Here is a 222,756-nt window from a genome sequence, read left to right as displayed (position 1 = left end):
CGAAGAGGCCGAGCAGCGCCGCGCCGGTGCCGAGACAGGCCGCGCCACCGGCCGTACCCCGGTGAAAGGCCGCGAAGACCGTGCCGACGAGCATGAAGGTGATCATCTGCGCGCTCAGCGCCAATTCCTCGCGCGCTGCCTGCCCACCCGGCGGCCAGGGAATGGCAGCCGCGACCGCCGAGAGGCCTGCCAGGACCAGGCCCGCGACGAGCAGCGGCCGCACCGCCCCGGCCCGGATCGCGGGGGCGATCAGCAGGCAGAGCAGGTAAAAGCGGACCTCGATAGCGAGCGTCCAGCTGATGCCGTCGATCGTCGGCAGGCCCAGCACGTCCTGCACGAACAGCAGGTGGGCCAGCCACTGGCCGATCCCGAAGGGCACGGGGTTGCCGAAGTGCCGCGCGCAGGCCCAGACGGCGGCCATGGTGACCAGGAGCCCTGCCGCATAGGTCGGCCAGATCCGCAGCACCCGCCCGAGCGCGAAGCCCGCCCTCCCCCGTCCGATAAGGGAAAGCGGCACGACGAAGCCGCTGATGAGGAAGAAGACGGCCACGCCGAAGTGCCCCGCGAAGCCCGGTGGCAGGGCGAGGTGGAGGGCGAGCACGCCGGGTGAGGGCCCGTCCCAGATCGGCGCGCCGACGAGGGCGCCGGCCGTCGTCCGGTTGGTCCAGAAGTGCTGGGTGTAGTGGCTCAGCAGGACGGAGACGGCGGCCAGGCCGCGCAGGGCCTGGGCGAAGGCAATGCGGGAAGAACCGGCAGTCAACCCATTGTAATCGGCAGATTTTTGCGCCGCATGTTCCACGGGATCATCCTTGCCGCTGTCAAGTCGTTGAACCGGACCCTGGGGAGGGTCCATTCTCTTTCCATGGAACATAACGAGACCGAGGTCGTTCCCCTGCGTGCCCACCCGCTGGCCCTGCCCACGCCAACGCCGGTGCGCTGGAACCGTTCGGCGCGCGCGCGGCGGGTCTCGCTGCGGATCGATCCCCGCGCGGGGGAGGTGGTGGTGACCCTGCCGCCGCGCTCTGGTCGGCGCGCCGGGATGGCGTTGCTGAACACCCATGCGGCCTGGGTGAAGGAGCGGCTGGGCAGCCTGGCGCCCGCCGTGCCGCTGGCCGAGGGGCAGGCCGTGCCGCTGGGCGGCGTGCCGCACGTGATCCGCCACGACCCCACCGCCCGCGGCCCCGCCATTCTCTGGAACGGCGAGATCGTGGTGGCCGGGGACAAGGCCTTTCTCACCCGCCGGGTGGGCGATTTCCTCAAGGCGGAGGCGAAGCGGCGGATTGCCGTGCTGGCGGCAGGGCACGCGGCCTCGCTGGGGGTGAAGATCCGGCGGATCGTGCTGAAGGACACGCGCTCCCGCTGGGGAAGCTGCGCACCGGACGGCACGCTCGCCTTCTCCTGGCGGCTGGTGATGGCGCCGGACTGGGTGCTCGACTACGTCGTGGCGCACGAGGTCGGGCACCTGCGGGAGCTGAACCACTCCGACCGTTTCTGGGCCCATGTCGCCCGCCTGACCCCGCACCGGGAGGCGGCGCAGGACTGGCTGCGGCGGCACGGGCCGACCCTGTTGCGGGTAGGGTGATCAGCCGACCACCTCAGCGGCGGTGAGGATGCCGGCCGTGAGGTGATAGAGGCTGCTGGCGGGCGCGGGCTCGCCGCTGGGGCGGCCGTGCTCGTCCAGGCGCTCGTGCCAGAGGCCGGGCGGGGCGCCGTCGAGATGCCGACGCAGGGCAGCCGCGGCACTTGCGAAGCCCGTCGCCGTTGCGCCTGGGCGCAAGGCCTCCGATTTCAGGCGCTCCGTCTGCGGCCAGAGGCGGGAGCCGGCGGCCTTCACGGCGCCGTCGCTCCACAATTCGTCGTAGAGCGTGCCGAGGCGCGGGTTGATCCCGTAGCGGTCCACGAAGCGAAGCAGCCCTGCCATCGCCTCGGCGACGTCAGGGCGTTCCCCCACCAGCCGCGCGTGCCAGCCGAGCAGCCAGACCCATTCGCAGTGGTGGCCGGCTTCCAGCACGTGCCGGCCCCCTTCCCGCTCCGGCGTCAGGTCCTCCGCATAGTATTCCGGCAGGCTGCCCGTGCGGGGGTCGCGGAAGCGGGTGAGGAAGAGGTCCACCAACCCTGTCGCGCGGTGGAGGAAGAGGTCGTCGCCGAAGGCCTCGGCGGCGGCGAGCAGCGCTTCCAGCAGGTGCATATGCGGGTTCTGGCGCCGCGGCAGGCTCGGTGGCAGGCCCTCCGCATAGCCGCCGAGGGGATGGGCGAGGTGGCCGTCGAGGTAGCGGAGCAGCGCCAGCGCCTCCTGCCGCAACGGGGCCGCCGGCAGCACCCGCGCGGCGCTGGAGAGGGCGAGAAGCACAAAGGCGTGGTCGTAGAGGTCGCGCTGCGCGTCGGTCACGCGGCCCTCGAGGTCGAAGAGGCGGGCGTAGCCGCCATCTGCCCTCCGTGCCCTTTCCCGCAGGAAGGCGATGCCGAGTTCCACCGCCTCCCCCGCGCGTGTCAGGCCGAAGCGATGGGCCTGAGAGAAGACATAGACCTGCCGCGCGGCGACGCGCAGGCGGCGGAAGGGCTCGGGGCTTTGCAGGGTCCGCAGGTCCAGGGCTTCGTGAAACCCGCCGCGCGCCCGGTCCACGCCATGCTCCAGCCAGAGCGGCCAAGCCTCCTCACGCAGCCAAGCGAGAAGGGAGGCCGCGCTGCTGACAGGGGCACCGCTCATCTGTCCGCCTCCACGCGGTGGGGGATGGGGCCGGGCGGGGTGGTGCCACCGGGCCGGGGCTGTAAAAGGGCCGGCTTCGGCGCCCCTCTTAGAGCGGGCCCGCCGCGAGATCGAGGAGGGTCGCGCCGTGATACTGCTGACGGGAGCCGCGGGGTTCATCGGGTCCAACCTGCTCGCGCGGCTGAACGAGGCGGGCGTGACCGAGGTGGTGATCTGCGACGCGCTGGGCACGGGCGAGAAGTGGCGGAACCTGCGCCGGCACGAATTCGCCGACTTCGTGCCGATCGACGCGCTGCGCGACTGGCTGCGGAACGCGCCCGCGCTCGAAGCCGTCATCCATCTCGGCGCCAATTCCGACACGACGGCGGCCGACGGCGACGAGGTGATGGAGCACAACTTCGCCGCCTCGCTCATGCTGTGGCGGCACTGCACGGCCGCGGGCGTGCCGCTGATCTACGCCTCCTCCGCCGCAACCTATGGCAATGGCGATGCCGGCTTCCTCGACCGCGACACGCCGGAATTCCTGGCAGGGCTTCAGCCGCTGAACCTCTATGGCTGGAGCAAGCACGTCTTCGACCGCCGCGTGGCGCGCGAGGTGGAGGCGGGGCGCCCCACCCCGCCGCGCTGGTACGGGCTGAAGTTCTTCAACGTCTACGGCCCCAACGAGTACCACAAGCACGGCATGACGAGCGCCGCCCTCAACATCACCGAGGCCGTGCTGCGCGGCGAGCCCGCGCGGCTCTTCGCCTCCGACCGGCCGGACATCGAGGACGGCGGGCAGTCGCGCGACTTCGTCCATGTGGACGACCTCTGCGACGTCATGCTCTGGCTGCTGCGGGGGAGCGCGCCTTCCGGCCTCTACAACATCGGCTCGGGCGGGGCGCGCAGCTTCGCCGACATGGCGCGCGCGGTCTTCGCCGCGCTCGGACGGCCGCCCGAGATCGAATACGTTCCGATGCCCGAGAAGCTGCGCGGCCGCTACCAGTACTGGACGGAGGGCGACATCTCGAAGCTGCGCGGCGCCGGCTACAACGCGCCGATGACCTCGCTGGAGGAGGGCGTCGCGCGCTACGTGACGGGGTTCCTGGTGAAGGAAGACCGCAACCGCTGAGCGGGCGTCACACCGCGCGCTGCCAGCCGCCATCCACCGCCACCCCCTGCCCCGTGACATAGGCGGCGACGGGGGCCGCGAGGAAGGCGACCATCACCGCCACCTCCTCAGCCGTGCCGAAGCGGCGCATGGGGATGTCGGCGGAGGCGCGGGCGAGGACTTCTGCCTCGCTGATGCCCTCGTCGCGCGACATCTGCGCGGCGCGGTTCTGCCACAGCGGCGTGAGCGCGCGGCCGGGGGAGACGCTGTTCACCGCGATGCCGTCCGGCGCCAGTTCGATCGCCAGCGTCTTGGCGAGCGCGAGCACGCCGGCCTTGTGGACGTTCGACACCACCTGGTGCGCCGTCGGCTGGCGGGCCGAAACGGCGCCGAGCAGCACCACGCGCGCGTCACCCGCCCGGCGCAGCGCCGGCAGGAAGGCGCGCACGGCACGGACGGTGCCGAGGATGTTGAACTCGTAGTTCTCCAGCCAGGCCTCGTCCGTCAGGTCCTCGAAGGCGCTGCGGCGGCTGCCGCCGGCGGCGCAGACGAGTGCGTGCAGCGGCACCTCGCCCATGCCGGCGATGAAGGCCGCAAGCGCGGCGGGGTCGGACTGGTCGAGGACCGCGGTGGCGGGCGCCGTGCCCGTCTCCGCCTGGAGCTGCGCGCGCGCCGCGTCCAGCCGCCCGGAATCGCGCCCGGCGATGGTGACCTCCGCGCCCTCCTTCAGCAGCAGCCCCGCCGTGGCGAGGCCGATGCCCGAGGAACCGCCGATGACGAGCGCGCGGCGGCCGCGCATTCCGAGATCCATCTCTCTACTCCACCCTGGCGCCCGTTGCGCGTACGATCGGCGCCCACTTCTCCGTCTCCTCCCGGATGAAGCGGGCGAGTTCCTCGGGCGAGCTGGGCAGCGGCTCCACCCCCTGCCCTTCCAGGGAGGCCGACACGGTGGGGTCGGCCAGCGCCTCGCGCATGGCGGCGTTCATGCGGGTTACAATCGCGGGGGACAGGCCCTTCGGCCCGACCAGCGCGTACCAGTTCTGCACCTCGTAGCCCGGCAGGGTCTCGGCCACCGCGGGCACATCGGGCTGGGCGCGGATGCGCTGGGCGGTGGGCACCGCCAGCAGCCGCAGCCGCCCGGACTGCACCTGGGGAAGCGCGGTGGGCGCCGTGGAGAAGGCGTAGTCCACCTTGCCGCCGATCAGATCCGTCATCATCGGCCCGCCGCCGCGATAGGGCACGTGGACGGTGCTGATGCCCGCCATCCGGTCCAGCAGAGCGCCCGCCAGATGCCCCGCACCACCGACGCCGGACGAGCCGTAGGTGATGGTGTCCGGCCGCGCCTTCGCCGCGGCGATCAGCTCGGCCACGCTCTTCCAGGGCCGGTCCGTCGGCACGACGAGCACGTTCAGCACGTTCCCCGCCATGGCGACCGGCGTCAGGTCCGCCTGGGGATCGAAGGGGAGGCTGGCGTAGAGGCTGGGGTTGATGGCCAGCGCCCCGATCGTGCCCATGAGGAAGGTGCTGCCATCCGGGGGCGAGCGCACCACCGTTTCCGTGGCCAGGTTGCCGCCGGCGCCCGGGCGGTTGTCGATCACCACGGGCACGCCGAGCAGGGCGGTGAGCTTAGGCTGCATCACCCGCGTGCTGATGTCGGTGGCGCCCCCGGCGGCGAAGCCCACGACGATGCGGATGGGCTTGCTCGGCCAGGCCTCCTGGGCGCGGGCGTGGATGGCGGGCAGCGCGAGGGCGAGGCCCCCGGCGCCGAGCAGGCTGCGACGGTTGATCACTGTTTTCCTCCCTGTCGGGCGGCCCCCGTCCCGTCTAGCGCGGGACCTGGCGGGAGGCGCCCCTTGCGGTTCAGCGCCCCTGGAACTGCGGCGGGCGCTTCTCCATGAAGGCGCGGCGGCCCTCGATGTAGTCCTCGCTGGCGAAGCACTCGGCGACGAGGCGGGCGCAGAGGGCTTCGTCGGGCTGGGCCTTGAGCGCCTCGCCCACGATGGCCTTCACGGAATCGACCGTGAGCGGCGCGTTGCCGGCGATGGTGGTGGCGTAGTCGGCGATGGTCGCCTCCAGCGCGTCGTCGGCCACCACGCGGTTCACCAGGCCCATCACCCGCGCGTCCTCGGCGGTGAAGCGCTTGGCGGTGAAGAACATCTCCTTCGCGAAGGAGGGGCCGACGATCTCGACAAGGCGGCGGATGCCCTTCAGCGGATAGCCGAGGCCGAGCTTCGCGGCGGGGATGCCGAAGGAGGACTTTTCGGTGCAGATGCGGAGGTCGCAGCACACCGCGAGCGCGCTGCCGCCGCCGATGCAGTGGCCGCGGATGGCGGCGATGGTGGGCTTCGCGAAGTCCGCCAGCGCGTCATAGACCTTCGCGGTCTGCACCTGGTAGGCGTCCACCGCCTCCTTGGAAGAGCGCTCGCTCTCGAACTTCGAGATGTCGGCGCCGGAGACGAAGGCCTTGCCGCCCGCGCCGGTCACGACCACCACGCGGATCGCGGGATCGGCGGCGAAATCGGCAAGTATCTTCTCCGCCGCGGTCCACATCTCCATCGAGACGGCGTTGTGGCGCTCGGGGTTGTTGAAGATCATCCAGCCGACGCCGCCCTCCTTCCTGGAGAGCATCTTGTCGGTGCCAAGCGCCGGGTTCGGCGGGGGAAGGGCGTCGGGCATGATGGGTCCTAGATCACCTGGCGGGATTTGAGGTCCGCGATCTCGTCGTCGGTGTAGCCGACCTCCCGCAGGATGTCGGCAGAGTGCTCGCCGATGGCGGGCGGGTGGCTGGCGATGCACGCCGGCGTGCGCGAGAGGCCGATGGGCTGCGCGACGTAGGTCTGCCGCTTCGTGCCGTCGTCGAGCGTGGTCGCGATGCCCAGGTGCTTCACCTGCGGGTCCTCGAACATCTGGTCGATGGCGTAGATCGGCCCCGCCGGCACGCCGGCCTCGTTCAGCGAGGCCACCCAGTCGTCGCTGGTGCGGGCGGCGACCTTCTCCGCGATCAGCTCGTTCAATGCGTCGCGGTTCGTGGAGCGCGCGGCGGAATCCTTGAAGCGCGGATCCTCCAGCCATTCCGGCGCGCCGGCGGCGATGGCGAAGCGCTTCCAGATGGCGTTGCCGGTGGCGGCGATGTTGATGTGCCCGTCCTTCGTCTTGAAGACGCCGGTCGGAATGCTCGTCGGGTGGTTGTTGCCGGCCTGCTTCGGCACCTCGCCGGCCTGGAGCCAGCGTGCGGCCTGGAAGTCGAGCATGAAGGCCTGGGCCTGCAGCAGCGAGGTCTGCACCCACTGGCCCTTGCCCGACACCTCGCGCTCCAGCAGCGCCACCATGATGCCCTGGGCGGCGAAGAGCCCGGCGCAGAGGTCGGCGATGGGAATGCCGACGCGCACCGGCCCCTGGCCGGGCAGGCCGGTGATGGACATCAGCCCGCCCATGCCCTGCGCGATCTGGTCGAAGCCGGGCCGCCCCGCATAGGGCCCGTCCTGCCCGAAGCCGGAGATGGAGGCGTAGACCAGCCGCGGGTTCTCGGCGGCCAGATCCTTGTAGCCGATGCCGAGGCGGTCCTTCACGTCCGGGCGGAAGTTCTCCACCAGCACGTCGGCCTCGCGCACCAGCTTCTTGAGGATCGCGACGCCTTCGGGCGACTTCAGGTTCAGCGTCAGGCCGCGCTTGTTGCGGTGCAGGTTCTGGAAGTCCGGGCCACCGCGCGGGCCGCCCATGGGGTCGCCCTGGTCCAGCCCCTCCGGCATCTCGATCTTGACCACCTGCGCGCCCCAGTCGGCGAGCTGGCGCACGCAGGTCGGGCCGGAGCGGACGCGGGTGAGGTCGAGCACCTTGAAGCGGGAGAGCGCGCCGGCGATGGGGCCGGTGCCGCTTTCCGCGGCCGGGTTCGGGGCGTCGAGCATGGGTGTTCCTCCGTCGTCCGGCAGGCTGCGGTCGCGCGGCCCGCCTGTCAACAGCCTGTTGACAGGGCGCGCGGCGGCGTGATGCCCTGGGCCATGGACACCCTTCCCCCCCAGGGATCGCTATCGGAGCGCGCACGGGCGGCGGTCGAGCGGCTGATCCTCTCGGGGGAGCTGGCGCCGGGCACGCGGCTGAACGAGGTGGCGCTGGCAGCCCGCCTGGGCCTCTCGCGCGGACCCCTGCGGGAGGCGCTTCGCGGGCTGGAGCGGGACGGGCTGCTCACCGCCGGGCCTGCCGGTCAGGGCATGAGCGTGCGCCGGCTGGAGCCCGCCGAGATGGCGGAGCTCTACGACATGCGCGCCCTGCTGCAGGGCTTCATCCTCGCGCGCATCGCGGAGCGGGTGGCCAAGGGAGCGCTGCCGGCGGGGACGCTTGAGGACCTCCGCGCCCGCGTGGCGGCAATGGGGGCCATGGCGAGCGCCGGGGACGCCGCCGGCTATTACTCGGAGAACCTCCTTTTCCACGAGGCGCTGCACCGCGCCGCAGGGCATCGCCGCGCCTCGGGCCTCTATGATTTGCTGATCAAGGAGAGCCATCTTGTGCGGCAGCGCTCGCTTGCCCATCCCGAGCGGATGCGGCGGAGCAACGCGGAGCACGCAGCCATGCTGAACGCCGCCGCCGCCGGTGACACGGCCCTCGCCCGCTCCCTGGGGGAGGCGCATGTGGCGGAGGGCGGCAAGCGGCGCTGGATCGAGTCGCTCGGCGAGGGATAGCGGGTCAGTTCACCAACCTGTCCCGTAGGTTCCAGCGGGTGGCGGCGCGGGCGAGGGAGCCATCGGTCTTGCGGGCGGCGAGGAAGGCGTTCAGCTCGGCCAGCCAGGCGTTGTTCCCGCGCGGCACGGCATAGGCGTAGAGGGTGTCGGCGACGTTGCGAGGCGCATCCGCCACGCGCAGCATGTCGTCTTCGCGCAGGCGGCGGGAATCGGCGTGGTCGGTGACGAAGACATCGGCCCGGCCCGCGCCGATCTCCTGCTCCGCGTTCAGCGGCGGGCTGATGACGAAGAGCTCGGCGGAGCGGAGCTGCTGGCGCATCACCTCCTCCGCCACATTGCCGACGGCGACGGCCACAACCACCCCCGGGCGGTCCATGCCGGCCCAACCCTGCACACGCCCGCTGGACCGTTGGGTCACCGCGGCCAGGGGGCCGGAAAGATAGGGCTTGGTGAAGGCGACGCGCGCGGCGCGCGCCGGGCTGATGCCAATGCCGCCTATGGCAACGTCGCAGCCGCCCCGCTCGGTCATGCCGACCACCGCGTCCGGGGTCGTCGGCATGAAGACCGGGCGGACGTTCAGGCGCGCGGCGAGCGCCCGGGCCATCTCCGCGTCCAGCCCCTCCAGCTCGCCGTTGCGGGCATTCCGCGAGGACACCGAGGGAAGGTCGGGAACGGTGCAGACGTGAAGCTCCCGCCGCGCCCAGATGAGGGCGAGCCGGCCACCATCGGGTGCCGGGCCGCGCTACGCTCCGCAAATGAAAGGAATCTGTGCGGAAGCGACATGTATCAGCTCCTGAAAGGGGCCGCCGTACTCGCAAAGGGCGAGGAGCCCTGCGATGATGGCGATCAGGCCACGGATGAACACGACCCCCTCCCCCCTTCGCTGGGTTCTGAAGCTCAGGCCGGGAAAACCGGCCGCGCCTCGTCCATGGCGTCTCTTTGGTGCGACCGTGCTCGTGGTCGGAGCATGTTTCGCCGCCGTCTATATTATTCTCTTTGATCGCGGTCAGCGAGAGGCGGCCAACGAGGCGGAGCGGCTGACGCTCGGCGTGACGGCCGCCATGGCCGACCAGCTCGCCCGCGCCATCCAGACCGTGGACTTCGTCCTGCTGGACATGGCCGAGCGCAGCACCGACGCTGATCCGGCGGCCACCGCCCGAGCCCTGGCCGGGCGCATCCGCGACGTGCCGCAGCTCCGCGCCGTGCTAATTGTGGACGCCAACGGGATCGTCGCCGCCTCGACGGTCGAGAGCCTCCGCGGCGCCTCGGTGGCCGACCGCGACTGGTTCCGGGTGCTGCGGATGGGCGGGCCGGCCCTCCGGCTTGGCTCACCCGAGGCCGGGCGCTTCCTCGGCGGCTCGGCCGCCCTGCAGGCGCGCGCCATCCAGACGGCGGGAATCTGGTCCATCCCCCTCGCCCGGGGTTTGCGCACTCCGCGCGGGGACTTCAACGGGGCGACGGTCGCGCTGCTGAACCCGGACTATCTCATCTCGGTCGGCCGCCGCCACGCGGAGGCTTTCGGGGTCACGGTGCGCATCCACTCCCTCAACGGCGTCCTCCTCGCCCGCTCGGACGGGCGGGTGGACGGGGTGGGGGAGGCGAACAACGGCGCCTGGCTGTTCCGGGACTTCCTGCCCCGACGCGAGAGCGGCACCTTCTCCGGCTACGACCAGGACGGGCAGGACGTCTTCGCCTCCTTTTCCACCATCCGCCAGGGCACGCTCGTGATCGAGGCCGCCCGGCGCAAGGCCGCCGCCTTCGAGGGAGTGGAGCGGCTCGGCGCGCTGCTGATCGGCGGCGGGGTCGCCATCGCGGCCATCATGCTCGTCGCCCTCTGGCTCATGTCGCGACAGGCGGCGGCCTTGAAGGCGCAGGGCGACGCGCTGAGCGAGAGCGAGCGCGAGGCGCGGGCGGCGACGCGGGCGAAGGAGGAGTTCCTCGCGGCCATGAGCCACGAGATCCGCACGCCCATGAATGGCGTGATCGGGATGACCGGCCTGCTGCTCGACTCCCACCTCGACACCATCCAGCGCCGCTACGCCGAGACGATCCAGGGCAGCGCCGAGCACCTGCTGATGGTGCTGAACGACATCCTCGACTTCTCGAAGCTCGAGGCCGGGATGATCGAGCACGAGCACATCCCCTTCACGCTGGAGAACGAGATCTCCACCATCGTGGAGCTCTTCGCGGACCGCGCGCTGTCGAAGGGGGTGGAGATGGTGGCCTCGCTGCCGCCGGACCTGCCGCGGCAGGTGCTGGGCGATCCCGGGAGGTTCCGGCAGATCCTGTTCAACCTCGTCGGCAATGCGATCAAGTTCACCGAGGCCGGCTGGATCGAGGTCTCGCTCCACGCCGCGCCCGTGGAGGAGCAGGAGGGCGCCCTGCGCCTGACCTGCTCCGTCGCCGATACCGGCATCGGCGTGGATGCCGACAAGGTGCCGATGCTTTTCGAGCGCTTCACCCAGGCCGACGCCTCCATCAGCCGCAAATACGGCGGCACGGGCCTTGGCCTCGCGATCTGCCGCAAGCTCGCCGAGCAGATGGGTGGCGGGATCGAGGCGACGCCGCGGAAGGGCGGAGGCAGCGTCTTCCGCTTCTGGATCGAGGTGGGCGAGATGCCCCGGCCGCTTCCCGCGCCGCCGCCGCTCGCCGGGCGCCGCATCCTGGTGGTGGACGACCTGCTGCTGAACCGCGAGATCATGGTGCGGCACCTTAACGCCGCCGGCGCCTCCGCTCTTTCAGCCGAGAGTGGAGAGGCGGCGCTGCACCTGCTGCGGCTCGCGGCCCGGCGCGGCACCCCTTTCCACGCGGCCCTGGTGGATGCGGGGATGCCAGGCATGGGCGGGCTGGAAATGGCCCGGCAAATCCGGGCCGGGGCGGAACCCCTCGGAAATCCCGCGCTCATCCTCCTCTCCTTCGGGGTGGAAGCGCACCAGATCCCGGCCCAGGTCATGCCGCAGGGGCTGTTTGACGCGATGCTGCTCAAGCCCGCCCTGCCCGGGCGGCTGCTGGAGGCGGTGATGCAGGCCTTCTCCCCGGCCGCCGAGCGCCCGAGCGCGCCGGGCGGCGCCGAGCCCGCGAAGGAGACCGGCCTGCGCATCCTCCTGGTGGAGGACAACGCGACCAACCAGCTCCTGATGCGCGCCCTGCTGGGGCGGGTCGGCGCGGAGGTGACGGTGGCGGGCAATGGCCTCGAGGCGGTGCAGCACTGCCGCGAGACGGTCTTCGACGTGATCCTCATGGACCTGCAGATGCCCGTGATGGACGGGCTGGAGGCCACGCGGTCGATCCGCATAGCGGGGCTGAACCGCAGGACTCGCATCGTCGGGCTGACCGCCGCCGTGGGTGCGGAGTTCGAGCGCCAGTGCCGGGAGGCGGGGATGGACGACTACTTGTCCAAGCCGGTGCAGCGAGACCAGCTCAGCCACGCGATCGGGCTGGCGCAGGGCGTGCGGGCGGCGGCCGAGTAGCGGCCCCGGCTTCTCCGGGCGCCGTTCGATCCTACCCGCCGGCTCCGCGGGCCAGGACGGAAAGCTCCGACAGGGCCGCCTTCGCTTCCGCCCCGATCCTGAGGATCATCTGCTGGGCGGGGGTGCGGTCGTCGTGGCGCATCGCCTGGCGCGCCATGGCCTCGAGCGACCTGGCGCCGATCGAGCCCGCCGCGCCCGCGAGGCTATGGGCAGCGCGGCGGTATTCCTCGGCATCGTCGGTGCGCGCGGCTTCGACCATCTGGCGGACCAGCCGGGCGAGATCCTGCTCGAAGCTGCGGATGATCCCCAGGAACACGTCGCGAGGAAGCTCCTCCGCCAACTGCCCGGCCACCTCTGGGTCTACAGCGTTCACGCAACGGATTTTGCTCTCACGGTTTCCGGTGGTCAATGCAACCGCATCGCAACAGAGAGCTGAGCGCCAGCCTCTCGCACGAATATGTTCGGCGGGTCGGCATTGGCATCACCGAGGGAGGCCGGCCATCCTTGCTCCCTTCTCCTCCCTGGAACAGGCCGCATGCCCCGCTTCCTCCCGCTTCTCGCCGCCCTCGCCCTCGTCGCCGGCTGCGCCGAATCCGGCCCGGCCGAGCGCGCCGGTCGCTCGCTCGACCGCGCCGCCGACCGCACCGGAGAAGCCCTCGGCGGGGCCGCGCGCGGGACTGGGGCGGCGCTCGACCGGGCCGGAAACTGGGTGGGGGATCGGCTGGAGCCGGCGCGGCGATAGGCTGCCCGTTTTCGGCTCGGCCGGCGCTGGGGGCCACGGAGAGGGCTCTGCCCTCCGGGCGGACGTGCAGCCTTCGGCCCGCTTCGAACATCGAAGGCAGTGCCTCGGATCCGCCACGGGCCTGAGGTGCCAGGATCCCCATCCGGCTGTCGCGAATCCTTCCTGAACGTGCGGTCGCCTCAGGTCATTGGCCCGAAGCGTCCCGGCCGCCGAAGCCTTCGAACTTGAAGAAGACGATGATGGGTCGGAGGCACTGCCTCCGGCAGGCCCGGGGAGAGGGGAATTCCTTTCCTCCCCCCCCCGCGTTACCACCGCAGGCCGCGCAAGGCGGCGACCGGCGAGACCCCTTCCTCCGCCGCCCGCGCCGCGAGGGTTTCAGGCGAGGCTTCCGCCAGTCCTTCCTCCGCCGCTAGGCCACCGAGGGCCCAGACCGCATCCAGCCCCGCGGCCTGGGCGCCGGCGAGGTCCGTGTGGGGGCTGTCCCCGATGGCGAGCACCGCCTCGCGCGGGAGGTCGAGCAGGGCGATGACCGGGTCGTAGGCAGCGGGGTCGGGCTTGCCGATCTCCAGCGTGGCGCCGCCGAATTCCGCGTAGCGCTCGGCCAGGGCGCCGGCGCAGATGATGCGGCGCCCGCCGACGACGACGGCGCGGTCCGGGTTCACGCAAAGCATGGGCAGGCCGCGGTCGAGCGCGGCGCGGAGGGTAGGTTCGTAGGGATCGACCGAAACGCCGCCGCGGTCGGGGTCCGGGCCGGTGTTGAGGAGCCAATCGGCCTCGTCCGCGCGGTCTGTGAGGGTGATGCCGAGATCCTCGACCACGGAGTGGTCGCGCAGCGCGCCGATATGGAGGGCACGCGGACCGAGGTCGCGCACGAAGGGGTGGGTGCGGTCCCGCAGGAGGCGCCAGGTGATCTCGCCGCTCGTCATGGCCGCGAGGTAGAGGCCGCGGTCGATGCCGAAGGCGGAGAGCTGGGCCTCCACCACATGGGAGCGGCGGGGGGCGTTGGAGAGGAAGACGACGCGCGCGCCGGCCTCCCTCATCCGGGCGAGGGCATCGGCCACGCCGGGGAAGGCCGCCTGGCCGTCATGGACCACGCCCCAGAGGTCGAGCACGAAGCCGCGGTAGCGGGTGGCGAGGCCGGAGACACCGTCGAGGATCTGCATCACGCTTCGGCTCCCACTGCGGCGGCGAGGTTCGGGAAGCCGTCTCGCCGGAGACGGGCCGCGAGGTCCCGCTTCAGGCGGGGGATCATGGCGGGGCCGCCATAAGCAAAGGCGGCATAGGTCTGCACGAGGGAGGCTCCGGCCTTGATCTTGGCATAGGCGGTCTCGCCGTTCTCGACGCCGCCGGCGCCGATGAGGGTGAGGCGGCCGCGGGAGAGGCGATGGACGCGGCGGAGGAGTTCGGTGGAGGCCTGGAAGAGCGGCCGCCCCGACAGCCCGCCGGCCTCCCGCTTCTGGGGGGAGCGCAGCGTGTCCGGCCGGGCGATGGTGGTGTTGGAGACGATCAGCCCCGCGATGTCGCGGTCGAGGCAGGTGCCGACGATCGCCTCCATGGCGGCCTCGCTCAGGTCCGGGGCGATCTTAACCAGCACGGGCGGACGGCGCGGCATCTCCGCGCGGGCGGCGAGCACGGCGTCGAGGATCGCGGCCAGCCGCGCCTCTCCCTGAAGGTCCCGCAGGCCCGGGGTGTTGGGGGAGGAGACATTGACGGTGACGTAGTCCACCAGCGCCGCCGCGCGGCGGTAGAGCTCGGGGTAGTCGCGCTCGGGCGTCGTGCTGTCCTTGTTGATGCCGACATTGGCGCCGAGCACGGCGGGCAGCGGGCGGGGAAGTGCCGCGAGGTTGGCGGTGTAGGCCTCCAGCCCCGCGTTGTTGAAGCCGAGGCGGTTGATGACCGCCCGGTCCTCCTCCAGCCGGAAGACGCGGGGGCGGGGATTTCCCACCTGGGGCCGCAGGGTGGCGGTGCCGGCCTCTACGAAGCCGAAGCCGAGGCGCATGAGGGGCAGGACTGCGACCGCGTTCTTGTCGAACCCGGCGGCGAGACCGAGCGGGTTGCTGAAGCTCAGGCCGAGGGCCTGCACGGCGAGGATGGGGTCGTCCGGCCGGCGCTCCCGCCCGGCGAGGCCCCAGTTGAGGGCGCGCAGCGAGAGCTCATGCGCACCCTCAGGGTCCAGTCCCCGGACGAAGGGCATGAGGGCGGAGGCGAGGGCGGGGCGCATCGGCGCCGCTTGTGCCGCAGCCCGGCGCGAAGGGCCAGGGGAGAGCGTGCAGCCCCGCGTTGACGCGGCGGCGGCAGGACGGGAGAAGCGGCGCGAAGGACGCACGGAGGGAAGGCTGCTTGCGCGGACCGTTGCTGCTGCTGGCCGCGCTCGGGCTCTTCGCCGTGCTCGACGCCAACTCGAAGCTGCTCTCGGGCGGCTATCATGTCAGCCAGGTGCTGGCGGTGCGCTACGCGGTGCTGCTCGTGCTGCTGGCGCTCGTCGCGACCGTGCGGAGCGACGCGCTGGGTTCGCTGCGCACACGCCGGCCGGGGGCGCAGTTGCTGCGCGCGGCCTTCATGGTGGGATCGGGCATGGGGTTCTTCATGTCGCTGCGCCACCTGCCGCTGGCCGAAGGCTACCTCGTCTACTTCACCGCGCCTTTCATGCTGCTGGCTCTGTTTCGCGTGCTGCTGAAGGAGCCGGTGCCGGCCTCGGCCTGGGGCTGGTGCGGGGTGGGGTTCATGGGGGTGTTGCTGGCGCTCTGGCCGGGGCTCTCGGCCGGCGGGTCCTGGGTCGCCTATGGCTGGGGACTGGTGGGCAGCTTCTGCCACGCGATGGTGCTGGTGATGAATCGCAGCCTGCGGGACGAGCCGGGCCTCGGGCGCCTGATCCTCTGGAGCGCGGCGCCGGCGCTGCCGCTGCTGCTGCCCTGGGCCTGGGCGGAATGGACGACGCCACCGCTGGGGGACGCGCTGGCACTGGCGGCCAACGGGTTGCTCGCGGGGGGCGCCACGATCGCGCTGGCGACGGCATTCCGCTACGCCTCCGCGCCCCGGCTGGCGCCGCTGGAGTTCACGGCCCTCGTCTTCGCGGTGGTGGCGGATGTGACGATCTGGGGAACATGGCCCTCCCTCTGGGTCTGGGCCGGGGCGGCGGTGGTGGCCTTCGCGGGGGTGATGGCGCAGCGGCCGCCGCGGGTGGCCTGAACCGAGGGCCGGTTTGACAGGCCGGGGGCCGGGACCCCTACCCTCCCCCTCCGCCACGAGAAGCCGAGGAACGTCCATGCCCAACCCATCCAGGGTCGCGGGGCTCGCCGCCCTGCTCGCCGCACCACTGGCCGCGCTGCCCGCCGCCGCGCAGCAGCCCCCGCCGACATCCCTGCAGGGGCCGGTTTCGATCCAGCAGCAGGGCTCTTTCTTCGTCGGTGGGCGCGCCCTGCGTTCCGACTCGCTCTCCACCATCCCGGCCTATGCGCCGAGCGGCACGATCACGATCGACCAGATGTACGTGCACTTCCAGGTGCCCGCCGATGCCGGCGCCCGGCGGCCGATCGTGCTGGTGCATGGCTGCTGCCTGACGGGCAAGACCTGGGAGACGACGCCGGACGGGCGCATGGGCTGGGACGAGGTGCTGCTGCGCCGCGGCTACCCGACCTATGTGGTGGACCAGCCCTGGCGCGGGCGCTCCGCCGCGCATCCCACCACCATCAACCCTGTGAAAACCGGCCAGGCGGGACCGGAGACGCTGCCGACGGTGTTCAGCGCGGGGCGGGAGGATGCCTGGACCATCTTCCGCTTCGGCCGGCGCGCGGGGGAGACCTTCCCCGGCATGCTCTTCCCGCTGGAGGCGCAGGACGAGTTCTGGCGGCAGACCGTGCCGGATTGGAACGCCTCCCTCCCCTCCCCGCACCCGACGGTGGTCGCGCTCTCGGCGCTCGCGGCGCGGCTGGACGGGGCGGTGCTGGTCAGCCACTCGCAATCGGGGATTTTCCCCTTCCAGTCAGCGGCGGCGAGCCGGCAGGGGATCGCGGGCATCGTCTCGATCGAGCCCGGCGCCTGCCCCGCCGCGGATTCGGACATGGCGCCCTATGCGGGACTGCCGATCCTCATCCTCTGGGGGGATTTCGTGCAGGAATCGCCGCGCTGGGCGCCGCGCTTGGCCGCCTGCCGCGACTTCGCGCGCGCGGCCAATGCCGCCGGCGGGAAGGTCGAACTCGTGGTGCTGCCGGAGATCGGCATCGCCGGGAATTCCCACATGCTGATGCAGGACCGGAACTCGATCGAGCTGGCGGACTGGCTGGTGGGATGGATCGCCAGGAATGTGGGGGAGCGGCGCTAGCGCCTCAGGGCACCCATGACGGGAAGCGGTGCAGCCCGTCCGGGCCGAGTGGCAGGAAGAACGCGCCGCGTACCGCCGCGAGGGGCAGCGCTGCGTAGAGATGCGGAAACAACCCGGGCCGGCTGCCGCCCGCCGCCGGCTCCCACCGCAGCGCCTCGCCGAGGGCTGCCGATTCCGCGCTGACGAGCCAGAGGTCGGGCTCGCCCGCGCGGTGCTTCGCGGCGCTCGCGCGGAGTTGGGCGGCCGTGGAGAAGTGCAGGAAGCCGTCGCGCCGGTCGTCGGCGCTGCCATGATAGGCGCCCGCCTGCTGCGCGGCGCGCCAGTCGGCGCCGCGCATGAGGGTGTGGATGAGGGGTTCCATCCCCCCTTTCTACCGGTTCAGGCCGCGGCCACCAGGGCTGGGGCGGCGGGGCGAGCCGGCGCCTGACCGGTCTCCAGGCGGTAGAAGACCAGCCCGCCGATCTCGGCCAGGGCCTCCCGCGCCACTGCCCAGGCCGGCAGCCGCTCGGCCGGATGCCAGTGGGTGGCGCCGCCGGTGGGGTCCACCAGCGCGCCCGAGAGGGCGCGGGCCGCGATCCGGCGGCAGACCGAGAGCGCCGGGTCCGCCGGCGGCGGCGCGACGAGAAGGGCATGACCCAGGTGGCGCGGGTTGCAGGCGGGGAAGAGGAAGGGGTCGCGGCAGGCGGCCGCGAGTTCCCTCGGTCGCGGCTCGGGCAGGCGGGCATGGCCGCCCGGAGCGAAGGGCGCCGCCCCCGTCACCCGCGGAGGCCGTGGCTGCGCGGCGCGCGCCCGGTTCGCGGCCAGGGCGGCCAGGGCCTCGATGGCGCGCACCGGACGGGTCCCGGCCTCGGCGTAGAGCGTGCGGGCGAGAACCTCGGCCGCGGCTTCGGCGGCCTGATTGGCGGTGAGCATGTTCAACGGTCCTCGGCGAGCACGCGCACCTGCGCGGCCGTGCTGTGAGCGGTACGGGTGGCCTCGTCGAGCTTCTGCTCGATCCGGACGAGGTGAGAGGTCAGTCGCCCGTCCACGTCCCGGATGAGGGAGAGCGGGACATAGGTGCGGGCGACTTCCAGCTTGAAGGCACTCAGCTCCTCCCGCGTGCGCTCAAGCGCGCCTGCCTGGGAAGAGGCCTGTGGGGAAGGCGTGGGCTCATGCGGCCCGCGTTCCGGATAGGCGGACATGCTGCGGCGGAGCTGGTGCAGCATCCAGGCGAGCAGCGCCATGAATGGCGTGTCGACCGCCGCGGCGATCCACTGGGAATCGTTGGCAAAGGACAGCATGGGTCCTCCTTCGAAGGGTCAAGGGCGGGGATCGTTGCCCCAGGGGTCGTGGTCCGGGGGTTGATCCCGCTCGGCAGCGCCCCGACTTGCCGGGGCGCCTATGAAGGTTGCTGTGTGGCTAGGATGTGGAACGAACCGTATCTCGAGACCTGCTGCCGGTCCGCGCTGCACCGGCTGTTCCTGACGCACGGCGGCACCCGCCCGGCCGGCCTGCCGGACGAGGCCTGCTTGCGCCGGCTGAGCGGGATGGGCCTGGCGGAGGAGATCTCGCCCGGCCGTTTCGCCATGACGGCGGCGGGCACGGTGCGGCACAGCAGCGAGGTGCTGCGGCTGCCCCAGCCCGCCGCCTGACGCGGGGAGAAAGGAACCGCCCCTATCCTCGCCAGGAGGCGCCGCGCGCCGCCGGGGGAAGGCTCGGCAAGCGCACCGGCTCGGCCAGCAGGCAGCCAGCGATGGCGTCCAACGCGTCGTCCCGCGCCCCGTCCGCCCCCGGCTTCCACTCCGCCATCTCCTGCGGAAAGGAGGTGCGGAACACCGCCTCATGCGCGTGCAGCCGCCGCGCCGCTAGGGCGGGGTCCAGCGCGCCGAGGATGCGCTCCGCCTTCGGGCGGTGGCTCGCATGCTCCACCACCGTACAGGGGGCGCCGGCCCGTGCCAGTTCCCGCCGCAGCAGGGCGGGCAGGAACTTGCCGATGCCGTTCGTCTCCACCCGCACCACCGGCAGCATCAGTTCCCGCGCGAGGGCGGCGACGCGGCGGCACTGCTGCGTCGCCGGGTCGTCCGATGCTTCCGGGTCGTGGGTGATGTAGGCAAGACGGTGCAGGTAGTGATTGCCCACCGCGTCCGAGAAGGTCGCGGCGAGCACGCTGCTGTCGCCCTTGCCCGGCCGCCCATAGGCCGGATCCCAGAACCCGCCACCCGAGGCCAGCCGCCGCCCAAGCAGCGAAAGCAGCGGCCTCCCGTTCGCCTCGCGGTAGTCGAGATCCTCGCCGTAGCGGATGATGAGCGCGGGATCGAGCCGCGCCGCCTCCGCCGCCGCGCATTCGAGCATCATCTGTCGCCGGAACTGCAGCGGCCCCACCCGGTCCCGTTGCGCCTGCACGCCCTCGCGCGGGAAGCGCTCGGGCCAGGCGCTGCGGCCACCCGCATCCAGGAGCGGGATGCGAAGCCGCCGGTAGGTGGCGAGATAGGCGCCCTCCACCTCCGCCGGCGCATAGAGACTTTCCGCACAGTGCGGCGTGCCGACGAAAAGGATCGTGCCGCCGGGCGTGAGGATGAACTCGCATTCCGCCAACCGCTCGCGCAGCTCGGCGCGCTTGCCCGGCGTGTCGCAATTGCCGGCCACCTCCACGTCGTCGCAGACGATCAGCTCCGCGCGGGCACCCGTGATGTTGCCGCCGATGCCCTGCGCGAGCATCGAGGGCTCACGGATGGCGCCGCGCCGGCGCACCGTGAAGCGATCGGACGCCCAGGCCTCCCCGCCGCCGAGAAGATGGCGGCAGAGCGGGTGCCGCTCCAGAATGCGCCGGACCGTCGCGACCATGCGCGCAGCCAGCGAGTGGTCGGCGGCCAACACGAGGATGCGCAACTCGGGCTCGGATGCCAGCCGCCATGCGCACCAAAGGCCCACGAGCGTGGACTTGCCGCAACCGCGAAAGGCCATCAGCAGCAGCCGCTGGTCCCCTGCCGCCTCCCGCGCCGCCAGCCAGCGCGCGATGCGGCGATGCACGCCGGGGGTCGCGACGCCCGTGCGCAGGTTCCAGGCGTAAAGAAACTCGAGGAAGTCCCCTCCCCTCACATCGGGTCCGGGGCTGTCAGGTCTGGTCGTCATCCTCCATCGTCTCCCCGTCTTCCTCCTCGGCCAACCGGATGGACCGCCGGGCCTCGGCAATGAGCGCGCCGGCCTCGCCGCCCGCCTCCGCTGACGTTTCGCTCGGTGCCAGCTTCATCAGGTGCTCAAGATGCGCGAGCGCGGAGCGGGCGGCGGCGTGATGGGCGGTGAAGGCCTTCGGGTCTTCCTGCGCGCCCGGGGCTGGGCCGCGCTCGACGAAGGCCTTGTAGTCCGCCACGATCTTCCGCAACGCGCCCTGCATCTCCTCCCGCGTCAGCGGCGTCACGACTTCACCGCGCGCACCCGTACCGTCCCCACCGCGAGGTCGATCGAGACCGTGCTGCGATTCCAGGCCGTGACCGTGATCACGTCCTGTGCCCCCACCTGGGCGAGGAACACGACGCCCGAGGTGGAAAGGCTGAAGGCCGCTTGCACGAAATCGCCGGGCCGCACGCCGTTGCAGGGCACGTTGACCTGCGCCGAGGCACCAGCCGCGAGCGCCGGCGGATCCCAGCTCATCTCGGCCTTCACCTCCCGCACACCGTGCGGAAGCTCCGGCGTGCCGTAGAGCACCGACGGGCTGTGCGAGGGGTCGCAGGCCAGGCGAAGGCTCCGCACCTCGTAATCCGTATCGATGCGCGCGACACCGATGATCGCGGTCATCACCTGGGGCGCGAGGCGGATCGTCTGCAGCCGCGTGAGGCCGCTATCGTTGCTGTCGGCATTGCCCTGCCACCAGCGCGGACCGGTGACATAGGTCAGCGACATGCCGGATGCCCGCACCATCGGGCCGTCCGTGGAGGTCAGCAGCGTGCCGCCCGCCCCGAAGCATTGGATGACCAGCCGCGGGTCGTCCGCGTCGATCGCCAGCGCGAACTCCTTGCAGTTCCGCGTGTCCACCACGAAGCCGAGGCCCCGCCCGCCCGTCAGCACCACCCCGCGGTCCGTCAGGGTGTAGCTGTCCAGGGCCTGGAAGGCGAAGTTCCCCACGGTCGTCGGCGTGCCGCTGACGTTCGTCGAGAGGCAGGCGAGCTTCTCGAAGCCAGTCTCCGTCGGATTCCACCGGATTGCCGCGGCCCGGAGGTTCGGCACGTCCACCAGCGTGCGCGTCGCCTCGCGGTGCTGCGCCGCCTGGTGGATCGCCCGCACCACGCTGCCCACGCGCGTCGCAGTCGGCGTGTAGTCGATGTCCACCCCATAGCCCTGGCTTGCCCAGGCCACTTCGTAGACATGGTCCTGCGCGCCCGCCGTGTGGCGCGCGACATAGGCGTCGCACCCTTCCATCCGAATGTTGCGGGCGATCACCGCACGCGAGTTCACCCCGATCAGGAATGGGATGCCCTCGATCGGCCGATCCCGCGCCTGCAACTCGAAGGCTGGCCCGTCGAAGACGTGGCGGTTATGCGCGACATAGGCACCGGGCGCGGCCGAAAACCGGATGCCGTACCGGTCCTTGTCCGGCCAGGTCGCGAGCGACATGGCGAAGTGCCCACCGTAGTAACGCACCGAGGTGTTCCAGGCCGCCGCCGTCGCCGTCCGCACATCCAGCCCGTAGCGGTTATCCACCAAGCGGCCGAGGTGGAGCACGCAGTCCTCGAAGCCACGTTCCACGCCCAGCGTCTGCACGCCGATCGTGAAGCGCTCCACCTGCCGAATGTCGATCAGCGCCGAATCCTGATTGCGGATGACGATGCCGATGTCCCGCTCGTCCTCCCAGGAGGAGAGCGTGTTCCGCAGCACCCGCAGCCCCTGGTAGACCTTCGTGCGGTTGCGCAGCGCGGCGCCGTCGCCCAGCGTCAGCGCCGCCTCCCCGCCGGCACCGGCATAGAGGATGGCACCCAGCATGATCAGCCCCGCCGAGGCGCCAGGCAGAGTCAGCGGGATCGTCGTGCGATAGGTCCCCTCCCCGATCTGGAGGAACTTGCCGGAGGCGCCCGCCGCGTTCATCGCCGCCTGCAGCGCCGGGCCGTCATCGGCGATGCCATCCCCGGTCGCGCCGAAGTCCCGGGCGGAGAGGCGTTCGGAAAGCTTGTCCTCCACCGTCCGCGGGATCCCACCGGGGAAGGGCGCCGAGAGCGTCGCCTCGCCACGCGAAAAGGTGGTGACGTCGCCGAGGCTGTCGAAGCCGAGCAACCGGTTCGCGCGCGCCGGGCGCAACGGGAGCTCGAAGCGGCCGCCGGCCTCGCCCGGGCCCTGATGGAGCGATCCCGCGAGATCCTCGCGAAGCTCCTGCAGCGCCGCCATCTGGCGATCCAGCTCGTCGTTCAGCGTGTTGGCCCGCAGCACGCCGTTGGGCTGGTAGTCCGTCACGCGCTCCATGACCAGGCGGCGCCGCAGCACCACCTTCGCCCCCGCCGCCGGCGGCTGGACGAAGGTGACGAGCCCACCTTCGGAGTGGCCAGCGCCGAAAACGCTATAGCCGACCCCGACCAGCAGCCCATCGACATGGACGTCCATGTCGTCGGGGGAGAAAATCGGGAAGGGATAGACGAAAACGCTCTGCGCGCCGTCCGCCACGTACTGCACGCGCGGCGCGATGTCGCCGATGCGGATGTGCTCGGGCATCAGTGGTCTCCAGTTCTGCCGCGGGGGCGGGTGTCGGGATCAGTCTAAGAGGCTTGTGGCGACACGGCCGAGGCCCTGCGCCGCCCGCGCCCAGCTTGTCATCGAGGCATCCTGATCAAGCAGCGACTTCCGGCCGGCCGTCAGGCGCGCGGCATAGGTCGCGTCGTCGCTGCTCTGCTCGGCTGCCGCCGTGCTGCGGAGCCCCGCCACGAGCGCGGCCGAGGAACCATCATTCGGATCCACCCCGCCCGCCGCGAGGCGGGCCCGCGCCGAGGCGATCGAACGCTCGAGCTGCGCCTGCCGCTCAGCCGTGTTCTGCGCGGCCTGAACGCTGAGGATCTGCTGCTGCGCCTGTTGCTGCTGCAGCGCGTTCGCCTGCTGCACCTGGGCATTCTTCTTCTGTCGCGCCGCCTGCTGGCTCTGGGCGTAGATGGAGGCGCCCGTCGCGGCGAGCGTCACGATGGGGGCGAGCTGCGCCATCAGTCAGTCATCCTCGTCTCTGTGGTGACGGAAAGCAGGGTAAAGGGAAGCGGGGCGTCGCCCTCAATCCGCCAGAGCGGCGCGAGCGAGGCCCTTTGCCAGCCCAGGCCACGAACCGTGACATCGCCGGTGAAGAGCGGCGGCGCCGCATCCAGCATCGGGCTGTCGAGGCGACGAAACGGCACCGGCTGCACGCCACGGCCGAGATCGACCGCAAGCGAACCGGTGCCGAGCAGCCGAAAGGTAGCGGCAACGAGGCGGATAGGCCCCGTCCGCGCGCCCGCCGCCGAGACGATATCGGCCGGAAGCGGCTCCACCACATGAGCGAAGGACAGACCTACCTGCACCGAGGCAGCCGCAGGATCGAGCGCAATGCGTCCTGACAGGACCGTTGTCAGCTCTCGCGGTGCGCCGTCCGCCAGTACGTTGACCGTACGACCCTCGAGATGCGACAGGCCCGACCAGTTGGTGCCTGCCGCATCGCTGGTCCCGGCCACGCAAGCATCGAGCGCCATCGCATCGTCGAAGCGCTCGAGCCGGAAGCTCCCGGCCCGCTCCACCACGGCGAAGACCACGCCCTCGATCTCGGCGAGACAGCGGAAGGCACCGTCCGTCTCCTGCCGCGTCCATCCTGTCACGCCCTCGGCGCGATAGATGGTCAGCGTCGCGAGGCTGCCATCCGCCATCGCCAGGTGCAGCAACCGCCGCTGCGAGTCATAGGCCATCGAGACCGGCGAGACGATCAGGTGCCGCGCAATCAGCGAGAGGTCGTCCGCCTGATAGGCCTGCTGCAGGTCCGTGTAGGAAAACTCGTAGATCCCGCGCCCCGATCGCGCGACCGAGACAGTCATCCCGTCCACATCCATCGGTGCCACGCTGCGCTCCACGATGGAGCCCACGCGCGTCTGGCGCGTCACCTGGATCGAGGCCGGCGTCAGAGGATCCCCCGATACCATCCACTCCGCCCCAGAGGTGAAGACCTGCAGGTGCCTGCCCGCGAACACCGCGCGGATAGCGTTCAGTTCGTCGGAGACGAGCGAGAAGCCAATCGCCTGGTCGTCGAGCCCCGTACCTGGATCGAAGTTCTCGTAATTCGCACTGCGAGAGAACCAGAGCCGGTTCGGCAGGTCGCGCGACCCACCCAGCACCAGCCGCCCCTGGTAGAAACAGGCGCTGATAGGCCAACCATGTGCGCTGCTGAAGGCCGATTCCGCCCAGTCCGTCGTCGTGTCAGCGGAGGAGAGCGCATCGAGCACATCCGCCGCCACCACGCTCGGTGAGGAGAAAGAGGTGATCCGCAGCCTCTTCCCTCCGATCCGCAGCATCGCCCCGACATGCGAGGAGGCGAAGATCGGAGCGGTTGCCGTGACCGACACGTTCCCCGTCGTACCGCCGGGCGTCAGCCCCACACCCGCCGGCACGAAGCGAAAGAACGGTTCGGCCGAGAAGACGAAGGGCGCGACCGACCAGGTACCGGTCTCGGCGCGCTGCACCACCTGCGGCGGCATCGCGGGATGCAGCAGCAGCAGCATGCTCGCATTCTGCGTGAAGGTGATCTGCGGCAGCATCGCCGCCGTCCAGGATCCGGTCAGCTCCGCCACCTGCACGTCGTTGCGCATGATCCGTACGCGCCCATCAAGCAGCACGAGCAGAAAGGTCAGCTCCGTGCTCGCCTCATAGGGAACGAGGCGGGCAGCGCCGGGCAGCACCGCCAGGTGCCGCAGCCCCGGGCGCCGTTGCAGCCCTCCCGTCGGCTGGATGAACACGTTGCGCAGCTTCGCCGCCCCGTTGCCCCAGGCCGGCACGTCACCGCGCCCAAAGAGTTCCGGCGCCAGCTCCCCGGCCGTGAAGGCCGTCTTGGCGCGCTTGATCGCGGGCATGGCGCTCAGCCCCGCACGCTCAGAAGGGGAAAGTCCTCGATCCCGCGCACCGTCTGCTGCTGGCTATCGAGTAGGCGCGCCTGACGCAGCTCCGCCTCCGCGATCCGCATCAGCATCTCGGCGCGAGAGCTGTTCTCCGTCAGCGGCAGGCAGAACTCCGCCGCCAGGCGTGAGACCAGCGCGCCCGCGAAGAAGGGCGGGAACTCCACCTCCGCCACGCGAAAGATGTAGGTCAGCGTCACCGCCTCGGCATCCGCGTGAAGCCGCCCTTCCTGGATACGGTAGGCGATTCCGCGCCCCCGCCCGCTACCAGCCGAGATCACCCGCAGCAGGTTCGGCGGCAATTGGAAGGCGCAGGCAAAATCCGCCACCGGCACCGCGTCCAGCCGATTGAGTCTCATCTGCCCCGATGCAAAGCTCCAGGGATGGCAGGACAGCAGCGCATCGCGCGCGCCGGGATAGAGGTTGGCAGCCACTTCCGCCTCGGCCGTTCCCTCCTCCAGGGAGGCGATCGGCTGCGCACCGACCTTGAGCAGCGCGCGCGAGCAGAGGGCGAGGGCGGAGAGCGCCATCGTGTCGTTGCTCCCTTGTTGGAGAATGCCGGGGAAAACCGTCGAGGGATTGCGCAGGGCCGGCGCCGGCGCGGTCGCGAACGTCGCGGCCGATCAGGCGCGGAACAGGCGGCGCGGCCATGGCAGCCAGCTCCGCGCAGCATCTGGAGAGGAAAGGAGGCCGCGCGCGACGATCCCTCGTCGCGCGCGGCCCAAGCTGGCCGGCTTATTCGGCCGCGCGCATCCGCACGACGCCGGCGTTGTCGATCAGTACGGCGCCCTGGCTCATCATGTTGTTGACGAAGTGAGCGGCGCGGTCACCGTGCCAGGTCACGTCCGTCATCACGTCCTGCGCCACGGCATGGCCGATCGCCGTGCGATGGTAGAAGTAGCAGAAGCGCAGGTTGCCGCTCTTGGTCAGGCCCGAATGCGGCATCCACAGCGCGCCCAGCCAGCGCTTCGCCTGCATGCCCTTCCACGGCAGGTCGCCCTCGCCGATGAACTGCGAATTGGCGAACTCCGGGATCTGCAGCAGCTGGCTCCACTGCTTCCAGCCGACGACGGCGTAGCGGTTGCCGTCGTCCGGCACGTCGGCCGCACCGAGCATCTCGAAGGCCATCAGCACCTTCGCCTTGGTCAGCCCGTCGGTGTCGGTGGTGCCGGCCGCGGTGCCCACCGCCTCCTGCGTGGCGGTGTCGAGTGCGCCGATGATCAGCTCGTCGGTCTTGCGGCCGAGCGCGTAGGCGCCGGCATTCGCGACGATGGCGCGCTCATCGACGTTGGTCTTGATGTCGTCGAGCTTGTCCACCCACTCACCCGCATAATAGTCCTGCAGGAAGCACTCCACCGCGGAGTAGTCGAGGTTCATGACGGGTACGACGCCGTTGCGCGCCTTGGCCGCCGCCACGCCCTTGCCGACGCGGGGGAAAACCGTGGAAGCGCCGTGAATGCCCGTCTTGGAACGCACTGTCGGGCGCAGCTTGCTGCCCTGGCGCTGGAAGGCCTCGTGAACCTCGGCCTGGAACTGCTTGACGAAAGCCTGATCAATCGTTGCGGACACGTGTGTCGTCCTTCGGAAAGGGTTTGCGGCACGGCAGGGTGCGGTCGCCCGGTTGACCCACCCCGGAAAGGGGCAGGGGCCGGGCGGCACGCGAAACGGCGCGCGCCCGCCGCGGCCTTCTGGGCCAGGGCGGGTTGTTCACGCCGGAAAGGGGCTGGAAACGCGAAAGGGCCCCATCCGCGCGGCGGATGGGGCCCTTTCGGAACCACAGAGAACGGGGGCGGGCGGCACCAGGGGGTAGTAGGGTGCCACCCGCCCCCGCAGCCAACCCGCACGAGGGGGGATGCGGGTCAGCGGCAACGGGGCCACCCTTTGGGGGGTATCGGTGACCGCCGTCGCGGAGATGCCGGAATAACCCAGCAACTCGACTCTGGTTTCAGCAACTTAGACCAGAAACCTTAAGCTGGGATTGAGCCTTAGCATCACCCTCCCGTGAGGCGACGGAATCCTTCCGTCACTCGCTTCACGAAATCCGGCTCACGGGAACGCCAGTAGCGGGGATCCCGCATCATCCGGCGCAGCGCGGCCTCGTCCACGGCGTCCGGCACCTCGGCCTGGCGGGTCAGGGCGGGCTCGCCCTTCTCCATCATCCGGTGCAGCGCGATCACGCCGTCCGCCGTGGTGGAGAGTGCCGCAACCACCTCCTCCGGCAGGTTCGCCCGGCCCCAGGCCGAGATCTGCTTCGCCGTCCGGCGATACCGCTCCTCCCCGCCGAACTCTGCCCGCAGCCGGTCGCGCTGCCGCTCGGCCTCGAATTGCGAAGCCGCCTCGGCCACGATCGGCAGCAGCCGCTCCGCCGCCAGGTCATAGACCAGCTGAACCTGGCCCGGCGTGAAGCCCGCCCGGTGCAGCGCCGCATTCACCTCGGTGTCCGGCCCGACCAGCTCGTGCTTCGGCTGCACGACGTATTCGTCGGCCGTGTCCGGCACACCGATTGCCCGGCGGAAGCGCTGCCGCTCCTCCTCCGGCGCGTCGTCGCTCGGCGGCGCGAAGCGGGCTGAAAGCTTCCGCTCCAACTCCCGATAGGACTTCAGCAGCGCGTCCACCCGCAGTACGCCACGCTCGGCGTCCCAGAACTTCTCCGGCACATCGTCCGGCCGCACCGCCACGGCATCCACCGCGGCCTCGGTCCCGTCCGCGCCGGGCTCCGCATCGACCTCGAGCAGGTTCTCGGTCATTCGCTCGCTTTCTCCTCAATAGGGGCCAGGATGGCGCTCGGCGCCGAAAGGGTCCTGGCGAGGTACCGGGCCGCCGCCGGCAGATCGACGACGGCCGAGGCCGAGGGCCCCATCGCCGCCACCGCCTGCAGGAACAGCAGCGTGTTCGAGGCATCCGCCCGCCCCTGCACGCGGGCCAGCGGCGAGCGGTAGGCGATCCGCGCCTCCTGCCCGTCGAGGGTGATCATCGGCACCTCCCCCCGCCGCCGCAGGATCGAGAGGCAACGCGCGATCAGCGGTGTCAGCAGCTCCGCCTGCAGCCGTCCGTAGGTTGCCCCGAGCAGCCGCGCCGTCCCGGCACTCCGCTCCAGCACCTCGGTGGCCGTCATGCCGGGGCTGGCCGGCATCGCAAGCCGGTCCGCCAGCAGGGCGGAGCGGATCCGCGCCCGCATGTCCGAAAGCACCAGCTGCGACACGTCGAAGGAGCCCGGCGCCGCCAGCGGGGTCAGCCCCGCGGAGCCAACCGCCTTCGGGATGATCGAACCCGGCTCCAATCGCACCGTCGCCGGGTTCAGCACGCCGTCGTCATCGGCCTGCCAGATGCCCGTCGCCGCGATGGAGGCGTTCTTGAGCACCAGCTCCACCACCTTGTTCGCGGTGCGAATGTCCGGCAGCGCCTTCATCACCGGCCCGCGCCCATAGGTCTCGCCCGGCGCCTTCATCCAGCGGAAGGCAAGCAGCGGGCTCGCCTCGAACCGCCCCTCGGCGAGAAGCGTGCCCCGCCCGTCCCGCTCGAGCACCGCCGCGAAGATCGACCCGCCGAAGCTGGGCCACACCGCCTCGATCACCCGGCACTCGGCCTCAGCCCCAGTGGCCGCGACAAGGTCCGCCGGCAGCACCGCCGCCGGGTACCGCGCCGCCAGGGCTGCCCCGCTCATCCGCACCAGCCGGAACACGCCGTCCAGCCGGCCGGAAGCGCCCTCCTCCAGCACCGCCTCTTGCAGCGGCACCGCCGTGAAACGCAGCGCGGAGGGCTCGCCAGGCGGCGCCTCCTCCACCATCACCACCCCGGTCCCAGCCACCACCAGGTCGAGAAAGGCCTGCGGCATCTCCAGCGCAAAGTTGGAGCGGTCCAGATGCCCCTGCAGCGTCTCCGCCGCCGGCTCCAGCACCCCCGCCAGCTCCGGGTCGGCACAGCCCTCCACCGGCGCCAGCCCAAACCAACGCGACCAGGGCGGCGTCAGCTCCGCGAGCAGGGAAGCCGCCAATCCCTCCGCCGCGTCGGCCGCCGTGCTGTCATAAAGGGCTGGCCCACCCGAACCCGGGTTCCGCGCCAGCACATGATCGTAGCAGTCCCGCCAGACGCCCTCCCAAGGGCGGCGGCGCTCCAGCGCGCGCTCGGCGCGGGCAATGATCTCGTCGGGCGTCATGCCGCGGCCCCTCCCTCGGGGCGCGGCGCCGCGGAATTGCTGCTGCCCATGCGCCTGCCTGCTCCTGCTTGTGAAAACCGCTCCCGCCGCGATCGCCAGGGCCCGAAAAAGCACAGGCCCGGCGCCGGAAGGGTCCGGGCCGGGCCTGCAAGTTCGGAGGGGATCGGGAGGGATCGTCGCCAGGCGCAACTGTCCCGTTGACAAGGACGCTTTTAGCCGCGCCCCTCGCCTTCGTCAAGAACATTTTCCTCATTGCGGAACTTTTTCTCTAAACGCCGGAACAGCCCATAGGGCGTCACCGCGAAAGGCGCCGTCGGCCCCAGCAGAGCCCGGCAGAGCGAGACACAGGAGAGCGGCACAACCGCCGGCAGCGCGCGCGCGGGCGCCCCCGGCAGGAAGGGCCCAAGCACCCGGCACCCCGCCCGCCGCCAGAATCCCGGTAGGTCAAAGCCCGAATCCACCGCCAGCCGCGTCACCAGCAACCGCCCGGAGAGCGGGTCGAGCACCGTCCACCCGGCCTCGTCCTGCAGCCCCGCGAAGCAGTGCCGGAACCCCGGCCGCAGCAGCCGCATCCAGCCCTGGTCTGCCCCGCCGCCGAAGGCGAGCCAGAGCAGTTGCGGACGCGACTCCGCCACCCGGCGGTGCCCTGCCCCCCCGGAAGCGGCACCGCCGCCCCGGTTTCCCGGGGCGGCGGCCAGCAGATCGATCATTGGCACCGAAGGTGCGGAATTCATGGGCCTTACCCCGCGCGGAAGGGCACCACCTCACCCGGCTCCGGCGCACCGGCGGGCCCGGCCACAATCCCCTTCATGCGCAGCGGCCACTCCAGCCGCTCCATCGCCTCACGCCAGAGGCGATAATCACCCCGCTCGCGTGGAGAGGTCGCGTCGGGCGCCGTGCCCCGCTCGCCCCAGATCCGCATGATGCGGGCATGGGCGAGGTCGATCCGCCGCTGCCGGTAGAGCCGGTCGAGGGCCTTCACGACGTCATCCGGCTCGCAGGGGCGGCTCACCAGGCCGCGCCCGGAGACGATCCGCGCCCCGTCGCGCCGGGCGACCAGAGCCGCCATGGTCCAGAACCAGGCCTCGTCGGCACTCTGGAATGGCTGCACCTTGTCCAGGCTCGAAAGAGTGGTGGTCGTTGCACGAAGAGAACCGGAAGTAGGACGGGTCATCGGGGGCTGATCCTGTCGGTTGTGAACACAACGTGAACATCAACCCACGGAGACGTGAACGTCAAGTGGATTCTGTGACGTCATTCCTGTTGATCCCTGATTCCTCGCCTATATGATGAGGAACATGCAACACAATGACATCTGGCGCGCGATTGATGCGCTGGCGGCGGAGAACGGCCTCTCCGCCTCCGGCCTCGCCCGCAAGTCCGGCCTCGATCCAACGGCATTCAACCCCTCGAAGCGTACGGGTCCGGACGGCCGCGCCCGATGGCCCTCGACCGAGAGCGTCGCCAAGGTCCTCGCCGCCACCAGCACCGGCATGGACGAGTTCGCCAGCCTCATCACCGGCAATCTCCGCACCTCCACCCGCCCCAGCCGCCGCATTCCCCTTATCGGACTCGCCCAGGCCGGCAGCAGCGGCTACTTCGACGATGGCGGCTACCCCGTCGGTGGCGGCTGGGACGAGATCAGCCTCCCCGAGGTCGGCGATCCCAACGCCTACGCCCTGGAAATCAGCGGCGACTCGATGGAACCCGTCTTCCGCGACGGCGACGTCATCATCGTCTCGCCCAGCGCCCCTGTCCGCCGCGGTGACCGCGTGGTGGTCCGCACCGGCGGCGGCGAGGTCATGGCGAAGGAACTGCTGCGTCAGTCCGCCAAGCGGGTCGAGCTCTCCAGTCTCAACCCCGCCCACCCCAACTACAGCTTCGACCTCGAGGAGCTGACCTGGATGCACCGCATCGTCTGGGCCAGCCAGTAGGCGCCCCGCCTCAGTCGCCCGCCCCGCCGGTGGCCAGCAGCCGCAGCACTCTCTGCGGGTCCTGGTCGCCGGCCAGCGCCATCGCACGCCCGTCAGGCAAGGTCACGGAAGCCATGCCGGCGGCCTCGTAGGCGCGCTGCATCCCATGCCCCACGCCCGCGAAGGCCGGCGCCACCCCCGCCGCGTCGCAGAGGTCGCGGAACCGCCAGATGGCATTGATCCGCGCGTCCGGCGCCCCGGCCGGATCACCATCCGCCACCCAGATCCCATCCAGTCGCCGGAAAGCGAAGCCGGCCCTACCGCCATCGGCGAACACCACCCCATCGGCATGCGCCGGCACGCGCGCCCCCAGCGCCGCCAACCGCGCCTGCGCCGATTCGTCGTAATCCTCCGCTCGGATCCGCGCCGGTCGCAGCAGCCGGAAGGCCGCGACGAGAAGCAGCAGCGCCGCCACCCCCACCCCGAAGCGCAGCGGCGCCGGCGCGCCGGACAACAGCACCACCTCCCACCAGGCCGCCGTCGAGACACGCCCGTGATAAGCTACCGTGGCTAGCGACAGCCCGCAGATCACCCCCGCCGCCAGCGAGAACACCCGCGAAGCCGTCAGCGGCTCCCCTGTCAGCCGCGCGTCCCGGTAGAAGGCGCCCCCCATGGCCGCGAGGAACAGCCCGGTCCCGAGATACCCCGCCGCCACCCACCAGGGGTCACCGCGAATCGCCAGGATCGCCACGCCGTTCGCCAGCAGGAACAGCCCCGCCCACCAGGCCAATCGCAGCCGCCGCAGCATTCCATAAGAAACCACCAGCAGCAGCGACCCGACGACCGAGGCCGCGAACTGGCTCGCCAGCGCCGCCCACTCGCCCCCCCAGTGCGCGATGTCCGACCCCCGGGCCGGCAGCGCGCCCACAAAGATCAGCACCACCCCACCCAGGCCCGTCAGCCCCGCGAGAACCGGCACCTCCAGCGCCCCGGTCACCCGCGTCTCCACCTGCATCCGCCCCATTGAGGGCCGCCGGTGACCCAGTTCGAAAGCCGCGAACAGCCCGCCCGCGAGGAACAGCGGCACGATGTAGTAGAACAGCCGGAACAGCAGCACCGCTCCCACCACCTGGGCGGAGGGCAGGTAGGGCTCCAGGCTCAGCAGGATGAACCCGTCGAAAACCCCGAGCCCCCCCGGCACGCTCGCGGCGAGCCCGGCCGTATAGGCCGCGATGTAGATCCCCAGGAACTTCCAGAAGGTCAGCCCCGGCGCCTCCGGCAGCAGCCAGTAGAAGATCGCCGCCGTCACGGCCACGTCCACGCTCGCCAGCGCCACCTGCGCCACCGCCATCCGGAAGCCAGGCAGGTCGATCTGGTGCCCGAACGCCTTGAAGTGCGGAAAGCGCCGCGACAGCACCACATAAACCGCGACGATCGCCCACATCGCGACGCCCACCACCTGCGCCACCCAGGAGGGCACCACCTCCCCCGCCGCCTCTCCCACCCAAGGCAGGACGGAGGGTTCCAGCACCAGCACCAGCCCGCCCAGCGCGAAGCCCCCAAGCCCGAAGGTCAGCGAGGTAAAAGCGATAACCTTCGCGATCTCGACCGGCGTCAGCCCCCAGGCCGCATAGAAGCGGTAGCGCACCGCCGCTCCCGACACTGCCGCGAAGCCCAGGTTATGCGCGAGCGTATAGGCACAGAAGGAAGCCAGCGAGGTTCGCAAATAGGAGATCGGCTTCCCCGCATAGACCGACCCCAGCCGGTCGTAGATGGTCAGCACCGCATAGGCGACGACCGTCCACCCTCCGGCCAACCAGAGCTGCCGCGCGGAGGTCGCCTCCAACGCCCGCCCCACATCCGCCACCGAGAGGCTGCGGAACTCCCGCTGCACGACGTAGAGCGCGCCCACCAGCAGGACCAAGCCGAAGACGGTCGGACCGTGCTTGCGGATCAGCGCCCAGGTCATGCCGCGTCAGCACCCTTGTCCAGCGAGGACTCGATCAACGCCACCGTCTCCGGAATGCCGTAGAGCGCGACGAAGCCCCCGAAGCGCGGCCCCTCCTCCTGCCCAAGCAGCACCTGGTAGATCGCCGCGAACCAGGCCCGCGAGACACCCGGCCGGGAGGGATCCTTCCCCGGCTGCAGGAACGGCTCCCGCCGCCCCGCGTCATAAACAAGATCCTGAATGGCCCCCGGCCGCTCCGCCGCCGGCAAGGCCTCAATCCGCGTCCCGTTCTCCCGCAGCAGCGCCGCCAGATGCAGCAGCGCCTCCCGTTCCGGCTCCGTCGCCGGTCGGAAGCGCTTCGTCGGCTTCACCACGTCCCGGTAATAGGCCGAGGCCCGCTCCACCAGCACCGACAGCATCGGCGAGGCCTCCGGCGTCGCCTCCGGCGCGTGCCGCCGCAGATACCCCCAGAGCATCTCCGGCGTCTCGGCATTGGCCGCCACCGCCAGGTTCAGCAGCAGGGTGAAGGTGATCGGGCTCCCCGCCCCGTTCGGCAGGACACCCCCATGGATGTGCCAGGCCGGATTGGCCGGGTCCTCTGCCGCGCGCAGCTTCTCCACCTGCGCCAGATACTCGTCCGTCGCCCGCGGGATCACGTCGAAATGCAGCCGCTTCGCTCGCCCGGGCTGCTGATACATGAAGAAGGACAGGCTCTCCGGTGGCGCGTAGCGCAGCCACTCGTCGATCGTCAGCCCATTGCCCTTGCTCTTGCTGATCTTCTGCCCCTGGGCATCGAGGAACAGCTCGTAGGTGAAGCCCACCGGCGGCTCTCCCCCCAACACCCGGCAGATCGCCGAGGACAGCTTCACGCTGTCGATCAGGTCCTTGCCCGACATCTCGTAATCGACGCCCAGCGCGAACCAGCGCAGCGCCCAGTCCGCCTTCCACTGCGCCTTCACGTGCCCGCCCGTGACCGGCGTCTCGAAGCGCTCCCCCGTCTCGGGGTCCCGCCAGACGACGGTCCCCGCCTCCGGCCGCGTCTCCTCCATCGGCACCTGCATGACGATGCCCGTCCGCGGATGAATCGGCAGGAAGGGCGAATAAGTCGCCCGCCGGTCCGGCCCGAGCGTCGGCAGGATCACCCCCCTGACCTCCTCATGCACCGCCAGCATCCGCAGCAGGGCCTGATCGAACCGCCCGGAGCCGTAATACTCGGTCGAGGACGCGAATTCGTACTCGAACCCGAACTCGTCCAGGAACGCGCGCAGCCGCGCATTGTTGTGCGCCCCGTAACTTTCATGCGTCCCGTAGGGATCGGGAATCCGCGTCAGCGGCTGCCCGAGATGCGCCCGCAGCATCTCCGGCTGCGGCGCATTGTCCGGCACCTTCCGAAGCGCATCCATGTCATCGGAAAAGGCCAGCAGGCGGGAAGGCAGCCCCGTCAGCCGCTCGAAGGCCCGCCGCACCCAGGTGGTCCGCGCCACCTCCCCGAAGGTCCCGATATGCGGCAGCCCGGACGGCCCGTAGCCCGTCTCGAACAGCGCCATCCCCTTCGCCTTGACCGAGGCGCGGCCGGCCACCTTCGCCGCCTCCTCGAAAGGCCAGGCGCGGGTGTTGAGAAGGGAGGGATCGGCGGAGGGACGTTCCATGGCCGCCCCCAATTGCCCCCGCGCCCCCGCCCGGTCAACGCGCGGGCATCCCTGATCCCCACAACAAGCGCCTCGCACCGCCGCGCGCCGCCTGTATAAGCCACCCTGCCACTCTGGCCGGGCGTGCCCATTCCGGGCCCTCCCGATACGCCTCGCAAGGAACGCAGGTCATGCGCGTTGGGGTTTTCGGCGCAACGGGCGCCGTCGGCAAGGAACTGGTGCAGGTCCTGGGCGACCGCGGCTACCCGGTGACCGAGCTGCGCCTCTTCGCCTCCACCCGCAGCGCCGGCACCCGAATTCCCACCCCCTTCGGCGACAAACGGATCGAGGTCTACGACCCCGCCACCCCGCCCCGCCTGGACCTCGCCCTCCTCGCCGTCTCCGGCGACTGGTCCAAGGCCCATGCCCGCCAGCTCGTCGAGGCCGGCGCCGTGGTGGTGGACAACTCCTCCGCCTTCCGCCTGGAGAGCGACGTTCCCCTCGTGGTGCCCGAGGTGAACGCGGCCGCCGCCGGCAGCGCCCGCCTCATCGCCAACCCCAACTGCACCACCGCCATCCTCGCGGTCGCCCTCGCCCCGCTGCACGAGGCCTTCGGCCTCAAGCGCGTCATCGTCTCCACCTACCAGGCCGCCTCCGGCGCCGGCGCCGAGGGCATGCAGGAACTGGAGGAGGGTCTGCGCGAGGTCCTCGCCAACGGCGGCCAAGCGACGAACAAGTTCTTCCGCCACCCCTTGCCCATGAACCTCATCCCGCACATCGATAGCTTCCAGCCCAACGGCTACACGCGGGAGGAGATGAAGGTTACCTGGGAGACCCGGAAGATCATGGGCCTGCCCGACCTCCTCATCTCCTGCACCGCGGTCCGCGTCCCCACCATGCGCGCGCATGCCGAGGCCGTGACAATCGAGACCGAGCGCCCCATCACCGCCGAAGCCGCACGCGCCGTCCTCTCCAACGCCCCCGGCGTGAAGCTCGTGGACGACGTGGAGAACGCCCTCTACCCCATGCCGCTGACCGCCAGCGGCAGGTACGACGTCGAGGCCGGCCGCATCCGCGCCAACCCGGTCTTCGGCGACTGCGGCCTCGACTTCTTCGTCTGCGGAGACCAGCTCCTCAAGGGCGCCGCCCTGAATGCGGTGCAGATCGCCGAGGCCCTGCCGGTCAAGCTCGCGGCCTGACAGCGCAGCGCACCACGAAAAAGGGGCGGGAAGGCTTCGGCCTCCCCGCCCTTCTTTTTTTCAGGCACCGCCCCTAACCTGGGCGGCCCCGATCCTCACTCCGCCGCCTGCCGTGCCGGCACGGACATCCCGAGCCCCTCCGCCGCGCGCCGCCCGTATTCGGCATCCGCTTGGGTGAAGTAGTCCACCATCTTCTCCCGGATCACCGGCTCGCACTGCGACAGCGCGCCGACGAGATTCATCACCAGCTCGTCCCGCTCCGCATCCGAGAAAGCCCGGAATCGTTCCCCGGCCTGCTTGAAGTCATTCGTGCGCTCGATCTTCTGCCGGCCCACATGCCCCTGCACGAAGGGCCGCGGCGGCGGCCCGGCACGCTCCTGCTCGCGCAGCCCGCCGAGGTTGGACGGCTCGTAGTTCACATGCGGGTTCGCGCCCTGCTCAGCTCCGTCCACGTGGTAGCTCATCTGCCCGCCCCGCTGGTTCGTCGCGAAGGGACATTTCGGCGCGTTGATCGGCAGCTGCAGGTAATTCGGCCCCACGCGGTACCGCTGGGTATCCGAATAGGCGAAGGTCCGCCCCTGCAGCAGCTTGTCGTCCGAAAAGTCGATCCCGTCCACCAGCACGCCCGTGCCGAAGGCCACCTGCTCGACCTCGTTGTGGTAGTCCACGGGGTTCCGATCCAGCCGGATGGTCCCGACATGCAGCAACGGGAACTCGTCCTCCGGCCAGAGCTTCGTCACATCCAGCGGGTCCCAGTCCAGCTCCGGATGCTCGTCGTCGCTCATCACCTGGATGAACATGTCCCATTCCGGGAACTCGCCGCGCTCGATCGAGTCGTAGAGGTCGCCGGTGGCGTGGTTGAAGTCCTTCGCCTGGATCGCCTCCGCCTCCTTCGCCGTCAGGTTCCGCACCCCCTGCTTCGGCTGGAAGTGGAACTTGCAGAGCACTGCGCTGCCTTCCGCGTCCACCAGCTTGTAGGTGTTCACCCCCGAGCCCTGCATGTGCCGGTAGTCGGCCGGGATCCCCCAGGGTGAGAAGAGCCAGGTGATCATGTGCGTCGCTTCGGGCGTCATGCTCACGAAGTCGAAGAAGCGCCCCATCATCTGCCGGTTGTGGATCGGGTCCGGCTTGAAGGCATGCACCATGTCCGGGAACTTCAGCGGGTCCCGGATGAAGAACACCTTCAGGTTGTTCCCCACGAGGTCCCAGTTGCCGTCCTCGGTATAGAACTTGATGGCGAAGCCGCGGGGATCGCGCAGCGTCTCCGGGCTGTGCCCGCCATGGATCACGGTGGAGAAGCGCAGGAAGATCGGCGTCCGCGTCCCCTGCCGGAACACCTTCGCCCGCGTGTACTTCGTGATGGGGTCATCGCCCGCCATGCCCGTCGGCTCGAACCAGCCATGGGCCGCCGCGCCCCGCGCGTGCACCACGCGCTCCGGAATCCTTTCGCGGTCGAAATGCGTGATCTTCTCGAGAAACTGGTAGTCCTCGAGCACCAGCGGGCCGCGCGACCCAACGCTGCGGCTGTTCTGGTTATCGGAAACTGGATGGCCCTGACGCGTCGTCAGCCCCATCCCCGGCTTTGCGCCCGATCCTTCCGCCATCGAGACCTCCTCTGTCCCCCCGCGCGGCCCCGGCTGCAGGACCGGCAGGCCACGGAATAACGTGGGAGCGAGGAGATGGATGGGGCCCAGGTGATCGTAAGATCACCGAAATAGCGGCGCCCGGCTTAGGCCGAACGGAAAAGGGCGGGAACCGAAGTCCCCGCCCCCATGCCTCAGCCCGCCAGGCTGCGCCCCGCCGAACCGAGATCCGCAAAGGCCTCGTCCAGCCGCTTCGCGATGCCCTTCTCACCGGCCCGCAGCCACTTCCGCGGGTCATAGAGCTTCTTCTGCGGCTTGCCGGTGGCCGGATCGATCTGGTGCTTGAACGCCACCGGATTGGCCTCGACATAGGCCCCGACAGGCTCCGCGAAGGCGAACTGCGTGTCCGTGTCGATGTTCATCTTGAACACGCCGTAGGACACCGCCTCGGTGATCTTGTCCTTCTCGGAACCCGAGCCGCCGTGGAACACGAGGCTCATCGGCTTCTCGCCGCCCCCGAACTTCCCGGCCACTGCCTCCTGCGACGCCTTCAGGATCTCCGGCCGCAGCTTCACGTTCCCCGGCGCATAGACGCCGTGCACGTTCCCGAAGGAGGCCGCCATCGTCACGTGCCCGATCGGCGTCAGCGCCTCCCAGGCCTTCAGCACATCCTCCGGCTGGGTGTAGAGATGCGCATTGTCGGCGGATTCCTCGAGGTCATGCCCGACCCCGTCCTCCTCGCCGCCCGTCACGCCCAGCTCGATCTCGAGGCTCATCCCCAGCGGCGCCATGCGCTTCAGCACGGCCGCGCACTCCGCGATATTCGTCTCCAGCGGCTCCGCCGAGAGGTCGATCATGTGCGACGAGAACAGCGGCTGCCCCGTCTGCTTCATGTGCTCCTCGCCATGATCGATCAGCGCGCTGATCCAGGGCAGCAGCGAGCGGTCGGCATGGTCCGTGTGCAGCACCACGCAAACGCCATAGGCCTTCGCCATGGTGTGCACGTGCTGCGCCGCGGAAACCGCACCCAGCACCCGCGCGGCATTGGCGTCCGGGCAGCCCTCGCCGCCGAAGAAGCGCGCGCCGCCGTTGGAGAGCTGGATGATCACGTCGGCCTTGTTCTTCGCCGCCGATTCCAGCACCGCGTTGATGCTGTTCGTCCCGACCACGTTCACGGCCGGCAGCGCGTAGCCGCCCGCGCGGCAGGCCTCCAGCAGCGTGAGGTAGTCGGCGCCCGTCACGACGCCCGGCTTCAGCTTCGTTCCGGCGGCGGCCGGCGAGATGTGGTTCACGCTCTGATTCCTGTTCTGGTTGCTGATGGAGAGGGGATACCCCCGGAACACGCCGCCCAATATGGCCCAGACGGCCTCTCCCTGAAATATCATGGAAAACGGTCCACGGACTCCCCCGCGCGAACAAAGCGGGTATAGACCCGCCGATGCCCCCCGTTGCGGCCACCCCCCGCCTTCTTCTCCCGGAAGCACCCGCGCTCGTCGCCGGCATCCGCCGCGCCACCCTCGTCACCACGGAGGGCGAGATCAAGACGCTCTCCGCCGATCAACTCGCCCGCCGGCTGCCGGAACTCCCGCCCCCGCTCCTCGTCCACGCCCCCGCCACCGCACGCCGCCTCGGGCTGCCCCCCTTCCCCGTCGCCTTCGATCTTCTCGAACTCTTCGCCTTCGTCCTCCCCGCCCAGCCCGCCGCCCCGACCCCGCGCGGCCTGGCCCTCGCCCTCGACCTCGACCCGCCGAAGGACGAGGAAGCGGCCGCCATCCTCCTCCCGGAGATCGCGACTACCCTCCTCCGCCGCCTCGCCGCCACCCGCCACGCCCCCATCAACCGGGACGCCGGCATGCTCGCCGCCCGCCTGCGCGACGCGGCCGACTGGCCTTGGGCCGCCAGCATCCTCGCCGCCCTCGGCCAGCCCGAGGCCCGCCCCTCCACCGACCCCCTGAAGGTCTGGCGCCGCCTGCCGGAATGGGAGGAAACCGCCCCCCCGAACCCGCCCGCCTCCATCCCCATCGCCCCGCTGGAGGCCCGCAAGCGCCTCGCCGAAATCCTCGGCGCCGATTCCGAGACCCGTCCCGCCCAGGCCGACTACGCCTCCGCCGCCTCCCTCGCCTTCGCCCCGCGCGAGATCGAGGGCCAACCCGCCCTCGTCCTCGCGGAGGCCGGCACCGGCACCGGCAAAACCCTCGGCTACATCGCCCCCGCGAGCCTCTGGGCCGAGCGCAACGGCGCCCCCGTCTGGATCAGCACCTACACGCGCAACCTCCAGCGCCAGATCGACCAGGAACTCTTCCGCCTCTACCCCGACCCCGAGGACCGCCGCCGCCACGTCGTCATCCGCAAGGGCCGCGAGAACTACCTCTGCCTCCTCAACCACGAGGAAGCCGTCAGCGGCGCCATGCCGTCCCGCCTCCTCGCCCTCTCCCTCGTCTCCCGCTGGGCCTTCGCCACCCGGGACGGCGACATGCAGGGCGGCGACTTCCCCGGCTGGATCGCGGAGCTCTTCCCATGGGGCCACGTCGCCGGCCTCACCGACCGCCGCGGCGAGTGCATCCACTCCTCCTGCCCCCACTGGCGCCGCTGCTTCGTCGAGCACTCCATCCGCCGCGCCCGCACCGCCCGCCTCGTCATCGCCAACCACGCCCTCGTCATGATCCAGGCCGCGCTCGGCGGTGGCGAGGACCGCCCCGCCCTCCGCTACGTCTTCGACGAGGGCCACCACCTCTTCGACGCCGCCGACAGCGCCTTCTCCGCCGAGATCAGCGGCGGCGAGATGGCCGAGCTCCGCCGCTGGCTCCTCGGCGCCGAGGGCTCGCGCGGCCGCGCCCGCGGCCTACGCCGCCGCCTGGAGGAAACCACCTCCGACCACCCCGCCCTCCTCCCCCTGGTGGAGGAAGCCCTCCGCCACGCCGGCTCCCTCCCCGGCCCGGGCTGGGGCTCCCGCCTCGGCGAGCCCGACGAGCGCGGCTTCGACGCGGAGGGAGAAATCCATCCCGGCATCCCCACCAGCACCAACCCCGGCGAAGCCTTCCTCCGCACCGTCATCACCCAGGTCCTGGCCCGCAGCGCCGAGGCCGATGCCGGCTACGACGCCGAATGCGACCTCCATCCCCTCAACCCTGGCGTCGCCGATGCCGGCGCCGCTCTGGAGGACGCCCTCGCCCGCATCGAGACCCCACTCCGCGCCCTCCACGGCCGCCTTACCGGCCTGCTGGAGGACCCCGAGGCCGAACTCGAAACCGGCGACCGCATCCGCCTCGACACGGCCCGCCGCGTGGTGGACCGCCGCGGCCTCCGTCCCCTCGGCGCCTGGCGCGCCATGCTCAAGTCCCTCGCCGCCCGCCCGCCCGAGCCCGGCACCCGCCCCGCCCATGTGGACTGGCTCGCCCTCACCCGCCGCGAGGGTCGCGTCATCGACGCCGCCCTCCACCGCCACTTCCTCGACCCCACCGAGCCCTTCGCCTCGACCGTCGCCGCCCCCTCCCACGGCCTCCTAATCACCTCCGCCACCCTCCGCGACAGCGGCGAGGGCGACGCCGAGACCGCCTGGGAGGAGGCCGAGTCCCGCACCGGCGCCATCCACCTGCCCACCCCCGCCATCCGCGCGGCAGTCCCCTCGCCCTTCAACTACCCTGACCAGACCCTCGCCATCGTCGTCACCGACGTCCTCCGCGAAGGTCCCCAGGCCGCCATGGCCATGGAAAGGCTCTTCCGAGCCTCCGGCGGCGGCGCCCTCGGCCTCTTCACCGCCATCCGCCGCCTGCGCGACGCCCATTCCCGCATGGCTCCCGGCCTGGAAGCCGCAGGACTGCCCCTCTACGCCCAGCACGTCGACGCCATGGACAACGCCACCCTGGTGGACGTCTTCCGCGCCGAGGAGGATTCCTGCCTCCTCGGCACCGACGCCCTGCGCGACGGCGTGGACGTCCCCGGCCGCTCCCTCCGCCTGCTGGTCTTCGACCGCATCCCCTGGCCGCGCCCCACCATCCTCCACCGGGAGCGCCGCACCCATCTCTCGGGCGGGCGGCCGAAATCCTACGACGATGCCATCGCCCGCCACCGCCTGCGCCAGGCCTTCGGCCGCCTGATCCGCCGCGCCGACGACCGCGGCGTCTTCGTCCTGCTCGACTCCCGCGCCCCCACCCGTCTCCTCGCCGGCCTCCCGGAAGGCGTTATCCCCCGCCGCATGGGCCTCGCCGAAGCGGTCCGCGAAACGCGCGCCTTCCTCGGGGACCATCAAGGGGATCACTTCCCGGATGGCGGGCGCCATGGTGACCACCAGGGCGATTGACGCGCCGCCCCCACCGCGCGAACCCTTCCCCCATGATGGACACGAACATGATGGACGCCGAGCCGGCTCTCCCCACCCGCTTCACGGCACAGGAAGCCCTCGTCTGCGCCATGGTGCTGATGGGCGTCTCCGACCGTGGCATGTCGGACGCGGAACTCGCCACCATGTCCCGCCTCGTCCGCGAACTCCCCGTTTTCGGCGACTTCCATCCCACCGAGATCGACACGGTCACCGAAGTCGTCCTCAGCCTGCTCGACGAGACCGACGGTCTCGACCGCGCCGCCGAGATGATCCGCGACGCCCTTCCCCCCCGCCTGCGGGAAACCGCCTACCTCCTCGCCTGCGAGATCGCGGCCGCCGACGGCGACGCTTCCCAGGAGGAGCTCCGCTTCCTCCAGGACTTCCGCATCACCCTGGACATCGACCGCCTAATCGCCGGCGCTATCGAGCGGGCGGCCAAGGCGCGCTACCAGGTCATCTGAACGGGCGCCTCGCGGCGGCAACATCCCCGCCGCAGCCGCGTTCCCTGGGATGACATCCCTGAGGGAGCACGCCATGCCCGAGACCAGCACCCAGTCCACCCACCCGAAGGTCGTCGCGACCTTCGCCACCCGCGACGCCGCGGAAAACGCCCTCCAGTACCTCAACGCCGAGGCGATCCCGCAGGAACTCGTCTCCATCCGCACCAGCGAGGCCTCGCTTGAGCCCCCGCACGCCCCGGACGAGACGAACGGCCAGGTGCAGGAGGACGAGCACCGCAACCTCCGCACCATGGGCTCCAGCATGGCGGCCAGCGGCGCCGGCATGGCAGCTGCTGGTGCGGTCGTGGCCACCGGCGGCGCCGCCCTGCCGGCGATCGCCGCCGCCGCCATCGCCGGCCTTGGTGTCGGCGCCGCAAGCGAGGGTATCTCCGCCGCCACGGGCGTCAACGTGAAGCCGGACTCGGAAAAGGCGGCCGCCGTGATCACCGTCACCCCGGCCACCACTGACCAAGCCGAGCGCGCCAAGGGCGTGCTCCGCAAGGTCTCCGCGCTCCGCGTCTGGGAGGAATAAGGCGGGCTCAGCCCGGCAGAAGCCGCGTCACCGACGGGGCCGGCTTCTTCGGGCGCTGCTCGACCTCGTAGGCGACCTCCTCGCCCTTCCGAAGCTCCCTGCGCCCGGCCGCTTCCACAACGGAAGAGTGGACCATCACATCCGGCCCGCCATCATCGGGCCGGATGAACCCGTAGCCCTTGTGCGGCTGGTACCAGACCACCGTTCCCGTCGGCATCGCCCGACCTCCGCGCTGAGAGCGGCGAGGGATACGAAGCCGGCCACCCGGGGCGCAAGACCCGGGGCAGATGTGCCTCAATCCCGCAGGTCAGGCCTATCCCCGCCGCGGGCCACCCCGTTGTCGGTGCCATCCACCCGCCAGTTGGCTTCCCCATCGCCGCGCCTGACATCGAGCCAAACGCGGCGGAGGCCCTCCCATAGCGAGGGACGCACGGCGGACTCGACCGGCAAGGGCGCGTCGTGAGTGGACCGGGCAGGCCCTTCACAACCAGAGGTAGCATCCATGGCCGAATCCTATGCTGCCGGATGCGCCCTCCGCAATTCTTTCGATGCACTTCCTCTCAAAGCTTTGTGATCGTGTGATCAGGCGACCACGCATGAGAAAGGGGCGGCCCATTCCTGGACCGCCCCTTCCCTGAGCCGCTGATCCCGCCGGCCCGGCGAACCGGGCCGGCAGAGCCGGATCAGAAGTCCATGTCACCCATGCCGCCCATGCCGCCGCCGGGGCCGCCAGCCGGAGCCGCGGCCTTCGCCGGGCGCTCGGCCACCATCGCCTCGGTGGTGATCAGCAGCGAGGCCACCGAAGCGGCGTCCTGCAGGGCGGTGCGCACGACCTTGGTCGGGTCAATGATGCCGGCCTCGACGAGGTTCTTGTACTCGTCGGTCTGGGCGTCATAGCCGTACTCGTAGGCGTCCGAACGGAGCACCTCGCCGGCGATGACCGCGCCGTCCTTGCCGGCGTTCTCGGCGATCTGCTTCAGCGGCACCGCGATGGCGCGCCGAACGATCTCGATCCCGACCTGCTCGTCGTTGTTCAGGCCCTTGAGGTCGGCCAGCTTCAGCGAGGCGCGCAGCAGAGCCACGCCACCACCGGGGACGATGCCCTCCTCAACCGCGGCGCGGGTCGCGTGCAGCGCGTCATCGACGCGGTCCTTGCGCTCCTTCACCTCGACCTCGGACGAACCACCGACGCGGATGACGGCGACGCCGCCGGCCAGCTTCGCCAGGCGCTCCTGCAGCTTCTCGCGGTCGTAGTCCGAGGTGGTCTCCTCGATCTGCGCCTTGATCTGCTCGACGCGGCCCTGGATGGCCTCCTTCTCGCCGGCGCCGTCGATGATCGTGGTGTTCTCCTTCTCGATGCGAATGTTCTTCGCACGGCCGAGCTGGTTGAGCGTCACGGTCTCGAGCTTGATGCCGAGATCCTCGGAGATCACCTCACCACCCGTCAGGATGGCGATGTCCTCGAGCATCGCCTTGCGACGATCGCCGAAGCCCGGGGCCTTCACGGCCGCGATCTTCAGGCCGCCACGCAGCTTGTTCACGACGAGCGTGGCAAGCGCCTCGCCCTCGATGTCCTCGGCCACGATCACCAGCGGACGCCCGGACTGCACGACGGCTTCCAGGAGCGGCAGCATCGGCTGCAGCTGGGAGAGCTTCTTCTCGTGGATCAGGATGTACGGGTTCTCGAGCTCGGCGATCATCTTCTCCGCATTCGTGATGAAATACGGGGAGACGTAGCCGCGGTCGAACTGCATGCCCTCGACGACGTCGAGCTCGGTCTGGATGGACTTGGCTTCCTCGACGGTGATGACACCCTCGTTGCCAACCTTCTCCATCGCCTGCGCGATCATCTCGCCGATCTCGGTCTCGCCGTTGGCGGAGAGCGAACCGACCTGGGCAACCTCGGCGGAGGTCGTGATCTTGCGGGTCTTCGCCTGCAGATCAGCGACGATCACGGCCACGGCCTTGTCGACGCCGCGCTTCAGGTCCATCGGGTTGAGCCCGGCGGCCACGGCCTTCGCACCCTCGCGGATGATGGCCTGGGCCAGCACGGTCGCGGTGGTGGTGCCGTCACCGGCGAGGTCGTTCTGCTTCGAGGCCACTTCGCGCACCATCTGCGCGCCCATGTTCTCGAACTTGTCGGCCAGCTCGATCTCCTTGGCGACGGTCACGCCGTCCTTGGTGATCCGCGGCGCGCCGAAGCTCTTGTCGAGCACGACGTTGCGGCCCTTCGGGCCCAGCGTGACCTTCACGGCATCGGCGAGAATGTCCACGCCGCGCAGCATGCGCTCGCGGGCATTGGAACCGAACTTAACGTCCTTGGCTGCCATACTTGCTTCTCCTGCTTCTCGTTGCTGCTCAGGCGGCCTTGGCGGTGGTGGCGCCGGTCGACTCGACGATGCCCATGATGTCGGACTCCTTCATGATCAGGAGCTCCTCGCCATCGAGCTTCACCTCGGTCCCGGACCACTTGCCGAACAGGATGCGATCGCCGGCCTTCACGTCCAGCGCCACGATCTGGCCCTGCTCGTTGCGCGCGCCGGCGCCGACGGCCACGACCTCACCCTCCTGGGGCTTCTCCTTGGCGGTGTCGGGAATGATGATGCCGCCAGCGCTCTTCTCTTCGGCCGTGACGCGGCGAACGAGAACGCGGTCGTGCAGGGGACGGAACTTGGTCATGCGGTCCTCTCCTGAGCCTTTATCTGGGATGAACCCGGCCGGGTGAGGCGCACCGCCCGAAGGCCGTTAGCACTTGCACCCGGTGAGTGCCAGCGATCTAGGGGATGACCCCCCTTCTCGTCAAGCCCGGCAGCACTCCGGCACGGAGAGTGCCAAAGCATTGATAAGAAACATTTATTGAGTTTCGAAGTTAATATTGCATGGCACCATCAGCCCCTGGCGGCACTCTCGCCGTCTGGTTGAGAGGAACAGGGACATGCTTCTGCACGGCATCGAGCGCGTCGTCCGGATCCCCGACTGGCGCCTCACCACGGCCGAAATCCTCTACCGGATGCCCGACCACCCCGCCGTCCTGCAGACCTTCGTCTGGCAGAAGGTCGATCAGGCCCCGAACTTCCCGGAACTCCACGGCTTCCTCGAGTTCTGGCGCCGCGAGATCGAGGGCGCCCTCCACTCCGTCCGCGTCGCCTCCGCCGCGCTCTGGCGCCCGGCCGAGTTCACCTATGCCGAAGGCGAACTGCGCCTGCACTGAGGGGCAGGGGCCGGGCCGCTCAGCGCCCGGCCCCCGCGAACCAGCCAAGAACCCCCGTCAGCGTCACCACGGAGGCTATGGTCCCGAGCAGCACGGCCGCGCCCGAGCGCTCCATGCCCACGGCATAGCGCCGCGCCATCAGAAAGGCATTCGCTCCCGTCGGCATCGCTGCGAGCGTCACCATGACCGCCAGCTCCAGCCCCGAGAGCCCCGCGAGCCGCCCCGTACCGAATACGGCCAGCGGCAGCACGACCAGCTTCAGCAGGTTGATCACCACGGCATCCACCCAGTCCCGCTGGATCCGGAAGTCCCGCAAGGAGGCGCCGAGGCAGAAGAGCAGCAGCGGGCTCGTCCCCGCCCCCAGGATCTCGAGGAACCGCGCGAGGAAGAAGGGCAGCGGCGGCATCAACAGCCCCCAGAGATTCCCGAGCACGACCGATACCACCACCGGATTCCGCGCCACCGATCGCAGGGTCGTCCTCATCACCCGGAGCGGCGAGGCCCCCTCTGCCAGGCCCATCTCCGCGACAATCGTGGTCAGCGGCATCATGATGAGCGAGTAGATGCCGACGATCGCGGTCGCCGGCGCGATCCCCGCAGGCCCGAAGGCCGCGAGCACCACCGGCACCCCCATCATCAGCGTGTTCCCGAAGGCGCAGTTCAGGGCAAACAGCCCCGACTCCGCGAGCCCCCGCCCCGCCACGAGGCGCGAGAAGGCCAGTGCCCCCGCATAGACCGCCAGCACCGCCGCGAAGAAGGCCAGTTCCAGCCGCCCGCCATGCCCGGCCAGCCCCCCGCCCGAGGCCGCGGAGATGAACAGCAGCGCCGGCGCGCAGAGCCAGTAGGCGAAGTCGTTGATCGCCCGCAGCCCGTCATCCGAAACCCGCCGCCAGACCCCCGCCCCGTAGCCGAGCGCGATCAGCAGGAAAACCGGCGCGACAAGGCCGAGGACCCCGAGCAACTACCCCATCCCCGCCACGAATTCCCCAAGCCAGGGGTTCCGCGCCCGCGCCGTCCGCGCGGCGTGCAGGATGGCGGCCACCGTATCCACCGTCTCCTCGAACACGCTGTTCACCAGCACATGGTCGAATTCCTGCCAGTGGGAGGCGTCGTCGCGCGCCTTGCCCATGCGCCGGACGATCTCCTCCTCGCTGTCCTGGCCCCGCGCCCGCAACCGCCGCTCCAGCTCGCCGATGGAAGGCGGCAGCAGGAAGATGCCCACCACATCCTCCGGCATGGCCGCGCGCAGCAGTAGGTGCCCCTGCCAGTCCACGTCGAACAGCACGTCCCGCCCCCCGGCCAGCGCCCTCTCCACCGGCTCCCGCGGCGTGCCGTAGCGCCGGCCATAGACATGGGCGCTCTCCAGCAACTGCCCCGCGGCCTCCATCGCCTCGAACTCCTCCAGGCTGCGGAAGTGGTAGTGCACCCCCTCCAGCTCCCCCGGCCGTGCCGCCCGCGTGGTGGCGGAAATCGAGAGCGAGAGCTGCGGCTCCCGCCCCAGCAGCGCCCGCGACACGCTTGTCTTCCCCGCGCCGGAGGGCGCCACCAGAACCAGGCAGAGCCCACGCCGCCTCATCATCCCGCTCATTCCACGTTCGCCGCCTGCTCGCGCAGCCGCTCGATGGCCGCCTTCAACTCCAGCGAGATCCGCGTCAGCCCGAGGCTGCCGGACTTCGCCCCCAGCGTGTTCGCCTCCCGCCCGAACTCCTGGGTCAGGAACTCCAGCTTCCGCCCGATCGGCGCCGCCTCGGCCAGCAGCGTCCGCGCCGCCGCCACATGCGCCCCGAGACGGTCCAGCTCCTCCCGCACGTCCGAGCGTGAGGCCAGCAGCGCCACCTCCGCCGCCAGCCGATCCTCGGGCACCCGCCGCTCCCCCTCCAGCAGTTCCGCCAGCACGGCGGAAAGCCTCGCCCGGTGCGCCGCCGGCTGCCCGGCCGCCTCCTCCACCGCCCGCCGGCACAGCGTCTCTATCTCGTCGAGCAAGGTCGCCAGGATCAGATCCAGCCGCGCTCCCTCGGCCGCTCGCGCCTCGAACAACCCGTCCAGCGCTTCCGCGAAGCCCTTCGACACGGCCGCTCGCCGCGCCGCCTCGGCTACCTCGTCCGGCACCTCCACCTCGGTGCGCAGCACGCCCGGTAGCGCCAGCACCGCCTCCGGCCGCGGCGCAGCGGCACCCGGCATCCGCTCCGCCAGCTCACGCACCAGCGCCATGGCGCGCTCCAGCGCCGCCTGGTCAAGCACGAGTTTCGGCGCCCGGTCCTCGCGCTTCACGGTCAGGTTGGCGCTGATGTTCCCGCGGGCGAAGCGCCCCGCGGCCGCCTCCCGCAGCGGTGCCTCCAACGCGTCCAACCCCCCAGGCAGCCGCAGCCGCACATCCAGCCCCCGCCCGTTGACGCTGCGAAGCTCCCAGGCGAAGGGGGTGCCGTCCGGCAGGGTGCCGGTGGCACGCGCGAAGCCGGTCATGGATCGGATAGACATGCGCGGCCTTCTGCGGCGGGAGGCGGCACGATGCAAGGCGGCAACCACCCTTGGCCCCGCGTCGCGATCACCGGCGCCTCCTCCGGCCTCGGCGCCGCGTTGGCGCTCGCGCTCGCCGCCCCCGGCCAGACCCTCCACCTCGCCGGCCGCGACCCCGCCCGCCTCGCCGCCACCGCCACGGCCTGCCGCGCCCGCGGCGCCGAGGTCACGGAAACCACTTTCGACGTGACCGACAGAGCCCCCGCCCGCGCCTGGGTCGAGGGCACCGGCGGCCTCGACCTCCTCATCGCCAATGCCGGAACCTCCGCCGGCACCGGCGGCACGAGCGAATCCGCCGACCAGGTCGCCCGCATCTTCGCCGTGAACCTCACCGGCGCCCTCAACGCGATCCTGCCGGCGCTCGACCTCATGCGCGCCCAGCCGCCGGGCGCCGACGGCATCCGCGGCCGCATCGCCGCCGTCGCCTCGATCGCGGCCTTCGTCGCCTCCCCGGGCGCGCCGGCTTATTCCGCCTCCAAGGCCGCCCTCCAGCGCTGGACCGAGGCCACCGACGCCACCGCCCGCCGCGAGGGCCTCCGCCTGCACGCGATCTGCCCCGGCTTCATCCGCACGCCCATGACCGCGCCCAACCGCTTTCCCATGCCCCTGCTCATGGAAGCCGAGGAAGCCGCGCGCCTCACCCTCCAGGGCATCGCGCGCGGAAGGGCGAGGGTTGTCTTCCCCCGCCCCGTCTACGCGGCAGCCCGCCTCATGGGCGCGCTGCCCGCTGGCTGGCTCAGCCGGCTTCCGTCGAAGGCCGGCTCACGGGGCTGAGCGGCACGGCCGCCACCTTCCGCTCCGCCGAGCGCCGCGCCCAGATGTTCAGCCCCTCTACGCCCGCCGCGAAGGCCATGGCGACATAGACGAAGCCCTTGGGCACGTGGAAGCCGAAGCCCTCGCCGAGCAGCACCATCCCGATCATCACGAGGAAGGCGAGGGCCAGCATCACCACCGTCGGGTTCCGCTCCATGAAGTTCGACAGCGCGTCCATCGACAGCAGCATGACCGTGACCGAGACGAGGATCGCGACGACGATCACCCACATCACCGTGGTCAGCCCGACGGCGGCGAGAATGCTGTCCACGCTGAAGACCATGTCGATGAGGATGATCTGGAACACCGTCGCCCCGAAGCTCGCGGTTACCGCGTTCGCCGCCTTCACCTCGGCCTGCGCCTCGGGGTCCACCCGGTGATGGATCTCCATCACCGCCTTACCGATGAGGAACAGCCCGCCCGCGATCAGGATCAGGTCCTTGCCGGAGAACTCCATTCCCCAGATCCCGAAGATCGGACGCGTCAGCGAGATCAGCCAGCCCACGCCAGCCAGCATCCCCAGCCGCATGAGGACGGCGAGCCCGAGCCCGATCAGCCGCGCCGATCGGCGCCGCTCCACCGGCAAGCGATTAGTAAGGATCGCGATGAAGACGAGGTTGTCGATCCCGAGGATCACCTCCATGCCGATCAGGGCAAGAAGGGCAATGACGATCTCGGCTTCCACGGCTCAAGGATGTCCTTTATGTAATCTGGGCTCCATGTATGGGGAAGCTTTGCCACTCCTGAAAGGTCCTCGACCTAGGGAACTGGCGTTTTTCCGACAGCGCGCATTCCCTCATGGAACGGGACTTGCTCCCGCACCTCCCGGACCCACCCCCGGGACGGCCAGCGGAAAGGATCCCATCATGGAAGTCGGCGTCTTCATCCCCATCGGCAACAATGGCTGGCTGATCTCGTCCAACGCCCCACAGTACAAGCCCAGCTTTACCCTAAACAAGGAAATCGCCCTCAAGGCTGAACAGTACGGCCTCGACTTCCTTCTCTCCATGATCAAGCTGCGCGGCTTCGGCGGCAAAACAGGGTTCTGGGACTACAACCTCGAATCCTTCACCCTCATGGCCGGGCTCGCAGCCGTCACGGACCGTATCCGCCTCTTCGCGACCGCGGCCTCCCTCGTGCTCCCGCCGGCCATCATGGCCCGCATGGCCGTGACGATCGATTCCATTGCCCCCGGCCGCTTCGGCGTGAATCTAATTACCGGCTGGCAGCGCCCCGAATACTCACAGATGGGCCTCTGGCCGGGCGACGAGCACTTCGCCCACCGCTACGACCACCTCTCCGAATACGCCCAGATCGCGAAGGAGCTCTGGACCACCGGCCGCTCCGACCTCAAGGGCACCTACTTCCAGATGGACGACTGCCGTCTCCTTCCCATGCCGGAGAACGGCATCAAGCTCGTCTGCGCCGGCCAGAGCCAGGCCGGCCTCGGCTTCATGGCGAGGCATGCTGACTACAACTTCTGCCTCGGCCAGGGCATCAACACCCCCAAGGCCCTCGCCCCCATGGCCGCCCGTGTCCAGGCCGCCGCCGCCGAGGCCGGGCGCGAGGTCGGCTCCCTCGCCCTTTTCATGCTCATCACCGACGAAACCGACGAGGCCGCCATGGCCAAGTGGGAACACTACCGAGAGGGCGCGGACTTCGAGGCCATCAACTGGATGGCCCAGCAGGCCTCCGCCGACACCAAGGGCGGCAACGACACCAATGCCCGCCAGTACGCACTCCCCCAGGGCGCCATCAACCTCAACATGGGCACCCTCGTCGGCTCCCACGCTTCCGTCGCCCGCATGCTGGACGAACTCTCCGAAGTCCCCGGCCTTGCCGGCGTCCTGCTCACCTTCGACGACTTCCAGCGCGGGATCGTCGAGTTCGGCGAACGCATCCAACCCCTTATGCGATGCCGGGCGCACCTCGGAACCGCCGCCCAGGCTGCCTGATCCTTTCCGGACTTCGCTAACGGCCACGGGGAGAGGAAGAAGGAATTCTTCCTCTCTCCGGCCCCCTCTCCATCATCTTTCTTTTCAAGTTGAACGATTTAACGGCCGGTACGGCCGTGTCTTGAATTCAGGGCGACTGCACGTTCAGGAAGGCCACTCGGAAGGAACCGGCCATCGATCATCGTATCCGCGCCAGCCAAATGGCGCTCCAAGGGCCTCAGGCCCTTGGCGGGCGATGTCGGAGCCCTCTCCAACTGCCGCAACTTCAGCCCCCGTCCCCGCTCGTCGCCAGCCAAACTCCGGCGAGGATCACCACGCCTCCTGCCAGTACCCGCAACTCCGGCCATTCCCCCAGCAGCGCCGCTGCGAAGATCGCCGCGAAGCCCGGCTGCAGGTAGCTTGTCATCGCCCCGTCGGTGGCCCGCGCCCGTTGCAGCAGCATCAGGAACAGCGTCAGCGGCAAGGCAGAGGCCACCAGTCCGACCCAGAGCACCGCGCCCCATACCGGCCAGGGCTGGTCGAAGCTGCCGGCCGGATCAAAGCCCAGGCTCAGCAGCCCCGCCACCACGGCCCCCACCACCTGCTGCCCCACCGACAGCACCACCGGTGCCCCTGGCCTGACCCGCCGCACATAAACGGTGCCCACGGCATAGGAGAAGGCGACCAGCAGCATCACCAGCCCCGCGATCCCCGCCTCTCCGCCCTCCAGCGCCTGCGGCCCGAGGATCACCCCGATCCCAAGGAAGCCGAGCACCATCCCGGCGACCGTCCGCGGCCCCGGCCGCTCCGCGGGCAGGAAACCGAAGGCCAGCAGCGCGACGAAAAGCGGCGTGGTGGACTGGATCAGCGCCACCGAGGCTGCCCCCAGCGAGAGCAGCGCAATCGCGGTCAGGCAGTTCGCCAGCCACCCGTTGGTGGTCCCAAGCACCAGTCCGTGCCGCCAGAAGCGCGGCGCCAGTCCCCGGAAGGCCCCACTCCAGAGCGCGAAGCCCAGCATCGCCAGCGCCCCGACCACGCCCCGGCTGAAGGAGAAGGCAAAGGGTGGCATCGACCGTGCGGCCTGGCGGATCACCGGAAAGGCCGTGCCCCAGAGCGCCGCGATCACCAGCAGCCGCCACCAGAGCGGCCAGCCCCGCAGCATCGCCAGCCGGCTCATACCCCTCGCGCGCTGCGCTGCCTCATCGGCCGCCGCCCACCGCGGAGGGTGCCGTGCCCGCGCGCGCCCGCTCCACCTCACGCCAGCGAGCGACGTTGCGGTTGTGCTCATCCAGCGTGCGCGCGAAGGCGTGCCCGCCGGTGCCATCCGCCACGAAATAGAGGAAGTCCGTCGTCTCCGGCCGCGTCACCGCCCGCAGAGCCTCCTTGCCCGGCGAGGAGATCGGCCCCGGCGTCAGCCCCTTGTTCCGGTAGGTATTGAAGGGATGCTCGCGGTTGAGGTCCGCCCGCGTCAGCCCTCGTTCCAGCGGCGCCCCGTCCGCTGCGGCATAGGCCACCGTCGGGTCCGATTGCAGCGGAATTCCCTGCCGGATGCGGTTGAGGAAAACCGAGGCCACCCGCGGCCGCTCCGCCGCCTGGCCCGTCTCCCGCTCCACGATGCTCGCCAGCACCAGCGCCTCGCGGGCGGAGGAGAGCGGCAGGTCTGGCGCCCGGTTCGCCCAGGCCTCCTTCAAAGCCTCGTCCATGGCCGCCGTTGCACGCCGCACCACCCCGGCCCGGGTGTCGCCCCATTGATAGGTATAGGTCTCGGGCAGCAACTCGCCCTCGTCCACCGGCGGCGTCTCACCCGTCAGCCCCTCGGCCTTGTCGATCAGCGCCACGATTTGCCGGGCCAGCAGCCCCTCGGGGATGGTCAGGCGGCGCTGCACCGGCCGTGCGGTCCGCAGCACCTCCAGCACCTCGGCAAGCGAGGCATGGGCCGGAAAGAGGAACTCCCCCGCCCGCAGCGGCCCCTTGCCGCGCGTGGCCCAGGCGGCGGCCAGGAAGGCCCGCCCGTCCTCTACCACGCCGCGCTCGGCCAGGGCCGCGCCGATCGTCTCGGCACCGCCCCGCGGCACCACGAAGGGCGCCGCCTCGGCCAGCGGTCCCGGCCGCTCATAGACGGATTGCGCGTAGAAGAAGGCGCCGCCCCCGACCAAGCCGAGAAGCAGCACCAGGATAATCAGGAAACGGATCGCTCGTCCCATCGGCGGCCGGTCCCCTCAAGCCCCAGGACCTATCCCCGGGGCAGCGCGGCTCAGGCCGCTGCCTTGAACAGGATGGAAGCGTTCGTCCCGCCGAAGCCGAAGGAGTTGGACAGCGCCACCTCGATCTTCCGCGGCTGCGCCTCGTTCGCCACCCGGTCGATCGACGAAGGGGTCGAGGGCTCGTGCAGGTTCAGCGTCGGCGGCGCCACGGCGTCGCGGATGGCGAGCAGCGAGAAGATCGCCTCCACCGCGCCCGCGGCCCCGAGCAGATGCCCGATCGCCGACTTGGTCGAGGACATGGCCACGCTCTTCGCGTCATCCCCGAACAGCCGCTCCACCGCCTGCAGCTCCAGGTCGTCGCCCAGCGGCGTGCTGGTGCCGTGCGCGTTGATGTACTGGATGTCCCCCGTGCCGATCCCCGCCGACTTCAGGCAAGCCGTCATCGCCCGGAAGGCGCCTTCATGCCCCTCGGCCGGGGCGGTAATGTGATAGGCGTCGCCGGACATGCCGTAGCCGATCACCTCACCGTAGATCTTGGCACCGCGCTTCTTCGCGTGCTCGTACTCCTCGAGCACCAGCACGCCCGCGCCCTCGCCCATGACGAAGCCGTCGCGGTCCTTGTCCCAGGGGCGGGAGGACGCGGCGGGGGTGTCGTTGAACGCCGTGGACAGCGCCCGGGAGGCAGCGAAGCCCGCCATGCCCAACTCGCTCACCGCGGCCTCGGCGCCACCGGCCACCATCACGTCCGCATCGCCCAACGCGATCAGCCGCGCGGCATCGCCCAGCGCGTGCACGCCGGTCGCGCAAGCCGTCACCACCGAGTGGTTCGGCCCCTTGAACCCGTACTTGATCGAGACATGCCCGGAGGCGAGGTTGATCAGCGCGGAAGGAATGAAGAAGGGCGAGAGCCGCCGGTGCTTGCCCGCCGCGATCTGCAGCGAGGCCTCGTAGATCGTCTGCAGCCCGCCGATGCCGGAACCGATCATCACGCCCGTGGCGTGGCGGTCATCCTCGCTCTCGGGAACCCAGCCGGAATCCTCCACCGCCTCGGTCGCCGCCACCAGCGCGAGCTGGATGAAGCGGTCCATCTTCTTCTGGTCCTTGACCGGGATCCACTCGGCCAGGTCCAGCCCGCCATCGGCCTTCGTGCCGTTCGGCACGGTGCCGGCGATCTTGGCCGGAATATTGGAGACATCGAAAGACTGGATTGCGGAGATGCCGGACTCACCGCCCAACATGCGCTTCCAGACGCGCTCCACTCCCAGCCCGAGCGGGCATGCGATGCCCATCCCGGTGACGACGACGCGGCGCGGGGCCCTGAGCTGACCGAACACTCTCGCTACTCCTCCGCGCCCCCGCCCGGCCTTGATCCGGGTCCGGGCGGTGCCCGGTCATCCGGGCCCGCCTGGCGCCTCCGTTTGAAAGGGGGCGGAGCCGGCCGGATGGCCGCCCCCTCCCCGACCGGCCGTTCAGGCCGTCTTGTGCGCGTCGATATAGGTGATCGCGTCGCCGACCGTCGTGATCTTCTCGGCCGCATCGTCCGGGATCTCGACGCCGAAGGCCTCCTCGAAGGCCATCACCAGCTCGACCGTGTCCAGGCTGTCCGCACCCAGGTCGTCGATGAAGGAAGCCTCCGGGGTCACCTTGGCCTCCTCGACGCCGAGGTGCTCGACCACGATCTTCTTCACCTTCTCGGCGGTTTCGCTCATCGCGCTTGCTCTCTCCTGATGGCGGGAAACCGCCGGAAATCCCCATTGCCGGCCGGGCGGTAAGCCTTGCTTAACGCCCGTACGCAGGGCGCGGGCCTTAGCACGCCCTTTCCCGGGGGCCTAGACCAAGCATCGGCCCGTGCAACAGGATGATGCCTCGCCTGTCCCGATCAAGGCCCACCCTGCCGGGGCCGCTCAGATCATCGCCATGCCGCCGTTGACGTGCAGGGTCACCCCCGTCACCCAGGCCGCCTCGTCGGAGGCGAGATAGGCGACCGCGGCCGCGATATCCTCCACCGCTCCCATCTTCCCCAGCGGGATCCGCCCCATCAGCGCCGCCTTCTGCGTGTCGTTCAGCGCGTCCGTCATGGCGGTGCGGATGAAGCCGGGCGCCACCACGTTCACCGTGACGCCGCGCGGCGCCACCTCCTGGGCCAGCGCCTTGCTCATCCCGATCAGCCCCGCCTTGGCCGCCGCGTAGTTCGCCTGTCCCGGATTACCCGTCACGCCCACGATGGAGGCGATGGAGATGATCCGGCCCGAGCGCCGCTTCATCATCCCCCGCAGGCTGGCGCGGGCGAGGCGGAAGGGCGCGGTCAGGTCCACCTCGATCACGTCGGACCAGTCCTTGTCGCCCATCCGCAGCGCCAGCCCGTCCCGCGTCAGCCCCGCATTGTTCACGAGGATGTCGAGCGCCCCGAACTCCGCCTCCACCTTCTCCACCAGCGCGGCCGGCGCCGCGGGGTCGGAAAGGTCGGCGGCGGCCACGAAGGCGCGCTCCCCCAATTCCTCCGCCAGCGAGGCCAGCTCCGCCTCCCGCCGCCCGGTCAGTGCCACCCGTGCCCCCTGGGCGTGCAGGCTCCGCGCGATGGCGGCGCCGATCCCGCCCGTGGCCCCGGTGACGAGGGCGGACTTCCCGGTCAGGTCGAACATGCAATTTCCTCCAGCGACAGGCCATCAAGGCGCTTGGCGAGCGAGAAGCGAGTATGGCCCGGCGGGCAGTCGCGCAACCGCCCCACCACGCTGTAGCCCATGCGGGCGTAGAAGCCCGGCGCCTGGAAGGAGTAGGTTTCCAGCCGCACGCCGACGCAGCCCCGCGCCACAGCCTCGCGCTCCGCGAGCGTCAGCATCTCCCGCCCCAGCCCCACGCGGCGATGCGCCTCCGGGATGTGGAACAGCTCTACATAGAGCCAGCCGGAATAGCTTCGCCCTACCAGGCCGCCGAGCACCGCCCCAGCCTCGTCCCGCAGCAGCACGCTGAGCGGCCGGGAGGCGAAGGAACCCGGCCCGGCCTGCGCCTCGTTGAAGGCCAGCAGCCCGGCCCAGACCTCGTCCCGTCCGATCTGGTCCCGGCCCGAGAGCCCGGGCGCCTCCTCGACGGTGATGCGTGTCACGCCGCTCACAGCGCGCGCAGCACCGCCTCGATCTCGGCCGGCGTGCCGCAGGCCATGGCCTTCGCGTCCGGCGCGTTCCGCTTCATCAACCCGGTCAGCACCTTGCCCGAACCCACCTCCACGAAGGTGTCGCAGCCCATCTCGACCATGGCGGCCACGCATTCGCGCCAGCGCACGGTGCCTGTCACCTGCCGCACCAGCAGGTCCCGGATGGTCTCCGGGTCGGTCGCCTTGGCCGCCGTCACATTGGCCACCAACGGCACGGCGGGCGCCCGCGGCGGGTCGCGCTCCAGCGCCTCCGCCATGGCGTCCGCCGCCGGTTCCATCAGCGAGGAATGGAAGGGCGCCGAAACCGGCAGCAGCATCGCGCGCCGGATGCCCTCCCCCTTGGCGATCTCCACCGCCCGCTCCACCGCCGCCTTGTGGCCGGAGATCACGACCTGCCCGCCGCCATTATCGTTGGCAGCCTCCACCACCTGCGTCTCGTCGGTCACAGGATCGATCGCGGCGCGCGCGCAGATCGCCCGCGCCTGCTCCATCTCGGCCCCCAGCAGCGCCGCCATGGCCCCGGTGCCCGCGGGCACCGCCGCCTGCATGGCATCGCCCCGCAGACGCAGCAGCCGCGCCGCCTGCGGCACGTCGAAGGCGCCGGCGGCCGCCAGCGCACTGTATTCCCCCAGGGAATGCCCAGCGACGAGCGCCACCCGCCCCCGCACGTCGAAGCCCCCCTCGCCCTCCAGCACCCGCAGCACCGCGAGCGAAACCGCCATCAGCGCCGGCTGGGCATTGGACGTAAGAGTCAGCTCCTCCGCCGGCCCCTCGAACATCAGGCGGGTGAGGTGCTGCTTCAGCGTCTCGTCCACCGCCTCGAAAACCTCGCGGGCGGCAGGAAAGGCGGCGGCCAGGTCACGGCCCATGCCGACGGCCTGACTGCCCTGGCCAGGGAAAACGAGCGCGAGAGCCATTCTTGGACACACCTTCCGGGACGAGGCGCGGCGGGGTAGGGCCGCGTCACGGAACTGTCAATCGCCGGATAGGGGCCGCCGCGCAAGCAGGGGCCGGGGCGGCACCACCCGCCGCCCCGGCAAGCCGCTACTCCGCCGCCATCTCGATGGCCTTGTCGTCCTTCCCCTTGTTCTCCGCCCCCCAGAGCTTCCGGGTCGACTGGAAGCGCGAGACGAGGAAATCGCCCGAGAGGATCGGCGGATACTTCACCTCCGCATCCGGCACGCCGAGCTGGCGCGGATCGACCATGGTGCGGAAATCCGGGTTGCAGAACAGCGGCATGGAAATTCGGTCCGTGTTCTTCGTGTGGATCACCCGATGGATCGTCGCCTTGAAGCGCCCGTTGGTCCAACGCTTCATCAGCTCGCCCACGTTGATGACGTAGCTGCCGCGGATCGGCGGCACCGGCAGCCAGTTCCCCTCCGCGTCCATCACCTGCAGCCCGCCGGAATCATCCTGCCAGAGGATCGTGATGATCCCGTGGTCCGTATGCGCCCCCGAAGCGACCTCGCCCGCGCCCAGGCTCAGCGCCTGCTCGTGGCCGTAGTAGTGGTTGATGACCATGTCCGCGACAGGCTTGCTGAAGTGCTTCGAAAAAAAGTTCTCCTCCTTCCCGAGATAGAGCGCGAAGCCCTCCAGGATCTTCAGCCCCACCTCCAGGCACCCCTGGTAATAGGCCGAGAGCGCCGCCTCGAAGCCCGGCAGCGCCGGCCACTTGTTCGGCGCGTAGAGCGGCGTGCCCGCCAGCACCTCCGGATCATCCGCCGAGACGGGATAGCCGAGGTCGAAGGCATCGCGCGCGAAGCGCTGGCCACTCTTGTGGACCACGTCGTCCATCCCGCGATACCCGCGGTTGTTCCGGTCGGAGGCGATCTTCATCTTCTCCTCCATCGGCAGCGCGAAGAACTCGCCGCTCTTCCGATAGGCCTCCTCCATCACCTCCACGGGCACGTGGTGGTTCACGGCATAAAAGAAGCCGATAGAGTCGCAGGCCGCCCCGATCTCGGCCGCCACCCGCGCCTTCACCGCCGGATCAGAGGAGTAGAGCCCCGACACGTCGATCGCCGGAACGCTCCCGGCCGGTTTCACTTCGCTCATCACCCTTCTCCCTGCATGGTGGCCGTCCCCTGGCCGGGGATCAGCGCCGCCAGTCGAACCACCGCCCCAGCCGCTGCACCAGGGCGTAAACCACTAGCGACAGCCCGGTCGCGATCAGCGCCACGGCATAGACCTGGTCGCCACGATAGGTCTGCATCGCCCGGTTGATCACGTAGCCCAGCCCCTCGGAGGAAATCATCCATTCCGCGCTGATGGCCACGATGATGGAGGAAGTCCCCGCGATCTGCTGCGCCGCCACGATCGACGGCACCGCGAAGGGCAGCCGCACGAGGCGAAAGATCTCCCACCAGCCCGCATTCAGGATCCGCATGCGGTCCAGCAGCACCGAATCCGCTGCCCGCAGCCCCTGCATCGTGTTCACCAGCACCGGAAAGAAGCCGGACAACGCCACCACCGCCACTTTGGAGCCCGTGGTGTCCCCAATCGCCAGCATCAGCACGCTCACCAACGCGACGTAGGGCACGTTGCGCAGCGTGATGGCCGCCGGCATCAGCAGGGGGCGTGTGAAGGGCAGGCTGTCGAACAGCACCGCCAGCCCCACGCCCGCGACATTGGCCACGAGCAGCCCCAGCGCCGCCACCTCCAGGGTGGAGAGCAGGTGAAACGCGATGAAGGCGCGATCCTCCACCAGCGTCTCCAGCACCCGCTCCGGCCGCGGAATCACGAAGGCCGGCAAGCCGGAGGTGAGGATCGCGAAATACCAGAGCCCGAGGATGGACCCGACCGGCAGCAGCCCGCGCAGCAGCGAACCGGCCAGCGCCCGCAGCCCGCCCGCCCGCTGCGCTTCCGCCGGCACCCGGACCGCCTCGGCCCCGCTCACGCCGCCGCCTCCGCCCCGAAGAGAAGCCGCCGCACATGCGCCGCCGTCTCGAGGAAGCGCGGATCGCGCCGGAAGCCCGGATCGCGCGGCCGCGGCACCGGCACCCGCACCACGTCCAGCACCCGCCCCGGGGCCGTAGAGAACACGACCAGCCGGTCCGCCAGCAGCACAGCCTCGTCGATGTGGTGCGTCACGAACAGCACCGTCTTCGGCCGCCGCGCCAGCTCGCGGTCGAACCAGCCGCCCAGCTCCTCCCGCTTCATCTCGTCCAGGGCGGAGAAGGGCTCGTCCATCAGCAGCACCGCCGGGTCGTGCGCGATGGCGGAGGCGATGTTCACCCGCTGCAGCATCCCGCCCGACAGCTCCGCCGGCCGCTTGCCCTCGTGCCCCGCCAGCCCGAACTCCCGCAGCAGTCCGGCGGACGGATAGCCCACGCGCCCCGCCACCTTCTGGGTGAAGGCGACATCGGCCGCCGCCGTCTTCCAGGGCAGCACCGCCGGCCGCTGGGAAACGAGGCCCAGCATCCGCTTCCGCCGCGCCCCCGCTGCCGTTTCCTCCCCGATCCGCACCTCGCCCGTGCTCGGCTGCTCGAGGTCCGCCACGATCCGCAGCAGGGTCGTCTTCCCGCAGCCGGAAGGCCGATCAGAGCGACGAACTCCCCCGCCGCGATCTCCAGGTTCACCGGCGTCAGCGCCAGGCTGTCCCCAAACCGGCGCGAGACCCCGCGGATGAGGACGGGCGCCGCCATCAGGCGGGGCTCGCCCCCGGCAGGAAGCGGGTGGTCATGATCGCCTCGGGTGGCACGTCGCGCGGGATCTCGTTCGCCTCCCGCAGCACGGTGGACATGTCCGCCCAGACCGAGGGCTCCATCCAGAGCGGCCCGTGCGCCTGGGTGGCCGTGGAACTGTGCAGCGGGTTCTGCACCCGGAAGCGCCAGGCCAGCCGCTCCGCACTCTCCACCTGCCCGGGAAAGCGCGAAACGATGCCGATCGCCTCCTCCGGGCTCTCCAGGATGAAACGCACCGCCCGCCCGACGGCCTTCAGATAGCCCCCGACGAGCTCCGGATTCTCCTGTGCCGTCTTCGTCGCCGTGAAGATTACGTCAGCATAGGAGGGCAGCCCCCACTGAGAGAGCCGGATCGCCTGCCAGGTCTTGCCCCGGATGCCCGCCGGCGCGTCCGCCTTCGCGACCTCCTGCTCGATCTGGTACGCCTGGTTCGTCACCCAGCCGCTGAAGAAGTCCACCCGCCCGACGAGCAGCGGCTCGGCATTCGCCTGCACCGTGACGATCTTGACCCTTCCCTCGTCCACCCCGTTCCGCCGGCACATGGCGCGCACGAAGTATTCGGACCCCGCCTGAACGCCGACCGTACGCCCGGCGAAATCCTTCGGCGTCGGCTCCGGATCACCGGGGCTGGCGAGGCGGAGATAGGCCGAGGGGCTCTCCTGATAAAGCGCACCGACCGCCGTCACATCCACCGGATCCCGCGCCACCTTGGCCGCGATGAGGTGCATTCCGGAGGTCGCCAGCCCGAACTGCGCCTGCCCGGCCGCCACCAGCGGGATCGGGTTCCGCCCCGGCCCGCCATCCATGATCCGGTGGGCGATGCCCTCCGCCTCGAAGAAGCCCTTCGCCTCCGCCACGATGATCGGGGCGAACTCGCCGTTCCGGAGCCAGCCGAGCTGCGTCGCCGCCGCCATCGGCCGGCGCTGCGCCAGGGCCGGCCGCGCGAGCCCCGCGGCGGAAAGGGCCAGTAAGGTCCGGCGAGTGGGCATCATGCGCTGTCCCCGCACCCTCGGCCGGCCGGCGCGCGGCGGGCGCGGCGGATCAGCCCGGCCTCGGGCGATGCCTCAGGGCCAGCAACGCCCATGCCACGTGCGGTGACCGCAACGTAGAACGGGCCGAGCCGCCGCCCCTGTTGGCGGACGGGAGCGCGGCCCTTCCAGCTGGGCCAGCGGAGCAGGAGAGGTCCGCCGGTCCAGCAGCGCTCAGAAGCTGGGCACCGCTGCCCAGCCCGCGATCAGAAGCGGCGGCCAGCGACCCAGACGCGGCGGCACACCTCGCGGCGCACCTGCACCGGCCGCCCCCGCCGGTCCCGCCGATAGACCACCGCAGGACGGCAGCGGGTCACGTAGCGAACATCCTCCAGCAGGCTGGTGTTCGCGCCGCCGAGCGCGGCCCCGATCATCGGCGCCGCCGCGGCCGGGGCCGCATGGGCGACGGGAGCGAGCGCGCCGAGGCCAAGGGCGAGGCCCGCGGCCAGGACGAGATGCGAGAGACGGTTCATCGAGGCAATATCCTCAGTTGTGCCTCAACCTTAACGAGCAAGCCTCTCTCCGGCTGCACGCCCGCGATGGCGGCCGAAGGGCCGGACCTCGACGGACGGGGCACGAAAGAGGCGCCGCCTGCCAATCGGCACCGTCAGGCCGCCTTCGCCTCCTCCACCACCACCGTCTCGATCATGTCCGCCGGCTCGTAGAGGATCTTCGCGAGAATCCCGGCGAGCATCGCGCCCGCGATCGGTGCCACCCAGAAGAGCCAGAGCTGCCCGACATACACCGCGCCGCTGAAAAGCGCCGGGGCGGTGCTGCGTGCCGGATTGACGGAGGTATTGGTGACGGGAATGGAAATAAGATGGATCAGGGCCAGGGCCAGCCCGATGGGAATGCCCGCGAAACCCGCCGCCGTGCCCTTCGAGGTCGTGCCGATGATGATCATGAGAAAGAAGAAGGTGAGCACCAGCTCGGCCACGAAACAGGCGCCCATCGAGTACTTGCCGGGGCTGAGCGCGCCGTACCCGTTCGAAGCGAAGCCGGCCGGCATCCAATCAGGCTTACCCGAGGCGATCAGCCAGAGCAGCCCCGCCGCCAGCACCGCGCCAATCACCTGGACCACGATATAGGGCAGGACGTGCTTGTTGGCGCAGCGTCCCGCCGACCAGAGCCCGACCGTCACCGCCGGGTTGAAGTGCCCACCCGAGATATGCCCGACCGCATAGGCCATGGTGAGAACGGTCAGCCCGAAGGCAAGGGAAACCCCAAGAAAGCCGATCCCGAGTTCGGGAAAGGCCGCGGCGAAGACCGCACTGCCGCCATCCGCCGAAAACAAGCCAGAAGGTGCCGAAGAACTCCGCGGCGAGACGCCGCTGCATGTCGCGATCCATGGCGCATCTTCCCGAGGGCGGATGGGCCGAAGTTGCGGAGCGCTCCCCATCAGTCTCCGAAACCGGGGTAATCGTTAGATACTGCTTCCGGGAGGCTGCATTCATATCCGCGTGACTTTCGGGCGGAGGAAATTTAGTTCTCAACCCTCCAGGCAACCCTATTTTCCAACCTACTGGGCCCCGCAAACCTGTGGCAAGGCCTTTGCATCACCGCTTCCAACGTAACCGCTTGCCCCCCCTTCGCCCATCCCCTATACGGCCGCTCACCCTGCCGGGCGCGAGGCATCGCGCCCGGCTATGCCCATTCCGTCCCCTGCATCCCGCGGGGAACCCGGGCTGAGCCATCCGAAGGGAACCCGATGCCGCTTTATGAAACCGTGCTGATCGCGCGGAACGAACTCACGCAGGCCCAGGTCGAGGCCGTGGCCGACCAGGTCGCCGGCATCATCGCCGAGACCGGCGGCGAGGTCCGCAAGCGCGAGTACTGGGGCCTCCGCGGCCTCGCCTACAAGATCAAGAAGAACCGCAAGGCGCATTACATGCTCCTCGGCCTCGACTGCACGCCGGTCGCCGAGAAGGAAGTGACGCGCCAGCTCGGCCTCAACGAGGACGTGCTGCGCCACATGACGCTGCGCATCGAGGCGATCGACGACGCCCCCTCCGCCATCCTCGCCAAGCGCGGCGACGACCGTGAGCGCGACCGCGGCTTCCGCGGCCCCCGCCCCGCCGGCCGCTTCGGCTCGGGCCGTGGCCGTGAGCGCGGCGACGACCGCGAGGAGTTCCGCGCCCGTCCCCGCGACGATCTCGATGGCAATGGCGGCGAGGAGTAAGAACAGATGTCCGACACGACCGACCTGACCCCCGCCGCGCGCCGCCCGGCCGTCGGCGCCCGCCGGCCCTTCTACCGCCGCCGCAAGTCCTGCCCCTTCTCCGGCCCGAACGCGCCGAAGATCGACTACAAGGACGTGCGCCTGCTCTCCCGCTTCCTGAGCGAGCGCGGCAAGATCGTGCCGTCCCGCATCACGGCGGTCTCCGCCAAGAAGCAGCGCGAGCTGGCCAACGCCATCAAGCGCGCCCGCTTCCTGGCGCTGCTGCCCTACGTCATCAACGACTGATCAGGAGGGCTTAGATTATGATCAACGTCATCCTGATGCAGCGGGTCGAGAAGCTCGGCCAGATGGGCGACACCGTCACGGTGAAGCCCGGCTACGCCCGCAACTTCCTCCTCCCCTCCGGCCGCGCCATCCGCGCGACCGAGAGCAACCTCAAGCGGTTCGAGCAGGACCGCGCCCAGCTCGAGGCCCAGAACCTCAAGCGGCGCGAGGAGGCCGAGCGCGTGGCCGAGCGGATGGAGGGCCTGCAGGTCGTCCTGATCCGCTCCGCCGGCGAGAGCGGCGCGCTCTACGGCTCCGTCTCCGGCCGCGACATCGCGGACGCGGTGAAGGACGCCGGCCTGACCATCACACGCGAGCAGGTCATCCTGGAGCAGCCGATCAAGACGCTGGGCCTCACCAACGTCCGCATCGCCCTGCACCCGGAGGTCTCGATCCCCGTGGTGGTGAACGTCGCCCGCACGCCCGAGGAAGCCGACAAGCAGTCCCGCGGCGAGGACCTGCGGGCCGAGCAGGAGGCCGAGGAGGCCAGCCTCGAGGCCGAGCTGGCCGCCGAGCTCTCCGAGCTGGGCGCCGCGAGCGAGTAAGCCTCCGCCCCTTCGGCGAAGTACGGATGGCCGCTCCCTCACGGGGGCGGCCATTCTGATTCTCGCCCATCACGCTTCCGTGAAGCTAACGCCCGCTCATTGAACCCTGCGGCACTTGGGAACAGCCTTCCGGTCAGGAGGACTGGCCTTTGCTCCTGGACTCGATTCTACCCAGACTGATCCGCCACGGCACCCTTCGCCTTCGCCGCCCCGACGGCAGCATGGCAAGCTTCGGCGGCACGCATCCCGGCCCCACTGCCGCCATGGCGCTCACCAACGAGGCGATCGCCCGCCGCCTTGTGATGAACCCCAACCTCGCCTTCGGCGAGGGCTACATGGACGGCAGCATCGAGCCCATCGAGGGCTCGACCATCTATGACCTGCTCGACGTCATCATCCTCAACCTCTCCCAGGGCGGCAGCCACCCGGCGATCCGCCTTGGCGAACGCGTCCGCTGGATCGGCCGCCGGTTGCTGGACCTGAACACGGCGACCCGAAGCCGCCGCAACGTCGCTCACCACTACGATCTCAACGGCAGGCTTTACGCCCTCTTCCTCGATGCCGACCGGCAGTATTCCTGCGCCTATTTCCCGACCGGGCAGGAGAGTCTGGAGGAGGCCCAGGCGCTGAAGAAGCGCCACCTCGCCAGCAAGCTGCGACTCGACCGCCCGGATCTCGAGGTGCTGGACATCGGCTCCGGCTGGGGCGGCCTCGCCATCACCCTCGCGCGCGAGCACGGCGCCCGCGTCACCGGCCTCACCCTGTCGGAGGAGCAGCTCGCCGAGTCGCGCGCCCGTGCCGAGGCCGCCGGCCTCTCGGACCGAGTCCGCTTCGAGCTGATGGACTACCGGAACTGGAAGCGCCCGATGGACCGGGTCGTCTCCGTCGGCATGTTCGAGCACGTGGGCATCAACCACTACACGGCCTTCTTCCGCACCGTGAAATCGGCGCTGAAGGAGGATGGCGTGGCCCTCATCCACGCCATCGGCCAATCCGAGGGCCCGGCCACCACCAATCCCTGGCTCACCAAGTACATCTTCCCCGGCGGCTACTCCCCCGCCCTGTCCGAGGTGGTGCCCTCGGCGGAGAAGGCCGGCCTGTGGATCACGGACATCGAGATCCTCCGCCTGCACTACGCCATGACCATCGCCCACTGGCGGGCGCGTTTCGCGGCAAACCGCAACGCGATCAAGGCCCTGTACGACGAGCGCTTCTGCCGGATGTTCGAGTTCTACCTGTCCGCCTCGGAACTCGCCTTCCGCCGCTGGGGCCACATGAACTGGCAGATGCAGCTTACCCGCCGTGTGGACGCCCTGCCGCTGACGCGGGACTACATGGTCGATGCCGAGCGCGCCGCGGCTTATCCACATGATCCACCGCCGTCCACAGGACCCCGCGACGCGGTGAAGGAGGACGTGGAGCGCGCCGAGGGCTAGACTGGCCCTCATGAACGCCTTCGACAGCCTCGCCGAGCCGGCCGGCCCCGGAATGCCGGGCCTGTCCCAGCGCCTGCCCCCCTCGAACATCGAGGCGGAGCAGGCGCTGCTCGGCGCCCTGCTGGCCAACAACAAGGCCTATGAGCGCGTCTCCGAGTTCCTGGCCGACGAGCACTTCGCCGACCCCATCCACGGCCGCATCTACAAGGCTGTCCAGCGCCGGATCGAGGCCGGCCAGCTCGCCGACGTCGTCACGCTACGCGCCGAGTTCGAGCATTCCGGCCTGCTGGACGAGGTCGGCGGCCCCGCCTACCTGACCCAGCTTCTCACCGCCATGGTCGGCATCATCAATGCCGGCGAGTACGGCCGCGTGATCCACGACTGCTTCCTCCGCCGCCAGCTTGTGGACCTCGGCGAGGTCGTGGTGAACCGCGCCTTCGGGGCGGAGCCCGAACTTGACGGCAAGTCCCAGCTCGAGGCCGCCGAGCAGGCCCTTTTCGACCTCGCAACCGAGGGCAGCTCCGAGGGCGGGCTGGTCTCCTTCGACCGCGCCCTGACCGCCGCGGTGGAACTTGCCGAGCGCGCCTTCTCCACTCCCGGCGGCGTCTCGGGCCTGTCGACGGGCTTGCGTGACGTGGACACGAAGCTCGGCGGCCTGCACCCCTCCGACCTGCTGATCCTCGCCGGCCGCCCCGCCATGGGTAAGACCGCCCTGGCCGTGAAGATCGGCTTCGGCGCCGCCCAGGCCGTGATTCGCGAGGCCCAGGAGAAGGACCCGAACGCGGTCGTCCGCGGCGGCGTCGCCATCTTCTCCCTCGAGATGAGCGCCGACCAGCTCGCCACCCGTATTCTCTCCGAGCAGTCCCGCGTCTCCGGTGACCGCATCCGCCGCGGCGACATCGCCCAGCGCGACTTCGACAAGTTCGTAGAGGTGAGCCGCGAACTGGCCACCCTCCCCCTCTTCATCGACGACACCCCGGCCATCACCATCTCGGCGCTGCGCACCCGCTGCCGCCGCCTGATGCGGACCCGCGGGCTGAACCTCATCATCGTGGACTACCTCCAGCTGATGCGCCCGGCCGCCGGCACCCGGCCGGAGAACCGCGTGCAGGAGATCAGCCAGATCACCCAGGGCCTGAAGGCCATCGCCAAGGAACTCTCGGTCCCCGTCATCGCCCTCTCCCAGCTCTCCCGCCAGGTGGAGCAGCGCGAGGACAAGCGCCCGCAGCTCGCCGACCTCCGCGAGTCCGGCTCGATCGAGCAGGACGCCGACGTCGTGATGTTCGTCTACCGCGACGAGTACTACCTGCAGCAGAAGATGCCGAAGGAGCTCGCCTTCGATAATCCGGAGAAGTTCTCAGAGGCCACCGACAAGTGGCAGAAGGACATGGAGCAGGCGCACAACAAGGCGGAGCTGATCATTGCCAAGCAGCGTCACGGCCCCACCGGCACCATCCGCCTCTTCTTCGAGGGCGAGTTCACCCGCTTCGGCGACCTCGACCAGACCCACGACGAGAACGACTACGGTTGAGACCAGGGGGGCTGACACCAACGGCGTCCTGACGGTCGATCTCGGCGCCATCGCCGCCAACTGGACCGCGCTCCGCGACCGCCACGCGGCGATGGGCGGCGGCGCTGTGGGGGCCGCGGTGAAGGCCGACGCCTATGGCCTCGGTGCCGACCAGGTAGCCCCCGCCCTCGCCGACGCCGGCTGCCGCCACTTCTTCGTTGCCCATGCGGCCGAGGGCATCGCGGTCCGCGCCGCCCTCGGCCCCGCGCCCATGATCGCCGTCCTCAACGGCTTCAGCCCCGGCGCGGACGAGGGCGCGGCCCTCACCCCCGTCCTCAACTCCCCCGGCGACATCGAGGCCTGGGCCGGAACTGGCATGGGGGTCATCCTGCACATCGACACTGGCATGGCCCGCCTCGGCCTCACTCCAGCCGAGGTCGCGGCCCTGGCCGATGACCCCGCCCCCCTGGCGGGCGTCACTCTTCATTACGTTATGACCCACCTCGCTTGCGCCGACGAGCCCGCTCATCCCATGAGCGCGGCCCAGGCCGCCCGCTTCGCCGAAGCCCGCGCCCGCCTCCCCGCCGCGCCCGCCTCCTTCGCCAATTCTGCCGGCCTCTTCCTCGGCCCGGATTTCGCCTCGGACCTCGCCCGCCCGGGCTGCGCCCTCTACGGCCTGAACCCCACGCCGGGCCGCCCCAACCCCATGCGCCCCGCCGTGCAACTCCAGGTCCCGATCCTCCAGATCCGGGAAATTCCCTCCGGCACCCCCGTCGGCTACGGCGCCACCTGGACCGCCGCCCGCCCTTCGCGGATCGCCACCGTTGCGGCGGGCTATGCCGACGGCTATCTGAGGTCCCTCTCCGGGCGCGCCCTCGCCCGGCACGCCGGAAGGGACATCCCCCTCGTCGGCCGGGTCTCCATGGATCTCATCACCTTCGACGTGACCGACCACCCCACCCTCATGCCCGGCTCGATGATCGAGCTGATCGGCCCCGGCCAGTCCCCGGACGATGTCGCCGCCCGCGCCGGCACCATCGGCTACGAGGTGCTGACCTCCCTCGGCGCGCGCTACCGCCGCAGCTACCTGCCCGCCGCGTGAACGCCTCCTCCCTCCTCGCCCGCCCGCTGGACGGGCTGGCCGCCCTCGGCCGCGCCGTGCTGGACCTGTGCCGCACCGCCGGCGCCGTCACCCTCTTCGCGCTCAACGCGATCAGCCACGCTGTCCGGCCGCCCTTCCACCCCCGCCTCCTCCTCCGCGCCTTCCTCGAGGTCGGCTATTTCTCCCTCCCCGTGGTGGGGCTGACGGCGGTCTTCACGGGCATGGTCCTCGCCCTGCAGTCCTTCTCCGGCTTCTCGCGCTTCGGCGCCGAGGGGGCGGTTGCGAACGTCGTCGTCCTCTCCATCACGCGAGAGCTTGGCCCTGTCCTCGCCGGCCTCATGGTCTCCGGCCGCATCGGTGCCGCCTTCGCGGCCGAGATCGGCACCATGCGCGTGACCGACCAGATCGACGCCCTGACCACCCTCTCCACCGACCCCATCAAGTACCTCGTCACCCCCCGCCTACTGGCCGCGACGCTGGCGATGCCGTTGCTGGTACTGGTGGCGGACGTGCTCGGAGTCATGGGCGGCTATCTCATCGCCACCCTCAAGCTCGGCTTCTCCGGCCCCGCCTATCTCAAGGCGACGCTCGACTTCGTGCAGATGACCGACGTGGTCAGCGGCCTGGTCAAGGCGGCGGTCTTCGGCTTCGTCGTGGCGCTGATGGGTACCTGGTGCGGCTACAACTCCCGCGGCGGCGCCCAGGGCGTGGGCGGGGCCACCACCACCGCGGTGGTCGCCTCCTCCATCCTCATCCTCGCCCTCGACTACGTCCTCACCGAGGCCTTCTTCTCCCGATGAACGAGGCCCTGAGCGCCCCCCTGGCGGTCCCGGCGGAGGTGCCGGCAGTCCCGAAGATCCGCCTCCGCGGCCTCCGCAAGGCCTTCGGGTCCAAGAAGGTGCTGGATGGCGTGGACCTCGATGTCATGCCCGGCAGTTCCATGGTCATCCTGGGCGGATCAGGCTCCGGCAAGTCCGTCACCATCAAGTGCATCCTCGGCCTCATCACCCCGGATTCCGGCACCATCGAGATCGACGGCCGGAACGTGCTGGCCATGTCCGCGCGCGAGCGCGAGGCGGTGCTCGACCGCACCGGCATGCTCTTCCAGAACGGCGCCCTCTTCGACAGCCTGCCGGTCTGGGAGAATGTCTGCTTCAAGCTCCTCGCCCAGAAACGCCTCGACCGCCGGAAGGCGCGGGACAAGGCCGCCGAGGCCCTGGCCGATGTCGGGCTGGACGCCTCGGTCGGCGACCTCTCGCCTGCGGAACTCTCAGGCGGCATGCAGAAGCGCGTCGCCCTGGCCCGCGCCATCGCCTCCGAGCCCGAGATCATCTTCTTCGACGAGCCCACCACCGGCCTCGACCCCATCATGGGCGCGGTGATCGACGGGCTGATCGTGGACTGCGTGAAGCGCCTCGGCGCCACCGCCGTCACCATCACCCACGACATGGCCAGCGCCCGCCGCATCGGCGACCAGGCGGCCATGATCCACCAGGGCCGCATCGTCTGGACCGGCCCGGCCGCTACCCTCGGCGAGACCGGAAACGCGGTCGTGGACCAGTTCGCCCGGGGCGAGCGCGAGGGGCCGATCAAGATGGAACTGCGGCGCTAAGCCTGTCGGGACCGCCCCGGCACCCCATATATCCTGCCGGATGACCGGCCCCCTCCTCGACATCGCGCGCATCTATCTCGAGCCCGCGGTCGAGGCCCATGCGCGCGGCTGCGAGATCCTCGCCCGCTTCCCGGACGCCGAGCGCATCCCCGTCGCCTCCCACTGGCGCATCCCCGAATTGCGTGAGGCTGATCCCGGCGACTACCTCCGCAACAAGCGCGACACCCTTGTGCTCGGCGTGAAGAAGGGCCTCTCCTTCCGCCCCAATGGCCGCAGCGCCGACTTCATCGCGCCCTCCTCCTCCAACGGCTGCGCCATGGCCTGCGCCTACTGCTACGTCGCGCGGCGCAAGGGGCACTCCAACCCCATCAGCGTCTTCGTCAACATCGAGGAGATCGCGGCCTCCATCGCCCGCCACGCCGCGCGCCAGGGCCCGAAGGCCGAGCCCAACCAGGTGGACCCGCGCGACTGGGTCTACGACCTCGGCGAGAACGGCGACCTCTCGGTGGACGCTCTCATCTCCGACAACGTGCGCGACCTCGTGGCCGCCTTCCGCGGCATCCCCAACGCCAAGGGCAGCTTCGCGACGAAGTGGGTGAACCCGGACCTGCTCTCCTACGACCCCCAGGGCCACACCCGCATCCGCATGTCCCTCATGCCGCCCGGAATGGCGAAGCTGCTGGACGTCCGCACCTCTCCCGTCGCCGAGCGCATCGCCGCCATCCCCGAGCTGCACCGCGCCGGCTACGAGGTTCACCTCAACTTCTCCCCGGTGGTCCTGCGGGAGGGCTGGGAGGAGGAATGGGGCGCCCTCTTCGCAGAGTTGGACGACATCCTGCCGGACGCGGTGAAGAACCAGTTGGCCGCCGAGATCATCATGCTCACCCACAACGAGGGCCTGCACGAAATCAACCTCGCCTGGCACCCCAAGGCCGAGGAACTCCTCTGGCGCCCCGACATCCAGGAGACGAAGCTCTCCGAGGGCGGCGGCGTGAACCTCCGCTACCGCACGGGCTGGAAGGGCCGCTGGCTCCGCCGCTTCCAGGACCTGCTGGCCGACCGCATGCCCTATTGCCGGGTGCGCTATGCCTTCTGAGGTCCTGGCGCCCCCCGCCCCCGCGCGCCCGCACCCGCCCTGGGTGCCCAAGCGCCTCCTCATCACCCCCGCCGCCCTCTCCTGGCCGCAGGGCGAGGCCATGGTCGAGCGCGCGGCGGCGCTCGGCACCGAGATCGTCCGCCTGAAAGCCGACCGCCTCACCGGCCTGCCCGACACCTACCGCGACGCCAAGACCACCATGGCCGTCGTCACCGCCTCCCCCAGCCGGCGCCGCCCGCAGCCCATCCCGCCCAGCGCCGACTGGCGCTTCGACCTCGCCGAGGGCTGCCCCGCCCATTGCTCCTATTGCTACCTCGCCGGCTCGCTGAAGGGCCCGCCGATCATCCGCGCCTACGCCAACCTGCCGGAGATCCTGGCGGAGTTGCCGCCCCTGCTCGGCCAGGGCCAGGTCACCTCCCGCAACGCCGCCCGCGCAGCGGAGGGCACGACCTTCGAGGCTTCCTGCTACACCGATCCCCTGGGCATCGAGCACATCACCGGCAGCCTGGCGGAGACGATCCGCTTCTTCGGTGCCTGGGAGGCCGAGGCGCAGCTTCGCTTCACCACGAAATACGACGCCATCGACCCCTTGCTGGCCCTGCCCCACGGCCACCGCACCCGCATCCGCTTCTCCGTCAACGCCCGCGCCGCCGAGCGCTTTGAGGGCGGCGCCCCGCGCGTGGCCAAGCGCATCGCCGCCATGCGCAAAGCCGCCCTCGCCGGCTACCGCATCGGCCTGACCGTTGCTCCTATCCTCGCGTTGCCAAATTGGGCGGAAGCCTACGACACCCTGCTGGCCGACTGCGGCGCCGCCCTGGCCGGCACCCCCGACCCAGACCTGACGGTGGAACTCATCACCCACCGCTTCACCGAGGGATCGCGCGAGATCCTCCAGGGCTGGTATCCCGGCAGCGCCCTGGAAATGGACCCGGCGCAGCGCACCCGGAAAACCACCAAGTTCGGCTCCATCAAGTACGTCTTCCCGCGCGAGCGCATGGCCGAGCTGCGCGCCAGCCTGGAAGCGAGCATCGCCCGCCACCTCCCCCAGGCTCGCATCCTCTACTGGACCTGATCCCCTTCTAACCGGGCCCGCCGCGCGCTACATCCGGCTGTCCACCTTTCGTTCCTGATCGGGCACCCCTTGGCGAAACCCTCCCACCGCTTCGTCTGCCAGTCCTGCGGCACCGTACACCCGAAGTGGCAGGGCAAATGCGAGGGCTGCGGCGCCTGGAACACCCTCGCCGAGGAGGTGGTGGAGGCCCGCGCGCCCGGCCCGGCCAAGGCGGCCCTCGGCGGAAGGCGCGTCGAGTTCGTCCCCCTCAAGGGCCAGTCCTCCCCCCCGCCCCGCACCCGAACCGGCATGGCGGAGCTGGACCGCGTCCTCGGCGGCGGCTTCGTTCCGGGCTCAGTGGTGCTGGTCGGCGGCGACCCTGGCATCGGCAAGTCCACCATCCTCCTCCAGGCCGCCGCCCGCGTGGCCGAGGCCGGAAAGCGCACCCTCTACGTCTCCGGCGAGGAGGCGATCGAGCAGGTCCGGCTTCGCGCCCTTCGGCTCGGCGTCTCGGGTGCCCCGCTCGGCCTCGCCGCCGCCTCCTCCCTCCGCGACATCCTCGCGAGCCTGGAGGAGGAGCGCGACGTTGGCCTGGTCATCATGGACTCCATCCAGACGGTCTGGCTGGACAGCCTCGATTCCGCCCCCGGCACCGTCTCCCAGGTCCGCGCCTGCGCGGCCGAGCTGGGACGGCTCGCCAAGTCGCGCGGGTTCGCCCTCGTCCTCGTCGGCCATGTGACAAAGGAGGGAACCCTCGCCGGCCCCCGTGTGCTCGAGCACATGGTGGACGCGACCCTCTATTTCGAAGGCGACCGCGGCCACCAGTTCCGCATCCTCCGCGCCACCAAGAACCGTTTCGGCGCGACCGACGAGATCGGCGTCTTCGAGATGACCGAAACCGGCCTCGCCGAGGTCCCCAACCCCTCCGCCCTCTTCCTCGCGGAGCGCCGCGGCAATGTTTCCGGCTCCGCCGTCTTCGCGGGGCTGGAGGGCACGCGGCCCGTGTTGGTGGAGGTCCAGGCCCTCCTCTCCCCCTCCGCGGGAGGCAGCCCGCGGCGGCAGGTGGTGGGATGGGACTCCGGCCGGCTGGCCATGCTGCTGGCGGTGCTGGAGAGCCGTTGCCGCATGACGCTCGGCATGAACGACGTCTACCTCAACATCGCCGGCGGCCTGCGAATCAACGAGCCGGCGGCGGACCTCGCCGTCGCCGCCGCCCTCGTCTCCGCCGCGACCGACCGCCCCTGCTCCCCCGACACCGTCTATTTCGGCGAGGTCGGCCTCTCCGGCGAGATACGCCAGGTCGCTCAGACCGAGCTCCGCCTGCGGGAGGCCGCCAAGCTCGGCTTCTCCGCCGCCACCCTGCCCCGCCGCGTCGCCCGCGGCGGCCGCGCCCTCAGCGCGCCCGAGGGTCTGCGCCTGAGCGAGACCGGCCACCTTGCCGACCTCGTGGCGCCTTTCGCAGCAGGCGCTACCCGCAAGCCGGCGGCGAAGGAAAAGGCGAAGCCCGAGCCCGCCGAGGCCGAGTTCGACTGACCGGCCGGCGCCCTTCCCATGGCAGGGCAACATGCCACCCCCGCACTGACCGGGCCGTCTGGCGCGTGACGTGGCGGCGCGGCATCGCTATATCCCGCCGCATATGACCTGGGTCGATGCCGTCTTCCTCGCGCTGGTCGCCGTCTCCGGCGTGATCGGCTACATGCGCGGCCTCGTCCGCGAGGTCCTGGGCGTGGGCGCCTGGGTGGGCGCGATCTTCTTCGCCTTCTACATGCTCAGCGGCACCCGTGGCCTCTTTGCGGACATGTTCCCGCAGGAATGGATGGCCGACGCCGCCGCCCTGGCCGCGGTCTTCGTCGTCACCCTCATCATCCTCAAGATCATCATCGCCTTCATCGCGGGCGGCGTCCGGAACTCCGTCCTCGGCGGGGTGGACCGCGCGCTCGGCATCGTCTTCGGCCTTGGTCGGGGCGTCGTCGTGCTCCTCGTCGCCTATATCGCGGCGGGCGCCTTCGTGCCGAACCCCGAGCTCTGGCCCGCCCCCGTGCGGGGCGCGCGCAGCATGCCGCTCATTGCGGACGGAGCGGTCTGGTTGAACGAGCAGCTGCCCCCCAAGTACCGGCCACGCCTCCCCGACGCGTCCACCGGCCGCGCCCCCACCGCCGACGAACTCCTGCGCCCGCCCGCGCGGAACCGGACCTGATCCCCATGACGGACCTGACCACCAACCCGCTCGCGAGCGAGGACGACGGCTTCCACGAGGAATGCGGCGTCTTCGGCGTGTGGAACTCCCCCGACGCGGCCGCCCTCACCGCTCTCGGCCTGCACGCCCTGCAGCACCGCGGCCAGGAGGCGTCCGGCATCGTCTCCCTCGGTGAGAAGGGCTTCCGCAGCCACAAGGGCCTCGGCCTCGTCGGCGACATCTTCGGCGACGCGCGGGTCATGGCAAGCCTGCCCGGCCGCGCCGCCGTCGGCCACAACCGCTACGCCACAGCCGGCGAGACGGCGCTGCGCAACGTCCAGCCCCTCTACGCCGACTTCGCCTTCGGCGGCTTCGCCGTCGCCCATAACGGCAACCTCACCAACGCGCTCGCCCTTCGCCGCCAGCTCGTCCGCCGCGGCTGCCTCTTCCAGTCCTCCACGGATTCGGAGGTCTTCGTCCACCTTATCGCCATCTCCCTCTACGCGACGGTGCTCGACCGGCTGATCGACGCGCTGAAGCAGGTGGATGGCGCCTACTCCCTCGTCGCCCTGCACGACGGCGCCCTGATGGGCGTGCGCGACCCGCTGGGCGTGCGCCCCCTCGTCCTCGGCCGCCTCGGGCCCGACCAGAACAACGCCTGGGTGCTGGCGAGCGAGACCTGCGCGCTGGACATCGTCGGTGCCGAGTTCGTGCGCGACATCGAGCCCGGCGAGATCGTGGTGATCGACGACGACGGCGTGCGCAGCATCAAGCCCTTCGCCGAGACCAGCAGCCGCTTCTGCATCTTCGAGTACATCTACTTCGCCCGCCCCGACTCCGTGGTCGAGGGCACCCCCGTCTACGAGGCCCGCAAGGGCATCGGCCGGGAACTGGCGATCGAGAGCGGCGTCGAGGCCGACGTGGTCGTGCCCGTCCCGGATTCGGGCGTTCCCGCCGCGATGGGCTACTCCAAGGAGGCCGGCATCCCCTTCGAGCTGGGGATCATCCGCAACCACTATGTCGGCCGCACCTTCATCGAGCCGACCGACAGCATCCGCCACCTCGGCGTGAAGCTGAAGCACTCTGCCAACCGCGCGATGCTCGAGGGCAAGCGGGTGATCCTGGTGGACGACTCGATCGTCCGCGGCACCACCAGCAAGAAGATCGTCGAGATGGTCCGCCAGGCCGGCGCGCGGGAGGTGCACATGCGCATCTCATCCCCGCCCACAACCCATTCCTGCTTCTACGGCATCGACACGCCCGAGCGGGAGAAGCTGCTCGCCTCCAACCACAGCGTGGAGGAGATGGCCCGCATCATCGGCGCCGACAGCCTCGCCTTCATCTCGCTCGACGGCCTCTACCGCGCGCTCGGCCGCAAGGGCCGGGACGCGAAGGATCCCGGCTACTGCGACGCCTGTTTCACGGGGGACTACTCCATCCCGCTGACCGACCTCGAGGGCCACCCCGAGCGGCGGGAGGCGCTGCTGGCGCTGAACGGCGTATGAACATCCGCCCGCTGGAGGGCCGCGTCGCCCTCGTCACTGGCGCCTCCCGCGGGATCGGCGCCGCCACCGCAGTGGAGCTCGCCCGCCTCGGCGCGCATCTCGTCCTGATCTCCCGCACCCAGGGCGGCCTTGAGGAAACCGACGACAGCATCCGCGGCCTCGGCGGCAGCGCCACCCTCCTGCCCTTCGACCTGACGAAAGAGGGCGACGAGCTCGACCTCCTCGGCCCCTCCGTGATGGAGCGCTTTGGGCGGCTCGACATCCTTGTCCATGCCGCCGGCACGCTCGGCGCCCTCACCCCCGTCTCCCACATCACGCCGAAGGATTGGGCAGAGGCGGTGGCAGTGAACCTCACCGCCGCCTGGCGCCTCATCCGCACGCTGGACCCGCCGCTCCGCGCCTCCGATGCCGGCCGCGCCGTCGTCCTCACCAGCGGCCGCGCGCGGGAGCCGAAGCCCTATTGGGGCCTCTACGGCGCTACCAAGGCCGGCCTTGAACACCTGACCACCACCTGGGCCGCCGAGGTCGCCAACACGCCGCTGCGTGTAAACCTCTTCGATCCCGGCGCCGTCGCGACCCGCCTACGCGCCAAGGCGATGCCGGGCGAGGACCCGACCTCCATCGCCCAGCCGGTGGATGTCGCCCCCCGCATCGCCGCCCTCTGCCTGCCCGACGAGGTGCGGAGCGGAGAGGTCGTCGAGGCAGCCTAAAGCTCCCCGTCGGACCAGGGAGGAAACAAGCGGCGGGTTTTCGTGGCATTCGCCGCCGCGCGGGAGCAGGCTCCGCCGAAATTCGCATCGTGGGAGGACAGCATGCTTCCTCTGACGCGCGCCCGCGCCGCAACCACGGCGGCATGGCTGATCGGAGCCATGCTCTACATCCCCTCGGCCCTGGCCCAGCCACCAGCCGGCGATGCGGCCGAACCCGGCGCGGGACGATGGCGAACCTGGGTTCTGTCCTCCTCCAGCCAGTTCCGCCTGCCGCCCCCGCCGGACGCAGCGGCCACGCGCGACGAGCTGGGCGAGCTCCAAAAGCTGGCGATGGGCCGCGACCCGGAAACCCGCCGCCGCATCGCCTGGTGGGCGGCCGTGGCGCCTTCCTACCGGTGGAACCAGGTCGCGCTGGAGGCGTCCCTCCGCGCCGGGCTGAGCGCGAATCTCGCCTCCCGCCGGCTCGCCCTGCTCCACACCGCGCTCGCGGACGGCATGGTCGCGGCCTGGGACAGCAAATACGTCCATGCCCGTCCGCGGCCAGCCGCTACCGACCCCACCCTCTCCACGGTGGGCGCGACGCCGTCCAGCCCCTCCTATCCCGACGAGCACGCGGTGGCCGGAGCCATTGCCGCGACGATTCTGAGCGAGCTCTTCCCGCAACGGGCGGCCGAGTTCGCGCGCCTCGCCGCGGAGTCCGGCAGGATGCGCCTCCTGGCGGGCGTTGCCTTCCCGAGCGACGTTGCGGCCGGCGCCACCCTCGGCGCCCAGGTCGCCGCGGCGGCGCTGGAGCGCGGGCGCAAGGACCGGTCGGATCAGCCCTGGACCGGCAGCGTCCCGGCGGGCCCCGGCCTCTGGAGCGGCACCAACCCGGTCTTCCCCCAGGCCGCGACCTGGCGGCCCTGGCTGCTCGAAACGCCCGACGAGTTCCGCCCCCCGCCCCCGGCCGCCCATGACTCCCCCGAGCGGGCTGCGGAGATGGAGTTTCTTCGCGGCTTTCCGCGCGCGCCCGCCACGAGCGCCCGGGCGCTGTTTTGGGAGGCCGCGGTCGGCGGGCTGCGCAACCACGAGTACTGGAACAACCACGCCGGACGCCTGCTGCTCGAATCCGGCCAGGCGGCCAGCGCGCCCCGTGCCGCGCGGGCCTATGCCCTGCTCAACGTCGCCTTCTACGACGCGGGGGTCGCGTGCTGGGACGCGAAATATACCTACTGGACGATCCGGCCCTTCCAGCTCGATCCCCGGTTCCAGCCGGTCTTCGCGACGCCGAACCACCCGAGCTACCCGGCCGCGCACGCCTGCTACTCCACGACCTCCGCCCTGGTCCTCGCACATCTCTTCCCGGAGGATGCCGCCGCGCTGATGGCCCTGGCCCGCGAGTCCGGCGAATCCCGCATCTGGGCCGGCATCCACTACCCCAGCGACGTCGCCGCCGGGCAGCAACTGGCCGAGCGGGTGGCCGCCCGCGCGATCGAGCGGGCGCGCGAGGACGGCGCCGAGGCGGGCCCGCCCTGATCGGGGGCGGGTCGCCGCCTCACTCCTCCGAATAAGGGTTGTCGGTCCCTCGCAGGTTCAGCCGCACCGGCACGCCCGGCATGTCGAAGGCGTCGCGGAAGGAGTTCACGAGGTAGCGCCGGTAGTCCTCCGGCAGCAGCTCCGCCCGCGTGCCGAAAATGGCGATCGTCGGCGGGCGCGCCTTGGGCATGGTGGCGTAGCGCAGCTTCAGCCGCTTGCCCTCCACCAGCGGCGGCTGGTGGCGCGTCAGCGCGTCCTCGAACCAGCGGTTCAGCGCCCCCGTCGGGATACGGCGGTTCCACACCTCGTAGGCCTCGCGCACCGTCGGCATCAGCTTCTCGACGCCTTTCCCGGTCGCCGCCGAGAGCGGCACGACAAGGATGCCGCGAAGCTGCGCGAGGGAGGAGGTCAGCACGTCCTCCACCCGCCGCCGCGCCGCCTCCCGGTCCTCCACGGCGTCCCATTTGTTGAAGGCAATGACGATCGCCCGCCCCTCGCGCTCCGCGAGGCGGGCGATCCGAAGGTCCTGCTCGTCCATCCCCTGCACGGCATCGACCACCAGCACGGCGATCTCGCATTCCTTCAAGGCCGCGATGGTGGCGGCGGTGGACATCTGCTCCAGCGCCTGGGTGATCCGCGCCCGGCGACGCAGCCCTGCGGTATCCACCAGCCGCACCGGCTTGCCCGTCTCGTCGATCCACTTCACCGCCACGGAATCCCGGGTGAGGCCGGGCTCGGGGCCGGTGATCATCCGCTCCTCGCCCAGCAGGGCGTTCAGCAGGGTGGACTTGCCGGCATTCGGCCGCCCGACGATCGCCAAGCGCAGCGGACGATCGGCGTCGTCCTCCTCCTCTTCCACCTCGGGCTCGGGCGGCAGGGCCTCGCGGATCTCGTCGTGCAGTTCGCCGAAGCCGTCCCCGTGCTCACCCGAAACCGGCAGCGGGGCACCGAGGCCCAGCTCATAGGCCTCCAGCGAGTTGGCGGCGCCCTGCCGGCCCTCGGCCTTGTTGGCCAGCACCAGCACGGGCTTGCCCTGGCGGCGCAGCCACTGGGCGAAAGCGCGGTCGGAGGGCGTGAGGCCGGTGCGGACATCCACCACGAAGAGCACGAGGTCCGCGCCCCGCAGTGCCGCCTCGGAGCTCGCGCGCATCCGGCCGGGGATGGTGTCGGGCGCGGATTCCTCCAGCCCGGCGGTGTCCACGAGCAGCACGTCGCGCCCGGCGATGCGCGCGACCACCTCCTTGCGGTCGCGCGTCACGCCGGGCGTGTCATCCACGATGGCGATGCGCCGCCCGGCGAGGCGGTTGAACAGGGTGGACTTGCCCACGTTGGGGCGGCCCATGACGACGATACGGGGGAGCATGGGGCGCAAGAGCACCGACGGCGCCCAGGGGTCAAGCGCGGCCTTGGCGGGTCACGCCCCCGCGCAGGGCGTGGTCGGGCACGGCCAGCGCCAATCAGTCCCGGCCAGACGGCGCGGCCGGGCGGCCGTACCCTCCGGCGGGCGCGGGATCAGTCGCCGCGGAACGCCACCAGCGTGCCCTCGTCCGTCACGAGGTAGAGCGTCCCGCCCGCCGCGATGGGCTGGAGCGTCGCCCCGTTCGGCAGCCGTATACGGCTCGAGACCGCGCCCTCGGCCGGATCGACCACCAGCAGCTCCCCGCCCGAGGAGGGCACGAGGATCGACCCGCCCGCCACGAGCGGCGAGCCGAAGGTAACGGGGTTGCGCCGCCGGTCGCGCGCGCTGCGCTCGTCGAGCACCGTCACCCAGCGCACCCGTCCATCGGCGCGGCCGAGGGCGACGAGTTGGCTGTCCGGCGTCACCACGAAGATCCACTCGCCGGCCACCGCGGGCGAGTAGTTGCTGCCGACGTCCCGCTCCCAGAGGCGGCGGCCGGAGCGCAGGTCCACCATCAGCGAGGTGCCCGCCTGGCCCGAGGCGAAGACGCGGCCATCGGTGATCACGGGCAGGCCGCGCACGCCGGCCAGCTCCGCCATGCTGCCGCGCTGCCCGCCCGGCCCGGCCGAGAGGCTCTCCGTCCAGATCACGCGCCCGTCCGAGGCTCGCAGCGCCGCCAGCTCGCCCGAGGGAAGCCCGGCCACCACGCTCTCGCCCTCCACCGCCGGCGCCGGCAGGCCGAGCGGCACGGCGGAGACCACGGTGCTGCGATAGGTCCAGAGGCTCCGCCCGTCCTCCGTGGAGAGGGCGGCGAGCTGGTTCTCCACCGTCGGCACGAAGATCCGCCCGCCGGCGACCGAGGGCGCGCCCCGCGTCGGCGCGCCAACCGGCGCTCGCCAGCGCACCTCCCCCGTGCCAGGGTCCAGCGCCAGCACCTCGGCCATGCCTGTCGCGACGTAGAGCGTGCCATCGGCGAAGGCGAGGCCCGCGCCGACCGCGCCCACGTCGTCCTTGTCCGGCGTCGTCTCGCGCTGCCAGCGCCGGCCGCCACGGGCCGTGTCGAAGGCCGAGACGGTGCCGAAGGCGTCGGCGGCGAAGACCGTGTCGTTCGCCACGATCGGCCCGCCCGTGATGCGCCGCCGGTAGGAGGAGCCGGTGCCGATGCTCGCGCGCCAGACCTCCCGCAGCCCCGTCCCCACGGCCGAGGGCCCCGGGTCATGCGAGAGCGTGCCACCCGAGAAGGGCCACTCGGTCCGCATCACCGGCGCCGGGAGCTGCACGGGCCGCCCGGCGCTGGCGGGATCGATCGCCAGTTCCCGATCCTGCTGGATGACCGGCAGCCGCTCGCCCGGCAGCGGCGTCTTCTTGTCGCCGAGGATGCCGTCGATCGTCTCGCAGCCCGAGAGCGCAAGGGCCGCGCCGCCCAGCAGCAGGCCGCGGCGGGAGGAGGTCGGCATCATCGGCGTCGCGCGCTCCGCATGGGTTGGTCAGGCATTGGGAAGCCCCGCCGCGACCCGTGCCGCCCGGTCCCGCATCGCCTGCGGCGTCGCCGGATCGGCGGCCAGGGCTTCCAGGATCTGGCGCGCCTCCCCGCCCCGGCCCTGCCGGACGGCGATAAGCGCCTGCAGCTCGCGCGCCGAGGCCCGCCAGGGATTGCCCTCCGCCGTCAGCGGCGTGACGCGGGCGACGAGCATTGCGGGATCCTGCGTATCCAGCCCGTGCAGCACCCAGTTGAGGCTCGCGAGATCGCGGTAGAGCGCGTCGGCCGCGCTGTCGCCGGCAACGGCGTCCCACTCGGCCAGGGCGCCGGGCAGGTCGCCTGTCTCGGACTTCAGCGCGGCGGCGCGCAGCCGGGCGAGCACGCGGTAGCCCTCCGGCGCCTGGGCCGCGATGTCGTCGAAGCGCGCGGCGGCCGCCTTCAGGTCCGCGCCAGGCCGCTCCGCCTCGCGGTGGACGATGAGGAAGGCATTCGCCGCCGCCTCGGACTCGCGCGTCTGGTACCAGCGCCAGCCCTGCCAGCCGCCCACCGCCACCAGGGCGAGCAGCGCCACCGCGGCCAGGATGCCGCCGTAGCGAAGGCCAAGCTGCCGGGCGCGCTCGGCGCGGAGATCCTCGCGCACCTCGTCGAAGATGTCGGGCAAGCGGGTTCCTTCCCCCTGGGTGCCGCAGAGGCCACCTCCTGGATGGCCGGGCCCGGGGGTATAGCGGGACCGTCACGAGGCGTTAAGCCCGCTCGGCCTAGCATGCCCCCATGCGCCGCCCCGCCCCCCCTCTCCCGTTCCGCCCCATGGTGCCCCGGAGGCTGTCCGGGCTGCTGCTGGCCGTGTTGCTGGCCGCCCTGCCCAGCTGCGGCGCCGTGGTGCCGCTGGCCGCGGTCAACGGGGTCTCGCTCATGGTCACCGGCCGGGCCGTGCCGGACCTCGTGGTCTCCGGCGTCACCGGGCGGGACTGCTCGGTCGCCTATCTCGACGCGAAGGAGCGCTACTGCCGCCCGGAGCAGGTGGCGGTGGAGCAGCCGCGCTGCACGCGAAGCCTCGGCTCCGTCGATTGCTGGACCGGGCCCGTGCCGGGCAACCCGCCGCCGCGCGAGGTCGGACAGGTCCTCCCGACCGCGCCGCGAGAGCCCTGGCCCGAGCGAATTCTGTAACCGACCAGCAACGAATGCTTGGAAAAACCACGGGAAGACACCATCTTAGCAGCACCAGGGCCCCGGCGCGGGCCCACTGCCCTCTCTCCTCCACGAAAGAGTTAGGACCCCCCATGGCCCGATCCACGGCCGCGGCGCCCAAGCGCGCTCCCGCCCCCACGCGCGCGGCCTTCAACCGCCTCTCCGCCGTGCTTCAGCGCGGCGCAACCCCCGAGCGCATGGTCCGCGAGGTCGAATCCGTCGTGGACGACCTGCGCACGAGCGGCGACGAGGAGGAACTGCGCGGCTGGCTCGAGGAACTCTACGAGGGCTTCCAGGAAAGCACCGAGGCCGCTGTCGAGGCGATCGACGAGGTGGAGCCGACCGAGAAGGCCGCCCGCCGCCACGCCGAGAACGCGGCCAACGCCATGGCCGCCATCCGCGACGCCTTCGGGCGGCATCTCGGGCGGGGCGGCTAGGCGGCCGGCCCCGGGCTCCCGTCCCGGGCCCTCGTCCTAGGCCCGAGTCCCCTCGAAACGCACCGGCGCCCCACCTGGGGTCCCCAGCACCTCGTCCTCGCGCATCACCGCGCGCCCCCGCACCACGGTCATCACCGGCCAGCCCTGGCAGCGGGAGCCGACGAAGGGGCTCCAGCCGCAGGGCGAGACGAGCCAATCCTGCTCGATCACCCGGCTGCGGCCCATGTCCACCACCGTGAAGTCCGCGTCGTAGCCGGCCGCGATCCGACCCTTGCCGATCGCGCCGTAGACGCGGGCCGGCCCGGCCGCCATCAGGTCCACCAGTCGCGCGAGGGAGAGGCGCCCCTCGGAGACGTGGTTGAGCATCATCGGCACGATGGTCTGCACGCCCGTCAGCCCGGCGGCCGTGGCGGGCCAGGGGCGCTCCTTCGCGGCGCGGGAATGCGGGGCGTGGTCGCTGCCCACCGTGTCCACCGTGCCATTGGCCACCGCCGCCCAGGCGGCGTCGTAGTGACGCTTGTCGCGGATTGGCGGGTTCATTACGGCAAGGGCGCCCAGCGCGTCGTAGGCGTCCGGCGCCCACTGGGTCAGGTGGTTCAGCAGCACCTCTACCGTCGCCACGTCGCGGAAGTCGCGGAGATAATCCAGCTCCTCGGCCGTGGAGACGTGCAGGATGTGGGCGGGGCGGTTCGTCTTGCGCGCCAGGGCCATCAGGCGACGCGTCCCGAGAAAGGCGCATTCCACGTCGCGCCATTCGGCATGCAGTCGGTGCGGCCCGCCATCCGCGAACATCGGCTTCCTCGCCTGCAGCCGGTACTCGTCCTCGGAGTGGTAGGCGATGCGGCGCCCGCCGTTACGCATCACGCGCTCCAGCGTCTCGTCGTCCTCGATCATCAGGTCCCCGGTGGAGGAGCCGGCGAAGACCTTGATGGCGCAGACATTCGGCTCCCGCTCCAGCGTGCCGAGCTCGCCCACGTTGCTCCGCGCGCCGCCGACATACATGCCGACATCGCACCAGGCCTTCTCGCGGATGTAGCCGCGCTTCCAGTCGAGCTGCTCGACCGAGGTGATGGAGGGTTGGGTATTCGGCATGTCGAACACCGCGGTCAGCCCGCCCAGCACCGCGCCCCTGGTGCCGGTTTCCAGCGTCTCCACCGCGGGGTCGCCGGGGTCGCGCAGATGGACGTGCGGGTCGATCAGGCCGGGCAGCACGTGCAGGCCGGAGCAGTCGATCACTTCCGTGGCCTCGTCGGTGCGGAGGTCGCCCACTGTCACGACCTTCCCGGCGCGCACGGCGACATCGGTTACGGCCTCGCCCCAGGGAAGGACGACGGTGCCGCCGCGCAGGATCAGATCGTAGCTCGCCATCTCGCCCCAGCCCTCTTTGCCAGCGCGGGGTGATAGCCCAGGGCCCGGCGGGGCGGGAGGGCGATTTCCCCTACCACCCCTCCCGGCCTATCATCGGGGCCAAGAGGAAGCGCCCCCTCCGTAAGGTGATACGCATATGCCGGCTCGGTTGGCCCAGTTGCCGGCCCCTTTGCAGTGGGCTCTCCTCATCGCGCTCGCGCTTCTCCTCGGCCTGGGCGGGCGGCTCCTGGGGCTGCCGGGTTCCTCGCTGCTGGGTGCCCTCATCGCGGCCATCGGGCTCAGCCTGGTGGGCGTCTCCATCCGAATGCCGCGGCGAATCTACGTCGCGAGCCAGGGGCTGGTGGGGTGCCTCATCTCCACCACCATCACGGCTGCCATCCTCCACTCCTTCGTCGAGGACTGGCCCTATATCGCGGCGGCGGCCCTCGGCACGCTCGTCGTCAGTGTCCTGCTCGGCTGGGTGCTCAGCGTCGGGCGCGTGCTGCCAGGCACCACGGCCATCTGGGGCACGGCGCCCGGGGGGGCCTCGGCCATGGTGGTGATGGCGGAGGCCTATGGCGCCGACGTGCGGCTGGTGGCGCTGATGCAGTACCTACGGGTGGTCTGCGTCGTCGGCGTGGCGGTCTTCGTCGCCCACGGGCTGGCCATCGCCTCACCCGGCGCGGCTCCTGCCCTGGCCGCCGCGCCGACGCGGCCGGAGGCGGTCGCGGCCGCGGTGGTGCTGGCGCTGGTCGGCGCCTGGGCCGGGCGCGTCTCGCGCATCCCGGCGGGGCCCATGTTGCTGCCGATGATCGCGGGCGCCACCCTCCAGTCGGCGGGGGTGTTCCAGATCCAGGTGCCGCTCTGGCTCAGCACGATCGGCTTCGGAGCCATCGGCTTCCAGATCGGCCTCGGCTTCACCCGGGGCGTCCTGGCCCAGGCGGCGGCGGCCCTGCCGAAGATCCTTCTCTGCATCGCCGTGCTGATCGCGCTCTGCGGGCTGATGTCGGTGGCCCTCGCCCACGCGCTGGGGCTCGACCCGCTGACCGCCTATCTCGCCATGAGCCCGGGGGGCATCGACTCCGTCGCGGCCATCGGGGCCTCGAGCGGGGCGGACATGTCCTTCGTCATGGCGCTGCAGACTGCGCGGATGCTGGTGGTGCTGCTGTTCGGCCCGCCGCTCGCGCGCGCCCTCTCGCGGCGCTCGGGGGGGTAGCCCCCCTACCAGGTCAGCTCGGCGACGGTGATCCGGTTCTCCGCCAGCGGCCAGGCGCGGGCGACCAGCCGTTCCTCGTTGAACAGGCCCGCGATGGCGGTGCCGATCCGCTCGGCCGGCAGCCGTGCGATGGCGGTGGCGCCGGCAGGAACGCCGCGCGGCAGGTCGGTGGGCTCGGCGCCATCCAGCAGCACGACATCGCGCGGGATGCCGTAGTAGCCGCGCGGGCGGCTGAAGCGAACCAGGGCGGCGGCGGCGCGATCGGCGGCGGCGGGCGGCGCGGCCGGACGCAGGTTCACCACCAAGGAGGAGCGGGGGAAAGGGTTCCGGTAGGAATGGGTGATCGGGTGCCCCGGTGCCGCGACGACGATCTCGAGGTTCCAGTCCGGCGCCACCGTCACCGGGCCCCAGCGCCCGTCCTCGCCTGTGGTGCGACGGTGGACCGCCTCCCCCATCCTCTCCCCATCGTCCGGCGACACGCGGAAGACCTCCACCACAGCCCCCGCCACGGGGCGGTTCGTCTGGATGCCGCCGGGCGTGCCCGTCACCCGCCCGTTGAGCACCGGCCGCGCCTCCGGCACCACGGAGAGCCGGTCCGGTTCCTTGCCGCCGATGAAGCGGAACATCTCGCGGAAGGCCCGGGCGGAATAGGCGGTCTCGCGGTGGTCCACCCCGGGCATGACGAGGTTGGTCGCGCCCTTCAGCGCCGGGCTGTCCGGCCCGACGCCGGTCGGCACGCCGGGCCGCCCGGCATAGCGCCCGTCCGGCTGGGCGTAGAGGTCGTTCGAATCCGAGCGCAGCGCGAGGAAGGCCGTGCCCGGCACCACCTGGGATTCCCCTGAGTTCAGCGCGCGCAGCAGGGCGGAGCGCTTGTTGAACTCCCGCCCCGCATTCTCCTCCCAGTCGTAGATGCCGTTGTTCGGGGTGCCACAGGTCACGACATGGGAGACCTCCGCGCCGCCGCCGTGCAGCTGCACATGGTTGCGGATGGGGTAGCCGCCGCGCGAGTTCCCCACCAGCGCCACCCGCGCCGCCCCCGTCCGCGCCCGCAACGCCGCGATCTCCGCTGCCAGTTCCCGCCAGGCGTCGTCGGAGGAGGAGCGCATCGGCTGGGCCACCGCGTCGTCGTCTCGTGCCAGCGGGTCGGTGAAGTCGAGCGCGTGCAGGCGGTCCCACGGCCAGCCATTGCTCTCGAAGCGCCAGAGAGTGGTCATCCACAGCGCCGAGTGGTCGCCATTTCCGTGCACGAAGAGGATGGGGGGCAGGGAGGCCTCCTGGGCATGGGCGAGGCGGGGAAGGAGAGGGGCGAGGGCCATCGCCCCGAGCATCGCGCGCCGGGAGTGCTTCATCTTCCGCGTTTCCTCGCTCTTCATCCTTGCCCGGCTATCCTAGGCAGCGCAGCGGATTGGAACAGATGCCGGGGATCGGCGTTTCAACCATGGAACGTTGTGCAGACCCGGGGGGCGGGACCCCGGATGGATGGGCCAGTTCGGATCCCGCGACGCCGCCCCTCCCGAGGCGGGCGTCGTCGGCCCATTCCTTTGATCGGCCGCCAAGCGCGCCTTAGCGGCCCGGTGTCGGCCCGGTCCCGAGAAGCCGGAGGTAGCGCGGCAGCACCGCCTCCCAATTGAGGTCGCGCCGAACGCGCGCCGCCGCGGCCGCGCCCAAGCGCCGGCGCAGCTCCTCGTCCCCTAGCAGCCGCGCGAGCGCCTCGGCCACCGCCGCCGGGTCGGCGCCGTCGCATACGAGACCTGTCTCCCCGTCCCTCACCGCCTCGGCGGAGCCCCCGTCGCGCCCTGCCAACGACGGCAGCCCGTACCAGGCCGCCTCCAGGTAGACGAGGCCGTAGCCCTCCACCGAGGCACCCTCCCGCCGCGACGGCATGGCGAATAGGTCGGCCCCAGAGTAGAGAGCCGCTTTCGTCGCGGCGTCCACGACACGGCCGACGAAGCGCACCCGCTCCTCTACTCCCATCTCGCGAGCGAGACCCTCCAGCCGCGCCCGGTCCGTCCCCTCCCCCGCCACGGCGTAGCGCAGGCCAGGATGGCGCGCGGCCAGCGCGGGCAGGGCGCGGATCACGGCGTCGATCCCCTTGCGCGGCTCCAGCCGCGCGACGGTCAGCAGCAGCGGCCCTTCGCCGCGCAGCCCGGCCACCACGGCGCGCGCCTCGGCCGGGGGATCGGGTTGGGGCGGTACGGGCAGGTGCACGACCACCGGCGGCGGCGCGGCGGGGGTCAGGTAGGGGCGGAGCAGCCCCTCGGTGAAGGCGGAATTCGGCGCGATGGCCCCTGCCCCCGCCAACGCCCGCTCGATCCGCCGCCGCTTCCCCGCGCTTGGCGAGGGCGGGAATTCCGATCCATGGGCGAGCACGAGGCTCGGCACGGGGGCGCGTGGCAGCACCTCCAGGCTTTTCCAGCTATCGGCGATCACGGCGCGCAGGGGCAGGCGGGTGAGCAACCGCCGCGCGGCCATTCCCTTGCGCAGCCGCCGCAGCGGGCGCGGCCCGCCGAAGCGGCGCAGCACGATCCCGGCGGGCCAGTCGGGCTCCACGAGGTCCCGGCCCCGGATATGGTCCGCCAGCACCAGCACCTTCTCCCCGCCCGCCGCCAGCGCGCGCGCAAGCCCGCCCATCAGCGCCTCGATCCCGCCGGGATCGGGCGGAAAGTTCTGGGTGAGGATGAGGATCAAGTCGGTGACCGGCTCACGCCGGGATCGGGGTGGGCAGCAGGGCGCGGGCGGCCTCTACCGCGCTCTCGACCGAAAGACCCGCCATAGTGTCATCGGGCGAGACCACCGCCCGGGCCGCGCGGCCGATCGGCCCGTACTCGTCGGCCGGTGTCGGCCCGAAGAGGCCGAGCGTCGGCGCCCCCGCCGCGGCCGAGAGGTGCATCAGCCCCGAATCATTGCCCACGAAGAGCCGCGCCCGCGCCAGCAGCGCCGCCGCCTCAGGCAGGGAGAGCCCGCCGACGAGGTTCAACGCGCCGGGCAGCGCGGCCACGACGGGGGCCGCCATGACCCGCTCCGCCTCGCCCGGCCCGCCCAGCAGCACCGGCCGGGCGCCTTCCAGCGGGCCGCCTGTTCCCGTCAGGGCCCCGGCGAGCGCCACAAAGCGCTCCGCCGGCCAGACCTTGCCGCCCCAGTTGGCCGTGGGTCCCAGCGCCAGGACCGGGCGGTCGTCGCCCAGCAGTTCCGCCGCCCGCCGGCTATCCTCGGGCGCGAACCACGCCACTGGGGGCGGCGGCGGGCTGATCCGCAGCACCGCCGCGATATGCCCGATCCGGTGCCCCGGCCGTCGGCCGCCGCGCATCACCACCCGTCGCCGCGCCGGCACCATCCAGCCGAGCGCCGAGCCGCGCAGGTCCACCACCAGGTCCCAGACCGTCCGCGCGACCTCGGCCCAGAGAACCGGCCAGTGCATCGAGAAGCGCCGCTTGGCGACGACGATCGTGCGCTCGCGCCCCGGCATGCGCGCGAAGACGCCCTCGGCCACGGGGCCGCAGGCAACGGTGATCCGCGCCCCCGGATAGGTCCGCAGGAGGTGGTCGAGCAGGCCGGTGGAGAGCACGGCGTCGCCGATCCGGGTGGAGGTGACAAAGAGGATCCGCATGAGCGCGGCGGGTTTAGCACGTCCCGCGGTGCCTGGGGCGAGAGGGAAGGTTGCGCGCGAGGAAATGTCGCCCGGGGACGAGGGTGCTTGCGCCGCGCGGGCCGCCCCCCGATCTGCCCCCTATGTCCAGCGCACCCCTTCCCGATCGCGGCCTCGTCGAGGTCACCGGCCCAGACCGCATCGGCTTCCTCCAGGGACTCGTCTCCAACGACATGACGGGACTGGGCTCGGGGATGGCTTGGTCGGCGCTGCTCTCGCCGCAGGGCAAGTGGCTGACGGACTTCCTCGCCTTCGAGGCGGCGGAACTGGTGCCGGATGCCATCCTGCTCGATCTGCCACGCGCCGACGCGCCCCTGCTGGTCGAGAAGCTCCTCCGCTTCCGCCTCCGCTCGAAGGTGACGCTGGCGGACCGCTCGGGAGAGATCGCGGTTGGCGCCGCCTGGGACGGGGAGCCGCCGGCAGCCGCCACCATCCGCCGCGACCCGCGCCTGCCGGAGGCGGGCTGGCGCGTCTACGGCGCGGACCTGGCCGGCGATCCCGCCGACTACGACCGCCACCGCCTGCTCCTCGGCCTGCCCGAGGGCGCGCTCGACCTCGATCGCGACAAGACCGTGCTGCTGGAGGCCGGCTTCGACGAGCTGGGCGGCATCGCCTGGGAGAAGGGCTGCTACATGGGCCAGGAGCTGACGGCGCGCACCCGCTATCGCGGCCTGCTCAAGCGCCGCCTGGTTCCGGTCCTGGTGGAGGGCGCCGTGCCGCCTCGCGACACCCCCGTCATGCTCGATGGCGCGACGGTGGGGGAAATGCGCTCGGGCCGCGACGGGCTGGGCCTCGCCCTGCTGCGCCTGGAGGCGGCCGGGGCCCCCGCGCTCGCCTGCGGCGGCGCGGTGCTGCGCCCGCGCGTGCCGTCCTGGATGAGGCTGCCCAGCCCCGCCGCTTAGAGCCGGTTGTCAAAATTCGCGGGCGAGCCGCCCTGCAACCAGGATTATGCAGGCGGCCTGAAGCAGCGACTGAATGACAAAGCCGAGCCGGTCGTGGCGCAGTGCCAAGCGTCTGTTCTCCAGCACCCAGGCATTGCTGCGCTCGACGGGCCAGCGCCGTCTTCCCAGCTTGGCTGCCGATCACAAGCGTCGATCACCGTGACGATAAGATGCAGAAGTTTGAGATCCACTGTGGCTGTCCCTGTCCGCTCATGCAGAGATGGACAGCGGCAGCACAGGACCGCCGATCAGGCCAGATCAACTGGAAGCAATCACAAGCACTGGCTGGCGTGGTTCACTGCTGGTGCTCCCGCCTTTGCGTGAACGAGAGGAAAGCGAGAAAGGCAGGTGTCCGTAGTGATTCCAAACGGGCCGTTGTCACGGATTTTCTTTGCCAGTCGCGTGGTAGCGGGCGAACCATATGCCCAGCAGGAACGCGGCCGTGAGGGGAGCGACCATGTCTACCCGGGAGGAGGCAGCCAAGCTCATTGAGGCCGCGAGGCATCTTGGCCCAACCATCATGGGCATGCGCGACGAGATCGAGCGCGAGCGCCGGTTGCCTGCGCCTCTTTTCGAGCAGCTACGGGATCTTGGCTTCTTCTCGCTCCTCCTACCTCGATCCTTCGGCGGACTTGAGCTGAGCCTGACGGACTACATCAAGGTGGTGGAGGCGGTGAGCCGGTTGGACAGCTCGGTGGGCTGGTGCGTGACCATTGGCGGCGGCGCCCCCGCGTGGCTCTCGGGCTTCCTGCCCGAGGCCGTCGCGCGCCGGATTTTCGTGGAGGACCGGTCACTGGTGTCCGGAGCACTCGGACCCATCGGCCGGGCCGTGCCTGTGCCAGGCGGCTACCGGATGACCGGACACTGGCCCTTTGGCAGCGGCATCATGCACAGCGTTTGGACCGCCTCGGGGTGCGTGGTGATGGACGGCGACGCGCCCCGCCGCAAGGCGGACGGCGCGCCCGACACGCGGATCCTGTTCGCCCCGACCACCGCGGTGGAGATCATCGACACTTGGTATGTCAGCGGCCTTCGGGGAACAGGGAGCCACGACTACCGAGTGACCGACGTGTTCGTCCCGGAGTCCCATGCCATCGCACTGGGCCAAGATCCAGTGGTGCCTGGCCCCCTCTATGCCCTTCCGCCGCCCACCGTCTTTGGGACTACGATCGCAGCGGTGCCGCTTGGCATCGCGCGGGCCGCCCTGGATACGGTCAGGCAAATGAGCGCTGGGAAGACGCCGCGGATCGGTGCGGCGCTGCTACGGGACAGGCCCGTGGTTCAGGCAGCCATTGGGCGGGCCGAGGCGCAGCTACGGGCCGCCCGGGCCTTCCTGTTCGAGGCCTGCGAGGAGGCTTGCAGCGCGACCTCAAATGGTATGCCGGTGACCCTGGAGCAGCGCGCCGCGGTGCGGCTGGCCTTGGCCCAGGCCGGGGAGGCTGCGAAGGGGGTCGTGCAAATCGCCTACGACATCGGCGGCGGCACCTCGGTCTACGACAGTTGTCCCCTGCAGCGCTGCTTCCGCGACGTGCATACGGCGTCGCAACACCTCCAGGTTCAAGGCGTGGGTTTCGAGACCGCTGGCCGCGTCCTGCTCGGTCTGGAGCCGGGCACGCCTGTTCTTTGAGGTCAAACAGGCATGGACATACTCGGCATCCGGAAAAACGAACTCCACCAGAGGTAGATATGGAAACTGCCGCTTAGGGCATAAGCTTCCCAGGATCACAGAACGCGAGGAAACGGCTTGCCCGAAACTTCCATGAGGGGGGATGGCGTCATCCCCGGCGGCGTGCTCGTCGCGCGGCGCGTGACCGAGGCGGTGGCCGAGCGCGCCCGCCAGCGCTTTGGCGCCATCATCACGGACCACGACATGACCGCGGACGAGGCGCTCGGCATCGTGGCGGAGAAGGGCCTGGCCGCCGTGGTCACGGGCGGCAAGGTGCGGATCACCGCCGCCCACGCGGCCAAGCTGCCGCCGAGCCTGCGGATTGTCGCCAACACGAGCGTCGGCCACGACCACATGGATTCGGAGGCGGTGAAGGCCGCGGGCGTCGTCGTCACCAACACGCCGGACGTGCTGACGGATTGCACGGCGGACCTCGCCTTCATGCTGCTGCTGAACGCCTGCCGCCGCGGCCACGAGTACGAGGCGATCATGCGCGCCGGATGGCGCAAGGGCTACGGGTTTCCGGACAATCTCGGCCTTCAGGTCAGCGGGAAGACGCTCGGCATCGTTGGCATGGGGCGGATCGGCCAGGCGATGGCCCAGCGGGCGCGCGGCTTCGGCATGACGGTCCTCTACCATAACCGCCGCCGGCTGCCGGCCGAGCAGGAGGCGGGGGCGGAATACTTCGCCGACCTCAACGAGATGCTTCCGCGCTGCGATATCCTCTCCCTCCACCTGCCCGGCGGCGAGGCCGGCACGCTGATGACGGCGGAGGCCTTCGCGCGGCTGCCCCGCGGCGCCGTCTTCGTGAACACCGCCCGCGGCTCGCTGGTGGACGAGGACGCGCTGATCGAGGCGCTGAAGTCCGGCCAGCTCTTCGCCGCCGGCCTCGACGTCTTCCGGCGCGAGCCCGATTTCGACCTCCGCTTCGCCGAGCTGCCCAACGTCTTCCTCACCCCGCATGTCGCGAGCGCCACGGTCGAGACGCGCAACGCCATGGGGTTCAAGGCACTCGACAACGTCGCCGCCGTGCTCTCGGGAAAGCCGCCGATCGATCCTGTCTGACAGACCTGTAGTGGAGGAAACAAAGAGATGAACCGTCGCCAGATACTTGGCCTTGCGGCCGGGGGCCTCGCCGCACCCGGCCTGCTGCGCGCCCAGGAGGCCTGGCCCTCCAAGCCCGTCACCATCATCGTGCCCTTCGCGCCCGGCAGCTCGTCCGACATCGTCGGCCGCGCGATCGCGCAGGGGGTGCAGGCGGCCACCGGCAAGCCCGTGGTGGTGGAGAACCGCCCCGGCGCCACCGGCGAGATCGGCGCCCGCGTCGTCATCCGCTCGGCGCCCGACGGCGGCATCCTCATGCACGCGCCGATCAGCACCTGGGCGATCAACGCCGCGCTGCGCCCGAATCTCAGCTATGACCCCACCCGCGACTTCACGGGGCTGATGCAGACCGTGCGCACGCCCAACGTGCTGGTGGTCAACCCCGCGCAGGTGCCGGCGAACGACCTGCCGGGCTTCGTCGCCTGGCTGAAGGAGCGAGGCGGGCGCGCCGCCTACTCAAGCTCCGGCGTTGGCTCCTCGGACCACCTGACGGCGGAGATGTTCAAGCAGCGCACGGGCACGGAGGCCTCCCACGCCCCCTATTCCGGCGGCGGCCCCGCCACGACGGACCTCATCGCGGGGAACGTGCAGTTCTCCTTCCAGAACCTCGGCTCCATCGCGCCGCAGATCCGGGATGGCCGCGTGAAGGCGATCATGACGACGGCGGAGACGCGCAACCCGACCCTGCCGGAGACGCCGCCCGCTGGCGAAGCCGGTCTGCCGGACTTCGTCGTCTATTCCTGGCAGGCGCTGGGCGCACCGCCGGGCATGGCGCCCGCACTGGCCACCCAGGTGCATGCCGCCTGCGCCGCGGCGCTGCGCCAGCCGGAGGTCGCGAAGCGGCTGACCGATATCGGCTTCGAGATCGTCGCCAGCGCGCCCGCGGACTTCGCCGCCTTCCAGCGCGGCGAGATCGCCCGTTGGAAGGAGGTCGTGGGCAAGGGGAACATCGCGCCCGAATAGGGCAAGCGCCTCAGAAGGTGCGGCGGCGCAGCATCGGGCGCCGCGGCACCGGCTTCGGCCCCATCACCTCGTCGATCTCGGCCTTGGCCTGATTGACGAGGTCGATGAGCAGCGCGCCCTCACCCACCGGCGTCACCTGCCGCGGCCGCCCGAGGCGGGAGGGCGGATGGACGACCACCGAGCAGGTGCCGTTGCCGCGCTCCTCGATGTGCAGCACGTGCTGGCGGTAGTCGCGGGTGGAGACAACGGTCAGGCGAGGCATGAGCACCCTTCTTGCGTCGTGAACGGCTGGGAACGGAGGAGCAAGATGCAGGCCATGACGGCCCGCCCGGGCATCACGCGGCCACCCGGTCCACGCGCGGGAGGCCGGCGAAGCGCGTCGCCCCCTCGATGCCCGCGATTTCGCGCGAGATCTTGCGCCGCACCGCGCGGTCGAAGGCTTCGAAGCCTTCTGCCACCACGAGGAAGGCGCCAGGACCGCCGATCACCTCGTCGCGGTAGTAGTCCTCCAGCGCGGAGGTGCCACCGGGCAGCGGCGCGCGGTCGAGCACGGCCAGGCCGTTCATCACGATCCCCTCCTCGATCATCCGCGCCCGCACCGGCTCCAGCCGGCGCCCGGCGTTGTTCATGCCGTCGCCGGAGATGTCGAGAACGCGCCGCGTGCCCTCGTAGCGGCCGCCCTCGTAGAGCCGCAGCGCGTGCTCCATGGCGCCGGAAATGGAGGTATAGCTGCCCGTGCGGCGCGGCGCGGCGTCGATGGCGGTAGCGAAGCGTTCCGCCGCGGCCTCCCCGTCGATCCGCATCCAGGGCACGAGGTTGTCCTGCGCGTCCACGTCGGACCAGGTGAAGAGGGTGCAGGCGATGGCGCCGATGCCGCCGCCGGCGATCGAGCGGATCACCTCCTGGTCCCGGAAGGCGCTCGCGTAGCCGCGCATCTGCGCCTCGTGCTCCTCGGCATCGATCGAGCGGCTGACATCCACCGCCAGGATCAGCTCCACGTCCACGGGCTCCCGGTCCTGTTGCTTCCGATCGGGCGGCACGCCGGCGGGCGAGGCGGCCCGGGCGTGGCTCAGGATCATCGGGGCGCAGAGCACCCCGGTACCGGAGAGGCGCAGAAGTTGACGACGCTGCATCGGTCCCATCCTTCAGGAAGGGCCATGTCTGGCTTTTCCCGCCCGCTTCGAGCACAGGCATTTTGTGCAATGCAGCATGACGATGGTTGGTTGCCGGCGCCAGCGGTTTCGTGAGGGTTATCGCCCTTCGGTGATGCGGCGGGGGATGGTGCGGGGGCGAAGTAAGATCGGTTCCAGCTGGCCGCAACGCAGGGGATAAGCCGCACCGGAAGGAGCCTCGCGGCGGGCGGGCCTGCCCGCGCGAGGCGGCCGGATCAGAGGCGCCGTTCGGCGAGCGGCGGCAGGAAGCTGTCGGTGTAGATATCCGCCACCTTCACCTTCGGCGCCATGCCATAGGCGCTCTCCACCGCCTCGATCGCCTTCTGGAAGCGCGCGGGATCGAGGTTGGACAGGCCGTTGGCCATGACATGGTCGGAGATGACCTGCTGCTCCATGCTGATGGCCTGCCGTTCCGTCTCGATCGCGACGTCCGTCAGCGGCTCCACCTTCTTGAGCATGGCGATGCTCTCCTCGCGGTTCCTGTTCGCGTAAATCAGCGAGCGGAACAGCGCGCGCTGGGCGTTGCGCACCACCTCGGGGTTGCGCTCCGCGAAGGCACGGGTGGTCATGTAGCAGGTGCCCAGCAGGTCGAGCCCGTGGTCGCGGTAGTACATGATCCGCTGCTGCGGGAAGTCGAGGCCGAGCGCCTTCAGCGACATGCCGACCGAGGTGATGGCGCCCGTCACGCCATCGGCGCGGCGCTGCACGAGCATCGGCTCGCGGAGTTCCGGGCTCACCGTCAGCCAGTTCACCTTGGAGGCATCCACGCCCGCGGTTCTCGCGAAGGCAGGGAAGAGCTGGCGGCCCGCATCCGACTCCGGCGCGGCGAGCGTCTTGCCTTCCAGGTCCTTCGGTGCGCGCACCCCGCCATCCGCGCGCGTGACGGCGCAGAGAAGCGAGCGGTCACCCCAGATGCCCGTGACGATGAGGCCGGAATTCGGGTTCTCCGCCATGAACTTGATGACCGGGTTGATGTCGGCCTGGCCCATGTCGTAGGCGCCGGCCGCGATATCCGTCGGCACGCGGCCGGAGCCGAAGCCACGATCGACCGTCGCGTCGATGCCGACCTCGCGGAAGAAGCCCTTCTCGTGGCCCATGGTCACATAGGCGTTCGGCCCCTGCTTCGCCCAGTCGAGCGCGAAGCGGAGCTTCGACATCGCCTGCGCGCGGGCGATATGCGGCATGGCCAGGGCCGAGCCGGCGAGCGCCGCGCCCCCGGCCAGCAAGCGGCGCCGGGAAGGATGCAGATCCATCGGTAAACCCTCCTTCAGGAGGGCGGCATGGGCCGCCCGCATGGACGGATGTTCAGCAAGAAGGGTGCCGGGCCCGCCTGCCCGGCAGGCCCCCGAGCCCGGTCCTTGCATGGCGCCCGCCATCATCACCGGGAGACAAGCCCATCGATCCCTCCGCCCTCACGGCCCTGACGCTGGTCGGGCTCTACCGCACCGGTGCCCTTTCCCCTTTGGAGGCCGCGCGCGCCTGTCTCGACCGGATCGCGCGGCTCAACCCGCGTCTGATCGCGGTCATCGCCCTCGATGAGGCCGGCGTGCTGGCCGCGGCGGCGCGGAGCGAGGCCCGCTGGCGCGAAGGCCGCCCCGCAGGCCCGCTGGACGGTGTGCCGCTGACCGTGAAGGACAACATCCCCGTCGCCGGCCTGCCCTGCCGCTGGGGCAGCCCTGCCTGGCCCGAGGAGCCTGCGGCGGTGGACGAGCTACCCGTAGCGCGGCTACGCGCGGGCGGCGCCGTCATCCTCGGCAAGACGAACGTCCCCGAGTTCACGCTGGAGGGCTACACGGACAACGCCCTCTTCGGCCCCACCGGCAATCCGTGGGACCCGCACCTGACCCCTGGCGGCTCCAGCGGCGGCGCGGCGGCGGCGGTGGCCTCGGGAATGGGGCCGCTGGCCCTCGGCACGGATGGCGGCGGCTCGATCCGCCGCCCGGCCTCCCATACCGGCCTCGTCGGCCTCAAGCCCACGCCCAGCCGGGTGCCGCGGGCAGATGGCCTGCCCGCCATCCTGCTGGACCTGGAGGTGATCGGCCCCATCGCCCGCACGGTGGCCGACACGGCGCTGCTGCTGGCCGCCATGACCGGCCCGGCACCGGAGGACCCCGCGTCTCACGGCCTGCCGCCCCTTGATCCTCCTGCCTCCCCGCCCCGCCTTCGCATCCGCTATCTGCCGCGCTTTGGCGCCTCCCCCGTCGATCCCGGCATCGCCGCCTCCGTCGCCACGGCCGCGCGGCGCCTGGAAGCGCTCGGCCACGCGGTGGAGGAGGGGCCGATCCCCTTCGATCCGGAAGCGGTGCTGCCGATCTTCCCAGCCATCGCGGGCGCGGGCCTGACCTGGTTGCTGGGCAACCTGCCCGGGGAACCGTCACCCGCCTCCGCCGCCCTCGTTGCCATGGCAAAGGCGGGACGAGAGGCGGGGGCACCGGCGCTCTTCGCCGCGTTGGACGCCATGGCCGGTTTCCGCCGCGCCATGGGCCTGTTCCTCGCGCGGAACTGCGACGCGATCCTCACCCCGGCGGCGGCCGCCCTTCCCTGGCCGGCGCGCGAATCCCACCCACCGGTCATCGACGGCCAACCGGTAGGGCCGCGCGGCCACGCGGTCTTCACCAATTTCGCCAACCTGGCCGGGCTGCCCGCCATCGCCCTGCCCTGCGATCCCGTGGCGGGCCTGCCGGTGGGCTTCCAGCTCGTTGCCGCGCCAGGGGCGGAGGCGGCGCTGCTCGCGGTGGCGGCGGAATACGAGGCGGCCCATCCCTGGGCCGACCGCTGGCCCGCCCTCTCCTGAACCCTGGCCCGGCACTTGCCCGGGTTCGCGCATCCTTTCGGAGCTACGCCTTGCCGCGCCTCGTCATCCACCGCCTCTCCATGGCGCATCCGGGCGATGTCTCCGCCCTCGCCGCCCTGCTTGATTCCGGTGCGCTCGCGGCAAGGACGATACGCGCGGTGATCGGCAAGACCGAGGGCAATGGCGGGCTGAACGACTTCACCCGCGGCTACTTCACCCAGTCCCTCATGCACCTCCTCTCCCGCGCCACCGGGGAAGCGCCGGAGAGCCTCGTCGCCCGCATCCCCTGCGTGCTCTCGGGCGGGACGGAGGGTGTGCTCTCGCCCCACTTCATGGTCTTCGCGGCCGAACCGGGCGGGGGCGCGGAGGGCCTGGCCATCGGCACCGCCTTCGGCCCGCCTGTCGCGCCCGGCGACGTCGGCAACGACGCCCAGATCGCTCGCGTCGCCGCGGCCACCCGCGCCGCCATGGCCGATGCCGGGATCGAGGACCCTGCCCGAGTAGCACTGGTGCAGGTGAAATCCCCTGCCGGCGGGCCGGGCCTGTTGCTGCGCTCCGTCGCGGGTGGTGCCATGGGCGCGGCCTTCGCCCTCGGCGACGTGCCCGCGGGAGCCGCGCGCGGGGCGGCGTTACTGAAGGACCTCACCCTCTTCTCCTCCCGCGTCAGCGCCTCCGCCGGGGTGGAGGTGGTGCGGGACGAGGTGGTGGTGCTCGGCACCGCGCCGGGCTGGGCACCGGGCCTCTCCATGGCCGTGCGCCCGATGGCGGATGCGCTGGACCTCGCGGCCATCCAGTCCGCCTTCCGCGCCGTCGGCCTCCCGGCCGATCCCGACGTGCCGTCCGCCCAGCGCCCGCGCATCCGCGCCGTGCTGGCGAAGGGCGAGCCGGACCGAGGCCTAACCGTGCGCGGCCAGCGCCACACGATGCTCGGCGACACCGACCTCGACGCCCAGCGGCACCTGCGGGCGGCGCTCGGCGCGGTGATTGCTTCGGTCGCCGGCGACGGGCGCGTCTTCGTGTCGGGCGGCGCGGCCCATCAGGGACCACCAGGGGGCGGACTGATCGCCGTTATCGCGGCCAGTTCTTGAGGAGGGTGCGGGATGCGCATCGGGATCATCGGCAGCGGCGTCGCGGGCTCGCTCCTGGCGGAGGGGCTGCTCGGCTCCCCGCACCACGACGTGGTCGTCTTCGAGCGCGCCGCGGCGGGCGAGCACGCGGAGGCCGGCACCGGCCTGAATCTCGGCCCCAACGCGCTGAAGGCGCTGCGCCTGCACGCCCCCGCGCGCCACGACGCCCTCCGCGCCGCCTCCCTCCCCTGGCACCACTGGCTGGTGGAGCTGACGGACGGCACGCCGCTGCTCAACCTCGACCTTCTCTCGGTGGCCGAGGAGCCGGGCGTGCGCATCCGCTGGTCGGAGCTCTACCGGGCGCTCCGCGCTCCTGTCGCCCATGTGACGCGCCACGGCCGCGCGCTGGAGGCGCTGGAGGAGGACGCTGCGGGTCGCCTCGTGCCCGTCTTCCGCACCCCCTTCGGCGCCCTGATCAGGGAGGGCGGCTTCGACCTGCTCGTCGGGGGCGACGGCCGTTACAGCCGCCTCCGCGCCCTGACCGCGGGGCAGCCCGTGCCGGAGCATCTCGGCCTCTGCATTTGGCGGCTGCTCGTCACCGAGGCGGATGATTGCCCCTTCGACGACTACGGCCAGTGGTTTCAGGGCAGCAACCGCCTCCTCGCCTTCCGCGTGCCGGGCAACGCCGTCTACATCGCCGGCACCTTCCGCCTGGGCGGCGACGTTCCCATCCCCGAGGAGGCCCGGACCGCCGCCTACCAGCGCGCCCTCTTCACGCCCGAGGGTGCCGCGCCCTCCCCCGCCGTCTCCTGGATGCTCGGCCGCATCGAGGCGGACCTCGACGGCATCCACTGGGCCCGCACGCAGGAGGCGCCGATGCTCCGCCACGCGGCGGGCGGGCGCGCCCTGTTTCTCGGGGATGCCGCCCAGGCGATGGTCCCCACCCTCGGCCAGGGTGCGACCCAGGCGATCGAGGACGGCACTATCGCCGCGGCTATCCTCCACGCCGGCGGGGACGCGGCGGCGGTCGCGGCCTGGCGCGACCCGCGGGTGGACTTCGCGCGCCGCCTCTCCCTTGCGGCGAGCGACACCATCCTCGGCACCGATCCGGTGGAGGGCACCCTGGAGAAGGGGCGCGCGCCCTTCCTCGCCGAGCTGCGCCGCCTCTACACCGAGGTGCCGGGGCCGGAGGAGCTGGCCCTCCCCGCGCGGGTCGCCGCCGCCTGAGCGGCGCGCCGCTTGCGCAACGGCGCGGCGGCGCAATCTTCCGGCGGATGAGCAACACCCGCCCTCTCGACGCGCCGGCGGCCCGGCGCGGCCGCTCCGTGTCGCCAGGCTGCCGGCGGTGAGCGCAGTCGTCATCGGCGCGACGGGCGGGATCGGCTCGGCCCTCGCGGACCTGCTGGCGGAGCGCGGCACCCACGTGCTGCGCCTCGGCCGAGGAACGACGCCCCGGCTCGACCTGCTGGACGAGGCGAGCATCGCCGCCTGCGCCACCGCGGCGGGGGATGGGCTGCGCCTGGTGATCGACGCCACCGGCTTCCTGCACGACGATCGCTTCTCGCCCGAGAAATCGCTTCGTGCGATCGACCCCGCGGCGATGGCGCACAGCTTCGCCGTGAACGCCACAGGCCCGGCGCTGCTGATGAAGCACTTCCTGCCTCGGCTGGCACGGGAGGGGCGGGCGGTCTTCGCCACCCTCTCGGCCCGCGTGGGCAGCATCGCCGACAATCATCTCGGCGGCTGGTACAGCTACCGTGCCTCGAAGGCAGCGCTGAACCAGCTCGTGCGCACGGCGGCGATCGAACTCTCCCGCACGCGCAGGGAGGCAGTCTGCGTGGCGCTGCATCCGGGCACGGTGGACACGGGACTCTCCGCCCCCTTCGCCAGGGCAGGGCTGGAGGTGCAGTCCCCGCGGCAGGCGGCCGAGCGCCTCCTCGCCATCATCGACGGGTTGGCACCCCGGCAAACGAGCACGCTGCTCGATCACAAGGGGGAGACGATTCCCTTCTGATGGTTACACCATCGGGCTGCCCATTCTCTGTTAATTGGTCTGGGCGACACTATCGCCATGTCCGCATCGACCGATGTGCAGCTCTCCCGTTACGCCGTGGAGGACGCGCGCCCCACGACCTTCCTCGAACGGGGGGTAACCGTGCCGTTCACGACGCCGATGCTGCTCGGCAGCCGCGTCCGGCCCGCGCAGCGCCGCAACCTCGAAGTTGCCATCCCGAGCCCGGCGGGCGTGCGGGGCTTCTACATCCTGCCGCTGCAGGGAATCTCCGATATCTGCGCCCCCACCCTGCACGACCGGCTGATGCTCGACGTGATGGAGAGCCTGTCGACCGTCGCGCCGAACACGATCCTCCGCATCGCGAGGGCGGCCGCGCAGGAGGGCCTGGCCGGCCGCGCCGCTGCCGCGGCAGCACTCGCCGCCGAAAGGACCGTCTCGGGCCAGAAGACGCTGACCAACTACCTTCTCCTGCTGCGTCTCGTCGCTCAGCTTGAGCATCCGTCGGAAGGCCGCGCCTCCCCTGAAAGTGACACGCCGGCGGACGTGCAGGCCCGCGCCAAGCGCGCCGTCGCGCGGCTCGCGCAGTCGCTTGGCCTCACGCCGGAACGGGTCTTCGCCGCGCTCGAAAGCCTCGCGGAAGCCTATCTGGACCTCGGGCTGCCGGGCGATCCTACGAAGGCGCGCTATCAGCAGCAGCTCTCCCAGATCGAGGCTCTCTCGGCCGAGGCGGCAAGCTGGGCAGAAACGGCGACCGACGCGCATCTCGCCAGCTCCGCCTCCCTCATCTCGCGCTCGGCCTTCTTTACGCTCAACTGCGGCCGGGTGCTGCTGGTGGACCTCCTGGCCCTGGTCGACGATCTATCGGCCCTCGTGCAGCGCTGGACCGCTAATCCGGACGCGATCCTCGCCGAGCTCGGCAAACTCGCCTGGCTGCTGGATGGATGGTCGATCATCGCCAGCATCTGGGGAACGGCCGAGCAGATCGGGGTTCCCGCCGCCATCCGGGAGATGTCGGTCATGGTCCCTTCCATGCCGCTCGAGGTAAACCAATGGGTGAGAGGCCCCGAGAAGGACTACTTCGCCGAGGCGCACAGGCGGCACAGCCGATTGGTGTCGCGGCTGGAGGAATGGCGCACCGGACGCGTCCTGGAGCTCATTCAGCGCAACGAGATGATCGTGAAGAGCTTCGTTTGAGCACGCCCGGCCTTGCCCACTTCCGCCAGCTCGGCGGCGCGCTGTCGCAGGCCTCGCCGCAACAGCTCGCGCGCGTGATCTCCGTGATCGACGCCCTGCCCGACCGCGCCGAAGCCGACACCATCCTCAGCCGGGTACGGCCGAGGCTGCGCGGAAAGGGCTTCCCCCGCCCTTTGCGCTTCGTCCGCCTCCTCTTCACGCCGTTGGACGGCGTGATCGTGGCGCCCATGGATTGGCGGCCGGGCATGATCACCGTGCCGCGTTCGGCACTTGCTCCCCTGGCCGAAGCGGTGCACCGCTCGCTCGGGAACTTCGCCGAACGGATCGCGGCCGGCTGCAACGGGCATCACCGGGAGGATTCCGCCACCGTCCTCGAGCTTGGTCGGCAGCTCTGGCCCGCCGCGGCCGCCGCCCTGCCCGCAGCCCCTCCCGATGGCTGGCGCCAGACGGGACTGGCCGACAGCGATTACGCGCCGATCCGCGCCAGTTGCGAAGCCGGCTGGCGCCACGGCGTCGCCCTTTGGCCAGCCTTGCGCGGCGCTGCCGAGGGCCCGCCCCCCGAACTCTGCCGCGAGCCGCTCATGGCCGCCGCCGACGAGGGACTCCAGGCCTTCGAGATCGTGCTGCGCCTCGTGCTGATCGACGCGGCGTGCCCGGCCGGCGTCGCCGCCCTGGCGATGGAAATCGCCAGCGGTGGCGGGCACCATCTGGTGCTGGCGGCGCAGCGCGCTACCGATCAGGCACTGGCCGCTTCCATCGCCCGTGTCTCCGCCGCCAGATCCGTCCCGGAGGAGGACAAGGGGAATGCCGCCGCGGCCGCCGCGAGAGCCGCCTGGGCGCTCATCGAGGATTTCGAGCGATCGGCCCTGGTGGGGACGCCCCAGCGCCGGGAGAAGCTGCTCGCGCTTCGCCAGGTGGCCGACGAGGCGTGCCGCGCCGGCTTCTCGGAAACGCTGGCGGACGGGTTCCTGACGCCCGTCACGTCCTGGGTCCGCAACATGCCCGCCGACCCCTCCCTGGAGATCGCGAAGGTGGAGGAAGCCGCGCGCTGCCTCCGCCGGATCGAGGCCGCCGGCCGCCGGCTGGGCGGCGCGGAAACCTACGACCGGGCCCTCAGATCTGCCGCCCAGACCGTCATGGAGGAGGCGCGGAGCGGCGGCGAGGCCAGTCCCCTCCGCCGTGCGGATGTCATGCGCCTGGCCGAGATCCTGATCGGCCCCGACGCGGCCGAGCGCCTGTTGGGCGGGTTGCGCCCGCCGCGCTGAGGCGGCCTCGCCCGCTCAGAGAGCGCGGGCGGGCGGGCGCAGGAACTCCTCCATCGCCTGGAAGAAGATCGCGCGGTTCTTCGAGAGATAGGAGACATGCGCCATGCCCGGGATCACCACGAAGCGCCGGTCGTTGGTACCGAGCTTGGCGAAGTAGTTCAGCAGATCCTCCTCCGTCGCGATGCCGTCGTGCTCGCCGCGCACGATCATCACGGGGCAGGTCAGCTTCTCCGGCGTGACCACCGGCAGGTTTGCGCACATGTCGAGATAGGTGCCGGTCGGCATCGTGTCGCCCAGCGCCAGCTCGTAGTCGGCCAGGGCGTCCGCGATGCCCTCCTCGGAGGTGCCGGGCAGGTCGCGGTTGAAGATGGAGTGGAAGAAGGCGCGGTCCACCTTGCGGATATGGGAGGACCGCCACTCCTCCAGTCGCTCCCGCCGCTTGATAAGGGTCGGCGCGCCCTCCCCGGTATAGACGAAGGCGTCGAGGATCACGCGCTCCACCCGCTCCGGATGCGCCTCCCCGAAGAGTGCCGTGCGCAGCGCGCCGGAGGAGGAGCCGTAGAACATGGCGGAGCGCTTGCCGGTGCGCTCGAACACCACGTCGGTCGCGGCGCGCAGGTCCTCGGCGGCCATGGAAAGGTTCGAGTTCGACGCTGTGCGTGAGGAACGGCCGTAGCCCTCGAAGTCCATCGTCCAGACATCAAAGCCGCGCCGCGCGAACTCCTCCATGAAGGAGTAGCCGGGCTTTCCGGGCACATCGAGGTCGAAGCCCCCCTGCCCGCCGAAGGAGGAGCCGTGGACGAGGAAGAGGATCGGCTGATCCCCTGCCCCCGCAAGGCGCTTGCGATAGACGGCGAGGCGAACGTCGCCCTTCATCGCCCAGTGCTGCTCGGCCTCGATGGTGCCGCCGATGTTCGTATCCACGCCCGTTCTCCCGTTGATGCTTATTCGGCCCGCAGGCCGGCGTCGCGAATGAGGTTGCGCCAGCGCGGCACGCTGTCCCGCACCAGCGTGCCGAGCCGCTCCGGCGGACCGCCGACGATCTCGAAGCCGTTCTCCAGCAGCGTCTGCCGCACGGCCGGCTCCGCAAGGGCGGCATTCGCCCACTCATTCAGCTTCGCCACGATCGGGGCGGGCGTACCGGCGGGGGCCAGCAGCCCGTACCAGTTCGGCACGTCGTAGCCGGGGATCGATACTTCGGAGACCGTCGGCACATCCGGCAGCAGCGGGAAGCGCTGCGGCGTGGTGATCGCCAGCGGCACCACCTGTCCGCCGCGGATGAGGCCGATCACCGCACCGAGCGTCACGAAGGCTGCGTCCACGTTACCGGCCATGAGGTCGTTCATCGGCGTCGATCCGCCGCGATAGGGGATGACGGACCAGCGCGCCCCCGTCTCGTGCTGAATCACCGCGCCGGAGAGATGCCCGCCGCTGCCGAAGCCGGAGATCGCCACCTGCAGGCGGTTCGGGTCGCGCTTGGCGATCTCCATGAACTCCGCGAAGGTCTTCGCGGGGCCGTTGCGGTGCGTCACCAGCACGTGCGGGATGCGAGCCATCAGCGTCACCGGCGCGAAGTTCGCCACGGGATCGTAGCCGGCGTCGCGGAACAGGCTCGGGTTCACCGTCAGCGAATCCACGGCCACCAGCAGCGTCTGCCCGTCCGGCGCGGACTGGGCGACAAGCTGGTAAGCGAGGTTCCCGCCCGCGCCCGGTCGGTTCTCCACGAAGAAGGTGCCGCGGCCCTTCTTCACCAGCTCGTCCGCCAACACGCGGCCGATCGTATCGGTCGAGCCGCCCGGCGCCACCGGCAGTACGATCCGCACAGGGCGGGGTGGGTATCCCTCCGCCGATTGCGCCCCCGCCGTGCGCGGTGCGATCAGCCCCGCCGCGGCCAGCGCTGCGAAGCCGCGGCGCCCCATCCTCTCACGCATGCCCGTTCACTCCCGTTCGTCCCGTCTGTCGCGGGTTCATTCGCCATGCGCGTCACGGCACGGCATCCAGCACGCTCGCATGGAACAGGTCTTCCGGCGCGATCTCGCGCGCGGCCAGACCGTCGGCGAGGGCGTAGCGGATCATGGCCGCCAACTCGTCCCGGTTGCGCCGAAAGCCGTAGGGCCAGGGATCGCCGCCCATGATCCGCGTCTGCGCCTCCGCTTCCGCCGCGATCCAGGGGAGCGAGGCGCGCAGCACGTTCACCAGCGAGAGGTCGGCCACCGCCATCGCCCGCGCGCGGGAGAAGGCGCGGAACAGCTCCAGCGGCAGCCAGGGGTGCTCGGCCGCGAGTTCCTTGCGCAGCGCCATGCAGTGCATGATCGGGAAGAAGCCGGTCGCCTTGTAATAGGCCTCCTCCTCCGTCCGGTAATCGGGGTAGAGGCGATCCACTGGGGCGGAGTGGTTCAGGAAGCAGGAGGGCGGCCGCGGCCCGATGATCGCGTCGATCCCGCCCGAGGCGAGCAGCCCGTTCAGCGTCTCCTCCGGCCCGATCGGCCGCACGTCCAACTCGGGCGGCAGCTTCAGCGCCACGCGCTCGCTGCCGCCGGTTTCCTCCAGCCCGCCGGTGCGCCAGGCGATGCCGCGCGTGTCCACGCCGTAGTACTCGCGCAGCGCCCCGCGCACCCAGAGCGCCGCGGTCTGCTGGTATTCCGGCAGCCCGATCCGCTTGCCCGCGAGGTCGGCCGCCGTGCGGATGCCGCGATCCGTCCGCACGTAGATCGCGGCGTGGCGGAAGGAGCGAGAGGGAAAGACGGGAATGCCGATATAGGGTGCATCGCCCCGCGCTGTGGTGACGATGTGGCTGCTCATCGACAGCTCCGTCACGTCGAAGGCGCGGTCGCGGAGTGCGCGGCGGAAGATGTCCTCCGGCTCCCCCGGCAGCACCGTGAGCGTGACGCCCGCGACCTCCACGCGGCCGTCGATGATGGGCCGCGTGCGGTCCGAGCTGTGGCAGGCGAGGGTGAGGCGGATCTTCTCGGGCAAGTGTCTATTCCATGGCGGCGGCGAGGTTGTCGGGCGTGAAGGGCATGGCGCGCGGGCGGATGCCGAGGGCCGCGTGGATGCCGGCGGCGATGGCCGCCACCGTCGGCCCCAGCGAGGGCTCGCCCGCCCCCAGCGGCGGCGCGTCCGGCGGGCCGATCAGGCGCAGCTCCACCGCCGGCACCTCGGAGAAGCGCAGGATCGGATAGGTCTCCCAGGAATCGCTGGTCACGTTCAGCCGGTCGAAGCGCAGCGCCTCCTTCAGCGCGATGGAGACCGCCTGGAGCGCGCCCCCTTCGAGCTGGTTGGCCGCGCCGTCGGGGTTGATGACCTCGCCAAGGTCGGCCGCGATCCAGAGGCGGCGGCAGCGCACCACTTCGGCTGCCTCCACCTCCGTCGCCACGGCGCACCAGCCGCCCGTGCCCTTGTAGCGTGCGACGGCAATGCCTGTGCCGATCCCCTCCCCTGCCGAGGCGCGCGGCCAGCCGCACATGGCCGCGACCTCGCGCAGCACGGCGGCGCCCCGGGGGTCCTCATCCAGGTGGCGCAGGCGGAAGGCGACGGGATCCTCGCCGATGCGCTCCGCCAGCTCGTCCATCACGGATTCGGTCGCCCAGACATTCAGTAGCGCGCCCAGACCGCGCAGGGCGGAACTGCGGAGGGGCATTTCCAGCAGCCGGTTCATCGAGACGTCGAGTGAGGGCACGCGGTAGCCCGGCACCGAATTCCGCTGCCCGCCGCCACCGCCCGCCATCGGCGCGTCGATCGCGACCGGCAGGGGGAAGGGCGGGGCGAGATAGCCGGCCGAGAGCAGCGTCGGGTCCTTCGCCCGCCCGGGTCGCGAGGAGTGGCCGTTGCCGCGCAGCGCGGTTTGCCAGCGGCAGAGCATCCCCTCAGCATCGACGGCCGCCTCGATATCGGCGATGGCGGCCGGGGAATGCGGCGACCAGGCGAGTTCCTCCGCGCGGCTCCAGCGCACGCGCACGGGGCAGCCGGGAAGGGCGCGCGCCACCAGCGCCGCGTCCAGCGCCACGTCATCCGCACCGTTGTGGCCGTAGCAGCCCGCGCCCTCCATGTGGCGCACGGTAATGCTGGCGGCATCCAGCCCGAGCACGGTCACGAGGTCGGCGCGCAGGTTGTAGATGCCTTGGCTATGGGTCCAGACCTCCACCGCCCCCCCCTCCCAGCGCGCGACGGCGCAGGAAGGGCCGATGGAGCCGTGGGCGAGGTAGGGCCGCGCGAAACGGGCCGACACCGTGTGCACCGCGGGAGGCGCCGGGTCGTCCTGGCGCGCGACCTCCGTACGCTGCGCCGGCGTCGCCTCGATCCAGGCGGGAAGATTGCTCTCGTCGGGAAGGGATTCGCGCGTCTCCCAGCGCGCACGGGCCGCGACGCGTGCCGCCGCGGCATCCGCCGCCCATTCCTCCGAGGCGACCACGGCTAGGAGGTTGCCCAGGCGCAGCACCGTCGCATCCCCGGGCAGCGGGCCCTCCCGCAGCTCGACCAGGGTGGCCACCCGCGCGGGGGGCCGCACCATCCGGGCGTGCAGCATTCCCGGCAGCCGCAGGTCGTGCACGTAGCAGGGTGCGCCGAAGACCTTGTCCGGCAGGTCGAGCCGCGCGGCCGACTGGCCGGCGACGCCGCGCGCCGCCGCCGACTTCGGCGCCACGTCGCCGCGCGCCTCCACCTCCAGCAGCGCTTCCTCCGCCTGCGTCCAGTAGGCGCCGAGCGCGGCGCCGTCAGGGCCGAGGAAGACGCCGTCCTCCACGCGGACCGCCTCCGGCCCCACGCCGGCGCGTGCCGCGGCGAGGTGGAGATGAATGGCGCGCGCCTCCGCGCAGGCGTGGCGGATGGCCGTGCCGCTCTCCTGGATCGAGAGGCTGCCCGAGGTCACACCCTCGTTCGGGCTGCCGGGCGTGGAGGCCGCGGCCACGCGCACGCGGTCGAGCGGCAGGTCCAGCTCGTCCGCCGCGATCTGCGCCAGCGCCGTCAGGATGCCCTGGCCGATCTCCACCTTTCCGGGCGTGACCGTGACGGTCCCGTCCGGCGAGAAGCGCAGCCAGCTCGAGAGCCGCGGTGCCGCCCGCAGGCTGCCCGGCAGGTCCGGCGCGTTGCCGGCCTGCCCCATGGGAAAGCCGAAGGCGAGGTTCACGCGGTTGCCCCGCTCATCACCCGCGCCGCACGCCTCACGGCGCGGATCATGCGGTTATGAGCGCCGCAGCGGCAGAGATGCGGCTCCAGCGCCGCGCGCACCGCGGCCTCGTCCGGGTCGGGGTTGTGCTTCAGCAGCGCCGCCGCGCTGACGAGGATGCCCGAGAGGCAGTAGCCGCACTGCCCCGCCTGCTCCTCCAGGAAGGCCGACTGGAGCGGATGCGGCGCCTCCGGCGTGCCCAGCCCCTCCACCGTGCCGACCGCGCGCCCCTGTACCGCTTCGGCCGGCAAGGCACAGGAGGGGCGCGGCTCGCCGTCGATGGCGACGTAGCAGCAGCCGCAGGCCTCCGCGCCGCAGCCGAAGCGCGGGCCACTCAGCCCCAGCGGGCCGCGCAGCGCGTGCAGCAGCGTCATCCCCTCGGGCGCCTCCACCCGAACGGGCGCGCCGTTCAGCGTGAAGGAGACCTCCATCCTAGTTCACCTCGATCCGGGCCATGCGGACGTAGTTGCGCTGCGTCTCCACGTCCTTGCGCAGGAAGGCATCGAATTCGGCCACCGACATCGGCATGGGCTGCGCGCCCTGCTTCGCCATGGCCTCCCGCGTCTGCGGGCGTGTGAGCCAGGCGTTCACCGCGCCGTTCAGCTTCTCCACAATCGGCTTCGGCATCGCGAGCGGCGCCATCAGCCCGAGCCAGATCGAGGCCTCGTAGCCGGGCACCGTCTCGGCCACAGTCGGCAGTTCCGGCAGCAGGGGGTCGCGCTGCGGGCCAGTCGTCGCGAGCCCCTTGGCCCGTCCGCCCTGCAGATGCGGCTCCATCGTGGGGATGGCGTCGAACATCATCGGCACCGTGCCGGAAATGACCGCCGTGCGCGCCTCGCCCGAGGAGCGGAAGGGAATGTGCTGGATCTCGATCCCGGTCATCGCCCGGAAGACCTCGCCCGCGATGTGATAGGGCGTGCCGGGACCGGAGGAGGCGTAATCGATCCTACCGGGCTGCGCCTTCGCCTTTGCGATCAGCTCCGCCACGCTGTTCACGCCGAGCGAGGGATGCACCGCCAGAACGTGGTGCGCGACATTCACCGCCGCCACCGCCGCGAGGTCCCGCATCAGCACATAGGGCCGGTTCGCGATCAGCGTCTCGTTCGCCGTGTGCGTGTTGGACATCATCAGGATGGTGTAGCCGTCCGGCGGCGCCTTCACGACGACATCGGTACCGATCACCGCGCCCGCGCCCGGCCGGTTCTCGATAACGAAGGGCTGGCCGAGCGATCCCGTCAGCGCCTCCGCCACATTGCGCGCCGCGATGTCGGCGGAGCCGCCGGCGCCGAAGGGCACGATGATCCGCACTGGCCGCGTGGGCCATGCGGCGTCCTGCGCGAGGGCGATCGCCGGCGCCGCCAGCCCTCCCGCCGCCAGAAGGCCCAGTCCGCGCCGCGTGATCACGCTCGTCATCTGCCCGTTCCTTCCCGCCCCTAGTCCACTTTGCCGATGCGCTGCACCGCGCGCACCAGCCGCGCGCTGTCCTCGCGGAAGAAGCGCTCGAAGGCCTCGCCGTCCTGGTGGGCGATGGGGCTGCCCGCGGCGTCCAGCGCGCGCTTCAGCCCCTCGTCCTTCTCGCAGACCTGGCGCAGAGCGGCGCGCATCCGCTCCTGGACCGGCGCCGGTGTCGCGAGCGGCAGAAAGAAGCCTGTCCAGATGTAGAACTCCACATCCGTGTAGCCCTTCTCGATGAAGGTCGGCACGTCCTCAAAGCCCGGGATGCGCTCGCGCCCCCAGCTCGCGAGAGCGCGCAGCCGCCCCTCCTTCACATGGGACAGAGCGGGGCCGGGGCCGGATGCCAGCGAGTCCAGCGTGCCCGAGAGCAGCGCGGTCAGCGCCGGTCCGCCGCCCTGGAAGGGCACGTGCAGCATGTCGAGCCCCGCCGCCCCCGTCAGCATCGCCATGGCGACGTGCAGGGTGGAGTAGTTGCCCGCGGAGCCGAAGCTGATCGCGCCCGGCCGCTTCTTCGCGTCCGCCACGAACTCTTCCAGCGAGTGCCAGGGCGAGTTGGCGGGCACGACGAGCACCGTGGGATCGGCGGTGATGCGCGCGATCGGAGCGAACTGCTCCACCGTATAGGCGGGCACGCGCCCCTGGATGCGCTCGCTCTCCGGCAGCATCGCGAGAGAGGAGAGCGCGAGAAGCGAGGTGTAGCCGTCCGGCGCCGCGCGGGCCACGCTCGCGCTGCCGACGATGCCGCCCGCGCCCGCGCGGTTCACTACCGGCAGGGGCTGCCCCAGCACCCGCTCAAGCGCTGCCGCCAGCGGACGCGCCGTCACGTCGGCCTGCCCGCCCGGCGGGAAGGCCACGATCATCTGGATAGGGCGCGTCGGCCAGGACGGCGCTTGCGCCAGGGCCGGCAGCGGCGCCATCGCGGCCAGGGCCGCCATCATGTCACGACGGTGCAGCACAGCCTTCCTCCCACGGGCGGCCCATCGCCGCCCCTCAATCCCTTGCCAACAGGCGGTCGCCGGTCTTCCGCCGGCCTCGCGCCCTCCGGGCGGCCTTCAGGCCGCGCCGCGCAGAGCCGCCGGGTCGACGCGCCGCAGCGTGTTGCGGATGCGGCCGATGCCCTCGATCGCGCATTCCACGACGTCGCCGTCCCGGAGGAAGCGCGGCGGCTTGAAGCCGATGCCAACCCCTTCCGGCGTGCCCGTCGCGATCACGTCGCCGGGCAGCAGCGCCATGCTGAGGGAGATGGTCTCGATCAGCGTCGGGATGTCGAAGATGAGGTCGGAGGTGACGGCGTCCTGCCGCTTCTCGCCGTTCACCGTGCAGGTCACGCGCATTGCCTGGGCGTCCAGCTCGTCGGCCGTCACGATCCAGGGGCCCATGGGGCAGAAGCCGTCGATGCCCTTCCCGAGCAGCCACTGCTTGTGCACGCCCTGTAGGTCGCGCGCCGTCACGTCGTTCACGACGGTGTAGCCGAAGACGTGGTTCACCGCGTCGGCCTTGGAGATGCAGCGCCCGCCGCGCCCGATCACCACGGCGAGTTCCGCCTCGTAGTCCACCTCCGCGTCCAGCCCGGGCACCATCGGAATGTCGTCCCAGGGGCCGGAGATGGAGGTGAAGGGCTTGGTGAAGATGATCGGCGCCTTCGGCACCGCGTCCGCCGCGCTGGTGGAGGAGGAGTCGTAGCCGCTGCCCGCGAATTCCCGCGCATGGGCGAAGTAGTTCTTACCCACGCAGAAGATGTTGCGCGGCGGGGCCGGCAGGGGCGCGAGAAGCGCCGCCTCGTCCAGCACCTGGCCCTCGCCGCTCGGAGCGGGGATGCTGGCGCCAGAGGAGAGTGCCGCGATCAGGGCCGTCATCTCTCCGGGCAGGCCGGGCGCGAGACTCTCGACCGGCCAGAAGCGGCGCCCGGCATCGTCCACGCGCACCACCTGTGCCCCGCTGCCCGTCCTGACCATCGCGAGCTTCATACGCCGCCCCCTATACCAATTCTGCTTTTCACTGAACCAATCTGGCTTTATGGTCCTCTGATTGGTTGATCCAGTCAAGACATTCGAGGCGATGCCGGAACTCACGGAGCGAATGGGCGCCTCCGCCCTTCAGGATGCCCTCTCGCGCGACCTGCGGGCCGACCGCTGGCGGCCCGGGGAGCGCCTGCCCACTGAGCGCGACCTCGGCGCCCGTTACGGCGTCGCCCGCAACACCGTCCGCCGCGCGCTGGACGCTCTGGAGCAGCAGGGGCTCATTCAACGCCATGTCGGTCGAGGCACCTTCCGCGCCGAGCCGCCGCCTGCCGCGCCTGCTGCCATGGAGGAAAGCCTCAGCCCTTCCGATGTCGTCGAGTGCCGCCTCATCTTCGAGCCCGAGATGATCTCCCTCGCCGTCGCCCGCGCGGACCAGGCGGATATCGCGCGCATGGGTGAATGCCTGCGCGGCACCGACGAGGCCGCCGACCTCGCGGCCTTCGAGCGCTGGGACGCCGCCTTGCACGACGCCCTCGCGGCCGGCACCCACAACGGCGCGGTCATCGCCATGTCCCGCTCCCTCGCCCGCGTGCGGGAACGGACGGACTGGGGTCAGCTCAAGGCCCGCGGCAACACGGCAGAGCACCGCGCCGTCCTCCAGGCGCAGCACCACGCCATGGTGGAGGCCGTGCGCCGGCGCGACCGCGCGGAGGCCCGCCGCGTGATGCGCGAACACATCCTCTTCGTGCAGGACTACATGTTCGGGGACTGACGCGAGCGAGGGCTCCGGCCGGGGCGTCAGGGTTCAGGCGCGGCGCCCGGAGGCGGCGGGCGCAACGGAATTCACGGGCCGCCCACGGCTAGCGAAGCGATGTCCAAGGGCGATGAAGCGGTTCTCAAACCCGAAGGTGGAGAGGTGCGCGAGCGCGAAGCTGGCGGCGATCAGCAGCGGCCGCTTGGCGTACTTCACGAGCTTGTCGCCCGTGCCGAGCCAACTGCTCATCAGCATGCCGTGGATGACGTAGAGCGCGAAGGAGACCTGCGCGACATAAGCCATGGATCGCGCCTCAAGCACCCGCGCGAGATGCCGCGGCGCCGCATACAATGTTGACCCCACGAGCGCCATGGCGATGTAGGGCCGGAGATAGTTCAGCGCCCCCGCCTCCGCATGGGCGCTCGCCAGGAGCAGCGGCATCAGCAGATGCGGGTTGAGGCGCCCGAGCCAGCGCGCCGGCCGTTCCCCCAGCCATCCGCCATGAAGAAGCGCGAGGGTGCAGCCGGCCAGGATCTCGTCCACCCGCCGCCAGGTTACGAAATCGAGATGCGCCCCCCAGGCGATGCGGTGCGCCGTGACCGCGAGGCAGATGACCGGCAGCGCGTAGAGTCCGCGCCGCCCGAACAGGCCGACGAGCGCCGCGACGCCGACATAGAACTGGACCTCCACGCAGAGGCTCCAGAAGTGCTCGATCTCCGGGATAAGGTGGAAGCCCGGCAGATTGGACAGGAAGAGGAAATGTGACGGATAGGCCCCCCACGGCGCCCCGGTGACGATCAGCGCCAACGCCATGGCCAGCCAGGCCAGCGGCAGGATGCGCGCCGCGCGCCGGATGAGGAAACCGGGCACGTCGTCCTTCGCCATCAGGAAGCGCACGATGAGGAAGCCCGACAGGGTAAAGAAGAGGGCCATCCCACTGGCCGCCACCGCCGCGTTCAGCTTCAGGAAGGAGGGGCCGATCGGCAGCAGGTGCCCCGCCATGACGAGCAGGATGCTCACCGCCCGCCAGCCATCGAGCACGGCGAGGCGCCGCGATGGATCCGCCTTCCCCAGCATCGGCTCGCCAATCCCCCAAGTCGTTCTTGAACTGTACCATCGGGGCATTTCGCCGGAAAGCGATGCCCTCGCTGCGGCCGCAGGATTCCAGCGATCGAAGGCACGCGGGGCATAGCGCCGAAAGATGAAGGTTTGGCTCCCGCCCGGCGCCCGGCCGAGCCGGCGGAGGCCGCTAGAGCTGGACCTCCACCCTTCCGTTCACCTCGCGCGCCGGAATGCTTCGCACAGGAGCGGTGATCGGCGCCGTGCGGGGCTCGCCCGTGCGGATATCGACCAGCCCCTGGTGCAGCGGGCACTCCACGCAGCCGTCCTCCACATAGCCGTCCGACAGCCGCGCCTGCCCGTGGGAGCAGAGGTCGTGCAGCGCGAAGACCTGCCCCTCCACCCGGAACAGCGCGACGGGCACGCCGCCCACCACGCAGCCCAGCACCTCGTCCTCGACCACGGCGCCGGCATCCGCCGCGTCATGCCACTCGCTCATCGTGCTTCGGTTCCGTCAGATCGGAAAGGCGAGCAGGGTCTGCACGCGCAGGGTGTCGTAGATGCAGCGCTTCTGGCGGAAGCGCAGGCCCTCTGGGGTGCGCACGACCTGGTCGAGGTAGCGCCCCGCCTGGTAGATCGTGGATTCCCCCTCGATCGAGGTGTTCACCACGACATAGCTGGAGGACACGGAAAAGCTGCCGTCCTCCTCCGCCTTCCACTCCAGCCCGGAGAGCATGTGCCGGTAGACGGGCCTCTCGTAGATATTCGCGTGGCGCAGCGCCAGCACGCGGTCCCGCAACATGCCCGCGTTGTCGCAATACATCACCGGCGCCGGCAGCCCCGCCTCCTCGTTCTCGCGCGAGACGATCTCGTAGAGGCAGTCCTCGACGAAGAAGCCTGGCCACTCCTCGATGCGGTCGTTGTCGATCGCCGACACGTAGCGGTCCTGGAGCGCCATCAGCTCCAGCCGCAGCATCAGATCCTCGCTCACACTCATTCCGCGGCGGCCGCCTGCACGTCGAAGCCCATCAGCTTGCGATACCCCATCCAGAACTGCCGGATCAGCTGCTCGGAGATGAGCGTGTCCCGCCGCTCCGGCGCGTCGCGGGACATCTCGATGACCGAGGACTTGTCGGCATCCCGCAACGTGCCGCGCTGCACCAGCTCCGTCGCCTCCGTGTCCTCCATGGAGATGTATCCGGCCGGGCCCACGAGATTCGCCTGCTTGATCCGCAGCTTCCGCATCTCCGGCGTGTCGTCCTCGTAGCCGAAGAAGTGGAACACCAGCTCGAAGTGGTTCGGACCCTTCGGTAGGATCTGCCGCGCCACCAGCGTGTTGTGGATCTGCTGAATGACCAACTGCGGGAAGATCGGCTGGATCTGGTTCGTCGCGACCTCCTCGTACTCCTTCTCCAGCGCGAGGATCGACTCGTCCTCCAGCCGGAATCCCTCATCGTAGGAGCGGATGCCCTGGCTCTTGTAGTCGGCGGCGTTCTCCTCCTCGTTCTTCATCACGAAAATCACGCTGTGCATGCCGCCCTTCTCGTCCGGCAGGCAGCGCGCCTTCATGCCCACGCGGAAGATGTTGAAGGTGGTGTGGAACAGGTGCAGCAGGCTGGCGTGATAGGGGTCCTTCACGTTCTCGATGTAGAGCTTCCAGTTGCTGTCCGAATACTGCCGGGTGCAGCCGAGATAGACGACGGGCTTGTGGAACACGCGGTCCACATAGGGCCGCATCTGCGGGCCGATATACTCCGCCAGCGGCTCCACCGTGTCACTGAAGGTGGCGAAGACGAGGCCGCGGTAGCTCTCCACCCGAAGCTGGCGCAGGTTGTGCTGCTTCGGGTCGAAGTCCTTCGGCATCCCCGTCGCGTCCTTCTGGCCGCGCCGGAAGGGAACGCCCTGGAGGTTGCCCTTCGCCCCGAAGCTCCACTGGTGATAGACGCAGGAATGCGACAGCGCGTTGCCGCGCGGCAGGCGGCAGACCATCGCGCCGCGATGCGCGCAGCGGTTAACCCAAGCCGCCAGCTCCCCGTCCTCGGCCCGCGTCATCACCACGGGCGTGTCGCCGATGAAGGTGCTCTTGTAGTCGCCGACCTTCGGAATCTCGGCTTCCAGCCCGAGGAAGCTCCAGGTGGGGCCGCGGTAGATCCGCTCCTGCTCCAGCGCGTAGATCTCATCGTCGCTGAACACCTTGTAGGGCACGCGGGAGCCGTCGGCGCGGGGGAAGACGGCCAGGGTCTCTGCCGGCAGGCCGCTCGGAAGGGGATGGTCCATGGGGGCAATCCTCGGGTCACCGGCGCGGAGGGGTCCGCGCCGGCCGCTCTGGCAGAAGCACGCGAGATGCCATTATTCCGCCCGCCACCGGTCCTGACCACCCTTTCCTCCGGTGCGCCCCCTTCAAGCCGGGCGCGGCCCAGCCTTAGATCGTGGGCACCAGGGGAAACGGAGCCACATGCCGACCGCGAGCGACCTGCCCGAGGCCGGGCTAGGCACTATCACCGGCGAGGAGAACGCGCTCGTCCTCGTGCTCCAGCCCGGCGAGGAAAGCCTCGACTGCGGCGGGCTGATCGCCCTCTCCTGCCGGCGCGGGCGCCAGCCCTTCGTCATGGTGCTGCACGACGGCAGCGCCTCCCACCCTCGCTCGAACGCCTGGCCGCCCGAATGCCTCGCGGCGCTGCGCGAGCGGGAAACACGCGAGGCCGTGCGGCGCCTCGGCCTTCGCCCGGAGCGCCTGCTCATGGCCGGCCTCTTCGACGGCCCGACGCCCGGGGAAGGCCCGGTCTTCGAGGCGATCGTCCGCGCCGTCTCCCTCGTCACCTGGGCGCGCGACCTCAACCTCATCCTCGCCCCCTGGCCGGGCGAGGAGGACCCCGCCACCCGCGCTGCGCACCGCATCGCGGCCGAGGTCGCGCGCCGCAACGGCATCGGCCACCTCTCCTATGCCGGCCGCTCCCCGCCCTCCCCGGAGGCCACCGTGGAGGGATGGCGCCTCGACATCGCCCCCTGCCTGGAGACGAAACGCGCGGCTGTCGCGGCCCACGCTTCCCAGACCGGCGGCGTCGTGGGTGGCGGCCCCGCGCCGCGCTTTGACGCCGCCCTGCTTCCGTTCGAGACCCTGCTGCGCCCGCCGCAGGAAGCGAGGAACGGTTAGCCCGCCAGCCGCCCCGCCGCCGCACCCAGGGCGGAGGCGAGCCGCAGCGCCCATTCCTCGATGCCCGCCGCGTCGCCCAGCAGATCCTGGCGCACCTCGATCAGCGCCGCGTCGATTCCCCTGGCATCGCCGTGCACGGGCACGGTGTAGTCGTGCAGGCCGGGCTCGATCCGGTAGGGCTCGTTCTCTCCCACCACCAGGGCGGAGTCGGCGGCGATGGCGGCGGCAAGGGCGCGGCCGAATCCCTCCGCGCCCGCGAAAAGCACCCCCGCGTGCCAGGGCCGGTCCACGCCCTGGAAGCGCGGCGTGAAGCTGTGCACCCCGACCACGATCGTCGCCGCGCCGGCCGCCGCGCGCCGGTCCAGCAGGGCCGTGACAGCGTCGTGGAAGGGGTGGAACCAGGCGCGCTCCCGCGCCGCGCGCTCCTCCGCCCTGATTCCGGCATTGCCGGGGATGATCGTGTCCTCGCTCCGCTCCGGAATGCTCGTCGGCACGCCGGGCGGGCGGTTGAGGTCGATGACCAGTCGTGAGACGGCCGAGAGCAGCAGCGGCGCATCCAGCAGCGCCGAAAGCCGCCGCGCCAGCGCCGCCGCCCCGATGTCCCAGGCAATGTGGCGCGCCAGCTCCGCCTCCGGCAGGCCGAGCGCGCCGTAGCGGGCGGGGATGTGGTTGGAGGCGTGCTCGCAGAGCAGCACGAAGGGCGAGGCGCCCTCCGCGTTCAGCACCGTGACGGGCGCGGGATCGCTCACGGCGCGGTGCTCGGCTTCACCTCGTCCGTCACCACGTTGAAGCCCGCCAGGCGGCAGGAACCGAAGGTGGTGGCGATCGCCACATCCGTTGCGTCGCGCCCGCGCGCCATCAGGATGCGCCCGATCCGCGGCGTGTTGTGCCGCGCGTCGAAGGTGTACCAGTGGCCGCCGAGATAGGCTTCGAACCAGGCCGAGAAATCCATCGCTGCATCCACCGGCGGCACGCCGATATCACCGAGATAGCCGGTGCAGTAGCGGGCCGGGATGTTCATGCAGCGGCACAGCGCGACGGCGAGATGCGCGTAGTCCCGGCACACGCCCACACGGTCGCTGTGGCCGCTGAAGGCGGTGCGGTAGACATCCGCGTGCTCGTAGCCGAAGGCGATGCGGTCATGCGCGTAGTCGCAGATCGCCTGCACCCGCGCCCATCCCGGCTCCACCCCCCCGAAGAGTGACCAGGCGAGGTCCGAGAGCCGGTCCGTCTCGCAGTAGCGGCTGGCCAGCAGGAAGACGAGCGCGTCGTCCGGCAGTTCCTGCACCGGGATTCCCCGCGCTTCCGGCACGACCACGTCGGGCGTGCCGGAATCGAGCACGTCGAAGCGCGTGGAGATCGTCAGCCGCCCGGCCGGCGCGAGCACGCGGTGGCAGATGTTCCCGAAGCCGTCCCGGTACTCGGTGGCACCGATCGGCGGGTCGAAGGTGATCTGGTGCGGCCCGATCACGTCCGCCATGCGGGAGGGATGCACGCTCAGCGCCAGCAGCATGGGCGTCGGCTGCGCGCATTCATAGGTGATATCGTAGCCGGCATGGATCTTCACGGGCGCTGCATCTCCAGGGCGGGTTGGTAGGATGTGGGGGACGGCAAGGGCGCTCAGGCTCCGGACATCGTGGCCAGGAGGCGGGCCTCGGGCACGGCGGGCGCGGGATCGCCACCCTCGGTCACCTCGACGGAGACCTCCATGCCCAGCGCATCGTCCGGAAAGCCCTTCCAGCGGCCGTGCAGCGGCACCGCCTGCGAGGGCTCGCGCGCAACGGCCACGCGGATGAGGTCGCGGTTGCCGAGGATGCCGTTCGTCGGGTCGAACTCCACCCATCCCGCGCCGGGCAGGTAGACGCGCACCCAGGCATGGGTGGAACCGCCGCCCACATGGCTGCCCTCCCGCTCGCCCTGCAGGCCTGGGGAATAGAGGTAGCCGGAGACGAAGCGCGCCGCGAGGCCGAGCGAGCGGACCGCCTCCAGCATGAGAAGCGCGAAGTCCCGGCAGGTGCCGCTGCCCATCTCCAGCGTGCGCCAGGGTTCCTGGATGCCGCGGACGGAGCGGGCGATATAGGTGAAGTCCCGCTTCACCGCCCGTGTCATCGCCTCCAGCAACTCGAGCGTGCCGGTCGGGCCGTCGCGCCGCATGAAGCCGCGCGCCCAGCGGTCCACTACGCGGTCGGGGTCCGGCACGTGCCGCTCGATGGAGCGGGCGAGGTCCGGCATGTCCTCCGATGAGTAGGAGAAAGGCAGGCTGCGCGCGTATTCCTCCAGCCGGTAGTCAAGTGCCTCCACCGGGCTGTGTTCCAGCCGCATCGTGCTGTCGAAGCGCAACTCGCGCGCGCGCGTGTCGAAGCGGGCGACGCCGACGCTATTGCCGAAGACGTCGTGCACCCACCAGAAGTCGGCGGGCTCGGGCAGGATGGCGATCCGCGCCTCCAGCAGCCGCTGGTCGTGCCCGGCGCGCGGCCGCAGCATCATCCGGTGCTCCCCGAAGGAGACGGGCTGGCGGTAGCGGTAGGTCGTGACGTGTCGAACGGTCAGGATCGGCATGGGGGCAGCCCGAAGGTGACGCATCCCGACGCAAAGAACGGGCCGGAGGCGGCGGGAAGGGTTCCCGCCGCCTCCGGCCCGTTCCTCCGGCGGGAGCATTGGGGGCCGTAACGCCGCGGCCGCCCCCTCGTTTCACACGCGGCGCCATTCCAAGCCGCGCTCGGCCTGCCATGATGCGGGAATGCGCCGACGCCCCCTTCTCGCCACCCTCCCAGCCCTCGCCGCCAGTCCCGCCCGGGCGCAGGAGGCCTGGCCCCGCCGCGGCATCACGGTCCTCGTGGGGGTCGCGCCCGGCGGGACTGCCGACCTCGCGGCCCGCCTCCTGGCCACGCACCTGTCCCAGGGCATCGCCGCCGGCCGCCCGGTCGTGGTGGAGAACAAGCCAGGCGCTGCCACCCAGCTGGCCACGGCCGAGCTGGCCCGGAGCGCCCCGGACGGCCACACCCTGCTCGTGGCCGGCGCCCCCTTCGCGATCAACCCCGGCCTCTTCCCCCGCCTGCCCTATGATAGCCGTGCCGAATTCGCCTCCGTGGCCATGCTCGTCCGCAACGGCCTGGTCCTGATGGTGCCCGCCAATTCTCCTGCGCGCGACGTGCCGGGGCTTCTGGCCCTTGCCCGGGCGCGCGGGGCCATCAACTTCGCCTCTGCCGGCAACGGCTCCATGAGCCATCTCGCGATCGAGATCCTCGCCCAGCGCAGCGGCGCGCCGCTCACCCATGTGCCCTACCGCGGCACCGGCCCTGCCCTGCCCGACCTCATCGCCGGGAATGTGGAGGCGATGTTCGACAACCCCTCCTCCGCCCTCCCCCTGGTGCGGGAGGGCAAGCTGCGCGCGCTGGCCTATACCGGCGAGGCCCGCAGCCCTGCCGCCCCGGAGATTCCCACCCTTTCGGAAGCCGCGGGAATGCCGGGGCTGGCGGCGGAGAACTGGTTCGGCCTTTTCGCCCGCGCCGGCACGCCCACGCCGATCCTCGACCGGCTGAACTCCGCCGTCCGCGCTATGCTGGAGCAGCCGTCCATCGCCGAGCGCCTGCGCCGCGACGGCACCGAACCCGCGCCGATGCCGCGCGCCGCTTTCGCCGCCTTCGTCGCGCGGGAGATGGACGACTGGGCGGGCGTGATCCGGGAGCGCGGGATCCAGCCGGGATAGGGGCGGGCGCGCGGCCGCTAGAAAAGCCCCTCTATCCGCCCCTCCGCGTCCAGCCCGATCGTCTCCGCCGCCGGGTGGCGGGGCAGGCCCGGCATGGTCATCACGTCGCCGCAGACCGCCACCACGAAGCCGGCGCCGGCCGAGAGCCGCACCTCCCGCACCGGCAGAACATGGCCGCTCGGCGCGCCCAGCAGCGCGGGGTTGGCGGAGAAGGAGTACTGCGTCTTCGCGATGCAGACGGGCGCGCGGCCGAAGCCCGCCTCCTCGAAGCGCCTGAGCCGCGTGGCGATGGCGGGCGGCAGCGCAACCTCCGCCGCGCCGTAGATCTCGCGCGCGATGGTGCCGATCTTCTCGGCCAGCGGCATCTCGTCGGGATAGAGCGGACGGAACCGCGCGGCGCCTTCCGCGATCAGCCCCTGCACGGCCCGCGCGAGATCGGCCGCGCCCGCCGCGCCGTCCGACCAGTGCGTGCAGAGGATCGCGCGCGTGCCGAGCGCCGCCATCGCCTCCTCCACGGCCGCGATCTCGGCATCGGTGTCGCTCGTGAAGCGGTTCAGCGCGACCACCACGGGCAGGCCGAACTTGCCCATATTCGCCACGTGCCGCTCGAGGTTGGAAAGGCCGCGCCGCACCGCCGCCACGTCCTCGGTGCCGAGCGCCGCCTTGGCCACGCCGCCATGCATCTTCAGCGCGCGCACCGTCGCCACCACCACGCAGGCGGCGGGCGAGAGGCCGGCCATGCGGCACTTGATGTCGAGGAACTTCTCCGCGCCGAGATCCGCGCCGAAGCCCGCCTCCGTCACCACGACATCGGCCAGTCGCAACCCGAGCCGTGTCGCGATCACGCTGTTACAGCCGTGCGCGATGTTCGCGAAGGGCCCGCCATGCACCAGCGCCGGGCTGCCCTCCAGCGTCTGCACGAGGTTGGGCGCCAGCGCGTCGCGCAGCAGCGCCGCCATGGCGCCGTCCGCCTTCAATTCATGCGCGGTCACCGCCCGCCCGTCCCGCGCCTGCCCGATGATGATCCGCCCGAGCCGCGCGCGCAGGTCATCGAGGTTCTTCGCGAGGCAGAAGATCGCCATCACCTCGGACGCCACGGTGATGTCGAACCCGTCCTCCCGCGGGAAGCCGTTAGCGACGCCGCCAAGGCCGAGCGCCGCCAGCCGCAGCGCACGGTCGTTCATGTCGATCGCCCGCCGCCAGGCGATGCGCCGCACGTCGAGGTCGAGCGCATTCCCCCAGTGGATGTGATTGTCGATCATCGCGGAGAGCAGGTTGTTCGCGCTGGTGATCGCGTGGAAGTCGCCGGTGAAATGGAGGTTGATCTCCTCCATCGGCGCCACCTGCGCCCGCCCGCCGCCGGTGGCCCCGCCCTTCACCCCGAAGCAGGGGCCGAGCGAGGGCTCGCGCAATGCAATCATCGTGCGCGTTCCGAGCGCGACGAGCGCGTCGCCCAGCCCAATGGTCGTGGTGGTCTTGCCTTCCCCGGCCGCTGTCGGGCTGATGCCTGTCACCAGCACCAGCGCCCCATCGGGCCGGCCCTCCTGCGCCCGCAGGAAATCGGTGCCGATCTTCGCCTTGTAGCGTCCGTAGGGCTCCAGCGCCTCGGCGGGGATGCCCGCGCGCGCGGCGATCTCGGCAATGGGGCGCAGCGTGGCGGCCCGCGCGATCTCCAGATCCGTGTTCATCCGTTCCCTGCCATCCCGTCCCTCCCGGGTTAAGGCAGGCCCGGCGCCCGGGCAAGCAGGGGGCGCTTGGCCGGGGCCGCAGGGAGGTGCCATGCTGCCCGCAAAACAAGCCAGGGAGTGAAACCAGATGCCCCGCCCCACCCGACGCGCCCTGCTGGCCGTCCCCGCCCTGCTGCTGGCCCCGCCGGCGCGCGCCCAGGCACCGGATTCCTGGCCCACCCGCCCCGTCTCGGTCCTGGTGCCCTTTGTCGCCGGAGGCCCCTCCGACATCGTGGCCCGTGCCGCCGCCAACCGCATGGCGCAGGCCCTGCCCCAGCCGGTTGTCGTCGAGAACCGCCCTGGCGCGAACGGGGAGGTCGCGGCGCGCGTGGTCATGCGGGCAGTGCCGGACGGGCACAGCCTCATGGTCGGCTCCATCGGCGTCTGGGCGATCAACGCGGCGCTGCGCCCGAACCTCGGCTACGATCCGCTGCGCGACTTCACGCCGCTCGTGCTCGCCGTCACCACGCCGAACGTGCTCGTCGTCAACGAGAAGCACCCGGCGCGCGACATGCCCTCGCTCATCGCCTGGCTGAAGGAACGGAACGGCCGCGCCTCCTACTCCACCTCCGGCGTCGGCTCCTCAGACCAGATGACGACGGAACTGTTCAAGCTGCGCACGGGCACGGAGATCACCCACGTGCCCTATACCGGCGGCGCCGCGGCCGCGACCGACCTCATCGCGGGCAACGTGGACATCTCCTTCCAGAACCTCGGCACCGTCGCAGGCCACATTGCCGGCGGGCGGCTGCGTGCGCTGATGGTGACGAGCGACAAGCCGCACCCCGTGCTGCCGGGCGTGCCCACGTCGAAGCAAGCGGGGCTGGAGGATTTCGTCGTCACCTCCTGGCAATCCTTCATGGCGCCGGCCGGCATGCCGCTGCCGCTGCGCGACCGCGTGGCCGGCGCGCTGCGAGACGCGCTGCTCCACCCCGAGGTGCGCCCGCGGCTGGAGGCGATCGGCTTCGACGTCGTGCCCACCACGCCCGAGGACTACGACCGCTTCCACCGCGCCGAGATCGACCGCTGGCGCGAGGTGGTGCGCCGGGCGAACATCACTGCCGGCTGACCCATGACGCTTCATTGATTCAAATCAAGGTGGAACGTTCGGCCGGGGCGTAGCCCGTATCCGGTGGCGGCGACCTGCTGCCCGTGGAAACGAGGATGCTATGACCACACGTATCGGTGCCCTGGCCGCGGCCCTGCTGGCCTGCACCGCGCTGGCTGCCACCCCGGTGGCGGCCCAGGATTTCGGCAGCCAGCCCGTTCGCGGCAAGAGGGCCGGTGACATCGTGCTCGGCGCCGGCCTCATCGGCGTGCTGCCCGAGGGCGGTGGCCGCGTCAGCCTCATCGGCGGTAAGCCGGAGGCGAGCGACACCGTGACGGGCCAGCTCGACCTCACCTACTTCATCATGCCGCAGCTCTCGCTGAACCTCATTGCGGCCACCACGCGCCATGACGTGCACGTCCGCAACAGCGCGCTCGGCGACGTGGACCTTGGCCGCGTCTGGGCCCTGCCACCCACGCTGAACCTCCAGTTCCATCCCTTTCCGGCGGCGCGCTTCAGCCCCTATATCGGCGCGGGCCTGAACTACACGATTTTCTACGGCGAAAGCGGCGCGCGCACCGCGCCCGTGAACAAGGTCGCGATCGACAATGCCTTCGGTTACGGCGTCAACTTCGGCCTCGACGTGGAGGTCTCCCCGCGCTGGCTCGTGAACGTCGACGCGAAGAAGCTCTGGCTGCGCCCCGATGTCAGCGTGAACAGCGGCCTGATCACCGGCCACGCGAACATCGATCCCTGGATCGTCGGCGCCAGCGTCCGCTATCGCTTCTGATCCTGAAGGCCGGAGGGATGCGTCCCCCCGGCCCCTTCGCGTTCAGGCCGCCTTGCGCGCGGCGCCCAATTCCTCCAGCGCCTCCCCCATCGCGCGCAAGGCCACCCGCATGTCGTCGGCCGTCACGGCGCCGATGCAGCCGATGCGGATCGTCGGCGACTGCGTCGTGAAGAAGTTGCTGATCATCACCCCGCGTCCCTTCAGCGCCTCCACGAAACCCTGCAGCGTGAAGCCCGGCGTCTCCGGCTGGTGCAGCGTCAGGATGATCGGCCCCTGGTGCTCGGCGTCGAGATACGGCACCAGCCCCAACGCCTCCGCTCCCGCGCGCAGCACGCGCATGTTCCCGGCATAGCGCGCGAGCCGCGCGGCCTGCCCGCCCTCCTTCTCGTAAAGGTCGAGCGCGACGGCGAAGGCGTGCAGCGCCTGCACCGGCGGGGTGAAGCGGAAAGAACCCCAGCCCGAGCGCTCCGCGTGCTTCAGCACGTCGCCGAGGTCGAAGCACCAGGATCCCGCCTGGCCTGCCTGCCCGCGCGTCCGGTCCATGGGGCAGACGGCGAAGCCGATTCCGGGCATCCCCTCCAGGCATTTGTTGGAGGTGAACAGCACCGCGTCGCATTCCGGCTGCGACTTCAGGTCGAAGGGCAGCGCGCCGAAGGCCGAGACGGCGTCCAGGATTAGTCGCCGCCCCGCCGCGCGCACGGCGGCGCCCACCGCCGCGGGGTCGTTGACGATGCCGCTGCCCGTCTCGGAATAGACCATGCAGACGTGGGAGATCGTCTCGTCCGCCGCCAGAGCCGCTGCCACCTCCTCGGCGCGTACGCCGCGCGTGTCGGGCACCGGCAGTGCCACCGGCTCGCGCCCGGCCTCGCGCGCGAGGCGCATCATGCGGTCGGCATAGGTGCCGTTGCTTGGCACGAGGATTCGCCCACCAATGGGCACGAAGGTGCGGATCGCGGCCTCCACGAGGAAGTGCCCCGCGCCCTGCAGCGGCAGGGTCGCGTGCACGCCGGGCAGGCCGCCCGCGATGTCGCGCACGCGGTCACGGATGCCGGCGTACTCCGGCCCGAAGTCGCGGTCCCAGGGAGCGATATCGACCGCCATGGCCGCCCTCGTTTCTGGGCGGGTCTGCACGGGGCCGGGAGTGAGGAAAATCATGCCGGTGGCCTTGGGCGTTGAAGGGGTGCGCGAGCCAAGCTGCACCCGCGCACCGCGGCGGGACAACCCGCCCCCGTCACATTGTCCGTCGATTCCTTAGGCGGTGAGCGCCCCGCGCAACTCCCGCACCAGCTTGCGCCGGATCGCCTCCGTGAATTCGGCATAGTCGCGGCATTCCATGACGAAGGAACCGGGCCCGCCGATCACCTCCGCGGCGTAGTAGGCGGGCAGGTCCGGCTCCTCGTTCACCACGGCCAGCCCGTTCACCGTCACTCCCGCCCGCACCGCGGCGTCCCGCACGGGGGCGGAGGGGATGCCGGCATTCCCCGCCCCGTCCCCGGAAACGTCGATCACCAGCCGCGCCGCCTGCCCCGGAAATTCCGCCAGCAGGGCGAGCGCCGCCCTCATCGCCTCCCCGAGCGCCGTCGCCCCTGGCGGCACGAGCCGCGGCACGGCGTCCAGCGCCTCTGCCAGCGCCGCCGCCCCGGAATCATCGGCCACCAGCATCCATGGCACGGCCACCTCCTGCGTCACGGACCACAGGATCACGGAGACCACGGCCGCCCCGCGCGGTCCGCCCGTGGCCGCCGCGGCCACCAGCGGATCCCGGAAGGCCTCGGCCAGCCCGACCATCATCAGCCCGAACTCGTCGTGATCGACGGAGGAGGAGGCGTCCACCGCCAGGCACAGCGCGATGTCCACGTCCCGCATCCGCCGAAGGTGGGGCAGCGCCCGCCCGGGCGAAAGGGCCGCTGGCAAGGCGGTCGCGTTGCGGGGCAGGATCGGCTGGTCCCTTGCCGGTGGAGGCCATCCGCATGATGAAACGCCGTTCCGTCCTCGCTGCTGCCCCCACCCTCCTCGCGGCGCCCGCGCTGCACGCCCAGGGCGCCTGGCCCAACCGCCCCATCCGGATGGTTGTCCCCTACACCCCCGGCGCCGCCACCGATGCCATGGCACGCCTGGCCGCCCAGAAGATCGGGGAGCGGCTGGGCGTGCCCGTGGTGGTGGAGAACCGTGCGGGCGGCAACGGCGCGATCGGCAGCCTTGCGGTGCTGCAGGCGCCGGCCGATGGCTACACCATCCTCGGCTCGGCCAGCGTGCACCCCATGGCGCGGCAGGTGATGAAGGCCGCGCCTTACGACCCCGTGGCCGATTTCGTCCCCCTCTCCCGCACCGCCCGCGGCCCCCTGGTGCTTGTGATGGACCCCCGCCGCCCCCAGCAGACCCTTTCCGAGGTGGTGGAGGCGGCGAAGCGCGATCCCTCGAAATGGAGCTTCGCCGTCTCCTCCCTCGGTGCCGCCGGCCACCTCAGCGCCATCGAGTTCAATCGCGTGACCGGCGCGCGGGTGGAGATCGTTGGCTATCGCGGCACGGCGCCCGCCCTGTCGGACGTCGCGGCCGGCAACGCGCAGCTGATGCTCGACGCGGTGCTGGCGATGCTGCCGATGGTGCGCGGCGGGCAGGTGCGCGGCCTGGGCATTGCCACCCCGGCCCGCACCGCCCTCGCGCCCGAACTACCGACCCTGTCCGAGGCCGGGTTGCCCGGCTTCGAGTTCTACTCCTGGTACGGTGTCTGGGGCTCCCGCGCCCTGCCCGCCGAGATCGTCGCCCGGTTCCACGAGGCGGTGACGGAAGGCATGCGCGAGCCCGAGACGGTGCAGCGCCTGGCCTCCCTCGGCTTCGAGCCGGTGGTGGAAAGCCAGTCCACGCTTGAAACCTTCATCCGCGACGACGTGGCCCGCAACGCGGCGCTGCTCCGCCTCGCCGGGTTCCAGCCGGAATAGGGGTGCGCCGCCTCGCCCATGGACGGGCGTGCGGGCGCCGGGCAGAAGGGCCCGGGCCGGCGCGGCATGGAAGCCGCCGCGCCACGCGAGGGAACAGGACACCGCCGATGGATGCTCCGACGATCCCGCCTCCTCCCGCCCCGCTGGAGGAGCGCGAGGGTGCCCCCATCTCCCGCATCATCGCCGAGGTCGCCGCCGCCTGCCCTGGCGAGCGGATCACCCTCGGCGAGATGTCCGAGGCCTTCGGCGACCGCGCCTTCGGCCTCCTCATCCTCCTGCTCCTGCTGCCCTCGCTCCTGCCGGGCATGGCCACCGTCTTCGGCATGCCCATGCTGCTGCTGGGGGCCCAGATGGGCCTCGGGCGCCGCGTGCCGCGGCTGCCGGCCTTCATGGCGCGGCAGTCCATCAAGCGCGACGACCTGCTGCGCCTGGCCGGCGCCTCCTCCAAGTGGCTGGGAAAGATCGAGTGCTACGTCCGCCCCCGCCCCGGTCCTTTCACCACCCCCTTCGGCGACAGGCTCTTCGGCTGGCTGACGGTCTATGTCGCCATCATGCTTATCCTGCCCGGCCCGGGCACCAACGGCCCGCCCGCCTTCGGCAACATCGTCATGGCGCTCGGCCTGGTGGAGCACGACAGCAAGACCATGGGATGGGGCATCCTGCTCACCGTGCTCGGCTGCGTCTTCGCGACGGGCGTGCTGGCGGTGATCGGCTGGATGGGCGTGCGGGCGATCGGCTTCGTGTTCTGAGGAACACAGGCGCGCGGCTTCCGCCACACCCCCTCCCGGCCCCGCCCGTCGCGCGCTAGAAGCCGGCCATGCGCCGGTGGCCCGAAAGGGCTGAAACGGGAATGCGCGACGCGTCGCGGGTCCATCGGGCCCGGGGCGCCCATCCGCAGCTGCCCTCGCAACTGTAGGCGGCCCTTTCCGGCCCCCAATCGCCATTGCCACCCCCGGGTGTCGAGAAGGCGGGGGCCGGTTCCGAAAGGAGGGCCGCGAGCCAGGAGACCGGCCGGCGCAGAGCTGTCTCGCGCGTGCCGGGCGAGGTGCACCGGCGCAACGGACATACGGGGGGCGATCCGCCCCTTCCGCATGCGGGAACCGCGTCCACCGTCGCGTGGCCCTTTCGGGGTCGCGCGGCAGATCGTGTCCGCTCGCCTGGGGAACCCCGATGCGACGTCTTCTGCTTCTCTCCTTCACCGCCCTCGCCGCGCCCGCCGCCCTGGCCCAGCCGACGCCTCCCGTGAACCAGCCGAGCGCCGCGGTCACGGAAACCGTGGTCACCGCCACCCGCATCCCGACGCCGATCGAGCGCGTGCCCGGCAGCGTCACCGTCATCGACCGACAGACGATCGAGGAGCGCGGCTACCAGACCCTGGCGGAGGCGCTCGTCTCCGTCCCCGGCCTCTCCCTCATCCAGTCCGGCGGCCTTGGCCAGCCGTCCAGCGCCTTCATCCGCGGCACCGCCTCCCGCCACGCCCTCGTGCTGCTGGACGGCGTGCCCGTGAACGACTCCTCCGAGCCCAACGGCGCCTTCAACTTCGGCAACGACCTGCTGGGGCTGGAGGTGGAGCGGATCGAGGTGCTGCGCGGCCCCGCCTCCTCCCTCTACGGATCGGGCGCCATCGGCGGCGTGGTGAACATCGTGACGCGCCGCGCCCCCGCCGATCGCCCGATCGAGGCCTTCGGCGAACTCGCCGGCGGCAGCAACCGCACGCTGCGCGGCGGTGGCGGCATCGCGGGCACGGTCGGACAGTTCGACTACCTTCTCTCGCTCCGCAGCCTCTCCACCCGCGGCACCGACGCGACGCCCGGCCGCTTCTATGCGAACACCGGGGAGCGGGACGGCTTCCGCGGCCTCACCGGCACCGCCCGCCTTGGCTGGACGCCGAGCGAGCGCCTGCGCGTCGAGGGCTTGTTCAACTGGCGCGACAACTCCGGCGGCCTCGACAACGTGCCGGCCGACGATCCCAACTACTCCTTCAACGACCGTCGCTTCACCGGCCAGCTCCGCGCCGAGGCGCGCCCGATCGACGCCTGGACTACGGGCTTCCGCATCGCGCAGACGCGGGACCGCCGCCGCTACACGAACCTGCCTGACAGCCTCTCCTCCGCCACGACCGACGACCTCTATCGCGGCGAGCGGACGGTCTATGACTGGGGCAACCAGCTCCGCCTGCCCGATGCCGGTCCCTTCGACGCAAGCCAGCTCGCCTTCGGCCTGACGCATGAGCGCGAGGAGGTGCGCCAGGCCTCCGGCGGCAGCTTCTTCCGCACCACGACGAACGCGGCGGCCAGCAACACCGCCGTCCACGCGGGCTACCAGGTGCGGCTCCTCCGCCGCTTGGACCTCACCGCCGGCATCCGCAACGACGATGCCGAGGACTACGGCAGCCACGTCACCTACCGCCTTGGCGCGGTGCTGGCCCTGCCGGAGATCTCGGCCCGCCTCCGCACGGCCTATGGCACCGCCTTCAAGGCGCCCTCGCTCTACCAGCGCTACGGCGTCATCACAGGCTTCTTCCAGGGCAACCCGAACCTCCGCCCCGAAACCTCCGAGGGCTGGGAGGCAGGCATCGAGTTCGACGTGCCCTTCGCTGGCCAGCGTGACCTCGCGACCCTCGGCGCCACCTACTTCGCGAACCGCATCCACGACCTCATCAACTACGACGCCGCCTTCACCTCGCTCGAGAACGTCGACCGTGCGCGGATCAAGGGCGGGGAGTTCACGGCGACGCTGCGCCCGGCCCGCTGGCTGACGGCCAGCGCCGCCTATACCGTCACCGACGCGCGCGACGCCCGCAGCGGCGAGCGCCTGGCCCGCCGCCCCGAGCAGCAGCTCGCGCTCAACGCCAGCCTGCGCCTGGCCGATGCCGTGACGGTCGCACCCGAGCTCGTCCTCTACGGTCGCTCGCAGGAGGGCGCCTTCGCCTCCTACCGGGATAACGGAAGCGCCTACACCACCGCCCGCGACAACAAGGCCGGCACGGTCTTCAACCTGACGGCCACCTGGCAGGTAACCGAGCCCGTCGCGCTCTTCGCCGAGGGTCGCAACCTCACGAACAGCCGCTTCGAGCCCGCGAACGGCTTCGTCATCGCGGGACGGACGGCCCTGGTGGGAACCCGCTTCCGCTTCTGAGGCGCCCTCCCGAAGGCCACGGACGGGGGCGCCCGTCCCCGTGCGCTGCTCACCGTTTTCGCGGCCCCGCCGGGAAGCGCGACTTCTTCACGATACGGCAAGGCTTTATCGCTTGAATGTCCCCGTCACGTGATGGGAGGCGGAAGGTGTCCACCCTGGGTTCGGGGTTCGAAGGAGGTCGCGGCCCTCGTGGCCGGGATCACCTCGATCTTCCACAGGCTCGACGGCAAGGGGCGGCTCTCCCCTCCTATGGGCGCCGGCGGCTGGGGCGGCGTCGCCGCGGCGGCCCGCCTTCAGCGGGGCCGCAAGGCGCGGGCGCCCTTCCCTCCCGCTACCTCCGGTCGCGGGGGGCGCCGTGAACGCCGTCCGCCCGGTCGCGGGCCCTGCCCCGCAGGTCGGCGCCGCCCCGGTGTCCCGCGGTGGTGGCTTCAGCGTCCCGAACCTGCCTCCGGCCCTCGCCGGCGCCTCTCCGGCGCTGGAGCTCCTCGCGATGGAGTCCCTCCTGAAGCTCCAGGAAGGCTTCAACAGCGGGGCCGCCAAGCCGCGCGCGGCAGAGGCCTCCCCGGGCGCCCTCCCGGCCGCTGCCTCGCGCTTCCCGAAGGCTTTCATGGCATCGGACTACGGGAAGTATATCGGCCGGTCGACCGGCTCCGGGCAGTGCGTCGCGCTGGTGCAGGCGGCGAAGCCCGAGGTGGGGAAGACGGCCGGCTGGACGCGGGGCGAGGCCGTGCGCGGCAACACCTCGCTCCAACCCGGCACGATCATCGCCACCTTCAACAGCACGGGCCGCTACACCAACGCGGAGGACGGCAGCAGCCACGCCGCGATCTATCTCGGCCAGGACGAGAGCGGGATTCAGGTTCTCGACCAGTGGGTGGGGAAGCCCGCCGCGATCCGCACCATCGCCTGGGCAAGGCCTGGCGCCTCTCCGTCCAACACCGGCGAGCGCTTCCACGTGGTCGGGCACGCGACCTGATTCACGCCGGAACGACGGCGTCCGGCGCGGCGCCGTCGTCGGCGCGCGCGGCCTAAAGGGTTTCCAACAGTCCCGCGATCACCTCTCCCCGCGGCGCCAGATCGCGCCACAGGATGTGTTCGAAGGGCGCGTGGGCCCCCGCGCCGGTGCAGCCCAGCCCATCCAGCGTCGGGACGCCCAGCGCCGCCGTGAAATTCCCGTCCGAGCCGCCGCCGCGGTGCTGCTTCGGCAGCTCGTAGCCGGCCTCCCGCGCGAGGGTCCGCGCGCGCTCGTAGAGGTTGAGGATGTTCGCGTTCTCCGCGAAGGAGGGCCGGTTCATCCCGCCCTCCACGGTGATGGTGATCCCGTCCTCGCTGCCTGCCAGTGCGAGGATCTCCCGCTCCATCCGCTCCCCGTCCTCGAGGTTGGCGACGCGAAGGTCGATTTCACAGCCGGCCTCGGGCGGAACCACGTTCGGCCGCGTACCGCCCCAGACAGGCGCGACATTGGTGGTGGTGCCCGCCGCCAGGTCCACCATGGCGTGGACCTTCTGGATCACCCCCGCCAGCGCCACCACCGCGCTCCGCCCCTCCGACCAGTTGCCGCCGGCATGGGAGGAGACGCCCTGGATGCGCACGGTGAAGCGCCCCACGCCCTTGCGTGCGGTCACGCAGGCGCCGCCCGGGTTCCCTGCGGGCTCCGGGATCAGCACGGCGCTGGCGCCCCGCGCCTCCCGCTCGATCAGCTCGCGGGAGGTCGGGCTCCCCACCTCCTCGTCGGGCGTGAGGAGAAGGGTGATGGGGCTGTTGGTCTTCACCCCCTGCCGCAGGATCTCCCGCAGCGCGTGGAAGGCGAGGAAGGAACCCGCCTTCATGTCGTAGATCCCGGGCCCGAAGGCCTTCTCCCCCTCCACCTTCCAGGGCATCGAGGAGGCGAGCGTCCCGTGATCCCACACGGTGTCGAGATGCCCCGCGATTACCACCGGCTTGCGGTTGCCCGTGGAGGGCGAGGGCGGCGTGCGGGCGACGAGATTGTCGCCGTAGCCGTCGCGGCCGGGAATGCGCGTCACATCGGCGCCCGCCTCGCGCAGGGCAGCCTCGGCGCGGTCCATCAGCCCGTTCACGGCCGCCGCGTCGGTGGTGGGGGTCTCGTGCAGCACCCAGCCGCGCAGCTCCTCCAGCAGTTCCTCGCTCGTGCCGATCCGGGTTGCCGCCATGGTGCCTCTTCCCTCTCAAATGCGCCGGGGGTTCTCGCGCCGGGGTCAGGACTTGTCCATGCTGACACCGCAAGGAGTGGTCACATGGACGGGATTCGATTCGAGGACCTATCGCTGGGCCAGTCGGCCCGCTTCGCGAAAACGATCACAGAGGCCGACATCCTCCTCTTCTCCGCCGTCTCCGGCGACAACAACCCCGTCCACCTCGATGCCGAGGCGGCCGCCGCCTCCTTCTTCGGGGAGCGCGTGGCCCATGGGATGCTCACCGCCTCCCTTATCTCCGGTCTTCTGGGCACGAAGCTGCCCGGGCCAGGGGCGGTCTATGTCTCCCAGACCCTTCGCTTCCGGGCGCCGGTCCGCATCGGCCAGACCGTGGCCGCGGCCGCCGAGGTCACGGGCCTGGACCCCGAGCGCCGCCGCGCGACGCTCCGCACCACCTGCACTGCGGCGGGCGTGGTGGTCCTGGAGGGTGAGGCGGTCGTAATGATCCCGGAAGGTCCGCAGGCCAGAAATGAAGCCCCTTCGGCTGGATAGGCGGGTGCTGCGGTGCCACATTCCGTCCCATGAGCATTGAGATGAAGCGGGTCTGCGTCTTCTGTGGCGCGAACCCGGGCAACAACCCCGCCCATGCCGAAGCCGCCCGCGCCCTCGGCCTTGCCATCGCGGATCGCGGCCTCGGCCTCGTCTATGGGGGCGGCAAGGTCGGGCTGATGGGCATCGTCGCCGATGCCGCGCTGGAGGGCGGGGCCGAGGTGGACGGCGTGATCCCCGAGCACCTGATGCAGCGCGAACTCGGCCACGGCTCCGTCACCCGCCTGCACGTCGTCGCCTCCATGCACGAGCGCAAGGCGATGATGGCGGCCCTTTCGGACGGCTTCGTGGTGCTTCCCGGCGGCTTCGGCACGCTGGAGGAGGCCTTCGAGGTCCTCACCTGGTCGCAGCTCGGCCTGCACCGCAAGGGCACCGTCTTCCTCGACGTGCAGGGCTACTGGAGCCGGCTGAACGGCATGCTCGACGCCATGGCCGACGAGGGATTCGTGAAGCCCGAGCACCGCGCCATCGCCCTGACCGCCGCCGAGCCGGTGGAGGCGCTTGACCTGCTCGCCGCCTTCCGCCCGCCGGAGGTGACGCGCTGGATCGAGCGCGTGGCCCAGGCCTGAGCCGCCGCTTCATGGACTGCCAGGTCTGGACCGACTGGCACGCCCTGCCGGAGGCCGCGCGCGGCGGCACGGTGGCGCTGGGCAACCTCGACGGCGTGCATCTCGGCCACCGCGCCGTCCTGGCCGCCGCCCATTCCGCACGCCCGGACCTGCCGCTCGCCGCCCTCACCTTCGAGCCGCACCCGCGCGAGCACTTCCGCCCGCAGGACCCGCCCTTCCGCCTCACCCTGCTGCCGGCGAAGGCCGAGGCCCTCGCCGCGGCCGGCTGCGCCCATGTCCACGCGGTGCCCTTCGACGCCGCCCTCGCCGCCATGGAGGCCGAGGCCTTCTGCGACACGGTCCTCCATCGCGCGCTCGGCGCCCGTCATCTTGCCTGCGGCTCGGACTTCGCCTTCGGCCACCGCCGCGGCGGGGACACCGCCTTCCTTGCACGCTGGGCGGAAGCCCGCGGCATCGGCCTGACGGTCGTGCCGCCGGTCTCCGACGCCGCGGGCCCGATCAGCAGCACCCGCATCCGCCGCGCGCTTCAGGACGGCTACCCGGAGCGCGCCGCCGCCCTTCTCGGCCGCGACTGGGAAGTGCGCGGCGAGGTCTTCCACGGCGACCGGCTGGGGCGGGAACTCGGCTGGCCGACGGCGAATGTCTGGCTTGGCCGCCATCTGGAGCCGGCCCGCGGCGTCTACGCCGTCGTCGCCGCCCTGCCGGATGGAGGCCTCGTGCCAGGCGTCGCCAATGTCGGCCGCCGGCCAACCCTCGGCGGCGATCCGGAGACGCGGCTGGAAACCCACCTCTTCGACTGGTCCGGCGACCTCTACGGCCAGGAGATCGGCATCCGCCTGCACCGCTTCCTGCGCGAGGACGCGACCTTCGACGGGCTGGATGCGCTGAAGGCCGCCATCGCGAACGACGCGACCCGCGCACGCGCCGTGCTGGGCGCCTGATCTGGCGGAAGCCCTGCGGACGAAGGTCATGTCGCGGGCGCAACACATCCGGACCGATCGGTGCCGCTGCACGGCACGAAACAGGCGGTCCCGCCTTCACAAGCAGGGTCCGGGGCCCCTAAGAGCAGCGCGCGCCAGCGAACGCGCCGCCCCAGAGAAGGATTCCCCTTACCGTGTCGAAGAAGTTCCTCACCGACGTCATCCAGAACTCCACCGAGATGACCGGCGCTGCCGCCGGCCGCCTGGCGGCTGACCTGATCGCCGCCATCAAGAACGAGATCATCGAGAACGGCCGCTTCTCCCTTCCCGACTTCGGCTCCTTCACCGTGCGCGAGACGCCCAAGCGCTCGGCGCTGAATCCCCGCACGGGCGAGAAGGTCGCCGTTAAGGCCGGCGCCACCGTGCGCTTCAAGGCCAGCCCCTCGCTGAAGGTCGCGGCTTTCGCCGGTGCGAAGAAGGCGAAGCGCAAGGCCGCGAAGTCCGCCAAGGCGGGCTGAACCGACCACCCGCATGCCACGCCGCCGGCGCCGCGCTACGCCGTCCGCTGCCCAGCACGCGGCGCCGGAGACGACTCTCTACGCGGCGGTGAAGGCGCATCTGGAGGGGCTCGGTTACGAGGCGAAGGGCGAGGTTTGCGGCTGCGACATCGTTGCCGTCCGCCCTGGCGAGCCGCCCTTCCTCGTCATCACCGAGATGAAGATGGGCTTCACCCTGGAACTCCTCCTCCAGGGCGTGGACCGGATGGCGGCGGCGGACGAGGTCTGGCTCGCCGTCCGCGCGACGACGCGCGGGCGGGACGCGGACGCGCGCGTACGAAAGCTCTGCCGCCTGCTCGGCTTCGGCCTGCTGGCAGTGGATCCCGGCCGGGCGGGCGTGCAGGTGTTGGCGGAGCCCTCACCCTATCGCCCGCGCGGCAATCCGCGCCGCCGCGCCCTCCTGCTGCGCGAGCACCGCCGCCGCCGCGGCGATCCGAACAAGGGCGGCGCGACGCGCACGCCGATCATGACCGCCTATCGCCAGAACGCCCTTGCCTGCGCCGCCGCCCTGCGGGAAGGCCCGCGCCGCCCGCGCGACCTGACCGCGACGGTGCCGGAAGCCGGCGCGATCCTGCTGCGCAACGTCTATGGCTGGTTCGACCGGGTGGAGCGCGGCGTCTACCGCCTCTCCCCCTCGGGCGAGGCGGCGCTCCTCCTGGCTGCAAGCGCCTAAGGCGTTTCCGCTCGGCACCAACCGTGGCAAGCCGAAGCCTCGACGAGATTTATTTTCCACCGGTGGTCCGTGGCGTCTGGATCGGCGGGAAAAGCGACTATCTGTTCGTAGTGGCCACGCGGTCGTCCCGCCAGCATGGCTGGAGTTGATCGCGTTCAGTGTCCACAGTCGACTGGCTAGCTGCCTTCGGGCCAGCTTCCTCCGCGGCGCCGCAACCCTCTCCTTGAAGGGGCGGTCAGCCGCCGCGACACACCGCATTGCCGGTGTGGCCGCACTTCGCAGCCCGCGTGCCGCTTCCACCATGGATGCGGCCAACACGGCCCCAATCTCCGCAATCCGCGTGGCCGAGCCACTTGGTCCGACACGCAACAGACCTATTGGAGATGTGCGATGCGCAGGATCTTCACGGTCGTCACCATGGCAGGCGTTCTGATGAGCGGCGCACCGCCGGCTTTCGCCGACGGCAATGACGTCATGGGCGGGAAAACCAGGGCGGAGGCCTGGAAGCAGCCTTCACGCCCTGTCGCACGCGTAGAAGCGGCGGCGCCCAGGTTTGTTGGAGGCGAGGACCAGTACCTCGTTTCCCCGGCGAGATCACCGGCCTGGACCCCGCCCGCCAACAACATGGCACGGCCGGCGACGGGCCGCTTCGATGTTACCCCCGCCGCCATGAACTTCTTCGCTGACCAGAGCGGCTGACGCTCACCTCGCGGGTACCCGGCCGCGTCCATCGCGGCCGGGTACACTTGGCGTCACGCACGGATCGTGGCCCTACTGGCTGTATTGCCGCTCCGATCATCCCGATCAGAGCGCCTCCCCGCCGTGCTCCACGGCGGCGATGGTCATCGCGTCCTCGATAATCCGCAGCTCGCGCTGGCTCACCTCCGACCGCCCCGCCGCGATCGCCGCGCGGAAGGCGCGGTAGACGCCGTCGTACTCGACGTCCGGTCCCTCCGGCAGGATCACCGCGCCGTCGCGCAGCAGCGTCCGCACGCCCCTGATCAGCAGCTCGCCGAAGGTGCCGCGCAGGGTGATGTTCCAGATATCCGTGCCGCCGCGCCGCCACTCGAAGGCGGCCTCTCCCTCGCCACCCTCCCAGGCGAGGCGCATGTCCACGGCTGCCGGCGTCGCGGCCCCCGGCGGCAGGCGCAGACGCGCGCTCGCCACGCGAAACTCCGCGCCCGGCATCACGCGGCAGAGGATCGAGAGCGCGTTGATGCCGGGATCGAAGACCCCGAAGCCGCCGGGCTGCCAGGGCCAGGTCTGCCCGCCGTGCCAGCGCTCGAAGTCCTCGCGCCACTCGATGGAGACGCTGGCCGGCGGGTGGCCCTCCAGGATTTCCCGCGCCCGCTCCACCGCCGCGTTGTGCTGGGCATGGAAGGAGGTGACGAGCACCTTGCCCTGTGCCGCCGCGATCCGCTGCAGCTCCACAACCTCGCCGAGCGTCGTGGCCGGCGGTTTTTCCAGCAGCACGTGCCGCCCGGCGAGCAGCGCGTCGCGCGCGACGGCGAAATGCGTGCCGGTGGGCGAGGCGACAGAGACCGCCTCCACCTCCGGCTCCGAGGCCAGCATTTCCCGGTGGTCCGCGTAGTGGTGCGCGGCGGTGCCCTCGGGGTGCGCGTGGGGGTCGGCGGTCGCCACCAGCTCGAAGCCGGTCTCGCCCGAGAGCGCCGGCAGGTGCTGCGCGCGCGCAATGGCGCCGCAGCCGACGAGCGCGATCCTCATGCCACCCTCTCCGAGTTGATGGCCACAAGCGGCAGGCGCAGGCAGAGGCTGCGCGCCGGCAGCACGTCCTGCCACTGGCTGATCAGCCGCTTGTAGGCGCGCCCGACCTGCCTCGGCTTGCGGTCGAGATCGTAGAGGCCGACGGAATTCACCCGCCCGTTGTTCTCGCGCAGCGCCGTGTCCCAGTCCACCTGGTCGGTCAGCGAGAACCAGGTGAAGCCGAGCACCGGCACCGGCGTCTCCCACAGCAGCAGCAGGTTCGCCCACTGCTTCCACAGCCAGTCCGTCGAGCTGCCGTGCAGGTCGTCCGCCAGGTTCGTCTCGGTGTGCATCAGCGGCAGGTGGTAGCGGGCATAGTACTGCTGGATGATCGTGGCGTAGCCATAGACATCGCCCGAGGCGCGCGTGCTGCAATCCTCCAGCACCAGGTGCTCGTTCGTCACGTAGTAGTCGGTGCCGAGCACGCAGTGGCGCTTCAGGTCGGTGGTCTGAAAGGCCGCGTACTCCTCCGGCGTCATCCCGTTGTCCATCAGGTGCTCGTACATCGGCGCCTCTATCTGGTGCCCGTAGTTGAGGTCGAGCGAGAGGAAGCGCTCCGCGTTTCGCCGCTTCGCCTCCGCCCAGGCCCGCGGGGAGGAGGCGTGGTACTGCTCGGCGGATTCGCTCTGGATGAATATCGCGTCCGGCCGCACGCGCAGGATGGCGCGCATGGCCAGCCGGTTCGCGGCCACGAGGTGCTTCAGCGCCGTGACGAAGCCGCGCTCCGTCGTCATCCGCTCGTTCCACCAGCCGTACCGGCCGGAGAAGAGCGCGCAGACATACATCTCGTTCACGGGCGTGTAGAGCTGAACCCAGGGGAAGCGCACCGCAAAGGCCTCTGCGTAACCCGCGAAGAGGCGCGGGAAATCCGGGTTCTGGAAATCCCCGATCCAGTCCGGCACGCCGAAATGGCAGAGATCCACGATCGGGTAGGTGCCCTGGTGGCGGAGGGCGGCGAAGGTCTCGTCAGCGAAGGCCCAGTCGTAGCGGCCCTCGCCGAGCCAGGTGCTGTGCAGCGGCGGGCCATAGCGCAGCGCATTGCACCCGACCTCCTGCACGAGGGCGAAGTCCTCCCGCCAGCGCTGCATGTGCCCACTGGCCGCCATCTGGTCCACCCGCCGCTCGCCCACACGCGGGTTGCTGTTCTCGATTCCCGTCGCGAAGAGGAAGAGCGGCGCAGTCACGCCAGGGCTGGGCGGAAAGGCCGGGGGCAAGAGATCGGGCATGCGGACTCCTCGGCCGGTTCAGCGCGGGCAAGCCGGGCAGGGTTGCCCGAAAAGGGGCGCCGGCGTGCTCCGCGGTCCTATCCTCGGGGGCGTAGCGTCCCGCGGAACGGTACGGCGCGACCCGCCCCGATCCGCTGGGCGCATCCTGCAACCCGGGCGCTTCCTTGTTCGTTCGGGAGGGTCATTTCGCGCGCTCTTTATGGAAAGACAGGCGATGCGTGTGCTCCGGCAATCCTGGCCTCACGCCGCAACCGGGTGCGCGGCGCGCGGGCAGCTCTTCCAACTCCCTGAAATCGGCGTTACCCAGTCCTCGTCGCGGCCTCGCCGTGTTTGACCAACAGGAACGCCGCATTATCCCGCAGACGCCGAGAGGCGGGGGGGACCATCCTCCGCCGGCCAACCCTTCGCCCGACGGCCGGGGAGCCAGGTCGGGCCCGGTGATGCCACCCTCTCACCCCCGCATGCTCGCTGGCCGCTGCGTCCTGATCGTCGAGGACCACTACCTCATCGCCGACGATCTGCGGACGCTGGTCGAGCGTCTCGGCGGCCGGGTGCTCGGGCCGGTCGGGCAGGTCGCCGCCGCCATCCGGCTCCTCTCGCAGGAAAAGCCGGACCTCGCCCTGCTGGACGTGAACCTCGATGGCGAGGCGGTCTATACCGTGGCGGAGGCACTGGGCACGGCCGGCGTGCCCTTCGTCTTCGCCACGGGCTACGACTCCTGGATCATCGACTCCCGCTTCAGCGGCACCCCGCTTCTCGAGAAGCCGATCGGCCTGCCCGCCCTGGTGGCCGCCCTCGGGGAACTGAAGCTTAGCTAGGGGAAAAAGAGGGGCCCCGGTCTCACCCTCCTCCCGTCGGAGTGCCGGGGCCGAGCTCCTGCAGCGTCTCCTCCTTCACCAGGCGCTCGGAGAGCGGCAGCGCGATGGTGCAGAGCAGCCCTGTGGGCTCGAGGCTCCGCTCCACCTCGGCATTCAACTCATAGGGAAGGGTTCGCTCGAACAGCTCGGTGCCGAAGCCATGGTGCAATGGCGGCTCGGCCGCCAGGGCCGCACCGCTCTCCCGCCAGTGAAAGAGCAGGCGTGGCGTCCCGGGGGGGAGCTCCGCGCCCCAAGTGACCTCTACCCTTCCCTGCGGTTGGGACAGGGCGCCGAACTTCACCGCATTCGTCGCCAGCTCGTGGAATGCCAGCGCCAGCGTCTCCGCCGCCTTTGGTCGCAGCGCCACCGCCGGCCCCTCGATGCGCACCTGCTTTCCCTCCCGCGCGGAATAGGCCAGCAGCTCGTCCGCCACGAGCTGGGCGAGGTCGATGCCGCGCTCCGGGTTGCGCGTCACCGCCGCCTGCACGCGCGAGAAGGCGTCGATCCGCCCGTCCAGGTGCATCGCCAGGTCATCGAGGCTGTCGCTTGCCTGAACGGTGCGGCGGATGATGGATCGGATCACGCTCAGGGTGTTGCGCACCCGGTGCTGCAACTCGGCCAGCAGCAGCCGCTGGTGCTGGCCCATCCGCCGCAGCTCGTCCACGTCGGTCGAGGTGCCCAGCCATTCCACCACCGCCCCCGCCTCGTCGCGCACCGGGGCGGCGCGGGCCTGGAACCAGCGGTACAGCCCCTCCGCCGCGTGCAGCAGCCGGAACTCGGCCCTGAACTCGGCCGGCGGCTCCCCCTTGGCCGCGCAGCGGTGCCAGGTGGCCATCACGGACTCCCGGTCCTCCGGGTGCACGGCGGCCAGCCAGCCGTAGCCGCGGGTGGCCGCCTCCGACAGGCCGGTATAGGCACTCCATTGCGGGCTGGACCAGGTCCAGCTCCCGCCGTCCACCGCGCGCCAGACGAGCTGCGGAATGCCCTCCAGCAGGGAACGCAGCCGGCGCTGACCCTCGCGCGCCGCGGCCTCCGCCGTCGCCCGCTCCGCTGCCTCCCAGACCCGCTCCGCCACCTCCCGCAGGAGGCGCCTCTCGTGCTCGGGCCAGGCCCGCGCGCCGGTGGCGGTTGCCCGGAACCAGGCCACAAGCCGCCCGCCGCGGTGGAGCGGAATGGCCAGGCCCGCCGTCCCGCCTACCGGCGCCTCAAGCGCGACCACCCGCCCCTGCCGCAGCGCGCCGGCCGCCTCGGGCAGGAGCTCGGCGAGGCGGAGCGGCCGGTCCGTCCAGGGCGGCACACCGCCACCCGTCGCCTCGTTCCCCGCCGTCCCATCCGCCTCCGACGGGTCCAGCACGTTGTAGCCGGCCGTCGTGAGGCCGAGGTGGCGCCGCAGCGCCTCCGCCCCCTCCGACAGGATCGCGTCCCGGTCCGTCAGCGGCCTGATCCGGTCCACGACGGCCAGCAGCACGGCGCCCCGCGCCTCGCTCCGCCGCAGGTCGTCCTCGGCCCGCACGCGGCGGGTGGTCTCGATCACCGTCGCGAAGAGCCCGGCCACCGCCCCGCTCGCGTCGCGCAGCGGGCTGGAGGAAAAGGTGAAGCACTCCCTCCCCGGCGGCTTCCCGGCTGCGGAAGGCAGGGCGAAATCCTCGCGCGAGACCGTCTCGCCGCGCGTCAGCACCTGCTCGGCCAGCGGCCCGACGGTGTCCCAGGCATCGGGCCACACTTCCCGCATCGGGCAGCCGAAGGCCCCTGGGTGCGGCACGCGGACAAGCGGGACCGCGGCGTCGTTGTAGAGCTGCGTCAGCTCCGGGCCCCAGGCCACGAAGCAGGGGAAGGCGGAGGAGAGGCAGATCTCCACCGCCGTCCGCAGCGCCGGTGGCCAGCCGCTGGCCGCGCCGAGCGGCGTCGCCGACCAGTCCATGCGCCGGACGGTCTCGCCCGTCACTCCGCCATCGGGGGGCCAGCCCCCCGGATCTCCCCTGCCGCTCATCGCCCGCCTCCCCCCCGCGGAGCCATGGGACCCCGGCCCGGCGACACTGCCCCCGGCGGCGTCCGCGGCCAGGTCCTAGTTATTCGCATCGAGATGCCGTCCCTCCGCATCGAGGTGGAGGTAGTTGGGGTTGAACTGCGCCGCATCCTGCAAGGCCGCAAGATCGGGAATGGTGAGCGTCCGGCCCTTCAGCACGATGAGCTTCATCGCGCGCAGCTCCTGCAACGTCCGATTCACGTGAACGACAGAAAGCCCCATCGCATCGGCCATCCCCGCCTGGGTGAGCGGCAGGTCGCAGGAATTGCCCTCCGTCTGCCCCACGCCGCGCAGCCGGAGGAAGATCTCGCACATGAGGTGCGCCATCCGCTCCAGCGCGTGGCGCTGACCGAGGCTCACCGTCCACTCGCGCTGGATCGCGGCGTTCACCAGCGCGTCCCACAGGAAGGCCTGGTTCAGGCGCGGGTGCTTCGCCGTGATCTCCTCGACGCGCCGGCGCGGAAGCTGCGCGTAGGTCAGCGGCGTGAGGGAACCGATGGAGTGGTCCATCTGGCGCAGGACGAAAACGTGGCTGTCGCAGAAATCGCCTGGCAGAACGAAGGAGATGATCTGTCGCCGTCCGTCCTCGAGATGCTTGTAGCGGCAGGCCCAGCCCGAGAGCACGAGGTTCAGCGTCTGCGGCCGGTCGCCCTCGCGGATGATGTCGCCGCGCGGCCCGATCTGGCGCACCCCTTCCGACGCCGCGAGGTTAAGGACCTGCTTCTCCTCGAACGAGAGCCGGACGAATTGTTCCAGTTTCAGGATAAGAGGATTCGAGGCGAGAAGATCCATCGGTGCTCCGGTCATGCCACAGGGGCCACGACAGGGGGCCATGACCGGCATATGCCCTTCGATCGGATGCGGTCTTAACCTATGTAATTCACTTAACTTGCGGTCAGGTCGAGCACAAAATCAAGCTGTGGCGAACTGCCACGGAGGGAGACGCCGGCGATGACAACTCTTCCCGACCTTCCGCGACGCTCCTTTGGTGGCGCGGTGTTCCCAGGGCCGCAGCAAGGCGCCGGTGCGGCGCCCGCCGGCCGCCGCGTTCTCGTCGTGGAGGACGAGTTCTTCATCGCCGACGACATCGCCGAGGCGCTGCGCGAACTCGGGGCCGAGGTGATCGGCCCGGCGCCGCGCCTTTCGGAAGCGCTCGAGCTGATCGAGAGCGCGGGCCCGATCGACCTCGCCGTGCTGGACGTGAATCTCGGGGACGACGCGTGCTTCCTTGTCGGCGACGCCCTTCTCGCGCAAGGCATCCCCTTCGTGTTCGCGACAGGCTATGATCGTAGCTTCCTGCCCGCGCGCTTTCGGAGCGTGCCCTACTGGGAGAAGCCCTTCGATCCCGGCTTGCTGGCGCAGGCGCTCCGCGAGTTTTGTGGTCCATCGAACGGCTACGGCTGAAAGACCGAAGGCGGCGGTCTGTTCTGTCAGATGTTAACGACAGCCGCCGCCCGGGCGACTTGTCTTACGCAATGAAAGCGCTTCCGCCGCCGGCAGAGCTGAACCGGCGTCTTCTTCAGCTGCACCTCATCCTGTCGCTCTCGCCGCGCCAGGCCGAGCTGCTGCAGGCGCGCCCCCCGTTGCGACACCCGGCCGCGCCGCAACCCGCCCCGCCCTCGCGCTTACGGGCCAGGAGCCAGGCCAGGGCCCTTCGTCCCACCATGAGCTGAGCCATTGCGCCCTGCGGCTTGGCGGCGCAGGTCAAACACTCGTGTCCGTTATCTCAGGTGAACGGCACATCGCGCGCGCGTACCCACATACGCATTCCCGACGGCAGAACGCCTGCCAAAGAAGGAAGCACGCATGTTCTTCAGCACCCCCCGCCTCCAGTACCCCGTCCGTGTCGACAAGCCCAATCCCGTCTTCGCCCGCGCGCTGCAGCAGGCGATCGGCGGCGTGGAGGGCGAGATTCGCGTCATGATGCAGTACCTGTTCCAGTCCTGGGGCTCGCGCGGCCCGATGAAGTACCGGGAGATGCTGCTGAACACCGGCACGGAGGAGATCGGCCATGTCGAGATGCTCTCCACCGCCGTCGCCCTGAACCTCGAGGGCGCACCGCTCTCCTTCCAGGAGGAGATGTCGAAGGACTCGATGGCCGGCGCCGTGCTGAACGGCATGAACCTGCGCCACATCCTCTCCACCGGCCTCGGCGCCACGCCCGAGAACTGCAACGGCGTGCCCTTCAACGCGAGCCACGTCTACGCCAGCGGCAACATCGTCGGCGACATGTACGCGAACGTCGCGGCGGAGGCGACCGGCCGCGCGCTCGCCACGCGCCTCTACAACATGACCGATGACGCCGGCATGAAGGACATGCTCTCCTTCCTCATCGCGCGCGACACGATGCACCAGCAGCAGTGGCTGGCCGTCATCGAGGAGCTCGGCGGCACGGAAGCGGCGCTGCCCGTGCCGAACAGCTTCCCGCAGTCGCAGGAGAAGGGCGAGTTCGCCTATGCCTTCTTCGTGCATGGCGTGGACGGCACGGTGCCCGAAGGCCGGTGGACGACCGGCCCCTCGCTCGACGGCAAGGGCCAGTTCGAGGCGATGATCTCGAAGCCGCTCGGCCAGGTGCCGGAGCTCGCTCCAGCCCGTCCGGACAGCGGCGCGCAGGTGGAGCAGACCTCCACCCAGCCGCCGATGACCTCGCCGGCGAACTGACGGCGGCGGCGCGCGGCCCAGGGTCGCGCGCCCTTTGGGGAACTGGGAATAAAGACGGGCCGGCGAGGCAGGCGGGTGCCTCAAGCCGGCCCTGAGCCGCCGGCGCTTGGAGGAGCACGCAGCGGCCTGCCCTCCATATACGCGACCGGGGCCTGAAAAGCGAATCAACCGAGCGCATCCGTCGCTCAGATCCGCCCCCGGGGACGAGCAGGGACCTGATCGGCCCCGGCTCAGGAAGGAGGCCGGGCGCCCAAGCGCCCGGCCTTCGTCGCTTGAGCCGCGAATGGCGCGGCCCTGCTCTCAGACCTTGTTCAGGCCTGCGGCTGCCTCTTCGCGCCGCGGCGGCGCACCAGCCCCATGCCCAGCAGCCCCACGCCGAACAGGGCAAGGGAGGCGGGCTCGGGCACCGCCACGGGCGCGTAGGCCTTGTCACGCTCCGCCCTGGCGATATCGGCGAAGTTGGTGAACACGCCGTCCACCCCGAGCGCGTAGAACTGGGCGTACTGCGCGGGATTGTTCAGGAAGGTGTAGGGATGCACCGTCAGCCCGGCGGCATGGGCGATGTCGACGCAAGCCTGGGTCACTTGGCTGATGGAGGGCCCCACGCCGTCGGCATAGGCCTTGATCGCCTGGGCCTGCGCCGCGGTGGTCGGGCAGACGCCGAGCTGGGCGAGCGGCAGGTCGGTCACCGTATTCATGTACTGGACCTGCGCGGGGTCGAAGGACTGCAGGATGGCGTGGCCCGATCCGGCGGCGAAGTAACCGTTGTACTTCGGGTCGTTCAGCACGGCGAGAATGGCATCCACCACCGGCAGGCCGCTCTGCTTGGCCTCCGGATAGATGCCGAGGTTCTGCCCCGTCGCCTGGGCCGTCTGGTAGGTATAGTCGGCGAGCTGCGCGAGGCTGATCATCTTGTAGTCGCGGGTCGGGTCGTAGAAGCTGCGGTCGGTGCCGTAGCCGTTCGCGTTGCGGATGGTCGCCGTGAGCTGCTGGAGCTGCGAATAGGTGAAGTTGTTGACGTTGTAGGTGCCGTTCGGCGACCGAAGGGCGGCGATCTCGGGATGCGTGCTCGCGTAGCTCACCACATTCGTCGTCGCGTTCAGCGTGCCGTCGTGAAGCATCACGGCGACCCCGTCCCGCGTGGTGTACACGTCGCCCTCCAGGTAGTCCGCCCGCATGGCGACCGAGAGCTGATAGGCCTCCAGCGTCTCCTCGGGCAGGTAGCCGCTGGCGCCGCGATGGTTGATGATCAGCGGAGGCTCGCCGCTGAGGGTGGATCCGCCGAGCAGGGGCGCCGCCTGTGCGGCAGTAGCGGAAAGAGCCGAAGCAACGACCAGCGCGGTCGAGAGCCGTGTTGCCGGAAGAACCCGGCGAAGAACGGTGAAGCAATGCGCGACCATAAGGGCGTCCTCAGAGTTGTAGACATCCGCTTCGCCGCAACTGCCATGCCAGCCTGGAAATTCAGAAGCTTAACCAATACCCTTCGAAGCAAAAATTTCATAATAACCGATGTGCCGACCCGAGTGGAAAAAGCGCCGACAAGAACAAACGAGATTTTAAATACTTTGATATACTTCCGATACATGGAAGCAAAATCTTAACCAAGAATTCCTCTTCGCCCCGTAGACATCGGGTAGTGAGAAAAAACGGCTTCCTTTCCATGGGTGGCCGCGCTCCGATGCTTCTATGCTTCCTCAGCAGCCACTCAGAATGCACGGCCGGATATCCGCCGCGACGTAGCACGCCGATCGCGACGCGGATCATCGGAGCGACACCCAAGATCCAGCGAGGGCACCGCCTGGCGTTCATCCGGCGGAAGGTTTCCTGTTCACTCCTTCACGCCGGAAACATCGCATCTTCGTCGCGCTCCGCACCCGGGGCGCCGAACGGACCAGCGGAGAATTCGCGCGGTGAACCGCGGCATCCGTCAACCCGGCTGCGGACCCCGCCCCAGCCGCCACCGGGACGACCGCGCATCACCCTTCCACCTCGTGCAGCACCAGCCCCGGCGCTGCGGCCCCGCCGGTTTCCTCCCCGATCCGCCGCAACCCCTCGCGCAGGGCCGCGGTGCCGGCCGACCAGCGCTCCCCCACCGCCAGCGGCGAGAAGTCGAAAGCCTTGCCCAGGCCGGCCTCGTCCAGCCCGGCGCGCTGGCCGAGCACCAGCAGGGTTAGCCGGCGCGGCCCACCGGCCTCGCGCAGCAGGGGAGCGATCTCCGGTCCCTCGCGCAACTCAGGCGGCAGCCGCTCCGCCACCTCCGCGACCAGGGCACGCAGGCGGAACTCGCGCTCGCAGGCCTCCACCAGCCGCCGCGTCTGGTTGCCGAAGGCAAGGTCCCCCGCGCGCGACGCCGAGGCCGCCAGCGTGCGGGGCCGGCTTCCCCGCTGCGCGAAAAGCTCCACCAACAGGCAGAACACCGGCTCTTCACCGATGTCGCCAAGCAGCAGGTCGAGCGGCGCGTTGGAGGAGAGCCCACCGTCGCCCAGCAATCGTCCCTCCACCTCCACCGGGGCGAAGACCGGCAGCAGCGCGCAGGAGGCAAGCAGGTTTTCGGGCCCGATCCGGTCCCGCCGCGTGTCGAACACCACGCGCTCGCCGCTCACCACATCGGTCGCGACGACGCTCAGCCGCGGCGAGGAGGGATGGTTCAGCCGCTCGAAGTCGAGGCATTCCGGCAGGCGCCGGCGCAGCGGCGCGAGGTCGTAGAGCGACGGCGCCCGGCCCGCGAGGTCACCGCCCATGATCCGCGGCTGGAAGAGCCCCGGACGGCCGAGCAGGAGCGACTGCACCACCGCCGCCTCGCTGTAGGCGCGCCGCCAGGCTCCGGCTGGTGGCGGCAGGCCGAGCAGGAAGGAGGTCCAGGGCGTCGGATCGCCCGAGACGCCCTCCCAGAACCGGCGTAGCGCCTCCACCCGCCCTCCCGGTGGGTTGCCGGCGATGATGGCGGCGTTCAGCGCCCCGGCGGAGGATCCGAGCAGCCAATCAGGTTCCGCCCGGCCGGCTTCCGCCAGTCCTGCATAGACCCCTGCCTCGAAAGCCCCGAGCGCGATCCCGCCGGAGAGGACGAGAACCATCCTCTCTCCCTGGCGGGACGGGCTGGGTGCGGCGCCTGCGCCCAGCCCCTCAGGCATTCGCCTTGTGGCCGGGCCGTCCGCCATCGGATTTCGGGGAGCCGGTGCCGCCGATGTCGCGCTGGTTGTCGTGGCGCGGCTCGTTCTCGGCAAGGCGCCCCGTGCCCGCCGCCGGTCCGGCTTCGTTGCTCACGCCGCCCTTGCCCGAGCCCGTCTCCTCCGCGCGCCGGTCCGCCTTCTTGGCCGTGGTCATGTTGCCGCTCCTCTTCCAGATCTCTTCTGCCTGATCGAACGCACGCGATGGCCCCACGGTTTGGCCGCCGCCGCCCATCACGCTTTGAGGAAAAGGCGCGGCCGCTTGCACAGGTTAAGGGCGTTCCATCCGGGTAGCCGACAATGATCGGACGGCGACCGTCGTGCAGGGAGTGCCTAGCCATCCAGCACAGCGCTGACACACCGCCAACTGCCGCCCGCCCAGACCGCGCCGGGCGACAGGGCGAAGGACTGACGCGCATGTCCGCCGATGGCGGGGCCGTCGCGGCGCACCGGTCGCTGCCGATCCACCCGAACACGAAAGAGCGCCCATGAGATTCGTCTCCACCCGTACGCACGGCATGATCGACTACGTCGCGGGCATCGTGATCGCCGCCTCCCCCTGGATCTTCGGCTTCGCCGACGGCGGCAGCGCGCAGTGGATCGCGGTCGTCGTCGGCCTCGTCCTCCTCGCCAGTTCCCTGATGACCGATTACGAGCTCGGCGTCGTACGCGTCATCCCGATGCCCGTGCATCTCGGCCTCGATCTCGTCGCCGGCCTGCTGCTGGCCGTCTCGCCATGGCTCTTCGGCTTCTCCGGCTATGTCTGGCTGCCCCACCTCATCCTCGGCGCCTTCGAGATCATGGCGAGCCTCATCACCCGCACCACGCCTGACACCTCCACCCTGACCAGCCAGGCATGAGCGCCACCATCGGCCGGCCTACGCGCGGCCCCGCCTTCGCGGCCGGCGTGCTCGGCTTCGCGCTGGGCGGCTTCTTCGACGGGATCATGCTCCACCAGGTGCTCCAGTGGCACCACTTCCTCTCCCTCGTCCCGGGGGAGGCGCTGCGCGACATCCGGGCGCAGATCCTGGCGGACGGCATGTTCCACGTGGTCGTCTACCTCATTGCCGCCCTCGGCCTCGGCCTTCTCTGGGGCCGGCGCCATGGGCTGGCCGGCGGCTCCGGCGCGCGGCTGCTCGGGGCCGTGCTGCTCGGCTTCGGCGTCTGGCAGGTGGTGGACGTGGTCGTCTTCCACTGGATCGTCGGGATCCACCGCATCCGCGTGGACGTGCCGGACCCGCTTCTCTGGGATATCGGCTGGCTCGTCGTCATCGGCGTGCCGCCGCTCCTGGCCGGCCTGCTGCTGCGCCGGCGCGCCGAGCCCCCGGCGGGCGGCGGCTATGGCGGGGCGGTCGCGGCAGCGCTCGCCGCCATCGTCGTCGCCTCCGGCCCGGTCGCGGCCCTCTCGCCCGCGGGCAGCACCACCGTGCTGGTGCTGTTCCGGGAGGGCCTTGCCCCCGAAGCGGCCTTCGCCGCCGCCATCGCCGCCGGCGGCCGCGTGGCTTGGGCCGACGCCTCCGGCGGCCTGCTCGCGGTGGACATGCGGGACGGCGGCTCGGTCCTCGAACTCTACCGCCGCGGCGCCCTCCTGGTGGGCAGCTCCGCCATCACCGGCGGATGCCTCGCCTGGACGCAGCGGCCAGCCTAGGGAACCGGCCCCGCGGGGCCGCGTTCCCACCCGGATCCATCACGGGCAACCCGCCGCCTTCCCAGGCGGCGGGCCGGGCCGGCAGAGACAGGGGCCAGCCGATGAGCACCGACACCTCCCCGCCGGGTGGGGGCCGCCCGCTCCGCGTCGTCATCCTCGGCGCCGGTTTCGGCGGGCTTGAGGCCGCGCGCGCTCTCTCGGGTGCCCCGGTGGAGCTGACGATCATTGACCGGCAGAACCACCACCTCTTCCAGCCACTCCTCTACCAGGTCGCGACGGCCGCCCTCTCCCCCGGCGACATCGCCTGGCCGGTCCGCAGCGTCTTCCGCCAGCAGGAGAACGTGACGGTCCTCATGGCCGAGGTCTCGGGCGTCGATCCCGTGGCCCGTCGCGTGCGGGCCGACGGCGTCCTCATCCCCTACGACATCCTCGTCCTCGCGACGGGCGCGACCCACTCCTATTTCGGCCGCGACGACTGGGCCCCCTTCGCGCCGGGCATCAAGACGATCGAGGACGCGACCGAGATCCGCCGCCGCCTGCTGACCGCCTTCGAGCGCGCGGAGATGGCGCTGGAGGAGGCCGAGCGGCAGCGGCTCCTCACCTTCGTCGTTATCGGCGGCGGCCCGACGGGGGTGGAGCTGGCCGGCGCCATGGCCGAGCTCGCCCGACAGGCCCTGAAGCGCGAGTTCCGCCGCGTCGATCCCCGCCGCGCCCGCATCGTGCTCGTGGAGGCCGGACCGCGCCTCCTTGCCAGCTTCCCCGAGGAACTCTCCGCCTACGCGCAGCGCTCCCTCGAGGACATGGGGGTGGAGGTCCGCACCGGCGCCCGGGTCACCGGCTGCGACGCCGGGGGCGTGAGCCTGGGGGAGGAACGGATCGACGCGAGCACCACGGTCTGGGCCGCGGGCGTCGTCGCCTCTCCCGCCGGCGCCTGGATCGGGGCGGAGCGGGACCGCGCCGGCCGCGTCGCCGCGGGCACCGATCTCTCCGTGCCCGGACATCCCGAGATCTTCGCCGTTGGCGACCTCGTCACCGCCAGGGACGGGCAGGGCAAGCCGATCCCCGGCAATGCTCCCGCGGCCAAGCAGATGGGCCGCTATGTCGGGGGGGTCATCGCCGCACGCGCGAAGGGCCAGCCCGTACCGCCGCCCTTCTCCTACCGCCACCATGGCGACCTCGCGACCATCGGCCGCCGATCGGCGGTCGTGGCGATGGACGGCTTCCGGTTGAAGGGGTTGCTCGGCTGGTGGTTCTGGGGGATCGCCCATGTCTACTACCTCATCAGCTTCCGCAGCCGCGTCGTCGTCTCCTTCGAGTGGTTCTGGAGCTACATCACCTTCCAGCGCGGCGCCCGGCTGATCACCCGCCGCCCGCCCGCGCCCGAGGCTGCCGCCGTGAAGGAGAGGGCCGAACCGCCCCGCCAGCCAGAACTGACAGGTGGCTGATCCCCCGCCGCGCTTCCGCGACCCAGTCCCCGGGCGGTTCCCTGCGTGCGGCGGCATCTTGCGGCCGGCCGGCAGGATCGCATCATAGGTTAGTCTTCGTGCCCGCGATGGTAGCCTAGACAGGCCCACGGGCTCGGCGCCCTTAGGGAAAAAAGGTCTTTCCCCTCCCCGAGGAAACAGCACTTGCCACCACAGAGCCCTTCTCACGAACGCCACCGCCTCGTGCGCCGGCTGGAGAGCACCACACTCCTCGACGATGCGGAGCGGCAGGCGTTGATGGATCTGCCCCTCATCCTCCGCGACTTCGCGGAGGGCCAGGACATCGTGCGGGGCGGTGACCGGCCGAGCCATTGCTGCCTCATCCTCACCGGCTTCGTCTGCCGCTACGCCCTGCTGCCGGATGGCCGCCGCCAGATCCTGGCCTTCCATCCCCCCGGCGACATTCCGGACCTGCAGAGCCTGCACCTGCAGATCATGGACCACAGCATGAGCGCGATGATGCCGACCGCCGCCGCCTTCATCGCGCATGACCACATCCACCGCGCCCTGGAGCAGCACCCGCGCCTCATCCACGCCTTCTGGCGCGAGACGCTGATCGACGCCGCGACCTTCCGTGCCTGGATGATCGGCCTGGGCCGCCGCACCGCGCATGAGCGCATCGCGCACCTCATCTGCGAGATGCTGCTCCGCTTCGAGGCGGTGGGCCTTGCGGAGGGCGACACCTTCCAGATGCCGGTGACGCAGAACGACATCGCGGACGCGCTCGGCCTCTCCAACGTTCACGTAAACCGCGTGCTGCAGGACCTCCGGCGGGACGAGCTGATCTCCTGGCAGCGGCCCGTGATCTCCGTCCTCCGGCGCGAGGCGCTGCAGAACCTTGCGATGTTCGACCCCGCCTACCTGCACATGCGCCGTCTGCCGGGCGGGCGGGGCAACGGGGAGGAGCACTAGCCCGGGCGCTGGCTTCCCCGTGCGCTGATCTCGTTCTCCAGTCGCTCCCCCCGCTCGAAGGCGGTGATGCTGGCCAGCGTCGTCGAGAGGATCGTGCCGATCGCCTCACGCGTGAAGAAGGCCTGGTGCCCCGTCAGCAGCACGTTGGGGAAGGAGACCAGCCGCTGGATGAGGTCGTCCGTGATGATATCCGAGGAGAGGTCGCGGAAGAACAGATCCGCCTCCTGCTCGTAAACGTCGATCGCGAGGCCCCGGAGCCGCCCGTCCTTCAGCGCGTCGATCGCGGCCTGCGTATCCACCAGCCCGCCGCGGCTCGTGTTCACCAGCAGCAGCCCGCGCCGCACGCGGGACAGGCTCTCCGCGTTCATGAGGTGCCGCGTCCCCGGCGTCAGCGGGCAGTGGAGGGAGAGCACGTCGGACTCCGCCATCACCGTCTCCAACGCGGCATAGCGCCCGCCGCAGGCCTCGAAATCCGGGTGCGGCACGGGGTCGTGCCCGATCACCCGGCAGCCGAAGCCCGTCATGATCCGCGCGAAGGCCCGCCCGATCTTGCCTGTGCCGACCACCCCCACGGTCCGGCCATGGAGATCGAAGCCCATCAGCCCGTCGAGTTCGAAATTCCCGCTGCGCGTCCGCTCATAGGCGCGGTGGAGGTGCCGGTTCAGCGCCAGCAACAGGCCCACCGCGAATTCCGCGACGGAATACGGGGAATAATCCGTCACCCGCACCACGCGGATGCCCAGCCGCGCTGCCGCCTCGAGGTCGATCTGGTTGAAGCCGGTGGAGCGCGTGGCCACCAGCCGCGTGCCTCCGGCCGCCAGGGCCGCGAGGACCTCCGCCCCCACGTCGTCGTTGACGAAGACGCTCACCGCCGGGAAGCCGGCCGCCAACGCCACCGTTCCCGCCTCCAGCCGCGCCTCCTGGAAGACCAGCTCGTGGCCATGGGCGGCGTTCGCCTCGGCCAGCAGGGCCCGGTCGTATCGCTTGGCGCTGAAGACAGCGACCCTCATGCAGGCTCTCCTGGCGGCAGGGGCGGGTGGCCCCTACCGGTCATCGCGCCGCCCCGGCGCGCGATCAACCCGCCTGGCGCCCTCGCGCGCGCCCCTGGGCGGCGTCTTCGGGAGGGGGTGCCATTCGCGTTCCACGCAGCGCCCATTGCGAAAATTGAGCCCCTCCGTGCGACAAAATCTCTATACTCACAATCCAGTTACGAAAGCGGCGGGATGCGATGACCCAAATCTGTTCGGAGTGCCAGGTCCGCGACCGTTCCATCTGCGGCAGCCTCTCGGATCCCGAGCTGGAGACCCTGAACCACCTCGGCCGCAACCGCCGCCTGGAGAAGGGCGAGACGCTGTTCTGGGCCGGGGAGGAGGCGGTGGTCTGCGCCAACCTCCTCTCGGGCGTGCTAAAGATCAGCACTGCCACCGCAGACGGGCGGGAGCAGATCGTGGGCCTGCTCTACCCCTCCGACTTCGTGGGCCGCCCCTTCGCCGAGGAGGCCGAGCAGAGCGTCACCGCGCTGACCGAGGTCGAGCTCTGCGTCTTTCCGCGCAAGCCTTTCGAGGCCGCGCTGGAGCACCATGCCCGGCTGGAGCGCCTGCTCCTCCGCCGCACCCTGGCCGCGCTGGACGAGGCCCGCGCCCGCATGCTGCTGCTCGGCCGCATGACTGCCGGGGAAAAGGTGGCGGCCTTCCTGCTGGACATGGCCGGCCATCTCGGCCAGCGCTGCGCCGCCGGCGCCACCACCTTCGACCTGCCCCTCACCCGCGCCGAGATCGCGGATGTGCTGGGCCTGACCATCGAGACCGTCAGCCGCCAGATGACGAAGCTGCGCCAAGACGGGCTGATCGACCTCCCCTCCGGCCGCCAAGTGACGATCCGCGACCGGCACGGGCTGCAGGAGCGCGCCGAGGCCGCCTGACGCCGCTCAGGTATCGAGCGTGCCGGCGGCGAAGACCTCCTCCAGTTCCAGGCGCCGGCGTGAGAGGTGCTGCGCCGCGGACCAGCGCAGCACGGCCTCCAGCTCCGCCCGGTTGGCCGAGACGCCGTAGGTCCAGGGGTCCGCTCCCAGCACCGCCCGCGTCTCCTCCCAGGCCTGGGGCAACCAGGGGATCATGGCCGGCAGGGTGGAGGCCCGGAGCGCCCTGTCCCACTCCGCCATGGCCAGGCGCTTCGCCTCCAGGAAGCCTTCATAGAGACGCCTCGCGAGGCCGGGGTCGCGCGCCAGCACCGCCCGGCGGATGCCGATCACGTGCATGATCGGGTGGAACCCCGTGCGGCGGTGATAGGCGATTTCCGCCGCCTTCACCTCCGGGAACAGCCGCACCACGCGCGGGTCGCCCTCCGTGAAGGCCTTGGGCGGGGTGGGGGAGAAGATCGCGTCCAGCTCGCCCCGCAGCAGAGCCGCGTTCAGTGTGTCTCCCTCGGCCAGCGGCGCCACGTCCATCCCCGCGGGCAGTTCCAGCGGCAGCCGCTCCCGCCGCCCCGCGGCATTCGTGCCCGCCGTGCGGTAGCGGATCGCGTTCACCGCCACCCCGTGCTCGTCCGCGAGGATCCCGCGCACCCAGAGGCCGAGCGTCATCTGGTACTCGGGGATGCCGACCAGCCGCCCCTCCAGGTCCTTCGGCCCCGCGACCCCCGCGTCACGCCGAAGGTAGATCGCCCCGTGCCGGAAGGCGCGGGAGACGAAGACGGGCAGCGCCACATACTCCCCCTCCCCGCGCGAGACCTGCATGAGCTGGCTGCTCAGCGACAGCTCGCTCGCGTCGAACTCCGCCCGCTGCACCGCCCGCGGGAAGCTCTGCTCCGAGGCGATGGGCACGGGCACGATCTCCACCCCCTCCACCCTCACCCGCCCGTCGAAAAGCGGCTGCACGCGGTCATAGGGCGCGCAGGCGAGGATAAGGGTGGTCATGGGAATCGCTCCTCCGGCCGCCGCATCATGGCGCGGCTTGGCAGGGCTGCCAGCCGCCTTGCCCCGCGCGCGTCCGGGGCCGCAGACTGGCGAAAACCGGAACGGAACGTCCCCCATGCTGCGCCGCCATCTGGTGCCGGGCGCCATCGCCGCCCTGGCCGCCCCCTCCATCCTTCGCGCGCAGGAGGCAGCCTGGCCGCAGCGTCCCATCACCATCGTCGTGCCCTTCCCGCCCGGCGGGTCGAACGACCTCCTCGCGCGGCCCCTCGCCCAGCGCCTGCAGGTCGCGCTGGGCGGCAACCCCATGGTGATCGAGAACCGCGGCGGCGCGGGCGGAACAGTCGGCGCCACCGCCGTCGCGCGGGCGCCGAAGGACGGGCACACGCTTCTCTGGGGCCATATCGGCACGTTGGCGGTGAACCCCTGGCTCTATCCCCAAATCACCTACGATCCGATCCGGGATTTCGCGCCCGTCGCCCTCGTCGCCACGCTGCCGAGCGTGCTCGCGGTGCATCCCTCCCTTCCCGTTCGCACGGCGGTGGAGTTCATCGCCTACGCCCGTGCCAACCCCGGCCGGGTCGAGTACGGCAGCGCCGGCAACGGCGCCGCCTCCCACATCACCATGGCCGCCTTCGCCGATGCGGCGGGGATCGAGCTCGTCCACATCCCCTATCGCGGCAACGGCCCCATGCTCGCCGACTTCCTCGCCGGCCGCCTGAAGGCGAGCTTCGCCGGCGCGCCCGTCGTCATGCCGGGCGTGCGCGACGGACAACTCATGGCCCTCGGCATCAGCGCCGCCAGCCCCTCCGCCTCCATCCCCGGCCTCCTGCCCGTAGGCCAGGAAGCGCTGCCCGGCTTCGAGCTCGTGCAGTGGCACGGCCTGGTCGCCCCCGCCGGCACGCCGCCCGCCCTCGTCGAGGTGATGAACGCGAAGCTCAACGCCGTCATCTCCGGCCCCGAGATGCGCGAACGCCTGGCGACGGAGGGCGCCGATCCCGCCGCCCGCTCGCCCCAGGCCTTCTCCCAACTCATCGCCTCGGAGATGGAGCGCTTCCGCGTCCTCGTCGCGCGCGCCGGCATCAAGGCGGACTGACGCCCCTAGCCCTCCGCGGTGATGCCCAGCCGCCGGATCAGCCCGCCCCAGCGCGCCCGCTCCTCCGACGCGAAGGCGGTGAAGCCGGCGGAATCGGAGCCGACCACCTCGAAGCCGGCGCCCTCCAGCACGCCGCGCGCCCGTGGCGCGGCAAGGGCGGCCTGCGCTTCCGTTCCCAGGCGCGTCACGACCGCGGGCGGGGTGGCGGAGGGGGCGACCATCCCCATCCAGGCGTAGCTCGTCGCATCAGGCATCCCGGCCTCCTCCAGCGTCGGCACGGCGGGAAGCCGGGCCAGCCGGTGGTCGGCCGTCGCGGCCAGGGCGCGCGCCTTGCCCTCGGCCACATGCGGGATGATCCCGGCGGCGATGATCACCATCGCCTGCAGCCGCCCGGCCACAAGGTCGAGCGTCGCCTCGGGAAAGCCCTTGTAGGGCACGTGGACGAGATCGAGCCCGAGCCGCGCCTTGATCTCCTCCATCGCCAGATGCCCGGCCGATCCGGCGCCCACCGAGCCATAGGCGATCGCACCCGCATTGGCCCTTGCGTGGGCGACGAAGCCCGCGAAATCCTCCACTGGCACCGAGGGATGCACGACGAGAAGCTGCGCGCCGCGCGCCAGCAGCGAGATGTAGGAGAGGTCCCGCGCGGGGTCGTAGGGCAGCCGCGGATAGAGCGCCGGCGCGGTGACCAGTGGGCCGTTGATGCTCACCCCCAACGTGTGCCCGTCCCGCGCCTTGGCCACCAGCTCCGTGCCGAGGTTCCCGCCCGCGCCCGGCCGGTTGTCCGCGACGAAGGGTTGCCCGAACGCCTCGCTGAGATGCGGCAGGACCGCGCGCGCCACCGTGTCCGGCGTGCTGCCCGGCGGGAAGGGCACGATGACGCGCACGGGGCGGTTCGGCCAGGCCTCCTGCGCGCTCACCCCGCGCGGCGCGCCTGCGGCGAGCGCCAGCCCCGCCAGGATGCTCCGCCGGTCGAGCTGTTCCGTCATCATGTTCCTCCCCTCTTCCTTCGCTGCACCCTCGGGGAGCAGGGCAATTCCCCGCCCTCTCCCCGGAGTAACCTGCCCGGCCAGCCTCAATCCATTCGCCCGAGGAAGGCACCGCTCCTTTCCAGCCGTTCCTGCAACGCGGCCACATCAACGTCCCGCACGCCGGCGTTGCCGCGCGCGACCATGGCCGCCGCCGCGCCCGCCGCCTCGCCCATCACCAGGCAGGCGCCGGAGACGCGGGCCGCCGACTGCCCCATATGCGTCATCGAGGCGCAGCGCCCGGCCACGAGCACATTCTCCAGCCCGCGCGGCAGCAGCATGCGGTAGGGCAGGTGGTTGAAGCCCCGGCTCGCGGGGATGTCCTGCCACTTGAACAGCACGTCGCCCGCGACGTGCGCCTCCACCGGCCAGCCGTTCACGCCGATGGTGTCCGCGAAGCTCGCGCAGCCCAGCACCTCCTCCTCCGTCAGCACGTGGTCGCCGAGCACACGCCGCGTCTCGCGCAGTCCGAGCTGGGGCGGGATGTCCACGATGTAGGCGTTGCGGAAGGCGGGCACGCGCGCGCGGAGGAAGGCGAAGCTGTCGCGGATCTGCCGCCGTCCCTCGATCTCGCCGCGGCTGAGCTGCAGGGCGTCGGTGCCGTCCACCGCGCTGCCATCCGCATTCGCCACCTGCGTGACGTTCGCGCGCCACTCGATGGAGTTCTTCTGCGGCCGCACGATCGGCGTGCGCCGGGGAAAGCGGATGCCCTCGTCGCGCTCGGCGGCGGCCATGATGGCGGGGATCCCCTCCCAGGCGCGCGCCTCGGCCGCGCCCGGCTCCACCGCGTTCAGCCGGAACATGGTGGAGGGGTAGAGCATCCCCCCTTCCCCATCGCCCAGCTCCCAGGGCGCACCGGCCCAGGCCGCCAGGTCGCCGTCGCCGGAGGCATCCACGAAAACCCGCCCCAGCACGGCCCGCCGGCCGGAGCGCGTCTCGATCAGCAGGGCGGAGACGCGGCCGCCGCCCTCCTCCATCACCACGCCCGCGGCGACGGCGTGGAACAGCACCTCCGCCCCCGCGGCCTCCAGCAGGTCGTCCGCCGCGATCTTGAAGGCGGCGGTGTCGTAGGCCTGCGCCCAGGTCTTGCCGAAGACGTCGTGCGGCGCCCTGAGCCCGCCGAGCCGGTCAATCCGCCCCAGCAGATCGTCGGTCACGCCGTGCACGACCTGGCGGATCTCGCCGTGGACGTTCGCGTGCAGGCCGCAGAAATTCGTCACCCCCGCCGCGGTGCCCATGCCGCCGAGGAAGCCGTAGCGCTCCACCACCAGCACGGAGGCGCCGTCCCGCCCGGCCGCCGCCGCGGCCGCCATCCCCGCCATGCCGCCGCCGAGGACGACCACGTCGTACTCGCCCAGGACCTCCGTCCGGCGGCTCGGCTCCGTCAGTGCGCGCCCGGTGCCCATCTCGCCCCTCCCCTTCACGATTTCTTCCGCCCTTTTACTCCGTGCGGCGTGGTGGTTAATCGGCCATCCTGCCGGATCACCTCACGCGGTTTGAAGGGGAATGCGCCCTTGGACACCCTGGCGAACCTGAAGGCCTTCCTGGCCGTCGCCGGCAGCGGCAGCTTCTCGGCCGCAGCGCGCGCGCTCGACCTCGCGCCCTCTGTTGTCACGAAGCGCGTGGACCAGCTGGAGCACGCCGTCCGCCGCCCCCTCTTCCGCCGCACCACCCGCCGCGTCTCGCTCACCGAGGCGGGGGAGCGCCTGCTTCCCCGGGTGCGCGCCTCGGTCGCGGAGGTGGATGAGGTGCTCGCCGCCCTCGCCCGTCCGGACCGCGACCTGGAGGGCCACCTGCGCGTGAAGATGCCGACCACGCTCGGCATCCTCTATCTCGGCCCCGTGCTCGCGGCCTTCCAGTCGCGCCACCCCCGCGTCAGCCTCGACGTCGTGCTGACCGACCGGCCGCTGAACCCGATCGAGGAGGGCTTCGATCTCGCGCTCGGCGCCTTCCCGCAGGCCTTCCGCGGCGCCCTCGACGTGCCGCTCTGCCCGCTCGAGCGCATCGCCTGCGCCTCGCCCGCCTTCCTGGCCACGAACGGCACGCCGCAGCACCCGCGCGACCTCGCCGCGCTCGACGCGCTCAGCTTCCTCCCCACCGGCAGCACATGGACCTTCGGCAGCCGCAGCGGCCCGATCAGCGTGACGGTGAATCCGCGCCTCTCCGCCAACGACAACCACGTCATCCTCGCCGCGGCGCGCGAGGGGAACGGCATCGCGGTGCTGCCCCGCTACGTCGCGGGTCCCTCGCTGCGCGCGGGCGCCCTGGTGCAGGTCCTCGCGGAGTTCCCGCTTTCCGAGATGTGGCTGAAGGCCGTGGTCCCCGAGAACCGCGCCCGCGTCCCGCGCCTCGTCGCGCTGCTCGAGTTTCTGCGCGAACACGTCGGCGGGCAGCCGCCCTGGGAGCGGGAGGAGTGATCCTCGTCACCGGTGCGCGGCTGCCCGAGGCTCAGCGCCACCCAACCGGTATGAGGCCGCCACGGCGCATGCCATGCTCCCCGGCAACGAAACGGAGGAGCGCGCGCCATGATCGACCGCCGGGTTCTGCTTGCCCTTTCCCTCGTGCCGGCGCCGCTCCTCGCCCAGACAGCCTCGCCCCTTATCTTCGCCGCGGGCGCGACGAAGCACGCGGTGGAAAGGTTGCAGGAGGCGCTGCGCGCCGCCGGCCAGCCGGTGCCCGAGGCGGCCTACGACACCGTTGGCGCGCTGCGGGACCGCGTCCTCGCCGGGGAGCGTCCGGCCGTCGTGCTGCTCTCGGCCGACGCTGTGTCCGCCATCGCCGCACGCACCGCACTGCCAGCCGAGGGCGTGGCGGCGGTTGGGCGCACCGGCGTCGGCCTCGCGGCGCCAACTGGGCAAGGCGTGCCTGATGTGTCCACGCCCGAGGCCCTGCGCGCCGCCCTTCTCGCGGCCGAGACCGTGGCGGTCGCCGATCCCGCGCGCGGGGCCACCGCCGGCCGGCACTTCATGACCGTGCTGGACCGCCTCGGCATCGCGGAGGCGATGCGCCCGAAGCTCCGCCTCGTTCCCTTCGGCGTGGAGGGCGTGGCGATGGCGGCGCGCGGGGAGGTTCCGCTCGCCGTCAGCCAGGCGACCGAGATCACCGACCGGCCGGGCGTGCAGCTCGTCGGCCTCTTGCCGGACGCGCTGCAGCTCTGGACCGTCTATCAGGTCGCCATGCTGCGGGAGGACGAGACGGCGCGCGGCCTGATGCGCCTCCTCACCTCGGAGGACGCGCGCGCCGCCTTCGCGCGCATCGGCTTCCGCCCGCCGGCCTGAGGGGCCGCCTCACTCCGCCCGGATGCCGGCGCTGCGGATCACCTCGCCCCAGCGCTGCCGGTCCGCCGCGATGGTCGCGCGGAAGGCCGCCTGATCGCCTGCCAGCACCTCCAGCCCACTCTCGGCGATGCGCCGGCGGAACTCGTCCGAGGCCGTCACCCGCGCCAGCGCCGCGTCCCAGCTCGCCACCACCGGCTGTGGCAGCCCGGCAGGGCCCGCGAGGCCGATCCAGCTCGTCACCTCGAAGCCCGGTAACGCGTCGCGGATGAGCGGCGTGTCCGGGAAGAGCGGCGAGGCCTGGGTGCCGCCGAAGGCGAGCAGCCGCAGCCCGCCGTCGCGGATCTGGCCGATGAATTCGGGGAAGTTGCCGAACATCATGTCCACGCGCCCGGCGGCGATGTCCACGATGGCGTTGGAGCCGCCGCGATAGGGCACATGCGTCATCCGCACGCCCGCCAGCCGCGAGAACAGCTCCCCCGCCAGGTGCTGGCTGGTGCCGTTGCCGGTCGAGGCATAGGTCAGCCGGTCCGGCGCCGCCTTTGCCGCCGCGATCAGTTCCCGCACCGTGCGGAAGCGCGACCCAGGCGCGACGACGAGCGCGTTGAGCACGCCCGCGACATTGCCGACCGGCACGAGGTCCCGGTCCATGTCCACGGGCATCCGCTGGCCCGGCAGTTGCGGCAGCACCGCGTAGGCGCTCATTGCCGCGACGTAGAGCGTGTGCCCGTCCGGCGCCGCCCGCACGGCGGCCTCGGCCGCGATGAGGCCAGAGGCGCCGGCGCGGTTCTCCACCACCACGTTCTGGCCGAGCACGGGCCGCAGCGGCTCCGCGACGAGCCGCGCGACGAGGTCAACAGCCCCGCCGGCCGAGAAGCCGACGAGCAGCCGCACGTCGTGGTCCGGGAAGGCCGCGCGCGCGGCGAAGGGCGCCCCGGACGCGGCAAGCGTGCCCAGCGCGAGGCGGCGGGTAAGCGGCATCACGCCGTCCAGTCCGCGGCCTGGAAGCGGAAGCCCTCGCCGTCGCGCGCGATGTAACCGTTCGCGGGGAAGGGGAAGTGGTAGCCGGTCACGCGCACCCGGTCCGCCGCGCAGCGGTCGAGCACCGCGCGCCGCGTTGTCTCCGCGGCCACGGGATCGAAGTCGTACATCGCGTGGAAGCCCGGCCGGCGCGCGAACAATTCGGGCCGGTGCGTCACGTCGCCGAGCACGATGAGCTGCCCGTCCCCGTCCGAGACGTGCCAGGAGGTATGCCCCGGCGAGTGCCCGTGCGTGCTGATGGCGCGAATGCCCGGCAGCGCCTCCTGCCCATCCGCCACGCGCCGCACACGCCCCTGATAAGGTGCGAGGCGCCGCGCGAGGTTGCCGAAATTCGGCTTCTGCCGCGCGGGCGCGGAGGATTCGTTGGAGGTATCGCTCCAGTAGCGGAACTCCGCCTCCGGGATCACCACCTCAGCCCTTTCGAAGACCGCCTTGCCGTCGGCGGTGGTCAGGCCGGTGATGTGGTCACCATGGCAGTGGGTGAGGACGACATAGTCGATCGTCGCGGGATCGATCCCCGCCGCGCGCATGTTGTCGAGTGCCGAGCCCGCGGTGGGCGCGAGCTGCCCGCCCGTTCCGGCATCGAATACCGCCGTGCCGCGCGGGGTCCTCACCACCGTCATCGTATAGGGCGTGACGTAGCGGTCGCGCGGCAGGAAGCTCTCGGCCAGCACGCCCTGCACCGCATCGAGCGGCGCGTTCAGCACCAGCCCTTCAACGGGGATGGTGCCGATGCCATCGAACAAGGTCACGGCGGTGAAGCCGCCGACGCGGAAGCGGTGGAAGCCTGGATTGGCAGGCGCCGCGGGCGCACTTCCCTGGGCGCGCGCGCCCGTGTTCCCGGCCAGCAACGCGGCAGCGCCGAGCCCGGCATGGCGGCGTGTGATCATGGCCCTATTTCCTCCCGTTCTTGCTTCGCTAATCGGCACGCATATCCGCGCGGCGGACCACCTCGCCCCAGCGCGTCCGCTCGGCGAGGATGAAGTCGCGGAAGGCCTCGGGCGTGCCCGGCGAGGAGACCGCGCCCTCCGCCTCCAGCCGAGGCCGCAGCGCCTCTCCCTTGAGAATGCGCGCGGACTCCGCGTTCAGCCGCTCGACAATCGGGCGCGGCGTGCCGGCCGGGGCCAGCAGCCCGTACCACTGCGTGGCATCGAAGCCGGTGACGCCCTGCTCGTCCAGCGTCGGGATGTCCGGCGCCCCCGACAGCCGCTCGCGCGAGGAGACGCCGAGCGCCCGCAGCAGCCCCGCCCGCACCGGCGGCAGGGCGGGCGGGCCGCCGGTGAAGGTCAGGTCGATGGTGCCGCCGATGAGGTCGTTCATCATCGGCGCCGTGCCGCGATAGGGCACGTGCGTCATCTCCGTGCCGGTCGCCAGGTTGAAGGCGGCCATGGCGATGTGCGCGGCCGAGCCGTTCCCGCCGGAGCCGTAGGTGAGCGCCCCCGGCCGCCGCCTGGCCAGCGCGATCAGCTCCTGGATCCCGCCCGTCGGCATCTTGCGCGGGTTCACCACCATCACGTTCGGCACCACCGCCGCCAGCACGATCGGCGCAAAGGAGGTGACGGTGTCGTAGGTAAGGTTGCGGTAGAGCGAGGGGTTCACGGACAGCGTGCCGATATGCCCCATCAGCAGGGTGTAGCCATCGGGCGGCGCGTGGGCGACCACCTCGCACCCCACCGTGCCGCCAGCCCCGCCGCGGTTCTCCACCACGAAGGGTTGGCCCAGCGCCGACTGCAACTCGGCCCCCAGCGCCCGCGCGATGATGTCGGTGGAGCCGCCGGGGGTGAAGGGCACCACGATCCGCACTGGCCGGTCCGGCCACCCCGCCTGGGCGCGCGCCTTGCCGGGGAAAGCCGTGAGAGCGGGGGCGGCCAGCAATCCGCCGAGGAGGGCGCGGCGCGAGGGAATGGGCGGTGGGTAGTGCGGCATGGGGCGTCCTCCTGCCCGTTCTCGGCCGGGCTGCGCACAGCCTAGCCGCGGCACGGGCCGGGAAATCCATCACTATTTCCGCCTGACCTATACGCTCCGGGAATAGGCGCGGCCGCCGTTGAATCCGCCGCGCCCGGCATGACGAGGGGGCAACAACCGTCTAAGGATGGCGGCATGCGCCGCCCGCGGACAGGCCTTGCCCGCCTCCTCGCCTGCCTGCTGCTCCTGCAATGGGCCGGCGCGGTGCTGCCGCAGGCCCGCGCGATGGCCCGCATGGCCACGGCGCAGGCGGTCGAGCTCTGCACCCATGAGGGCAAGCGCCGGGTCCTCCTCGACGAGAGCGGCGCGCCCATCGAGGCGGCGCAGGATGCGGGCTGCTGCACGCCTGGCCCGGGCCCGGCATCGGTGCCGCCCGAGCCGCTCCGCCTCGCGCGGCCGGTGCTCTACGCGCTGGCCACCAGTGCCGAAAGCCGGGAAGGCCTGCCCGCAAGCCCGCCCCGCGCGCCGCCGCAGCAGCCCAGGGCTCCGCCGCAGCGCTGATCCCCCGCGCGCCGGTTCCGGCGCCGCGCTGCCCTTTCGTGCCCATCCATTCGCCGCCGCGCGTCGGCGGCACGCCTCGCAAAGGCATCCCCATGCTTCGCCCGATCACCGCCGCGCTCGCGCTCGGCGCCGTCCTCACGGCCGCGCCCGCCCTCGCGCATGTCACGCTCGACCAGGCCACCCTTCCCGCCGACAGCAGCCTGCGCCTCGTCATCCGCGTGCCCCACGGCTGCGCCGGGGCCGCGACGACCGGCATCCGCCTCCAGGTGCCGCCCGAGCTGCGCGGGGCGCGCCCGATGCCGCTCGCCGGCTGGACCCTCACCACCGTCATGCAGGGCGGCGCGACCGTCGCGGGGGAGCACGGCACCGTCGTCGTCCCGCGCGAGATCGCCTGGGCTGGCGGCCACCTGCCGGACGACCAGTACGGGGAGTTCGTCCTCCTCATCCGCACCCCAGCCGAGGCTGGCGCGACCCTGCACTTCCCCGTGGTGCAGGACTGCGAGGGCGGGAAGGTCTCCCGCTGGATCGAGCGCCCCTCGGCCGCCGAGGAGCGACCGCGCTCCCCTGCCCCTTCGCTCCGCATCGTTCCGAAGGGCTGAGCCGCGGTGGCGCGCGCGCCCCTGCTACGCCGCGCGCGCCGCCTGCTCGGCGCGCTGCTTCTCGCGGCGCCGATGCTGACGATGGCGGTGCCGGAGGCGCTCGCCCACGCCGCACTGGTGGAATCCTCCCCGGCCGACGGCGAGGTCCTGCCCGCCGGTCCCACCTTCCTGTCCCTCCTCTTCGACGAGCCGGTCACGCCCCTCGCCCTGCGCCTCCTCGGCCCCGCCGGGGAGGTGCCGCTGCGACCGGCGCCGGGGCCGGCCGGCACCCTCCGCGCCGCCCTTCCTGCGGGCCTGGCAGAGGGCACCTACATCGCCAGCTACCGCGTCGTCTCGGCGGACGGCCACCCTGTCGGCGGGGCCCTCGCCTTCGGGCTGGGCACGGCGCCAGCCCCGGCGCCAGTGGGAGCGTCGGAGGACGCGGGCTGGACGGATGCTGCCGCGGTGTTGCGCGGCATCTTCCTCGCGGCCTTTGCCATCGCCGCGGGCGGCGCCCTCTTCCGCATCTTCGTGGAGGAGGTGGCGCCTGCCCGGCGCCGCTCCATGGCGGCCATCGCTGCGGCGGGGGCAGCGGCCGCGCTCGCGGCCCTGGCCGTGCAGGGCGGTGCCATGGCGGCGTTGCCCTTTCCCGCTGGCCTGGCCGATCCCTCCCTCCTCGCGCTCGGCGCGGGCTCGGCGCTGCTGCCGCGCGCCGTCGCCACCTCCGCGGGCATGGCGCTGCTGGCGGCGTCGCTGCCCTTCACCGGCCGCCTTGCGCGCGGAGTGGGCCCTCTCGGCGCGGTGCTCGCCGCCATCGGCCTCGCCCTCTCCGGCCACGCGGCGGCAGGGGGCGCTGGAATGCAGGCGATGCTCGCGGCCCACGCGCTGGCCGCCGCCTACTGGCTCGGCGCCCTCTGGCCGCTTCTCGCGATCCTCTCCGAACGCGGCGCGGGCGCCCTGCCCGCCGTCCGCCGCTTCGCCGCCCTCGCCATCCCCGCCGTCGCCCTGCTGCTTCTCGGTGGCACTGTTCAGGCGTTGGGGAACCTGCCGGGATGGGGCGCGCTGTTCGACACGGGTTACGGCGGGCTCCTGCTCGCGAAACTGGCGGGCACGGCGGCGCTGCTCGCGCTTGCCACGCTAAACCATTTCCGCCTCACGCCCGCCCTGCCGGGCTGCGGCGGGCGGCCCCTCGCGCGCAGCATCCGGGCGGAGGCCGCGATTGGCCTTGGCGTCCTCGCCGCCACCGCCTTCCTCGGCGTCACCCCGCCCCACGCGGCGCCCCATCACCCCGCGGCCGTGCCGACCGGCATACAGGCCACCGCCCAAGCGGCCGGGATGGCGATGCGGCTGGAGGTAACGCCCGCCCGGCCCGGCCCGAACCGCCTTACCCTGCACATCCAACACCCCGACGGGCGCCCCGCCGATCCCACGGAGGTCTGGCTGGAACTCTCCCAGCCCGCGGCCGGGGTGGACGGGTTGCGCCGGCGGATGCGGCCGGAGGCGCCCGGCCGCTTTGTGCTGGAGGGGCCGGAACTGGCCGTGCCCGGGCACTGGACGGCGCGCGCCGAGCTGCTTCTGGGCGATTTCGACCAGGGGGCTGCCACCTTCGGCGTCGAGGTCGGCCCCGCGCCGTAGCGTCGCCTACCGCTCGCCCCCGAGCGCGCTCTCGTGCCAGCGGCGGAGCAGCAAGTGCGAGAGAAGCGACAGCACGAGGAAGATCGCGACGCCTGAGAGCGAGATGAGCGCCAGCGCCGCGAACATCCGGGGGATCTGCAACTGGTATCCCGCCTCCAGGATCCGGTAGGCGAGGCCCGAGCTGTTCCCGCCCGTCCCCGCTACGAACTCGGCGACGATGGCGCCGATCAGCGACAGCCCGCCCGAAATGCGCAGCCCCGCGAGAAAGAAGGGCAGCGCCGCCGGCAGGCGCAGCCCGACCAGCGTCTGCCAGCGCGAGGCGCCGAGCAGCCGGTAGAGGTCCAGCAGGTTCCGGTCCGTGCTGTTCAGCCCGATCGTGGTGTTCGACACGATGGGGAAGAAGGCGACGATCCAGGCGCAGACGAGCAGCGCCGCCTGCACGTTGTCCACCCAGATGATGATCAGCGGCGCGATGGAGACCACGGGCGTGACCTGCAGCATCACCGCATAGGGGAGGAAGGTCATCTCCACCCAGCGCGACGCACTGAACAGCATCGCCAGCGCGACGCCCGTGACCACCGCGAGCAACAGCGCCAGCAGCGTGATCCGCAACGTGACCGCGAGCGAGCCGAGGAGGGAGGTCCAGTTCTCCGCCAGCGTCTGCCCGATCGCGACGGGGCCGGGCAGGATGTAAGGGGGCACCTCGAAGTGCCGCACCGCGAATTCCCAGGCACCGAGCGCAACCAGCCCCATCAGCAGCGGCGCGAGGATGCGCGGCCAGGTGCCGCGGCGCAGCCCGAGCAGCCGCGGCTCGCGCGGCAGGGCAATACCCTCCGCGCTCATGCCGCCATGGCCCCCTCCAACGCGCCGGAGACGGTGCGGCAGAGCGCGGCGTAGGCGGGCGAGGTGCGGAAGGCTTCGTTGCGATGGCCCGGCGCGTCGAGCCGGATATCGGCGTGCAGCCGCCCCGGCCGCGCCGCCATCACCACCACACGCTCCGAGAGATAGACGGATTCGAACACCGAATGCGTAACAAAGACGGCCGTGAAGCGCCGCGCTTCCCATAGGCGCAGCAGGTCGTTGTTGAGGCGGAAGCGCGTGATCTCGTCCAGCGCCGCGAAGGGCTCGTCCAGCAGCAGCACCTCGGGTTCCGTCACCAGGGCGCGCGCGATGGACACGCGCATCCGCATGCCCCCCGAAAGCTCCCGCGGGTAACTGCCGGCGGCATCGGCCAGGCCCACGAGCGAGAGCATCTCCCGCGCCCGCCGGTGGCGCTCCGCCTTCGGCACATGCGCGAGGCGGAGCGGCAGCGCCACGTTGTCGAGCGCGCTGCGCCACGGCATCAGCGTCGGGTCCTGGAAGACGAAGCCGAGGCTCGGCCGCGTGCCGCCGCGCCAGGCGATCCCCCCGGCGGTCGGCGGATCGAGGCCCGCGATCATCCGCAGCAAGGTGCTCTTGCCGCAGCCGGAGGGACCGAGAAGGCTGACGAAGCCGCCCGCCTCGATCTCGAGGTCCACCCCCGCCACCGCCACGGTGCCGTTCGCGTAGCGCTTGCCGACGCCGCGCAGCGCGAGCAGCGCGGCGGGCGTCGCGCCCCTGTCGAGGGCCGCACTCATGCGGGGGTGGTCGGGATCATGCGGCCTCGCCCTTAGCCGGGCCGCGATCCTTCCACCACCCCTTGGTCGCGAAGCCGGCCCCGGCGCTGGCCGAGACCGAAGCCTCGTCGATCGCGAGCTTGCCGGGGTTCAGCAGGTCATAGGGGTCCATGCTGCGCTTGAAGGCAATCTCGATCCCGTCCACCGGCTTCATGCCGCCCTCCCGCACGAGGAAGGTGTGGTTGTTGGCGGCGATGGCGCCGTCCGCCTGCATCCCCTCGTTCACCGCCGCCAACTGCGCGTCGTCCGCATAGGGAAAGATCGGCGCGCCCTGGAAGGCGACCGCCCCGTCGATCCGCTTGGCCTCCAGGTGCATCGGCCCGAGGTCGCGGAAGCGCTCCGCCGAGCGGCCGATCATCTCCACCAGCCCCGGGTCGCGGTAGAGGCCGACAAGGCTCACCTGCCGCCGGTCGGTCTTGTTGATGTGCAGCCGCGTGTGCCCCCAGGAGAACTCATAGACCGGTGCGCCATAGGGTCCCTCCCCCTCCGCGGCGAGCGAGGCGACGGTGCCGCCGAAATCGCGCGCCAGAACCTCCAGGCTCTCGACGAAGGGCGCCGCGACCATGGAGAGCACCATGTGCTCCCCCTCCCGCCCCACGGCCGCGAGCGGGGGGATCATGCGCGCGATCGGCCATTGCTGAACGGAGACGAGCTTCTTCACGATCCCGTCCGAAACAGTCAGCGCGTGGGCGAAGCGCACGGCCTGCATGAAGTCAGGAAAGAGCGTCACCGCCTCCGTCCAGGGCCAGGCGGGTGCCAGCGGCATCTCTACCTCCAGGATGATCCCGTTGGCGCCATAGGCGTGGTGCGGCAGGTTCACGTCCGCCCCGCGAAGCTCCACGACCCGCGGCTCCTCCTCCACGCTCAGCACCTGCAACCCGAGGATGTTGCCGGCGTCGCGCAGGATGCCGTAGGCGCAGCTCCCCACCCCCGCATGGCCGCCGCCTATATAGCCGCCGATGGTGCCGGCCCGCCGGGTGGAGGGGTGCATCCGCAGTTCCCAGCCCGTCGGCCGCGTCACGGCGTCGATGTCGATCATCCGCGCCCCGCATTCGGCCCTCACCTTGCCGTCCCGCGTCCAGAGCACCCGGTCCAGCGCCGTCAGGTCCAGCACCGCCCCACCTTGCAGGGGAATGCCCTGGCCGAAATTCGCCGAGCCGCCGCCCCGCGCGATCAGCGGCATCCGCGTGCGTGCGGCGGCGGCGGCGATGCGGACCACCTCCTCCCGCGTGCGGGGGTTGAGGATGGCGTCCGCGCTCCGGTCCCGCGCCTCCCGCTTCAGGATCGGGCTGAAGGCGCTGCTCATGTCGCGCGAGCGCTGGCGGACGAGGACCGGGTCCGTCGTGACGGGCACGTCGCCGATGGCGGCCAGGAAGGGCGCGAGGCTGGGATGGGTCATGGCGGGCTCGTCCGGCGGTTTGCTGCATTGCAGAACGGCCGCCCGGCTTTGGGAAGTGCAAAGCGGGGCCAGGGGTACCTGCGGAGGCAGTGGTGCCGATCCCGGCCGGCAAGTCCCGGGCGGGGGCTCCCCCCCGCTCCGGCCCTGGCGCCCACGACGCCGGTCAGTCCATGCGCGCGCCGCTTGCCTTCACCGCCGCCGCCCATTTCCCGCGTTCCGCCGCCACGAAGGTCGCGAACTCCGCGGGGCTGTCCAGCGGCACCACCTCCGCCCCCCGGGCGCGGAGGCGCGCGACCGTCTCGGGATCTCGCAGGCCCCGGCGGTAGGCGGCATTGATGGCGGTCACGGCCGCCGCCGGGGTGCCGGTGGGCGCGAAGATGCCGTCCCAGGCCGCCACCTCGAAGCCCGGCAGGACGGAGGCGACGGTCGGCAGGCGGGGGTGGCTCGGCAGGGCTTCGGCGCTCGTCACGGCCAGGGCACGCACGGCGTTGCCCTCCATCACCGGCGCCGCGGCGGGGATGAGGTCGATGCCGAGGTCCACGCGCCCGCCCGCGAGGTCCGTCATGGCGGCCGCGTTGCCGCGATAGGGAACATGGAGGATGTCCACGCCCGCCGCCGCGCGGAACATCTCGGCGGCGATGTGGCCCGTCGTGCCGTTCCCGGCCGAGCCGTAGCTCAGCTTGCCCGGATTGGCCTTCAGGTAGGCGATCAGCTCCGGCAGCGTCTCTACCGGCAGGTCCTTGCGCACCACCACGACGAGGGCGATGCGCGTGAGGGCGGCGACAGGGATGAAGTCCGCGTCCGGCCGGAAGGGCAGGCGCGGGTAGAGCGCCTCGTTGATCCCGTGCGTGCCGTTGGTGCCGTAGAACAGCGTGTAGCCATCGGCCGGCGAGCGCGCCGCCGCCTCGGCGCCGATATTGCCGCCCGCGCCGGCACGGTTCTCGATGACAACCGGTTGCGGCAGGTTGGGCTGCGCCGCGAGCGAGGAGAGGCGGGCCAGCGTGTCTCCCCCGCCGCCGGGCGGGAAGGGCACGATGAGGCGGATCGGCCGGTCGGGGTATGACTGCGCGAGTGCGGGTGCGGCGAGCAGGGCTGCCGCGCCGCCGAGGAGGATGCGGCGGGACGCTTCCATCTCTTTCTCCTTCTTGCCGGCGCTAGACCGGATAGGCTTCGAGCAGCTCCACCGGATCCCCGTAGGTCTCCGCCAGCGCCCGCACGGCGGGATCGCGCAGCGAGAGAAGATAGCCGTCCTCCACCATCGTGCGATTGCCCGCCATCACGGTAGCGTCGAAGGTGACGAGGTCCATGTGGATATGCGGCTCCTCCCAGTTCGGCATCACGCGTCGGAGGTATTCAGAGGGCTTGAGCGCGTTGATGCCGAAATGCAGCGCGCCCGGGGAATTGGGGCCGGCGGGATAAATATCGAAGCGCGGCGCCTTCGGGTTGTGGCCGCAGCCCACCTCCTCCAGCGTGCCGCCGATGAGGTAGTCGCGCATGACGTCGGCCTCCCAGCCATCGCCGTGCACCGCATGAACCACGTCGTCGCGGAACTCGACGCCGAGCGGTTCCTTGAAGGGCTCGTCGAAGCCCACGGCCCATTGCGGCCAGATCGTGCCGGTCACGCCGATTTTCTCGTCCGGCTGCAGCCCCACCATGTTCGGCTCGAACAGGTTCGGCCCGTGGGTCGGCAGGTAGTGGACGTAGCAGCCGTCCTGGTCCGCCACGTTCTGCCCGCGCCAGCGGTTGTGCGCGCGCATCTTCTTCAGCATCGCCTCGCTGAAAGGCACGCGGAAATCGGTGCCGCGCGGGTCGGTGATGCGCAGCGTGAAGTCGCCGGCCTCGGGGAACATGCGGCCTGTTGCGCGGATGATCTCGCCCAGGAGTTCGACGGGGAACCCCGCCTGGGGCGTGTGCAGCAGGTCCAGGTCGCGGAAGAAGGTGATCTTCACCCAGCGCTGGCCCTTATTGCGCCGCAGCCCGATGCAGTAGGGATCGAGCACTGAGGCGAACCAGGTGGAGACGACGAAGGTCGCGCGCTCCAGCAGCGGCTTCGCCTCCTCCGGCACGGTCACGTAGCGCGTGGAATCCCCCATGTAGGAGATGAAGGTCGCGCCCCGCCCGCGCGCCAGGCCCTGCACGGCCTGCACCACGCGCGGGTCGAGCAGCGGGTCCGTCAGCATCACCACGTGGTCGCCCGGCCGGATCGCCATCACCCGGCAGAAGTTGTCCACCCCCCGCATGTACGAAGCGGTATCCGCCACCGGGTGCTGGATCTTCCGGGGCAGGCCCCGTCGGGTGGAGGACGCCATGATGTCCTCGACCCGGTTCTGGAAGGCGGTCATGGCGTCGTCTCCTGTGCTGCTAGAGGCGGAAGGATTCGAGCGAGGCGGGGTGGAACAGCTCCTCCGGCTTCAGCCGGCGGGAGGAGAGCCCCTGGGCGTGATGCGCCTCGAGGAAGACGTCCAAGCCTTCGCGGTTCGCCTCCAGCCCGTAGGACCAGAAGTCATCGCCCATCAGCTGGCGCGCGTGCTGCAGCCGCTCCTCCACGAAGGGCAGCGTGACCTTCGTCGCGGCCGTGTTGGAGAGCCGCGCGAGGGCGAAGGACTTCGCCTCCTCGAAGGCCTTCACCAGCGCGCCCGGCAGGTAGCGGTGCCGCTCGGCCACGTCCTTGCGGATGCCCAGCACGTGCATGATCGGGAAGATCTTGTGCTTGCCGTACCACTCGGAGGCGGCGGCCACCGGATCGGCCCAGAGCCGCCCGACCTGCGGGTGCCCACGGTCGAAGCAGGAGGGCGCGCGCGGGCCGATCACCGCGTCGATCGTGCCGTCCGCCAGCGCGGAGGAGATGGTGGCCCCGGCCGGCAGGCTCTCCAGCCGCACGTTCGCGGGCAGGTTGAGGGCGATCTTCTCCTCTCGCCCAGGATGCTCGTAGCCGCCGCGCACCCAGGTGATGTCCTCCGGCCGCACGCCGTATTCCTCCAGGATCACGCGCACCCAAACATTGGCGGTAAGCTGGTATTCCGGCACGCCAACGCGCCGGCCCTTCAGATCCTCGGGTTTCGTGATCCCACGGTCCTTGCGGATATAGACCGAGGTGTGACGGAAGGCGCGGGAGGGAAAGACGGGCACGGCGATATAGGGGCAGTCCCCGTTCGCCGTCTTCACTGTGTAAGAGGAGAGCGAGATCTCGCAGATGTCGAAATCCGCGTACTTGAACGCGCGGAAGAAGATCTCCTCGGGGTCGAGGATGGAGAAGACGGGATCGACGCCGTCGATGCGGACATTGCCGTCCACGAGGGGACGGATCCGGTCGTAGTCGCCGATAGCCAGCGAGAGGCGGAGGTCGGACAAGCTTCTGCTCCTGAAAGTTTATCGCCACAGGCCAGGGCGGCCGGCAGCGCGGTCAGCGCCCTTCAGGCGCGCGGCGCGCTGGCCGCGGCGGCGAGGATGGCCAGGAGATCGTTCTCCGCCGCCGCCGCCGAGGCGTAGCGCGGCTGGGTGGTGACGAGCGGCGCCCCCGCGTCGTGCGGGCTGTAGATCTCGAGGTAGTAGTTGCCGCTGCGCTCGTCGCGCACGGGCTCGATGCGGATCAGGGCCATGGGCCTCTCCTCACTCCGGCTGGATGCGGGCGGCGCGGATGATCGCGGCGTTGCGCGCCGCCTCCGCCGCGATCTGGCGCGCGGCCTCGGCCGGGGTCTCGTTGATCGGGGTGCAGCCGATGGCCGCGAGCCGCTGGATCACCTCCGCGTCGCGCAGCGCGGATTGCGCCGCGGCGCAGGCGGCCTCCACCCGTGCCTCCGGCAGGCCCTTGGGCCCCCAGATGCCGCACCAGCCCTCGAACAACATCTCCGGCTGCCCCGCCTCCGCCATGGCCGGCGTGTCCGGCATGGAGGAAAGGCGCGCGGGCGCCGTGACGGCATAGGCGCGGAGCTGCCCGCCCTGGATCATCGGCAGCACGGCGCCGACGGGGGCGAACATCAGCGGCACGGCGCCTGAGATGACGTCGTTGATGGCCGGCCCCGTGCCCCGGTAGATCACCGTCGTGACCTCCACGCCCAGCCGCTGCCCGAGCGCCGCCGCGCCGAGATGCCCGACCGAGCCGAGCGAGGAGCAGGCGAAGGTGAAGTCGTTCGGCTTCGCCTTTACCGCCGCGAGCAGCGCGCGCGGATCGGCGGAACCCGCCGCCTTCGCCCCGCCCACGAGGACGTAGGGAATGCTGACCGTGCGCGTGACGGGGGTGAAGTCCTCCGCCGCGTCGAAGGGCACGCCGCGCTGAACCAGGCGCAGGATCGGGTGGACCTCGTTCGAGTAGAGCAGCGTTGTGCCATCGGGCGCCGAGCGCGCCACCTCCTGCGCGCCGATCGCACCGCTGGCGCCGGAGCGGTTCTCGATCACGCAGGTCTGGCCCAGCGCCTCGCCCATGCGCGGCGCCATCAGCCGGGCGGTCACGTCGTTCGTCCCGCCGGGGGCATAGGGCACGACCAGGCGCACCACACGGGTCTGCGCGCGCAGGGCACCGGGGACCAGGACCGCGGCGGCGGCAAGACCCAGGGCGGCACGCCGCGTGGGGGCTGCTGGGAACATCGTTTCTCTCCCGGGATTCGTTGCGGGCATCATGGCGTGCCCTGGTGCCGGAGCGCCACCTCCCTTCCCGTCCGCGCGGACACGAGAAGGGAGAGGCAGATCTCGGCCGTGGCCAGGCCCCAGGCGCCGTCGTGCAGGGGTGGCACGGCCTGGAAAATGGCCGCGTGGAGCTCGTCGATTACCTCCGCTCGCGGCACGTCCGGCGGCGGCAGCGGCTCGAAGCGGCGCTCGTCGTCGGCATAGATCGCAATCCCACGCGGCGTCGGCCGCAGATCCGCGCGCTCGCAGGAAGCGATGACAAGGCCGAAGTGGTTGTAGGCGGGCGGGGCCGGCGTGCTGCGGGCTTCGGCCGCCCCGCTGCCCCGCCCATAGGCGCGGCGCTCCTTCAGCGCCGCCTCCTCCTCGGGCGAGGAGACAGCGCGCAGCGCGGCGCGGGCGGTGCCGTAGGCCGCGGCGTCGCGCGGCGTGCCCATCTCGCCGATCCAGTCCTGGAACTCGTCGGTATCAAAGTGGCCGTGGCCGTTATAGGTGAGCGTGGCGGATAGGCCTTCGCCGAAGTCGAGCAGCGCGTTGTAGGCGCCCTCGGTCCCGCGCGCGCGGTCCCACACCGTCGCCACCGCGCGGATGGAACGGGCGGGGCGGCCGGCCAGCAGCCGCACCACCTCCACCTGGTGCGGCGCCTGGGAGAAGATGGCGCCGCCGCCCTGGGAGGTGTCCAGCTCCTCCGGCCGGCGCGGGCGGTAGAGGTAGTCGGTGAAGTTCATCGCCGTGATCATCCGCACCGCGCCGAAATCCCCGGCCCGGATCATCTCCCGCGCGCGGAGATAGGGCGCGTCGAAGGAGTGGCTGTGCCCGACGAGCAGGTGCACGCCCCCCTCCCGCGCGGCTGCGATCATCGCCTGGCAGTCCTCGATCGTCAGCGCCATCGGCTTCTCGACCAGCACGTGTTTGCCGGCGGCGGCGGCGGCTCGGACATGGGCGACGTGGAACCCATGGGGGCTCGCGATATAGACCGCGTCGAGGTCGGGATCGGCGCAGAGCGCCTCGACACTGTCATACACCCGCGCGCCGAAGTCGTCGGCGAAGCGGGCTCGGGCCTCGGGGCGCGGGTCGGCGGCGGCCACCATCTCGACCCGCGTGTCGCGCGCCAGCGTCGGCAGCATGAGCATGAAGGCGCGGCCGAGCCCTGCCACCCCCAGCCGGATGCGCGGCGCCCCGCTCAAAGCTCGATCACCAGCGTGTCGGTCTTCGCGCGGGAGACGCAGATCATGAGCTGCGACTTCCGCTCAGCCGGCGTCAGAACCATGTCGCGGTGGTCCACCTCCCCCTCGACGTAGCGGGTGCGGCAGGTGCCGCAGGTGCCGCTCTCACAGGAGGAGGGAAGCTTGCGGCCGTGCAGGCGCAGCACGTCGAGGATCGTCGCCCCGACCGGCACCTCCAGCGGCGCGCCCTCCCGCCCGACCTGAACGGTGAACGGCTTGTCGTCATCCCTTGGACGGACAAGGTCGGAGCCGAAATCCTCGAAGTGCACGCTGTTCTCCGGCCAGTGCCCGGTCATGTCGCGCACGGCGTCCATCAGCGGCCGCGGACCGCAGCAGTAGATGTGCTCCTTGGTCGGCTCCTCGAAGACCGGCCAGAGGTCGTAGGCGTTCTCGGGATCGCCTTCGTCGTGGTGAATCACCACGGCGTTGCTGCCGGCGAAGGCGGGGTCCGAGACCTCTCCGTGGAAGGCGGTGCCGGCGGTGTGCCGCGTGAGATAGAAGAGGCGGAAGGGCTTTCCGCCGGTGGCCTTGAGGTACCGGATCATCGCGAGGATCGGCGTGATGCCGATCCCGCCGGCGACAAAGATGTAGCCGGGCGCGCGCGTGTCCAGCTCGAACAGGTTGCGCGGCGCCGAGACATCCAGCGTATCGCCCGCCGCCACCCCGTCCACCAGTGCGACCGAGCCGCCACGCCCACGCTCGTCCCGCTTCACGGCGATGACATAGCGGTCGCGCTCGTGCGGGTCGTTGCAGAGGGAGTAGTTGCGCATGGCCCCGCCGGGCACGCGCACCGAGAGATGCGCGCCGGGAGTGAAGGGCGGCAGCGGCGCGCCCGCGGGATCACGCAATTCAAAGAGGTGGATGCCTTCGGCGGCCGGCTCGGCGCGGGTCACGCGCAGCGCCAACAGCTCCCCCTCGGCGGGTGCGTCGGACATGCCCTCTTTTCCTCCAACACCGCGGCCTGGACGTGGCGATACGCTTAGAAGGCTAAGTTTGTTCTGACAAGGCCGGCTCGCAGGCGCCGGATCATCACGCTTGGCGGAGCAGATAGGAGGGCACTTCCCGGTACGTGCCGTTTCTCCTTGACCCGTCGGACGCCGCGCATAAACTTAGGGTCCTAACTACTTGCCGGCCCCTCCCGCGTTCTGGCCGCCCCTTACGGAGCCCCCGCCCCATGCTGACCGCCGCCGAGAACGAGACCCTTTGCCGCGTCGAGGGCGATGCCCCCATGGGCCGCCTGATGCGCCGCCACTGGGTGCCCGCCCTCCTCTCCGAGCAGGTGGCGGAGCGCGACGGCAAGCCTGCCCGCGTCACTCTTTTCGGCGAGAAGCTCGTCGCCTTCCGCGACAGCGAGGGCCGGCTCGGCGTGCTCGGCGAGTTCTGCGCGCACCGCAAGGCCTCGCTTGCCTTCGGCCGCAACGAGAACTGCGGGTTGCGCTGCCTCTATCACGGCTGGAAGTTCGACGTGGAGGGCAACGTCGTGGACATGCCCTCCGAGCCGAAGGAGAGCAGCTTCGCCGAGCGCGTGAAGCAGAAGGCCTATCCCGTGCGCGAGGCCGGCGGCTTCATCTGGGTCTATATGGGCAAGCCCGAGGAGATGCCGGAATTCGAGCAGCCGGCCTGGGCGCCCACGCCCGGCGCCAACGTCTCGGCCATCCGGATCGAGCTGCCCTGCAACTGGGCGCAGATCATGGAGGGGCAGATCGACAGCGCCCACTCCTCCTCGCTCCACTCCTCGGACATGCGGCCGGCGCGGGGCGAGGCGAAGGCGCTCGACACCCACTGGGTTCGCCCCTCCACCGACAAGAACCCGCGCATCCAGGTGCAGGTCACCAACTACGGCATGCGCTACGCCGCGATCCGTCGGCCGATCATGAACGCGGCGACGCAGGATTACGTGCGCATCACCACCTTCGTCGCGCCCTTCACCGCGCTGATCCCGCCGAACTCCTCCTACAACGTCGCCAGCGTCATCGTGCCGCGCGATGACCACAGCACCTATTTCCACTTCATCGCCTGGACCGAGGAGGGGCGCCAGAACATCTCGCCCGAGGCCTGGCGCAAGTTCTGCGTGGCCGAGGTGGGCGTGGATGTGGACGCGGAGTTCCGCCCCATGAAGCGGCACGCCTCCAACGACTACCTGCAGGACCGCGAGCTGATGAAGACCGGCGACTCCTTCACGGGCATCCCGGGCATCCCCAACCAGGACATCGCGATGTGGGAGTCGATGGGCCGGATCGCCGACCGCACGAGCGAGCGGCTGGGGGCGAGCGACATCGCGGTGATCCAGTTCCGCCGCATCATGCTCGACGCCGTCGCGCGCCACGAGGCCGGCGCGGCGCCGATCGGTCTCGAGGCGCCGCACCTGCCGACCTCGAAGCTCCGCTCCTACCAGGGCGTCGTGCCCAAGACCGAGGACTGGCGCACCCTCGGCGCCTCGGAGGAGGAGGCCGCCTACCTCACGGGCATGGAGGAGGAACCCGAGGAGAAGGAGATGGCCCAGGCCGCCGTCGCCTGAGCCCGCCCCTCTCCTCCGCCGCGGCCCGGGTTCCGGCCGCGGCGCCAGCGGCGGAAGGCCGCATCGACCCCCTGCCCTTCGAGCAGAGCGTCGGCTTTCTCGTGCGCGACCTCAACCGCGCGATCCAGCGCCACCTCCAGGCGCGGCTGCAGCCGCACGGGGTGGCGCCGGGCGCCTGGTACTTCCTCCGCGTGCTGTGGGAGGAGGACGGGATCACCCAGCGCGACCTCGCCCGCCGCGTCGGCATGATGGAGCCGACCGCGGTGATCGCGCTGCGCGGCATCGAGGCCCAGGGCTGGATCCACCGCGTGCGGTCCGAGACCGACAAGCGAAAGGTCCATATCTTCCTTACGGCGGCCGGCCGGGACCTGCGCGAGGTGCTGGTGCCGGAGGCGCATGAGGTGAACGCCCTGGCCACGAGGAATCTGTCGGAGGACGAGGCGCGGATGCTGCGCGCCCTGCTGCGGCGGGCGCGGGCGAACTTCCCGGCGGGGGACTAGGCACGCGCTGCCGGCCCTGCCCAAGGCCAGCAAAGGCGCGGGAGACCGCACCTTGTTTACCGTCCGGAAGTGACTCCTCTCCAGATTGCCCCGGCAGCCATCCAAACGGCACCAGGAACCATAATGCCCCCAGCACCCGCTTCCGGATTACCCTCCCGCGCGCTGTCCATCCGCTCCTCCCTTCTCGGCACGGTCTGCGCGCTCTCCCTGCTCGCCGCCGGTGGTCTGGGCTGGCACGCGGTGGAGGACGTGGGCGTGCTGCGGCAGGCGGAGGCTGCGCGCAAGGCGGACCGGGGTGCGAACCAGTTCGCTGCAGGCCTCTTCGAGGTGCTGATGGAGCGCTTGACGACCAACAACGCTCTCCAGGCCGCGGGCCCTGCCGATGCGGCCGTGCTGCGCGAGATCGAGACCCGCCGCGCCGCCGTCGCGGCGAATTTCGGACCAGGGCTCGAAGTCCTCTCGGCGCAGGTTTTCCCCGACCGGGACGCCCTGCTGGGCAAGCTGCGCGCGGCGCTGGACAACGCCAACGAGATCAGGAAGCGTGCCGACGCCGCCATCCGCCTTCCTCGTGACCAGCGCGAGCAGGCGCTGCTCCGCGATTACATCCCGACGATCAACGCCTCGGTGAGTGCCGCCGTCGATGTCTGGTTCACGGCCTCGCACGCCGTGGCCGCCGCCGATCCCGTGCTCGCCCGTCTGGCCGTGGTCAAGGAGTTGGGCTGGCGCATGCGCGATATCTCGGGCGTCGAGCGCTCGAACATCGCCTCGACCATCACCGCGGGCCAGCCGGTGGCGGCCGACAGGATCGCCGCCAACGCAGCGAGCCGCACGCGGGTGGACCTGCTGTGGGAAATGCTGCGGAACCTGGCGCCGGAGGCCGATGCGGCCACCGACCCGGCCCTTCGCGCGGCCATGGCCACGGCGCGGCGGGAGTATTTCGAGAACTTCCGCAAGCTTTCCGACGAGTTGGTGCGAGCCGGCGCCACGGAGGCCGGCCGCTACCCGATGACCGCCGCTAACTACGTGGAGACGTCCACGCGGCAGATCGGCACGCTGCTCGCAGTGATGCATGCGGGTGGGCAGGCCAGCCAGGCGCGCGCCGCCACGCAGGTCTCCGAGGCGCGCGCGCATCTCACCCTCGCCCTCTCCCTGCTCGCCCTGTCGCTGCTCACCACCCTGGGCGCCGCCTGGATCGTGCTGCGCCGCGTGACCAGCCCGCTCTCCGCCCTGGCCACGGCCACGCAGCGCCTGGCGGACGGCGACCTGGAAGCCGCGCTGCCGATGACCGGCCGCGCCGACGAGGTCGGCCGGCTCGGCAAGGCCCTCTCTGTTCTGCGCGAGAACTCGCGCCGGGCCCGCGCGCTGGAAGGCGAGGCGGCGCAGCTTCGCGATTCGGCCGAGGTCGACCGCCGCCGGAACCAGGCCGTCCTGGCCGAGGAGGTGGAGCGCTCGCTCGGCGGGGTCGCGGCCGCGCTCGCCGCCTCAGCCACCTCCATGCGCCAGTCCTCCGGCGATGCCGCCGCCACGGCCAAGCGCACCGCGGAGGAGGCGGGCTCCGCCGCCCTCGGCGCCGGCCAGGCGAGCGCGAATGTCCAGACCGTCGCCGCCGCCGCCGAGGAGATGGCCGCGACGGTCGGCGAGATCACCCGCCAGGTCACCGAGGCCGCGACCGTCGCCCAGCGCGCCGCCGCCGAGGCGAGCGCCAGCGACGCCACCGTGCGCGGGCTGAGCGAGGCCGCGCAGCGGATCGGCGAGGTGGTGCGCCTGATCGGCGATATCGCCGGCCAGACGAACCTTCTCGCCCTGAACGCGACGATCGAGGCCGCGCGCGCCGGCGAGGCCGGAAAGGGCTTCGCGGTCGTCGCATCCGAGGTGAAGTCGCTCGCCGCGCAGACGGCCAAGGCCACCGACGAGATCGGGCGCCAGATTGCCGAGATGCAGGCCGCGACCGAGCTGGCGGTCGGGGCGATCCAGGGCATCGGCGCCACCGTGGACCGGTCGAGCCAGATCGCGGCCGCCATCGCCGCGGCGGTGGAGCAGCAGGGCGCCACAACCCGCGAGATCGCGCGCAACGTCGCCGAGGCCGCGCAGGGCACCGGCGCCGTCTCGGAGCGGGTGGCGGAGGTGGGCCGCGGCGCCCAGGAGACCACCGCCGCCATGTCGGCCCTGGGCGACGCCATCGGCGAGGTCTCCCAGCACGGCGAGGCCCTGAGAGGCGCTGTCGAAAGCCTTGCCTCCCGCCTGCGCGCCGCCGGCTGAGGCACCGCGACCCGGCTCACGCAGGAATGATCCTCCGTGGCCGGGCGTTTCCCCTCGCGCATTAGGGGAGATAGGCCGCTGCGAGCGGCCGGGGCGGTTGCGCCGGCCGCGGCGGGGCGTTACCGCGGGGGGACATAATCCTGAGATAAACTCATGTCCGTCCGCCCCGCCCTCCTCGCCGCCTCCACGATGCTGGCGGGGTTGTTGGCAAGTGCCCTGCCGGCCGAGGCGGCGCCCTACTCGGCGCTCTACGTCTTTGGCGACAGCCTTTCGGACAACGGCAACCTCGCCGAGATCCTCTACCGCCAGAACCTGCCGAACCCGCCGAGCTACAACAACAGCTTCACCAACGGCCCCGTCGCCGCCCAGCTCCTCGCGAACAGCTATGGCCTGTCGCTCACCCCCTCCCTCTGGGTCACGGGGGGACAGGACGCCTTCAACCTCTTCGGCGGAAGCGCCTACACGCCCGGCACCAACTTCGCCGTCGCGGGGGCCACCGCCGCCGCCAGCGCGGTCGGCGGCCCGCCCGCCATCAACCTGCCGCAGCAGGTGGCGGCCTTCAGCCTCTCCACCGGCTTCGTGGCCGACCCGAACGCGCTCTACCTCGTGGCGATCGGCGGGAACGATGTGCGCAACGCGGCCCGGCAGGGCACCGGCGCCGCCGCCATCACGGCCGGCGTCCAGGCAGAGGTCGCCGCCGTGGGCGCGCTCATCGCCGAGGGCGCGCGGAACCTCCTCGTCGTCAACGCACCGAATATCGGCGCCATCCCGGAATTCGCGCTCGGCAGCCCAAGCCTGGCGCCGACGGCCACGCTCCTCACCCAGGCCTACAACACGGGCCTGGCCACCGGGCTGGCCGGCCTGTCCCTGCCGCCCGGCACCAGCGTGATCCAGTTCGATCTCGCCAGCTACAACACCTCCCTTCTCGCGAACGGCGCCAGCTACGGCCTCACCGACGCGACGAACCCCTGCTACCTCGGCACCCCGCTCTCGGCGGCGACCACGCCGCAATGCGGCCCCGGCGCCGCGAACATCGACAGCTTGGCCTTCTGGGACGCCATCCACCCCACCGCCAAGGTCCATGCCCTCTGGGCGCAGGGCTTCGAGAGCGCGCTGGCGGTGAAGGTGCCTGAGCCGTCGAGCCTGGCGCTGCTCGCCACCGGCCTTGTCGGCACCGCGGGCCTCGCCCGGCGCCGCCGGAAGGCCGCCAGCGCTCAGGCGTAGGTCAGCGGCCGGCGCCGCGCCGCCAGCGCCTCGATCACCGCCACCTGCCGCGGCAGGCAGATGCGGCGGAGGTCGAAGCGCTTCTCCACGGTCCGTCGCGCCGCCGCCCGCAGCGGAGCGTGGCGCGCGGGGTCGGCCAGCGCCTCGGCCATGCGGCGTGCAAGGGCCGGCGCATCGTAGAGGTCGGTCAGCAGTCCGTTCACGCCGTCCTCCACCACCTCCTGCACCGGCGGCGTCGCGGAGCCGAGGATCAGCGCCCCGCAGGCCATCGCCTCCAGCACGCTCCAGGAGAGGACGAAGGGCACCGTCAGGTAGATATGCACGGCCGAGACGCGGAACAGCGCGTGCAGCGCCGGGTGCGGGATGCGGCCGAGGAAGTGCACGCGCGCGGGGTCCAGCGGCCCCACCTCCGCCAGCATCGCCTCCCGCCAGTTCGCGAAGCCCGCGGGCGCGCGGCCGTAGCTTGCCTTGTCGTCCCCCACGATCACCACGCGCGCCCCCGGCCGCGCCGCAAGAAGTGCGGGCAGGGCGCGCATGAAGGTCGGGAAGCCGCGATAGGGCTCGAGGCCGCGCGCGACATAGGTCACGACCTCGTCGCCCGGCCGCAGCACCGTGCCGTCCGGCAGGGCGAAGCGCGCCTCCGGATCGGGGCGGCAGATCTCCGTATCGATCCCCTCGTGCATGAGGCTCAGGCGGTTGCGGAACCACTCGGGGAAGCGGTCGCGCTGCCAGCGCGTCGGCACCGCGCCCCAGTCCGCCGCCTGCATCGAGGAAAGGAACGGCATGTTCATTGAGCGCACGCGCAGCGCGTCCTGCAACGTGGAGGGCTTGCCGGGCTCGTGCCCGACATCGGCGCCCGTCGCGCTGTAGAAGAACTCCGCGTAGAGCAGCAGCGGCGCCTCGGGGAAGATGTCCTTGAGGAAGATCGTGTCGCCCCAGCCGATATGGCCGAGCACCACGTCCGGCACGAAGCCATCGCGCCGCAGATCGAGCCCGAGGCGCGCCACGCGCTCGGCGCGCGCGAGAGCGGCCTGGGTGGGGCGCAGGCGCGGCGGCACCTCATCGCCCGGCGGGGCCGGCGGGTCGTAGACGCGAAGGTCCACCCCTTCCGGCACGGGGAAGGTGCGCGCCCCGATCCCGGCCACCCGCGTGCCCGGCCGGGACGCCAGAAAGGGGAGGATATGCGCGTACTGCCCCGGGAAGTTCGGGTGAACGAGGAGAACCTTCACGCGGCCATCCCGCGGAGGAACCGCACCTTCCCGCCCCTGCCCATGCGCACGCCCAACCCCTTTGTCGTGCCCGCAGTCTGTCGCGCAGGCCCGCGTGACACAATCGGGGGCACAACCGGGCCATGACGCCCGGGCATGGCCCGCGCCGCGCGGCGCTGACACATTCGGGGCCGATCGGAAGGATTCGCGCGATGCGGCTGCTGGCCCTGGACGGCGCATTGGCGAGCGCCTCGGCGGCGCTCTGGGAGGACGGGACGGTGCTCGCCGCCGCTCGGCGGGAAGGCGCGCGCGGCCAGCCCGCGGCCCTGCCCGCCCTCGCGGCCGAGGTGCTCCCGCCCGGCACGCGCGCGCCCGATGCGGTGGCGGTGGGCGTCGGCCCCGGCGGCTTCACGGGCATCCGCGCCGCCCTCGCGCTCGGGCAGGGCCTCGCGGCAGGCTGGGGCGTGCCCTGCCACGGCGTGACCACCGGGGAGGCGCTGGCGGCCGCGCTCCCGCCCGGGCAGGCCGCGGGGCGCGCGGTCTGGTCCGTCACCACCGCCGGCCGCGGCGGCCTCGTCCTCGAACGTCCCGGCGAGGCGCCGCTGCTGCTGGAGGAAGCCGCCCTTCCCCTGCCGCCCGGCCCCGTGGTGCTGGTGGGGGACGCCGCGCCTCAGGCCGCGGCCCGGCTGCGCGCGCGGGGGGCGGACGCGCTGCTCTCGAACGGGCGGCTGCCCGATGCGGCCGCCCTCGCCGCCGCCGCCGCCCGCGCCCTGGCGGAGGGCCGGGCGCGCCCTGCGGCGCCGATCTATGCCGAGCCGCTTGCCTTGCGCCCCGCGCCCGCGAGCCCGTGACAGAGGCCAGGATGTCCCCGCCGCGCCCTGCTGAACCCGCCGAGGTGCCCGTCCTGGCCGCCCTGCACGCCGCGGCTTTCCCGCCGGAGGAGCGCTGGGGCGAGTCCGCCATCCGCCTCATGCTCGGGCTTGAGGGCGCCTTCGGCCTGGTGGTGGAAAGGGTGGCCGGGCCCGCCGGCTTCGTCCTCGCCCGCGCCGTGGCGGGGGAGGCGGAGATCCTCACCATCGCCGTCGATCCCGCGGCGCAGCGGACCGGCCTGGGCGCCGCCCTGCTGGGCGCCGCGCTGGCCGAGGTCACCCGGCGCGGCGCAACCGTCCTCTTCCTGGAGGTGTCCGAGCGCAACGCTCCCGCGCGCGCTCTCTATGCCCGGGCGGGGGCCGAGCCGGTCGGGCGGCGGCGTCGTTACTATCCTGATCGCAGCGACGCGCTGGTGTTGCGAATCACCCCCCCTTCCGGATGAGCAGGCGGGCGGTGCCGTCCGCCGCCTCCTCCATCCCGAGCACCCGGTGCCCCTGCTCCTCCGCCGTGCGCGGAACGTTGCGCCGCGGCTCATCCCCTCGCAGCAGCACGAGCAGCACCTCGCCGGCCGCCATGCGGTCGAGAGCGAGGCGGGTGCGGACGAAGGTCATGGGGCAGGAGTCGCGAGTGATGTCGAGCGTGACCCCTGCTTCGCAAGTCCCCGCGGCATTTCCACCCACTCCCGCGCCGATCATTTCTTGCGTCATATCTGTCACCCTTAACCTTTCTCTGTTATGGAAGCGGTAGGCGATGTAGATCAGTTGCGAATCGGGTTGCCACAAAGTCCCCGTCCAGTCTCAACAGTGCATACCGTCCATCGAACACTGACACGCAGGAGATCGTCATGCCGGACAGCACGGCCAATGCCCGGGAAAGCACGGACTCCGGCGTTCTGGGGCTGACGGCGCAGATCGTGGCGGCGCATGTCTCCAACAATCCCGTCCCGCTGACGGAACTCTCGGGCCTGATCGAGAACGTCCACCGCACCCTGGCCGGCCTCGGCCGGGTGCAGGAAGCCCCGGCGCCCACGCGGCCCGAGCCCGCCGTCGCCGTGAAGAAGAGCGTGACGCCCGAGTATCTCGTCTGCCTCGAGGACGGGAAGAAGCTCAAGATGCTGAAGCGGCATCTCAAGACCGCGTACAACATGACGCCCGACCAGTATCGGGAGCGCTGGAACCTTCCGCCCGAATACCCGATGGTCGCGCCCGCCTATGCCGAGCACCGCTCCTCCCTCGCCAAGAAGATCGGCCTCGGCACCCGCCCGCGCTCGACCCGCCGCAGCCGCGGCGCGAAGGAGTAGCGCCTGCCGCAGGCCTAGCCAGGCACCGGCGGCGCACGTTCGTCGGCCGGGTCATCCAGCCCGGCGCGCCCTCTCCACCAGGGCGCCGCACCAAGCCACCGGGCGCGGTGCCTCGCCACGGCCTGCGAAGGCCAATCGTTACGGTCCGGCCGCCTCGGCGCGGGCGGGCCGCCCCTGCCCCGTTCGGCGCTCCGTTTGGCGCCGGGCCCCTCGCGGGCTAGTCTCCGCCCGAACGGGATGACCATGGACCACGCCACCGACACCCATACCAAGGCGCCGCACGGCAAGGGCCCGCATGGCGGGGATCCGACCCGGATCGAGCGCCTGTGCATCGAGCGCGGCCTGAAGATGACCGGCCAGCGCCGGTTGATCGCGCGGGTCCTAAGCGAGGCCGAGGACCACCCGGACGTGGAGGAGCTTTACCGCCGCGCCATCGCCCTCGACAGCAAGGTCTCCATCGCCACCGTCTACCGCACGGTCCGGCTGCTGGAGGAGAAGGGCATCCTCGAGCGCCGCGACTTCGGCGGCGGCCGCTCCCGCTACGACCCGGCGGACCGTGGCCACCACCACCACCTGATCGACGTGGACACCGGCACCGTCATCGAGTTCGAGGACGAGGAGTTCGAGCGTCTGGTGCAGGGGATTGCCGCCCGCTACGGCTTCACCCTCGTGCAGCAGCGGCTGGAGCTCTTCGGCAAGCGCGCCGCCCCCGCGCCCGAGGGCAAGCGCCGCGCGGCCGGCAAGGCCCCCGCCGCGCCGAAGGACGGGGGATGACAGGCCTTGCCGCCGGGCTGGGGGAGCTGCGCGCGGGCGCCCTCGGCGTCCGCATCGCGGAGAACGCGGCCGAGGTCGAGGCGGCGCAGGCCCTCCGCTGGCGCGTCTTCTACGAGGAGATGGGCGCGCACCCGGACCCCGCCACCGCGGCCTTGCGCCTCGACGTCGATGCCTACGACCCCGTGGCCGACCACCTGCTCGTCCTCGACCACGACCGGGGCGAGGGCGCGCGGTCGGTGGTCGGCACCTATCGGCTGATCACCCGCGCGGCGGCCGAGAGGGTCGGCGGCTTCTACTCCGCCTCCGAGTACGACCTCTCCCCCATCCTCGCGCAGGAGGGCGGGCTGCTGGAACTGGGCCGCTCCTGCGTGGACGAGCGGTACCGCAACCGCGGCACCCTCCAGCTCCTCTGGCAGGGCATCGCCGCCTATGTCTTCCAGCGGCGCATCTCCCTCATGTTCGGCTGCGCGTCCCTGCCCGGCACGGACCCGGACGCGCTGGCGGAATCGCTCAGCTACCTCTACGCCCACCACCTCGCACCGCCCGCCCTGCGCCCGTGCGCCCTGCCGGAGCTGCGCGTGCCGATGGACCGGGTGGAGCCCTCCTCGATCGACACCCGCCGTGTGCTCGCCGGGCTGCCGCCACTGGTGAAGGGCTATCTCCGTCTCGGGGGCTTCGTCGGGGACGGCGCGGTGGTGGACCCGCAGTTCAACACCACCGATGTCTGCGTGGTCGTGAAGACCGACCAGGTAACGGCGAAGTATCTCAAGCACTACGAGCGCAAGGTCGGCCACCAGCCCGACGACGACGCCGCGCCGCCGGAACTGGGCGCCTGAAGCCGGCACGCGCCACCATGGACGCCGCGGGGCGAGCGGGCTAACCCGGCGCGATGGACGCCCTGCCCAGCGACCCTGCCCTCGCGCTCGCCCCACCCAGCCGCCTTCGCCGCCGCACCCCTATTCAGTTCCGCCGCGCCGTGCCGGGCGGCCGGGCCTTCGACGTGATGGGGGACCGTCCCCTCGGCGGACGCCTCCGCGCCATCCGGCGCCTCCTCCTCGCGGTGCTCTGGACCATCCTCTGCATGCCCGTGCAGGCGGTGCTGCTGTTGCTGCCGGGGCGCGGCAAGGTGGCTTTCGCGCGGCTCTACTGGCGCGTGGCCTGCACCCTGATGGGGATGCGGGTGCGGGTGGTGGGGGAACGCTCCTCGGCGCCGCGCACCCTCTATCTCTCCAACCACTCCTCCTGGCTCGACATCCCCGTGCTCGGCGGCGCGCTCGAGGCGGCCTTCGTCTCGAAGGCGGAGATCGGGCGTTGGCCGCTGATCGGATGGGTGGCGCGGCTGGGCCGCACGGTCTTCGTCTCCCGCTCCCGCCGCCGCACGGGGGACGAGGCGCGGGAGATGCAGGAGCGGCTGGCCGCCGGGGATTCTCTCATTCTTTTTCCGGAAGGAACCAGCTCGGATGGCACGCGGGTGCTGCCCTTCCGCTCCTCCTTCCTCGCCGTCGCCGAGAAGGCGGAGACGATCCGTCCTGTCTCGGTTGTCTATGACCGTCTGGGTGGCCTGCCGGCCTGCCGGCGCGACCGGCCGGTCTTCGCCTGGTACGGCAACATGTCCATCGCGCCCCATGCCTGGTGGCTGCTGCGCCATGCCGGGCTGCGGGCCACGATCGTACTGCACGACCCGCTGCCGCCGGGCGCCATCCCCAACCGCAAGTCACTCGCCGCCGCGACGGAGGCGGTGGTGGCCGAGGGCGCCTCGGCCCTGCGCCAGAACCGCGAGGCGCGGCCGCTGGCGGTGAACCTCTCGTGACGAAGGCCCGGGCGGCCCGTCGCCGCGCTTGACGCGAATCCTAGCCTGCCGCGAACCTACCGACATGGACGCGCCCCACCCCCCGCGCCCGGGTCTTTCTTGACCTCGAAGGCCGCGCGCCGCACATCGCCCCATCCCGAAGCCCCCTCCCACGGTGGGCGCTCGGGGCTAGAGGGGTTTCTCTCCATATGAGCAGTCTCATCGGCCCGGTTCCGGCCGTCGCCCAGGCCCCCGCCGGGGCATCCACCGCGGCCGCCAAGCCCGCGCGCAAGCTCCTGATCCGCACCTGGGGCTGCCAGATGAACGTCTATGACAGCGGGCGCATGGCCGACATCCTCGCCCCCCTCGGCTACGCGCCGACGGAGAGCGCGGAGGAGGCCGACATGGTCATCCTCAACACCTGCCATATCCGCGAGAAGGCGAGCGAGAAGGTCTTCTCCGACCTAGGCCGCCTGCGCGAGACGAAGAAGGCCCGCGCGGCCGAGGGGCGCCAGACCGTCATCGCCGTCGCCGGCTGCGTCGCCCAGGCGGAGGGGGCGGAGATCACCGCCCGGGCGCCCTGGGTGGACATCGTCCTCGGCCCGCAGACCTATCACCGCCTGCCCGAGATGGTCGCGCGCGCCTCCCGCGCGGCCGGCGCGGTGATCGAGACGGACTTCCCGGCGGAGGACAAGTTCGACCACCTGCCCGAGGCCCGCGCCTCCCAGGGCCCTGTCGCCTTCCTGACGATCCAGGAGGGCTGCGATAAGTTCTGCTCCTTCTGCGTGGTGCCCTACACGCGCGGCGCCGAGTTCTCGCGCGGGCCTGAGGCCATCATCGCCGAGGCGCGGCAGCTCGCCGCCGGCGGCGCGCGGGAGATCGCGCTGCTCGGCCAGAACGTGAATGCCTGGGCCGGGGAAGCACAAAGCGGCGCGAAGTGGCGCCTCGCGCGGCTGCTCCGGGAACTGGCGGAAATCCCGGGCGTTGCCCGTCTGCGCTACACGACGAGCCACCCCCGCGACATGGACGACGACCTCATCGCCGCGCACGGGGACATCCCCGCCCTGATGCCCTACCTGCACCTCCCCGTGCAGTCCGGGTCCGACAGGGTGCTGGCCGCGATGAACCGGGGTCACAAGGCCGACCTCTACCTCCGGCTGGCGGACCGGCTGCGCGAGGCGCGGCCCGACATCGCGCTGACCTCCGATTTCATCGTCGGCCATCCCGGCGAGACGGCCGCCGACTTCGAGGCCACCATGCGGCTGGTGGAGCGGGTTGGCTTCGCCGGCGCCTATTCCTTCAAGTATTCCGCCCGCCCCGGCACGCCAGCCGCCGGCCAGCCCAACGCGGTGCCGGAGGCGGAGAAGGACGCGCGCCTGCAGACCCTGCAGGCCCTGCTGCGGGAGCAGCAGGACCGGTTCAATCGCGCCGTCGTCGGGCGCGTCGTCGATGTCCTGATCACCGGCACGGGGCGGCATCCCGGCCAGGTGGCGGGCCGCAGCCCGTGGCTCCAGCCTGTTCATGCAACAGGCGCAGCCCCGGTGGGCGCGGTGGTTCCGATGCAATTGCGGGCCGCCCACCCCAATTCACTCTCTGCAACCATGGCGCACCAGGAGTCTGCCGCCGCTTGACCCAACTCGCCGCCCCCGCCGCTGGCATCGCCTTGCGGTCCGACCCTCGCGCCCTTCCGCGCAACCCGGCCTTCGCGCCGGATGCCCCGCGGACGGTCACCGTGACCTTTGATGACAACGCGCTGCTGCCGTTGCTCTACGGGGAACACGACCGGCACCTCGCGCGGATCGAGCAGCGATTGGGGGTTCGGATCGCCTCGCGCGGGAACCGGGCGACGATCTCGGGCGGCGCGGAGGGCACGGGCCTCGCGGAATCGGTCCTGCGCGCCCTCTGGCAGCGCCTGGAAAAGGGAGAAGTGACCGGAATGGCCGATGTAGAGGCCGCGCTGCGCATGGCTGACGGCCCCGTGGAGGACCCGCGCCTGCCGCTGGCCGACATGCCCGCCATCCGCACGCGCAAGGGCGCCATCGCGGCCCGCAGCCGTGCCCAGGGCGCCTATATGGACATGCTCCAGCGCCATGAGATGGTCTTCGGCGTCGGCCCCGCCGGCACCGGCAAGACCTACCTCGCGGTTGCCCAGGGCGTGGCCCTGCTGATGGCAAACCAGGTGGACAAGATCATCCTTTCCCGCCCCGCGGTGGAGGCTGGGGAGCGGCTGGGCTTCCTGCCGGGCGACATGAAGGAGAAGGTCGATCCCTATCTCCGCCCCCTCTACGACGCCCTGCACGACATGATGCCGGCCGACCAGGTGGCGCGTCGCCTGGTTTCGGGGGAGATCGAGATCGCGCCGCTCGCCTTCATGCGCGGCCGCACCCTCGCGCACGCCTTCGCCATCCTGGACGAGGCGCAGAACACGACGCCCGCGCAGATGAAGATGTTCCTCACCCGCATGGGCGAGGGCACGCGGATGGTGATCACCGGCGACCCCTCCCAGGTGGACCTGCCGCCGGGGCAGAAATCAGGGCTGGTGGAGGCCCTCTCCATTCTCGATGGGGTGGAGGGGATCGGCATCACCCGCTTCGCCGAGAACGACGTGGTGCGCCACCCCCTGGTCGGGCGGATCGTCTCGGCTTATGGGCGGGCTGAGACCGCGGCGGCCGACGGCCGTGCGGCGCGCGCGAGGTTGAAGGAGTAAGGAAGCGGTGGGCAGTCGCCCGCCCGGCGGAGGACCCGCCGGGCCGAACCACCCTGCGCCGAGCGGCCCTGCCGCCGGCGCGGAGGACGAAGAATCCCCCGGGGAGTTCCTCCCCGGGTGGGAGCATGACATCGACGTTGTGCTGGAGGACCCCGCCTGGCGGTCCGCCGTGCCGCGTGTCGAGGAAGTGGCGCGCCGCGCCGCCGCCGCCGCCTTCGAGGAGGCGGGCGTCGAGGGCGCCGTGACGGTGCTGCTGACCGGCGACCTCCAGGTGAAGCGCCTCAACGGCGAGCACCGCGGCAAGGTGAAGCCCACCAACGTCCTCTCCTTCCCCCCGCTCCACCCCGGCATGCCCGGGGACGTCGCGCTCGCGCTCGGCACGGTGCGGCGGGAAGCGCGCGCCGCCGGGCGCAGCGTCATGGCCCATCTCTCCCACCTCGTGGCGCACGGGGTGCTGCACCTCACCGGCCATGACCATCTCCGGGCCGGCGAGGCCCGCCGGATGGAGCGGGCGGAGGCGCGCATCATGCGCCGTCTCGCCCTGCCCAATCCCTGGAGGGGCGTGGCATGAGCGAGCGCAACGGCCATTCCGAGCGGGCGCATGAGCGCGCCCAGCGCAACAACATCTTCTGGCGCTTCCAGAGCCTTCTCCGCCGGCGCGAGGCCGAGAGCGTGCGCGACCAGGTCGAGGCCCTCGTCGAGAGCGAGGGCGAGGACGGCGCCGCCCCCGAGGCCGACGCGCTGGACGCGAACGAGCGCGTCATCCTTGGCAACGTCCTCAAGCTCCGGAACAAGACCGCGGTGGATGTCATGCTGCCGCGCGCCGACATCATCGGCATGCCCTGCGACCTGACGCTGGAGGAGTCGATCCGCCTCATCCAGCGCGAGGGCCACAGCCGCTTCCCGATCTACCGGGAGAACCTCGACGACATCCGCGGCATGGTCCACATCAAGGACGTCTTCGCCGCCGTCGGCAGGGAAGGCCCCTTCTCACTTGAGGCGGTGCTGCGCCCCCTGCTCTTCGTGGTGCCCCAGGTGCCCGTGCTGGACCTGCTGCTGCAGATGCGCGAGGCCCGCACGCACATGGCCTTGGTCGTGGACGAGTACGGCGGCATCGACGGGCTGGTGACCATTGAGGACCTCGTCGAGACCATCGTCGGCGACATCTCCGACGAGCACGACGAGGAGGCCCCGCCCCAGGCGGTGGAGCGCCCCGACGGCAGCCTCGACCTCGACGCCCGCATGACCATCGAGGCCTTCGAGACCCGCTACGGCGAGGTGCTGACCAACGAGGAGCGGCACCAGGACATCGACACCGTGGGCGGCCTCGTCTTCACCCTTGCCGGGCGCGTACCGGCGCGGGGCGAGCTCGTCTCCCACTCCTCGGGCATCGAGTTCCGCGTGCTGGACAGCGACCCCCGGCGGATCCGCCGCCTGCGGGTCCGCCGCCCGGCCCCGGCGACGCCCGCCATCGAGATGCCCGGCGCCGGCATCGATTCGGGCGCCACCGCGCCCCAGGCCCCCTCCCAGGCGGCGGAATAGGCGGACCCCCTTGCAGCGACTGGCCGGCTACCTGGAATCGCGCGCCGGCTGGCGCGCCCTCGCCGCGGCCTTCGGCCTCGGTGCCCTCTCCTCCCTGGCCATGCCGCCGGTCTTCGCCCTGCCGGTGCTGCTGGTTTCCTTCCCTGGCCTCCTGCTGCTGCTCGGGCGGGCCGAGAGCTGGAAGCGGGCGGCGGCAATCGGCTGGGCCTTCGGCTGGGGCATGCACGTCACCGGCCTCTACTGGATCACCTACTCCATCCTGACGGAGGCGGAACGGCTCTGGTGGCTGGTGCCGTTGGCCGTGCCCCTGCTGGCACTCTGGATGGGGATCTACACGGCCATCCCCGCGGTGCTCGCCTGGCGGGCGGCGCCGGGATGGCCGCGGGTGCTGGTGCTGGCCGGTAGCTGGGTGCTCGCGGAATTCGTGCGGGGCTGGGCCTTCACCGGCTTCCCCTGGAACCTGCTCGGCACCGTCTGGGCTTTCGCCGCCCTGCCCATTCAGGGCGCCGCCTGGATCGGGGTGCACGGCCTCTCGCTGGTGACCGTCCTGCTGGCCTGCACGCCCCTGCTCGGCCGCCGCGCCATGGCCGGCGGCGTCCTGGCCATGGCGGCCTTCGCTGCCTTCGGAGCTGCCCGTCTGGCGCCCACCGATCCGCCGGCTCTGCCCGTCACCCTCGTGCTCGTCCAGGGCAATGTCGCGCAGGAGGCGAAGTGGCGGGAGGAGACGCGGGTGCCGATCTTCCGCCGGTATCTCGAGTTGAGCGCCGAGGGCGCCCAGGCCGCCCTGCGGGAGCACCCCGGCACGCGCCCCGTGGTCATATGGCCGGAGACCGCCAGCCCCTTCCTGCTGACCGACGACACGGAGGCCCGCCGCCTCGCCGCGGCCGCCCTGCCGCCGGGCGGGCTGCTGATCGCCGGCACCGTACGGGCGGAATGGGGGCCGGACCGGCGGCCCTCGAAGCTTTTCAACAGCCTCGTCGCCCTCGGGCCGGACGGGGTGATCGCCGCCACCTACGACAAGTCCCACCTCGTTCCCTTCGGCGAGTACATGCCGCTTTCCGGCCTGCTGCCGATCCGGGTCATTCGCGGCGGGGTGGATTTCGGGGCGGGGCCGGGCCCCGTCGCGCTGGCGCTGCCTGGCCTTCCTGCAGCTGGGCCGCTTATCTGCTATGAGGTGATCTTCCCCGGCGAGGTCGTCGGGGCGGAACGCCCGGGATGGTTGCTGAACATTACGAACGACGCCTGGTTCGGCATATCGGCCGGGCCGCACCAGCACCTGGCGGCCGCTCGGTTGCGCGCCGTGGAGGAGGGCCTACCGCTCGCCCGCGCCGCGCAGACGGGCATCTCGGCGGCCTTCGATTCGCGTGGGCGAGAACTATCGAGTCTCGGATTGGGCGAGACCGGTTTCCTCCTTTCGCCTCTTCCTGCCGCTGGCGAGCCGACGCCCTTCTCCCGCTTCGGTCTCCTGATCCCGGCGCTTCTCGCGGCCATGGCCCTGTTTTCGGGCCTTTTGCACACGAAATCGCGTCGCAACGAATCTGTGGGGAACACCGTTCACGGCAGCTGAGCGGCCTGAACAGCCCTGTCGCAATAATTGGAATCCTCGAAAGAGTTGACAAATCGTTAGTGTCTGTTCAAAGTCGTTTCGATCGTTGCAGGGTTCTATGACGGGCGCGGGCGAGCCGTGCACCGCTCATGGTGTGCAAGACGTGCGCCGCCCCCTGGTATGTGCAAAGAGGAGTGGCGCGTATGGCTGGTGAGGAGTCGCTTGATCGAGTTGAGAAAGCCGAGCACCGCCCCAGCCCGATCGACGTGCATGTGGGCAGCCGCGTTCGGCTGAGGCGCACCCTTCTGGGCATGAGTCAGGAGAAGCTGGGCGAGGCCCTCGGCCTGACCTTCCAGCAGGTCCAGAAGTACGAGCGCGGCGTGAACCGCATCGGCGCGAGCCGTCTCTTCGACCTCGGCCGCGTGCTCGACGTGCCCATCGGCTTCTTCTTCGACGACATGCCGGACAGCATGAGCGGCGCGACCACCGGCATCCGCTCCCGCCTGGCTGGCTTCGCCGAAAGCCAGGAAGGCTTCGAGGACGACACGATGCACCGGCGCGAGACACTTGAGCTGGTGCGCGCCTATTACCGCATCACCGAACCGAGCGTGCGCAAGCGCGTCTTCGACCTTATCAAGAGCCTTGCCCCCACCGAATAGGGCGGCGCTGGCGGCTCTGCGGCGGGGAGGAAGGGGTTCTTCCCCTTCCCGCCCTGTCTCATCACTATTCGCCGGGTTAGCTTAAGAACTCGTGTACGGCCCGGGAAGCTCGGGCGAATTATCGAAGCCGAGCGCCTGCCGAGGATTTTCCGCGCTTGGCCTCAGTCCAGCCCGGCGCGGGTCTGCGGGTTGTCGAAGACCGGGTTGCGGTAGTTCCGCAGGGCCGTGGTCAGCGCCTCAGCCAGGCTGGTCTTTTCCGGCTCATGCAGGAAGTGCCCGATCTCGGTCGATCGGCCGCGCGCTGCCAGCCGCAACTCGCTCACCCGCCCCGGCCGCTCGGTAAGCGCCACGCGCGCCCAGTAGGCGTCGAACTCTACCGCCCTTTGGCGCCCCTTGCGGTCCGTCCGGTCCACCCGGACCCGCCCGCCGGCCAGCGTGATCCGCTCCGCGATCCGGTTCGACCAGCGCCGGTGCGCGCGCAGCAGGCCGATCACGAGCACCACCTCCCCGCCCATGAAGCCTGCCACCGGCCAGGCGCCCAGCGACCAGAAGAGGATCGTCAACCCGCCCGAGGCGAGCATCACCAGCCCCGCGATCACCCGCAGCCCGGCCGCGCTGCCGGACTGGTGGGGAACGGTAAGGGCCTCGAAGAGCGGGGCTTCCTGACCTGCTGTCATCATCGGCAACATAGGGTGTGCGCGCGCGGATTTCCGCCGGAAAGCGGTTCCGGGCTATGGACGATCGCGTGAGCCGCGCCCCCTCCCCGCCCCGCCTCCCCGCCGCCCCGCTGCACGGCACGGCCGCCAAGCCCCGCCGTGCCCGGCGGATGTCGGCTGCCCAGGCGGCCCTCTTCATCCGCGCCTTGGCGGCGGCGAATCCCGAGCCCGAGCCGGAACTCGACTATCGCGACCCCTTCACCCTGCTGGTGGCGGTCGTCCTCTCGGCACAGACGACGGACCTCGCGGTGAACAAGGCCACCGCCACCCTCTTCGCGGAGGCGCCAGACCCCGCCGCCATGGCGGCCCTCGGGCCTGAGGGCATCGCGCGCCACATCCGCCGGATCGGGCTGTGGCAGGCCAAGGCGAAGAACGTGGCGGCCCTCTCGGCGCTTGTGCTTGAGCGCCACGGCGGCGTCGTGCCGAGAGACCGCGCGGCGCTGGAGGCCCTGCCGGGTGTCGGCCGCAAGACCGCCAATGTCGTCCTCAACGTCGCCTTCGGCGAGAACGCCATGGCGGTGGACACGCATATCTTCCGCCTCGGCAATCGCACCGGCCTCGCGCCCGGGGACACTCCGCGGGCGGTGGAGGACGGGCTGGTGAAGCGCTGCCCGCCCGAGCTTCTTCGGGATGCCCATCACTGGCTCATCCTGCACGGGCGCTACGTCTGCAAGGCGCGGCGCCCCGAGTGCTGGCACTGCGTGGCGCGCGAGTTCTGCAACTACCCCGACAAGGTGGCGGGGCCGAGCGGCGGCTGAACTCAGGCCGGCGGCTTCGCGCCCACCTGCTCCACGATCCGCCGGTAGTGTTCGGGGCGGCGATGGGCCTCGAAGTTGAACATCTTCTCCTTGCCCTGGCGGGTCAGGTCGAGGTCGCAATCGGCCACCAGCACCTCGTCGCCCAGCGTCCCTGCCTGGGCCACGATCACCCCGTTCGGGTCCACGATGACGGATCCGCCGATGAGGCCCGACCCGTCCTCGTTCCCCGCCTTGGCCACGCTGACCGCCCAGGTGGCGTTCATGTAGGCGTTCGACTGCGCCGCGAGGGTGGAGTGGAAGGTGCGGATCTCCTCGTTTTCCGTGCTGCCGCCATTGGGGTCATAGGCGGCGGAGTTGTAGCCCATGACCATCAGCTCCACGCCTTGCAGCGCGTAGACTCGCCAGGCCTCGGGCCAGCGGCGGTCGTTGCAGACAAGCATACCCATCACCGGCGCGCCCCAGTCCGGCGCCCCGCGGAAGGCCGGAAAGCCGAGGTCGCCATACTCGAAATAGCGCTTCTCAAGCTGCTGGAAGCGGTCGCCGGGTCGCGGCTCGACCGAGCCCGGCAGATGCACCTTGCGGTACTTCGCGAGGATAGAGCCGTCCGGCCCCGTGCTGATGGCGGAGTTGAAGCGCTGCCCCTGCGGCGTCAGCTCGGCATAGCCGACATAGAAGCCGACGCCGAGTTCGCGCGCCCGGTCGAACAGCGGCTGCACGCGCGGGTTGGGCATCTCGCGCTCGTAGTACTGATCGAGTTCCGCGCCCTCGATCAGCCAGCGTGGGAAGAAGGTGGTGAAGGCCAGCTCGGGGAAAACGACGAACTTCGCGCCCTTCCCGGCGGCTTCCTCCAACAGGGCGATCATGCGGGCAAGGATGGTCTCGCGCGTGTCGGCGCGCTGGTTCGGGCCCATCTGGGCGGCGGCGAGGCGAAGGATGCGGGGCATGGGCGGGGGCTCCTGCGCGGTGTGCGTCACGGGGTGCGTGACCGGGCGGCTTCATGCCGTGCCGGGGTGCGGCACGGCAACCCGGGGTCAGTGCGGTCCGCCATCCCCATCCATGCCATGGACCACCCCCACTGGCTCCCGCCGGCCGATGCCTAGAAGCTGGTAGAGGCCGATAGCCGCGATGGTCGCCGTGCCGATCCCCGCGATGGAGAAGCCGCCGATCGTGACCGTGAAGTTGCCGGAGCCGAGCACGAGCGCCGTGCCGACCGTCAGCAGGTTTCGCGGGTCCGAGAAGTCCACGCGGTTGTCCACCCAAAGCCGGATCATGGCCGCCGCGATCAGCCCGAAGACCACCACGGCCAGCCCGCCCAGCACCGGCCCCGGAATGGTGCGGAGCAGCGCCCCGAATTTCGGCGAGAAGCCGAGGAGGATGGCCGCCAGCGCCGCCACAATGAAAAGAAGCGTGGAGAAGACGCGCGTCACCGCCATCACGCCCATGTTCTCGACGTAGGTCGTCACGCCCGTGCCGCCCCCGTAGCCGGAGACCATGGTGGCGATGCCATCCCCGATGAAGCCGCGGCCGATATAGGGGTCGAGGTTGCGCCCCGTCATCGCGCCGATGGCCTTGATATGACCGAGATTCTCCGCAACGAGGATGAAGGCGACGGGGGCGATGAGCAGCATGGCGCCCGGCTCGAAGCGCGGGCTGCGGAAGGCGGGCATCCCGAACCAGGGGGCCGCCGAGAGTTCGGCGAAGGAGATCGGCGGCAGCAGCCCCATGACGTTGCCGACAACGAGATACAGCACATAGCCGCAGGCGATGCCCGCGAGGATGGAGATGCGGCGGATGGCGAGCGGCGCGTAGACGGCGATGAGGGCCGTGGCCAGGAGCGTCGCCAGCGCGACGAGCACGTGCGGCCCGGTCCCCTCGATCCCTTTCACCGCCACGGGCGCGAGGTTGAGGCCGATGGCCGCCCCCACCGCGCCGGTGACGGCCGGCGGCATCAGCCGCTCCACCCAGTCCGAGCCCGTGATCATCACGAGCACTCCGATGGCCGCGTAGAGCGCCCCGCAGGCGATGATGCCGCCGAGCGCCGGCCCGATATCCGGGTTGGGGCCCGAGCCCGCATAGCCCGTGACCGCGATGACCACCGCGATGAAGGAGAAAGAGGAACCGAGATAGCTGGGCACCCGCCCGCCCACGAGGACGAAGAAGATGAGCGTGCCGATGCCCGAGAAGAGGATCGCGAGGTTCGGGTCGAAGCCCATGAGCAGCGGGCCGAGGATGGTGGAGCCCGACATGGCCACGAGGTGCTGGATGCCCAGCAGCCCGGTGCTGCCCCAGGGCAGGCGCTCGTCCGGGGGAACGGTGGTGCCGCGGGCCAGCGGCCAGCGGGGGAAGAAGGACATGCGCGGAGGGTCCTTGGCTGCTCGGGAGTCGATGGCGGGCACTATGCGGCCCCTTCCCCACGCCGGGCAGGCGGTCGCGCCGACATTCCGCGCCCGCACCCGTATCGGCCCGCCTCAGAGCACGAGGACGCCCCGGTGCTTCGCCTTGCCCTCCGGCTCGACATGGACGGTGACCACCGCCCCGCCAACCTCCTCGTGCAGCGCCTCCTCCAGCCGGTCGCAGATGTCGTGCGCGTCCGCGACGGCCATGCGGGCGGGGACGACGAGGTGGAACTCGATGAAGGTCACGTGCCCCGAGGTCCGCGTGCGCAGGTCGTGCGCTTCCAGCGCGCCCTCGGCGTGGGTGGAAATGACCTGCCGGATGCCCCGCAGCACCTCCGGGTCCACCGCCTTGTCCATGAGTGCGCCGACCGATTCCCGGACCATCCCGAACCCGGCCCATATGATGTTCAGCGCCACGATCCCCGCGAGCGCCGGGTCCAGCCAGAGCCAGCCGGTGACCGGCACCAGGGCGAAGCCCACCAGCACCCCGGCCGAGGTCCAGACATCCGTCAGCACGTGCCGGCCGCTCGCCAGGATCGCGGGGGAGCGCCAGGCGCGGCCGGAGCGGATGAGGTAGGCCGCCCAGACCGCGTTGAGCACGCCCGCGGCGCCGTTGATGACCATGCCGAGCAGCGGCGCGTCCGGCGCCACCGGGTGCAGCCAGGCGCCATAGGCCTCGCGCAGGATGGCCGCCGCCGCGCCGAGGACCAGCATGCCCTCGATCACCGCCGAAAAGTACTCGGCCTTTTGGTGGCCATAGGGGTGGTCGGCATCGGGCGGCACGGCGCTGATGCGCAGCGCCACCAGCGCCGTGAGGGCCGCGACGACGTTGATGACCGTTTCCAGCGCGTCCGAGTAAAGGGCCACGCTGCCCGTCACCCACCAGGCGGCGAGCTTCAGGCCGAGGGCCACGAAGGCAACGGCCAGGCTGCCCCAGGCAGCCCTCATGGTGCGGCTCATGCGAGGCCCCGCGCAGTGAACTGCTGAATATATGAACAGCAATGCACTTGTTTGGAAGCCTGGTCCTTCGCCCGATCAGCCCTTCGTGTTGCCGCATCGGACCTGCCCGGAGCTCCCGCCGGTTTCGAGCAGGGTCGGCGACGGTCGCGACGCCGGAAAAGGGTTAGGATCGCCCCATGGCCGCCACCCTCGCGATCTACCTCGCCGCCGCCCTTGCCGAGATCGTCGGCTGCTTCACCTTCTGGACCTGGCTCCGCCAGGGAGGGTCCGCCCTCTGGCTGATCCCCGGCGTCCTCGCTCTGGTGGCCTTCGCCTGGCTGCTGACGCTCAGCCCGGCGGAGAGCGCGGGCCGCGCCTATGCCGTCTATGGCGGGGTCTATATCGCCACCAGCCTGGGGTGGCTCTGGGCGGCAGAGGGAATGCGCCCGGATCGCTGGGACCTGATTGGGGCCGCCATGTGCCTCGCCGGCGCCGCCGTCATCCTGCTCGGTCCGCGCGCGACGTAGCGCCCGCTCCCAGGCGCATGCCGCGAAGGGACCGGCACCGTCAGGCGGGGCGGCACCCTCTTCCGGCGTGCGGCGCCCAGCCCGGCTACGCTGCGCGCCGGACGGAGGGCACGCCCCGCAGCCGCCCGCCCGGCGTCGCACCGGGAATCCCCGCCGCGAGGTCCGCCGCGGCCAGAAGCCGGTCCAGGTCGATCCCGGTCTCCACGCCCATGCGGCGGAACAGCCAGGCCACGTCCTCGGTCGCGACATTGCCGGTGGCGCCGGGCGCGAAGGGGCAGCCGCCGAGGCCGCCCGCCGCGGAATCGAAGATCCGCACCCCCGCTTCCCAGGCGGCGGCGACGTTGGCGACGCCCATGCCGTAGGTGTCGTGCCCATGGAAGGCGAAGCGCAGTCCCCAGGAGCGGTGCGCCCGCTCGAACAGCCGCCGCACCTGGTCGGGCGCCGCGTTGCCGGTGGTGTCGGCCAGCGCGATCTCCATGCCGGGGTCGAGGGCCACCGCGCGCTCGATCCAGTCCAGCGCCTCCTCGGCCGGCACCACGCCCTCGAAGGGGCAGTGGAAAACGGTGGAGAGGTTGAAGCGAAGCTCCAGCCCCGCCGATTTCGCGTCGCGCACGATGGCCGCGAGGTCGGCGAAGGATTCCTCCCGCGTGCGGTTGAGGTTCGCCTTGTTGTGGCTCTCCGTCGCCGACATAAAGAGGCCGAGCCGCTGCGCGCCCGAGGCCGCCGCCAGCTCGAAGCCGCGGCGGTTCGGCACCAGCACCGTGCATTCGAGGCCGGGCAGATCGAGCGCCGCGCGCAGCACCTCCGCCGTATCCGCCATTTGCGGCACCGCCTTCGGCGAGACGAAGGAACCCACCTCCATCCGCCGGACCCCCGCGGCGTGGATCGCGCGCACGAGGGCGATCTTCGTCTCCGTCGGCACGAAGGGCCCGATGGATTGCAGCCCGTCGCGCGGGGCGACGTCGCTGATCGTGGCGCGCGGATTGGTCGGGGTGATCATCGGCTTCCCTCATTCTTCAGCAGCGCGCCGAAGACGTAGCTGTTGTGCGCTCCGACCGCGGGGCCGGGCCAGCGCACCATGGCGGCGGGCGGCACCCCCTCGAAGCGAAAGGGCGCGGCGGGGTGCGGCACGGTGCCGATCAGCGGATCCTCCACCGGCAGCACCATGTCGCGCGCGAGGAAATGGGGATCCTCCGCGCAGTCTTTCATGTCGTAGAGGCGCGAGCACGGCACCTCCACCGCCTCCAGCGCGTCCTGCGCCTCCTTGGCGGAAAGCGTCCGGGTCCAGGCGGCGATCGCCTCGTCCAGCTCGGCCGCATTGGCGCAGCGGCCGGAATTGCCGGCCATGCGCGGGTCGTCCGCCAGGTCCGCGCGGCCGATGCGCGTCATGAGGCGGCGGAAGATGAGGTCCGAGTTGCCGGCGACCGCCAGCCACTTCCCGTCGGCGCAGGGATAGGTGTTCGTGGGCGCCGCGCTCGGCAGCGCCGCCCCCATGGGCTGGCGAACGCGGCCGAGCATGGCGAACTCCGGCAGCATCCCCTCCATCAGCGAGAAGACGGAGGAGACGAGGTCGAGATCGATCACCGTTCCCTTGCCCTCGGGGTTGCGGTCCCTTCCCCAGCAGGCGGAGACGAGCGCGAGAGCCGCGTACATTCCCGCGAGGTCGTCGCTGATCGAGACGCCGCAGCGCGGCGGCGGCAGATCCGCCTGGCCGGGATTGGCGGTGAGGTGCCGCAGCCCGCCCATCGCCTCCCCGATGGCGCCGAAGGCGGGCTTGTCCCGGTAGGGCCCGTCCTGCCCGTAGCCGGAGACGCGCGCGATCACGAGGCGCGGGTTCATCGCGTGCAACGTCGCGGGCGCGAAGCCCATCCGCTCGATCGCGCCGGGGCGCAGGTTCTCCACCAGCGCGTCCGCGCGGGCGAGAAGGGCGCGGAGCTTCTCCTTCCCCTCCTCCGTCTTGAGGTCGAGCGTGACGGAGAGTTTGTTGCGCCCGTGGATGGAGAACCACACCGCGTGCCCGTTCACCCGCGCGCCCCAGTCGCGGTGCGGGTCGCCCTCCGGCGGCTCCACCTTGATCACCTCCGCCCCGAGATCGGCGAGCAGCCGCGTGGCGAAGGGGGCGGCGATGTAGTGGCCCAGCTCGACCACCCTCAACCCGGTGAGGGGCAGCCTCGGGTCCTGCGGTGGTGTCTCGGGGCCGGGCTGTTCCGGCATGGGCATCTCTCCTGCGTCGGCGGGGATGTTCCCCGGCGCAGAAGCGGTGGCAAGGGGGCGCGTGTCAGGCCCGCGCGAGCACCTCGGCCACAGAGGTCCAGGCGAGGCCGGGATAGCGGCCGTTGTCGAGCGGCGCGAGCTTGCCCCGCCCGCCGAACATGTCCCGCAGGTATTGCAGCCCCTGCCAGGGCGGGAACACCTGCCCCTTCCCCGGGGCGAGGACCTGCGCGGCGCGGATCATGACCGTGAGCGTGCCGAGACCGCCCAGGCGCGTCGGGCGAAAGGGGCGGCCATGCACGTCCGCGGCAACGGCGGCGAGGCCATGGGCACTCACCTGGTCACCCGCGATGCGCAGGATGCGGGGCGCCTCGGAGTCGAGCGCGGCCTCCGCGGTGAAAGCCGCGGTGTCGTCCTTTGTCGTGAAGTCGAGAGGCTGGTCGGGGCTGCCCCAGTAGAGCACGCGGCCGAGGCGCGGCAGGATCAGCGGCATCGCGTCCGCCAGCATGTCCGCGAAGCCGCCGTTCAGGATCGAGGTCGCGCGGATGGGCGCGGCGTCCAACAGCCGGTGGAATTCGCGCCGCAGGTCCAGATTGCGGTTGCCGCCCGGCGCGGTCTTCGTGAAGTCGAGCGAGAAGTCCGAGGGGATGAAGCGCGGCACCCCCGCCGCGACCGCCGCGCGCAACAGCACGGCCTGCGTGCCGAGGATCGTCCCCTCCAGCCCGTTCAGCGCGGAGACGACGCAGACGGCGCCACGGCAGGCCCCGGTCATGGCGTCCTCGTCCCCCAAGTCCAGGCGGATGGCCTCGATGCCTGCCTGCTGGAGCGCGAGCGCGCGCCCGGCCTCGGTGTCGCGCCGGATCGGCGCGACAACATGGGCGCCGCGACGGTGGAGGGCGCGCGCGATGCGGCCGCCAAGATCGCCGGTGGCGCCGGCCACGAGGATACGCGGCGGCTCCGCACCATGCTGGGACATAAGGTGGCTCCTGGATGCCGCCCCGATCTTGGCGCGCAACGTCTCGCGGCAAGTCCCGGTCCGGGCGGGAACCCGATTTGCGCCAGATCAAGGCTCGGGCGGCCGCCCTGCCCTAGGCCAGGGCTCATGACCGCCACCATCCCCTCCCCAGCCCCGTCGAGGGCGCTCCTCGCCCTCGCCGAGGCGAAGGTGCCGCGCTACACGAGCTACCCCACCGCCGCGCAGTTCGGTCAACTGGACGAGGCCACCTATCGCGGCTGGCTGCGGGACGGGATCCGCCCGAACGACCCGCTCTCGCTCTACCTGCACGTCCCTTACTGCCGCGACCTCTGCTGGTACTGCGCCTGCCACGCGAAGCCGACGCGCTCGGAGGCGCGGATCGACGCCTTCGCCGCCGCGCTGGAGGGGGAGGCGGACCTGCTGGCGGCGGCCCTGCCCGAGCACGGCGGCGTCTCCCACCTGCACCTCGGCGGCGGCACGCCCTCCATCCTCGGGCCGGTGCGGATGCGCGCGCTGGTGAACGGCCTCCTTGCCCGCTTCGGCCAGCGGCCGGGGGCGGAACTCGCCATCGAGCTGGACCCGCGCATCCTGGACGAAGGGATGGTGGATACCCTCGGCGAGCTCGGCTTCACCCGCGCCAGCCTCGGGGTGCAGGACATCTCGCCCGAGGTGCAGGCACGGATCGGCCGCCCTCAGCCCTCCGAGCTGATCGCCGTCGCCGTGGACCGGCTGCGGGGCGCGGGCATCGCCGGGGTGAACCTCGACCTCATGTACGGCTTGCCCGGCCAGACGGTGGCGCATGTGGAGGCCAGCGCGCGCTTCGCGGCCTGGCTCGAGGTCGATCGCGTCGCCGTCTTCGGCTACGCCCATGTCGCCTGGATGAAGCCGAACCAGAAGGCCATCGACGCCTCCACCCTGCCCGGCCCCGAGGCCCGGCTGGAACAGGCCGAGGCCGCCGAGCGGGTGCTGTCGGCGGCCGGCTACGTCGCGCTCGGCCTCGACCACTTCGCCTGGCCCAGCGACCCCCTCGCGCGCGCGGCGGCGGAAGGCCGGCTGCGGCGGAACTTCCAGGGCTACACGACCGACGACGCGCCCGTGCGCCTGGGCCTGGGCCCCTCGGCAATCGGCCAGCTGCCGGGCGGCCTCGCCGGCAACATCCTCGACGAGCGCGCCCACGCGGACGCGGTCGCGGAAGGCCACCTGCCCGTCGCGCGCGGCGTCGCCACCAGTGCCGAGGACCTTGCCCGGGGGGCCCTGATCGAACGGCTGATGTGCGACTTCGCCCTCGACCTCGGCAACACCGCGCCATCCATGCAGCCTGCTATCGCGTCCGCCCTCGCCGCCATGGCCCCGCTTCGGGACCAGGGGCTGGTCGAACTCACGCCGGGCCGCGTGGTGGTGACACCCCAGGGGCGCCGCTTCGTGCGCCAGGTGGCAGCCTGCTTCGACGCCTATCTCGCGCCGTCGGCGCAACGGCATTCGGCGGCGGTTTGATCGGGCAGGGCGAGTGACTCCGGGGGGAGAGAAAGAATTCTCTCCCCCCGGACCCCCTCTCATCTTTTTCTATCGGTTTGACCGGTTGTGGGGCCGGTGCGCCTCGGGTCGTGGACCCGAGGCGACGGCACGCTCGGGATGGTTCCGCGAGCCGCAGATGAGGCTCCAAGGGCCTCAGGCCCTTGGCGGGCGCGGGACGAACGCTGCGCGTTCGCCCGGGAGGTCTGGAGAGGGAGGAGCCCTCTCCAGAGCCACCGGATCAGCCCTCGGCCGCCGGCGAAAGATGGGGCGGCAGGATGAGGGTCGCGGAGAGCCCCGGCGGGGAGGCGCCGGGCCGTGTATCCGCCAGCACGAGTTCCCCCCCGTGCAGCCCGGCCACGGCGCGCACAAGCGAGAGGCCGAGGCCGTAGCCGGGGGTGGCGCGCGCGCTGTCCGCGCGGAAGAAGCGCTCGCCCGCGCGGGCGCGGTCCGCCGGGGAGAGGCCCGGCCCCTCGTCCGCCACAGTGATGCGCAGCGCCCCCGCCGAGAGCCCGGCCGAGAGGCGGATGATCCCCCCGGCGGGGGAGAACTTCACCGCGTTGTCCAACAGATTCGCGACGGCCTGGAGCAGGAGGTCGCGGTCGCCGGTCAGCGGCAGGGATTCCGGCAGATCCACCCGAAGCGCCACGCCCCGCGCCTCCGCAATGGCGTCGTAGAGCTCGGCGGCATCGGCCAGCAGCGGCGCGAGGTCGAGAGAGGCGAAGGCGGCGCGGCGGGCGCCCGCCTCGGCCTCGGTGATGCGCAGCACGGCCTGGAAGATGCGCGTCATGCCGTCGAGGTCAGCCAAGCCCGTCTCGATCGCGCGGCGCATGGTCTCGGCATCGCCGTCCAGCGCCTCCTCCAGCCGGCCGCGGGCGCGGGCGACGGGGGTGCGGAGGTCGTGCGCGATCGCGTCGGACACGCCCCGGATACCCGCCATGAGGGTGCCGATGCGGTCCAGCATGGCGTTCAGCGTGCGGCCCAGCCGGTCGAACTCGTCCTCCTTCCCGGAGAGGGGCACGCGCTGGCTGAGGTCGCCCTGGGCGATAGCCTGCACCGTCTCGGCGGCCGGGCGCAGGCGGGACTGGAGGGCGCGGCGCAGCAGCAGCGCGCCGATGAGGGCGATGAGGCAGGAGGCGCTGGCCGCCCAGCCGAGGCCGCGCCCGAGCAGCTCGCGCAGCCGCAGCCGTTCCTCCACGTCGCGCCCGACGATCAGGCGGTCCCCATTCGCGAGGTCGGCGCGGTAGAGACGCGCCTCCGTCAGCGCGCCCTCCCGCACGAGGGGGGCGCGCAGCCAGCGCAGCGCCTCGGCCTCGGGCGCCGGGCCGTCCAACTCGTCCGGCGTGTCCGCGAGGTTGCCGGCGATCTGGCGGCCGGCGGCATCGGTCAGGCGGTAGAGGTCCTGGGAATCCCCGTCGCGCTGCAGGCGGAAGATGATGGCCTGTTCCACCCCCGCCCGCCCCGCGTCGCGGTAGCGCTGCATGAGGGCGGCGACATCGGCGCGGATGGCGGCGTCCGTCTGCCGGTCCAGCCCGCCCGCCGTGTTCCACCAGACGATGCCCGCGAAGGCGACGCCGCCGAGGAGGAACATGACGGCGAAGAAGACAGCGAAGCGAAAGCCCGCGCTGTCGATCAGGCGCGGCGCCGGCGCGCGCCGGATTTCCGCCGCGACCACGAAGCCGCCTCGCCTCAGGCGCCGGCCTTCACGCCGCGTCCTCGGCGCGGATCATGTAGCCGGCGTTGCGGATGGTGTGGATCAGCGGCTTCTCGAAGCCGCGGTCGAGCTTCTGCCGTAGGCGGGAGACGTGCACGTCGATGACATTCGTCTGCGGGTCGAAGTGGTAGTCCCACACCTTCTCAAGCAGCATCGTGCGCGTCACCACCTGGCCGGCATGGCGCATCAGGTGCTCGAGCAGCCGGAACTCGCGCGGCTGCACGTCGATCCGCTTGCCCCCGCGCGTGACGGAGCGGGAGAGGAGGTCCAGCTCCAGGTCCGCGACGCGCAGCCGCGTGGCAGGCACCTCGGCGGCGGGGCGGCGGCCGAGCGCATCCACACGCGCGAGGAGTTCGGCGAAAGCGAAGGGCTTGGTGAGGTAATCGTCGCCCCCCGCCTTCAGCCCGCGCACCCTCTCATCGACGGAGGAGAGGGCAGTGAGGAACAGCACGGGCGTGCGGTTCTCCTGCCCACGGAGCGTCTCGACCAAGCGCAGCCCGTCCACGCCGCCCGGCAGCATGCGATCGATGACGAGCAGGTCGAAGGGCTCGCCGGCGGCGGCAAAAAGGCCGTCGCGGCCGTTGTCGCGGTGCTCGACGGCGTGGCCGGCCTCGGTCAGGCCACGGCGGACAAAGCGGGCGACCTCGGGGTCGTCCTCAACGAGGAGGATACGCATGGTGGTCCTTAGTGTTCTGTCCCAGGGAGAATGCCGGGCCGAGCGGTAGAGGGCCAGATGGGAGCAGGACAAGAGTTCATCCACCCGGATGGCACATCTAAACGGCGGAGAGCAGGATTCCTGATTGCTGGAGCAGCAGGTTATCCTCTCAGCGATAACAGAAACCTGTCGATCCTCATGCTGGCAGTGGCATTTTATCAGGATCGACAAGTTTAAGACGTTAGGGCCAGGTCTTAGTCATGGATTTCCTCGAAGGTCTTTCCAAATTCCCCATTTGGCATCCTCCGCCGAGCACCAAACCATCTCCGACCTACCTTGGCGAGGAAAGGCATGCCACCATTTTCCTTGCCGTCGGACAGGCAGTCAACGAATGGGAGCGGTTTGAATTGCAGATGGCGATTTTGTTCCGCACCTTCTGCGAAGCTGAGTCGCGAGCTGCTCAACGCGCTTATGGTACGATTTTTGGAGCACTTGGAAAAGGCGACGCAATCACCGCAGCTGCCACAGAATTTTTCAGGCGCCGCTCGAGCCCAAACTCAGATGATGCTGCGATGCAGGAGGAAGACAAGACAAGATTGAAGAAGCTCCTGAAGGCCCACACTGCGGCCGCAGCCTACCGCAACAACATTGCACATGGAATGGTGTGGGAGATGCGCATAACTAGGTCTGACGGGACTACAGCATCAGGAGGCCTTTATCTCTGCGCATCTCCGCAAACTACCAAGAAGCTGGAACTTCCTGATAGCGCCTTATCCACCTACTATTATCGTGCAGCAGAAATTCAACATTGCACTAAGCGTTTCAGCGAACTCGCATATTTCACGCTGGATCTAGCAGCACGAATAGAAAACCATTATCTTGATCCTGCTAAAGATCCTCAAGAGTAATCACCTTCAAGAGTACGCCCCCACACTTCCTGTGCAGAGGGCAGAACGCTCAAAGCCGTTCTGCACCGTCATCGTGACCAAGTAGATCTGGCGCCCTAATAGTGCTTGGCCTACGCCCCCCCTACTGCGGCTGCACCGCCGCCGCCGTCCCCGGCGGGCGCCGCCCCACCTGCACGTTCACGTCCTGCCCGCGCCCGTCCCGCGTCAGGGTCAGCCGCACGCTCTGCCCGGGCGTGACGCCCGCGATGCTGCGGATCAGCGCGCGGGAACTCTCGATGCGGTCGCCGTTCAGGGCGGTGACGAGGTCGCCCTGCCGCAGCCCCGCCCGCGCGGCGGGGGAGTTGCGCTCGACCCCCTGGATCTGCACGCCGCGCCGGCCGCGCGGGGCGTCCGGGTTCACGTCCTGCACGGCGACGCCGAGCCAGCCGCGCTCTACCCGGCCATCGCGCCGAAGCTGATCGATGACGCCGCGCGCGAGGTCGGAGGGTGTGGCGAAGCCGATGCCGGCGGAGGCGCCGGAGGGGGAGTAGATGGCGGTGTTGATGCCGATCACCTCGCCGGCCGTGTTGAACAGCGGCCCGCCGGAATTACCGGGGTTGATGGCGGCGTCGGTCTGAATGAAGTCGTCGAAGGGCCCCGCCCCGATCTCGCGCCCGCGGGCGGAGACGATGCCGGTGGTGACCGTGCCGCCGAGGCCGAAGGGATTGCCCGCCGCCATCACCCACTGCCCCACGCGCACGGGGCTGCTGCCCCAGGGCACGGCGGTCAGCGGCACGCGCGACTCGATCCGCAACAGGGCGAGGTCCGTCAGCTCGTCGGTGCCCACCACGCGCGCCGGGTGCTCCGTGCCATCCTGGAGGGATACGACGACGCGGGCGGCGGAGCCGACGACGTGGTTGTTGGTCACCACGAAGCCGCTGGGGTCGATGATGAAGCCCGATCCTGCGCCCTGCACCTGCTGGCGGTTGCGGCGCTCGCGGAAGTAGCGCTCGAAGGGCGTGCCGCGCAGCTCCGGCGGAACCTGCGCCGTCTGCTCGCCCGTCACCGCGATGTTCACCACGGCCGGCAGCACCGCCTGGGCGAGGTCCGCGAAGTCCGGCAGCACCGTCATGCGGGGGGAGGCGGATTGCGCGCGGGCGTCGAGCGGCGTGCAGCCGGGGGCGATCGCGACGGCGGCAAGGGCCAGCAGGGCGGCGCGGCGGCCCGGGGAGGTCGCCGGCGGCGCGGGGGGCTGGAAGGCGGTATCGGGCATGCGGGCTACTGGCTCTCCGGCAAGTCGCGAGAATGTCACCCCATAGAGGGGTAGCGTCGAGGAGGTGTTCAAGGTCCGGGGATCAGCCCCCGGCGGAGGGGTCCTCCGGCCAAGCGTGGCGCGGGTATCGCCCGCGCATCTCCCGCCGCACCTCCGCCCAGCCGCCGCGCCAGAAGCCCGGCAGGTCCGAGGTGACGGCGATCGGCCGCCCGGCGGGGGAGAGGAGCGAGATCTGCAGCGGGATGCGCCCGCCCATCAGCCGCGGCGGGTCGGCCAGGCCGAAGAGGTGCTGGGCGCGGGCCTCGATGGCCGGCACCTCGCGGTCGTAGTCGATGGCAGCGCTGCGGCCCTCCGGCAGGTCCACCCGCGCGGGCAACTCGGCATCGAGGCGCCGCCGCAACTCCCAGGGAACGAGGGATTGCAGCACTGCCATGGTATCGATCCCGCGCAGCTCCGCGAGGCGCGACTTCCCGTGCAGGTAGGGGGCCAGCCATTCGGCGACGGTCGAGGCGAGGGTCGCGTCCGACACATCCGGCCAGGGCGCGCCCTCTGTCACGTAAGCCCAGCGGAGGCGGGCGCGAAGCCCCACGGCCGCTTTCGTCCAATCGAGGTCGCGGAAGGCGCGGCCGGCGGCGGCGTGCGCCAGGGCCTCTGCTACCTGTGCCGGATCGGCGTGGGGAAGCGTCGATTCCTCCAGCACCAGCGGGCCGAAGCGCAGCCGCCGGCGGGCAACGACCGCTCCGGCGCGGGCGTCGAACTCGGTCACCTCCTCCCGCACGAAGCGCTCGGGGAAGCGGGCCTCCAGCACCGCGCGGTCGAGCGGCGCCGCCATGCGGATGCGGGATTCCGTCCCTTGCAGCTCCAGCGCCGCCACAGCCAGCAGCGCGGATTTGCGGAGCGGGTCGGTCGCCGCCAGCCGCGCGCCCTGGCCGGAGGCGAGGCGATAGGCGCCCTCCATCGTGCCGCGCCGGGCGGCAATGCGGTCGGGGAAGCCGGCGGCGAGCAGCGCGGCCGGGTCGCCATCGGGATCCGTCCGCTCGGGCACCGACAGGCGGCGGCGGTGAAGCCCCGCCGTGCGGCGGATGCGGGCGACGGTCGCGCGGTCCGCCTCCGGGTGGTCGCCCCCGCGCAGCAGGTCGAGGCGGAGGTGAAGATCGGTCGGCGCCTCGCGGTTACGGATCGGGTCGCGCTCCTCCAGCAGGGCGGCGAGGTCGGCGGCCAGCGCCCCTTCCCCCGGCGTGCGCGTCTCGACCATCACGCGGGCGAGGCGCGGATGGGCGCCGAGCCGGGCCATGCGCCGCCCGGTCGCGGTGATCCGCCCCTCGCCGTCCAGCGCGTCCAGGTCGTGCAGCAGGGCGCGCGCGGCGGCCAGGGCGCCCTCGGGCGGCGGGTCGAGGAAGGGCAGCGCGCGGGGATCGGCGCCCCAGGCCGCGCAGTCGAGCGCGAGGCCGGACAGTTCCGCTTCCAGCATCTCCGGCCGGTCGGCGAGAGACAGGCCGCGGTGCAGCGCTTCGGTCCAGAGACGGATGGCGACGCCGGGCTCCGTGCGCCCCGCGCGCCCCGCTCGCTGCTCGGCGGCGGCCCGGGAGATGCGGACGGTGACGAGCCGGGTCAGGCCGGTGGCCGCGTCGAGGCGCGGGGCGCGGCGGAAGCCGCCATCCACGACGATCCGCACGCCCGGCACCGTCAGCGAGGTCTCGGCTATGGAGGTGGCGAGCACCACCTTGCGCCGGGTGGAGGGGTTCAGCGCCCGGTCCTGCTCGGCGGGCGGCATCTCGCCGTGCAGCGGCAGCACCTCGGCCTCGATGCCGGAAAGGCGCTCGGCTGTGCGCCGGATCTCGCCCCAGCCGGGCAGGAAGGCGAGGACATCGCCGGGATGCGCGCGCAGGGCCTCGCGGATGGCGCCCGCCATCGCCTCCGGCAGGTCGCGCGGTTCCTTGATGTCGCGCGGGCGGTGGTGGACGGCCACGGGGAAGGCGCGGCCGGCGCTCTCGATCAGCGGGGCGTCCAGCAGCCCGCCGAAGCCTGCGGCGTCCAGCGTCGCGGACATGGCCACCAGCCGCAGGTCCGGCCGTAGCGCGCGCTGCATGTCGAGGCAGAGGGCGAGGCCGAGATCGGTGTCGATGTGCCGCTCATGCGCCTCGTCGAAGAGCACGGCCGAGACGCCCTCGAGGTCCGGGTCGGATTGCAGGCGGCGGACCAGCAGGCCCTCGGTCACCACCTCGATCCGCGTGCGGTCGGAAACGGCGCGGTCAAGGCGGGTGGAGAGGCCGACCAGGCCGCCCGGCCCGCCCTCCCCGGCCAGATCCGCCATGCGGCGCGCGGCCGCGCGGGCGGCGACGCGGCGGGGTTCCAGCACGAGGATCTTGCCCGTAGCCCAGGGCTCGTCGAGCAGGGTGAGCGGAACGATGGTCGTCTTGCCCGCGCCCGGGGGCGCGACGAGGACGGCGTTGGAACCGGCGCGGAGCGTTTCGAGAAGCGCGGGAAGGGCCTCGGCGACGGGGAGTTCGGGAAGCTGCATGGAGGGCCGGTCTCGGCGCCGGGGGGCGGCTTGTCAAACCGCGGGGCCGCGCCGCGGGGAAATTCGCGCCACGGCGTCACATCCGGCCGCCCTGCCCCGTCCTATGGCCGCAACCCCAGCAAGGACAGCGCGCCATGACGCCCCGCCTCGACTACTTTGCCGCCGCCCCCAGGCTCATGCAGGCCATGGTCAACCTCGAGAAGGCCGTTGCCTCCTCGGGGCTGGAGCACGGGCTGATCGAGCTGGTGAAGACCCGCGCCTCGCAGATCAACGGCTGCGCCTTCTGCATCGACATGCACACGCGCGACGCCCGCAAGGCCGGGGAGAGCGAGGCGCGCCTCTACCTCCTCGACGCCTGGCGCGAGGCGCCGCACTACACGCCCCGCGAGCGCGCAGCCCTCGCCTGGACCGAGGCGCTGACCCTCGTGGCCGGCACGCGCGCGCCGGACGAGGATTACGATGGCCTGAGGCCGCATTTCACCGAGGAGGAGATCGTGAAGCTGTCCCTGCTGATCGCGACGATCAACGCCTGGAACCGGCTGGCCATCGGCTTCCGCGCCGTGCCGGCCTCGGCGGTCCAGGCGGCGGCCTGACGGTGACGGGCGGGCCCGAGGCCATCGAGCACTTCGCGCCGCTGCGCGCGGAGCTGATCGGGCTCGCCTACCGCATGACCGGCTCGCTCGCGACGGCGGAGGACATCGCGCAGGACGCCTTCCTCCGCTGGAATGCGGCGGACCGCGGCAGGATCGAGGTGCCGCGGGCCTGGCTGCTGAAGGCCACTGCCCGCCTCAGCCTCGACCACCTCCGCTCCGCCCGGCACCGGCGCGAGCTCTATGTCGGCCCCTGGCTGCCCGAACCGGTGCTCGATTCCGGGGAGGCACCGCAGCAGGCCGAACACGCCCACGTGCAGGAGCTGTCGGTCGCCTTCCTCCTCGCCCTGCAGCGCCTCACCCCGGCGGAGCGGGCGGTCTTCATCCTGCATGACCTTTTCGAGACCCCCTTCTCCGAGATCGCTACCCTTCTCGCCCGCAGCGAGGCAGCGTGCCGCAAGCTCGCCACCCGTGCCCGCGCGCATCTCGGCGAAGCGGAGCCGCGGCAGTCCGTGACGGAGGAGGAGGCGCGGCGGATCGCCGGCGCCTTCCTCGCGGCCTCCCGCAACGGCGACGAGACCGCGCTGCGCGGGCTGCTGGCGGAGGACGTGGTGCTGCGGACGGATGGCGGCGGCATCCGTCCCGCGGCCCTCAACCCCATCGCGGGTGCGGACAAGGTTGGGCGCTTCTTCGCTGGCCTGGCCCGCAAGCGGTTGGCACCCCCCTCCCCGCTGCTGCATATCGGCCGCGTCAACGCGCTGCCCGGCTACGTCACGCTGGAACCGGACGGGTTGCCGCAGACCACGGCGCTGGAGATCCGGGACGGGCGGATCGCCGCCATCTACATTGTGCGAAACCCGGAGAAGCTGGGGCTGGTGCGCACGGCGGTGCGGGCCTGACGGCCGCGGCCGCGCCTCCGCGAGGGGCGGGTGCCCCCCTGGGCAGCACGGGGCCCGCCGCCCAACTGGGGTCCTGCACCAAGAGATGGACCACCCCATGCAGATGCGCGCCCTCGGCCGGACCGGCCTCGAGATCGCTCCCCTCGTTTTCGGCGGCAACGTCTTCGGCTGGACCGCGGACGAGCCGACGAGCTTCGCCCTCCTCGACCGCTTCGTGGATGCGGGGCTGAACGCGATCGACACGGCCGACGTCTATTCCCGCTGGGCGCCGGGCCACCGGGGCGGCGAGTCCGAGGAGATCATCGGCCGCTGGCTCCGCGCCAACCCCGGCAAGCGGGAGCGGGTGCTGATCCTCACCAAGGTCGGCATGGACATGGGCGAGGACCGCAAGGGCCTCTCGCCGCGCTGGATCGAGCGGGCGGTGGAGGACTCGCTTCGCCGCCTCGGCACGGACCGGATCGACCTCTACCAGTCCCACGCCTTCGACGCGGCCACCCCGCAGGAGGAGACGCTGCGGGCCTACGAGGCGCTGATCAAGGCCGGCAAGGTGCGGGCCATCGGCTGCTCGAATTTCGACGCCGCGCAGCTCTCGGAGGCGCTGGACACCGCCAAGGCGAGGGGCCTGCCCCGCTACGAGTGCCTGCAGCCCGAGTACAACCTCTACGACCGCGGGAGCTTCGACGGACCGCTGCGCGACCTCGTCATGCAGGAGGGCATCGGCGTCATCACCTATTTCAGCCTCGCCGCCGGCTTCCTCTCGGGCAAGTACCGCTCCAAGGCGGACCTGGAGGGGCGCGCCCGCGCGGTGCGGGTGGAGCGATACATCAACGAGCGCGGCACCCGCATCCTGGCGGCCCTGGACGAGGTTTCGGCCCGCCTCGGCGCCGCCCAGGCCGAGATCGCCCTCGCCTGGGTAATCGCGCGGGAGGGCGTGACGGCGCCGATCGCCAGCGCCACCAGCCTCGATCAGCTGGAAAGCCTCATCCGCGCGGTGAACCTCACCCTCTCGGCGAGGGATATCGCGGCGCTGGATGAGGCGAGTGCCTGATGCGACCGACTGAGAGGGCCCTGCCCTCCCCCGCCAGGAGCACAAGGTTCCTGGCCCCCCATCCCACTGCCGCCGGGGATTTCTGACCATACCGTCGCCTCGGGCCATCGGCCCGAGGCCCACCGGCCCCAGGGCGAGTCCAACGTGAAGAAGAAGATGATGGAGAAGGGTCCGGGAAGAGGAAGAATTCCTTCCGCCTCTCCCCGAAGTCACGCGCGACGACAGCAGGCGTTGCACCCCCCCGAGCATCGGTCCTATCCCCTGTCCATGCGCGCCCTCTTCCTCCTGCTGGCGTTCCTGCTGGCCCCTGCCGCCGCGCGGGCGGCGGAGAGCGAGGCCGTGGTTTCGCCGCGCGCCCGGGTGACGCTGGTGGCCGAGGCGGCGGCGGTTGCGCCCGGGGGGACCTTCCGGCTGGCGCTGCGACAGGTGCTCGCGCCGGGCTGGCACACCTACTGGACCAATCCGGGCGACGCCGGGGAGCCGCCCTCGCTCGATCTGTCGCTGCGCGATGGCGGCGAGGCCGGGCCGCTCCTCTTTCCCGCGCCGCTCCGCATTCCCTACGGGCCGCTGGTCAATTTCGGCTACCTGGGGGAGGCGGTCTTCCCGCTGACTGTCCGCGTGCCCGAGGGGATCGAGCCCGGCCGGATCTATACGATCGAGGGGACGGCGCGTTGGCTGGTCTGCGCCGACCTCTGCATCCCCGAGGAGGGTGCCTTCCGCCTTGACCTGCCGGTGGAGGCCGCGACGCGCCCCGATCCGGGGGCAACCGATCTGTTCCGAGCCGCCGAGGCCGCGCTGCCCCGTCCTTCGCCCTTCGTGGTGCGGGCAGGCTTCGAGGGTGCGCGGGGCGGGATCGAGCTGGCGGGCGCCGGGCTCGGCCCGGCCTCGGTGCGCGAAGCCTTTTTCTTCCCCGACGAGCCCGGCATGTTCGACAATGCCGCGCCCCAACCTCTCTCACTGCGTGAGGGCGCGCTGGTGCTAGGGCTTCGGCGCGGCGCGGCGCCGTTGCCGGGGGAGTTGTCCGGCCTTGTCGCCATCACGGACGCGGCCGGGGTGCGCGCAGCCTACAAGGTTTCGGCCACACCGGGCGCGGTGCCCGAAGGCGGCGGCGCGGCGCTCTGGCAGGTGGTGATCTGGGCCGCCCTGGGCGGGCTGATCCTCAACCTCATGCCCTGCGTCTTCCCGGTGCTGGCGATGAAGGCAATGGGCATCGCGCGACTTTCCGGCGCCTCGCGCGGCGCGGTGCGGGCAGAGGCGCTGGGCTATGTCGCGGGGGTGGTCCTCGCCTTCCTCGCGGTCGGCGGCGCGCTGGTAGCGGCGCGGCTGGCGGGCTCGGCGGCGGGATGGGGGTTCCAGTTCACCGCCCCCGCCTTCGTCGCGGCGCTCGCCTGGCTGATGCTGGCCGTTGGGCTGAACCTCTCCGGCGTCTTCGCGGTGGGCGGTCCCTCCACGGGCGGGCGGCTGGGCAGCTTCGGCACCGGCGCGCTGGCGGTGGTGGTCGCCACCCCCTGCACGGCTCCCTTCATGGCCGTGGCGCTGGGCGCGGCGCTCGCGATGCCGCCGCTCGCGGCGCTAGCGGTCTTCGGCGCCATGGGTCTCGGGATGGCCGCGCCCCACATGCTGCTGGCCGCCTTCCCCTCCCTCGCCCGCCTCCTGCCGCGGCCGGGGGCCTGGATGGAGCGGCTGCGGCAGCTCCTCGCCTTCCCGATGTATGGCGCGGCGGCCTGGCTCGCCTGGGTTATCTCGGTGCAGGCAGGGCCGGAGGGGGTGGCCTGGGTGCTGGCGGGCGCGCTGCTGGTGGGTTTCGCCGGCTGGGCGCTCGGCGCGGCCCAAGCGACGAGCGGTGGGCGAATCGGGCGCGGGGCGGCGGTGCTGGCCGTGCTCGGCGCCCTTGCCCTGCTGCCGATGGTGTCGGGCGCCACGCCCGCAGGCCCCGCTGCCGTTTCGGGCGAGGCTTGGTCGCCCGCCCGGCTGGCGGCGCTGCGCGCGGAGGGGCGGCCGGTCTTCGTGAATCTCACGGCCGCCTGGTGCATCACCTGCCGGGTGAACGAGCGCGTGGCACTCGAAACCGAGCCCACGCGCGCCGCCTTCGCGCGGGCGGGCGTCGCACTGCTCACCGGCGACTGGACGCGTGGCGATCCCGCCATCACCGCCCTGTTGCGCGAGCGCGGGCGGGACGGCGTGCCGCTCTACCTCTTCTACCCTGCTGGCGGAGGGGAGCCCGTCGCGCTGCCGCAAATCCTGACGGAGCGGATGGTCATCGAGGCGATCTCCGCCGCCCCGGAGCGAGTGCGCCCGGCAGCTTGATCAGCCCGCTCGATGCGGAGGCGTGACGGGACCGCAGACGGCGCTATGATGCGCCGTCCCCCCCCTTGGCGGAACGGTAGACGCAGGCGACTTAAAATCGCTCACCCGTTGGGGTGTGCCGGTTCGAATCCGGCAGGGGGGACCACCTATTCCGCCGAGGCGACGGCGCTGCCCGTGCGCCGGACATTCGCTCCGCCCTGGCTCAACCCGGGCAGGAGCCCCTGGTTCATTCCCTGGCCCGCCGCCTGCCCCATACCGGTTCCGCCTCCCTGCACGGTAACGAGGCTGCCATGGATCCAGCCCTCCGGCGTGCTCTCGCCCACCTGGTACCAGCCGCCCGGCGCGGTGCCGAAGACGTTCAGCACGGCGCCCGAGCGCGCCACCCGCAGCACCGCCCCGCCCCCGTTCGGGGAGGAGCGGAGATTGCCGTTCTGGCGCATCACCAGCGTGCCGGCAGCCCCATGCAGCGGTGCGACCGAAGCGGGCTCAACCGCCGCGGGCGGCGGCACGGGCTGGGTGGCCTGGGCCATCTGGTCCAGGGTCGGCAGCCCGTTCGGCAGCGGCGGTGCCGGCGAGGAGACGGTGCTACCGCCAGCCCGCTGCACCGGCCCGCCGCCGTCGAAGCAGCGGCCAACCAGCTCCACATAGACGCGCGTCGCCTCGATGTTGCTGCGGCCGATATACTGCTCCACCTCGGTCGTGCCGCCCGCGGTCTTCACCACGGAAACGAAGGGCACGAAGACGGAATCGCCGGAAACGGTGGCCTGGCCGCAGACGGCATAGGTGTCCGCGATCGCCTGGCGATGCGTCTCGACCGCGCGGAAGCGCAGGTTCTCGGGGTCGCGGGCGGCGGCGCGCACGCGCTCCTCCGCGGCCGCCCTCACGCGGGAGACGGCGCCATTCCCGGCGGCGGTCCCGGATGACTGGCCCTTGGGTGCGGCATCCTCCCAGCAACCGCCCAGCGCCAGCAGGCCCACGAGGAGAAATCCCTTACGCAACACGTCGTTCCACCCGATTCCATGATTCAAAGCTCACAACGCGGGACGGGGCTGAGTCTCGGTTTCACGAACCCGTGCCCCGTCGTGCAACCAGTGGCACGACCGGCGGTGCCCTGCGCGGCCATGGCGCCGGCGCGCGGGAGATGGTTGCATCACTCCCCGGATGAGAAGAGGAAAGCGCGCATGCCCGGGCTCGACGCAACGCTGCTTGTGGTGGTGGACACGGTCTGCCCCTGGTGCTGGCTCGGCAAGCGGCGGCTGGACGCGGCACTTGCCATATTAGCGGCAGAAGACCTGCACCTCGCCCGCCAGTGGCACCCCTTCCAGCTGAACCCAGATATGCCCGCGGGCGGGATGCCGCGCGCCGAGTACCGGGCGCGGAAGTTCGGCAGCGTCGAGCGCGGGCGGGAGCTGGACGCGCGGCTGGCGGCCGAGGGCGCGAAGGACGGGCTGGCCTTCGACTTCGAGCGGATCGAGCGCTCGCCCAACTCCCTCGGCAGCCACCGCCTCATCCGCCTCGCGGCCCTGGAGGGCGGTCCGACCCTCGCCGATGCTGTGGCCGAGGGGGTCTTCGCCGCCTACTTCTCCGAGGGTCGTGACATCGGCGACCCCGCGGTGCTGGCCGCAATCGGCGATGCCGCGGGCCTGCCGCCCGGCCGCGCCGCGGCGATGCTGGCGAGTGACGACCTCGCGGCGGAGGTGGCGGAGGACGCCGCCCGCGCCGCCGGGCTGGGCGGCGTGCCGGCAATCATCCTCGGGCGGCATCTCATCGTCTCGGGCGCCCAGCAGCCGGAAGCGATGGCGGCCGCCATCCGCGCGGGCCTCCGCGAGGCGGCCTGACGGAACGGAAGGGCGCGCACCCTCTCATAATAACCGCCCTGTTGAACGACCGCTCCGGCCCTGCGAGCGGACCCAACTGCGAGCCCTCTGCGTTCGCCCTTGATGGTGTGGTCCGGTCGGGGGCGGAGCGGCAGCTCGAGGGCGCCCGTATGGTGACGCCGACAATTTGGGTGAGGGGCGGAGGAACTGCTACCAACCGGCCTGAGCACGTTCGTGAAGTCGGCTGTGTAGCCTGGAAGCGAGCGTTGCGCTCGGCGTCAGGCAAGAACATGAGCTTTCCCATGAGGACACGGATCAAGGTTTGCTGCATCTCCTCCGTCGAGGAGGCCATGGTCGCGATCGAGGCTGGCGCCGACGCGTTGGGCCTGGTTGCGCGCATGCCCTCGGGGCCTGGCCCCATCGCGGACGGGACGATTGCGGAAATCACCGCCATGGTGCCACCACCGGTGGCGACCTTCCTACTGACCTCCGAAACAACGGCGGACACCATCTCGGCGCACATCCGGGCCACTCGGCCTTCAACCGTGCAGGTGGTCTCGCACATCGCTCCGGTGGAGGCGGCACGGCTGGCAGCGGTGGAGCCTCATGTGCGCCGAGTGCAGGTTATTCATGTCGAAGGGCCGGAAGCCCTGAAGTTGATCCCGGCGTACAGCCCTTACGTGCATGCCTTCCTGCTCGACTCCGGCAGGCCTAATGCCGTGGTTGCCGAACTTGGCGGCACCGGCCGCTGCCATGACTGGGCGGTCAGCGCCGACTTCGTGAGGGCGAGCGAAAGGCCGGTCTTCCTGGCTGGCGGTTTGTCCGCCGCCAACGTTCGCGACGCGATAAGGCAGGTGCGCCCGTTTGGGCTGGACCTGTGCTCCGGTGTTCGAACCAGCGGACGCCTTGATGCCGCCAAGCTGAGGGCTTTCGTACTCGCCGCCGAACGCGCCGACGCGGAGCTGGCCGGCGGCTAGGCCGAAAAAGGTGCGGCGTCACCGGTTTGTAGCAAGCCCCGGAACCCCCCTCCATGTCCCCAGGTCCGGGCCTTGTTCGGGAGGACTCAAGAGGCCGTAAACGGTCATTCACCGGGACGGTTATTATCCCCCCCAGCCGAGCGCCATCGCCGCCAGCCGCGCCCGCTCCGCCGTGCCCAGCCGCGGCCGGAGGCGCGGGGGGTGGAAGCCGCGGGCGACGAGGCGGTCGAGGATGCGGCGATAGGCCCACATCATCACCCGCGCGGGCCGCAGCGGGCCGGCATTGGCGGAGGTCAGCTCGGCCTCGGCCGCCGCGAACCCGGCTTCGGCGCGGCCGAGCAGGCGGTGGCAGGCCTCGTGCAGGTCGGGGCGCTCGAGAAGCTCTGCCGGGGAGGCATCGGGGCCGAGCCAGGAGAGAGGGATGTAGACCCGGTCCCGCTCCGCGTCTTCGTCGATGTCGCGCAGGATGTTGACGAGCTGCAGGGTGCGGCCGAGGGCGAGGCCGAACTCCACCGCCTCCGGCGCGCCGAAGATCCGCACTGACATGGCCCCGACGCTGCCGGCGACGCGGCGGCAGTAGAGTTCCAACGCCGCCTCGTCCGGCAGGCGCAGCCGGGGCGCGGCGTCGGTCTCCATGCCCTCGATCATGGCGATGCATTCTGAGTGCGGCAGGTCGAAGCGGGCCCGGGCCCAGGCCAGTTCGCGCGAGAGGGCGCAGTCGGGCGCGTCGAGCTTCGCGCGCCACTCCGCGAGGAAGCGGCGCTTCTCCGTGAAGGGGGCGGCGCCGTCGGCGATGTCGTCCACCGCGCGGCAGAAGGCATAGACGGCGTAGAGCGCCCGCCGCCGCTCCCCGCGCAGCGAGGCCATGCCGCGGGAGAAGGAGGAGCCCGCCCGCGCGACCGCCGCGCGCACCACCGCCGCGTCGGAGGCCGGGCGCGGCGAGGCGAGCAGCGCCGCCAGCGCGTCCGCCTTCGTCAACGCCACGCGGCCGGCCATGGGGTCGGCCGCGCGCAGCCGCGCCAGCAGCCGCCGCGCGCAGCCGATGGTGGTGGCGGATTCGAGGGCCAGGCGACGGCTTTGCAGGCGGTGCGGCAGGGCGGCCGCGATGTCGAGCAGCGCCTCGCAGCGGTCCAGCAAGGCGTCGAGCAGGGCGCGGCGCGGCGCCGGTTCGTTGAAGACCGCCGCCTCGCCCCCGACCTCGTTCATCCAGGCTCGCGGCAGGTAGATGCGGCCGATCTGCGCGCGGTCCTCGCCCATGTCCTGGAGGTGGTTGAGAACCTGGAGCGCGATGCAGAGCGCATCCGCCGCGGGCTGGGGCGCCGGGCCCTCCCCGTGCAGGCGGAGCAGGATGCGGCCGACAGGCACGGCGGAATAGGCGCAGTAGTCCACCAACCCTGCCCAGTCCTCACAGCCCTCGTTGCGGGAGTCGCGGCGGAAGGCGGTGAGCATGGCGCGCGCCTCCTCCACCCCGGCGCCGCTCGCCCGCAGCGCCGCCGCCTCGGGGACGCCAGGGGCGCCGTCGAGGGCAGCCTCGATCGCGTCCAGCCGCCGCAGCTTCTCGGCGGGGTCGAGGTCGGGGCTATCCGCGATGTCGTCCGAGAGGCGCACCACCCGGTAGAAAGCGAGCACCTTGGCCCGCACCGCCGGGGAGAGCAGGCGGGAGGCGACGGGGAAGTTCTCGCTGTCCGGCCCGCGCGTCGGCGCCCCGGCGGCGACCCCCTCCATCTCCGGGGCCATCTGCGCGCTCACAGCCCGTCCGCCGGCTGATAGGCCCGACCCTTCCATCCCGCGGGGCGACCGAGGGCGGAGCGGATGAGGGCAGTCCACTGGATGGCGAGGGCGACGGCGACGGTCAGGGGATGCAGGGGAATGGTCCAGAGCGGTTCGCGCACGCGGATCGTGATCGCTGCGCGGGTGAGAAAGGAAAGAACCAGCGCCGCCACAGCCCAGGGGCTCGGCAGCAGCAGCCACGGCAGAAGATGCGGCCCGGCCAGCAGCACCGTCCAGACCGGCAGGCCGGCGGGGGTGGCCATACCCTCGCGGGCGTTCTTGATGAAGCCGCGCCAGGCCTCAGCGAAGCCGGAATACATGCGGCACTCGGCAAGGGGACTGCCGTCCACCACCTCCGTCCGGCGACCGGCCTCGCGCAGGTTGCGCGAGAGGGCCATGGCGTCGTGCAAGCGGTGGCGGAAGGCCGCGTGGCCGCCCACGGCCTCGTAGGCACCGCGTTCGGCCATCAGGAGCTGGCCGCAGGCGGCGGCCATGGCGGGGTGTTCGGTAAAGGCGCGGCCGGCCCCCGGCAGGTAGCCGAGCATCATGAGGTTGATCGCGGGCACCGTGATCCCCTCCCCCAGCGAGCCCAGGATCTGCCGGGGCACGCCGCTGACGAGCGCCAGGCCGTTCGCGCGGGCATGGGCCGCCATGCGCGCGGCGGCGTCGGGCGCGAGGCGCACATCGGCGTCGATGAAGAGCAGGTGCGTCCCCCGCGCGGCCTCGGCCAGCCGGGCGCAGGCATGCACCTTCCCCGTCCACCCCGGCGGAAGCGGCGGAGCGCGGAGGAGGCGCAGGCGCGGGTCCGCCTCCGCCCGCGCGGCGACGATCGCGGCGGTGCCGTCGGTCGAGCCGTCGTCCATCACCAGCACCTCGACCGCGACGCCCGTGCTGGCGAGCGCGGCGTCGAGGCAGGCGCCGATATTCGCCGCCTCGTCCCGTGCGGGGATGAGGACCGAGACGAGGGTATCCGGCGCGGGCACCCCCTCCGCCCGGCCGAGCAGGAACAGGTTGGCCGCCGTCATGCTGGCGGGGAAGGTCGCGATGAGAAGGGAGAGGATGTCGATCACCGCGCATCCTCCCCATTGGCTGCTTCGGGCGTCACGCGGGGCAGTCTAGCCGGATTTGGCGTCGCGCACATGCCGGGGGTCGAAGCGCCGGCCGCGCAGCAGGGCGCGGAAGCGGCGCCAGAGGTCGTAGAACCCGCCCATCCCCTCCGCGCCAGCCGCGACGACCTCGAAGCGGGCGGGGTCGCGGGTGATGGCCTCGGCCGCCAGTCGGTCCATCGTGGCGGTCAGCGCCTCGCGCAGCGCGCCCTCCCGCGCCTCGCGGTCGAGTGCCAGGAGGTCGGCCGCCTCCATCGGGGGGCCGAAGGCGGCCAGCATTTCCGGCCGGCTTTCGGTCCAGAAAACGTAGTCCAGCGCCAGCGGCAGGATGACGGCGCCGGGCGCGATCTCGGCCAGGCGCGTGACGCCGGGCGCGATGACCACCGGGCGCTCCCGCCCGTCCTGGAAGCGGCCGGGCACGTTCATCCAGAGCATGGCGCGCGGCGCGGCCAGCACCTCGTTCGCGGTGCGGAGGAAGGCCGCCGCCCCTCGCGCGCCCGGCTCGATGCCGAAGACGCCGAGGCGGCGCATGAAGCGGTACTTCGCCAGCGCCTCCGCCGCCATTGGAATGAAGACGTGGCGGCTAGGAAAGAGGCGCGCCGAGAGCAGCATGAAGGCCACCCCGTCCCACCAGGAGGGGTGGTTGGCCAGCACGATCAGCGGCCGCCCGCGATACTCGGCCGGGATGCCCCAGGGGGGCACCCGCAGCGCGCCCATTCCCCGGCGGAAATGACGCGAGAAGACGACGTGGAAGAAGGCGAAGAGCCGCGCGTCCCGGAGCGTGACGGGCGACGGCGCGGGCATGCTTATTCCGCCGGGGCCATGGCGGCATCCATCCGCGCCAGCACCGCGTCGCGCGTGCCGGCGCGGCGGGCTGCCTCGGACATGCCGGGCCCGCCCATGTCCTTGTCGAGCGCGTCGGCCGCGATCCAGCCGGACATCATCACCATCGGCATGCCCGGCCCCGGATGCGCCGCCCCGCCCGCGAGGTAGAGGCCCTTCACCTGCCGCGAGCGGTTGCCCGGCTTGAAGGCGCCAAGGAAGGCACCGTGCGAGGCGAGGCCGTAGATCGCGCCGTCGAGCACCTTGTAGCGCTCGTGGATGTCCTGCGGCGTCAGCGCCCGCTCCACCACGATGCGCTCCTCGATGTCCTCCATGCCCGCGGTGCGCTTGAGCTTGTCGAGGATCACCTGCCGGTACTCGGGCAGCATCTTCGACCAGTCCTGCCCAGGGCGCAGATGCGGGGTGTGCACGAGGACGTAGAGCGCTTCCCCGCCATCCGGCGCCACGCTCGGGTCCGTGCCCGAGGGGGCGGCGAGATAGGCGGTGGGATCGGGCGCGGGGATGCCCTTCTTGTAGATCGCGTCGAACTCCTCCTCCGCGTCGCGCGAGAAGACGAAGTCGTGGTGGCCGAGATGCTCGTAGCGCTTGTTGAGGCCGAGATAGAGCACGACGCCGGAGCAGGCGGGCTTGAAGCCCTTCTTCTCGTATTTGCGCCCCGGCTTGCCGCCGACCAGCTCCTTGTAGGTGCGGATCGCGTCCATGTTCGAGATCACGGCGTCGAAGGGAATCGTCTCGCCCTTGGCGATCACGCCCGCGATGCGCGTGCCGTTGTCGCGGAGGTCGAGGCCCGTCACCTCGGTCGAGGGACGCAGTTCCGCGCCGAGGGATTCCGCGAGCTTCGCCAGCCCCTCCGCCACGGCGCGTGTGCCGCCCACGGGATACCAGACCCCCTCGCTCGCCTGCATGTCGCCGATGCCGCAGATGACGGCGGGCGCGAGATAGGGCGAGGAGCCGACATACTGCGTGTAGTGGTCCAGCATTTGCGCGAGGCGCGCGTCCGGCACATGGCCGCGGATGACCTTGGCCACCGTCTTGCCCATCCGCAGCGCCATCACGTCCTTCAGCGTGTCGGCCTGCATATTGGACCGGAAGTCCATCGTGTCCGTCAGGTCCTCGACCGACTTCCAGAAGAAGAAACCCTCGGAGATGCGGTGCAGGTTCTCGGACTCGCGCTGGAATGCGCGATAGCCCGCGCCGTTGCCGGGCGCGAAGGCGTCCATCTTGGACGCCATCTCCTCGACGTTCTCGGAGAGGTCGATGCGCGTGCCGTCCTCGAAGAAGCAGCGCCACTGCGGGTCGAGGCGG

Annotated in this window: 217 protein-coding genes, 1 tRNA gene, 1 pseudogene and 1 riboswitch (2 of these 220 running past the window's edge); of the genes and pseudogenes, 100 read left to right on the top strand and 119 right to left on the bottom strand. The window is 71.3% G+C overall.

What is annotated here, in order from left to right:
* Positions 1–760: the 5' portion of an acyltransferase family protein gene (locus BO39_RS05635; protein ID WP_043830796.1), read on the bottom strand. It extends 344 nt beyond the left edge of the window; 760 of the gene's 1,104 nt are visible here — the first part of the coding sequence; the start codon lies at positions 758–760; its stop codon lies off the left edge, out of view.
* Between the two features lie 102 nt (positions 761–862).
* On the opposite strand from BO39_RS05635, the gene BO39_RS05630 reads away from it, so the two are divergent.
* On the top strand, positions 863–1,582 hold the full coding sequence (locus BO39_RS05630) for a M48 family metallopeptidase (RefSeq protein WP_084697865.1): 720 nt from the start codon (positions 863–865) through the stop codon (positions 1,580–1,582).
* On the opposite strand, the gene BO39_RS05625 is transcribed toward BO39_RS05630, so the two are convergent.
* Positions 1,583–2,707 carry an AGE family epimerase/isomerase gene (locus tag BO39_RS05625; protein WP_052401584.1) on the bottom strand — a complete coding sequence of 375 codons (1,125 nt, stop codon included), beginning with the start codon at positions 2,705–2,707 and terminating at the stop codon, positions 1,583–1,585.
* 127 nt (positions 2,708–2,834) lie between these two features.
* Here BO39_RS05625 and rfaD point away from each other — a divergent pair, with 127 nt between their 5' ends.
* Positions 2,835–3,818 (top strand): ADP-glyceromanno-heptose 6-epimerase, encoded by a 984-nt coding sequence (rfaD, locus tag BO39_RS05620; protein WP_043830794.1) that lies wholly within the window; start codon positions 2,835–2,837, stop codon positions 3,816–3,818.
* 7 nt (positions 3,819–3,825) lie between these two features.
* Here rfaD and BO39_RS05615 read toward each other — a convergent pair whose 3' ends face one another.
* From BO39_RS05615 to BO39_RS05600, 4 genes are all read right to left on the bottom strand, one after another.
* The gene (locus BO39_RS05615) at positions 3,826–4,608 is read right to left on the bottom strand and encodes an SDR family oxidoreductase (RefSeq protein ID WP_043830793.1); all 783 of its coding nucleotides are present in this window, start codon (positions 4,606–4,608) and stop codon (positions 3,826–3,828) included.
* A gap of 4 nt (positions 4,609–4,612) precedes the next feature.
* Positions 4,613–5,587, bottom strand: coding sequence for a Bug family tripartite tricarboxylate transporter substrate binding protein (locus tag BO39_RS05610; protein WP_043830791.1), 975 nt, complete (start codon positions 5,585–5,587; stop codon positions 4,613–4,615).
* Between the two features lie 70 nt (positions 5,588–5,657).
* The gene (locus BO39_RS05605) at positions 5,658–6,473 is read right to left on the bottom strand and encodes an enoyl-CoA hydratase (protein ID WP_052401582.1); all 816 of its coding nucleotides are present in this window, start codon (positions 6,471–6,473) and stop codon (positions 5,658–5,660) included.
* Between the two features lie 8 nt (positions 6,474–6,481).
* On the bottom strand, positions 6,482–7,702 hold the full coding sequence (locus BO39_RS05600; protein WP_052401579.1) for a CaiB/BaiF CoA transferase family protein: 1,221 nt from the start codon (positions 7,700–7,702) through the stop codon (positions 6,482–6,484).
* A 93-nt stretch (positions 7,703–7,795) separates the two neighbouring features.
* Between BO39_RS05600 and BO39_RS05595 the strand changes: the two genes are divergently transcribed.
* A complete protein-coding gene (locus BO39_RS05595) occupies positions 7,796–8,473 on the top strand; it encodes a GntR family transcriptional regulator (RefSeq protein WP_043830789.1) in 678 nt (225 codons plus the stop codon).
* A 4-nt stretch (positions 8,474–8,477) separates the two neighbouring features.
* Here BO39_RS05595 and BO39_RS05590 read toward each other — a convergent pair whose 3' ends face one another.
* Complete coding sequence (locus BO39_RS05590) at positions 8,478–9,179, bottom strand: substrate-binding periplasmic protein (RefSeq protein WP_084697863.1); 702 nt, start codon at positions 9,177–9,179, stop codon at positions 8,478–8,480.
* Between the two features lie 130 nt (positions 9,180–9,309).
* On the opposite strand from BO39_RS05590, the gene BO39_RS29670 reads away from it, so the two are divergent.
* Positions 9,310–11,943, top strand: a complete 2,634-nt coding sequence (locus BO39_RS29670) for a hybrid sensor histidine kinase/response regulator (protein ID WP_052401575.1) — start codon at positions 9,310–9,312, stop codon at positions 11,941–11,943.
* 31 nt (positions 11,944–11,974) lie between these two features.
* Here BO39_RS29670 and BO39_RS05580 read toward each other — a convergent pair whose 3' ends face one another.
* Positions 11,975–12,316: an Hpt domain-containing protein gene (locus BO39_RS05580; RefSeq protein ID WP_156963498.1), complete on the bottom strand. Its 342-nt coding sequence runs from the start codon at positions 12,314–12,316 to the stop codon at positions 11,975–11,977.
* Between the two features lie 162 nt (positions 12,317–12,478).
* Here BO39_RS05580 and BO39_RS05575 point away from each other — a divergent pair, with 162 nt between their 5' ends.
* A complete protein-coding gene (locus BO39_RS05575; protein ID WP_043830786.1) occupies positions 12,479–12,685 on the top strand; it encodes a hypothetical protein in 207 nt (68 codons plus the stop codon).
* 305 nt (positions 12,686–12,990) lie between these two features.
* Here the strand turns inward: BO39_RS05575 and BO39_RS05570 are convergent, their stop codons facing one another.
* Together BO39_RS05570 and BO39_RS05565 are read right to left on the bottom strand one after the other, a co-directional pair.
* On the bottom strand, positions 12,991–13,848 hold the full coding sequence (locus BO39_RS05570; RefSeq protein ID WP_052401573.1) for a TIGR01459 family HAD-type hydrolase: 858 nt from the start codon (positions 13,846–13,848) through the stop codon (positions 12,991–12,993).
* Positions 13,848–14,906: a quinone-dependent dihydroorotate dehydrogenase gene (locus tag BO39_RS05565; RefSeq protein WP_043830781.1), complete on the bottom strand. Its 1,059-nt coding sequence runs from the start codon at positions 14,904–14,906 to the stop codon at positions 13,848–13,850. Before BO39_RS05565 ends, BO39_RS05570 begins: the two co-directional genes overlap by 1 nt.
* A 119-nt stretch (positions 14,907–15,025) precedes the next feature.
* Between BO39_RS05565 and BO39_RS05560 the strand changes: the two genes are divergently transcribed.
* Positions 15,026–15,874 carry a DMT family transporter gene (locus BO39_RS05560; protein WP_245614982.1) on the top strand — a complete coding sequence of 283 codons (849 nt, stop codon included), beginning with the start codon at positions 15,026–15,028 and terminating at the stop codon, positions 15,872–15,874.
* Between the two features lie 76 nt (positions 15,875–15,950).
* Complete coding sequence (locus tag BO39_RS05555) at positions 15,951–17,006, top strand: alpha/beta hydrolase family protein (RefSeq protein ID WP_043830780.1); 1,056 nt, start codon at positions 15,951–15,953, stop codon at positions 17,004–17,006.
* 4 nt (positions 17,007–17,010) lie between these two features.
* Here the strand turns inward: BO39_RS05555 and BO39_RS05550 are convergent, their stop codons facing one another.
* From BO39_RS05550 to BO39_RS05540, 3 genes are read right to left on the bottom strand one after another with little or no spacing between them, the layout of a single operon-like run.
* A complete protein-coding gene (locus BO39_RS05550) occupies positions 17,011–17,367 on the bottom strand; it encodes a DUF952 domain-containing protein (RefSeq protein WP_043830778.1) in 357 nt (118 codons plus the stop codon).
* Between the two features lie 17 nt (positions 17,368–17,384).
* A complete protein-coding gene (locus BO39_RS05545) occupies positions 17,385–17,918 on the bottom strand; it encodes a cell wall hydrolase (protein WP_043830776.1) in 534 nt (177 codons plus the stop codon).
* A 2-nt stretch (positions 17,919–17,920) separates the two neighbouring features.
* Positions 17,921–18,286 carry a hypothetical protein gene (locus BO39_RS05540; protein ID WP_052401571.1) on the bottom strand — a complete coding sequence of 122 codons (366 nt, stop codon included), beginning with the start codon at positions 18,284–18,286 and terminating at the stop codon, positions 17,921–17,923.
* A 123-nt stretch (positions 18,287–18,409) separates the two neighbouring features.
* Between BO39_RS05540 and BO39_RS05535 the strand changes: the two genes are divergently transcribed.
* The gene (locus tag BO39_RS05535; RefSeq protein WP_043830774.1) at positions 18,410–18,637 is read left to right on the top strand and encodes a hypothetical protein; all 228 of its coding nucleotides are present in this window, start codon (positions 18,410–18,412) and stop codon (positions 18,635–18,637) included.
* Between the two features lie 22 nt (positions 18,638–18,659).
* On the opposite strand, the gene terL is transcribed toward BO39_RS05535, so the two are convergent.
* The 11 genes from terL to BO39_RS05480 all read right to left on the bottom strand — a co-directional run bounded on the left by terL (position 18,660) and on the right by BO39_RS05480 (position 30,414).
* The gene (gene terL, locus BO39_RS05530) at positions 18,660–20,117 is read right to left on the bottom strand and encodes a phage terminase large subunit (protein ID WP_156963497.1); all 1,458 of its coding nucleotides are present in this window, start codon (positions 20,115–20,117) and stop codon (positions 18,660–18,662) included.
* A complete protein-coding gene (locus BO39_RS05525) occupies positions 20,101–20,403 on the bottom strand; it encodes a hypothetical protein (protein WP_245614980.1) in 303 nt (100 codons plus the stop codon). Before BO39_RS05525 ends, terL begins: the two co-directional genes overlap by 17 nt.
* Entirely contained in the window at positions 20,400–22,682 is a 2,283-nt protein-coding gene (locus BO39_RS05520) for a glycosyl hydrolase family 28-related protein (RefSeq protein ID WP_043830770.1), read from the bottom strand. Before BO39_RS05520 ends, BO39_RS05525 begins: the two co-directional genes overlap by 4 nt.
* A gap of 39 nt (positions 22,683–22,721) precedes the next feature.
* Positions 22,722–23,162, bottom strand: coding sequence for a hypothetical protein (locus tag BO39_RS05515; RefSeq protein WP_052401569.1), 441 nt, complete (start codon positions 23,160–23,162; stop codon positions 22,722–22,724).
* Positions 23,162–25,042, bottom strand: a complete 1,881-nt coding sequence (locus tag BO39_RS05510; RefSeq protein ID WP_043830769.1) for a phage tail protein — start codon at positions 25,040–25,042, stop codon at positions 23,162–23,164. The genes BO39_RS05515 and BO39_RS05510 overlap by 1 nt, the downstream gene beginning before the upstream one ends.
* Positions 25,043–25,047: 5 nt before the next feature.
* Positions 25,048–25,614 carry a phage connector family protein gene (locus BO39_RS05505; RefSeq protein ID WP_043830767.1) on the bottom strand — a complete coding sequence of 189 codons (567 nt, stop codon included), beginning with the start codon at positions 25,612–25,614 and terminating at the stop codon, positions 25,048–25,050.
* Positions 25,615–25,819: 205 nt separating this feature from the next.
* Entirely contained in the window at positions 25,820–26,653 is an 834-nt protein-coding gene (locus tag BO39_RS05500) for a phage capsid protein (protein ID WP_043830763.1), read from the bottom strand.
* Positions 26,654–27,075: 422 nt separating this feature from the next.
* The gene (locus BO39_RS05495; RefSeq protein WP_043830759.1) at positions 27,076–27,831 is read right to left on the bottom strand and encodes a capsid assembly protein; all 756 of its coding nucleotides are present in this window, start codon (positions 27,829–27,831) and stop codon (positions 27,076–27,078) included.
* On the bottom strand, positions 27,828–29,240 hold the full coding sequence (locus BO39_RS05490) for a portal protein (protein ID WP_043830757.1): 1,413 nt from the start codon (positions 29,238–29,240) through the stop codon (positions 27,828–27,830). The genes BO39_RS05495 and BO39_RS05490 overlap by 4 nt, the downstream gene beginning before the upstream one ends.
* A 212-nt stretch (positions 29,241–29,452) precedes the next feature.
* A complete protein-coding gene (locus tag BO39_RS05485; RefSeq protein ID WP_245614978.1) occupies positions 29,453–29,974 on the bottom strand; it encodes a hypothetical protein in 522 nt (173 codons plus the stop codon).
* Positions 29,975–29,979: 5 nt separating this feature from the next.
* A complete protein-coding gene (locus BO39_RS05480; RefSeq protein ID WP_043830755.1) occupies positions 29,980–30,414 on the bottom strand; it encodes a hypothetical protein in 435 nt (144 codons plus the stop codon).
* Positions 30,415–30,538: 124 nt separating this feature from the next.
* Here BO39_RS05480 and BO39_RS05475 point away from each other — a divergent pair, with 124 nt between their 5' ends.
* Entirely contained in the window at positions 30,539–31,174 is a 636-nt protein-coding gene (locus tag BO39_RS05475; protein WP_043830753.1) for a S24 family peptidase, read from the top strand.
* Between the two features lie 10 nt (positions 31,175–31,184).
* On the opposite strand, the gene BO39_RS05470 is transcribed toward BO39_RS05475, so the two are convergent.
* Positions 31,185–33,122, bottom strand: coding sequence for a phosphatidylglycerol lysyltransferase domain-containing protein (locus tag BO39_RS05470; protein ID WP_043830751.1), 1,938 nt, complete (start codon positions 33,120–33,122; stop codon positions 31,185–31,187).
* Positions 33,119–34,750: a lysine--tRNA ligase gene (locus BO39_RS05465; RefSeq protein ID WP_043830750.1), complete on the bottom strand. Its 1,632-nt coding sequence runs from the start codon at positions 34,748–34,750 to the stop codon at positions 33,119–33,121. Before BO39_RS05465 ends, BO39_RS05470 begins: the two co-directional genes overlap by 4 nt.
* Positions 34,751–34,920: 170 nt before the next feature.
* On the opposite strand from BO39_RS05465, the gene BO39_RS05460 reads away from it, so the two are divergent.
* Positions 34,921–35,928: an aspartate-semialdehyde dehydrogenase gene (locus tag BO39_RS05460; protein ID WP_043830749.1), complete on the top strand. Its 1,008-nt coding sequence runs from the start codon at positions 34,921–34,923 to the stop codon at positions 35,926–35,928.
* A gap of 95 nt (positions 35,929–36,023) precedes the next feature.
* On the opposite strand, the gene BO39_RS05455 is transcribed toward BO39_RS05460, so the two are convergent.
* Together BO39_RS05455 and fbaA are read right to left on the bottom strand one after the other, a co-directional pair.
* Positions 36,024–37,532, bottom strand: coding sequence for a catalase (locus BO39_RS05455; RefSeq protein ID WP_052401567.1), 1,509 nt, complete (start codon positions 37,530–37,532; stop codon positions 36,024–36,026).
* A 173-nt stretch (positions 37,533–37,705) separates the two neighbouring features.
* Positions 37,706–38,803, bottom strand: coding sequence for a class II fructose-bisphosphate aldolase (gene fbaA / locus BO39_RS05450; protein WP_156963495.1), 1,098 nt, complete (start codon positions 38,801–38,803; stop codon positions 37,706–37,708).
* 146 nt (positions 38,804–38,949) lie between these two features.
* Between fbaA and BO39_RS05445 the strand changes: the two genes are divergently transcribed.
* The 3 genes from BO39_RS05445 to BO39_RS05435 all read left to right on the top strand — a co-directional run bounded on the left by BO39_RS05445 (position 38,950) and on the right by BO39_RS05435 (position 42,864).
* A complete protein-coding gene (locus tag BO39_RS05445) occupies positions 38,950–41,811 on the top strand; it encodes an ATP-dependent DNA helicase (protein ID WP_052401565.1) in 2,862 nt (953 codons plus the stop codon).
* Positions 41,812–41,843: 32 nt separating this feature from the next.
* The gene (locus tag BO39_RS05440) at positions 41,844–42,293 is read left to right on the top strand and encodes a tellurite resistance TerB family protein (RefSeq protein ID WP_342666309.1); all 450 of its coding nucleotides are present in this window, start codon (positions 41,844–41,846) and stop codon (positions 42,291–42,293) included.
* A 73-nt stretch (positions 42,294–42,366) separates the two neighbouring features.
* Positions 42,367–42,864, top strand: a complete 498-nt coding sequence (locus tag BO39_RS05435; RefSeq protein WP_043830748.1) for a hypothetical protein — start codon at positions 42,367–42,369, stop codon at positions 42,862–42,864.
* A gap of 7 nt (positions 42,865–42,871) precedes the next feature.
* On the opposite strand, the gene BO39_RS05430 is transcribed toward BO39_RS05435, so the two are convergent.
* The 3 genes from BO39_RS05430 to groES form a co-directional block, all read right to left on the bottom strand.
* Entirely contained in the window at positions 42,872–43,081 is a 210-nt protein-coding gene (locus BO39_RS05430) for a cold-shock protein (protein WP_043830747.1), read from the bottom strand.
* Positions 43,082–43,547: 466 nt separating this feature from the next.
* A complete protein-coding gene (groL, locus tag BO39_RS05425) occupies positions 43,548–45,194 on the bottom strand; it encodes a chaperonin GroEL (protein WP_043830744.1) in 1,647 nt (548 codons plus the stop codon).
* 28 nt (positions 45,195–45,222) lie between these two features.
* Positions 45,223–45,543 (bottom strand): co-chaperone GroES, encoded by a 321-nt coding sequence (gene groES, locus BO39_RS05420; protein WP_043830742.1) that lies wholly within the window; start codon positions 45,541–45,543, stop codon positions 45,223–45,225.
* 256 nt (positions 45,544–45,799) lie between these two features.
* Between groES and BO39_RS05415 the strand changes: the two genes are divergently transcribed.
* A complete protein-coding gene (locus BO39_RS05415) occupies positions 45,800–46,075 on the top strand; it encodes an usg protein (protein WP_043830741.1) in 276 nt (91 codons plus the stop codon).
* Between the two features lie 19 nt (positions 46,076–46,094).
* On the opposite strand, the gene BO39_RS05410 is transcribed toward BO39_RS05415, so the two are convergent.
* The 3 genes from BO39_RS05410 to BO39_RS05400 are packed head-to-tail and all read right to left on the bottom strand — an operon-like array spanning position 46,095 to position 48,553.
* Positions 46,095–47,036, bottom strand: coding sequence for an AEC family transporter (locus tag BO39_RS05410; RefSeq protein ID WP_043830739.1), 942 nt, complete (start codon positions 47,034–47,036; stop codon positions 46,095–46,097).
* On the bottom strand, positions 47,037–47,663 hold the full coding sequence (gmk, locus tag BO39_RS05405; protein ID WP_043830738.1) for a guanylate kinase: 627 nt from the start codon (positions 47,661–47,663) through the stop codon (positions 47,037–47,039).
* Positions 47,660–48,553: a YicC/YloC family endoribonuclease gene (locus BO39_RS05400; protein ID WP_043830737.1), complete on the bottom strand. Its 894-nt coding sequence runs from the start codon at positions 48,551–48,553 to the stop codon at positions 47,660–47,662. The genes gmk and BO39_RS05400 overlap by 4 nt, the downstream gene beginning before the upstream one ends.
* A gap of 30 nt (positions 48,554–48,583) precedes the next feature.
* Between BO39_RS05400 and BO39_RS05395 the strand changes: the two genes are divergently transcribed.
* Positions 48,584–49,366 (top strand): SDR family NAD(P)-dependent oxidoreductase, encoded by a 783-nt coding sequence (locus BO39_RS05395; RefSeq protein WP_043830736.1) that lies wholly within the window; start codon positions 48,584–48,586, stop codon positions 49,364–49,366.
* On the opposite strand, the gene BO39_RS05390 is transcribed toward BO39_RS05395, so the two are convergent.
* Positions 49,329–50,090, bottom strand: a complete 762-nt coding sequence (locus BO39_RS05390; RefSeq protein WP_052401563.1) for a TerC family protein — start codon at positions 50,088–50,090, stop codon at positions 49,329–49,331. The two genes, BO39_RS05395 and BO39_RS05390, sit on opposite strands and share 38 nt — an antisense overlap.
* Before the next feature lie 181 nt (positions 50,091–50,271).
* Between BO39_RS05390 and rutA the strand changes: the two genes are divergently transcribed.
* Entirely contained in the window at positions 50,272–51,360 is a 1,089-nt protein-coding gene (gene rutA, locus BO39_RS05385) for a pyrimidine utilization protein A (protein ID WP_043830735.1), read from the top strand.
* Positions 51,361–51,625: 265 nt separating this feature from the next.
* On the opposite strand, the gene BO39_RS32450 is transcribed toward rutA, so the two are convergent.
* The 13 genes and pseudogenes from BO39_RS32450 to aqpZ form a co-directional block, all read right to left on the bottom strand.
* A complete protein-coding gene (locus tag BO39_RS32450) occupies positions 51,626–52,516 on the bottom strand; it encodes a DMT family transporter (RefSeq protein ID WP_043830732.1) in 891 nt (296 codons plus the stop codon).
* Between the two features lie 22 nt (positions 52,517–52,538).
* Positions 52,539–53,543 carry an endolytic transglycosylase MltG gene (mltG, locus tag BO39_RS05375; RefSeq protein WP_043830730.1) on the bottom strand — a complete coding sequence of 335 codons (1,005 nt, stop codon included), beginning with the start codon at positions 53,541–53,543 and terminating at the stop codon, positions 52,539–52,541.
* 50 nt (positions 53,544–53,593) lie between these two features.
* Positions 53,594–54,877: a beta-ketoacyl-ACP synthase II gene (fabF, locus tag BO39_RS05370; protein WP_043830728.1), complete on the bottom strand. Its 1,284-nt coding sequence runs from the start codon at positions 54,875–54,877 to the stop codon at positions 53,594–53,596.
* A 135-nt stretch (positions 54,878–55,012) separates the two neighbouring features.
* Positions 55,013–55,252 carry an acyl carrier protein gene (locus tag BO39_RS05365; RefSeq protein WP_043830727.1) on the bottom strand — a complete coding sequence of 80 codons (240 nt, stop codon included), beginning with the start codon at positions 55,250–55,252 and terminating at the stop codon, positions 55,013–55,015.
* Positions 55,253–55,447: 195 nt separating this feature from the next.
* Positions 55,448–56,185: a 3-oxoacyl-[acyl-carrier-protein] reductase gene (gene fabG, locus BO39_RS05360; protein WP_043830725.1), complete on the bottom strand. Its 738-nt coding sequence runs from the start codon at positions 56,183–56,185 to the stop codon at positions 55,448–55,450.
* A complete protein-coding gene (locus tag BO39_RS05355; RefSeq protein ID WP_211257389.1) occupies positions 56,173–56,646 on the bottom strand; it encodes a GNAT family N-acetyltransferase in 474 nt (157 codons plus the stop codon). The genes fabG and BO39_RS05355 overlap by 13 nt, the downstream gene beginning before the upstream one ends.
* Positions 56,647–56,651: 5 nt before the next feature.
* Positions 56,652–57,611 (bottom strand): ACP S-malonyltransferase, encoded by a 960-nt coding sequence (gene fabD / locus BO39_RS05350; RefSeq protein WP_043830724.1) that lies wholly within the window; start codon positions 57,609–57,611, stop codon positions 56,652–56,654.
* A gap of 127 nt (positions 57,612–57,738) precedes the next feature.
* On the bottom strand, positions 57,739–58,749 hold the full coding sequence (locus tag BO39_RS05345) for an isopenicillin N synthase family dioxygenase (protein ID WP_052401561.1): 1,011 nt from the start codon (positions 58,747–58,749) through the stop codon (positions 57,739–57,741).
* 40 nt (positions 58,750–58,789) lie between these two features.
* The gene (locus BO39_RS05340) at positions 58,790–59,590 is read right to left on the bottom strand and encodes an ABC transporter permease (RefSeq protein ID WP_052401559.1); all 801 of its coding nucleotides are present in this window, start codon (positions 59,588–59,590) and stop codon (positions 58,790–58,792) included.
* Positions 59,587–60,216, bottom strand: a pseudogene (locus BO39_RS05335) (ABC transporter ATP-binding protein); the annotation flags it as partial. The gene BO39_RS05340 and the pseudogene BO39_RS05335, both read right to left, overlap by 4 nt.
* A 121-nt stretch (positions 60,217–60,337) precedes the next feature.
* Complete coding sequence (locus BO39_RS29665) at positions 60,338–61,369, bottom strand: ABC transporter substrate-binding protein (RefSeq protein WP_052401555.1); 1,032 nt, start codon at positions 61,367–61,369, stop codon at positions 60,338–60,340.
* A gap of 242 nt (positions 61,370–61,611) precedes the next feature.
* A complete protein-coding gene (locus tag BO39_RS05325; protein WP_043830723.1) occupies positions 61,612–61,878 on the bottom strand; it encodes a hypothetical protein in 267 nt (88 codons plus the stop codon).
* 134 nt (positions 61,879–62,012) lie between these two features.
* Positions 62,013–62,699: an aquaporin Z gene (aqpZ, locus tag BO39_RS05320; RefSeq protein WP_245614976.1), complete on the bottom strand. Its 687-nt coding sequence runs from the start codon at positions 62,697–62,699 to the stop codon at positions 62,013–62,015.
* A gap of 414 nt (positions 62,700–63,113) precedes the next feature.
* On the opposite strand from aqpZ, the gene rpsF reads away from it, so the two are divergent.
* From rpsF to BO39_RS05245, 15 genes are all read left to right on the top strand, one after another.
* On the top strand, positions 63,114–63,584 hold the full coding sequence (gene rpsF / locus BO39_RS05315; protein WP_043830721.1) for a 30S ribosomal protein S6: 471 nt from the start codon (positions 63,114–63,116) through the stop codon (positions 63,582–63,584).
* Positions 63,585–63,590: 6 nt separating this feature from the next.
* Complete coding sequence (gene rpsR / locus BO39_RS05310; protein WP_043830720.1) at positions 63,591–63,869, top strand: 30S ribosomal protein S18; 279 nt, start codon at positions 63,591–63,593, stop codon at positions 63,867–63,869.
* Positions 63,870–63,886: 17 nt separating this feature from the next.
* Positions 63,887–64,453: a 50S ribosomal protein L9 gene (gene rplI / locus BO39_RS05305; RefSeq protein ID WP_043830718.1), complete on the top strand. Its 567-nt coding sequence runs from the start codon at positions 63,887–63,889 to the stop codon at positions 64,451–64,453.
* Positions 64,454–64,602: 149 nt separating this feature from the next.
* Positions 64,603–65,889, top strand: coding sequence for an SAM-dependent methyltransferase (locus BO39_RS05300; protein ID WP_052401554.1), 1,287 nt, complete (start codon positions 64,603–64,605; stop codon positions 65,887–65,889).
* Positions 65,890–65,899: 10 nt separating this feature from the next.
* Positions 65,900–67,420 carry a replicative DNA helicase gene (locus BO39_RS05295; RefSeq protein WP_052401552.1) on the top strand — a complete coding sequence of 507 codons (1,521 nt, stop codon included), beginning with the start codon at positions 65,900–65,902 and terminating at the stop codon, positions 67,418–67,420.
* Between the two features lie 28 nt (positions 67,421–67,448).
* Complete coding sequence (gene alr, locus BO39_RS05290) at positions 67,449–68,501, top strand: alanine racemase (protein WP_043830963.1); 1,053 nt, start codon at positions 67,449–67,451, stop codon at positions 68,499–68,501.
* Positions 68,498–69,301 (top strand): MlaE family ABC transporter permease, encoded by an 804-nt coding sequence (locus BO39_RS05285; protein ID WP_156963491.1) that lies wholly within the window; start codon positions 68,498–68,500, stop codon positions 69,299–69,301. The genes alr and BO39_RS05285 overlap by 4 nt, the downstream gene beginning before the upstream one ends.
* Entirely contained in the window at positions 69,298–70,113 is an 816-nt protein-coding gene (locus BO39_RS05280) for an ABC transporter ATP-binding protein (RefSeq protein ID WP_052401550.1), read from the top strand. Before BO39_RS05285 ends, BO39_RS05280 begins: the two co-directional genes overlap by 4 nt.
* A gap of 40 nt (positions 70,114–70,153) precedes the next feature.
* Entirely contained in the window at positions 70,154–71,209 is a 1,056-nt protein-coding gene (locus BO39_RS05275) for a spore photoproduct lyase family protein (RefSeq protein ID WP_043830716.1), read from the top strand.
* Entirely contained in the window at positions 71,199–72,281 is a 1,083-nt protein-coding gene (locus BO39_RS05270) for an SPL family radical SAM protein (protein WP_043830714.1), read from the top strand. The genes BO39_RS05275 and BO39_RS05270 overlap by 11 nt, the downstream gene beginning before the upstream one ends.
* Positions 72,282–72,350: 69 nt before the next feature.
* Entirely contained in the window at positions 72,351–73,793 is a 1,443-nt protein-coding gene (radA, locus tag BO39_RS05265; protein ID WP_043830713.1) for a DNA repair protein RadA, read from the top strand.
* A 70-nt stretch (positions 73,794–73,863) separates the two neighbouring features.
* A complete protein-coding gene (locus BO39_RS05260) occupies positions 73,864–74,457 on the top strand; it encodes a CvpA family protein (protein WP_245614974.1) in 594 nt (197 codons plus the stop codon).
* 5 nt (positions 74,458–74,462) lie between these two features.
* Positions 74,463–75,941, top strand: a complete 1,479-nt coding sequence (gene purF, locus BO39_RS05255; protein WP_043830711.1) for an amidophosphoribosyltransferase — start codon at positions 74,463–74,465, stop codon at positions 75,939–75,941.
* Positions 75,938–76,651: an SDR family NAD(P)-dependent oxidoreductase gene (locus BO39_RS05250; protein WP_043830710.1), complete on the top strand. Its 714-nt coding sequence runs from the start codon at positions 75,938–75,940 to the stop codon at positions 76,649–76,651. Before purF ends, BO39_RS05250 begins: the two co-directional genes overlap by 4 nt.
* Before the next feature lie 102 nt (positions 76,652–76,753).
* The gene (locus tag BO39_RS05245; protein ID WP_156963489.1) at positions 76,754–78,166 is read left to right on the top strand and encodes a phosphatase PAP2 family protein; all 1,413 of its coding nucleotides are present in this window, start codon (positions 76,754–76,756) and stop codon (positions 78,164–78,166) included.
* A 19-nt stretch (positions 78,167–78,185) separates the two neighbouring features.
* On the opposite strand, the gene der is transcribed toward BO39_RS05245, so the two are convergent.
* The 3 genes from der to BO39_RS05230 all read right to left on the bottom strand — a co-directional run bounded on the left by der (position 78,186) and on the right by BO39_RS05230 (position 81,706).
* Complete coding sequence (der, locus tag BO39_RS05240) at positions 78,186–79,529, bottom strand: ribosome biogenesis GTPase Der (RefSeq protein ID WP_043830709.1); 1,344 nt, start codon at positions 79,527–79,529, stop codon at positions 78,186–78,188.
* Positions 79,530–79,678: 149 nt separating this feature from the next.
* Positions 79,679–81,025: an outer membrane protein assembly factor BamB family protein gene (locus BO39_RS05235; protein ID WP_043830708.1), complete on the bottom strand. Its 1,347-nt coding sequence runs from the start codon at positions 81,023–81,025 to the stop codon at positions 79,679–79,681.
* 27 nt (positions 81,026–81,052) lie between these two features.
* Positions 81,053–81,706 carry a tetratricopeptide repeat protein gene (locus BO39_RS05230; protein WP_043830707.1) on the bottom strand — a complete coding sequence of 218 codons (654 nt, stop codon included), beginning with the start codon at positions 81,704–81,706 and terminating at the stop codon, positions 81,053–81,055.
* A gap of 110 nt (positions 81,707–81,816) precedes the next feature.
* Between BO39_RS05230 and BO39_RS05225 the strand changes: the two genes are divergently transcribed.
* Positions 81,817–82,212: a hypothetical protein gene (locus BO39_RS05225; protein ID WP_156963487.1), complete on the top strand. Its 396-nt coding sequence runs from the start codon at positions 81,817–81,819 to the stop codon at positions 82,210–82,212.
* Positions 82,213–82,325: 113 nt separating this feature from the next.
* Positions 82,326–82,670, top strand: a complete 345-nt coding sequence (locus tag BO39_RS05220; RefSeq protein ID WP_043830704.1) for a hypothetical protein — start codon at positions 82,326–82,328, stop codon at positions 82,668–82,670.
* A gap of 36 nt (positions 82,671–82,706) precedes the next feature.
* Here the strand turns inward: BO39_RS05220 and BO39_RS05215 are convergent, their stop codons facing one another.
* Entirely contained in the window at positions 82,707–84,038 is a 1,332-nt protein-coding gene (locus tag BO39_RS05215) for a dihydroorotase (protein ID WP_043830702.1), read from the bottom strand.
* A 136-nt stretch (positions 84,039–84,174) separates the two neighbouring features.
* Between BO39_RS05215 and BO39_RS05210 the strand changes: the two genes are divergently transcribed.
* Positions 84,175–85,233: an AbrB family transcriptional regulator gene (locus BO39_RS05210; RefSeq protein ID WP_043830700.1), complete on the top strand. Its 1,059-nt coding sequence runs from the start codon at positions 84,175–84,177 to the stop codon at positions 85,231–85,233.
* 5 nt (positions 85,234–85,238) lie between these two features.
* On the opposite strand, the gene BO39_RS05205 is transcribed toward BO39_RS05210, so the two are convergent.
* From BO39_RS05205 to BO39_RS05195, 3 genes are all read right to left on the bottom strand, one after another.
* The gene (locus tag BO39_RS05205) at positions 85,239–86,582 is read right to left on the bottom strand and encodes a hydrolase (protein ID WP_043830953.1); all 1,344 of its coding nucleotides are present in this window, start codon (positions 86,580–86,582) and stop codon (positions 85,239–85,241) included.
* A 214-nt stretch (positions 86,583–86,796) separates the two neighbouring features.
* Entirely contained in the window at positions 86,797–87,921 is a 1,125-nt protein-coding gene (locus tag BO39_RS05200) for a glycosyltransferase family 4 protein (protein ID WP_052401546.1), read from the bottom strand.
* A gap of 13 nt (positions 87,922–87,934) precedes the next feature.
* The gene (locus BO39_RS05195; protein WP_043830698.1) at positions 87,935–88,840 is read right to left on the bottom strand and encodes a glycosyltransferase family 9 protein; all 906 of its coding nucleotides are present in this window, start codon (positions 88,838–88,840) and stop codon (positions 87,935–87,937) included.
* A gap of 122 nt (positions 88,841–88,962) precedes the next feature.
* Between BO39_RS05195 and ygfZ the strand changes: the two genes are divergently transcribed.
* The 4 genes from ygfZ to BO39_RS05175 all read left to right on the top strand — a co-directional run bounded on the left by ygfZ (position 88,963) and on the right by BO39_RS05175 (position 93,553).
* Positions 88,963–89,781 (top strand): CAF17-like 4Fe-4S cluster assembly/insertion protein YgfZ, encoded by an 819-nt coding sequence (gene ygfZ / locus BO39_RS05190; protein ID WP_211257388.1) that lies wholly within the window; start codon positions 88,963–88,965, stop codon positions 89,779–89,781.
* Between the two features lie 496 nt (positions 89,782–90,277).
* Positions 90,278–91,447 carry an acyl-CoA dehydrogenase family protein gene (locus BO39_RS05185; protein WP_043830696.1) on the top strand — a complete coding sequence of 390 codons (1,170 nt, stop codon included), beginning with the start codon at positions 90,278–90,280 and terminating at the stop codon, positions 91,445–91,447.
* Positions 91,448–91,579: 132 nt separating this feature from the next.
* Positions 91,580–92,551, top strand: a complete 972-nt coding sequence (locus tag BO39_RS05180; protein ID WP_043830694.1) for a 2-hydroxyacid dehydrogenase — start codon at positions 91,580–91,582, stop codon at positions 92,549–92,551.
* Positions 92,552–92,578: 27 nt separating this feature from the next.
* On the top strand, positions 92,579–93,553 hold the full coding sequence (locus BO39_RS05175; RefSeq protein WP_043830691.1) for a Bug family tripartite tricarboxylate transporter substrate binding protein: 975 nt from the start codon (positions 92,579–92,581) through the stop codon (positions 93,551–93,553).
* Between the two features lie 10 nt (positions 93,554–93,563).
* Here BO39_RS05175 and BO39_RS05170 read toward each other — a convergent pair whose 3' ends face one another.
* From BO39_RS05170 to BO39_RS05160, 3 genes are all read right to left on the bottom strand, one after another.
* Entirely contained in the window at positions 93,564–93,815 is a 252-nt protein-coding gene (locus BO39_RS05170) for a hypothetical protein (RefSeq protein WP_043830689.1), read from the bottom strand.
* Between the two features lie 73 nt (positions 93,816–93,888).
* Entirely contained in the window at positions 93,889–94,686 is a 798-nt protein-coding gene (locus BO39_RS05165) for a DUF1194 domain-containing protein (RefSeq protein WP_052401543.1), read from the bottom strand.
* A gap of 254 nt (positions 94,687–94,940) precedes the next feature.
* Complete coding sequence (locus BO39_RS05160) at positions 94,941–95,978, bottom strand: ABC transporter substrate-binding protein (protein ID WP_043830687.1); 1,038 nt, start codon at positions 95,976–95,978, stop codon at positions 94,941–94,943.
* Positions 95,979–96,187: 209 nt separating this feature from the next.
* Between BO39_RS05160 and BO39_RS05155 the strand changes: the two genes are divergently transcribed.
* From BO39_RS05155 to BO39_RS05130, 6 genes are all read left to right on the top strand, one after another.
* Positions 96,188–97,519 carry an amidase gene (locus tag BO39_RS05155; RefSeq protein ID WP_211257387.1) on the top strand — a complete coding sequence of 444 codons (1,332 nt, stop codon included), beginning with the start codon at positions 96,188–96,190 and terminating at the stop codon, positions 97,517–97,519.
* Positions 97,520–97,569: 50 nt separating this feature from the next.
* Positions 97,570–98,607, top strand: coding sequence for a ring-opening amidohydrolase (locus BO39_RS05150; RefSeq protein WP_043830683.1), 1,038 nt, complete (start codon positions 97,570–97,572; stop codon positions 98,605–98,607).
* Positions 98,608–98,619: 12 nt separating this feature from the next.
* Positions 98,620–99,813 carry a flavin-dependent monooxygenase gene (locus BO39_RS34270; RefSeq protein WP_043830681.1) on the top strand — a complete coding sequence of 398 codons (1,194 nt, stop codon included), beginning with the start codon at positions 98,620–98,622 and terminating at the stop codon, positions 99,811–99,813.
* A 118-nt stretch (positions 99,814–99,931) separates the two neighbouring features.
* Positions 99,932–100,600 carry an SDR family NAD(P)-dependent oxidoreductase gene (locus BO39_RS34265; protein ID WP_245614972.1) on the top strand — a complete coding sequence of 223 codons (669 nt, stop codon included), beginning with the start codon at positions 99,932–99,934 and terminating at the stop codon, positions 100,598–100,600.
* A gap of 57 nt (positions 100,601–100,657) precedes the next feature.
* A complete protein-coding gene (locus BO39_RS05135; protein ID WP_043830679.1) occupies positions 100,658–101,794 on the top strand; it encodes a hypothetical protein in 1,137 nt (378 codons plus the stop codon).
* Complete coding sequence (locus BO39_RS05130) at positions 101,791–103,059, top strand: hypothetical protein (RefSeq protein ID WP_043830677.1); 1,269 nt, start codon at positions 101,791–101,793, stop codon at positions 103,057–103,059. Before BO39_RS05135 ends, BO39_RS05130 begins: the two co-directional genes overlap by 4 nt.
* Positions 103,060–103,074: 15 nt before the next feature.
* On the opposite strand, the gene BO39_RS05125 is transcribed toward BO39_RS05130, so the two are convergent.
* The 8 genes from BO39_RS05125 to BO39_RS05090 all read right to left on the bottom strand — a co-directional run bounded on the left by BO39_RS05125 (position 103,075) and on the right by BO39_RS05090 (position 111,645).
* Entirely contained in the window at positions 103,075–103,983 is a 909-nt protein-coding gene (locus tag BO39_RS05125) for an alpha/beta hydrolase (RefSeq protein ID WP_211257386.1), read from the bottom strand.
* Between the two features lie 20 nt (positions 103,984–104,003).
* On the bottom strand, positions 104,004–104,990 hold the full coding sequence (locus BO39_RS05120; RefSeq protein ID WP_084697859.1) for a Bug family tripartite tricarboxylate transporter substrate binding protein: 987 nt from the start codon (positions 104,988–104,990) through the stop codon (positions 104,004–104,006).
* Positions 104,991–105,042: 52 nt separating this feature from the next.
* Entirely contained in the window at positions 105,043–106,035 is a 993-nt protein-coding gene (locus tag BO39_RS05115; protein ID WP_043830673.1) for a substrate-binding domain-containing protein, read from the bottom strand.
* Between the two features lie 4 nt (positions 106,036–106,039).
* On the bottom strand, positions 106,040–108,184 hold the full coding sequence (locus tag BO39_RS05110; protein WP_211257385.1) for a molybdopterin cofactor-binding domain-containing protein: 2,145 nt from the start codon (positions 108,182–108,184) through the stop codon (positions 106,040–106,042).
* Complete coding sequence (locus BO39_RS05105) at positions 108,181–108,654, bottom strand: (2Fe-2S)-binding protein (RefSeq protein ID WP_043830669.1); 474 nt, start codon at positions 108,652–108,654, stop codon at positions 108,181–108,183. The genes BO39_RS05110 and BO39_RS05105 overlap by 4 nt, the downstream gene beginning before the upstream one ends.
* Before the next feature lies 1 nt (position 108,655).
* Complete coding sequence (locus BO39_RS05100) at positions 108,656–109,636, bottom strand: tripartite tricarboxylate transporter substrate binding protein (RefSeq protein WP_052401537.1); 981 nt, start codon at positions 109,634–109,636, stop codon at positions 108,656–108,658.
* A 20-nt stretch (positions 109,637–109,656) separates the two neighbouring features.
* Positions 109,657–110,634 (bottom strand): tripartite tricarboxylate transporter substrate binding protein, encoded by a 978-nt coding sequence (locus tag BO39_RS05095; RefSeq protein WP_245614970.1) that lies wholly within the window; start codon positions 110,632–110,634, stop codon positions 109,657–109,659.
* 96 nt (positions 110,635–110,730) lie between these two features.
* Positions 110,731–111,645, bottom strand: coding sequence for a fumarylacetoacetate hydrolase family protein (locus tag BO39_RS05090; protein ID WP_043830667.1), 915 nt, complete (start codon positions 111,643–111,645; stop codon positions 110,731–110,733).
* A 91-nt stretch (positions 111,646–111,736) separates the two neighbouring features.
* Between BO39_RS05090 and BO39_RS05085 the strand changes: the two genes are divergently transcribed.
* On the top strand, positions 111,737–112,411 hold the full coding sequence (locus BO39_RS05085) for a FadR/GntR family transcriptional regulator (protein ID WP_245614968.1): 675 nt from the start codon (positions 111,737–111,739) through the stop codon (positions 112,409–112,411).
* A 33-nt stretch (positions 112,412–112,444) separates the two neighbouring features.
* On the opposite strand, the gene BO39_RS05080 is transcribed toward BO39_RS05085, so the two are convergent.
* The 4 genes from BO39_RS05080 to andAc all read right to left on the bottom strand — a co-directional run bounded on the left by BO39_RS05080 (position 112,445) and on the right by andAc (position 115,729).
* Entirely contained in the window at positions 112,445–113,470 is a 1,026-nt protein-coding gene (locus tag BO39_RS05080) for an acyltransferase family protein (protein ID WP_043830662.1), read from the bottom strand.
* 172 nt (positions 113,471–113,642) lie between these two features.
* Positions 113,643–113,951 carry an anthranilate 1,2-dioxygenase ferredoxin subunit AndAb gene (gene andAb, locus BO39_RS05075; RefSeq protein ID WP_043830660.1) on the bottom strand — a complete coding sequence of 103 codons (309 nt, stop codon included), beginning with the start codon at positions 113,949–113,951 and terminating at the stop codon, positions 113,643–113,645.
* 15 nt (positions 113,952–113,966) lie between these two features.
* The gene (gene andAd, locus BO39_RS05070; RefSeq protein WP_043830658.1) at positions 113,967–114,443 is read right to left on the bottom strand and encodes an anthranilate 1,2-dioxygenase small subunit AndAd; all 477 of its coding nucleotides are present in this window, start codon (positions 114,441–114,443) and stop codon (positions 113,967–113,969) included.
* A 2-nt stretch (positions 114,444–114,445) separates the two neighbouring features.
* Positions 114,446–115,729 (bottom strand): anthranilate 1,2-dioxygenase large subunit AndAc, encoded by a 1,284-nt coding sequence (gene andAc / locus BO39_RS05065; RefSeq protein ID WP_043830656.1) that lies wholly within the window; start codon positions 115,727–115,729, stop codon positions 114,446–114,448.
* A 178-nt stretch (positions 115,730–115,907) separates the two neighbouring features.
* On the opposite strand from andAc, the gene BO39_RS29660 reads away from it, so the two are divergent.
* Positions 115,908–116,606, top strand: a complete 699-nt coding sequence (locus tag BO39_RS29660) for a PIG-L deacetylase family protein (RefSeq protein WP_052401536.1) — start codon at positions 115,908–115,910, stop codon at positions 116,604–116,606.
* Here the strand turns inward: BO39_RS29660 and BO39_RS05055 are convergent.
* Genes BO39_RS05055 through BO39_RS05045 form a run of 3 tightly spaced genes read right to left on the bottom strand, consistent with a single transcriptional unit; the run spans position 116,603 to position 119,165 of the window.
* Positions 116,603–117,355, bottom strand: a complete 753-nt coding sequence (locus BO39_RS05055; RefSeq protein ID WP_043830654.1) for an N-formylglutamate amidohydrolase — start codon at positions 117,353–117,355, stop codon at positions 116,603–116,605. The genes BO39_RS29660 and BO39_RS05055 overlap by 4 nt on opposite strands.
* The gene (locus BO39_RS05050; RefSeq protein WP_043830651.1) at positions 117,352–118,173 is read right to left on the bottom strand and encodes a transglutaminase domain-containing protein; all 822 of its coding nucleotides are present in this window, start codon (positions 118,171–118,173) and stop codon (positions 117,352–117,354) included. The genes BO39_RS05055 and BO39_RS05050 overlap by 4 nt, the downstream gene beginning before the upstream one ends.
* Positions 118,174–118,226: 53 nt before the next feature.
* Positions 118,227–119,165: a transglutaminase family protein gene (locus BO39_RS05045; RefSeq protein ID WP_084697857.1), complete on the bottom strand. Its 939-nt coding sequence runs from the start codon at positions 119,163–119,165 to the stop codon at positions 118,227–118,229.
* A gap of 181 nt (positions 119,166–119,346) precedes the next feature.
* On the opposite strand from BO39_RS05045, the gene BO39_RS05040 reads away from it, so the two are divergent.
* A complete protein-coding gene (locus BO39_RS05040; RefSeq protein WP_043830650.1) occupies positions 119,347–120,315 on the top strand; it encodes a Bug family tripartite tricarboxylate transporter substrate binding protein in 969 nt (322 codons plus the stop codon).
* Positions 120,316–120,332: 17 nt separating this feature from the next.
* On the opposite strand, the gene BO39_RS05035 is transcribed toward BO39_RS05040, so the two are convergent.
* The gene (locus BO39_RS05035; RefSeq protein ID WP_043830649.1) at positions 120,333–122,003 is read right to left on the bottom strand and encodes a formate--tetrahydrofolate ligase; all 1,671 of its coding nucleotides are present in this window, start codon (positions 122,001–122,003) and stop codon (positions 120,333–120,335) included.
* Positions 122,004–122,130: 127 nt separating this feature from the next.
* Between BO39_RS05035 and BO39_RS05030 the strand changes: the two genes are divergently transcribed.
* Together BO39_RS05030 and BO39_RS05025 are read left to right on the top strand one after the other, a co-directional pair.
* Entirely contained in the window at positions 122,131–123,111 is a 981-nt protein-coding gene (locus BO39_RS05030; protein ID WP_043830647.1) for a Bug family tripartite tricarboxylate transporter substrate binding protein, read from the top strand.
* 100 nt (positions 123,112–123,211) lie between these two features.
* Entirely contained in the window at positions 123,212–123,880 is a 669-nt protein-coding gene (locus BO39_RS05025) for an OmpW/AlkL family protein (RefSeq protein WP_043830645.1), read from the top strand.
* Between the two features lie 42 nt (positions 123,881–123,922).
* Here BO39_RS05025 and BO39_RS05020 read toward each other — a convergent pair whose 3' ends face one another.
* Together BO39_RS05020 and BO39_RS05015 are read right to left on the bottom strand one after the other, a co-directional pair.
* On the bottom strand, positions 123,923–125,035 hold the full coding sequence (locus tag BO39_RS05020) for a 2-aminoethylphosphonate--pyruvate transaminase (RefSeq protein WP_043830930.1): 1,113 nt from the start codon (positions 125,033–125,035) through the stop codon (positions 123,923–123,925).
* Positions 125,036–125,131: 96 nt separating this feature from the next.
* Positions 125,132–125,746 (bottom strand): DUF1194 domain-containing protein, encoded by a 615-nt coding sequence (locus tag BO39_RS05015; RefSeq protein ID WP_043830643.1) that lies wholly within the window; start codon positions 125,744–125,746, stop codon positions 125,132–125,134.
* 104 nt (positions 125,747–125,850) lie between these two features.
* Between BO39_RS05015 and BO39_RS05010 the strand changes: the two genes are divergently transcribed.
* From BO39_RS05010 to BO39_RS32445, 4 genes are all read left to right on the top strand, one after another.
* Entirely contained in the window at positions 125,851–126,819 is a 969-nt protein-coding gene (locus tag BO39_RS05010) for a Bug family tripartite tricarboxylate transporter substrate binding protein (RefSeq protein WP_245614965.1), read from the top strand.
* A 107-nt stretch (positions 126,820–126,926) separates the two neighbouring features.
* Positions 126,927–127,568: an exopolysaccharide biosynthesis protein gene (locus BO39_RS05005; RefSeq protein ID WP_052401534.1), complete on the top strand. Its 642-nt coding sequence runs from the start codon at positions 126,927–126,929 to the stop codon at positions 127,566–127,568.
* A gap of 57 nt (positions 127,569–127,625) precedes the next feature.
* Positions 127,626–127,849, top strand: a riboswitch (cobalamin riboswitch).
* Positions 127,850–127,989: 140 nt separating this feature from the next.
* On the top strand, positions 127,990–129,957 hold the full coding sequence (locus BO39_RS05000; protein ID WP_043830642.1) for a TonB-dependent receptor plug domain-containing protein: 1,968 nt from the start codon (positions 127,990–127,992) through the stop codon (positions 129,955–129,957).
* A gap of 355 nt (positions 129,958–130,312) precedes the next feature.
* Positions 130,313–130,933 carry a BPSL0067 family protein gene (locus BO39_RS32445; protein WP_052401533.1) on the top strand — a complete coding sequence of 207 codons (621 nt, stop codon included), beginning with the start codon at positions 130,313–130,315 and terminating at the stop codon, positions 130,931–130,933.
* A 52-nt stretch (positions 130,934–130,985) separates the two neighbouring features.
* Here BO39_RS32445 and BO39_RS04990 read toward each other — a convergent pair whose 3' ends face one another.
* Positions 130,986–132,128, bottom strand: coding sequence for a M20 family metallopeptidase (locus tag BO39_RS04990; RefSeq protein WP_043830640.1), 1,143 nt, complete (start codon positions 132,126–132,128; stop codon positions 130,986–130,988).
* An 84-nt stretch (positions 132,129–132,212) separates the two neighbouring features.
* On the opposite strand from BO39_RS04990, the gene BO39_RS04985 reads away from it, so the two are divergent.
* The 6 genes from BO39_RS04985 to BO39_RS04960 all read left to right on the top strand — a co-directional run bounded on the left by BO39_RS04985 (position 132,213) and on the right by BO39_RS04960 (position 136,137).
* Entirely contained in the window at positions 132,213–132,662 is a 450-nt protein-coding gene (locus tag BO39_RS04985; protein WP_043830638.1) for a MaoC family dehydratase, read from the top strand.
* Between the two features lie 41 nt (positions 132,663–132,703).
* Positions 132,704–133,288, top strand: a complete 585-nt coding sequence (locus BO39_RS04980) for an LOG family protein (protein ID WP_043830925.1) — start codon at positions 132,704–132,706, stop codon at positions 133,286–133,288.
* Positions 133,289–133,299: 11 nt separating this feature from the next.
* A complete protein-coding gene (locus BO39_RS04975; protein ID WP_043830636.1) occupies positions 133,300–134,229 on the top strand; it encodes a bifunctional riboflavin kinase/FAD synthetase in 930 nt (309 codons plus the stop codon).
* Between the two features lie 173 nt (positions 134,230–134,402).
* A complete protein-coding gene (locus tag BO39_RS04970) occupies positions 134,403–134,726 on the top strand; it encodes an HU family DNA-binding protein (protein WP_043830635.1) in 324 nt (107 codons plus the stop codon).
* Positions 134,727–134,739: 13 nt separating this feature from the next.
* Positions 134,740–135,438: a DUF2161 family putative PD-(D/E)XK-type phosphodiesterase gene (locus BO39_RS04965; protein WP_052401531.1), complete on the top strand. Its 699-nt coding sequence runs from the start codon at positions 134,740–134,742 to the stop codon at positions 135,436–135,438.
* A 390-nt stretch (positions 135,439–135,828) separates the two neighbouring features.
* Positions 135,829–136,137, top strand: a complete 309-nt coding sequence (locus BO39_RS04960; RefSeq protein ID WP_043830634.1) for a hypothetical protein — start codon at positions 135,829–135,831, stop codon at positions 136,135–136,137.
* Positions 136,138–136,242: 105 nt separating this feature from the next.
* On the opposite strand, the gene BO39_RS04955 is transcribed toward BO39_RS04960, so the two are convergent.
* Together BO39_RS04955 and BO39_RS04950 are read right to left on the bottom strand one after the other, a co-directional pair.
* Positions 136,243–137,163, bottom strand: a complete 921-nt coding sequence (locus BO39_RS04955) for a Gfo/Idh/MocA family protein (RefSeq protein ID WP_043830633.1) — start codon at positions 137,161–137,163, stop codon at positions 136,243–136,245.
* Complete coding sequence (locus BO39_RS04950; protein WP_156963483.1) at positions 137,160–138,428, bottom strand: family 1 glycosylhydrolase; 1,269 nt, start codon at positions 138,426–138,428, stop codon at positions 137,160–137,162. The genes BO39_RS04955 and BO39_RS04950 overlap by 4 nt, the downstream gene beginning before the upstream one ends.
* 440 nt (positions 138,429–138,868) lie before the next feature.
* On the opposite strand from BO39_RS04950, the gene BO39_RS04945 reads away from it, so the two are divergent.
* The gene (locus BO39_RS04945; RefSeq protein WP_043830632.1) at positions 138,869–139,246 is read left to right on the top strand and encodes a response regulator; all 378 of its coding nucleotides are present in this window, start codon (positions 138,869–138,871) and stop codon (positions 139,244–139,246) included.
* A 22-nt stretch (positions 139,247–139,268) separates the two neighbouring features.
* On the opposite strand, the gene BO39_RS04940 is transcribed toward BO39_RS04945, so the two are convergent.
* Together BO39_RS04940 and BO39_RS04935 are read right to left on the bottom strand one after the other, a co-directional pair.
* Positions 139,269–141,275, bottom strand: coding sequence for a sensor histidine kinase (locus BO39_RS04940; RefSeq protein ID WP_084697856.1), 2,007 nt, complete (start codon positions 141,273–141,275; stop codon positions 139,269–139,271).
* A gap of 75 nt (positions 141,276–141,350) precedes the next feature.
* The gene (locus BO39_RS04935) at positions 141,351–142,103 is read right to left on the bottom strand and encodes a Crp/Fnr family transcriptional regulator (RefSeq protein ID WP_043830630.1); all 753 of its coding nucleotides are present in this window, start codon (positions 142,101–142,103) and stop codon (positions 141,351–141,353) included.
* Between the two features lie 159 nt (positions 142,104–142,262).
* Here BO39_RS04935 and BO39_RS04930 point away from each other — a divergent pair, with 159 nt between their 5' ends.
* Positions 142,263–142,715: a response regulator gene (locus BO39_RS04930; protein ID WP_084697855.1), complete on the top strand. Its 453-nt coding sequence runs from the start codon at positions 142,263–142,265 to the stop codon at positions 142,713–142,715.
* A 402-nt stretch (positions 142,716–143,117) separates the two neighbouring features.
* Positions 143,118–143,972 carry a manganese catalase family protein gene (locus tag BO39_RS04925; RefSeq protein WP_043830628.1) on the top strand — a complete coding sequence of 285 codons (855 nt, stop codon included), beginning with the start codon at positions 143,118–143,120 and terminating at the stop codon, positions 143,970–143,972.
* A gap of 311 nt (positions 143,973–144,283) precedes the next feature.
* Here the strand turns inward: BO39_RS04925 and BO39_RS04920 are convergent, their stop codons facing one another.
* The 3 genes from BO39_RS04920 to BO39_RS04910 form a co-directional block, all read right to left on the bottom strand.
* A complete protein-coding gene (locus BO39_RS04920) occupies positions 144,284–145,372 on the bottom strand; it encodes a glycerophosphodiester phosphodiesterase family protein (protein ID WP_043830625.1) in 1,089 nt (362 codons plus the stop codon).
* Between the two features lie 576 nt (positions 145,373–145,948).
* Entirely contained in the window at positions 145,949–147,046 is a 1,098-nt protein-coding gene (locus tag BO39_RS04915) for a patatin-like phospholipase family protein (RefSeq protein WP_052401527.1), read from the bottom strand.
* 49 nt (positions 147,047–147,095) lie between these two features.
* Positions 147,096–147,296, bottom strand: a complete 201-nt coding sequence (locus tag BO39_RS04910; protein ID WP_043830623.1) for a hypothetical protein — start codon at positions 147,294–147,296, stop codon at positions 147,096–147,098.
* Between the two features lie 331 nt (positions 147,297–147,627).
* On the opposite strand from BO39_RS04910, the gene BO39_RS04905 reads away from it, so the two are divergent.
* From BO39_RS04905 to BO39_RS04890, 4 genes are all read left to right on the top strand, one after another.
* Complete coding sequence (locus BO39_RS04905; protein WP_043830621.1) at positions 147,628–147,999, top strand: SPW repeat domain-containing protein; 372 nt, start codon at positions 147,628–147,630, stop codon at positions 147,997–147,999.
* Positions 147,996–148,787: a DUF2243 domain-containing protein gene (locus BO39_RS04900; protein WP_043830619.1), complete on the top strand. Its 792-nt coding sequence runs from the start codon at positions 147,996–147,998 to the stop codon at positions 148,785–148,787. The genes BO39_RS04905 and BO39_RS04900 overlap by 4 nt, the downstream gene beginning before the upstream one ends.
* Before the next feature lie 101 nt (positions 148,788–148,888).
* On the top strand, positions 148,889–150,232 hold the full coding sequence (locus BO39_RS04895; protein ID WP_052401525.1) for an NAD(P)/FAD-dependent oxidoreductase: 1,344 nt from the start codon (positions 148,889–148,891) through the stop codon (positions 150,230–150,232).
* Between the two features lie 183 nt (positions 150,233–150,415).
* The gene (locus tag BO39_RS04890; protein WP_052401523.1) at positions 150,416–151,183 is read left to right on the top strand and encodes a Crp/Fnr family transcriptional regulator; all 768 of its coding nucleotides are present in this window, start codon (positions 150,416–150,418) and stop codon (positions 151,181–151,183) included.
* Here the strand turns inward: BO39_RS04890 and BO39_RS04885 are convergent.
* Positions 151,180–152,193 carry a 2-hydroxyacid dehydrogenase gene (locus BO39_RS04885; RefSeq protein ID WP_043830617.1) on the bottom strand — a complete coding sequence of 338 codons (1,014 nt, stop codon included), beginning with the start codon at positions 152,191–152,193 and terminating at the stop codon, positions 151,180–151,182. The genes BO39_RS04890 and BO39_RS04885 overlap by 4 nt on opposite strands.
* 218 nt (positions 152,194–152,411) lie before the next feature.
* Here BO39_RS04885 and BO39_RS04880 point away from each other — a divergent pair, with 218 nt between their 5' ends.
* Entirely contained in the window at positions 152,412–153,104 is a 693-nt protein-coding gene (locus tag BO39_RS04880; RefSeq protein WP_043830615.1) for a Crp/Fnr family transcriptional regulator, read from the top strand.
* Between the two features lie 6 nt (positions 153,105–153,110).
* Here the strand turns inward: BO39_RS04880 and BO39_RS04875 are convergent, their stop codons facing one another.
* A complete protein-coding gene (locus BO39_RS04875; RefSeq protein WP_043830613.1) occupies positions 153,111–154,097 on the bottom strand; it encodes a substrate-binding domain-containing protein in 987 nt (328 codons plus the stop codon).
* Positions 154,098–154,212: 115 nt separating this feature from the next.
* On the opposite strand from BO39_RS04875, the gene BO39_RS04870 reads away from it, so the two are divergent.
* Entirely contained in the window at positions 154,213–155,190 is a 978-nt protein-coding gene (locus BO39_RS04870; RefSeq protein WP_043830612.1) for a Bug family tripartite tricarboxylate transporter substrate binding protein, read from the top strand.
* A 5-nt stretch (positions 155,191–155,195) separates the two neighbouring features.
* Here the strand turns inward: BO39_RS04870 and BO39_RS04865 are convergent, their stop codons facing one another.
* Entirely contained in the window at positions 155,196–156,182 is a 987-nt protein-coding gene (locus tag BO39_RS04865) for a Bug family tripartite tricarboxylate transporter substrate binding protein (protein WP_043830610.1), read from the bottom strand.
* 83 nt (positions 156,183–156,265) lie between these two features.
* Complete coding sequence (locus tag BO39_RS04860) at positions 156,266–157,642, bottom strand: FAD-dependent oxidoreductase (protein ID WP_245614963.1); 1,377 nt, start codon at positions 157,640–157,642, stop codon at positions 156,266–156,268.
* A 90-nt stretch (positions 157,643–157,732) separates the two neighbouring features.
* Between BO39_RS04860 and BO39_RS04855 the strand changes: the two genes are divergently transcribed.
* On the top strand, positions 157,733–158,635 hold the full coding sequence (locus tag BO39_RS04855) for a LysR family transcriptional regulator (RefSeq protein ID WP_043830606.1): 903 nt from the start codon (positions 157,733–157,735) through the stop codon (positions 158,633–158,635).
* Positions 158,636–158,743: 108 nt separating this feature from the next.
* Entirely contained in the window at positions 158,744–159,496 is a 753-nt protein-coding gene (locus BO39_RS04850) for a molybdate ABC transporter substrate-binding protein (RefSeq protein ID WP_052401521.1), read from the top strand.
* Positions 159,497–159,505: 9 nt separating this feature from the next.
* Here the strand turns inward: BO39_RS04850 and BO39_RS04845 are convergent, their stop codons facing one another.
* The 3 genes from BO39_RS04845 to BO39_RS04835 are packed head-to-tail and all read right to left on the bottom strand — an operon-like array spanning position 159,506 to position 162,460.
* The gene (locus tag BO39_RS04845) at positions 159,506–160,474 is read right to left on the bottom strand and encodes a Bug family tripartite tricarboxylate transporter substrate binding protein (RefSeq protein WP_043830604.1); all 969 of its coding nucleotides are present in this window, start codon (positions 160,472–160,474) and stop codon (positions 159,506–159,508) included.
* The gene (locus BO39_RS04840) at positions 160,474–161,424 is read right to left on the bottom strand and encodes an MBL fold metallo-hydrolase (protein ID WP_043830602.1); all 951 of its coding nucleotides are present in this window, start codon (positions 161,422–161,424) and stop codon (positions 160,474–160,476) included. The genes BO39_RS04845 and BO39_RS04840 overlap by 1 nt, the downstream gene beginning before the upstream one ends.
* 28 nt (positions 161,425–161,452) lie before the next feature.
* On the bottom strand, positions 161,453–162,460 hold the full coding sequence (locus BO39_RS04835) for a Bug family tripartite tricarboxylate transporter substrate binding protein (RefSeq protein ID WP_043830600.1): 1,008 nt from the start codon (positions 162,458–162,460) through the stop codon (positions 161,453–161,455).
* Between the two features lie 174 nt (positions 162,461–162,634).
* On the opposite strand from BO39_RS04835, the gene BO39_RS04830 reads away from it, so the two are divergent.
* The 3 genes from BO39_RS04830 (at position 162,635) to BO39_RS04820 (ending at position 165,213) form a co-directional block, all read left to right on the top strand.
* Complete coding sequence (locus BO39_RS04830; RefSeq protein ID WP_043830599.1) at positions 162,635–163,000, top strand: hypothetical protein; 366 nt, start codon at positions 162,635–162,637, stop codon at positions 162,998–163,000.
* 92 nt (positions 163,001–163,092) lie between these two features.
* Positions 163,093–163,599, top strand: coding sequence for a YcnI family copper-binding membrane protein (locus BO39_RS04825; protein WP_043830597.1), 507 nt, complete (start codon positions 163,093–163,095; stop codon positions 163,597–163,599).
* A 6-nt stretch (positions 163,600–163,605) separates the two neighbouring features.
* Positions 163,606–165,213, top strand: coding sequence for a copper resistance CopC/CopD family protein (locus BO39_RS04820; RefSeq protein ID WP_052401519.1), 1,608 nt, complete (start codon positions 163,606–163,608; stop codon positions 165,211–165,213).
* 6 nt (positions 165,214–165,219) lie between these two features.
* Here the strand turns inward: BO39_RS04820 and BO39_RS04815 are convergent, their stop codons facing one another.
* The 10 genes from BO39_RS04815 to BO39_RS04770 form a co-directional block, all read right to left on the bottom strand.
* Positions 165,220–166,056: an ABC transporter permease gene (locus tag BO39_RS04815; RefSeq protein ID WP_052401517.1), complete on the bottom strand. Its 837-nt coding sequence runs from the start codon at positions 166,054–166,056 to the stop codon at positions 165,220–165,222.
* Complete coding sequence (locus BO39_RS04810; RefSeq protein WP_043830596.1) at positions 166,053–166,829, bottom strand: ABC transporter ATP-binding protein; 777 nt, start codon at positions 166,827–166,829, stop codon at positions 166,053–166,055. Before BO39_RS04810 ends, BO39_RS04815 begins: the two co-directional genes overlap by 4 nt.
* Positions 166,830–166,845: 16 nt before the next feature.
* On the bottom strand, positions 166,846–168,267 hold the full coding sequence (locus BO39_RS04805; protein ID WP_052401516.1) for an FAD-binding oxidoreductase: 1,422 nt from the start codon (positions 168,265–168,267) through the stop codon (positions 166,846–166,848).
* Positions 168,268–168,430: 163 nt separating this feature from the next.
* On the bottom strand, positions 168,431–169,399 hold the full coding sequence (locus BO39_RS04800) for a Bug family tripartite tricarboxylate transporter substrate binding protein (protein WP_043830595.1): 969 nt from the start codon (positions 169,397–169,399) through the stop codon (positions 168,431–168,433).
* A 22-nt stretch (positions 169,400–169,421) separates the two neighbouring features.
* Entirely contained in the window at positions 169,422–170,609 is a 1,188-nt protein-coding gene (locus tag BO39_RS04795; RefSeq protein ID WP_052401514.1) for a hypothetical protein, read from the bottom strand.
* 19 nt (positions 170,610–170,628) lie between these two features.
* Complete coding sequence (locus BO39_RS04790; protein ID WP_043830592.1) at positions 170,629–171,618, bottom strand: ABC transporter substrate-binding protein; 990 nt, start codon at positions 171,616–171,618, stop codon at positions 170,629–170,631.
* Positions 171,619–171,680: 62 nt separating this feature from the next.
* Complete coding sequence (locus BO39_RS04785; RefSeq protein ID WP_043830588.1) at positions 171,681–171,866, bottom strand: hypothetical protein; 186 nt, start codon at positions 171,864–171,866, stop codon at positions 171,681–171,683.
* 10 nt (positions 171,867–171,876) lie between these two features.
* On the bottom strand, positions 171,877–172,851 hold the full coding sequence (locus BO39_RS04780; protein WP_043830587.1) for a Bug family tripartite tricarboxylate transporter substrate binding protein: 975 nt from the start codon (positions 172,849–172,851) through the stop codon (positions 171,877–171,879).
* A gap of 29 nt (positions 172,852–172,880) precedes the next feature.
* Positions 172,881–174,074 carry a Gfo/Idh/MocA family protein gene (locus BO39_RS04775; RefSeq protein ID WP_043830585.1) on the bottom strand — a complete coding sequence of 398 codons (1,194 nt, stop codon included), beginning with the start codon at positions 174,072–174,074 and terminating at the stop codon, positions 172,881–172,883.
* Positions 174,071–175,048, bottom strand: a complete 978-nt coding sequence (locus BO39_RS04770) for a PDR/VanB family oxidoreductase (protein WP_043830583.1) — start codon at positions 175,046–175,048, stop codon at positions 174,071–174,073. Before BO39_RS04770 ends, BO39_RS04775 begins: the two co-directional genes overlap by 4 nt.
* A 239-nt stretch (positions 175,049–175,287) precedes the next feature.
* Between BO39_RS04770 and BO39_RS04765 the strand changes: the two genes are divergently transcribed.
* The 4 genes from BO39_RS04765 (at position 175,288) to BO39_RS04750 (ending at position 180,614) form a co-directional block, all read left to right on the top strand.
* A complete protein-coding gene (locus BO39_RS04765) occupies positions 175,288–176,631 on the top strand; it encodes a Rieske 2Fe-2S domain-containing protein (RefSeq protein ID WP_043830581.1) in 1,344 nt (447 codons plus the stop codon).
* 101 nt (positions 176,632–176,732) lie between these two features.
* Positions 176,733–177,131 carry a MarR family winged helix-turn-helix transcriptional regulator gene (locus BO39_RS33565; RefSeq protein WP_052401512.1) on the top strand — a complete coding sequence of 133 codons (399 nt, stop codon included), beginning with the start codon at positions 176,733–176,735 and terminating at the stop codon, positions 177,129–177,131.
* Between the two features lie 123 nt (positions 177,132–177,254).
* A complete protein-coding gene (locus tag BO39_RS04755) occupies positions 177,255–179,390 on the top strand; it encodes a methyl-accepting chemotaxis protein (RefSeq protein WP_052401510.1) in 2,136 nt (711 codons plus the stop codon).
* Positions 179,391–179,543: 153 nt separating this feature from the next.
* The gene (locus tag BO39_RS04750; protein ID WP_043830576.1) at positions 179,544–180,614 is read left to right on the top strand and encodes an SGNH/GDSL hydrolase family protein; all 1,071 of its coding nucleotides are present in this window, start codon (positions 179,544–179,546) and stop codon (positions 180,612–180,614) included.
* Here BO39_RS04750 and BO39_RS04745 read toward each other — a convergent pair.
* Entirely contained in the window at positions 180,605–181,843 is a 1,239-nt protein-coding gene (locus tag BO39_RS04745) for a glycosyltransferase family 4 protein (RefSeq protein WP_043830575.1), read from the bottom strand. The genes BO39_RS04750 and BO39_RS04745 overlap by 10 nt on opposite strands.
* A gap of 191 nt (positions 181,844–182,034) precedes the next feature.
* On the opposite strand from BO39_RS04745, the gene tsaB reads away from it, so the two are divergent.
* On the top strand, positions 182,035–182,673 hold the full coding sequence (gene tsaB, locus BO39_RS04740) for a tRNA (adenosine(37)-N6)-threonylcarbamoyltransferase complex dimerization subunit type 1 TsaB (RefSeq protein ID WP_043830573.1): 639 nt from the start codon (positions 182,035–182,037) through the stop codon (positions 182,671–182,673).
* A gap of 11 nt (positions 182,674–182,684) precedes the next feature.
* Positions 182,685–183,134, top strand: coding sequence for a GNAT family N-acetyltransferase (locus BO39_RS04735; protein WP_043830571.1), 450 nt, complete (start codon positions 182,685–182,687; stop codon positions 183,132–183,134).
* Here BO39_RS04735 and BO39_RS04730 read toward each other — a convergent pair.
* Complete coding sequence (locus BO39_RS04730; protein ID WP_052401508.1) at positions 183,115–183,387, bottom strand: sulfurtransferase TusA family protein; 273 nt, start codon at positions 183,385–183,387, stop codon at positions 183,115–183,117. The genes BO39_RS04735 and BO39_RS04730 overlap by 20 nt on opposite strands.
* A gap of 149 nt (positions 183,388–183,536) precedes the next feature.
* Here BO39_RS04730 and BO39_RS04725 point away from each other — a divergent pair, with 149 nt between their 5' ends.
* The 10 genes from BO39_RS04725 to BO39_RS04680 all read left to right on the top strand — a co-directional run bounded on the left by BO39_RS04725 (position 183,537) and on the right by BO39_RS04680 (position 193,009).
* Positions 183,537–183,992 (top strand): Ros/MucR family transcriptional regulator, encoded by a 456-nt coding sequence (locus tag BO39_RS04725; protein WP_043830568.1) that lies wholly within the window; start codon positions 183,537–183,539, stop codon positions 183,990–183,992.
* 237 nt (positions 183,993–184,229) lie between these two features.
* Complete coding sequence (locus BO39_RS04720; RefSeq protein WP_420493633.1) at positions 184,230–184,766, top strand: Fur family transcriptional regulator; 537 nt, start codon at positions 184,230–184,232, stop codon at positions 184,764–184,766.
* Positions 184,763–185,602, top strand: coding sequence for a GNAT family N-acetyltransferase (locus BO39_RS04715; RefSeq protein WP_052401506.1), 840 nt, complete (start codon positions 184,763–184,765; stop codon positions 185,600–185,602). Before BO39_RS04720 ends, BO39_RS04715 begins: the two co-directional genes overlap by 4 nt.
* A gap of 53 nt (positions 185,603–185,655) precedes the next feature.
* A complete protein-coding gene (locus BO39_RS04710) occupies positions 185,656–186,576 on the top strand; it encodes a lysophospholipid acyltransferase family protein (protein WP_043830564.1) in 921 nt (306 codons plus the stop codon).
* A 188-nt stretch (positions 186,577–186,764) separates the two neighbouring features.
* A complete protein-coding gene (gene miaB, locus BO39_RS04705) occupies positions 186,765–188,186 on the top strand; it encodes a tRNA (N6-isopentenyl adenosine(37)-C2)-methylthiotransferase MiaB (protein ID WP_052401503.1) in 1,422 nt (473 codons plus the stop codon).
* A gap of 32 nt (positions 188,187–188,218) precedes the next feature.
* Positions 188,219–189,262 (top strand): PhoH family protein, encoded by a 1,044-nt coding sequence (locus BO39_RS04700; protein WP_043830889.1) that lies wholly within the window; start codon positions 188,219–188,221, stop codon positions 189,260–189,262.
* Between the two features lie 7 nt (positions 189,263–189,269).
* Positions 189,270–189,833, top strand: a complete 564-nt coding sequence (ybeY, locus tag BO39_RS04695) for an rRNA maturation RNase YbeY (protein WP_245614961.1) — start codon at positions 189,270–189,272, stop codon at positions 189,831–189,833.
* A complete protein-coding gene (locus tag BO39_RS04690; protein WP_084697848.1) occupies positions 189,830–190,804 on the top strand; it encodes a hemolysin family protein in 975 nt (324 codons plus the stop codon). Before ybeY ends, BO39_RS04690 begins: the two co-directional genes overlap by 4 nt.
* 10 nt (positions 190,805–190,814) lie before the next feature.
* Positions 190,815–192,371, top strand: a complete 1,557-nt coding sequence (lnt, locus tag BO39_RS04685; protein WP_052401501.1) for an apolipoprotein N-acyltransferase — start codon at positions 190,815–190,817, stop codon at positions 192,369–192,371.
* 182 nt (positions 192,372–192,553) lie between these two features.
* On the top strand, positions 192,554–193,009 hold the full coding sequence (locus BO39_RS04680; protein ID WP_043830561.1) for a helix-turn-helix domain-containing protein: 456 nt from the start codon (positions 192,554–192,556) through the stop codon (positions 193,007–193,009).
* Between the two features lie 161 nt (positions 193,010–193,170).
* Here BO39_RS04680 and BO39_RS29650 read toward each other — a convergent pair whose 3' ends face one another.
* Complete coding sequence (locus BO39_RS29650; RefSeq protein ID WP_169742729.1) at positions 193,171–193,689, bottom strand: DUF2244 domain-containing protein; 519 nt, start codon at positions 193,687–193,689, stop codon at positions 193,171–193,173.
* A 146-nt stretch (positions 193,690–193,835) separates the two neighbouring features.
* Between BO39_RS29650 and nth the strand changes: the two genes are divergently transcribed.
* Positions 193,836–194,483, top strand: a complete 648-nt coding sequence (nth, locus tag BO39_RS04670) for an endonuclease III (RefSeq protein WP_156963505.1) — start codon at positions 193,836–193,838, stop codon at positions 194,481–194,483.
* Between the two features lie 2 nt (positions 194,484–194,485).
* On the opposite strand, the gene BO39_RS04665 is transcribed toward nth, so the two are convergent.
* The 3 genes from BO39_RS04665 to BO39_RS04655 form a co-directional block, all read right to left on the bottom strand.
* Entirely contained in the window at positions 194,486–195,427 is a 942-nt protein-coding gene (locus BO39_RS04665) for an N-carbamoyl-D-amino-acid hydrolase (protein ID WP_043830558.1), read from the bottom strand.
* Between the two features lie 87 nt (positions 195,428–195,514).
* Positions 195,515–196,837: a uracil-xanthine permease family protein gene (locus BO39_RS04660; protein WP_043830555.1), complete on the bottom strand. Its 1,323-nt coding sequence runs from the start codon at positions 196,835–196,837 to the stop codon at positions 195,515–195,517.
* A gap of 114 nt (positions 196,838–196,951) precedes the next feature.
* On the bottom strand, positions 196,952–197,839 hold the full coding sequence (locus BO39_RS04655; RefSeq protein WP_043830553.1) for a cation diffusion facilitator family transporter: 888 nt from the start codon (positions 197,837–197,839) through the stop codon (positions 196,952–196,954).
* A gap of 176 nt (positions 197,840–198,015) precedes the next feature.
* On the opposite strand from BO39_RS04655, the gene BO39_RS04650 reads away from it, so the two are divergent.
* Entirely contained in the window at positions 198,016–198,345 is a 330-nt protein-coding gene (locus BO39_RS04650) for a YnfA family protein (RefSeq protein ID WP_043830551.1), read from the top strand.
* A gap of 85 nt (positions 198,346–198,430) precedes the next feature.
* Here the strand turns inward: BO39_RS04650 and BO39_RS04645 are convergent, their stop codons facing one another.
* The 3 genes from BO39_RS04645 to BO39_RS04635 all read right to left on the bottom strand — a co-directional run bounded on the left by BO39_RS04645 (position 198,431) and on the right by BO39_RS04635 (position 201,532).
* Positions 198,431–199,345 carry a hydroxymethylglutaryl-CoA lyase gene (locus tag BO39_RS04645; RefSeq protein WP_043830549.1) on the bottom strand — a complete coding sequence of 305 codons (915 nt, stop codon included), beginning with the start codon at positions 199,343–199,345 and terminating at the stop codon, positions 198,431–198,433.
* Positions 199,342–200,559, bottom strand: coding sequence for a CaiB/BaiF CoA transferase family protein (locus BO39_RS04640; protein ID WP_245614959.1), 1,218 nt, complete (start codon positions 200,557–200,559; stop codon positions 199,342–199,344). The genes BO39_RS04645 and BO39_RS04640 overlap by 4 nt, the downstream gene beginning before the upstream one ends.
* A gap of 64 nt (positions 200,560–200,623) precedes the next feature.
* Positions 200,624–201,532: an NmrA family NAD(P)-binding protein gene (locus tag BO39_RS04635; RefSeq protein ID WP_043830545.1), complete on the bottom strand. Its 909-nt coding sequence runs from the start codon at positions 201,530–201,532 to the stop codon at positions 200,624–200,626.
* Positions 201,533–201,658: 126 nt separating this feature from the next.
* Between BO39_RS04635 and hemN the strand changes: the two genes are divergently transcribed.
* Complete coding sequence (gene hemN / locus BO39_RS04630) at positions 201,659–203,026, top strand: oxygen-independent coproporphyrinogen III oxidase (RefSeq protein ID WP_052401497.1); 1,368 nt, start codon at positions 201,659–201,661, stop codon at positions 203,024–203,026.
* 259 nt (positions 203,027–203,285) lie between these two features.
* Here the strand turns inward: hemN and BO39_RS04625 are convergent, their stop codons facing one another.
* Complete coding sequence (locus tag BO39_RS04625) at positions 203,286–204,719, bottom strand: sensor histidine kinase (RefSeq protein ID WP_052401495.1); 1,434 nt, start codon at positions 204,717–204,719, stop codon at positions 203,286–203,288.
* A 28-nt stretch (positions 204,720–204,747) separates the two neighbouring features.
* Positions 204,748–205,434 (bottom strand): winged helix-turn-helix domain-containing protein, encoded by a 687-nt coding sequence (locus BO39_RS04620; RefSeq protein ID WP_043830543.1) that lies wholly within the window; start codon positions 205,432–205,434, stop codon positions 204,748–204,750.
* A gap of 239 nt (positions 205,435–205,673) precedes the next feature.
* Here BO39_RS04620 and BO39_RS32440 point away from each other — a divergent pair, with 239 nt between their 5' ends.
* Positions 205,674–206,321, top strand: a complete 648-nt coding sequence (locus BO39_RS32440) for a hypothetical protein (RefSeq protein ID WP_156963481.1) — start codon at positions 205,674–205,676, stop codon at positions 206,319–206,321.
* Positions 206,322–206,442: 121 nt separating this feature from the next.
* Here the strand turns inward: BO39_RS32440 and BO39_RS04615 are convergent, their stop codons facing one another.
* Together BO39_RS04615 and hrpB are read right to left on the bottom strand one after the other, a co-directional pair.
* Positions 206,443–207,573 carry a trypsin-like peptidase domain-containing protein gene (locus BO39_RS04615; protein WP_052401492.1) on the bottom strand — a complete coding sequence of 377 codons (1,131 nt, stop codon included), beginning with the start codon at positions 207,571–207,573 and terminating at the stop codon, positions 206,443–206,445.
* Between the two features lie 82 nt (positions 207,574–207,655).
* Positions 207,656–210,094, bottom strand: a complete 2,439-nt coding sequence (gene hrpB, locus BO39_RS04610) for an ATP-dependent helicase HrpB (RefSeq protein ID WP_043830542.1) — start codon at positions 210,092–210,094, stop codon at positions 207,656–207,658.
* Between the two features lie 134 nt (positions 210,095–210,228).
* Between hrpB and BO39_RS32435 the strand changes: the two genes are divergently transcribed.
* The 5 genes from BO39_RS32435 to BO39_RS04585 all read left to right on the top strand — a co-directional run bounded on the left by BO39_RS32435 (position 210,229) and on the right by BO39_RS04585 (position 215,083).
* Entirely contained in the window at positions 210,229–210,687 is a 459-nt protein-coding gene (locus tag BO39_RS32435) for a carboxymuconolactone decarboxylase family protein (RefSeq protein ID WP_043830540.1), read from the top strand.
* A 2-nt stretch (positions 210,688–210,689) separates the two neighbouring features.
* On the top strand, positions 210,690–211,583 hold the full coding sequence (locus BO39_RS32430; RefSeq protein ID WP_211257384.1) for a sigma-70 family RNA polymerase sigma factor: 894 nt from the start codon (positions 210,690–210,692) through the stop codon (positions 211,581–211,583).
* 97 nt (positions 211,584–211,680) lie between these two features.
* Positions 211,681–212,631 (top strand): aldo/keto reductase, encoded by a 951-nt coding sequence (locus tag BO39_RS04595; protein ID WP_043830870.1) that lies wholly within the window; start codon positions 211,681–211,683, stop codon positions 212,629–212,631.
* Positions 212,632–212,862: 231 nt separating this feature from the next.
* Positions 212,863–214,938 (top strand): protein-disulfide reductase DsbD family protein, encoded by a 2,076-nt coding sequence (locus BO39_RS34915; RefSeq protein WP_281175525.1) that lies wholly within the window; start codon positions 212,863–212,865, stop codon positions 214,936–214,938.
* Positions 214,939–214,997: 59 nt separating this feature from the next.
* A tRNA-Leu gene (locus BO39_RS04585) sits at positions 214,998–215,083 on the top strand.
* 1 nt (position 215,084) lies between these two features.
* Here BO39_RS04585 and BO39_RS04580 read toward each other — a convergent pair.
* The gene (locus BO39_RS04580) at positions 215,085–215,936 is read right to left on the bottom strand and encodes an SH3 domain-containing protein (RefSeq protein ID WP_156963480.1); all 852 of its coding nucleotides are present in this window, start codon (positions 215,934–215,936) and stop codon (positions 215,085–215,087) included.
* A 183-nt stretch (positions 215,937–216,119) separates the two neighbouring features.
* On the opposite strand from BO39_RS04580, the gene BO39_RS04575 reads away from it, so the two are divergent.
* Positions 216,120–216,776: a DsbA family oxidoreductase gene (locus tag BO39_RS04575; protein WP_043830535.1), complete on the top strand. Its 657-nt coding sequence runs from the start codon at positions 216,120–216,122 to the stop codon at positions 216,774–216,776.
* 281 nt (positions 216,777–217,057) lie between these two features.
* On the top strand, positions 217,058–217,732 hold the full coding sequence (locus BO39_RS04570) for a phosphoribosylanthranilate isomerase (RefSeq protein ID WP_084697874.1): 675 nt from the start codon (positions 217,058–217,060) through the stop codon (positions 217,730–217,732).
* A 123-nt stretch (positions 217,733–217,855) separates the two neighbouring features.
* Here the strand turns inward: BO39_RS04570 and BO39_RS29645 are convergent, their stop codons facing one another.
* The 4 genes in view from BO39_RS29645 to BO39_RS04545 are tightly spaced (at most 45 nt apart) and all read right to left on the bottom strand, a layout consistent with a single transcriptional unit that may run on beyond the window.
* Entirely contained in the window at positions 217,856–219,481 is a 1,626-nt protein-coding gene (locus BO39_RS29645; RefSeq protein ID WP_052401490.1) for a squalene/phytoene synthase family protein, read from the bottom strand.
* On the bottom strand, positions 219,478–220,572 hold the full coding sequence (locus BO39_RS04555) for a glycosyltransferase family 2 protein (protein WP_043830533.1): 1,095 nt from the start codon (positions 220,570–220,572) through the stop codon (positions 219,478–219,480). Before BO39_RS04555 ends, BO39_RS29645 begins: the two co-directional genes overlap by 4 nt.
* A gap of 45 nt (positions 220,573–220,617) precedes the next feature.
* Positions 220,618–221,412 (bottom strand): lysophospholipid acyltransferase family protein, encoded by a 795-nt coding sequence (locus tag BO39_RS04550; RefSeq protein ID WP_043830530.1) that lies wholly within the window; start codon positions 221,410–221,412, stop codon positions 220,618–220,620.
* A gap of 2 nt (positions 221,413–221,414) precedes the next feature.
* Positions 221,415–222,756: the 3' portion of a phytoene desaturase family protein gene (locus BO39_RS04545; protein WP_169742728.1), read on the bottom strand. Its footprint extends 275 nt past the window's final position; only the last 1,342 of its 1,617 coding nucleotides appear in the window; its start codon lies off the right edge, out of view; the stop codon is at positions 221,415–221,417.

The organism is Roseomonas aerilata DSM 19363 (assembly GCF_000711725.1).
GTDB classification, from domain to species: Bacteria; Pseudomonadota; Alphaproteobacteria; order Acetobacterales; family Acetobacteraceae; genus Roseomonas; species Roseomonas aerilata.
The sequence above is the reverse complement of the archived record's forward strand: the minus strand, read 5'-3'. Positions and strand labels throughout refer to the sequence as shown.

Coding starts and splice junctions, on each gene's coding strand:
- BO39_RS04595 (WP_043830870.1), top strand. CDS start 211,681: ATGCAGATGCGCGCCCTCGGCCGGACCGGCCTCGAGATCGCTCCCCTC.
- BO39_RS04945 (WP_043830632.1), top strand. CDS start 138,869: ATGCCACCCTCTCACCCCCGCATGCTCGCTGGCCGCTGCGTCCTGATC.
- groL (WP_043830744.1), bottom strand. CDS start 45,194: ATGGCAGCCAAGGACGTTAAGTTCGGTTCCAATGCCCGCGAGCGCATG.
- BO39_RS04845 (WP_043830604.1), bottom strand. CDS start 160,474: ATGCCGCTTACCCGCCGCCTCGCGCTGGGCACGCTTGCCGCGTCCGGG.
- BO39_RS05160 (WP_043830687.1), bottom strand. CDS start 95,978: ATGGATCTGCATCCTTCCCGGCGCCGCTTGCTGGCCGGGGGCGCGGCG.
- BO39_RS04715 (WP_052401506.1), top strand. CDS start 184,763: ATGACAGGCCTTGCCGCCGGGCTGGGGGAGCTGCGCGCGGGCGCCCTC.
- BO39_RS05170 (WP_043830689.1), bottom strand. CDS start 93,815: ATGCCTCGCCTGACCGTTGTCTCCACCCGCGACTACCGCCAGCACGTG.
- BO39_RS04810 (WP_043830596.1), bottom strand. CDS start 166,829: ATGAGTGCGGCCCTCGACAGGGGCGCGACGCCCGCCGCGCTGCTCGCG.
- BO39_RS05630 (WP_084697865.1), top strand. CDS start 863: ATGGAACATAACGAGACCGAGGTCGTTCCCCTGCGTGCCCACCCGCTG.
- BO39_RS05600 (WP_052401579.1), bottom strand. CDS start 7,702: ATGCTCGACGCCCCGAACCCGGCCGCGGAAAGCGGCACCGGCCCCATC.
- BO39_RS05510 (WP_043830769.1), bottom strand. CDS start 25,042: ATGCCCGCGATCAAGCGCGCCAAGACGGCCTTCACGGCCGGGGAGCTG.
- BO39_RS05205 (WP_043830953.1), bottom strand. CDS start 86,582: ATGAAGCACTCCCGGCGCGCGATGCTCGGGGCGATGGCCCTCGCCCCT.
- BO39_RS05365 (WP_043830727.1), bottom strand. CDS start 55,252: ATGAGCGAAACCGCCGAGAAGGTGAAGAAGATCGTGGTCGAGCACCTC.
- BO39_RS05615 (WP_043830793.1), bottom strand. CDS start 4,608: ATGGATCTCGGAATGCGCGGCCGCCGCGCGCTCGTCATCGGCGGTTCC.
- purF (WP_043830711.1), top strand. CDS start 74,463: ATGACGGACCTGACCACCAACCCGCTCGCGAGCGAGGACGACGGCTTC.
- BO39_RS04690 (WP_084697848.1), top strand. CDS start 189,830: ATGAGCGAGCGCAACGGCCATTCCGAGCGGGCGCATGAGCGCGCCCAG.
- BO39_RS05465 (WP_043830750.1), bottom strand. CDS start 34,750: ATGGAACGTCCCTCCGCCGATCCCTCCCTTCTCAACACCCGCGCCTGG.
- BO39_RS04635 (WP_043830545.1), bottom strand. CDS start 201,532: ATGTCCCAGCATGGTGCGGAGCCGCCGCGTATCCTCGTGGCCGGCGCC.
- BO39_RS04780 (WP_043830587.1), bottom strand. CDS start 172,851: ATGTTCCCAGCAGCCCCCACGCGGCGTGCCGCCCTGGGTCTTGCCGCC.
- BO39_RS04975 (WP_043830636.1), top strand. CDS start 133,300: ATGGACTGCCAGGTCTGGACCGACTGGCACGCCCTGCCGGAGGCCGCG.
- BO39_RS04985 (WP_043830638.1), top strand. CDS start 132,213: ATGGACGGGATTCGATTCGAGGACCTATCGCTGGGCCAGTCGGCCCGC.
- ygfZ (WP_211257388.1), top strand. CDS start 88,963: ATGTCCAGCGCACCCCTTCCCGATCGCGGCCTCGTCGAGGTCACCGGC.
- BO39_RS05000 (WP_043830642.1), top strand. CDS start 127,990: ATGCGACGTCTTCTGCTTCTCTCCTTCACCGCCCTCGCCGCGCCCGCC.
- BO39_RS05250 (WP_043830710.1), top strand. CDS start 75,938: ATGAACATCCGCCCGCTGGAGGGCCGCGTCGCCCTCGTCACTGGCGCC.
- rpsR (WP_043830720.1), top strand. CDS start 63,591: ATGTCCGACACGACCGACCTGACCCCCGCCGCGCGCCGCCCGGCCGTC.
- BO39_RS04950 (WP_156963483.1), bottom strand. CDS start 138,428: ATGCCCGATCTCTTGCCCCCGGCCTTTCCGCCCAGCCCTGGCGTGACT.
- nth (WP_156963505.1), top strand. CDS start 193,836: ATGTCGGCTGCCCAGGCGGCCCTCTTCATCCGCGCCTTGGCGGCGGCG.
- BO39_RS32440 (WP_156963481.1), top strand. CDS start 205,674: ATGGATTTCCTCGAAGGTCTTTCCAAATTCCCCATTTGGCATCCTCCG.
- BO39_RS05175 (WP_043830691.1), top strand. CDS start 92,579: ATGAACCGTCGCCAGATACTTGGCCTTGCGGCCGGGGGCCTCGCCGCA.
- BO39_RS05535 (WP_043830774.1), top strand. CDS start 18,410: ATGTGGAACGAACCGTATCTCGAGACCTGCTGCCGGTCCGCGCTGCAC.
- BO39_RS32435 (WP_043830540.1), top strand. CDS start 210,229: ATGACGCCCCGCCTCGACTACTTTGCCGCCGCCCCCAGGCTCATGCAG.
- fabD (WP_043830724.1), bottom strand. CDS start 57,611: ATGGCTCTCGCGCTCGTTTTCCCTGGCCAGGGCAGTCAGGCCGTCGGC.
- BO39_RS05280 (WP_052401550.1), top strand. CDS start 69,298: ATGAACGAGGCCCTGAGCGCCCCCCTGGCGGTCCCGGCGGAGGTGCCG.
- BO39_RS05105 (WP_043830669.1), bottom strand. CDS start 108,654: ATGGAGGTCTCCTTCACGCTGAACGGCGCGCCCGTTCGGGTGGAGGCG.
- BO39_RS05540 (WP_052401571.1), bottom strand. CDS start 18,286: ATGCTGTCCTTTGCCAACGATTCCCAGTGGATCGCCGCGGCGGTCGAC.
- BO39_RS04910 (WP_043830623.1), bottom strand. CDS start 147,296: ATGACCACGGCCAAGAAGGCGGACCGGCGCGCGGAGGAGACGGGCTCG.
- BO39_RS05475 (WP_043830753.1), top strand. CDS start 30,539: ATGCAACACAATGACATCTGGCGCGCGATTGATGCGCTGGCGGCGGAG.
- BO39_RS04755 (WP_052401510.1), top strand. CDS start 177,255: ATGCCCCCAGCACCCGCTTCCGGATTACCCTCCCGCGCGCTGTCCATC.
- BO39_RS04900 (WP_043830619.1), top strand. CDS start 147,996: ATGAGCGCCACCATCGGCCGGCCTACGCGCGGCCCCGCCTTCGCGGCC.
- BO39_RS04575 (WP_043830535.1), top strand. CDS start 216,120: ATGCCCGGGCTCGACGCAACGCTGCTTGTGGTGGTGGACACGGTCTGC.
- BO39_RS05085 (WP_245614968.1), top strand. CDS start 111,737: ATGCCGGAACTCACGGAGCGAATGGGCGCCTCCGCCCTTCAGGATGCC.
- BO39_RS05575 (WP_043830786.1), top strand. CDS start 12,479: ATGCCCCGCTTCCTCCCGCTTCTCGCCGCCCTCGCCCTCGTCGCCGGC.
- BO39_RS05245 (WP_156963489.1), top strand. CDS start 76,754: ATGCTTCCTCTGACGCGCGCCCGCGCCGCAACCACGGCGGCATGGCTG.
- BO39_RS05595 (WP_043830789.1), top strand. CDS start 7,796: ATGGACACCCTTCCCCCCCAGGGATCGCTATCGGAGCGCGCACGGGCG.
- BO39_RS04965 (WP_052401531.1), top strand. CDS start 134,740: ATGCCACGCCGCCGGCGCCGCGCTACGCCGTCCGCTGCCCAGCACGCG.
- BO39_RS05430 (WP_043830747.1), bottom strand. CDS start 43,081: ATGCCGACGGGAACGGTGGTCTGGTACCAGCCGCACAAGGGCTACGGG.
- BO39_RS05440 (WP_342666309.1), top strand. CDS start 41,844: ATGATGGACACGAACATGATGGACGCCGAGCCGGCTCTCCCCACCCGC.
- BO39_RS05120 (WP_084697859.1), bottom strand. CDS start 104,990: ATGCGTGAGAGGATGGGGCGCCGCGGCTTCGCAGCGCTGGCCGCGGCG.
- BO39_RS05325 (WP_043830723.1), bottom strand. CDS start 61,878: ATGAACCGTCTCTCGCATCTCGTCCTGGCCGCGGGCCTCGCCCTTGGC.
- gmk (WP_043830738.1), bottom strand. CDS start 47,663: ATGAGCGGGATGATGAGGCGGCGTGGGCTCTGCCTGGTTCTGGTGGCG.
- rplI (WP_043830718.1), top strand. CDS start 63,887: ATGATCAACGTCATCCTGATGCAGCGGGTCGAGAAGCTCGGCCAGATG.
- BO39_RS04930 (WP_084697855.1), top strand. CDS start 142,263: ATGACAACTCTTCCCGACCTTCCGCGACGCTCCTTTGGTGGCGCGGTG.
- BO39_RS05025 (WP_043830645.1), top strand. CDS start 123,212: ATGACCACACGTATCGGTGCCCTGGCCGCGGCCCTGCTGGCCTGCACC.
- BO39_RS04770 (WP_043830583.1), bottom strand. CDS start 175,048: ATGTCCGACGCACCCGCCGAGGGGGAGCTGTTGGCGCTGCGCGTGACC.
- BO39_RS05550 (WP_043830778.1), bottom strand. CDS start 17,367: ATGGAACCCCTCATCCACACCCTCATGCGCGGCGCCGACTGGCGCGCC.
- BO39_RS04750 (WP_043830576.1), top strand. CDS start 179,544: ATGTCCGTCCGCCCCGCCCTCCTCGCCGCCTCCACGATGCTGGCGGGG.
- BO39_RS05435 (WP_043830748.1), top strand. CDS start 42,367: ATGCCCGAGACCAGCACCCAGTCCACCCACCCGAAGGTCGTCGCGACC.
- BO39_RS05570 (WP_052401573.1), bottom strand. CDS start 13,848: ATGCAGATCCTCGACGGTGTCTCCGGCCTCGCCACCCGCTACCGCGGC.
- BO39_RS05040 (WP_043830650.1), top strand. CDS start 119,347: ATGCGCCGACGCCCCCTTCTCGCCACCCTCCCAGCCCTCGCCGCCAGT.
- BO39_RS04665 (WP_043830558.1), bottom strand. CDS start 195,427: ATGCCCCGCATCCTTCGCCTCGCCGCCGCCCAGATGGGCCCGAACCAG.
- BO39_RS04825 (WP_043830597.1), top strand. CDS start 163,093: ATGCTTCGCCCGATCACCGCCGCGCTCGCGCTCGGCGCCGTCCTCACG.
- BO39_RS04710 (WP_043830564.1), top strand. CDS start 185,656: ATGGACGCCCTGCCCAGCGACCCTGCCCTCGCGCTCGCCCCACCCAGC.
- BO39_RS04935 (WP_043830630.1), bottom strand. CDS start 142,103: ATGGATCTTCTCGCCTCGAATCCTCTTATCCTGAAACTGGAACAATTC.
- BO39_RS05345 (WP_052401561.1), bottom strand. CDS start 58,749: ATGAGCGAAGTGAAACCGGCCGGGAGCGTTCCGGCGATCGACGTGTCG.
- BO39_RS04865 (WP_043830610.1), bottom strand. CDS start 156,182: ATGATGACGGAACAGCTCGACCGGCGGAGCATCCTGGCGGGGCTGGCG.
- BO39_RS04735 (WP_043830571.1), top strand. CDS start 182,685: ATGTCCCCGCCGCGCCCTGCTGAACCCGCCGAGGTGCCCGTCCTGGCC.
- BO39_RS05565 (WP_043830781.1), bottom strand. CDS start 14,906: ATGCGCCCCGCCCTCGCCTCCGCCCTCATGCCCTTCGTCCGGGGACTG.
- BO39_RS05455 (WP_052401567.1), bottom strand. CDS start 37,532: ATGGCGGAAGGATCGGGCGCAAAGCCGGGGATGGGGCTGACGACGCGT.
- BO39_RS04885 (WP_043830617.1), bottom strand. CDS start 152,193: ATGAGGGTCGCTGTCTTCAGCGCCAAGCGATACGACCGGGCCCTGCTG.
- BO39_RS05210 (WP_043830700.1), top strand. CDS start 84,175: ATGCCGGCTCGGTTGGCCCAGTTGCCGGCCCCTTTGCAGTGGGCTCTC.
- terL (WP_156963497.1), bottom strand. CDS start 20,117: ATGACGACCAGACCTGACAGCCCCGGACCCGATGTGAGGGGAGGGGAC.
- BO39_RS04550 (WP_043830530.1), bottom strand. CDS start 221,412: ATGCCCGCGCCGTCGCCCGTCACGCTCCGGGACGCGCGGCTCTTCGCC.
- BO39_RS04660 (WP_043830555.1), bottom strand. CDS start 196,837: ATGTCCTTCTTCCCCCGCTGGCCGCTGGCCCGCGGCACCACCGTTCCC.
- BO39_RS05470 (WP_043830751.1), bottom strand. CDS start 33,122: ATGACCTGGGCGCTGATCCGCAAGCACGGTCCGACCGTCTTCGGCTTG.
- mltG (WP_043830730.1), bottom strand. CDS start 53,543: ATGGGACGAGCGATCCGTTTCCTGATTATCCTGGTGCTGCTTCTCGGC.
- BO39_RS05395 (WP_043830736.1), top strand. CDS start 48,584: ATGCAAGGCGGCAACCACCCTTGGCCCCGCGTCGCGATCACCGGCGCC.
- rutA (WP_043830735.1), top strand. CDS start 50,272: ATGGAAGTCGGCGTCTTCATCCCCATCGGCAACAATGGCTGGCTGATC.
- BO39_RS05295 (WP_052401552.1), top strand. CDS start 65,900: ATGAACGCCTTCGACAGCCTCGCCGAGCCGGCCGGCCCCGGAATGCCG.
- BO39_RS32450 (WP_043830732.1), bottom strand. CDS start 52,516: ATGAGCCGGCTGGCGATGCTGCGGGGCTGGCCGCTCTGGTGGCGGCTG.
- BO39_RS04680 (WP_043830561.1), top strand. CDS start 192,554: ATGGCTGGTGAGGAGTCGCTTGATCGAGTTGAGAAAGCCGAGCACCGC.
- BO39_RS04615 (WP_052401492.1), bottom strand. CDS start 207,573: ATGCCCGATACCGCCTTCCAGCCCCCCGCGCCGCCGGCGACCTCCCCG.
- BO39_RS05445 (WP_052401565.1), top strand. CDS start 38,950: ATGCCCCCCGTTGCGGCCACCCCCCGCCTTCTTCTCCCGGAAGCACCC.
- BO39_RS04795 (WP_052401514.1), bottom strand. CDS start 170,609: ATGACCGCCTTCCAGAACCGGGTCGAGGACATCATGGCGTCCTCCACC.
- BO39_RS05100 (WP_052401537.1), bottom strand. CDS start 109,636: ATGACGAGCGTGATCACGCGGCGCGGACTGGGCCTTCTGGCGGCGGGA.
- BO39_RS04650 (WP_043830551.1), top strand. CDS start 198,016: ATGGCCGCCACCCTCGCGATCTACCTCGCCGCCGCCCTTGCCGAGATC.
- BO39_RS05270 (WP_043830714.1), top strand. CDS start 71,199: ATGCCTTCTGAGGTCCTGGCGCCCCCCGCCCCCGCGCGCCCGCACCCG.
- BO39_RS04875 (WP_043830613.1), bottom strand. CDS start 154,097: ATGACCACCCTTATCCTCGCCTGCGCGCCCTATGACCGCGTGCAGCCG.
- BO39_RS04920 (WP_043830625.1), bottom strand. CDS start 145,372: ATGGTCGCGCATTGCTTCACCGTTCTTCGCCGGGTTCTTCCGGCAACA.
- BO39_RS04645 (WP_043830549.1), bottom strand. CDS start 199,345: ATGATCACCCCGACCAATCCGCGCGCCACGATCAGCGACGTCGCCCCG.
- BO39_RS29650 (WP_169742729.1), bottom strand. CDS start 193,689: ATGATGACAGCAGGTCAGGAAGCCCCGCTCTTCGAGGCCCTTACCGTT.
- BO39_RS05520 (WP_043830770.1), bottom strand. CDS start 22,682: ATGCCCGAGCACATCCGCATCGGCGACATCGCGCCGCGCGTGCAGTAC.
- andAc (WP_043830656.1), bottom strand. CDS start 115,729: ATGGACCATCCCCTTCCGAGCGGCCTGCCGGCAGAGACCCTGGCCGTC.
- hrpB (WP_043830542.1), bottom strand. CDS start 210,094: ATGCAGCTTCCCGAACTCCCCGTCGCCGAGGCCCTTCCCGCGCTTCTC.
- BO39_RS04870 (WP_043830612.1), top strand. CDS start 154,213: ATGCTGCGCCGCCATCTGGTGCCGGGCGCCATCGCCGCCCTGGCCGCC.
- BO39_RS05505 (WP_043830767.1), bottom strand. CDS start 25,614: ATGGCGCTCTCCGCCCTCGCCCTCTGCTCGCGCGCGCTGCTCAAGGTC.
- BO39_RS05090 (WP_043830667.1), bottom strand. CDS start 111,645: ATGAAGCTCGCGATGGTCAGGACGGGCAGCGGGGCACAGGTGGTGCGC.
- groES (WP_043830742.1), bottom strand. CDS start 45,543: ATGACCAAGTTCCGTCCCCTGCACGACCGCGTTCTCGTTCGCCGCGTC.
- BO39_RS04570 (WP_084697874.1), top strand. CDS start 217,058: ATGAGGACACGGATCAAGGTTTGCTGCATCTCCTCCGTCGAGGAGGCC.
- BO39_RS05480 (WP_043830755.1), bottom strand. CDS start 30,414: ATGACCCGTCCTACTTCCGGTTCTCTTCGTGCAACGACCACCACTCTT.
- BO39_RS05625 (WP_052401584.1), bottom strand. CDS start 2,707: ATGAGCGGTGCCCCTGTCAGCAGCGCGGCCTCCCTTCTCGCTTGGCTG.
- BO39_RS29660 (WP_052401536.1), top strand. CDS start 115,908: ATGCCGACCGCGAGCGACCTGCCCGAGGCCGGGCTAGGCACTATCACC.
- hemN (WP_052401497.1), top strand. CDS start 201,659: ATGACCGCCACCATCCCCTCCCCAGCCCCGTCGAGGGCGCTCCTCGCC.
- BO39_RS29665 (WP_052401555.1), bottom strand. CDS start 61,369: ATGATGCCCACTCGCCGGACCTTACTGGCCCTTTCCGCCGCGGGGCTC.
- BO39_RS05195 (WP_043830698.1), bottom strand. CDS start 88,840: ATGCGGATCCTCTTTGTCACCTCCACCCGGATCGGCGACGCCGTGCTC.
- BO39_RS05515 (WP_052401569.1), bottom strand. CDS start 23,162: ATGGCGCAGCTCGCCCCCATCGTGACGCTCGCCGCGACGGGCGCCTCC.
- BO39_RS04800 (WP_043830595.1), bottom strand. CDS start 169,399: ATGGAAGCGTCCCGCCGCATCCTCCTCGGCGGCGCGGCAGCCCTGCTC.
- BO39_RS05605 (WP_052401582.1), bottom strand. CDS start 6,473: ATGCCCGACGCCCTTCCCCCGCCGAACCCGGCGCTTGGCACCGACAAG.
- miaB (WP_052401503.1), top strand. CDS start 186,765: ATGAGCAGTCTCATCGGCCCGGTTCCGGCCGTCGCCCAGGCCCCCGCC.
- BO39_RS05180 (WP_043830694.1), top strand. CDS start 91,580: ATGAGGGGGGATGGCGTCATCCCCGGCGGCGTGCTCGTCGCGCGGCGC.
- BO39_RS04765 (WP_043830581.1), top strand. CDS start 175,288: ATGCTGACCGCCGCCGAGAACGAGACCCTTTGCCGCGTCGAGGGCGAT.
- BO39_RS04835 (WP_043830600.1), bottom strand. CDS start 162,460: ATGCCGCACTACCCACCGCCCATTCCCTCGCGCCGCGCCCTCCTCGGC.
- BO39_RS05485 (WP_245614978.1), bottom strand. CDS start 29,974: ATGAATTCCGCACCTTCGGTGCCAATGATCGATCTGCTGGCCGCCGCC.
- BO39_RS34270 (WP_043830681.1), top strand. CDS start 98,620: ATGCGCATCGGGATCATCGGCAGCGGCGTCGCGGGCTCGCTCCTGGCG.
- BO39_RS04895 (WP_052401525.1), top strand. CDS start 148,889: ATGAGCACCGACACCTCCCCGCCGGGTGGGGGCCGCCCGCTCCGCGTC.
- andAb (WP_043830660.1), bottom strand. CDS start 113,951: ATGAGCGAGTGGCATGACGCGGCGGATGCCGGCGCCGTGGTCGAGGAC.
- BO39_RS04915 (WP_052401527.1), bottom strand. CDS start 147,046: ATGGTTCTCGTCCTCTCCGGCGGGATCGCGCTCGGGGCTTTCGAGGCA.
- BO39_RS04720 (WP_420493633.1), top strand. CDS start 184,230: ATGACCATGGACCACGCCACCGACACCCATACCAAGGCGCCGCACGGC.
- BO39_RS05010 (WP_245614965.1), top strand. CDS start 125,851: ATGATGAAACGCCGTTCCGTCCTCGCTGCTGCCCCCACCCTCCTCGCG.
- BO39_RS04850 (WP_052401521.1), top strand. CDS start 158,744: ATGATCGACCGCCGGGTTCTGCTTGCCCTTTCCCTCGTGCCGGCGCCG.
- BO39_RS04620 (WP_043830543.1), bottom strand. CDS start 205,434: ATGCGTATCCTCCTCGTTGAGGACGACCCCGAGGTCGCCCGCTTTGTC.
- BO39_RS05415 (WP_043830741.1), top strand. CDS start 45,800: ATGCTTCTGCACGGCATCGAGCGCGTCGTCCGGATCCCCGACTGGCGC.
- BO39_RS05460 (WP_043830749.1), top strand. CDS start 34,921: ATGCGCGTTGGGGTTTTCGGCGCAACGGGCGCCGTCGGCAAGGAACTG.
- BO39_RS04940 (WP_084697856.1), bottom strand. CDS start 141,275: ATGAGCGGCAGGGGAGATCCGGGGGGCTGGCCCCCCGATGGCGGAGTG.
- BO39_RS05225 (WP_156963487.1), top strand. CDS start 81,817: ATGCGCCGCCCCGCCCCCCCTCTCCCGTTCCGCCCCATGGTGCCCCGG.
- BO39_RS04815 (WP_052401517.1), bottom strand. CDS start 166,056: ATGAGCGCGGAGGGTATTGCCCTGCCGCGCGAGCCGCGGCTGCTCGGG.
- BO39_RS04880 (WP_043830615.1), top strand. CDS start 152,412: ATGACCCAAATCTGTTCGGAGTGCCAGGTCCGCGACCGTTCCATCTGC.
- BO39_RS04840 (WP_043830602.1), bottom strand. CDS start 161,424: ATGATCACACGCCGCCATGCCGGGCTCGGCGCTGCCGCGTTGCTGGCC.
- BO39_RS04955 (WP_043830633.1), bottom strand. CDS start 137,163: ATGAGGATCGCGCTCGTCGGCTGCGGCGCCATTGCGCGCGCGCAGCAC.
- BO39_RS04655 (WP_043830553.1), bottom strand. CDS start 197,839: ATGAGCCGCACCATGAGGGCTGCCTGGGGCAGCCTGGCCGTTGCCTTC.
- BO39_RS04925 (WP_043830628.1), top strand. CDS start 143,118: ATGTTCTTCAGCACCCCCCGCCTCCAGTACCCCGTCCGTGTCGACAAG.
- BO39_RS04830 (WP_043830599.1), top strand. CDS start 162,635: ATGCGCCGCCCGCGGACAGGCCTTGCCCGCCTCCTCGCCTGCCTGCTG.
- BO39_RS29670 (WP_052401575.1), top strand. CDS start 9,310: ATGATGGCGATCAGGCCACGGATGAACACGACCCCCTCCCCCCTTCGC.
- BO39_RS05045 (WP_084697857.1), bottom strand. CDS start 119,165: ATGCCGATCCTGACCGTTCGACACGTCACGACCTACCGCTACCGCCAG.
- BO39_RS04980 (WP_043830925.1), top strand. CDS start 132,704: ATGAAGCGGGTCTGCGTCTTCTGTGGCGCGAACCCGGGCAACAACCCC.
- der (WP_043830709.1), bottom strand. CDS start 79,529: ATGCTCCCCCGTATCGTCGTCATGGGCCGCCCCAACGTGGGCAAGTCC.
- BO39_RS05215 (WP_043830702.1), bottom strand. CDS start 84,038: ATGGCGAGCTACGATCTGATCCTGCGCGGCGGCACCGTCGTCCTTCCC.
- BO39_RS05020 (WP_043830930.1), bottom strand. CDS start 125,035: ATGATTTTCCTCACTCCCGGCCCCGTGCAGACCCGCCCAGAAACGAGG.
- BO39_RS05080 (WP_043830662.1), bottom strand. CDS start 113,470: ATGCTGGGGAAGGCGGATCCATCGCGGCGCCTCGCCGTGCTCGATGGC.
- BO39_RS05220 (WP_043830704.1), top strand. CDS start 82,326: ATGGCCCGATCCACGGCCGCGGCGCCCAAGCGCGCTCCCGCCCCCACG.
- BO39_RS05005 (WP_052401534.1), top strand. CDS start 126,927: ATGGATGCTCCGACGATCCCGCCTCCTCCCGCCCCGCTGGAGGAGCGC.
- BO39_RS04785 (WP_043830588.1), bottom strand. CDS start 171,866: ATGGCCCTGATCCGCATCGAGCCCGTGCGCGACGAGCGCAGCGGCAAC.
- BO39_RS05015 (WP_043830643.1), bottom strand. CDS start 125,746: ATGCGGGACGTGGACATCGCGCTGTGCCTGGCGGTGGACGCCTCCTCC.
- BO39_RS04960 (WP_043830634.1), top strand. CDS start 135,829: ATGCGCAGGATCTTCACGGTCGTCACCATGGCAGGCGTTCTGATGAGC.
- BO39_RS04905 (WP_043830621.1), top strand. CDS start 147,628: ATGAGATTCGTCTCCACCCGTACGCACGGCATGATCGACTACGTCGCG.
- BO39_RS04725 (WP_043830568.1), top strand. CDS start 183,537: ATGCCGGACAGCACGGCCAATGCCCGGGAAAGCACGGACTCCGGCGTT.
- rpsF (WP_043830721.1), top strand. CDS start 63,114: ATGCCGCTTTATGAAACCGTGCTGATCGCGCGGAACGAACTCACGCAG.
- BO39_RS04805 (WP_052401516.1), bottom strand. CDS start 168,267: ATGACCCATCCCAGCCTCGCGCCCTTCCTGGCCGCCATCGGCGACGTG.
- BO39_RS05545 (WP_043830776.1), bottom strand. CDS start 17,918: ATGCTCACCGCCAATCAGGCCGCCGAAGCCGCGGCCGAGGTTCTCGCC.
- BO39_RS05165 (WP_052401543.1), bottom strand. CDS start 94,686: ATGCAGCGTCGTCAACTTCTGCGCCTCTCCGGTACCGGGGTGCTCTGC.
- BO39_RS05490 (WP_043830757.1), bottom strand. CDS start 29,240: ATGACGCCCGACGAGATCATTGCCCGCGCCGAGCGCGCGCTGGAGCGC.
- BO39_RS05400 (WP_043830737.1), bottom strand. CDS start 48,553: ATGTCTATCCGATCCATGACCGGCTTCGCGCGTGCCACCGGCACCCTG.
- fabG (WP_043830725.1), bottom strand. CDS start 56,185: ATGTTCGACCTGACCGGGAAGTCCGCCCTCGTCACCGGGGCCACGGGC.
- BO39_RS04730 (WP_052401508.1), bottom strand. CDS start 183,387: ATGATCGGCGCGGGAGTGGGTGGAAATGCCGCGGGGACTTGCGAAGCA.
- BO39_RS05495 (WP_043830759.1), bottom strand. CDS start 27,831: ATGACCGAGAACCTGCTCGAGGTCGATGCGGAGCCCGGCGCGGACGGG.
- BO39_RS05035 (WP_043830649.1), bottom strand. CDS start 122,003: ATGAACACGGATCTGGAGATCGCGCGGGCCGCCACGCTGCGCCCCATT.
- BO39_RS04990 (WP_043830640.1), bottom strand. CDS start 132,128: ATGGCGGCAACCCGGATCGGCACGAGCGAGGAACTGCTGGAGGAGCTG.
- BO39_RS04640 (WP_245614959.1), bottom strand. CDS start 200,559: ATGCCGGAACAGCCCGGCCCCGAGACACCACCGCAGGACCCGAGGCTG.
- tsaB (WP_043830573.1), top strand. CDS start 182,035: ATGCGGCTGCTGGCCCTGGACGGCGCATTGGCGAGCGCCTCGGCGGCG.
- BO39_RS05135 (WP_043830679.1), top strand. CDS start 100,658: ATGTCCGCATCGACCGATGTGCAGCTCTCCCGTTACGCCGTGGAGGAC.
- BO39_RS05185 (WP_043830696.1), top strand. CDS start 90,278: ATGTCTACCCGGGAGGAGGCAGCCAAGCTCATTGAGGCCGCGAGGCAT.
- BO39_RS05235 (WP_043830708.1), bottom strand. CDS start 81,025: ATGATGCCGACCTCCTCCCGCCGCGGCCTGCTGCTGGGCGGCGCGGCC.
- BO39_RS05555 (WP_043830780.1), top strand. CDS start 15,951: ATGCCCAACCCATCCAGGGTCGCGGGGCTCGCCGCCCTGCTCGCCGCA.
- BO39_RS05030 (WP_043830647.1), top strand. CDS start 122,131: ATGCCCCGCCCCACCCGACGCGCCCTGCTGGCCGTCCCCGCCCTGCTG.
- BO39_RS05275 (WP_043830716.1), top strand. CDS start 70,154: ATGACCGGCCCCCTCCTCGACATCGCGCGCATCTATCTCGAGCCCGCG.